The organism is Mitsuaria sp. PDC51, from assembly GCF_900113225.1.
Lineage (GTDB): Bacteria > Pseudomonadota > Gammaproteobacteria > Burkholderiales > Burkholderiaceae_C > Roseateles.
This window is the reverse complement of sequence record NZ_FOZE01000001.1, coordinates 738891-968882: the sequence shown is the minus strand read 5'-3', so window position 1 is coordinate 968882 and position 229992 is coordinate 738891. Positions and strand designations below refer to the sequence as shown.

The window sequence follows — 229992 nt, the reverse complement described above, 5'->3', positions numbered from 1 at the left end:
GGACGACAGGCCGGCCGCGCCGGTGAAAGGTTGGGAATGGGCATCCGGTCCTGGGTCCGAAAGGAATGGTTCCTGCTGGCGCTGGTCGGCGCGGTGGCGCTCGCCAGCGCCTGGCCGGAACTGGGCCGCAGCGGCGGCTGGTTGCGGCTGGAGGTCGTCAGCAACTGGGGCGTGGCGCTGGTGTTCTTCCTGACCGGCCTCGGACTGTCCAGCGCCGCGCTGCGCGACGGCGCGCTCAAGTGGCGCGTCCATGTGCTGGTGCAACTGAGCACCTACGCGCTCTTCCCGCTGCTGTGGTGGGGCTTCACCGCCCTGTTCGGCCGCTGGCTGCCGCCCGACCTGGCGCTGGGCTTCGCCTACCTGTGCGCGCTGCCGTCGACGATCTCGTCCTCGGTCGCGATGACGGTGCTGGCCAAGGGCAACGTGCCGGCCGCGATCTTCAACGCCAGCGTCTCCAGCCTGCTGGGCATCGTGCTCACGCCGCTGCTGGTGGCGGTGATGGCGGGCACCAGCGGCGCGACGCTGCCCTTCGGCGAGGCGGTCTGGAAGCTCACCCAGCTGCTGCTGCTCCCGCTGGTGGCCGGCCAGTTGCTGCGGCCGCTGCTGCTGGGCTTCCACACGCGCCACAAGTCCCGCATCTCGCTGGTCGACCGCTGGGTGATCATCCTGCTGGTGCTGTCGGCCTTCAGCGACTCGGTCGCGTCGGGCCTGTGGCGCGACCACGGCGCGGAGCTGCTGGTCAAGGCGGCGCTCGGCGCCGCGCTCTTCCTCGGCGCGGTGATCGTGCTGAGCCGCCTGGCGGCGCGCGCGATGGGGCTGCCGGTGGAGGACGAGATCGCCGCGGTCTTCTGCGGTTCCAAGAAGACGCTGGCCTCGGGCGTGCCGATGGCCAAGCTGCTGTTCGGCGCGCATCCGGCGGTGGGCGTGATCGTCCTGCCGATCATGTTCTATCACCAGCTGCAGCTGATCTTGTGCTCATGGCTCGCCCAGCGTTACGCGGCCCGCGCTTCCGACGCCTAAAATCGCCGGTTCCCCCGGACGCCGCCGATTGGGCATTTCGCCCGACTGCGCCCGGCGGGACCACCGCCCCCATCGCGCCATGACACGCAAGCTCTTCGTCACCACCGCCCTTCCCTACGCCAATGCGAACTTCCACATTGGCCACATCATGGAATACACCCAGGCCGACATCTGGGTGCGCTTCCAGCGGATGCAGGGCAGCGAGGTGCACTTCGTCTGCGCCGACGACGCGCACGGCGCGCCGATCATGATCGCAGCGGAAAAGGCGGGCAAGAGCCCGCAGCAGTTCGTGGCCGACATCGCCTCGGGCCGCCAGAAGTACCTGGACGGCTTCCACATCAGCTTCGACAACTGGCACTCGACCGACGGCGCCGAGAACCACGAGCTGTCCAAGGAGATCTACAAGGCGCTGCGCGCCAACGAGCTGATCTCGGTGAAGACGATCGAGCAGTTCTTCGATCCGCAGAAGTCGATGTTCCTGCCCGACCGCTTCATCAAGGGCGAGTGCCCGAAGTGCGGCGCCAAGGACCAGTACGGCGACTCCTGCGAGGTCTGCGGCGCGGTCTACACGCCGACCGAGCTGAAGAACCCGTTCTCGGTGCTGACCGGCGCGACGCCGGTGATGAAGAGCTCGGAGCACTACTTCTTCAAGCTGTCCGACCCGCGCTGCGTCGAGTTCCTCGAGCAGTGGACGCAGGCGCCGGGCCGGCTGCAGCCGGAAGTGCTCAACAAGATCAAGGAATGGTTCGCCAAGGACGAGGACGGCAACGGCGGCCTGGGCGACTGGGACATCAGCCGCGACGCGCCCTACTTCGGCATCGAGATCCCCGACGCGCCGGGCAAGTACTTCTACGTCTGGCTGGATGCGCCGATCGGCTACCTGGCCTCGCTGAAGAACTACTTCGGCAAGACGGGCCGCGACTTCGACGCGTTCGTGAAGGACGAGTCGACGGAGCAGATCCACTTCATCGGCAAGGACATCACCTACTTCCACACGCTGTTCTGGCCGGCGATGCTGCATTTCAGCGGCCGCAAGACGCCCAACCATGTGTACGTGCATGGCTTCCTGACCGTCAACGGCGGCGAGAAGATGTCCAAGAGCCGCGGCACCGGCCTGGATCCGCTGAAGTACCTGTCGCTGGGCATGAACCCCGAATGGCTGCGCTACTACCTGGCCGCCAAGCTCAACAGCAAGGTCGAAGACGTCGACTTCAATCCCGACGACTTCGTCGCCCGCGTCAACTCGGACCTGGTCGGCAAGTACATCAACATCGCCAGCCGCGCGGCGGGTTTCCTGTCCAAGCGCTTCGGCGGCCAGCTGTCGGCCGACGTCGGCGTCGAGGGCCTGACGCTGCTGGACGCCCTGCGCGAGCACAAGGGCACGATCGTCGAGCTCTACGAGACCCGCGAGTTCGGCAAGGCGCTGCGCGAGATCATGCTGCTGGCCGACCGCGTCAACGAGTACGTGGACCAGAACAAGCCTTGGGAGCTGGCCAAGCTCGAGGGCAAGGATCAGGTGCTGCAGGACGTCTGCACCGTCTGCATCGAGGCCTTCCGCCTGCTGTCCATCTACCTGAAGCCGGTGCTGCCGGCGCTGGTGGCCAAGGTGGAGACCTTCCTGCAGGTCGCGCCGATGAGCTTCGCCGACGCCGACCGCACGCTGGGCGGCCACCGCATCGGCGGCTACGAGCACCTGATGCAGCGCGTCGACCCGAAGCTGCTGGAGGCGCTGTTCGAGCCGCCCGCGCCGCCCCAGGTCGTGCCCGGCGGCGAGGAACTCGCGCCCGAGATCAAGATCGACGACTTCGCCAAGGTCGACTTGCGCATCGCGAAGATCGTCAAGGCCGAGCTGGTCGAGGGGTCGGACAAGCTGCTGCGCCTGACGCTGGACGCCGGCGAGGGCCGGCTGCGCAACGTCTTCAGCGGCATCCGCAGCGCCTACCAGCCGGAGCAGCTCGAAGGCAAGCTCACCGTCATGGTCGCGAACCTGGCGCCGCGCAAGATGAAGTTCGGCGTCTCCGAGGGCATGGTGCTGGCCGCCAGCCATGCCGACGAAAAGTCCCATCCCGGCATCTTCGTGCTGGAGCCCTTCCCGGGCGCCCAGCCCGGCATGCGCGTGCGTTGAGCACGGCCTGCGCCGCGACCGACCGCCTAGAATCCGCCCCAGTTTTCGAATCCCCGATCAAGAGACGACCATGCCGCTGTTCTGGAAGAAATACGAATCCGAAGCCACGCAGTTCATCAATGAGCTGAAGGCCAAGAAACCCACGCTGGAAGCCGAACAGCGCGCCGGCCGCGCGCTGCTGTGGGACCGGGAGCAAGACCGCCAGGCCCAGGCCGGCTACAACCAGGCCCGCGTGTCCCAGCAGCCCTACGTCTACCAGACCAAGTCCGAGTAAGCCGCCGGCCCGCCGTCGCCACGCCGAGCCGCGTTCCCCGCGTGAGCCACGCCGACGATTCCTCGGACACCGCCCTGACGCTGCCGGACACCCCGGTGGATCAGGGCGGTGACGCTTCCACGCCCGAGACGGTCGATCACGTCGCCGTCGCGCGGCTGTATGGCGAGCCGCTGTTCGCCTTGCCGCAGGACCTCTACATCCCGCCGGACGCGCTGGAGGTGTTCCTCGAGGCCTTCCAAGGGCCGCTGGACCTGCTGCTGTACCTGATCCGCAAGCAGAACTTCAACATCCTCGACATCCCGCTGGCCGAGGTCACGAAGCAGTACCTGAGCTACGTCGAGCAGCTGCGCAAGCACAACCTCGAGCTGGCCAGCGAATACCTGCTGATGGCCGCGATGCTGATCGAGATCAAGTCGCGGATGCTGCTGCCGCCCAAGAAGACCGATGACGGCGCCGAGCCCGAGGACCCGCGGGCCGAGCTGGTGCGGCGCCTGCTCGAGTACGAGCAGATGAAGCAGGCCGCGCTGCGCCTGGACCAGATGCCGGTGCTGGGCCGGGACTTCCTGCGGGCGCAGATCCACATCGAGCAGTCGCTGGCGCCGCGGCTGCCGGACGTCAACGTCGACGACCTGCGCGCGGCCTGGGCCGAGCTGATGCGCCGCGCCAAGCTGAGCCAGCACCACAAGATCTCCCGCGAGCAGCTGTCGGTGCGCGAATACATGTCGCACCTGCTGCGCAAGCTGCAGGGCCAGCGCTTCGTCGAATTCGAGGACCTGTTCGAGCTGGACAAGGGCTCGCAGGTGCTGGTGGTGTCCTTCATCGCGATGCTCGAGCTGGCGCGGGAGCGCCTGGTCGAGATCACGCAGGCCGAGGCCTTCGCGCCGATCTACGTGCGGCTGGCCTACTCGCCGAGCTGAGCGCCGCCGGATCGCCGGCGTCCGTGTCGGCGCGGGCCTCGCGGTGCGAGGCGATGGATCGCCGGGATCGCCGTCACCGCTGGCGCCGAGTGCCGGCCTCCAGAATGCAGAACGCCGGGACAAGCCCGGCGTTGCGGAGGAGGCGGTCGTGCCGCGTTCAGCGGAAGGTGGTGAACGCCGCGTTGGGCTGGCGCTGCACCATCTGGCCCACCGCCAGCACGGCCTGCGTGCGAGAGCTGACCCCCAGCGCCTTCAGCACCGCGGCGACGTGGTCCTTGATCGTCTCCACCGACACGCCCAATTCGCGCGCGATGATCTTGTTCGGCTTGCCCTGGAGCAGCAGCGCCAGCACGTCCGTCTGGCGCGGCGTCAACTGCAGGCTTTCGAGGCCCGCGGTGGTCTGGTAGCCCGCCTGGCTGGCCAGCGCCTGGACCTGGTGCAGCCTCGAGTTGCCGTGCGCCGCGCTCTCGGCGACGGCCACCGGTTCCGGCTCCGGCGCGCTGTCCGAGCCCAGCGACATCGGCGGCACGTAGATGCCGCCCGACATCACCAGCTTCAGCGCCTGGGCCAGCACGTCGTTGCCGGTGCGTTTGGGGATGAAGCCCATCGCGCCCTGGTCGATCGCGCGGATCACGTCGCTGGCGCGGTCGGAGGCGGAAATCACCACCACGGGCAGCGCCGGGTACTGGGAGCGGAACTCCTCCAGCACGTCGAAGCCGCTGGCATCGCCCAGGTTCAGGTCCAGCAGCACCAGGTCGAAGTCCTGGCGCGCCTTGAGCGTGTCGCGGGCTTGAGCCGCGCTGTCGGCGCCCAGCACCTGAACGTCTTCGCCCAGACCTTGAATCACAGTCTGGAGCGCGGCCAGGATCAGCGGGTGATCGTCGATCAGCAGAACCCTCACGGGCGTGTCTCCTTGGATGGTCGGACTGCGGCGACAGGCTTCCTGGCCCGCCGTCCCGAATGACTTTTGAACTAGGGCGCGATCATAGGCGTGCCCTTAGCCACCGGCACTCCCCCTTACGGTGGCATCGCTACCAATAGAAAGTTCTATTGGCAAACCAAAAAATCTGTATTCGCCCGATCGAGTGTCCGGTCGTGACAGCACCGCATCGAGTGTGACAGCCGAAAAAACGCGCTTCGGAAATGATCGAAATGCCACACTCGGGCGATTGGCGCCCGTGCTCGGCGGGCGCTCGCTGTCCGCGTCAGCGGTACTGCCGGGTCAGCGATTCGGCGATGCAGACCGGCTTGCCGCCGGCCTCGCGCTCGACGGTGACCTCGACCATCATCTGCACCCCGCCCTCGATGAGCTCCAGCCGCTTGAGCACGAAACGCCCGCGCAGCCGGCTGTCCACCGGCACGGGCGCGGGAAAGCGCACCCGGTCCAGGCCGTAGTTGATGCCCATCCGGACCTCCCTCACCCGAAAGGCGGTCTCATAGAAGCGCGGCAGCAGGCTGAGCGTCAGGAAACCATGCGCGATGGTGGTGCCGAAGGGGCCGGCGGCCGCGCGGGCCGGGTCGGTGTGGATCCACTGCTGGTCCTCGGTCGCATCGGCGAAGGCCTGGATGCGGGGCTGATCCACCGCGATCCAGTCGGACACGCCGATCTCCTGCCCCACCAGGGGCGCCAGGTCTTCCAGCTTCTCGAACATCCGCATCCCGGTCTCCTCTTGTTCCGACGTGATTCCGATGGGGTCGGCGCCGGCGGGAGCGGGACGGACGCCGGCGTCAGCCCTTGCCGTCCTTGCCCTCCTTCACCGGCCGCTCCAGCCAGGCGCACAGGCCTTCCCACTGCGCCAGATCGCGGGCGACGCGGCCGGGGGCGATGTCCCAGAGCGTCAAGCCGCGGGCGGCCAGCTGCACGTAGTTCTGGGTGTCGCGCAGCTCGGCCAGCAGCGGCAGCCGGAGCTGCTCGATGAACTGGTGCAGTTGCTGCTGCGACAGCGTCCCCTCGCGCACCCGCATCGCCACCAGGGCGATGTCGGGCCTGCCGGCCGGCCCGTCGCGATCCCGGGCCGCATCTTGCAGTTCGCGGACGAAGTCGTATGTCGCCTGGATGTCAAACAGGCTGGGTTGCAGCGGCACGAGCACCCGGTCGGCCACCTTCAACGCCTGCGCCAGCTTCTTCCCGTGGAGTCCGGCGGGGGTGTCGAGCACCGCGTGCGACACCCCCTTGGGGGTGCGCAGTTGCTCGGCGGACGCCAGTTCCCAGCCGCGGATCGCCGGCAGCGCGGCGGGTCGCTGCGCCAGCCAGCGGGCCGAGGATTGCTGCCGGTCGATGTCGCCCAGCATGACCGCATGGCCGCGATGGGCCAGGAAGCCCGCGAGGTTGCTCGCGAGCGTGCTCTTGCCAACGCCGCCCTTGGGGTTGGCGACCAGGATCACCGGCATGGCCTCTCCTCTCCTCGATGAGGTGCGCGGGATGTTATGCGATACCGCAAAATCCGCCGCCATGAGCGCCCCTCCGTCCATCCTCCTCCTGGCCGCGCACCCGGACCTCGCCCATTCCCGCGTCACGCGGGCGATGCTGTCCGCGGCCCAGGGCCTGTCCAACGTCCGCGTGCGCGATCTCTACGCGCTCTATCCCGATTACGCGATCGACACCCCCGCCGAGCAGGAGGCGCTGCGCGACGCCGAGCTGCTGGTCTGGCTGCATCCGCTGCACTGGTACGGCATGCCGGCGCTGATGAAGCTGTGGGTGGACGAGGTGCTGAGCGTCGGTTTCGCCTACGGCCAGACCGGCCACGCGCTGCACGGCAAGGACCTGTGGCTGGTGACCTCGGCCGGCGGCAGCGCGCACTCCTACAGCGCTGACGGCTACAACCGCCATCCGGTCGGCGACTTCCTGCTGCCCTACGCCCAGACGGCCGCGCTGTGCGGCATGCGCTTCCTGCCGCCGCTGGTGCTGCACGGCGCGCAGAAAGCCAGCGCGGAGCAGGTCCAGGCCCATGTCCAGGTCTTCGTCGACGGCCTGCGCGCGCTGCCCGAGTGGTGCGAGCGCCAGCCCGAGCCCGCCCAGGAGGCGGTGCCCGACGACGAGCGCCCGGTGCGCGAGGAAGGAGCGCCGGTCTGATGGACATCGCTTCCCCGATGGCCGCGGCCTCCGCCGCGATGGGCGCCGCTTCCGCCGCCGCTTCTGCTGCCGTGACCTCCGCCGTGAGCACCACCGACGCGGCGGCCCACGGCGCGCACGGCAACTGGCTGCTCACGCCGCTGGTGCTGCTGAGCGCCGCGGTGCTCGCGGTGCCGCTGGCGCGCGGCCTGAAACTGGGCTCGATCCTGGGCTACCTCGTCGCCGGCGTGCTGCTCGGGCCGCAGGTGCTCGGGCTGATCAGCCAGCCCGCCACGGTCCTGGAGATCGGCGAGTTCGGCGTCGTGCTGATGATGTTCCTGGTTGGCCTGGAGCTGGAGCCCAAGCGGCTGTGGGCGATGCGCCGGCCGATCTTCGGCTGGGGCTCGGCGCAGATGCTGGGCTGCGCGGCGCTGCTGCTGATTCCTTCCTTCTTCCTCGATGCCGACTGGCATGCCGCCGTGATCGCGGCGCTGGGCCTGGCGATGTCGTCCACGGCGGTGGCGCTGGCCACGCTCAGCGAGAAGAACCTGGGCAACACCCGCGCCGGGCAGAGCGTCATCAGCGTGGCGCTGCTGCAGGACATCGCCGCGATCCCGGTGCTGGCGCTGGTGCCCATCCTGGCCAGCCAGGGCCGGCCCGCCGGCGGCCACTCGGGCGGCAGGATCTGGCTGGCGCTGGGCGCGCTGGTGCTCATCGTGCTCGGCGGACGCCTGCTGCTGCGTCCGCTGCTGCGCTGGATCGCGCGCAGCGGCACGCCGGAGATCTTCACCGCCGCCTCGCTGCTGCTGGTGCTGGCGGCGGCGATGCTGATGCAGAAGGCCGGGCTGTCGATGGCGCTGGGCGCCTTCGCCGCCGGCGTGCTGCTGGCCGAAAGCGAGTACCGCCGCGCCCTCGAGGCCGACCTGGAGCCCTTCAAGGGCCTGCTGCTGGGCATGTTCTTCATCGCGGTCGGCATGGGCCTGGACCTGACGGTGCTGTGGCACAAGCCGCTGGCGGTGCTGGGCCTGCTGGCCGCGCTGTGGCTGTGCAAGGGCCTGGTGCTGACGGTGCTGGGCCGGGCGATGGGCCTGCCCAAGCCGGAGCGCGCGGTCTTCGTCATCCTGCTGGCGCAGGGGGGCGAATTCGGCTTCGTCGTCTTCCAGCTCGCCGAGCAGGCCACGCTGCTGGACGCGGCGCAGCGCTCGGTGCTGGTGGCGGCGGTGGCGCTCTCGCTGGCGCTCACCCCGGCGCTGCTGGCCTGGGCGCAGCGGCGGGCCGGGCAGGTCGAGCGCAAGTCGCCGCACGAGCTCACCGAGCCGCAGGACTCGCAGGTCATCATCGCGGGCTTCGGCCGCTACGGGCAGATCGTGGGCCGGATGCTCTTCGCCAACGGCATCTCGGCGACCGTGCTCGACCATGATGCCGACACCGTCGAATCGCTGCGGCGCTTCGGCTGGCGCGTCTTCTGGGGCGACGCCACGCGGCTGGAGCTGCTGCGCATCGCCGGCGCCGAGCGCGCGCACGTGCTGGTGCTGGCGGTCGACGACTTCAACCACAGCGTCAAGATCGCCGAGATCGCGCGGCAGCACTTCCCGCACCTGACCATCGTGGCGCGGGCGCGCAACGTCCAGCACTACTACGCGCTGCGCGAACTGGGCGTCGAGCTCATCGAGCGCGAGACGCTGGACTCCGCGCTCATGAGCGGGCGCAGCGTGCTGCAGCAGCTCGGTTGGGAACCGCACGCGGCGCGGCAGATGGCCTGGCGCTTCCGGCGCCACTCCGTCGAGCAGACCGAGGCGATGCGCCCCCACCGTGGCGACCTGGACACGCTGATCGCGATGTCCAAGCGCGGCCGCGAGCAGCTGGAGGAGCGCCTGGCGGCAGAGCGCAAGGCGCTGGCCGAGGGCAAGGGCCGCAACCCGTGGCAGGAGCCGCACCTGGCGCCGGGCACGGCGCCGGTGCCGGCCGGCGCTCCCGATCAGCCCCAGCCGGGCAAGGCCTGAGGCCTGCGGCGAGAATCGCGCTCTTATGTTTGCCCCTTCCCAACTCGAGGTCCGGCGCTTCTTCTGCCAGGCCTACCGCAAGCAGCGCGACGGCCTGCCGCTCACGCCGATGGAGGCCATCGCTTCCGACTGGATCGCCCAGCATCCCGAGTACCACGACGAACTGGCCGACGAGGATGCCGCGCTGGCGGCGGTCTACACGGTCGAGGACGGCCGCACGAATCCCTTCCTGCACCTGTCCATGCATCTGAGCCTGATCGAGCAGCACCAGATCGACCAGCCGACGGGGGTGCGCCAGGCGCTGGACCTGCTGGCGGCGCGCCGCCAGTCCCTGCACGAGGCCCATCACGAAGCGATGGAATGCCTGGGCGAGATGATCTGGAGTTCGCAGCGCAGCGGCCTTCCCCCGGACGGCCACGCCTACCTGGACTGCCTGCGCCGCAAGGCCACCCGCACGCCGACCTGACTCCACGCCGCCCCGCCCCCGCCCCGCCCGCTCCCAGAACTCCCCCGCAGTCCACCGTCCCCGGTGGTCGAAGGACGGTGATGGTTGGGGACGGTGAGGCGTGGGGTTTCCGCGCTTGCCGCGGGGGCCCCATGCCTCGGCGGCCAACGCCCCGGTCGATGCAGGTGGGCGGTCGCCCGCTAGCCGCAGGTGGGCGGTCGCCCGCCCGACACAGGTGGGAGGCCGCCGCCACTAGCGGTGGCCCGGACGCCACGGGCGCTCCCCAAACGCCACCGGCGCTTCCAAACGCAAAAAGGCCACGCATCCGCGTGGCCTTCTTCATCCGAAGCTCTGAAATTCAGGCCTGGATCGCCCCACCCAAGGCCGACTTGCGCTCGTTCTTCCCGGACGCGCCGTACAGCCCGCTCGGTTCCCCGGGCATCAGCACGTCGATGGCGCGGTCCAGCGCGGCGGTGGCGCGGGCCAGCGACTCGCGCTGGGCGGCGACGCGGCCGCCTGCCTGCATCAAGCGGGTCCGCAGGCCTGCCGGCACCGTGCCGGTGCGCGCGGCGGCGCTGAATTGTTCGATGGCGCGAGCCAGGGCCGCATGCAGCGACGCCGCGTGCAGCTCGATCGCCTGGGAGTCACGTCGATGCAGCGCCTCGCCCAGCAGGTTGAGGCAGCTTTCGACGTCCTGCAGCGGCTGCTCCAGGTCGACGGGGGTCGAGTTCAAAGGCGTGGCGGTCATGGCGTCACCGGAAAAGCTTGGTCTATGGTCGCTTCAGCTCAGCTTTTTACGATTGAGCGAATCAGTGCGAAGGCTGCGTGCGGCCCAGCATCTCAGCCGCGTTGGCGATCAGCTTGTCGGCGATCGCATCGGCGTTGATTTTGAACTCGCCCTTCTCGATCGCGCTGGCAATGCGTGCGACCTTTTCCGCGTCGAAGCTGCCGTCGTCGGGGGCGCCCGCGATCAGGCTGCTCGCGGCGCTCGACAGCTCGACCTTGGACCCCTCGCCGGACGCGGCCGTGCCGGCCTTTCCAGCCTTGGCCGCACCGGCCTCGGGGGTCCCGGTGGTGGTCCCGCCCACTTTCGAGTAGGCGTTCAGGTCAGCGTTGTTACCGATCTTCATGGCAAATCTCCATGGGCCCGAGGACTTCCGGACCCCTTCCAGTACCGGGTATTTCGACCCGTCTGGGCGGAACTTGAGGGGCGAGCTTCACAAAATCGACAGATCGCTCGGTGAAGGGCGTCACAGTACCACCTCCACCTTGCGTTCACCCACGGTACGCGCGGTGACCATGCGGCCATTGTCGAAGCGTACACGGACATCCTGGCCTTCCAGGCCCACGCCCATCGCCTGGCCTTCGCCCGCGACCGCGTAGCCGTTGCCGGTCGCCATGACCTGCACCCGGTCGCCCGGCTGCACCCATTGGCGCAGTTTGAGGTCGGCCGACCGCAGCGCCTCGCCGGCCGCGACCGGCCGGGCCAGCTGGCGACCGAGCCAGCCTTCCGCTTGTGTATAGATGGCGCCAGCTTCGCCGGCAATGTCGACTTCGGCCAGCCGCAGCTGTTCTTGAGTCAGCAGGGTCCCGGCCGGCAGGTCGGCGGCAGCGACGAAGGCCTGGCCGTAGACCTTGATGGTCAGCGGCAGCGTCACATTCCACTTGGTGACCCCGGCCAGGCAGCGCAGGCCCAGGCGGGTGCGCCCCCACATCCGGGTGCCCGGCGGCAAATAGGGCTGGATCTGCGCGCACGGCGCCAGGCGCAGGCGCGGGTCCAGCCGGCCGAGTTCCACCTCGACCCGGGCCTGGTTGGGCGCGACCTGGCGGGCGCCGGCCATGGCCAGGGTCTGCAGGCGGTCCTCCAGCGTCGCGTCGAGCGCGCCCAGCGCGGAAGGTTCGCCATTGGAGCCGTTGGAAGCAGCGGCCTGCGCCGCGGCGCCCCCTTGCTGCGCCATCGTCAGCTGCAGGCGCGGCGCGCCCGGCGTCTGGGCGTCCGCCTCGTCCACCAGTCCGAACATCAGCCACACGGACATCAGCGCCCCCGCCAGCAGGGCGGGCAGCGCCTGCGCGTGGCGGGCGTGAGAGGAGGTGCAGGGTTGCGGCATGGGACGGAACTGTACGGATCCGGGACGCGCCGGTGGCTTCGAAATGGGCCGGGATCACCCGTCTTATCGCGCTCATGTTTTCCGACCCGCTGCCCACAATGCCCGAACGTGACAAACCGGGGCCGCGTCCCGACGCCACCCGACCCGTCCCGAAGGAGATGACCATGCTGAACCGACTGTCCGATGCGATGAACTTCCAGGCCCAGGCGCTGACCCTGCGGGCGGAGCGTCAGCGCCTGCTCGCCAGCAACATCGCCAACGCCGACACCCCGGGCTACCAGTCCAAGGACATGGATTTCGCCAAGGCGCTGCGCGAGGCCACCTCCCCCGCCACGACCGCGAACTCCAACCAGACCTTGACCCAGCGCACCCAGAACGCGCTGCAGAGCAGTTTGAGCGCCATGACCAGCATGGACAGCAACACCGTCGACATGGACCGCGAGCGTGCCAGCTTCGCCGACAACACCGTCAAGTACGAAGCGTCGCTGCGCTTCCTCAACGGCAGCATCCGCACGATGCTGGACGCGATGAAGTCGCCGAACGCCGCCTGATCGCGCAGGACAGGAGACCGTCATGTCGATGTTCAACATCTTCCACATCAGCGGCAGCGCCGTCAGCGCGCAGAGCCAGCGCCTGAACGCGGTGGCCAGCAACATGGCCAATGCCGACACCGTCGCCGGTCCGGACGGCCAGGCGTACAAGGCACGCCAGGTCGTCTTCCAGAGCGTGCTGGCCCAGAACGGCATGGACCAGACCGACGTCGGCGTGCAGGTGGTGGGCGTCCAGGAGAACCAGACCCCCGGCCGCCGCGTCCACGATCCCAGCCACCAGCTGGCCGACGCCGACGGCTACGTCACCTACAGCAACGTCAACAGCGTCGAGGAGATGGTCAACATGATCTCGGCCTCGCGCTCGTACCAGAACAACCTCGAGGTCATGGGCACCGCCAAGTCGCTGCTGCTCAAGACCCTGCAGATGGGCCAGGGCTGAGCGCCCGCCGGCCTGAGCCCCGCCTGACCTCCCGCACGGAAAGCCTCCCATGGACTTCACCGCCCTGAACGCCAACACCAAGACCGGCGCCGCGTCGAACACGGGCGCCAGCAGCCCCACCGGCACCAGCGCGCAGGAAACCTCGGACCGCTTCCTGAAGCTGCTGGTCGCCCAGTTGCAGAACCAGGATCCGATGAACCCGATGGACAACGCCGCCGTCACCACGCAGATGGCGCAGATCCAGACCGTCACCGGCGTCAGCACGCTGAACTCGAGCATCCAGGGCCTGGCCAGCCAGTTCGGCCAGATGCAGGCGCTGCAGAGCGTCAGCCTGGTCGGCCGCGAGGTCACCGTGCCCGGCGACAAGGTCACCGTCGCCGACGGCAAGGCCACGCTGAACTTCGACCTGGGCAGCGCCGCGGACAGCGTCAAGCTGGAGGTGCTCAACGGCGCCGGCGCGGTGATCTCGACCCAGGACCTGGGCAAGATGAAGAGCGGCATGCAGTCCTACACCTGGGACGCGTCCAAGGCCGCCGAGACCACCGGCCTGAGCTACCGCGTCACCGCCAGCAGCGGCGGCACCGCCGTCACCGCCACCACCCTGATGCGCGACACGGTGCGCGCCGTCAACACGAGCGGCTCCACCCTGCAGCTCGAACTGAAGAATTCCGGCCTGGTCGACTACGACAAGGTCCGCGCGCTGGGCTGATCCCAGCATCCCCCGGCCCGCCCTTCCCGCACACCCGCGTCACCCGCCTGAATCGCCCAAGGACACCCCATGAGCTTCCAACAAGGCCTCTCCGGACTGAACGCTTCCAGCAAGAACCTGGAAGTCATCGGCAACAACATCGCCAACTCGCAGACCTACGGCGCCAAGTCGTCGCGGGCCGAGTTCGCCGACATGTACGCCGCCTCCCTCAACGGCGCCGGCACCAGCGACGTGGGCATCGGCGTGCAGCTCCAGACGGTGGCCCAGCAGTTCACGCAGGGCAACATCTCGATCACCGAGAACCCGATGGACCTGGCGATCAACGGCGCCGGCTTCTTCCAGGTGTCCGACGGAAAGAGCCCGACGGTGTACACCCGCAACGGCCAGTTCAAGGTCGACAAGGAAGGCAACATCGTCAACAACGACCAGCTCAAGCTGATGGGTTATCCCGCCGACGCCAACGGCGTGATCCAGCCGGGCCTGGCGCAGGGCCTGAAGCTGCCCACCGGCGGCATCGACCCCAAGGTGACCAGCGACATCAAGATGGAGTTCAACCTGGACTCCCGCGCCGGCCCGACCGCCGCCTACGACCTGACCGACCCGGCCGATCCCAACTCGCCCAAGATCGACAAGACCGGCATCACGCTGAACGACCCGACGACGTACAACAACGCCACCTCGATGACGGTGTACGACGCCAAGGGCCAGCCGACCGCGCTGACGATGTACTTCCAGCGCGCCAACAACGCCGACGCCAACGGCAACACCGTCTGGAACGTGTACCTGACCGCCAACGGCAGCGCGATCCAGTACGACGCCCAGGGCAACCCGATCGACACCGACAACGGTCAGCCCGGCGGCAATCCGCTGACGCCGTTCACGCAGATGACCTTCCTGCCCACCGGCGGCAAGCCGGTCTCGCCCGGCCCGAGCGAGTTCCTCAACCTGAAGATCCCCGCCGGCGTGAACGCCCAGGGCGCCCCGACGCTGCCGATCCCGGCGCCGCCGGCCGACCCGTCCGACCCGTCGGTGCAGGGCATCAGCTTCGACCTGCGCTCGGCCACCGAGAACGGCTCCAACTTCGCGGTCACCGACCTGACCCAGGACGGCTACGCGCCGGGCCAGCTGGTCGGCATCAAGCTGGAAGACAACGGCATCGTCACCGCCCGCTACTCGAACGGTGAATCCAAGCCGGCCGGCCAGGTCGAACTGGCCAACTTCCGCAACCCGCAAGGCCTGCAGCCGCTGGGCGGCAACGTCTGGGCGCGCACCAATTCGTCGGGCGACCCGGTCGTGGGCGTTCCCGGCGACGGCAACCTGGGCTCGCTGACCCCCGGCGCGCTGGAGGAATCCAACGTCGACCTGACCTCCGAGCTGGTGAACATGATGACCGCCCAGCGCGTCTACCAGGCCAACTCGCAGACCATCAAGACGCAGGACCAGGTCCTGCAGACGCTGGTCAACCTGCGCTGATCCCGGCGCACCCGACCCCACCGCCGATCGCTGAGGAGTTCCGATGGACCGCATGATCTACCTGTCGATGAGCGGCGCCCAGGCGGCGATGTCGCGCCAGGACGTGCTCTCCAACAACCTCGCCAACGCCAACAGCAACGGCTTCCGGGCCGAGCTGCAGGCGTTCCGCGCGGTGCCCATCCGCGGCGACGGCGCCTCCACCCGCGCCTTCGCGCTGGAGACCACCACCGGCCACGACCTGAGCGCCGGCCCGATCACCACGACCGACCGCAACCTGGACGTCGCGATGAAGGGCCGCTCCTGGATGGCGGTGCAGGCGCTGGACGGCACCGAGGCCTACACCCGCGCCGGCTCGATGGACGTGGACCAGGACGGCGTGCTGCGCCTGCGCAACGGCCTGCAGGTGCTGGGCGACGGCGGCCCGATCACCGTCCCGCCCAACTCGACGATCTCCATCGGCGACGACGGCACCGTGGTGGCCAAGTCCGACGGCCAGCGGCCGGTCAACATCGGCCGCATCAAGCTGGTCACCGAGGACGGGCGCTTCACCCGCCGCGACGACGGCCTGTTCATCGCCGACGGCGGCGACCCGCTGCCCGCCGATCCCAATGCCCGGCTGCAGTCGGGCGCGCTCGAGGGCTCCAACGTGAGCCCGGTCGAGACCATGGTCGGCATGATCGCCGCCGCCCGCCAGTTCGAGCAGCAAATGAAGATGCTCTCGATCGCCCAGACCCACGGCCAGGCAGCGTCCAAGCTGCTGTCCGACAGCTGACCCGTTCGCTGAACGGATCCGCCCGCACCGCACAGGAATCAGGAGTCCCCGATGCTTCGTTCGCTCTGGACCGCCAAGACCGGCATGGAAGCCCAGCAGACCCAGCTGGACGTCATTTCCCACAACCTGGCCAACGTCTCGACCAATGGCTACAAGAAGTCGCACGCCGTCTTCGAGGACCTGATGTACCAGACGCTGCGCCAGCCCGGCGCCAACAACACCGAGCAGACCACGCTGCCCACCGGCATGCAGGTCGGCCTGGGCGCCCGCGCGGTGGCGACCTCGCGCAGCCACTCGCAGGGCAGCCTGACGCAGACGTCCAACTCGCTGGACGTGGCGGTCAAGGGCAACGGCTTCTTCCAGGTGCAGATGCCCGACGGCACCACCGCCTACACCCGGGACGGCAGCTTCCAGCTCGATCCCAACGGCCAGATCGTCACCAACAACGGCAACACGGTGCTGCCCGGCATCATCGTGCCGGCCGACGCCAAGTCGATCTCGATCGGCGCCGACGGCACGGTCAGCGTCACCACCGCGGCCAGCGCCACGCCGACGACGCTGGGCCAGCTGCAGCTGGCCAACTTCATCAACCCGCCGGGGCTGGAATCGCTGGGCGGCAACCTGTACGCCGAGAGCGTCGCCTCGGGCACGCCGCAGACCGGCGCCCCCGGCCAGAACAGCCTGGGCACGGTGCAGCAGGGTTTCGTCGAAACCTCGAACGTGAACGTGGTCGAGGAACTGGTGCAGATGATCCAGACCCAGCGCGCCTACGAGATGAATTCCAAGGCGATCCAGACCACCGACCAGATGCTCCAGAAGCTGTCGCAGATCTGACCGGTCGCCGGGCCCTTCTTCGGCGGACCGGGCGGTGAGCGCCCGGGCGACGATGCGAAGGTCCGCCTTCCCGTGCGCGATTCAAGGAGTTGTCATGCCTTCGTTCCTGTCCTCGATCCGATTGAGCCTGGTGGCCGCCGCGGCGCTCGCCCTCACCGCCTGCTCCACGATGTACCCGCAGCCGCGCGTGGACATGCAGCCCGCGCCGGTGGTGAAGATGCCCGAGCCGATCCCGGCCTCGGCCAACAACGGCGCGATCTACCAGAACGCCAACTACCGCCCGCTGTTCGAGGATCACCGCGCCCGCCTGGTCGGCGACATCGTCACCGTGCAGATCGTCGAGCGCGTCAGCGCCACGCAGAAGTCGAGCAGCGAACTGGACAAGAACGGCGCCATCGGCGCCAGCGTCAGCGCCATCCCCGGCATCGCGGCCAACTCCTTCGGCGGCGGCCGGGCCGAGCTGACCGGCTCCTCGTCCAACAAGAGCACCGGCAAGGGCACGAACGAGAACACCAACGACTTCTCCGGCACCATCACCGCCGTCGTCACCGGGGTGCTGCCCAATGGGCACCTGCTGATCTCGGGCGAAAAGCAGGTCGGGGTCAACAGCAACGTGGACGTGCTGCGCTTCTACGGCCAGGTCGACCCGCAGTCGATCCGCCAGGGCAACACGGTCGCCTCGACCGCGATCGCCAATGTCCGGGTCGAGCAGCGCGGCCGCGGCGCCGTGGCCGACGCGCATGGAATTGGCTGGCTATCCCGCTTCTTCTTGAACCTTTCGCCCATTTAAGTTTCCCCACAATCGGTCACACGAGTCTGGCTACCGTGTGACCGAGATGTACCCCACCACCGCCTTCCCCCGCTTCCTGTCCCGCTCCCCCCGCCTGCTGGCCTCCGGCCTGCTCGCGCTGATGGCGCTGCTCGCGATCGCGACGCCCGCCGAGGCGACGCGCATCAAGGAGGTCGCCGCGGTCCAGGGCGTGCGCTCCAACCCGCTGACCGGCTACGGCCTGGTGGTGGGCCTGGACGGCACCGGCGACCAGACCACCCAGGCCCCCTTCACCGGCCAGAGCATGACGGCGATGCTGCAGCAGTTCGGCGTGCTGCTGCCGCCCGGCGTGACCATGCAGCCGCGCAACGTCGCGGCGGTGATGATCACCACCCAGCTCCCCCCGTTCGCGCAGCCCGGCCAGCCGCTGGACGTCGTCGTGTCGTCCATGGGCAATGCCAAGAGCCTGCGCGGCGGCACGCTGATCGCCACGCCGCTGCGCGGCGCCGACGGCCAGGTCTACGCGATCGCCCAGGGCAACCTGATCGTGGGCGGCGCCGGCGCCTCGGCGGGCGGCTCCAAGGTCCAGATCAACCACCTGAGCGCCGGCCGCATCCCCGGCGGCGCGCTGGTCGAGCGCAGCGTGCCCACGCCGCTGCAGCAGAACGAATGGCTGCAGCTGGACCTGAACAGCTCCGACTTCGGCACCGCGCGCGCCGTCGCCAAGGCCATCAACAAGGCCAAGGGCGAAGGCACGGCGATGGCGCTGGACGGCCGCGTCGTCAAGGTGCGCGCGCCGCTGACGCCGGACGCCCGCGTCGCCTTCCTGGCCGACATGGAGAACCTGAGCTTCGACCAGGAGACCCCGGCCGCGCGCATCGTGATCAACGCCCGCACCGGCTCGGTCGTCATGAACCAGGCGGTCACGCTGCAGCCCTGCGCGGTCGCGCACGGCAACCTGGCGGTGACCATCTCCAGCACGCCGCAGGTCAGCCAGCCCAATGCGCTCTCGGGCGGCCAGACCACGGTCACGCAAAAGACCGACATCTCCATCAAGCAGGACCCCGGCTCGCTGATCCAGCTGCCCGCGGGCGCGCGGCTGAACGACGTCGTCAAGGCGCTGAACACGCTGGGCGCCACGCCGCAGGACCTGCTGGCGATCCTCCAGGCGATGAAGACGGCCGGCGCGCTGAACGCCGAGCTGGAGGTGATCTGACATGGCGCTCTCCACCCCGCTGAGCAACGCCCTGGGCATGGGCGCGAACTTCGCCACCAACGGGCTGTCCTCGGACACCCGCTCCGTCGAGCAGCTCAAGTCCACCGCGTCGCGCGACCCCAAGGCCGCGGTCAAGGAGACCGCGCGCCAGTTCGAGGCCCTCTTCATGCAAGAGGTCATGAAGAGCATGCGCCAGGCCACGATGAGCAGCGGCATGATGGACAACTCGGCGACCCAGATGGGCGGCGAGATGCTGGACCAGCAGTACGCCGCCAAGATGACCGGCCTGCCCGGCGGTCTGTCGCAGGCGATCGAGCGCCACCTGCAGCGCCAGCTCGGCGTCAAGGACGGCGAGCTGCCCACGGCCAAGGGCGCGACCAAGGTCCAGCAGCTGCCGCAGCTGGCGGTCAAGAACGTGCAGCCGCATGTGCAGGACTTCATCCTCAAGCACGACGGCGCCGCCAAGGCCGCGCAGGCGTCCACCGGCATCCCGGCGAGCTTCATGATCGCGCAGGCGGCGCACGAGTCCGGCTGGGGCAAGCGCGAGATCCTGAACAAGGACGGCTCGAGCAGCTTCAACGTCTTCGGCATCAAGGCCGGCGCCAACTGGACCGGCAAGGTCGCCGAGGTGCAGACCACCGAGTACGTCGACGGCAAGCCGATGAAGGTGACGGCCAAGTTCCGCGCCTACGGCAGCTATGAAGAGGCCTTCAAGGACTATGCCCGCCTGATCGGCAACAACGACCGCTACCGCGATGTCGTGGCCAAGGCCAACACCGGCAGCGCCGAGGGTTTCGCCAAGGGCCTGCAGAAGGCCGGCTACGCCACCGACCCCGACTACGCGACCAAGCTGGCGCGCACCATCAACACCACGATGCGCGTGCAGCGCGCGCTGGCCTGATCGCGCGCCGCTGAGGACCAAGGAACGAGGAGCCCGAGATGAGTACCTCCCCGCTGCTGTCGCTGGGCATGCGCGCGATGTTCGCCAACCAGGCGGCGTTGCAGACCATCGGCCAGAACATCGCCAACGCGAACACCGCCGGCTACTCGCGCCAGGAAGTGGTGCTGACCACGCCCGAGGGCCAGTTCACCGGCGCGGGCTACTTCGGCAAGGGCGTGAACGTGCAGACGGTCACCCGTTCGCACAACGAGTTCCTGACCCGCGAAGCCGCGGCCGCCAAGTCGCAGGCCTTCGCCGACACGACCATGCAGGCGCAGCTCGGGCAGCTGGAGAAGCTCTTCCCCACCGGCGCGGACGGCCTGGGGCAGTCGGCCAATGATTTCCTGAACGCGCTGGTCGACGTGGCCAGCCGCCCGTCCGACCCCTCGGCCCGCCAGGTCGTGCTGGGCAAGGCGCAGGCGCTGGCCTCCCGTTTCCAGAGCGCCGGCCAGCAGCTGGCCGACCTGCAGGCCGGCGTCGTCAGCGACATGAACGCCGACGTCAAGCAGGTCAACGAGCTGGCCAAGCAGATCGCCGCGGCCAACGACCAGATCGCGCGCGCCTCCGGCAACAGCCACACGCCCAACGACCTGCTGGACAAGCGCGACCAGCTCATTTCGCAGCTCAGCCAGTACGTGCAGGTCAGCACCGTGCCCAATGCCCGCGACGGCACGATGGGCGTGTTCATCGGTGGCGGCCAGGTGCTGGTGCTGGGCGGCCAGGCGCAGCAGCTCTCGGTCACGCCCGACCCCTACGACGGCGCGCGCGCGCAGCTGTCCATCAGCGACACCAGCGGCACCCGCGCGCTGGACGACAGCACGCTGACCGGCGGCTCGCTGACGGCGCTGCTGCGTTACCAGAACACCCACCTGCAGGACGCCCGCAACCTGCTGGGCCAGATGGCGACCGCGGTCGCCACCCGCGTCAACGAGCAGCAGAGCCTGGGCCTGGACCTGAAGGCGCAGGCCGGCGGACCGCTGTTCACCATCGCCGATCCGGCGGTGCGGCCGGCGTCGACCAACCGCGGCGACGCCACCGTCAGCGCCACCGTCACCGACGGCGCGCTGGTGCCGGCGCTCTCGTTCACCGTCACGCCGGACCCGACCGGCACGCCCGACAGCTACCAGATCGCGGTGCGCCCCGGCGGCCAGCCCACGATCATGAGCAACGACCAGATCAAGGCGGCCTACGGCATCAGCCTGTCGACCAGCGGCACGATGCAGCCGGGCGACAGCTTCCTGCTGGAGCCGGTGGCCAACGCGGCGGCCAGCTTCAAGCGCGCGCTCGACGATCCGTCGGGCCTGGCCGCGGCCTCGCCGATCATCGCCACCACCGACGTCAACAACAAGGGCACCGCCACCGTCGACGCGCTCTACGCGGTCAACGACAAGTTCGACAAGAGCAAGCAGCCGGCGACCGTCCAGTTCGGCAGCGTCAACGCCGACAACAGCATCAACTACACGATCACGCTGTCGGACAACACCTCGGTCAGCGGCACCTGGAAGGCCGGCGGCAAGATCGGCAACGATCCGGCGGCGGGCGTCGACCTGGGCTTCGAGCTGAGCCTGAACGGCGTGCCGCGCGAGGGCGACAAGATCGCGCTGCAGGTTTCCGACCAGGTGGTCTCGACCAACAACGGCAACGCCAAGGCCTTCGTCGCGATGCAGAGCGAGCCCTTCCTGGGCAAGCAGCTGCAGGCCGACGGCAAGCTCTCGCGCGGCCAGACCGTCAACGAGGCCTATGCGTCGGCGATCGCCGACATCGGGTCGCGGGTGCAGGGCGCGGACTACCTGGCGCAGGTCTCCACCACGGTGGCCTCCGCGGCGGAGCAGACCCGTTCCAGCCAGGCCGGCGTCAACCTCGACGAGGAAGCCGCCAAGCTGATGCAGTTCCAGCAGGGCTACCAGGCCGCCGCCAAGATGCTGCAGGCCGCGCAGAGCCTGTTCGACCAATTGCTGAGCGTCGTCGGCCGCTGACGCGGCGCACGACCCGTTTCCAGAAGGACGCCGCCATGCGACTCGCCACCAACAACATGTTCGACGCCAGCATCGCGACGCTGCAGCGCCGCCAGCAGGAGATGCAGGAGGCGCAGCAGCGCCTGACCAGCGGCAAGCGCGTCGAGAAGGCCAGCGACGACCCCACCGGCGCGGCGCGGGCCGAGCGCGCGCGCACCTCGATCGGGCAGGTCGACGCCAGCCAGCGCGCGCTGGAGGCCAGCCGCAACAGCATGACGCTGGCCGAGAGCGCGCTGGGCGACGCCAACGAGCTGATGCAGCAGATCCGCGAGACGCTGGTCGCCGCCGGCAACGCCAGCTACAGCGACCCCGAGCGCAAGGGCCTGGCGACCAAGATCCAGGGCCTGCGCGACCAGCTGCTGGCCATCGCCAACCGCACCGACGGCGCGGGCGGCTACCTGTTCTCGGGCCAGGGCACCTCCGGCGTGCCCTTCCTGGACAACCCGGTCCAGCGCGATGCCAACGGCGCGCGCATCGGCGGCGGCGTCGGCTTCGAGGGCATCTCGGGCAGCGTCACCACCGGCAACCTCGAGAACTATCCGCTGAGCGTGGACGGCCGCGCCGCCTGGGAGCAGGCGCGCAGCGGCAACGGCAGCTTCGAGACCGGCCCCGCGCCCAACGTGCTGACCGGCAAGGCGTCCACCGGCTACATCGATTCGGGCCGCGTCACCGACCCGGCGCTGGTCACCGGCGACAGCTACAGCATCGTCATCAGCGGCACCGCGCCCTCGCAGACCTACACCGTCTTCAACGAGAGCCAGGGCCACGTGCCGGTGGCCAGCGACAACTACAGCGGCGGCAACACCATCAAGTTCGACGGCATGGCGATGACGGTCGCCGGCACGCCGTCCGACGGCGACAGCTTCAGCGTCAAGCCGTCGACGGCCGACCTCAAGCTCTTCGAGGTGCTGGACCGCACCATCGAGTCGCTCAAGACCACCGGCCGCACCGCGCCCGAGATCACGCAGAGCAACCTGATGAACCTGCGCGACGTGGATGCGGTCATGGGCAACCTGGCCAACGTGCGCAGCCAGGTCGGCGAGCAGATGAACAACCTGGACGGTTCCGAGTCGCGGCTGCAGACGCTCAAGGTTTACAACCAGGCTGAGCAATCTGCCGCAGAGGACCTGGACATGACCCAGGGCATTTCCGACTTCCAGAACCAGCAGACGGGCTACGATGCGGCGCTGAAAACCTACTCGATGGTGCAGCGCATGTCGCTGTTCCAGTACATCAACTCCTGATGCGCCGATCTGCATGAACTCGACACACGCCGTGCTGGGCCAAGTGGCCCTGGGCTACGCGCCCCTGGTTTCCAAGTCCTTCGACATCGAAGCCACACGCGTCACCGTGTTCGCGCTTCGCCCTGAAGCCACGCCCGACGCGTCGGCCCTGCTGGCGGCGCTGGCCGAGGCCTTCCCGGCCAGGCCGGTGCTGCTCAACGTGGCGCACGAGGGGCTGCTCAAGGGCCTGCTGGCCGCGGCCCTGCCCGGCAACATGAAGGTCGAGGTGCCGGCCTTCCTGCTGTCCGATGCCGACCTGGCCGCGCAGGCCCAGGTGCGGGGCGCGCTGCTCAAGGGTCGCTCGGACGCGGCCGGCTTCAAGCAGCTGGTGCTGGACCTGCAGGAGCTGGGCGGCGGTCCGCTGCCGGCCGGCAAGTCGGTGCTGGTCTCGGGCGCGCGCAGCGCGGCCGATTTCAAGCAGGCGCTGGACGGCGGCGCCGCCGGCGTGCTGGGCTGGACCGTGCATGGCGAATTCGAGGCCCCGGCCGTCCCGGCCACCCGCAACGACGGCCAGGCCGACCTGCAGGTGATCGTGGAGCTGATGTCGCGGGTCGACCAGGGCGAGGACGTCGAGCGCCTGGAGCAGACGCTCAAGCGCGATCCCAGCCTGGCCTTCAAGCTGCTGCGTTACATGAATTCGGCGGCCTTCGGCCTGTCGGTCGAGGTGTCCTCCTTCCGCCACGCGATCATGCTGCTGGGTTATGCGCGGCTGCGCCGCTGGCTGGCGCTGCTGCTGGCCACGGCCAGCAAGGACCACGCGATGCGCCCGGTGATGTTCGGCGCGCTGCGCCGCGGCCTGGTGATGGAGGAGCTGGCCAAGAGCATGACCGACTCCGAAGTGCGGGACGAGATGTTCATCTGCGGCCTGTTCTCGCTGCTGGACCACATGCTGAAGCAGCCGTTCGAGAAGCTGCTGCAGTCCATCCCGGTGCCGGAGCGGGTGCGCCAGGCGCTGGTCGACAAGACCGGGCCATATCACGGCTACCTGCAGCTGGTGCAGGCGATCGAGAACGAGTCGGTGCTGGACGTGCGCGACGCGCTCGACACGCTGATGCTGGGTCCCGACGAAGTCAACCACGCCGTGCTGCGCGCGCTGCACAAGGCGGCGCAGCTCGAGTGATGACAGCTGCGGGGTGAGGGTCTTCTAAACTCGCCCCGTGTCGCCCCAACTCCCCCTCGCCTCCCCCGACCTCGACGCCCTGCGCGCGCTGCTCACGGCGCGCGGGCAGGACGTGCCCGGCCTGCTCGCCGGGCTCTGGGACGGCCCCTGGCCCGCCTTCGTGCTCGACGCCAAGGGCCAGGTGCTGCTCACCAACGCGCAGCTGCAGGGCCTGATGGGCGAGGTCTCGCTGCAGGGCCAGCGCCTGCTGCCCAGCGGCATGGCGCAGGAGCTGCGCCTGGTCGACGACCAGGGCCGCGAGCACCTGCTGCAGGCCTGGGTGCATCCGCTCGAGGGCGACCTGGGCCTGGCGCTGCTCCAGGATCACAGCACCGAACTGGCCGCGCGCGAACGCGCCGAGCGCATGCAGTCGGAGATCGACCAGTGGCTGGACCTGTGCCCGCTGCCGGCACTGATGCATGACGACCAGGGCCTGCTGCTGCGCTTCAACGCCGCGTTCACCGCACTGTGCCGGCGCCTGAGCCCGCAGATGCCGATCAGCCTGCACGAGTTGCCCCCCGAGTGGCGCGACTTGCTGCATGCCAAAGCGCCCGAGTCGGGCCAGGAATCCCATCGCAACGCCCTGCTGGCGCCGCCCGGCGACCGCCGGCGCTGGATCCGCGTGCGCGCGCGGCGCTTGAGCGGCCCATGGTCGCGCCCGCGCACGCTGGTGATGCTGGAGGACCGCAGCGCCGAACAGGACCTGGAACTCGCGCAGCAACAGCTGCAGACGCTGATGGACACGGCCGGCGTCGGCCTGGCGACCTTCCAGCCGGAAGCCGGCTGGTCGCGGCCGGGCACCGGCGCGCCGCCGCCGCCATCCTCGCCCGGCGAGGACACCCCGAAACAGGCCCCCTCGCTGCAGGGCGTCAACCGCGAGATGGTCGAGCCCGACTCGCGCGCCGAGTACGAGAAGCTGCAGCTCGCGCTCAAGCAGGCCACGCCGACGGTGGCGCGCTACGCGGTGCGGCACCCTGAGCACGGGCTGCGCTGGCTGATGACCCGCGTGGAGATCGGCCAGCTGGCTTCCGGCCAGAAAACGACCTCGGTGCTGACCGTCGACATCACCGACCACCAGCAGGCGCAGGAACGCAACGAGCTGCTGCAGCACTCCCTCCAGCTGCAGACCGAGCGCGAACGCGCGGTGCTGGACTCGGTGCTGGTGGGCATCGTGACGGTGGGCCGGCACGGGATCGAGTGGATGAACCGCTCGGCGCGGCGCATGTTCGGCGGTGACCTGCCGGAGTTCGCCGGCCAGCCGATCAGCAGCGTCGCGACCGAAGCGCCCGACCATCCTTTCCGCCAGACGCATTACCTGGACGACCTGCCCGAGGGCCAGGCCGAGACCTTCGAATGCCGCGTCGTCGCGCGCGACGGCCGCGAGTTCTGGGTGGTCGGCAACGCGGTGGCGACGATGGGGCCGGACGGCTCGCGGCAGCTGACCTATGCGCTGCTGGACATCGAGCGCCGCCGCCAGGCCGAGGCGCAGAGCCTGCAGGCGCAGGCCTCGCTGCACCGGATCATCGAGGCCGCGCCGATCGCCATCAGCCTGCACGACGCCCGCACGCTGCAGGTGCGCCAGATCAACCAGGCGGCCGCGGCGCTGGCCGGCCGGCCCGAGGAGGAACTGCTGGGCGCGAGCCTGGAGGCGCTCTTCGGCGGCGGCGACGAGGCCGAGACGATCCGCGCCGACATGGAGTTCGCGCTGCAGAGCAGCGAGGTGCTGCAGCGTGAATACCGGCTGACGGTGCGCGGGCAGGCGCGGATCTGGGATGCGCGGCTGCTGCACCTGGCGGGCGTCAACGATGCCAGCGGCGAGCTCGAGCCGGAGCAGCTGCTGCTGGTCGCCAGCGACGTGACGCAGCAGCGCGCGCAGGAGGCGGCCCGGCTGGAGGCGGCGATCGCGCAGCGCGAGCTGCTGGTGCGCGAGGTCCACCACCGCATCAAGAACAACCTCCAGGGCGTGGCCGGGCTGCTGCAGCAGATCGCGGCGCGGCGCCCGGAGGTCAAGGCGGTGATCAACGAGGCGGTCGGCCAGGTCCAGGCGATCGCGCAGGTCTACGGGCTGCAGGTCGGCATGTCGGGTCCGCTGCGCCTGCGCAAGGTGGTCGAGGCGGTGATGGGCTCGGTGCAGCGGATGTCGGGCCGGGAGATCCTGGTCGAGGTCGACGGCGCGATGGCCGAGCAGTCGCACCGCTGGGGCCTGCCCGAGGCCGAGGCCATCCCGATCGCGCTGACGCTCAACGAGCTGTTCACCAACGCGGTCAAGCATGGCGGCGACGCGCCGGTGCGCTGCGAGCTGCGCTTCGATCCGGAACAGGTGGTGCTGCGCATCGTCAACACCGGGCGGCTGCCGCCGGGCTTCGACCTGGCGCAGGTGCGGGGCGGCGTCTCGGGCCTGGGCCTGGTGCGCGCGCTGCTGCCGCGCCGCAGCGCGCTGCTGGGCCTGACACAGGACGGCGAGCAGGTGGTGTGCGAGCTCAGTCTGTGGCCGCCGGGGGTGCAGTTGCTCGAGGCCTTGTGACGACTCGCAACCGGGCCAGCCCGCCGCGCGGGGCATGCGCGGCATTTCGGTGACAATCCCCGGTCACCCCTCGGGGATGCCTTGGATTCGGGAGCAGCGTGGACAGCGTGAGCAAGGACGTGGGCGCGAGCGGCAAGGGCCGCATCCTGGTCGTGGACGACGACCGGCTGGTGCTCGCCACCCTGACGCATGGCCTGGCCCAGGCCGGTTATGAGGTCCTGGACGCCGACAACGGCGACGACGCCATCCTCATCGCCAGACAGCACCGCCCCGACCTCGCCCTGCTCGACATCCGCATGGAAGGCATGACCGGCTTCGACGTGGCCGGCTACCTGCGCGACTACCTGCAGCTGCCCTTCATGTTCCTCTCGGCCTTCGCCGACGAGGCCACCGTCGCCAAGGTCAAGGAACTGGGCGCGCTGGCCTATCTGGTCAAGCCGCTGGACATCCACCAGATCGTCCCCGCCGTGGAGGCCGCCTTCGCCAACCGGCCCGCCCGCGCCGACGCGGCGCCGCCCGCACCGGCACTGGAGCCGGCCTCGGCGTTGGCGGTGGTCGAGGCAATGGCGCTGGGCGTGCTGATGCACCGCTATTCGTTGACCCGCGCGCAGGCGCTGGCGCGACTGGAGCGCATGGCCGCCGAGCAGCGCATCGAGCTCGGCGAACAGGCGCGCCGCGTCGTCGAGGCGGTCGAGCAGCTCGCGCTCGGCAGTTGATGGCCTTCGGACCGCCACGCGGCCCGCGGCGCAAGCGCGCGGACCGGTCTCAGCTCGGCAAGGTGAAGTAGAAGCGGGCGCCCTGCCCGACCTCGGATTCGGCCCAGATGTCGCCGCCGTGCCGGCGCACGATGCGTCGCGCCGAAGCCAGGCCCACGCCGGTGCCCTGGAAGTCGCTCGCGCTGTGCAGGCGCTGGAAGACGCCGAACAGGCGGTCCGCGAAACGCATGTCGAAGCCGGCGCCGTTGTCGCTGACGGCGAAGACGCGCTCGCCCTGGCGCTGCTCGGCCTCGAAGCGGATCACCGCATGCTCGCGCTTGCCGCTGTACTTCCAGGCGTTGCCCAGCAGGTTCTCCAGCACCATGCGCAACAGCGTCGGATCGCCCTGCACCCGCAGGCCGGGCTGCACCTCGACCTCGACCTCGCGCCCCGGCGACGCGCGGCGCAGTTCGTCCACCACCTGCCCGGCCAGCAGCGACAGGTCCACCGTCTCATGCCGCAGCGCCTGCGAGGACAGGTGGGACAGGGCCAGCAGCGAGTCGATCATGCTGTGCATGCGTGCCGAGGCGCCCAGCACGCGATCGAGGTGGTCGTTGCCGGCGCGGTCCAGCAACCGGCCGTAGTCTTCCTTGAGGATGCGGGTGAAGCCCTCGACCACGCGCAGCGGCGCGCGCAGGTCGTGCGACACGGTGTAGCTGAACGAGGCCTGGTCCGCGCGCGCCTGCTCCGCGGCCTGCATCGCCAGCGCCGCGGGCACCGTCTCCGCCGCGCCCTGCGGCCACAGGCTGAGCAGCGTGCCGCCGCCATGCGGCAGCGCCGTCAGGCACAGCCACCAGGCGCCGCAGGCGCTGCCCGACTGGAGGTCCGGCTGCGCCAGCGCCTGGCGCAGTTCCTCGGGCAGCCGTTCCTCGCAGGCGCGCCAGAGCTGGCCCCGCGCCTCCGAGCCGCCCATCATCTGCAGGGCCGCGTCGTTGACATCGATCAGGCGGGTCGAGGCGCCATCGTCGCCGCTGAGCAGCCAGGCGGGACCGGGCAAGGCCTGGAGCCAGTCGGTGGCGCCCGGAGCGGGCGCGGTGGCCGCGGCGGTGTCGGTGTCGACAGCCGGCGGCGCCTCGTCCAGCGCCCGGGCCGCGCCCAGGAAGCCGGCGAAGCGGCCGGCAGCATCGGTCGTCGCCTGCGCGCGGAGTTCCCAGCGCCGTCCCTGGGCGTCGACGACGCGCAGCCCTTCAAAGGAGTAACCCGGCTCGACCCGGGCGCGCACGTCCTGCGGCACGCCGTCCGCGCCATCCGCGCCGGCCAGCGGCTCGAAGCGCTCCCACAGCCGCTGCGTCACCGCGCCGTTCACCGCCGTGCCGGCCCAGCTCGACGCCGGCGCGCCGGTCGACGCCTGCCAGCGCACCAGGTGATGCTGCGCGTCGGTCTGCCAGAGCCAGTCGGGCTGCAGCTGCGTCAGCGCCTGGGCCTGCTGGCGGCTCTCGCGCAGCAGCTCGCCGAACTGGGCGCGCGCCAAGCGCACCGCGAGGTGCCAGGTCAGCGCGGCGACGAAGATCATCAGCGCCGCGCCCGCCATCACGGCGGTCAGCACCAGGCCGGGTCCCGACGGCTCGAGGTTCAACGCCAGCAGCAGGAGCAGGGCCACGACCGCCAGCCCCAAGGCCAGCGCGGCACCCTTCCATGGCCGACGACGAGCGGCGGCGTCCCCCAACCTGTTCATGCGGGCCATTGTATGTAGGCCTCACCAGCCACTCACCGAGGATTCACCAGCGCACCATCCCGGCGCGGAGGCGCCGGCGCCACACCGGACCCGGGACTTACCCCGAGCGACAGCCCCAAGAACACCAGAATTGACGGCTTTTTCCCACGACTCCATCCTCCTGGTGAACGACAATGGCCCGCAACTCCGCGTGGAACGTCCATGCGGCGCCATGATCAGAAGATGTCACCGGACCACGCCACGACCATGCCCTCCCGGACTCAGCCCGAACCCGCCGTGCTGGACGACCAGGCCCTCGCCCGTCTGCGCGAGTTGGACCCGGAGGGCGTGAACCATCTGCTGGAGCGTGTCGTGGCCGCCTTCCTGAAATCGCTGGACCAGCAGGAACAGGTGCTCGCGCAGGGCCGCGACGCGCCGCGCGACCTCAACGGCCTGCGCCACGTGGCGCACACGCTGAAATCCGCCGCGGCCAGCCTGGGCGCCGCGGTGCTGTCCCAGCGCTGCGCCGAGATCGAAGGCCTGGCCCGTGCCGGGCACGAGGACGGCCTGGCCGACCTGATCGGCATCGCCCTGGACGACATCGCCGCCGCCCGGCTGGCGATGCAGCAACTGGTGCAAGCCCAGCGATGAGCCGCGTCGTGAAGGAAGGCGAACTGATCGAACGGCCACGCGTCCTGCTGGTCGACGACGACCCGGTCAACCTGATGCTGATCGAGGCCGCGCTGCAGGAGCACGGCTTCGAGGTCACCGCGCTGACCGGCGGCCAGCAGGCGCTGCAGCTGGTCACCCAGTGGACGCCCGAGCTCATCGTGCTGGACGCGCTGATGCCCGACCTGGACGGCTTCGAGACCTGCGAGCGCCTGCGCGCCCTGCCCGGCTTCGAGAACGCCCCCATCCTGATGCTGACCGGCCTGGACGACGAGGCCTCGATCAACCGCGCCTACCAGGCCGGCGCGACCGACTTCTTCGTCAAGTCCACGCAGTGGCGGCTGCTGGCCGGCCGGCTGCGCTACATGCTGCGCAGCTCGCGCACCCGCCAGGAACTGGAGCGCAGCAAGTCCAAGCTGGCGCGCGCGCAGGACCTGGCCCGCATGGGCAGCTTCGAGTGGCAGACCGGCCACGGCTTCAAGCTGGCCAACGAGGCGCTGCGCGTCTTCGGCCGCGGGCCGGCCGATCCGCTGGACTTCATCGGCGTGATGCGCATGGTGCCGCGCGAGGAGCGGCTGCTGTTCATGCGGCTGCTGCGCGACGTCGTGGCCCACAACTCGGTGCTGGTGACCGACCTGCCCTTCACGCTGCTGGACGGCCGCAAGCGCGTCATCCACATCGAGGCCGAGCCCGAGTTCAACGAGCACGGCAACGCCTGCGGCTACACCGGCGTCATCCAGGACGTGACCGACCGCCGCATGGCGGAGGACCGCATCCGCGAGCTGGCCAACTTCGACGCGCTCACCGGCCTGCCCAACCGCCGCCAGCTGATGTGGCGCGCCGAGCGCGCCATCGAGGCCGGCCGACGCATGGGCCATGAGGTCGGCCTGCTGCTGATCGACCTGGACCGCTTCAAGGTCATCAACGACACGCTGGGCCACGCCGCCGGCGACGACCTGCTGATGGAAGTCGGCCGCCGCCTGCGCTCCTGCGTGCGCCACAGCGACCAGGTCATGGAAGGCATGCTGGAGTCGGTCGGCACCCGCTCGCACCGCACGCTGGAGGCGGTCGGCCGCCTGGGCGGCGACGAGTTCGTGGCGCTGCTGCCCGAGGTCGGCGACGAAGGCGATGCCGAGCGCGTCGCCGACCGGGTGCTGGACGCGCTGCGCGAGCCGATCTTCATCGCCGGCCAGGAGTGCTTCGTGACCGCGTCGGTCGGCATCGCGCTCTACCCCCGCGACGGCCTGACCATGGCCGACCTGCTGCGCAACGCCGACGTGGCCATGTACGCGGTCAAGAACCAGGGCCGCAATGCGTCGGCGCTGTATTCGCCGATGCTGGCGGGCCGCGGGCGCGAGAAGCTGGAGCTCGAATCCGCGCTGCACAAGGCGATCGAGCGCGACGAGCTGGTGCTGCATTACCAGCCCAAGATCGACGTGCGCACCGCCCGCATGGTCGGCGCCGAGGCGCTGATGCGCTGGCGCCGCGGCAACCAGCTGGTGCCGCCCGGCGAGTTCATCCCGCTGGCCGAGGAAACCGGCCTGATCGTGCCGCTGTCCGAATGGGCGCTGCGCGAGGCCGCGCGCCAGGCCAAGGTCTGGCAGCTGAATTTCGGCTTCAGCGAATCGATCGCGGTGAACCTGCCCAACCGGCTGTTCGAGCGCTCGGACCTGGTCGAGCACATCCATCAGTTCGTCAGCCAGTGGGGCGTGCCGCACCGCGCGATCCAGCTCGAGATCACCGAGACCGGCCTGATGAAGGACCTGCAGAGCGTCATCCCGTCGCTGCACCGGCTCAACGAGGTCGGCGTCGAGATCTCGATCGACGACTTCGGCACCGGCTACTCCTCGCTGGCCTACCTGACGACGCTGCCGATCTCGGAAGTGAAGATCGACCGCAGCTTCGTGCGCGACCTGGGCATCACGCCGCAGAGTTCCGCCGTGGTGACCGCGATCATCGCGCTGGCGCGCTCGCTGGGCCTGCAGGTGATCGCCGAGGGCGTCGAGACGCTGCGCCAGATGGAAGTGCTGCGCCGGCTCGATTGCAGCCTGATGCAGGGTTTCCTGTTCAGCAAGCCGCTGCCGCCCGACGAGCTCGAGCGCTGGCTGGCCCAGACGGTGCTGCCGCGCAAGGCGCCCTGGATCCTGCCGACCACCGAGGTCGGCGACGAAAGCCCGATGCGCTGATCCGGTCGCGTGCCGCGAGCCGCCAGCGCCCTCCCCCGTTTCACCGAGCCCCGACCGATGCCGCAGCAGCCCCCCGCTCTCCTGGCAAAAGCGGCCCTGCGCCGGCTGGCGCTGGACAAGCTGGAGCCGACCCCCGAGAACTACGCCCGTGCCTACGCGCAGGAGGCCGGCGAGCCGGTGCGCGGGGGCGCGTCGACGCAGATGCCCGAACGCGCGCAGGCCTCGATGGCGCGGCTGCTGGGCCTGGCAGTGCCCGATCCGCAGCAGCGCCAGGGTTTCGCGACGCAGCTCAAGGAAGGCCGCTGGGACGAACTGCAGCGCGCGCTGGAGGCGCTGCAGCAGACGCACGGCCCCGGCGCGCAGGCGGAGCAGCTGGCGCAGCTCATCGAGCGGCTGATGCGCGGCCTGGAACGCGGCGGGCGGCAGTGGACGCTCGCGCGCAAGAAGGACGGCGTGCTGCGCGTGCTGCAGAGCAATCGCAGCGACCCGCAGCGGCTGACGCTGCGGCTGCGGCAGCTGGTGGCGAGCTGGGATTCGGATGTCAGCGACGCGCGTGTCGAGACGCAGCCCGCGCCGCTGGATGAGTTGCCGTCGACCGTCGGCCTGGGGGCCGCGAGCGGTGGCGCGGCGTCGACCAGCGAGGACGGCGAGGACGCGCTCGACGACGACAGCGCAGGCACGCCGACGCAGTTCTTCACCGACGAGGAAAGCGCGCAACCGCCCGCGGACCCGCATACGGCCGACGACGGCCGGCCCGCGTCGGCCGAGGGCGGCCGCTACGGCTCGCTGGACACGCTGATGGGCTCGACGGGCGCATCGAGCGCGACGGGCACGACGGGCCCGGCGTCCGCCGGCACCGGCCCGGGCCTGCAGTCGTGGCCCGAGGTCGGCACCCACCTGAACGGCACCGTGCGGCATGCCCTCGCCGCGGACGACGTGCGCGCGCAGGAACTGATCGATGCGCTGGGCGTGGCCCATGCCGAGTTGGTCCGCGACGGCGCGACGCCCGAGCGCGCCGCGCAGATGGACGCGCTGTGCATCCGCGCGCGGCGCTGGCTGGACCATCGCAACCACGCCTTCAACGAGCTGGGCAAGCTCTGCGGTGAGTTGACAGGCAGCCTGGCCGACCTGGCCGAGGACGACTCCTGGGCGCAGGGCCAGTGCGAGGCGATGGGCCAGACGCTGGCGCAGGGCTTGACGGCGCGCAGCGTGCGCTCGGTCAGCGAGCTGCTGCACAGCACCCGCGAGCGCCAGCACAGCCTGCGCGAGGAACGCAGCCGCGCCCGCGACGCGCTCAAGGGCCTGATCAACCGGATGCTGCAGGAGCTGGGCGAGCTCGGCCAGCACACCGACCGCTTCAGCGACAGCGTCGGCAAGTACGCCACCGTGATCGAGCAGGCCGACTCGCTGGAAAGCCTGGCCGGCGTGGTGCGCGAGATGGTCGAGGAGAGCCGCAGCGTGCAGTCGCTGGTGCAGACCACGCAGGGCCGGCTGCGCGAGGAGCACGACCGCGCGGCCCAGCTGGCGGAGCGCGTCGAGCAGCTCGAGGGCGAGCTGCGCAAGCTCTCCAGCGAGGTCCAGACCGACCAGCTGACGCAGATCGCCAACCGGCGCGGCCTGATCGCGACCTTCGAGACCGAACGCGCCAAGCTCGAGCGCGATCCCAAGCCGCTGGCGCTGGCGCTGCTGGACATCGACAACTTCAAGAAGCTCAACGACAACCTGGGCCACGCGGCCGGCGACGAGGCGCTGAAGTCGCTGGCGGCGCGGGTGTCGGGGCTGCTGCGGCCCGGCGACAAGGTCGGGCGCTGGGGCGGCGAGGAGTTCGTGCTGATCCTGCCGGAGGCGCCGCTCGAGGAAGCGCAGGCGGTGCTGCTGCGGCTGCAGCGCTCGCTGTCGGCCAGCCTGTTCATGCACGAGGGGCGCGATGTGTTCGTCACCTTCTCGGCCGGCGTGACGCTGTTCCGGGCGGGCGAGACGATGGAGCAGGCGCTGGACCGCGCCGACGAGGCGCTCTACGAGGCCAAGCGCACCGGGAAGAACCGGGCCTGCGTGGCCTGAGCGGCGCCGCCCGATCTGTCCTCAGGCCTTGATGCACTTGCGCACCGTGTCGACGGTGCGGGTCGTGATCTGCTTGCCGAAGGTCTTCTCCAGCATGGTCATGAACAGCGGGCCCTTGTCGTTGGGCAGGTAGTGGCTGTAGACCTCGACGCCCTCCAGCTTGCAGATCGCGGCGCCCTCGCCTTCGAGCGGCAGCGAGACGGGCAACTCGTGCGGGCGCTTCAGGAAGGTGATCAGCTGCTTGGCCGCGGACGGCGGCTGGAACGGTGCATGGTGGTCGGCGTCGACGATCCGGCGCAGGTGCTCGACCGGGCGGACCGTCGTGCCGAAGGTCTTGCCCAGTGTGTCCGTCATCGCCTGCTCGGCACGGCGCTCGAGCTCGTCGACCGGCGCGCCGTCGTGGTCGAACACCACGTTGCCGCTGGAGATCACCGTCTTCACGCGCGTGAAGCCGGCGGCCTCGAAGGCGCGGATCAGGTCCGGCATCTTCGCGTTCATCGGGCTGACTCCGCGGAGGAAGGCAACGTATCGGGGCATGAGGGACTCCACGAGGACGGGGGACGCGGCCAACCGGACCGAGGGAACGGACCGGAACGGAACGAGCGCCGGAGTCTAGAGGACGCCGGCGCTCGCCGCGGGGGTCATGCCCGTCCCGGGCTCAGAGGACGTGCAGCCCGTCGCCGGTGCGGATGAAGATGCGATCTGCGGCGGGAAGGTTCCACAGGTCGACCATGTACCGCTCGCCACCGTTGGCCGTGATGGCCAGCTCGACGCCCAGCCACCCGTCGCCCCGGTTCCACTTGCTCACGGCGTCCCCGATCTTCTCGCCGGCGCCCAGCGTCAGGATCTGGCTCAGGTCGAGGACATCGTGCTGCTCGCTCGAGAAGTTGGTGACGGTGAGCAGCCGGATGTTGGCGCCGATCTCGACCAGGAAATCGTCCTGGCGATCGGTGCCGCTCAGCAGCGCTCCCTCACCCGATCGCAGCGCCGGCTGACGCGCGTCGGCGTCCTCCTTCGTGGTCACGAAAGCGCGCAGCGGCGTCGACAGCGCGCTCTCGTTGCCGGCCAGGTCCGTCTGACGGGCGCGGAAGATGAAGTGATCGCTGGACGGCGGCGTCACGGTGGGATGGATGCCGCCGACGGCCGTGCCGGTGTATTGCTGGCCATTGAAGCTCGCCAACCAGGTCGCGCCGTTCTCCAGACCGCCGATGACCACCGTGCCGTCGGCGGTGATGAAGTCGGAGGTGCTGGCGCCGCTATCGTTCTTTAACCACAGCGTCGGCGCCTGGACGACGCGGTCGAGCTCGAAGTGCACGCGGGTGAGCTCGCCGCGGTTGCCGGCGGCGTCGACCTGCGCGATGTCGACCCAGTTGTAGCCGTCGCCGCCATAGGCCGAGTTCTCGATCCGCATCGAATCGTCGCCATCGAACCATTGATCGCCCCGGGTCGCGATGCGGTACTGCCAGCGGTTGCCCGCGGTGAGCCCGGTGACCTGGATCGTCGCGTCCTGCGTGATGCCGTCGGTGGCGCTGGCGCCGGTGTCATTGATCAGCGTCGCGCCGAGCTTGGCCGGCGGCGTGCGATCGAGCTTGAAGTTGACGCGCTGCAGCGTCCCGTTGCCGGCGCCGTCGTACACGCGGAACTCCACCCAGCGGGCCCCGTCCGGGAGGTCGGCGGGCATCGCCACGATGTTGCCGGCCGCGCCGCCACCGGAGCCCCAGTGGCCGGTGTCGAAGGTGTAGCTGAAGGTCTTGCCCGGGGCCAGGACCAGCTCGAGCCGCCCGTCGTTGGTCAGCCAGTCGGTACTGCTCACGCCGCTGTCGTTGACGAGGCGGACCTCGGTCGGACCGTCGGCTTTCGTGTCGAGGACGAACTGCAGCGTCTCGATCTGGCTGACGTTGCCGGCCGTGTCGAGCTGACGCACATGGACGATCTTGGCGCCGTCGTGGTCGCCGAAGAATCCCGGCTCGACGCGGCCATCTCTTCCTTCGAACCAGGACAGGCCGTCCATGCTGTACTGCCACTTCGCGTTGGGGTCCAGATTGCCCACCAGCACGGTGGCGTCGCGGGTGACCCCGTCATGCAGGGAGATGCCGGCCGGATCCGCGAAGACGGTCGCGCCGGTGTCCTCGCTGAGCCGCAGCGTCGGCGCGGCCGCCGAGGTCAGCAGCTTGAATTCGAGCGCTTGCACCTCGCTGTGATTGCCGGCGGCATCGGTCTGGCGCACCAGCACCTTCCAGTCGCCGTCGTGCGTGAACGCCGATGCGGGGATCGCGCCGTCCTTGCCGTCCCGCCAGGTCTGCCCGTTGTCCAAGGAATAGCGCCAGCTGGCGTCGGGCTCAAGGCCGGAAACCAGCACGGTCGCATCGCGGGTCACCCGGTCGAACCCGCTGGTGCCGGTGTCGTTCATCAGGGCCAGGACCGGCGCGGCAGGCGGCTTGGTGTCCGGCTCGGGCTTCGGGTCCGGCTTCGGATCAGGCTCGGGTTCGGGCTTCGGGTCCGGCTTCGGATCGGGCTCGGGTTCGGGCTTCGGATCCGGCTTCGGATCGGGCTCGGGTTCGGGCTTCGGATCCGGCTTCGGATCGGGCTCGGGTTCAGGCTTCGGGTCCGGCTTCGGATCAGGCTCGGGCTCGGGCTTTGGATCCGGCTTCGGATCAGGCTGAGGCTCGGGTTTCGGGTCCGGCTTCGGGTCTGGCTGAGGCTCAGGCTTCGGATCCGGCTTCGGATCTGGTTGAGGCTCAGGCTTCGGATCCGGCTTCGGGTCTGGCTGAGGCTCAGGCTTCGGGTCCGGCTTCGGGTCTGGCTGAGGCTCAGGCTTCGGATCCGGCTTCGGATCGGGTTGAGGCTCGGGCTTCGGATCCGGTTTTTCTTCCGGCTTCGGCTGCTCCGGCTTTGGCGGATCAATGGTGATCGGCGTCGTCGCGCTGGACCCGCCGCCCGACCCACCCGCCGCTGCCGCGCCGGCAACGCCCAGCAGGCCCAGGCCCGCCGCGAGCATCGCACTGGAGCGGCTGCTTCGCAGCGGGTCGTTCTCGTCGGCGGGAGTGCCGGTGTCGGCGGTGGCAGGCGCATCGACTGGCGCTGCAAGCTCTGCGCTCGGGGCCGGGGTCGCGTCGGCGGGCGCTGCACCAGTCTCGGCAGTCTCTGTCGGCGGTGCGGAAGACTCCGCGGTGGCTTCGGCCTCTTCGTCGTCCCGACGGCGGCCTGGCGCGGCGCGGGTCACCGGGTCGGGGGTGGGAGCCGCCCGTTCCAGCGGTCGGACGGCAGGCGTGGGAACAAAGTGATGAGACATGACGTGAATTGGCTGACCATCGGAATGAGGAGGCGGTCAGTCTCCCGAACCCGCGGATCCAGTTCGATGGTCGAGAAAGGCCAATTCCCGCGGAGCCTCCTGCTCCAACAGAGGGTGCTCACACATCAATCAGCAGCGAGGCGGTGGCTATCGAATGCATCACGAGGTTCTATTTGGATCGGGCGATGCGATGGACTACGGTCTTGTCTGGCTGTGTCGCGAAGGCCCGAAGAGGCCGCGATCACATTCCTTGGGGTCAGTCCTTGCCCCTGTGTGCGGTGGCGCACCATCGCGCGGTTCCTGTCGCGGCCGGGAACCCCGCTTGCCGCCGCGTGCGGGACCGGCGCGGGCGCCCCGTCCACCGGAAAGGGAGAAGACATGACTTCACGCGCACCCCGCCGCGGGGGCTGGCATTGGCCGGCCCTGCTCGGCACCGCCGCCGCGGTGGCCTCCGTGCCCCTGGCCACGAACACCGCGATGGGCGAAACCGCCGCCCCGCCGACCAGCTACATGCCGGTCGTCATCACCGAGGATTTCGACAGCGTCGTCAAGCGCATGAGCGCCGCGAAACCCGGCCTGGCGCGGAAACATGCGGACCTGCTCAACGAGCGCTACGACCTGGCCAACCGGCCCTCCCCGGGCGCGACGATGACCAAGGGCAAGGCGCTCCAGGACGGCGTGCGGGTCCGCCTGCCGCGCGGCGTCACCTGGGAGCAGCTGGCGGCGATGAGCCCGGACGACATCAAGGCCAAGGACCTCTTCCCCAAGGGTTTCCTGCCGCTGCCGCATCCGAACCATCCCGAGGGCGGGATGGTCTTCCCGAAGTTCCACATCGACGAGATCCGGCGCCAGGAGATCGACCGCGACCTGACGCGCTTCGACCTGGACTACGACCTGCCCGACCACTTCCTGCCGGAGTTCCCAGCGCCGATCTTCCTGACGACGCGGCCCGACCTGGGCGACGTGTCCAAGGGGGAGCTGGTGACGATCAACAACTACTTCCGGCTGTTCAACGGCGTGCTGAATCCGAAGCAGCTGGAAGGCGTGCGGCTGCTGGTGACGCCGTTCCCGCAGCAGCAGTTCAACCAGACCGACGACCGGCGCACGCTGAAGCCCAGCCGCGGCGTGGCGTGCCTGGACTGTCATGCCAACGGCCACACGAACGCGTCGACGCACCTGGTCGGCGACATCCGGCCGCAGCCCTTCCGGCACCGGATCGACACGCCGACGCTGCGCGGGGTCAACATCCAGCGGCTGTTCGGCTCGCAGCGGGCCTTGAAGACGGTGGAGGACTTCACCGAGTTCGAGCAACGCGCCGCCTACTTCGACGGCGATCCGGTGATCGCGACGAAGAAGGGCGTGAACGTGCTGGAGCGCGGCAGCCAGGTGCACTTCATGGCGGAGTTCCAGGCCCTGCTGGACTTCCCGCCGGCGCCGAAGCTGGGCATCGACGGCAAGCTTGATCCGAGGAAGGCGTCACAGCAGGAACTGCGCGGACAGCAGCTGTTCTTCGGCAAGGCGACTTGCGCGAGCTGCCACGCGCCGCCGTACTACACGGACAACCTGATGCACAACCTGCGGACCGAGCGCTTCTTCAAGCCGAGGATGATCAATGGGCGCATGGCCAACATGGATGGCCCGATCAAGACCTTCCCGCTGCGCGGCATCAAGGACTCGCCGCCCTACCTGCACGATGGCCGGCTGCTGACGCTGGAGGACTCGGTGGAGTTCTTCAACCTGGTGCTGGAGACCCAGCTCACCGAGCAGGAGAAGAAGGACCTGGTGGTGTTCTTGAAGGCGTTGTGAGCACCCTCGGGCGTTGCCGATTGCGCAACGCCCGTTGCATGATCGGCAACGCTTGGCGCCTCACCGCTGCATCACCACCGTCACCGCGTAGAGCAGCAGCCCGATCACGCCGCCCACCAGCGTGCCGTTGAGGCGGATGAACTGCAGGTCGCGGCCGACGCTCAGCTCGATCTGGCGGACCAGGCTGCGGTCGTCCCAGGACTTCACCGTCGACGCGATGTGGCGCGTGACGCCCTCGCGCATGCCGCCGACCATGCGGCCCGCGGCCGACAGCACATGCGCGTTGATCGCCTCCACCAGCGACGGGTCCCGGCTCAGCCGGTCGCCGAGTCCGGCGAGCGAATGGTCCAGGTGCCGCATGAGCACCGAGTCCTCGCGCTGCAGGTCGCGCTCGATGGTGGCGCGGACTTCGGTCCAGACGCCGTCGAGGTAGGCGCGGACGTCGTCGCTCTGGACGACGCGGTCCTTCATCGCGTTCACCTCGCGCGCGAACTCCGGGTCCTGGCGCAGGCGCTCGATGAATTCGTGGATCCAGTCATCGAACTGCCGCCGCACCGAGTGATCGGGCTGCGACAGCGCCGTCTGCACTTCCTCGACCAGTTGCAGCGCGAGCTTGTCGGACAGGCTGTCGGCCATCTTGTCGACGTTGGCGATCGTGTCGACGAGGGAGGTCGCCTTCGGCCACTGCGCGCGGGCGAACTTCACCAGCCGCGCGGCGACCAGCATCCGCACCTCGGGCGTGGCCAGGTAGTCGCGCAGCTTGGACAAGGCGCCGTCGAGCACGTCCTGGTGACGGCCCGACTTGGTCAGCACGTCCAGCACCGAGGCGGCGGTGGCGGTGGCGTTCCAGGACAGCGCGCGTGCGACGAGGAACTCGCCGATGGCGCGGCGCACCGCCTGCTCGTGAAGCAGCGAGATGCCCTCGATGGCCATGGCGCGGACGGAGCCGGTGACCTGCGCGAGGTTGTCCGGCTCGCGCAGCCACTGGCCGAGGCGCTCGGCGGGGTTGAGGATCTCGAGCTTCTGGAGCAGCACCTCGGGATGCAGGAAGTTGTCCCGGACGAACTCGGCCAGGCTGTCGGCGATGCGGTGCTTGCCCTGCGGGATGAGCGCGGTGTGCGGGATCGGCAGCCCCAGTGGATGACGGAACAGCGCGACGACGGCGAACCAGTCGGCCAGCCCGCCGATCGCGGCGGCTTCGCAGAAGGCCTTGAGCCAAGCCCAGGGGCCCCGGGCCCCCATCACGAGGCTGACGGCCAACCCGGCCAGCGAGGCCAGCAGGCAGCCCAGCGCGACCAGCTTCATGCGGCGGAGGTCGGCGGCGCGGGGGTCGGGGGGTGCGGAGGAGTCGATCAAGGGCATCGGCGACGGGGCAGCAGGATTGATGCCTGGGGCAGCCTGCCGGCGGAGCGATGAACGCGACCTTGTATCACCAGCGCAGGGCAAAAGGTGCTTCGGACACGCTCTGGGTGCTCGTCAAACAGAGCGGAATCCGACTGGCACAGGTCCATCGATTCAACATCCGCTCCGACGTGATTCAACTTACTGCGGGATGGCTACATCGCCAAGTTATTGTCACGACTAAAGAATTCCCATCAAATTCAACATATCGAATTCACCCATTTCACTTCCTCCACACATGGCGACCTTTCTGGACCATCCGCTGAGGCTCCTCAATCCCAGCTTCTCGTCGCCGCTGCTGGACGTCCTCACCGACCTGGAACACCTGCGACGACTGCAGCTCAACGGAACGACGCCGCCGATGGTGTTCATGCAACTCAAGCAGGTGTTCCATCTGCTGGAGAGCCTCGCCTCCGCCCGCATCGAAGGCAACCACACCACGCTGGCGGACTACGTGGAGACCAAGTTCGGGGGGCCTGCGTCGTTGCAACGTGCCGATCAAGAGATCGACTCGTTGCGGGAAATCGCCAACATCGAGCATGCGATGGACGAGATCGACGCGGGGCTCGAGCCCGGTTCCGCGCTGAGCCAACACTTCATCCGCGGTCTTCACGCGATGACGGTCGATGGACTGGAGCGCGAAGGCGACAAGACGCCTGGGGCCTACCGGAGCGGGTCGGTCGGCATCGCGATGTCCGAGCACGCGCCCCCGGATGCCGTCCGGATCGGGGCCTACATGGGAGAGTTGGTCGACTTCGTCAATCGGGACGACCAGCGCAAGTACGACCTGATGAAGGTGGCCCTCGCGCACCATCGCTTTGCCTGGATCCATCCGTTCGGAAACGGCAACGGCCGCGTTGTGCGCCTCTTCACCTATGCGCTCCTCATCAAGTACGGATTCCGAATGACCGCTGAGGACGGACGTCTATTGAATCCAGCGGCGGTGTTCTGCGCTGACCGGGAGAAGTACTACGCGATGCTTTCGTTGGCAGACCAGGGGACGGATGCCGCGCTCGAGACGTGGTGCACCTATGTGTTGACTGGTGTGAGAGACGAGTTGAACAAGGTCGACCGTTTGGCCGATTACCGGAACCTCACGGCCGAGATCCTGCTTCCTGCGATCGCCCACGCGCGCGAACGGCAATGGATCACCGAGCAAGAGGAAAGCGTTCTGAGGGTTGCCGTTCTCCGGAAGGTCGTGAGGTCGGCAGACCTCGCCGACGCCATGCCGAAGAGTTCACCGGCTCAGCGCACCTATCAGATTCGCAAGTTGCTCGCGAACGGGATGCTCCAGCCCACCCATCGGGAGGCGCGTCAGTACACCATCGGATTCAGCAACAGCACGCTGCTGCGCGGCGTGATCAAGGCGCTGACGGACCAAGGGTTCATTCCGCGCGCCGTTGTCGCGTGATCGAGTCAGTACGAAACGCTCAGCCCAACTCCACCGGCATCGAAGCCGCCGTGACCGGCGACACCGTGGCCCAGCCCAAGACGGCATACAGCGCGGCGCCCGCCTCGGTCGCCACCAGCACGCCGTGCCGTGCCCCGTGATCGAGCGCGCCATTCGTCAACGCCGCCATCACGCTCCGTCCGAGTCCCCTTCTCCGATGCGCTTCATCGGTCACGATCTGATCGAAGGTGGCGAAGGCGCCGTCGAGAGCGGCTTGACCGCTCGCCGCAAGGTCGCCGTCCTCGGTGAGGACGGTCGCCCGCAGCAGCGCGCCGACCCGTTCGATATGGACGCGGTAACCCGCTGCGAGCGACTCGGCGCTGCGTGCGAGCGCGACGCTCATCAGGAACTCCGGCGCGTGGATCTTCCAGTCCTTGGAGAGCAACGGCGACACGCTCTCCAGCGGCGCGCAGACCTTCAGCCAGGTGCCGGCCGCGGGCTCATCGGCAACGAGTTGCTTTAGGACCTCGCGATCCAGATGCGGCAGGACGTATCGCGTGGTTTGCTCCGGCTTTCCGACGCGGACTTCCCAATATCCGGCCCGCTGGATCGGCGCTGGCGTATCCCGGGAAATCGCCCAGCCGTAGGTCCAGGCCTGAGCAGCAACGGAGCGCTCGAGGACGCCGGAGTCGAGTAAGCCGGCGGTTTGCGAGGTCGGTGAAAACATCGGATGAAGGGCCTTCAATAAGCAACGTTGAGGGACGTCCATGAGCGGGTGGGCGAGATGTCAAAACACGGTCAAACCAACGTGCGACCTTCCTCGCGGAAAGGTCCATCTCGCCCGTAAACGGGCATTCCGAGATGACCGCAGACGGCGGCCACTGATTCAACGGTGTTTTGAGCACCTGGATCCATTCTGGTCCGCGCGACGCCAGGCGCGCAATCACCGCCACCGGTCACCGCCGCCCCACTTGCAAGTCAGGGGACAACCAGTTCCCGCAGCCGAGTTTCACGCCTGAATCAGCGCCGCAACCGCCTTCTCCGCGTCGGACTCAGAACCCGAACGCCAACCTCACCCCACCCCAATGCCTCCCGGCAACGGTGACTGGCGCCGACGCCTCCTTGAGCAGCACGAAATTCCCACCGCCCATATCGCGGCGGTAGGTTTGAAGGAGGAATGGCCGTTGATTCCGAGCCGACGCCAACCCGGTGCGGTCATTGAATATCCGCCGATATCGGCTGTTGGCCGTGTTCCAGGCCGTATCCCCGGCCCGCTGCGGCTGGCAATACCGCTTGTTGTGGGTCGCGACATACCCGTTGCGGTCGACCGCGATGCAGAACACCACCTTGTCCGAGAAAGTCAGCACCCGTTCCTGCACCTGCGGGAACAGCTGGTCCGCGATCTGCGTGAAGCGCGTGGTGAACTGCTGGGGATCGGTGCCGGCGATCGGCTGGTAGTGCTCGTCGAAAAGCGCCGCGGCGTCGATCTTGCGTTCCGCCACCGCGCGCTCGAGCAGCGCTGAGATCTCCGCGGCCGCCTCCTGCACCGCCTGGATGTACGGCGAGTCCTCGACCTCCACGCCGCTCGACGCGATCTGCTCGATCATCTGCTCCGACAGCCGCAGGAAGCGGTCGCTGCAGGCGAAGGCCGAGTCGAGCTTGCGCATCGCCTGCTGGATCTCGACACCCAGCTCGCCGGAGCGCGCCGCCAGCAGCTGCGTCGTCGCCTGGCTCTCCTGCGCGGACTTGGCGATCAGGTCCACGTCGACCTCCACATCCGCGAAGGCCTGGTGGATCTTGCTCTGCGCGGCACCTCCCGCGCCGTCCGCCCGCAGCTCGCGGCTGAAGCTCTCGATCCGCGAGTCCAGCGTCCCTACCGTGCCCATGATCGCCTTCGAGGACGCCTCGACCTGCGCCGCCAGGTCCTTCACCGCGTCCGCCACGACGCCGAAACCGCGTCCGGCCTCGCCGGCGCGCTTGGCCTCGACCGACGCGTTGAAGGCGACCAGTCGCGTCTGCAACGCGATCTTCGTGATCTCCGACGCGGCGTCGCTCACCAGCCGCAGCGTCGAGACGATCTCGCCGACCTCGTCGCCCACGCCGGACAGCGCCGTGCGTGCGCGCTCCACCGCCTCGCGGGTCTGGTTCGTCGATTGGTTGATGCCGTCCTGCGCGTGCCGGACCTGCTCGAGCTCCGCGCCCAGCGCCTGCATCGCCTGCGCCTGCGAGGTCACGACCTTCTGCGTATCCTCCAGCAGCCCGCGGACTTCGGCCGCGTCGCGGCCCAGCTTGGACACGCCGCCCGACAGCTCCCGGACGACGGTGGTGGTCTTGCCTTGCATCGTCGGCTCGCGCGGACCGATCCCGGCGCCGCCCTCCGACGCGTCAGGCGACGCCTTCCCGGCTCGCCTGCGCAATGAGTCCCACATCGGACGCTCCCCCATGGTGTTTGGACCACAAGGACTGCGGCCGCTGTGCGGCCCGTTTTACCAGTCGCGCAGCTTCACGCGCAATCGGGCAATCGCTTGACTGTGCAGCTGGCACACCCGCGATTCGGTCACCTTCAGCACGGCGGCGATCTCTTTCAGGTTCATGTCATGTTCGTAGTACATGGACATGACGTAACCCTCGCGCTCCGGCAGGTTCTTGATGGCCTCCACCAGCGCCTCGCGCATGCGGTGGTCGCGCAGCATCGACATCGGATCGGCCGACTCGTCGCTGACGTGGCGGTCGAGGTAGTCGTCGCTGTCGTCATCCCCGGAGATGTCCTCCAGATAAACCAGCTGCGTGCCGCGCACCTTGCCCAGCATCTCCTGGTACTCGCCCAGCGAGATGCCCATCTCCGCGGCGATCTCCGATTCCTGCGGCGGGCGGCCCAGCTTCTGCTCGAGCTTGTGCACCGCGCTCTCGATCGAGCGCTGCTGCCGCCGGTTGCCGCGGCTCATCCAGTCGCTGCCGCGCAGCTCGTCGAGCATCGCGCCGCGGATGCGCTGCGTCGCGAAGGTCTCGAACTGCACGCCCTGCGCCGTGTCGAAACGCGACAGCGCGTCCGTCAGGCCGATCAGGCCGACCTGGATCAGGTCGTCCAGTTCCACATTGGCCGGCAGCTTGGCGATCATCTGATGCGCCAGGCGGCGCACCAGCGGGCTGTACTGGCGGATCAGCGAGTTGTTGTCGAGTTGACCCTTGGCGGTGTACATCGTCTCGTCTCCCATCCGGGGTCAATGCGCAGCCAGGGTCACGCCTTGCGGGGCGCGGCCGGCCTTGGGCTGCCACATCGGCCGCGGACGCAGCGGCATCGCATCGGCGGCGCTGTCCAGCGCCGCGCCAGGCACCGACGCCAGCAGCAGCTCGCGCGCCATGTGACGCATCTCGTGCGTCAGCGGCGCCGTCACCGGCTGGCGGGGATCCAGGCAGGCCCACTCGCGCAGCACCGCGCCGAGGAAACCATCGCCGCAGCTCGAAAGCTGCTGCGCGATCCGCTCGGCCAGGCGCAGCTGCGGATTGCAGGCCAGCAGCAGGCTGTAGACCATCAGGCCCGCCCGCTGCGTCAACCACTTCATGCCGGCGTAGGCGTAGGTCACGCTCTGCACGTCGGTGTCGGCCAGCAGCACCGGACGCACCTCGCGCGACACCAGCACGCGGCTCAGTTCGGCCGCGCTGGCGTGCAGCAGGATCACGTCCGCGAACGGGGCCGCGTCGGTCACCGCTTCCAGGAACTGGGCGGCCGAGCCGTTGGCGTTGATGTAGCGCAGCGGCAGTCCGCGCGCGGCCAGGAAGGACACCTTGGCCGACAGCGGCTCCACGCACGCCGCCAGGTCCACCGCCGCGAGGTCGGACGGCGCCGAGGCCTGCTCGCCGGCGTCCACCACCAGCGTGTGCAGGCCCAGCTCGGCGAAGGCGGCGCACATGCCTTCGAGCAGCGCGCCGCTGCCCATGACATGCGGATTGCTCACCACCGGCACCACCCGCACCCGCGCGGTGGCGAAGAGGCGTCGCAGGCCGTCGGCCTGGTCCTTGGGAGCATTGCTGAAATCGCGCATTGGGCTGCTCTGTGTCGTCTTACGTGTTGGGTTCCAGCGGTCGTTTCCCTCTGACAGAGAAGCGCCATTGCTGGAGCCGTTACCGGAAGTTTCGCCCCGGGGGCCACCCTTCGACGCGGAATTGAAAGGGGGAAACACCCCGCTTTTCTCTGCCGCTTTCGCCCTCGCTTGCCTCTGGCCCGGCGACTTCAGGCCGTTGCCGGCCTGGGTCGCGCACAGGACAAGTTGACCACCATGCTGCAGCGTCGGGTTAACAAAGCCCCAACGACAGAAGGGAAGAGCATGGCTCTTCCCAGGTTCGAGGCGTTCGGGGACGGCCACCACCCTCACCCCCGACCCTCTCCCGCAAGCGGGCGAGGGAGTCAAGAGGGGTGTCGTTCGGTCAGTTCAGGCCCATGGGGGAGGCTGCGCCGGCCGACGCGCCGACGGAGCCGGCGGTGAAGATCAGGTTGACGTCGGAGGCGTCCATGCGCCAGGCCGACTGGCCGTGGCTGCGCAGCGCGCGCTGCACCAGGGCCTGCGACGACAGGCGATGCCAGTCTTCCGGCACGCGCTGGCCGTTGGTGACGCCCAGCACCCGCAGCTTGTGGCGGATCACCGTGTCCAGCGCCGGGGCCAGCTTCACCGCCTCGTCCAGCTTGGACAGGATCACGCCCTGCGCTTCCGCGCCGCGCCAGGCGCCGACCACGTCCTCGATCGTCTCGCCCTGCTGCGCCGCGTTGACGACCAGGATGCGCTTGATGCTCTTGTGCGCCAGCATGTCCAGCAGCTCGGCGGTGCGGCTGTCGCGCTGGGCCGTGCCGGCCGTGTCGATCAGCACCATCTTCTTGCCGGCCAGCAGCTCCAGCAAATCTTCCAGCGAAGCGCGGTCATGCGCCGTGTGCACCGGCACGCCGAGGATGCGGCCATAGGCGCGCAGCTGCTCGTGAGCGCCGATCCGGTAGGCGTCCAGGGTGATCAGGCCCAGCTGGCTCGCGCCGTACTTGGTGGCGAAGGCCGCGGCGATCTTGGCCGTCGTGGTCGTCTTGCCGACGCCGGTCGAGCCGATCATCGCGAACACGCCGCCCTGGTCTTCCAGCGCCGGCATCTGCTCGGCGGTGTGGACGTTGCGGGCCAGCACGTTCGAGGCCCAGGCCTGCGATTCCGATTCCTCGGTCATCGGGGCCGGCAGGCCCTCGACCAGCTTGCGCACCAGCGCGGGCGAGAAACCGGCGTCCAGCAGCTTCTGCGTCAGGCGGGCCTGCGCGGGCTGGCGCTGCAGCTTCTCCATGAAGGCCAGGGCGCCGAAGCGCTCCTCGATCATGCCCTTCATGGCGCGCAGCTCGGACATCATTTCCTGCTCGCGACGCGACGACGCGGGCATGTCGTTCAGCGGATGGCCGCCGAAGCCGCCACCGACGCCGCCCAGGTCGGCGACCGGCTGCTGCACGCGGATCTCGTCGCGCAGCACCGGCGGCACGATGCGCGGCGCGGGCGCCGGAGCGGGCTGTTCATACGCGCGCTCGTCGACACGGCGTGCGCCCAGGGTCTGCATCGCGGCACGGGCGCGCTGGTCGCGCTGCGCGGCCATCGAGGCGACCGATTCATTCATCTGCGCCTGCGCGTAGGCGGGGGGCGCCGGCTCGTCGATCATCGGATCGGGCAGGCCGTTGAGCTCGGCCGAGCGGCGCTTGAGCATGCGCTCGCGCACGTAGTCCTGGAAGGACAGCGTGCTCATGGCCATCGCGTTGACGTCCTCGCCGACCGAGGCGCCGAAGCCGGGCTCCGCGCGCTGCGGGGCCGGCGACGCGGCCAGGCGCTGCTTGAGGGCCTGGCGCGGTTGCGCTTCCTGGCGCTGCGGCTGGGCGGCCTGGCGCGGCGCGGCGGCGGCGCGGGGCGCCTGGGCGGCCACGCGCTCGATCTGCGACATGCCTTCCGGCGCCATCGCCAGCACTTCCACGCCTTCCGGGCAGGGCTTGTTGGAGAGCACGACCGCGTCGTCGCCGAAGGCCTGGCGGACCAGGGCCATGGCTTCGCGGGAATTGCGGGCGGTAAAGCGTTTGACGTTCATGCCGTGCCTCCGATGATGGAGCCGATGCGGATCGTGTGCGTTTCAGGAATCTCGCTGTGTCCCAGGACCTTCAGCCGCGGCGCAGCGCGCTTGAGCAGTCGGGCCAGGGGCGCGCGGATCAGGTCAGGCACCAGCAGGCAGGCGGGCAAACCACGGTCCTCCTGGGACTGGGCGGTCTGGGCGGCACTCCGCGCAAGCGTGTCAGCCACACCGGGATCCAGCGCCGCGCCGTGAGGCGAGTGCAGGGCCTGCGTGACCAGGCGCTCCAGCTCCGGATCGAGGGCGATGACATCCAGTTCCTTGGCCGGACCGTAGATCTGCTGCACGATCGCCGGGGCGATGTGGATGCGGATGCGACGGGCCAGCTCGGCCGGATCGGTGGTCTGCGTGGCGTTCTCCGCCAGGCTTTCCACGATGGAGCGCATGTCGCGGATGTGCACGCCCTCTTCCAGCAGGAACTGGAGGACTCGTTGCAGGGCGGCGACATTGACCATCTTTGGAATCACGTCTTCGATGAGCTGAGGCGCTTGCTTGGTGAGGTGATCCACCAGCTGCTGGGTTTCCACCCGGCCCAACAATCGGGCCGCGTGAACTTGCAGCAAGTGTGAGAGATGCGTGGCCACCACGGTCGCGCAATCAACGACGGTAAATCCCGCCATTTGCGCCATATCCCGTTGCCGCTCCTCGATCCAGACCGCCGGGAGTCCGAAGGCGGGATCCGTCGTCGGCGTCCCGATCAGCTTCTGCGTCGCGTGACCGGGGTTGATCGCCAGCCACATGCCCGGGTAGGCCTCCGCCTCGCCGATCACCGCGCCGCGCAGCGTCACTCGGTACTGGCTGGGGCGCAGCTCCAGGTTGTCCCGGATGTGCACCGAGGGCGGCAGGAAGCCGATGTCCTGCGCGAACTTGCGGCGCACGCCCTTGATGCGGCTCAGCAGGTCGCCTTCGCGCGACTTGTCCACCAGCGTGATCAGGCGGTAACCCACTTCCAGGCCCAGGGTGTCCACGGCCTGCACGTCGTCCCAGGAGGCCTCGGCATCGGGGTTCGGCGCGCCCGGCACCGGGGCGGCCGGCTTCTTCAGCTCGGCGGCCTGCTTGGTCTGCTCCTTGGTTCGCAGCCAGTACGCCAGATAACCCATCGCGCCGGCGATCATCAGGAAGACCAGGTGCGGCATGCCCGGGATCAGGCCCAGCAGGCCGATCACGCCGGCGGTGATGGCGACCGCCTTGGTCGAGCCGAACACCTGCGAGCCGATCATCTGGCCCACGTCCTTGTCCTTGCCCACGCGCGACACCACCAGCGCCGAGGACACCGAGATCAGCAGCGCCGGGATCTGGGCCACCAGCGCGTCGCCGACGGCCAGCAGGATGTAGCTGTCGGCGGCCTGGCCGGCGGACAGCCCGTGCTGGGCCACGCCGATCACGAAGCCGCCGATGATGTTGATGAACAGGATCAGGATGCCGGCGATCGCGTCGCCGCGGACGAACTTCGAGGCACCGTCCATGGAGCCGAAGAAGTCGGCTTCGTCGCCCAGTTCGGCGCGGCGGCGCTTGGCTTCCTTCTCGTCGATCAGGCCGGCGGACAGGTCGGCGTCGATGGCCATCTGCTTGCCGGGCATCGCGTCGAGGGTGAAGCGGGCGCCGACCTCGGCGATGCGCTCGGCGCCCTTGGTCACCACGATGAAGTTGATGACCACCAGGATCGCGAACACGATCAGGCCGACGGCGAAGTTGCCGCCGATCAGGAAGTGGCCGAAGGATTCGATCACCTTGCCGGCGGCGCCGGCGCCGGTGTGGCCTTCCAGCAGCACCACGCGGGTGGAGGCCACGTTCAGCGACAGGCGCAGCAGCGTGGTGATCAGCAGCACGGTCGGGAAGGCCGCGAAGTCCAGCGGCTTGACCATCTGCGAGGCCACCAGCATCACCATGATGGACATGGCGATGTTGAAGGTGAAGAACAGGTCCAGGGCGAAGGCGGGCAGCGGCAGCACCATCATCGACAGGATGATGATGATGGCGATCGGTGCCCCGAGCGCCTGCACGATGGCGGCGCGGGGTCCGAGGAGGTTCTGCAAACGGGCCATGAGCTCGTTCATCGGGTTTGCCTTCTGCCTGGGTTCAACGGGGAACTCGACGAGACCATCGAGCCCCGCCATTGTTCGGCGGAGCCCCACCGTCCTTTAGCCCGATAAGCGGGCCTTTTCCCCCCCGAACCGCGCCATTGGTGGAGAGCGGCGGGCGGGACGGTGCCCCCTTGAAGCGAATGCCGAGCGGGCGCAGGCGTCTGAGCGGAAAGGGGGCACCGTCCTGCCCGCCGCTGGCTCGGTCTCCCGCGGCTCGGTCTTTCGACGGCTCGGTCTTCCGCTGGGCGATCAGCCCGGACGCCCTTCAGGGAAAGCGTCCTCCGCCTCGTCCTCCGGCGGCGTCCAACCCGGCTTCTTGTGCGGGTCGAGCTCGTCCGGCACGGCCGGGTTCGGCGCCGCGTTCGGCGCCATGCCCTGCCCCTTGAGCGCGGCCTTGAGCTGGTACACGTAGGCCAGCACCTGCGCCACCGCGCCGAACAGCGCGCCGGGGATCTCCCGATCCAGCTCGGCGTGGGCGTACAGGGCACGGGCCAGGGCCGGCGCCTGCAGCACCGGCACCTTGCTTTCCTTGGCGATGTCGCGGATCTTGAAGGCCAGCAGGTCCAGGCCCTTGGCCACCACCCGCGGCGCGCCGAACTGGGTTTCGTCGTAGGCGATCGCGACCGCATAGTGGGTCGGGTTCATCACGACCAGGTCCGCCTTGGGCACCGCCGCCAGCATGCGACGCTTCACCAGCTCGCGGGCCTTGTGGCGCATCTTGTGCTTCATCTCGAGGTTGCCTTCGGCTTCCTTGAGCTCGTTCTTGGCCTCCTCGCGGGACATCTTCAGCCGCTTCAGGTAGAGGTGGCGCTGCAGCGGCACGTCGATGACGGCGAACAGCGCCAGGCACAGGCCAAGCATCATCAGGCCGCCCATTAGTTGCTTGCCCGCGAAGGCGAGCGCGGAAGGCAGCGGCACCGACATGATCCCGACGAAGCCTGCGATGCGGTCCTTCAGCGCGATCGCGCCGACGATGCCCAGCACCAGCGACAGCAGAACGGCCTTCAGCGCCGTGGTCAGGTTCTGCCACTGGAACAGCCGGCCGAAGCCGGTGACCGGGTTCAGGTGGGTGAACTTGGGGCTCAGCGGCTTCATCGTGAAGTTCCAGCCGCCCGAGGCGATGTGCGCCGCGATCGCGGCCATCGCCAGGATGAGCATCGCCGGCAGGCCGAGCACCATGCCCTGCCAGGTCAGCGCGGACAGCCGCTCGGTCATCATGCCGGCGGCGCGCAGCTGTTCGGCATCGAAACGCAGCGCCCCTTCGAGCATGTGCTGCAGCGTGTCGACCGCGTACGGCGTCGAGGTGGCGAACAACGCGGCCCCGGTGGCCATGACCGCGAAATGCGGCAGGTCCCGGGAACGCGGCAACTGGCCCTCCTTGCGCGATCGTTCGATCTTTTTCTGCGAGGCGGGTAAGTTGCGGTCTTGTGCGTCTGAATCGGCCATGTGCGCAATGAGGACGCCGCAGCCCCATGCCGCAGCCTCGCCATTGTTCGGCCGCGAGCCGTTCGGGCTTGGTCCGATAAGAGGCGGAAATCAGCCGGTCTTCTCAGCCAGCCCTCAGCCCGTCGTTCCAGTCGCCCAGAAAGCAGAAACCCGCGCCTGGGCGCGGGTTTCGTCGGGGTGCCGGCTCGCGGCCGGCCGAGGCGATCAGAAGCCCAGCGAGGCCAGCAGGTCGTCCACTTCGGACTGGTTGGCCACCACGTCGGTACGGCCTTCGTGGCTGACGACCGGGCCCTGCAGGATGCTCGGATCGACCTTCTCACGCTGCTCCGGCGGCACCACCGAGACCAGCAGCTTCACCAGCGAATCTTCCAGGTCGTTGGCCAGGGTCACGACCTTGGCGACGACCTGACCGGTCAGGTCATGGAAGTCCTGCGACAGCATGATGTCGGTCAGGTGGGTGTCGATCTTGGAGGTCGAGGACTCGACTTCCTTGACGAAGTTGAGCACCGCGCCCGAAGCCACCGCGCGGACCGGGTCCGCGGTGATCGCCTGGGCCATCGCATTGGCGGCCTCGGTGATCTTGGCGTGTTCCGCCTTGGCCTGGTCGACCGAGTTCAGCACCTTGTTGGCGGCGTCAGCGGTCTTGTTGGCGATGTAGGTCAGGCGGCTGCGCGCATCGGGCAGGCCGTCGGTGGCGACCTGCAGCTTGGGCATCACGCCCAGCTGCTGCATCGTGTCGTGCAGCACGCGGGTGATCGTGCCGATCTGCTGGAACACCTCGGGCGAGACCATCAGCGGTTCGTTGCCCTGCGACAGTTTGGCCAGTTCTTCCATCTGCATGGTGGACTCCCCAGCGTCAGGCCGCAGCGGCCAGCTTCTGCATGATCTTCTGGACCTTTTCCTCCAGCGTGGCCTTCGTGAACGGCTTCACGATGTAGCCCGCCGCGCCGCTCTGGGCGGCCAGGACGATGTCTTCCTTGCGGGCTTCGGCCGTCACCATCAGCACCGGCAGGTGCTTCAGCGAGGCATCCTCCTTGATGGCCTTGAGCAGCTCGAAGCCATTCATGTTGGGCATGTTGATGTCGCTGACGACGAAATCGTATTTCGCCTGTTTCAGCATGCTCAGGGCCTCGACGCCATCTTCCGCCTCTTCGGCGTTGTTGTAGCCGATCTCCTTCAGCAGACCGCGCACGATCCGGCGCATGGTCGAGAAGTCGTCGACGATCAAGAATTTCATGTCAGTGCTCATGGCGTTCCTCTGAGGGGACTGGAGGGCTGTGTTATCGGCCGGAGGGCGCGGAACTTGAGGCCTGCGGCGCGCTCGCCGCAGGATTCGCAGTGTCCTCGTCCTCGTCGGGCAGGTTCTTCAGCACCGCATCCTCGGCATCGCGATTCATCACGATGATGCTGATGCGGCGATTGACCTGGGCATTGGGGTCTTTCGTGTCCAGCAGTTTGCTCGACGCCAACCCCTGCACGCGAAGGACCCGGGCATCCGGCAAACCGCCCGCCACCAGCTCGCGCCGTGAGGCATTGGCCCGGTCCGCCGACAATTCCCAGTTGCTGTATCCACGCTCGCCCGCAGAAAACGGCTGTGCATCCGTATGACCCTCCAGCGTGAGCCGGTTGGGCACCTCGGACAACACGTTGCCGAGTTCCTGCAGCAATTCGCGCATATACGGCTTCACCACCGCGCTGCCGCTGTCAAACATCGGGCGATTATTCTCGTCCACGATTTGGATACGCAAGCCCTCGCGGGTCATGTCGAGTCGGATTTGCCCACCTAATGCCGCAATTCGCGGGTTGTCGGCAATGATTTTCTCGACCTTGTCCTTCAATTGCTGCAGGCGCACCCGCTCGGCGCGGCGCTGCTCTTCCTTGAGGGCCTTCAGGTTGATGGTTTTCCGAGGGGATTCGACGTCGCCGGCCTTGACCTGGCCGGTCTGGCGCGTCAGGTCCTGACCGCCGCCCTTGATGATGTGCGAAGCGTCGCCCGAACCCGAACCGCCGAACATCGCGACCTTCAGCGGCGAGGCGAAATAATCCGCGATACCCTTCTTGTCGCCCTCGGTCGTGGAGCCCAGCAGCCACATCAGCAGGAAGAAGGCCATCATCGCCGTCACGAAGTCCGCGTAGGCGATCTTCCACGCGCCGCCGTGGGCGGCATGGCCGCCCTTCTTGACGCGCTTGATGATGATGGGCTGCAGTTTCTTGGCGTCACCGGCCATGGCAAATGACTCCGATCACTTCTTCTTCACGTGGCCTTCGAGCTCGGCGAAGGTCGGGCGCTCGGTCGAGTAAAGCACCTTGCGGCCGAATTCGATCGCCACCTGCGGCGCATAACCCTGCATCGAGGCCAGCAACGTGGTCTTGATGCACTGCAGTTCCTTGCCGGCCTCGTCGACCTTGGCCTCGAGCGCGCCGGCCAGCGGCTCGGCGAAGGCATAGGCCAGCAGAATGCCCAGGAAGGTGCCCACCAGCGCCGAACCGATCATCCCGCCCAGCACCGCCGGCGGCTGGCCGACCGAGCCCATCGTGTTCACCACGCCCAGCACCGCCGCGACGATGCCGAAGGCCGGCAATCCGCCCGCCAGGCGCTGCAGCGCGATCACGGCGAGGAAGGCCTCGTGGTGGTGCGTGTCGATCTCGGCGTCCATCAGGGACTCGATCTCGTGCGCGTTCAGGTTGCCGGACACCATCATCCGAAGATAGTCGGTGATGAACTCGGCCACATGGTGGTCGTTGCCCACGGTGGGATATTTCTGGAACAGCGGCGAGCTGTGCGGATCCTCGACATCCTTTTCAATCGACATCAGGCCTTCCTTGCGGGCCTTCTGGAGGATGTCGTAGAGCAGCGCCAGCAGCTCCATGTAGCGGGCCTTGGTGTACTTGCTGCCCTTGAAACAATCGCCCAGGCCCTTGAGCGTGGCCTTCATGACCTTGGGCGGATTGGTGGCCAGCATGCCGCCGATCGCCGCGCCGAAGATGGTCGTCATCTCGAAGGGCAACGCATGCAGCACCACGCCGATGTTGCCCCCGTGCGCGATGAACACGCCGAAGATGCAAGCCAGGGCCAGCAGCCAACCGATGATGACAAACATGGAATTCGTTCCGTCCTGAAGTAACCGCCGCGTCCCCTCGCGGTCCGGGCCATCTCATCCCTTATCGACCGGCTCCCCGCCCGCTTGAGCCCCGGCCTGTGACGACCGGTGTGCCGTGCGGACGCCGATCGGGCGTCGCTGACTGATTGCGTTCGATGTGGGCGGCGTCCAAGGCGCTCAGGCCTGGAGTTCGCGCACCCGGTAGACATACAGCCGGTGGCGGGTGCCGGTGTCCAGCTGTGCGAAGACCGGCTGGCCCGGCAGCGGAAAATCCAGGCTCGCCAGCCAGGCACCCGGCCGCATCTCGGTGCGCGCCTTGTCAAGCGCGCGCGGCATCGATTCGGGTCGCTGGAACAGGTAGACCAGGTCCATCTCGCGCCACGACTGGGCCCACAGGTCGCCCCGGGCGATCTCGGCCCAGGGGCAGCGCAGGCGGGCCAGCAGCCACAGGACGCCACTGTATTCAATGCCCGCGAAGCGCAGGCCCGGATAAGCGCGGCGAAGAGCCACCAATCCGTCGCCGAGCCCGCAGCCAGCATCCAGGACGCGGGCGCCGTCGTGCAGCTTCACACGCTCGGGCAGCGCGCGCAGCGCATCGTGGGGGGTCGGATAAAGCGGCGCGTCGCTCCAGCCGCGGCGCGGATAGGCCAGCACCAGCACGGCCAGCGGGATCAGCCAGATCCAGGCCGGCAGGTCGGTACCCGTGAACAGCAGCGCCAGCGGAAAACCGGACGCCACGATCAGCCGGCGCCAGGCCTGGCGGTGGAGTCCGGCGAGGATCAGGCCCAGGCCCGAGGCGACGATCGCCGCCGGCCAGTCCGGGCCGAACAGGCGCCAGACGGCGAAGCAGGCCGCCCAGCTCAGCAGCGCCAGGGCCGGCCAGCGCAGGCCGCCCGGGGCGTCGGTGGAAGCGGCGTGGGGAAGTCGGGCGCCCATGGTGGCGGCCTCAATGCATCTGGATGCCGCCGGCCGCCTTGCCCTTGCCGGCACGCGCCGGCGGGTTGCACAGGCCGCAGACGTAGTGCTTGGCGACCTCATGCGGGTGGGTGACGAAATGACCGCCGCACTTGCTGCACTTGGTCATCGTCAGCATGCCGTTGTCGACGAACTTCACCAGGCGCCAGGCGCGGGTGACGGACAACAGCTGCTCCAGGTTCTGTGCCGCGGTCTGTTCCTGGTACAGCTGGTAGGCCTTGATGACGACGTCGATCTCGTCCATCTCCGCGACCTTGTTCAAGTACTCGTGGATGTTGAGGAACAGGCTGGCATGGATGTTGGGCTGCCAGGTCATGAACCAGTCGGTGGAGAACGGCAGCTGGCCCTTGCTGGGGCTCTTGCCCGAAACTTCCTTGTACAAACGCAGCAGACGCTCGTAGCTCAGGTCCGTCTCAGACTCCAGCACCTGCAGGCGAGCGCCCAGGTGGATCAGCGTCACGGCGCGCTCGATCTGCTTGGCTTCGGTCAAGATGGACTTGGTGCGCATGGCGGTGTCTCCGGGCTTCAGTTCTGCGGTCAGGCGTCGATATCGAACTCAGGCAGCTTCCTGGTGGCGGCCAGCCAGCAGGATGGAGGCATGCAGGCGGGACACGCTGTCATTGGCGGCCGGCTTGCCGTGCGAGGTCAGCAGGCCCCACACCAGCTCATCATCCATGCGGAAGCGGCACAGCAAGGTGTTGCCCGCGGCAATCTTCAGCATCTGCGCAGCGCTCAGCGTGTTCAGCAGCGTCGCGGTCTCCTCCGAGATGCCCAGACGATACAGCGCCTGCTCACGGTCCGCACGGATCAAACTCTGCGCCAGCATCAGGTACGACAGGTTGGCTTCGCGGATCTCGGCGAGGATTTGGTCGGCGTTCATCGTTCGGCTCCTGGGGTGTTGGGGGCTGAGGTCGTTTCGTTTCAGCGTGAGACGAACTGTAGAGATCCCGACACGCAACCAACATCAGGTCGCTTCCATGTAAAGGTTAGGGAGCGCGCCGACGCGTTTGTCAGATCAATTCCTACAAGAAGCCAGATCAGCGCTATGGCGGGGGTGGTTTTCGGGGGTTTATGCCCTGCTGCGGTGGGGGTGGACTGGCGGGGGCGCTGTGCTGCGGTGGGGAGGGTTGGCGGGGGCGCTGTGCTGCGGAGACCCGGGCGTTGGTCGCCAGGGCGCAGGGCCTTGGCGGCAAGCGCCAAGACCCCGCGCCCTGCCGCCCCCAACCACTGCCGTCCTGCGGAGGATTTGCTACCGAGGATTTCGGGGGAAGGTGGAACGCAGCAGCTCGAGGTTGTAGGCCGCAAGGTCACTGCCCCGGCCCGCGACGGCACCCGGTTGATCCGGACGCTCACCGATCTCCAGGCAACGCGTCCAGGCGTCGTGGATCATCGGCACCAACACCTCCGCCTGCTCCGGTTGGTCTGCCGCCCAGTCCAGCAACAGGTCACCCAGCGCGAAGAAGAAGTCGGGCGACTCTGCACAGACTTGCAGTTGCGCTTCGGCGAAAACCATGCCGTCAGCATGACGCTTCAGCGATTTCAAGCCGAACAAGCGACGGGTCGCCAGGTCGGACCACCACGTCGGTGTCAGGGACATGTCCGCAAGGCGAGCGGCTGCAGTGGCGAAGGCGACTTCGGCATCGGCGAAGCGCTCGTACACGGACAAGTCCTTGCCGAGCTGGTACCACAGATAGGGGTTGCTCGGCTCGTCCTCGATTGCGGCCCGGAGCAATTGTTCGTTGCGGCCCTGCTTCACGTGAAGCCGTTCCGGGAGGTAGCCGTCGTGGGCGACGTGAAGGTCGAGCGGCCGTATCGGCAGCGAATGCGCGGGTTGCTCGTGGATTCGGCCGGTGTAGCGGATCGCGCCCGGAAGAACGCGGCTCAAGCGCGAACGGGCAGTGCCACCGTCGAAGTGATCCTGCAACGCGATCGTGCCGACGAAATCCGGCGGCGTGGCGCGCAGCGCCTCGAGCGCCGCACCACTGCCCTCCCCGATCAGCCATTCATCGGCGTCCAGCACCAGGTGCCAGTCCGCGCCCGCGGCGTCGAGCGCCGCGTTGCGGGCAGCGGAGAAATCGTCGATCCAGGTGAAGTGCGCGACACGCGCGCCAGCGGCCTGCGCCAGACGGACGGTGTCATCGGTGGAGCCGGTGTCCAGCACCAGCGCGTCGTCCACGAACGGACGGACGCTGTCGAGGAGGCGGCCGATGGTCGCCGCCTCGTCGCGGGCAATGACGACCAGGCAGGTGCGCCAGCGCGAGGCCATGCCGCGCCGCTCAGTGCATCTGGATGCCGCCAGCCGCCTTGCCCTTGCCGGCGCGCGCCGGCGGGTTGCACAGGCCGCAGACGTAATGCTTGGCGACCTCGTGGGGGTGGGTAACGAAATGACCGCCGCACTTGCTGCACTTGGTCATCGTCAGCATGCCGTTGTCGACGAACTTCACCAGGCGCCAGGCGCGGGTGACGGACAACAGCTGCTCCAGGTTCTGCGCCGCGGTCTGCTCCTGGTACAGCTGGTAGGCCTTGATGACGACGTCGATTTCGTCCATCTCCGCGACCTTGTTCAAGTACTCGTGGATGTTGAGGAACAGGCTGGCATGGATGTTGGGCTGCCAGGTCATGAACCAGTCGGTGGAGAACGGCAGCTGGCCCTTGCTGGGTGACTTGCCCGAGACTTCCTTGTACAGGCGCAGCAAACGCTCGTAGCTCAGGTCGGTTTCCGATTCCAGCACCTGCAGGCGCGCGCCCAGCTTGATCAGCGTCACCGCGCGTTCGATCTGCTTGGCTTCGGTCAGGATGGACTTGGTGCGCATGGGGGGCTCCGGTGGTCTCGGATAATCTCGGGCGGCAATCGCGTTGCCTGGATCCTGGGATCAGGCGGCTTCCTGGTGGCGGCCGGCCATCAGGATGGAGGCATGCAGGCGGGAGACGCTGTCGTTGGCGGCCGGCTTGCCGTGCGAGGTCAGCAGGCCCCACACCAGGTCGTCGTCCATGCGGAAGCGGCACAGCAGCGTGTTGCCGGAGGCCATCTTCATCATCTGCGCCGGGCTGAGGGTGTTCAGCAGCGTGGCGGTCTCTTCGGAGATGCCCAGGCGGTACAGGGCCTGCTCGCGGTCGGCGCGGATGAGGCTCTGGGCCAGCATCAGGTAGGACAGGTTGGCTTCGCGGATCTCGGCAAGGATCTGGTCGCTGTTCATGTGGGGGCTCCTGAGCGGTTGCGTTGCTGCGATGGAATGAATTCTGAAGAAACCCCCTTTTTCGCGACATCAGGTTGCTGGCATAGATGAGCTACGAAGCCCGCCGACCGCCGTGTCAGACAGATTCCTACACGCTGACAGGCCCCCAAAGCAAAACCGCCGCGCGAGGCCCCGTGGACACGGGCTCGGCGGCGGTTTCTGGCGGAGACAGCCTGTCAGGCTGCCCCGCGGACGGAAAGTGCTGGCGGAAAGCGCGGGTGCCTCAGGCGGCCTGCAGGCGCAGCAGTTCGGAGTCGACGATCGCCATCAGTTCCGGGGAATCGCGGCGCAGCATGTCCAGCGCCTGACCTTCATTGAGGATGGACAACACCTCGATGGCGGCCTTGACCTCGCCCAGGCCGGACAGCGCGAAGCCCAGCGTGTAGAGCGACGGCGCATGCTGCGGCGAGAGCTCGACGGCGCGATGCGCATACAGCGCCGCTTCGCGCAACTGGCCGGCGGCCAGCAGCAGCGCGCCGACGTCGGAGAGCAGCTCCACGCTCATCGGCGCCATTTCCAGCGCGTTGCACAGCAGCGCGACGCCGTCGCCGATGCGACCCTGCGCGGCCTGCGCATAAGCGGCATTGCGCGCCTGGGCCAGCAGCAGCCGGGCCTCGCTGGAGCCCGGACGGATGCGTCCGTGAACTTGTTCCTCGATCGACGCGTCGATCATCGACACGGCGGACCGTGCCTCGGTTTGCGATTGCAGGGGCATAGATCTCTCCATGGTCGTTGGAACTCGTCGATCGGGTCCGGCCTCGTTGTCCAGACCGGTCCCGGCGAAGGGGGCGGATGCGGCGCCGCGCCTTGTCGGCCGCGCCGGAAGGCACTTTAGGGCGCCACCCCCGTGATCGAGCGCACGAAAAGCGCCGCCATTCCCCCTCAATCCCGCCGTGCAGCGGCCGTTAACCCCTTCATGTCCGTCGCCAGACCGACACCCGGACACAGGTCCGGGTCGAAGTCAAACGACAAACAACGCGTTGCAAGACCTGCTTATCTCCGGATCGAAAGTCTTGACAAATTGCCCTCAAGTTCTAAGGCGCAGGCGCCGATAACCAAAACAACGGGGCTGCTGAACGCAGCGACAAGCCAGCAAGGACCAGGAGTCCAAAGGCGAGTCGCAGCAGGCAGGCGGCACGTGGTCCGGTTAGAAGGCCTGACGTTCTTGGCAACCCGATGAGGGAGTGGGACGGCAACGGTTGACTAGCGTCGGACTGGGACCGAACCGGGAAATGGCCCGGCAGGTTCAGCAGGAGCATCCGAGATCCTCGGCCGGTTCGCCTCACGGCGGGCTGGAGGATCGGAGGACTCAGGCGCTCATGTGTGGTTCGGCGCTTTTGCCGGTATTTACGTATAGCTGTTAGGAGCAATCATGGCCCAAGTCATCAACACCAACCTGCTGTCGCTCAACGCCCAGCGCAACACCAGCACGAGCGCCAGCTCGCTGGCCGTCTCCATGCAGCGCCTGTCCTCGGGCCTGCGTGTCAACTCCGCCAAGGACGACGCCGCCGGCCTGGCGATCGCCGACCGCATGAACGCGCAAGTCCGCGGCATGAACGTGGCCCAGCGCAACGCCAACGACGGCATCTCGCTGTCGCAGACGGCCGAAGGCGCGCTGTCCAAGGTGGGCGATTCGCTGCAGCGCATGCGTGAACTGGCGGTGCAGGCCCGCAACGCGACCAACACCACTTCCGACCTGGACTCGATCGGTCAGGAATACGCGCAGCTGGGCTCTGAAATCCAGCGCGTGCTGGGCGGCACGACCTTCAACGGCCGCGCCATCCTGGCCGGCGATTCGGGCACGCAGACCTTCCAGATCGGCGCCAACACCACGGCCAACGACTCGGTCGACGTCACGACGACCAACATGACCACGGACACGACCATCACCGGCGTGACCGGCGGCGCGATCACCAACGCGTCGACGACGACCGACCTGGCCACCGTGATCGACAACATCGACGCGGCGATCAAGACGGTGTCGAGCGAGCGTTCGAAGCTGGGTGCCTCGCAGAACCGCTTCGACGCGATCGTGTCGAACCTGCAGATCTCGGTCGAGAACCAGACCGCGGCCCGCAGCCGGATCATGGACGCCGACTTCGCCTCGGAAACCGCCAACCTGAGCCGCGCGCAGATCCTGCAGCAGGCCGGCAACGCGATGATCGCCCAGGCCAACCAGGCGCCCCAGCAAGTGCTGGCCCTGCTGCGCTGATCCTCGTCAGCCAGACGCCCGCGAGGGGGACTTCGGTCCCCCTTCTCTTTCCCCATCCCGAGCGGGTGGCGAAAGAGAAGCGCTCGCCCGCCATGGCACGACTTCACGCCTGGGACAGGCGGTTACACGCTTTCTTTTCAAGAAGGCCTCAAGTCCATTCCCTGCCGGCCCGATAACTGCATCAACGGGTCCGCAAATCAACAGCAAGGGCCACGTGGTCCGGCTCAGTCGGACAGTTTTTCAACCGTCCGACCGAGACCGTGAAGGTCTCTGAATTCAAAAGGAATGGATCATGGCTCAGATCATCAACACCAACCTGCAATCGCTGAACGCCCAGCGCAACCTGTCGTCCTCGCAGTCCTCGCTGTCGGTCTCGATGCAGCGCCTGTCCTCCGGCCTGCGCGTCAACTCCGCCAAGGACGACGCCGCCGGCCTGGCGATCGCCGAACGCATGAACGCCCAAGTGCGCGGCATGAACGTCGCGGTGCGCAATGCCAACGACGGCATCTCGCTGGCGCAGACCGCCGAAGGCGCGCTGTCCAAGGTTGGCGATTCGCTGCAGCGCATGCGTGAACTGGCGGTTCAGGCCCGCAACGCGACCAACACGACCTCCGACCTGGACTCGATCGGCAAGGAATACGCCCAGCTGGGCCAGGAAATCGGCCGCGTCATCGGTGGCACGACCTTCAACGGCAAGGCCATCCTGGGCGCCGATGCCGGCACGCAGACCTTCCAGATCGGCGCCAACACCAGCGCGAACGACTCGGTGGACGTGGTCACGAACAACATGACCAACGACGCGACGATCACCGCCGTCACCGGCGGCGTGATCGACAACGCCTCGACGCCGGACTCGCTCAAGACGGTGATCGACAACATCGACGCGGCCATCACCACGGTCTCCGGCCAGCGCGCGATCCTGGGCGCCTCGCAGAACCGCTTCGACGCGATCATCTCCAACCTGCAGGTCTCGGTGGAGAACCAGACCGCCGCCCGCAGCCGCATCATGGATGCCGACTTCGCCGCGGAAACCGCCAACTTGAGCCGCTCGCAGATCCTGCAGCAGGCCGGCAACACGATGGTGGCGCAGGCCAACCAGCTCCCGCAGCAGGTGCTGTCGCTGCTGCGCAGCTGATCCCCACACGCGGGCGCCGTCCGGCGCCCTCTCCGGTTGACTCCTCAAGCGCCGGTCCTCGCGGCCGGCCTTCCAAAGGCTCCGCACCGTCCCCCGGGACTGGTGCGGGGCCTTCTTTCATTGGCTTCGTAATGGACGGTTTTCCGCCCGTTAATCGGCCCATCGACGGGGTGGCAGCTTTCGCACAATGGCATCCATCGAGCATGAAGTACCGCTCGACCACCGGTCCAACCGGCAGATCCGAACAATGACTGCGATGGCGCAGCGAGGATCGGCAGGCGAGGTCGGGAACCGACCCACCTAACCGGGATCGCAGCCAGGACAGGATCTCCGCAGGAGTGCATCAATGCCACAGACCATCAACACCAACATTGCTTCGCTGAACGCGCAACGCAATCTGAACTCGTCGCAGTCGTCGCTGGCGACCTCGATGCAGCGCCTGTCCTCAGGCCTGCGGGTGAACTCCGCCAAGGACGACGCGGCCGGCCTGGCCATCGCCGAACGGATGAACGCGCAAGCCCGCGGCATGTCGGTCGCGATGCGCAATGCCAACGACGGCATCTCGCTGGCGCAGACCGCTGAAGGCGCGCTGGGCAAGGTGGCCGATTCGCTGCAGCGGATGCGCGAACTGGCGATCCAGGCCCGCAACGCGACCAACGCGGACAGCGACAAGGATTCGCTGGACAAGGAATTCGGCGAACTGGCCAAGGAAATCCAGCGGGTCACCGCCGGTACCACCTTCAACGGCAAGTACATCCTGGGCCAGGACGCGTCGCTGCCGCAGACCTTCCAGGTCGGGCCGAACACCACGTCCAACGACGAGATCACCGTCACGACGCCCAACATGTCGGCCGACACCACGATCACCCAGGTCTCCGGCTCGGACACCAGCGGCGCCGGCCGCGCGGTGATCGACCGCACCGCGGACGCGGCGGCGATCGCCACGGTGGTGGCCAACATCGACACGGCGCTGGACACCGTCAACAGCCAGCGCGCGACGCTGGGCGCGACGCAGAACCGCTTCGACGCGGTGATCTCCAACCTGCAGGTGGCCTACGAGAACCAGACCGCCGCCCGCAGCCGGATCATGGATGCCGACTTCGCGGTCGAGACCTCCAACCTGAGCCGGGCGCAGATCCTGCAGCAGGCCGGTAACGCGATGGTCGCGCAGGCCAACCAGCTGCCGCAGCAAGTGCTGTCGCTGCTCAAGGGTTGATAGAAAAACGCAATCAAAGCGCCGGGCCTCCGTCCTAAAGTCGGATCGCCTGACGCCGATATGCAGGACAGGGCCTCACGCCAATCACGCGAGGCCCTGTCGCGCATGGGGCTTCCGGCCAGGGAGCCGGCACACGGTCACAGGGAGTTCGCACGATGGCAAGCATCACCTCCGCGGGTCTGGGCAGCGGTCTGGACGTCGAGAGCATCGTCACGAAGCTGGTGTCGCTGGAAAAGCAGCCGATCACCGACCTCCAGTCGCGCACCGACACCATCAAGTCGCAGATCTCCGAGTACGGCAAGATCAAGAGCGCCTTCAGCGCGATGCGCGACGCGGCCGCCAAGCTGGCCAACCCGACCACCTGGTCCGCGCTGACCGCCACCTCCTCCGACACGACGATGGCCACCGTCATCGCCGGCGCCGGCTCGGGCGCCGGTTCCTACGCGCTGGACGTGGCCAACCTCGCCTCGGCGCAGTCGCTCTCGAGCAAGGGCTTCGCCAACAACGCGACGGTGGGCTCGGGCTCGATGACCATCGAGCTGGGCCAGTGGAGCGGCACCAACAACTCCACCTTCACCAGCAAGGACGGCGCGACGCCGGTCAGCATCTCCATCTCGTCGACCGACACGCTGGCCAACATCCGCGACAAGGTCAATGCCTCGGGCGCCGGCGTGCTGGCCTCGGTGGTCACCGACGCGACCGGCTCGCGCCTGGTGATCCGCTCGCGCGACACCGGCGAGGCCAACGGCTTCCGCATCACCACCGCCGATGACGACGGCAACGGCGCCGACGCCAATGGCCTGTCCGCGCTGGCCTACGACCCGACCGCCTCGATCTCGTCGATGACGCAGAACACCGCGGCCAAGAACGCCAACCTGACGATCAACGGCCTGGCGATCAGCTCCGCCTCCAACAACATCGAGGGCGCCGTCGACGGCCTCACGATCAACCTGCTCAAGACCGGGCAGTCCACCGTCACCGTCGGCCAGGACAAGGACAGCGTCAAGAAGGCGATCAACGACTTCGTCACGTCGTACAACAGCCTGATGACGCTGATGCGCAACGACACCAAGTACGACGACGCCAACAAGACCGCCGGCGCGCTGCAGGGCGACAGCACCGCGGTGGGCCTGCAGAGCCAGCTGCGCAACATCACCGCCGCGGGCAGCACGCTGGGCGGCAAGTTCGGCCGCTTGTCGGACCTGGGCCTGGACATCGGCGCCGACGGCACCATCAAGGTCAACGACACCAAGCTGACCAGCGCGCTGGGCAGCATGAGCGACTTGAAGAACCTGTTCATGGGCGTGGACACCGCCAACCCGAACAACAACGGCATCGCCACCCGCTGGCGCGCCTTCGCCGACCAGGTCACCGGCTTCGACGGCTCGATCACGACGCGCACCACCGGGCTGCAGTCGCGCGTGACCGCCAACAACAAGCGCGTGGACGAGCTCAACGACCGCGCCGCCGCCTACGAGAAGCGGGTGCGCGCCCAGTACACGGCGCTGGACACGCAGATGGCCAAGCTCAACGACATGCAGAGCTACGTCAACAAGATCACCAGCATGCTGGGCAGCAGCTGAGGCCGCGGGCGCGGCGGGACCGGTGCAGGGGGTGCGGATCGCCCTCGGAACTGGACCGTCGCCACCGCCCTTCTCCGGCGCTTCGAAAAGACCGCCGACAAGCCTCCTCACGGAGGCTTTTGCTTTTCTCCAGTCGCGCAGAATTTCGAGACAAATTCGACACGGGGGAGGCTCAAGTTGGGCCAGCGGGGGCCGAAAACTGATTCAAGCACACCAGCACACCCCAGCAGCACATCATGTACGGCAACTCCTCCCCCTTCGCTTCCCACGGTCAACGCGCCAGCAGCATGTACAACCGCGTCGGCGTGGAAACGGACGTGATGACGGCCTCGCCGCACCGCCTGGTGACCCTGCTGCTGGACGGCGCCTTCGATTCGATGACGCAAGCCATCGGCGCGATCCGCACCGGCAATGTCGACGCCAAGAACCGCAGCCTGAGCCGCGCGGTCCGCATCCTGGACGAGGGCCTGAAGGCGGCCCTGAACCTGGAGTCGGGCGAGCTGGCCATGGACCTGCGCGACCTGTATGCCTACATCTGCATGCGGCTGACCCACGCCAACCTGCGCAGCGACGACGTCGCCGTCGAGGAATGCGTGAAGCTGCTGCAACCGATCCGCGAAGCCTGGGCCAGCATCGCCCCGGCCGCTGCCGAACAACGCGTCGCGGCCTGAACCGGCCCCGCTCCCCTCCAGCCTGACGACTTGAGAAGTTCCATGTCCAAGTACACCGCCAAGCCCCAAGCCCCCGCCGCCCACGCCGCCCCGACCACTCCGGACCGCCTCATGAGCACCCAACTGTTGAGCTACTACGAAGCCATCGAGCAAGCCAGCGCCGACATGCTGAGCGCCGCCCGCTCGGGCAACTGGGACGAGGTGGTCAAGCTCGAAGGCGCCTGCGTGCTGCTGATCTCGCAGCTCAAGCACGCCGCCGGCAGCCAGCAGCTGGGCCCGGACGAGGCGCAGCTCAAGACCCGCATCATGCAGCGCATCCTGGTCAACGACGCCGAGATCCGCCACCTGGCCGAACCCTGGCTGGAGGACCTGGACCAGCTGATGAAGGGCAAATCCAAGACGGTGCACTGACCGGCCCGACGATCGCTGCGACGACCGGTCCGACGGCCTCCCCGCGATCGACCGCCCCGGCGATTCGAGACTTCGGTCACGCGACCGGCCCCGGATCGTCCGCCAGCGCCGCGACCGGCCCCTCGAACGGATGGGGGCGGCGCGGCGTTTGCCTTGGGGGATGCGGGAGAATTTTTCCGAACGATTGCAGCCGGATGCTGGCCTTGAGCGACCTGAAAGTCCCCGCCCCTCCCGCCGATGCCGCGGACGCCGATTACCGGCTGGACGCGCCCGGCGAGATCATGAACTGGCTGCGCGAGCTGCTGCAGTCGCAGGCGCGCCTGCAGCTGTCCACTCCGGCGGGCGAGGCGATCCACACGGTGCTGCGCGCCCTCGATACGCCGCGCGGCATGCTGACCATGGAAGCGCCGCAGGCCGGCGACACGCTGGCGCCGGTGCTGGCGAGCGACGAGCTGGTGGCCACCGCCTACCTGGACCGGATCAAGCTGCAGTTCGACCTCTCCGGGCTGGTGGCGATCCGCGGCGATGGCGCCGAGGTGCTGCGCGCGCCGGTCCCGCTGCGGCTGTACCGCTTCCAGCGGCGCCAGGCCTACCGGGTGGCCTCGGCCGGGCAGCTGTATCCGGCGCTGAAGCTGGCCGACGCCGACCTGCCCCGGATCCGCGTGGTCAACGTGAGCGCCGGCGGCGTCGCGCTGCACTGGCCGACCCACGTGGTGCCAGTGCCGCAGGCGGGCCAGGAGATCACCGGTACCTTGGAGCTCGAGCGCGAGGTCAGCTTCGCGACGTTGCTGCGGGTGCAGCATCTGACGCAGGGCGAACAAGGCGCTCCGCACCAGGCCGGCTGCGCCTTCGTCTCGCTGGCCCCGACCGCCGCCCGCGCGCTGCAGGTCTTCATTGACCAAGCGCAGAAACGGGAACGGCTGATGCGCCGCAGCAGCTGAAGCGGTCGATCCGACCCACTGCCGACCCGCGTCGGTGCACCGGCGAGTCCGGACAGCCGGTCCGGTCCGCCAATGACAAAAGCCGCCCAAGGGCGGCTTTTTCACGTCCGATCGGCGCCGATGCGCGCCGTCGCGGCGTCCTCAGACCTGCATGTTCATGATTTCCGAGTAGGCCGACACCAGCCGGTTGCGAACCTGCAGCGTCGCCTGGAAGCCGATCTGGGCCTTCTGCATGGCGACCATGGTCTCCTCCAGGCTCACCGTCGGGTTGTCCAGCTGGACCTCCCGCTGCAGCCGCGACGCCTCGTTCTGCTGCGTGCTGACCGACTTCAGCGCCGAGCTCATCGCGTCCGCGAAGCTGGTGCCGCCGGGCGCGGCCTTGGCCACCGGCTGACCCTGGGGGGTCAATCCGGCACGGGCCACCGCGCTGGCGAAGTCGAAGGGTTTGAGTTTCAGGTCCACGGCATGCATCGTACGGATGCCGCCGCCGGCCATAGCTCCGAACTGGGGGGGCTTCTTCGGCCTGTTCCCAACATTCTTGAGGGCCCCGATCGAAATAATCCTGACCTGTGCCGAGGCGTCCGCCTGGGCGCACCCCGCCGATCGTTCGACCCCAGCCGTACACCCCCATGGACAACGCCCTGAGCAGCCCCGCCGCCGGACTCCCCGAGGTGCAGCAGACCGCCAAACCGGCGGGCCTGCCCCAGCGCCTGGCCGCGATGCCCACCAAGAGCAAGCTGATGCTGGGCGGCGGCGTCGCCGCGCTGCTCGCGGTGATCGTGGCGATGTCGATGATGACGGCCAAGCCGGATTTCCGCCCGCTGTTCTCGGGCCTCTCCGACAAGGACGGCGGCGCCGTCATCGCGCAGCTCGCGCAGATGAATGTGCCCTACCGCAACGAGCCGGGCGGCACCATCATGGTCCCCGCCAACCAGGTCTACGACCTGCGCATGAAGCTGGCCTCGGCCGGCCTGCCCAAGGGCGGCATCGTCGGCTTCGAACTGATGGACAAGCAGTCCATCGGCCAGACCGCGTTCAACGAACGCCTGAACTTCCAGCGCGCCCTCGAGGGCGAACTCACCCGCACCATCACCGCGATGGCCGACGTCGCCGACGCGCGCGTCCACCTGGCCATGCCGCAGCAGAACGGCTTCTTCCGCGAGCAGCAGAAGCCCAGCGCCTCGGTGATGCTGACGCTGCGCGGCGGCCGCACGCTGGACCGCGCCCAGATCGCCGGCATCGTCCACCTGGTGTCCTCGTCGGTGCCGGAACTGAACCCCAAGGCCGTCAGCGTGCTCGACAGCACCGGCGCCCTGCTCTCCCAGAACCCCGACGGCAACGCCACCGGCCTGGACAGCCAGCAGCTGCAGTACAAGCAGCAGGTCGAAGCCAACCTGAACAAGCGGATCGCCGAGCTGCTGGAGCCGGTGGTCGGCCGCGACAACCTGCGCTCGACGGTCACCGCCGACGTCGACTTCAACCAGGTCGAGTCCACCGCCGAGGAATACCGCCCCAACCAGGGCCCCAACACCCAGAGCGCGGTGCGCCGCCTGACCTCGGAAGAGCAGTCCGGCGGCACCGCCGGCGTGCCCACCGGCGTGCCGGGCGCCACCACCAACCAGGTGCCCCCGCAGGCCGCCGCGCCGATCAACGGCCAGGCCCAGCCGCTGCAGCCGGCCGGTCAATCCGGCGGCACGCAGAACATGCGCCGCAACAACGACACGCAGTTCGAGCTGGACCGCACCGTGCGCGTCACCCGCAACGCGATCGGCCAGGTCCGCCGGCTGAACGCGGCCGTCGTCGTCAACCAGAAGACGGTCACCGACAAGAATGGCAAGACCTCCAGCCAGCCGCTGTCCGAGACCGAGATCCAGAAGCTGGATTCGCTGGTCAAGGAGGCGCTGGGCTTCTCGCAGGAGCGCGGCGATTCGGTCAAGGTGATCAGCACCCCGTTCGTGTCGGACAAGGTCGAGCCCGCCGACGTGCCGCTGTGGCAGCAGCCCTGGCTGCGTGACATCGCCCGCGATGCCACCGTGCCGGCCGCCCTGGTGCTGATCGCGCTGATCGCCGTGTTCGGGCTGGTTCGCCCTGCTCTCAAGGCGGCTTTCCCGCCGCCGGCCGAACAGAAGGACGACACTGCCGGGAACAACGGCCTGAGCGTGGTCGAGAACGAGCAGCTGGCGCTGGGCGGTCCCGGCGGCCTGCCGGCCCTGGAGGCGCCGATCTCCAACGACAAGCTGGAGCGGGCCCGCCTGCTGGCCAAGGAGAACCCGGTCGCGGTGGCCAACATCATGCGCGCCTGGGTCAACGGCGAAGAGCTGGAAACCTCCCCGGCCGGCGGCCGCCGCTGAGCGGCGCTGCCGGGAACCCCGCCTCAGGATCGATAGCGAGACATCACCATGGACGACAAAGGCGTCGAAGACGCGGCCATCCTGCTCATGTCCCTCGGCGAGGAAGAGGCCTCCGAGGTCTTCAAGCACCTGTCGCCGAAGGAAGTGCAGAAGCTGGGCGAGACCATCGCCAAGATGAAGGTCGTGCCGCGCGACCGTGTCGAGAAGGTGCTGGACAAGTTCGACCTCGTCGCCGAGTCGCAGAGCACCCTGGTCAGCGACACCGACGAGTACGTGCGCTCCGTGCTGCGCAAGGCGCTGGGCGACGACAAGGCCAACCTGCTGCTGGACCGCATCCTGCAGGGCTCGGACGTGTCCTCGATCGAGTCGCTGAAGTGGATGGACCCGGGCTCGGTCGCCGAACTGCTGCGCAATGAACACCCGCAGATCGTCGCGGCCATCCTGTCGCACCTGGACTTCGACCAGAGCAGCTCGGTGCTGCGCGTCTTCACCGAACGCCAGCGCAACGAGGTGCTGATCCGCATCGCCACGCTGGACGGCATCCAGCCGATGGCGCTCAAGGACCTCAACGAGGTCATGGGCCAGATCCTGGCCGGCGGCGAACGCATGAAGAAGTCCAACCTGGGCGGCGTCAAGACCGCGGCCGAGATCATCAACATGATGGGCACCAGCGTCGAGGCGTCGGTGCTGGACTACATCCGCGAAGCCGACTCCGACCTCGCCCAGAAGATCATGGACAACATGTTCACGTTCGAGGACGTGGAGAAGATCGACGACCGCGGCATCCAGGCGGTGCTCAAGGAAGTGCAGTCCGAGTCGCTCATCGTCGCGCTCAAGGGCGCCGGCCCGGAGCTGCGCGAGAAGATCTTCCGCAACATGTCCACCCGCGCCGCCGAGACGCTGCGCGAGGACCTGGAATCGCGCGGCCCGGTGCGCCTGTCCGAGGTCGAGGCCGAGCAGAAGGAAATCCTCAAGGTGGTGCGCCGCCTCGTCGACGAAGGCCAGATCGTGCTGGCCGGCGGCGGCGACGACCAGTTCCTGTAAACCCGACGCCCCCTCGACGCCCTCGATAGCGACCGACACCCGAACCGATGGTCACCCGCCCGCCCCGCCAGGTCCCGCCGCCGCCCCGCCCCGAGGGCGACGCGCCGCGTGGCAACACCTACAGCCGCATCATTCCGCGCGAGGAGCTGTCCGGCTTCGCCGCCTGGAACCCAGGCACGCTGGACGGGGCCGCGCCGCCGCGCAAGCCCTCCGTCAGCGCGCCCGCGCCGGTCGAGCCCCCGCCCCCGCCGCCGCCCCCCGGTCCGAGCATCGACGAACTGATGCAGCAGGCCCGCCAGGCCGGCTACCAGGACGGCTACCGCGACGGCATGGCGGCGCTGGACGCGTTCAAGCAGAGCTTCGCCAAGCAGATCAGCGCGCAGGTCGGGCAGCTGGTCGCCAGCTTCGACCAGGACCTGAGCGCGATCGAGCAGGGCATGGCCGAGGCGCTGGCCCGCACCGCCGTCGAGCTCGCCCGCCAGGTCGTGCGCAACGAGCTGTCGACCGCGCCGGAGCTGGTCTCCAGGGTGGCGCACGACGCCGTCGAGGCGCTGCTGATCAACGCCCGCCACGTCCGCGTGCGCGTGCATCCGGACGACCTGCCGCTGGTGCTGGACGGCGCCGGCCAGGAGCTGCGCGCCCGCGAGGCGCAGGTCATTCCCGACCCGTCCATCGCCCGGGGCGGCGTCAAGGTCGACGCCGACATCTGCAGCGTCGACGCCTCGCTGCCGGCGCGCTGGCAGTCCGCCGTCGGCGCGCTGGGCCAGGCCTCCGTCTGGGAGGACCGCCGCAGCGCCGCCGAGGTGGCCCAGGAAGCGCGCCTGGACTTCCGCAACGATCCGACCCCCAGCCAGTACGGCGGCCTGCCGCACGGCTACCAGAACAGCGGGGACCGCGAGCCATGAGCAACCGCACCGACCGCTGGGCCCAGTATTTCGACGACCTGCAGGCCTTCGCCGGCAACGCGCCGGCGCTGGAGCCGCAGGGCAAGCTGGTGCGCGTGGCCGGCCTGGTGCTGGAGGCCACCGGCGTGAAGGTGCCCGTGGGCTCGGTGTGCGAGATCCACATGCCCTCCACCGCCGCCGCGCCGCGCCGCGGCCAGCGCCCGGTCACGGCCGAGGTGGTCGGTTTCTCCGGCGACCGCGCCTACCTGATGCCGACCGACGAGATCCAGGGCCTGGCCAGCGGCGCGATGGTGCTGCCGCGACCCGCCGCGCTGCACGGGCCGGTGCTCGGCGAGGAACGCCATCCCTGGCGCCGCGACGAGGACCGCGGCCTGCACCTGCCCATGGGCGACGGCCTGCTGGGTCGCGTCGTCGACCCGCAGGGCCATCCGCTGGACCGCGGCGGCCCGCTGGTGGACGTGCGCGACGAACCGATGGTGCGCCGCCCCATCAACGCGATGGACCGCGACCCGGTCCGCCGCCCGCTGGACACCGGCGTGCGCGCGATCAACTCGCTGCTGACCGTGGGCCGCGGCCAGCGCCTGGGCCTGTTCGCCGGCACCGGCGTCGGCAAGTCGGTGCTGCTGGGCATGATGGCCCGCTACACGCAGGCGGACGTCATCGTCGTCGGCCTGATCGGCGAGCGCGGCCGCGAAGTGAAGGAATTCATCGAGGACATCCTGGGCGAGGAAGGCCTGCGCCGCAGCGTGGTCGTCGCCGCGCCGGCCGATGCGCCGCCGCTGCTGCGCATGCAGGGCGCGACCTACGCGACCGCCGTCGCCGAGCATTTCCGCGACCGCGGCCAGCATGTACTGCTGCTGATGGACTCGCTGACCCGCTATGCGATGGCGCAGCGGGAAATCGCGCTCGCCATCGGCGAACCGCCGGCAACCAAGGGCTATCCGCCGTCTTGTTTCGCCAAATTGCCGCAACTGGTCGAACGCAGCGGCAACGGCCTGGCGGGCGAGGGATCGATCACCGCGTTCTACACCGTGCTGTCCGAGGGCGACGACCAGCAGGACCCGATCGCCGACGCCGCCCGAGGCATCCTGGACGGCCACATCGTGCTGAGCCGCGAACTGGCCGAGAGCGGGCACTACCCCGCGATCGACGTCGAGCGCTCGATCTCGCGCGTCATGACCAGCGTCGCCGACAAGCGGCATGTCGAACTGGCGCGCCGATTCCGGCAATTGCTCGCGAAATACAACAAGGCGCGCGACTTGATCCAGCTCGGCGCCTACCAGCCGGGGCACGATCCCGAACTCGACCTGGCGGTGCGCCTGCATGGCGACATGGACCGATTGCTCCAACAAGACATGCATTCCCCCGCTTCTTTGAACGATTGCCTCAACCAGTTGACCGCCACACTCAACTTTGCGTGATAGCTGCCGACATCCGTGAAGCGAGGTCATCGACATGAGTAGTTCCAACTTGCAGGCCCTGACCGTTCTCCTCGAACGCGCCGAGGCCGAGCGCGATGAAGCGTTGCGTCATCTGCAGGAAGCGCAGGCGCGTGCCAACGCCGCCCGCAACCAGCATGACCAACTGGCGCAATACCGCACGGACTACCGCAGCCGCTGGTCGCAGGAATTCGCGCAGCGGACCACGGTCCAGCTGCTGGGCTGCTACCAGAACTTCGGCCAACGGCTGGACCAGGCGATCGGCCAGCAGAGCGGCATCGCCGACTACGCCGACCAGCGCCTGAGCGCCGCCCGCGACCTGCTGCGCGAGCGCGAACTGCGCGTCGCCTCGGTCCGCAAGCTGATCGAGCGCCGTCGCGCCGAGACGCTGCGCACCCAGATGCGCCAGGAACAACGCGCCACCGACGAGCAGGCCGCCCGCGCGGCTTCGCGCGGCGGCCACCCGATGTCGCGCCTGGTCGCCTGAGCGCGATCCGGTCGCCGGAACCTTTTTTCCCGTCATGACGCAGATCCAGAACACCCCCGCGTTGCCGGGCGGCCTCGGCGCGATGCCGTCCGCCCCCGCCGGCCGCAAGGATGGCGGCTCGGCCGACTTCTCACGCCTGCTGAACCAGAGCAACCAGCAGCTGCAGCAGCAGTCGGCGCAGTCGGCTCGCTCGACGATGGCGCAGTTGCAATCGCAACAGCTGGCGACCCAGCAGGCCCAGTCGCAGCAGCAGGCCCGCCAGTTGGAAGCCCAGCAGCTCGACGCCCGCCAGCAGGCCCAGCGCCAGGAATCGGCGCCCGCGCCCAAGCCGGCCACCCCGTCCGCCCGGTCGCCGGAGAACACCGCCGCGAAGGAAGAGAACAAGCTGGCCGCCCGCAATGCGGCGGCCCGCCAGAGCGCCAACAAGGCCGAGGACGCGAAGGCGCCGGCCCGTGCGAGCGCGGCGAACCGTGCCGACACGGCCGCCGCCGCGGATCAGGCCGATGCGGCCGATGCCAGCGATGCGCCGGACGCCATGGCAACCGCCGCCTCCGACGCCCCGGGCTCGGAGCGCGTGGCCGGCCAGGAGGCCGAAGGCCAGGACCGCAAGGCCACCAAGGAAGCCAAGGACAGCGGAGCCACCTCCGCCGAGCAGATCCTGGCGATGCTGCGCGGCGAAGCCCCGGCCGAGCCCAAGCCGGCACGCGGCGGCGCCTCCGGCGACGAAGCCGGCAGCGATGCCCTGCCCGGCGCCCACGCCCACGGCAAGCCGCTCACCACCGGCGACGCGATGCGCGAGCGCCAGCAGCTCCAGCGCGAGCTGAGCCAGGCCACGGCCCGCCAGTCGGGCGCCGCGGACGGCGCGGACGCGTCGACCCGGACCGACACCCTGCAGGCTGCCGCCGGCGGCGCGCACGAGATCGCCATGGCCGACGGCGCCGCCAAGGGCCCGACGCCGAGCTTCGAAGCGCTGCTCGCCGCGGCGCAGCAGGCCGCCCCGGCCGCCGGCACCACCGGTGCCGACAGCGCCGCGCCGGCCCCGGCGCCCAGCGTGCCGCTGAGCCAGCCGATGGACAGCCCCGACTTCGCGCCCGAGCTTTCGGCCAGCGTCAGCCTGCTGATCCAGGACGGCATCCATGAGGCCCAGCTCCAGCTGAACCCGGTCGAGATGGGCCCGGTGTCGATCAACATCCAGCTGGACGGCCAGCAGGCGCAGGTGAATTTCCATGCGCAGCAGGCGGCCACCCGGGAAGTCCTGGAACGCAGCCTGCCCGACCTGGCGGCCGCCCTGCAGGCCCAGGGGCTGACCCTGAGCGGTGGCGGGGTGTTCGCCCAGACCTCCTCCCAAGGCGGCCAGAATCGCGGTGACGGCCGCCCGGATGGCGCGTCGAACGGCAACGGTCGCCGCGGCGGCCGCGGTGACGACGACGGTGCCGTCGCGGCCACCGGTCACGGCGAACGGCGCACCGCGCCGCGCGGGCTGGTCGACCTGTACGCCTGACGGTCCGCGAGTCTGACCGGAATCCGCCGCCTTTTCGCGCGTTGAGCGCGGGGGCGGCGCTTCACAATGGGAGCCATTGCCGGATCGTCAGGTCCGGTTCCCCGCCAGATCCATTTTTTTCATCATCGGAGCGCCCATGGCCACAGCCGCCGCAGGCAACGACGCCGCCGTCAAGGGTGGCGGCAAGAAGAAGCTGATCATCATCATCGCCATCGTCCTGGTGGTGGTGCTGGTGGGCGTCGCCGCGTTGCTGATGATGAAGAAGAAGTCCCATGCCGAGGACGAGGAAGGCGCCGCCGAGGAAAAGCCCGCGGCCACCGCCCACGCCAAGCCCGGCACGCCGCCGACCTTCGTTCCGCTGGATCCGTTCACCGTGAACCTGGCCGACAAGGAAGTCGACCGCTTCGCGCAGATCGGCATCACGCTGGAGGTGGCCGATCCCAAGTTCGCCGACCAGCTCAAGGCCTACATGCCGGCGATCCGTAACAACGTGCTGATCGTGCTGTCGCACAAGACCTCGGCCGAGCTGCTCAGCGGCGAAGGCAAGGAGAAGCTGGCCCGCGAGATCCGCCGCGAGTCGGTGCGTCCGATGGGCATCGAGCTCGACGACGAGGAAGAGGACGAAGACGCCGCGCCGAAGAAAAAGAAGAAAAAGAAGCGCCCGGTCGAGAGCCCGGTGACGCAGGTGCTCTTCTCCACCTTCATCGTGCAGTGAGCGGACCTCCCGAAGGGATCAGGCGATGAATCAGCAAATCCTGTCGCAAGACGAAGTCGATGCCCTGCTCCAGGGCATCACCGGCGAGAGCCAGAAGCTCGAGGCCGAGGAGGTCCAGACCGGCGGCATCCGCGAGTACAACCTCGCCAGCCAGGAACGGATCGTCCGTGGGCGCATGCCCACGATGGAGATCATCAACGAGCGTTTCGCGCGCAACATCCGCATCGGGCTGTTCAACTTCATCCGCAAGAGCCCGGAAGTCGCCATCGGCGGCATCAAGGTGCAGAAGTACAGCGCCTTCCTGCGCGAGATCGTGGTGCCGACCAACTTCAACATCGTGTCGGTCAAGCCGCTGCGCGGCAGCGGGCTGATCGTCTGCGACCCGACGCTGGTGTTCGCGGTGATCGACTCGCTGTTCGGCGGCATCGGCAAGTTCCACACCCGCATCGAGGGCCGCGATTTCTCCGCCACCGAGCAGCGGGTCATCCTGCGCCTGGTCGAAGTGATCATCCAGGAGTACCTCAAGGCCTGGAAAGGCATCTATCCGCTGGAGCTCGAGTACCAGCGCTCGGAGATGCAGCCGCAGTTCGCCAACATCGCCACGCCCAGCGAGATCGTCGTCTCGACCTCGTTCACGCTGGAGATCGGCGAGACCAGCGGCACGGTGTATTTCTGCATTCCCTACTCGACGCTGGAGCCGATCCGCGACGTGCTGTACAGCACCACGCAGGGCGACTCGAGCGAACCCGACCGGCGCTGGGTCAACCTGCTCAAGCACCAGATCCAGTCGGCCGAGGTCGAGCTGGTGGCGGAGCTGGCCAAGGCGCCCGCGACGGTGGAACAGCTGCTGGCCTTCAAGCCGGGCGACTTCATCGAGCTGGACCTGGAGCAGATCATTCAGGCCAAGGTGGACGGCGTGCCGGTGTTCGACTGCCATTACGGCACTTCGAACGGCAAGTATTCGATCAAGATTGAAAAGATGCTGACCGGCCCGGATGCCGGCTGGCTGGGAGCCCGCAATGGCTGACAACACCCCGATGGACGAACAGGACGCAATGGCCGCCGAATGGGCGGCGGCGCTGGCGGAGGCTGGCGGAGGCGGCGGCAGCGAGGTCGCGGCCGAAGTGCAGCCGGTGGCCGAGCAGGTCGCGCCGGCGGCCTTCACCAACTTCGCGCCGACGCCGGGCAACCTGCCGGGCAGCGACATCAACATGATCCTGGACATCCCGGTCCAGTTGACGGTGGAGCTGGGCCGCACGCGCATCCCGATCAAGAACATCCTGCAGCTGGCGCAGGGCTCGGTGGTCGAGCTGGACGCGCTGGCCGGCGAGCCGATGGACGTGCTGGTCAACGGCTACCTGATCGCGCAAGGCGAGGTCGTGGTGGTCAACGACAAGTTCGGCATCCGCTTGACCGACATCGTGACCCCTTCCGAACGCATGCGCCGCCTCAGCAAGGCCTGAGACCCTTCGGCGGCTATAGTCGCCGGCCATGAACAACAGCCTCGTCCCACTCCTTTGGTTCCTGGCCATTTTGGCCTTGATCCCCGTCGTGCTGTGGCTGCTGAAACGCACGCCGCTGGGCGGCGCGGCGCTGGGCGGGCAGTTGCGCACCGTCGCGCAGCTCGTGATCGCGCCGAGCCAGCGCATCGTGATCGTCGAGGTGGGCCAGGACGAAGACCGCCAATGGCTGGTGCTGGGCATCACCGGCCAGCAGATCCGCACCCTGCACGTGATGCCGCCGCAGGCCGATGCCGGCGCGGCGCTGCAGTCCGCGCAGCCCTCGTTCTCCTCGCTGCTCAAGCGCAACCTCGGCGGCAGGCACGCCGATGGCCCCGGCTCTCCCACCTCGACCTGATCGGGCACGGCGCATGACGGTCCCCCACCTCCCTTCCCCGCCACGGCGCCCGCTGCGCGCGCTGGCGGTGCTCGCCGCGCTCGGCGGCCTGGGTGCCGCCGCCTGGGCCCAGCAGGGCGGCGGCGCGCCGGCCAGCGTGCCGCTGATCATCGGCCAGGGCGCCGGCGGCAACAGCTACTCGGTGCCGATCCAGACGCTGCTGTTCTTCACCGCGTTGGGCTTCCTGCCGGCAGTGCTGCTGATGATGACCGGCTTCACCCGGATCGTGATCGTGCTGTCGCTGCTGCGCCAGGCGCTGGGCACGCAGGCGGCGCCACCCAACCAGGTGATCGTGGGGCTGTCGCTGTTCCTGACCTTCTTCGTGATGAGCCCGACGCTGGACCGCGTCTACGCCGAGGCCTGGCAGCCCTACCAGAGCGGCCAGATCGGCTTCGACGTCGCGCTGGACCGCGCGCAAGTGCCGATGCGCTCCTTCATGCTGAAGCAGACGCGCCAGTCCGACGTCGCGCTGTTCGCCCGGCTCGCCAAGCTCGAGCCCAACGTCGCGCCCGAGAACGTGCCCTTCCGCGTGCTGGTGCCGGCCTTCGTGACCAGCGAGCTGAAATCGGCGTTCCAGATCGCGTTCCTGATCTTCATCCCCTTCCTGGTGATCGACATGATCGTCTCCAGCGTGCTGATGAGCCTGGGGATGATGATGCTGTCGCCGGTGCTGGTGTCGCTGCCCTTCAAGCTGATGCTGTTCGTGCTGGCGGACGGCTGGAACCTGCTGCTGGGGTCGCTGGCGGCCTCGTTCGCGCAGTAGCGGCGCGGTCCGCAAGGAGAAGTCCATGGATGCTCAACAGGTCTTCACGATCGGCCAGCAGGGCCTGTACGTGCTGCTGATGGTGGCGGCGCCCATCCTGCTGACGGTGCTGGCCGTCGGCGTGCTGGTGTCGGTGTTCCAGGCGGCGACGCAGATCAACGAATCGACGCTGTCCTTCGTGCCCAAGATCGTCGCCGCCGTGCTGGTGCTGGCCATCGCCGGGCCCTGGATGATCACGACGCTGGTCGAATACATCCAGCGCACGCTGCAGAGCATTCCGCAGGCGCTGGGCTGAGCCCGCCGCCCTGCCCGCCGTCCCTCCGGCCGCTCCGATGATCTCCTTCAGCGAAGCGCAGCTGCTGGCCTGGATCAATCCGATCCTGTGGCCGTTCATCCGCACGCTGGCGCTGTTCGCCGGCATGCCGGTGTTCAGCCAGCGCCAGGTGCCGACGCGGGTGCGCATCGGCCTGGCGCTGTTCATCGCGGTGGCGGCGCAGCCGTCGCTGCCGGCCATGCCGGTGATCCCGCTGGACTCCCTGCCGCAGCTGCTGACGGCGGTCGCGCAACAGTTGCTGATCGGCCTGGCGATGGGCTTCGCGGTGCGGGTGGTGTTCGCCGCGCTGGAATTCGCCGGCGAACTGATCGGCCTGCAGATGGGCTTGAACTTCGCCGGCTTCTTCGATCCGTCGACCGGCTCGCAGGGCACGTCCTCGTCGCGCTTCCTGGGCTCGATGGTCGCCTTCCTGTTCGTCGCGATCAACGGACACCTGATGCTGATCAACTCGCTGGTGGAGAGCTTCCAGGCCTTCCCGGTCGGCGAGGAACCCTTCCGCTTCCTGCGCGTGGCGCAGCCCCAGGTGTGGGGCGCGGAGATCTTCCGCATGGGCCTGTGGATCGCGCTGCCGCTGATCACGATGCTGATGTTCGTGAACCTGGTGCTGGGCATCATCTCGCGGGTGGCGCCGCAACTGAACGTGTTCTCGGTGGGCTTCCCGCTGACGGTCAGCATCGGGCTCGTGGGGCTGGTGGCGACGCTGCCGCTGATGCATCAGCCCTTCATGGTCGCGCTGGAGCGGATGCTGGCGGCGTTCAACTGACGCCTGCGAATCGAGACCTGGCTCGACGCTGACGCCCCGCCGCACCGAAGCCCTCTTTCGGGGATTCTCTTCCTGGTCTTTTTATCCCCCTTCGCCAACCAGTTTGGGTCATGGCCGAACGAGGGTCAGGTTTGAACAATCACGGAACTCGATCGCCGCGACATGCATCGCAGCGCTGCGGCGAATTCCGATTCACCTGACGACGGAGAACATCCATGCGACCCATGACCCAGGCCGAGACCGAGCAGGTCAACGCCACCCTGGCATCCACCCATCGCTCGACGACCGCGCCTCCGCAACGCGTTGGTGACGACGGTGAAGCGCTGATCGGCTCCGAGCAGCATGAACAGATGAGGAAGGATTTCCTGCGATGTCACGACGAGATCAGCGAGGAAGACCTCGATGCCTTCTGCGCCCATCTGGTGAGCAGCTTCCCTGATCGCGAGATCACCACGCAAATCTGCCCCGACGACGAATCGGCAGGCATCCTCATCTTCAGCGTCTACGGCTTTTCCGAGCGCGAGCAGTTGAACCACCCCGAGGAAGACGCCTTCTACGATCAATTTCCCCTGCACCTGGCTCATGTCGCGGGGCCGGTCACCCTCTTTCCCCGGACGGGGCGCCATGCCGCCAGGCCCCTTGACGAGGGTGCCAGGAACCTCGGAGGACCGGCTGATGACCGCATTCAATCCCAGTGAGTTCCTTTGCCTGGCCGAGGAACTGGCCGAGGACGAGCGAGAGGCCTGGCTGCGCTCGGCCATTTCGCGCGCCTACTACGGCGTCTTCCTGGTCGCGCGGGATGCGATGAAGGTGACGGTTCGCGACGGCCGGGCTCATCGCCTGACCCGCGAGCGGCTCATGACCCACGGAAAGCAGCTGGCGTTCAGGCTGTCGCTGCTTCACGGTCTGCGCAAGAAGGCGGACTACGTGCTTGACCAGCGCGTCGACATGAAGTGCGCCGCCGATGCCTTGAGCATTGCGTGGGACCTGCATCGCAAGCTGCTGCGTTTGAAGGGCTCGGCGAGGCGACAGCGCGCCGCTCCGCAGACGTGTGCAGCTGCGCGCCCTTGAGCAAAACGAGCCGCGACCATCTCCTGAGGGTCGCGGCTCTTCATATCATCAAAGCTCCCGCAGCGCCGTCGTCACCGGCACGCTGGCCGCCCGCACCGCCGGGAACAGACCGCCGATGAAGCCGATGGCCAGGGCCCACTTGAGGCCTTCCCACAGCAGTTGCCCCGACACCCGGAGCTCGAAGCTCAGCTTGCCCACCGACCCGGCCGCCATCGTCGACGCCGCGTGGCCGTTGAACAGCAGGTAGGCGATGCCGCCGCCGATCAATCCGCCCAGCGCCGCCAGCAGCATGGTCTCCAGCATCACCGCCACCACCACCGGCAGGCCGGGGAAGCCGATCGCGCGCAGCGTGGCGATCTCCCGGGCGCGTGTGGCGACCGCCGCGAACATGGTGTTCAGCGCGCCGAACGCCGCCCCCACCGCCATGATGCTGCCCACCACGATGCCGATGATGCGCAGGATCTTGGTCATCTGCTCCGACTGCTTGGCGAAGAAGGCCAGCGTCGTCGTGGCGTCCACTTTGAGCTGCGGATTGGCCTCCAGCGCGGCCTTGAAGTCCTTGAACGCCGCCGCATCGGTCAGCTTCACCGTCACCGAATTGCGGCTCGCGCCGCGGCGATAGGTCTCGGCCACCACCGGCGCGTCGGCCCACAGCTCCGATTCCATCGAGTCGCCCGACGCGAACACGCCGGTCACCGTCCACATCTGGCTGCCCAGCCGCAGTTGCTTGCCGGGCTCCAGGCCCTCGAACTGCCGCGCCGCGCCCTGGCCGACGATCAACTCCTTGAGCCCCGGCTGGAACTTGCGCCCGCTGATGATCTTGACCTGCGGCCGCACCGCGAAGGCTTCATCACCCACGCCACGCATCTGCACGCTGCCTTCCTCGTCGGTGGTGGTGCCCTTGACCGGCAGGTTGGCCGCGACCACCGTCTCGGCCGACACCAGCGGCTCGCCCTTGGCGCTCTTGGCCACGCCCGGCGCCTGCGCGATCTGCGTGATGTCCTCGCGCGACATCACCGACGCCACCTCGGCCGCCGACGCGCCGCGCAGCACGATCGCCGTGTCCTCGCTGCCGGACTTGCGCAAGGTCTCGGCATACCCCTCGGCCATCGCCAGCAGCGCCACCAGCACGCCGACGACGCCCGCGATGCCCACGACGATCACCGCCGACGAGCCCAGCCGCTGCGGCAGCGTGCTGACGCCGACGCTGGTCACCGACCGGGCCTGCGCGCCTCGCCGCGTCAGCAGCATCCACAGCGCCAGCAACACGGCCAGCGCCAGGGCGCCGAACCACGGCAGCATCACCCACGCGGCCAGCACCAGCGCCAGCAGCAGCACCAGTCCCAGGTTCTTCAGGAATTTCATGTTCAGGCCCTCCCCGCCAGCGCGTCGGTGATGTTCAGCCGCATCGCGTTGAGCGCCGGCAGCGCGCCGACGATCACCCCGAACAGCACCATGAAGCCCACACCCATGGCCCAGCTGTTCAAGCCGGCCGCCGGCAGGTTCAGGGACCCGCCGCTGCCCGCGCTGATGATCGGACCCAGCACGCTGGCCAGGCCCAGTCCGATCACGCCGCCGATGACCAGCAGCAGGATGGACTCCGCCAGCACCATCGCCAGCACGCTGTGCCCCGAGAAGCCGATCGTCTTGAGCACCGCGATCTCGCTGGTGCGCTCGCGCACCGCCTGCATCATCGTGTTGCCCGACAGCAGCAGCAGCGTGAAGAACACCGCGCCCATGATGGAGCTGACGATCAGCCCGATGTCGGCGACCTGCTTCATCCACGAGGCCATCGCCGCCTGCTCGGTCTGCGTGCGCGTCTCATGGTCCGAGTTGGCCGAGATCGCATCGATCGCCTTGGCCACGCGGTCCGCCTGGTTGGCGTCGTTCACCCGCGTCACGTACCAGCCGACGGCGCCCTGGTTGTAGGGGGTCGTGTCGTCGAAGTACTTCCAGTTCAGCAGGAACATCTGGTCGTACCAGCCGCCGGATTTCTTGTCCGCCGCGTGGATCAGGCCGACGATCTCGAACTGCCAGTTCTTGCTGCCGCTGCGGTCCGGAAAGATCGTCGACTGCAGCGGGATCTTGTCCCCGACCTTCCAGTTGAAGCGCCTGGCCAGGCCCTCGCCGACCAGCGCGCCGATGCGGGTCGAGGCGAAGGCCTGCTTCGCCTGGTCGGTGACGACCATCTCCGGATAGGCGTCCAGGTAGTTCGGCGCCACCGCGAAACTGAAGACCTGGTTGTGCGGGTCCTGGTAGGCGCCGCCGAACCAGTTCGCGTAGGTCACCATCTTGACGCCGTCCACCGCCTGGATGCGCTGGGTCAGCGCCATCGGCAGCGTCTGGATGAAGGACAGCCGCGAGCCGGTCTGCAGCCGCGACGCGCCATTGGCCGACTGGCCGGCCTGGTCGAACGAGGTGCGGACCGCGTCCAGCAGCCCGAACAGCAGGAACGCGGTGATGATGGACACCAGCGTCAGCACCGTCCGCAGCTTGCGCCGGAACAGCGCCGCCCAGATGAGATGAAGGTATTTCATGACGACCCCTTGTCGTTGCCGTGCCGCGCGGGCTCAGGCCACCGCGTGGGCGACCTGCTCGACCAGCGTGCCCTTGTCCAGGTGCAGCGTCTGGCGCGCGCGCTCGGCGGCCTTCGGGTCGTGGGTGACCATCACGATGGTCTTGCCGTGGTCGCGGTTGAGCGCCTGCAGCAGCGCCAGCACGTCCTCGGCGGACTGGCGGTCCAGGTCACCGGTCGGTTCGTCGCAGACCAGCAGCGTCGGGTCGGACACGATCGCCCGGGCGATCGACACGCGCTGCTGCTGACCGCCCGAGAGCTCGGTCGGCTTGTGGCTGGCGCGGTCCGACAGGCCCACCAGCGCCAGCGCGATCGCGGCGCGCTTCTTGCGCTCCGCGGCCGACAGCTTGGTCAGCAGCAGCGGCAGCTCGACGTTGCGCTGCGCCGAGAGCGTCGGCATCAGGTTGTAGAACTGGAACACGAAGCCGACCTTGGCCGCGCGCCACTTGGACAGCTTCGCGGCACTGAGCTGGTCGATGCGTTCGCCGCCGATGGCGATGCTGCCGCCGCTGGGCTGGTCCAGCCCGCCGATCAGGTTCAGCAGCGTCGTCTTGCCGGAGCCCGACGGGCCCATCAAGGCCAGGAACTCGCCCTGGGCGACGTCCAGGTCGATGTGGTGCAGCACCTCCACCTTCTGCTTGCCGCGGGTGTAGACCTTGGACAGATCACGGATCTCGATCAGGTTGCTCACGGTGACTCCTCGCTTCAACGGTTCATGCACTTCGTTCACTTGGCGGCGGTCAGCTTGATCGCGCCACCGTCCTGCAACTGCTCCGGCGGATTCAGCACCAGGGGCTCCCCGGCCTTCAGGCCCTCGAGCACCACCGCCTGATCGCCCACCGGCGTTCCCTGCTTGACCTTGCGCGCCGCGGCCTTCTGGCCGACGACGACGAACACCACGTCCGCGCCGTCGCGCGTCACGACCGCGGACCGCGGCACCAGCACACCCGGCGGCGGCGCGGCCTGCGCCTGCGCCTTGCCGGCGAGGAAGGACACCCGCACGCCCATGTCGGGCACGACACGCTGGTCCTTCTGCTCCAGCGCCACCCGCACCTTGACGGTCGCCTTGCCGCGGTCGGCCGACGGCACCACCGCGATCACATGCGCGGGGATGCGCCAGTCGGGATAGGCGTCCAGCACCGCCTCGGCGGGCATGTCGGACTTGACCTGGCCGATGTAGGCCTCGTTGACGTCGACGTCCACCTCCAGCGAGTCCATGTCGACGATGGTGCCCACACCGGTGCGGGTGAAGCCGCCGCCGGCGGACAGCGGCGAGACGATCTCGCCGACCTGCGCCGCCTTGGCGGTGATGACGCCGGAGAACGGCGCCTTGACCACCGTGTAGTCGAAGTTGACCTGCGCCTGCGCCGCCTGCGCCGAGGCGGCGTCGGCCTCGCGGCGCCGCGCCTCCAGCTGCGCCGCGGTCGCGGTCACCGCCGTGCGGGCCTGCTCGGCCAGTTGCCGGGTCGTCATGCCGCTCAGGGCCAGCTCGTCCTGGCGCCGGAGGTCGGACTGCGCCTGCGCCAGCTGCGCCCGCGTCGCCTCGATGTTGGCCTGGGCGCTCTTGACGTTGGCCCGCGCCATGTCCAGCGCCGCCCGCAGCGCATGGTCCTCGAGCCGGGCCAGCACCTGGCCCTTGCGGACCTTGTCACCCTCCTCGAACAGCACCTCGGTCAAGGTGCCGGTGATCTGCGTCGAGACCGTGGCCGCGCGCCGCGCGGTCACATAGCCGGTAGCCTGGAGCACCGCGTTGCCGCCCGCGCCGCCGCGCGCCTGCGCGTTCGCGGTCTGCACCTCCGGCACCTGGGACTGCGTCCACCACCACCAGCCGCCCGCGCCCAGCAGCGCCAGCACCACAAGCACCCCCCCCAGGATCCAGACCCACCGCGGCGGCCCGCCGCCATGGTCCTCGCGCTCATCGCCCTGGATGCGCAGCTCTTTCAACAATGCGGTATCGATGACGGCCCCCTGTGTTCAATCCGGGGCGCATTCTCCGAGGCGCCCCCGCCTCGTCAAGACTCGCTTGCGATGAATGGCGGCTGGCAGGCGCGAATGTCCCCTGAAGACGACGAACGGGAGGGGGCGGTTTCGACCGGGGCGCGTTGGTTTGGACTTCGGGTCGCCAAGCGCGGGCTCTCCACGGGGCATGGGGGATCCCTCCTGGACCCCCAAGCCCCATTCCGGCCCCACTCTCACTCGCTGCCTGCCCACCTTTTGGGCTCGCTGACTTCCCCCTTTGGAACAGCGAGCAATGCGGGACTGCTCAGCTTTCGACCAGTCCGTTGCGGATGGCGTAGACGGTCAACTCGGAATTGTTGGATAGCGCCAGCTTCTCCAGGACACGGGCGCGATACACGCTGACGGTCTTGGGGCTGAGCATCAGCTCCTCGGCGATGTCGGACAGGCGCTTGCCGGAGGCAATCATCACCAGCGTCTGCAGCTCGCGGTCCGACAGCTTCTGGTGGGCCTGCTCCGGCGCCGGCGCCGTCAGGCTCTCGACCAGCATCTGCGCGATCTCCGGCGTCACGTACTTGCGGCCCTGCGCCACGGTGCGCACCGCCTGCACCAGCAGCTGCGGGTCGCCGCCCTTGTTCACGTAGCCGAAGGCACCGGCGCGCAGTGCGCGGATCGCGTACTGGTCCTCGGGATACATCGACACGATCAGCACCCGCGTCGTCGTGCCCTCGTCCTTGAGCACGTGCAGGACGTCCAGGCCGCTGCGACCCGGCATGTTGATGTCCAGCACCAGCACATCGCACTGCTTGTCGACCGGCAGGCTGCGCATCAGGCTGCGCAGCTCGCCGTAGTCGCCGGCCTCGCCGACGACCTCGATGTCGGGCGCGTCGGAGAGCGTGTCGCGGATGCCGCGGCGGATCAGCGCGTGGTCGTCGCAGAGGATGACTTTGATCATAGGGCGCCCCACGAGGAGGGGTCATGGCCGGCTCCGACCGAGAGCGGCTCGCCGTCCTCGTCGAACTCGAAGTCGCCGATGACGCCGCGCAGCGGCACCGACAGGATCAGCGCCGTGCCATGCAGACCGCTGCTCAGGTCGACCCAGCCGCCCACGGTCGCGGCGCGCTCGCGCAGGCCGCGGATGCCGAAGCTGCGGGCCTTGCTCAGGTCGCCCGGCGCGATGCCGTGGCCGTTGTCCTTGATCTCCAGCGTCAGCACGCCGCCCTCCATGCTCAACTCCACCTCGACCCGGGTCGCGCCGGCATGCTTGGACACGTTGGTCAAGGCCTCCTGCGCGCAGCGGTAAGCCACCAGCGGCACGCCGGCCGGCAACTGGAACTGGTCACCCACGTGCCGCACCGAGGTTGCGATGCCGGTGCGGCGCTCGAAGCGCGCCGCCAGCCACTGCACCGCTGCCAGCAATCCTTGTTCCAGGATCGCGGGACGCAGGTTGTGCATGATGCGCTGGCTCGATTCGATGGCGCTGGTGACCGTCTCCAGCGCCGACTGCACCCGCTGCTGCACGTCCTCGTCCTTGCTGTGGCGCGCGATCCACGCCAGGTCGAACTTGAGCGCCGTCAGCGAGCCCCCGACGTCGTCGTGGATTTCGCGCGCGATCGCGGCCCGCTCCATCTCGACGCTGGTCTGCAGGTGCCCCGCGAGCTCGTGCAGCTGCTGCTTGGACTTGAGCAGTTCGCGGTCGGCCTCCTGGCGGGCGAGCTGGGCCTCGCAGGACTCGATCGCATGCAGCAGCGCCGGCGCCAGCCGCGCCAGGTTGTTCTTGAGCAGGTAGTCCGACGCGCCGGTGCGCATCGCCGCGACGGCCGTGTCCTCGCCGATCTCGCCAGACACCAGCACGAACGGGAGCACCAGTTGCCGCTGCTTGATCATGTCCAGGACGACGAGCCCCGAAAACCCCGGCAGGTTGTAGTCGGAAATCACCGCATCCCAGGTCCGGTCGAGGGCGACCTCGATATCGGGCAGCGTGTCCAGCCGCGTGATTTCGAAACGCAATCCAGCCCGTTGCAGCTGGGCCAGGATCAGTTGGTGATCCAGGTCGGAATCCTCGATATGCAGCAGGCGCAGACAGCGCTCGGCCAGGGGGAGAGTCGGCATGGGCGCGAGTATGCCAAGTTTGTCGCGCATCCCTCATCTGTGCAGGAGACCCCTGGGTTTTATTGATCTGGAAACCGTAGAGTCTTGGGTTTACCCTTATCGAGATTTGTCAGCGTCCAGTCGATCCAAGCTAATGGGACTACTTTGCACGGTTAGTCCCGTCGACAGATGCGTGGCAAAAGCCGAAGATTCTTGCCAGCCGACAAGTCCGGGCGCATGTTTGAGTTGGGCAGACATGACGACGCACCAGGACGCCCTATGTGGAGCCAAGATGCATATCGATGAGACGTCGGTCGAGCCGGAAGGCAGCGGACTGATGCCGCTGCTGGCCGCTGCCGAGCTGCAGGACCACTTGATGACGGTCAACAACGACCTGGAGCGCCTGCAGCGTCTGCTGGACGATGCCTGCGAAGCCCTGTCGACGCATTTCTTCGGCGCGTCGGGCCTGGTCGACCAGATGCGCGAGCGCCTGCCCGACGCGCGAGACCAGGACGCGCTGCAGCAGTTGATGCTGCATCTGGCCGGTGCGATCACCGCGCTGCAGTTCCAGGACATGTCCACGCAGCTGATCGCGCACACGAGCCAGCGGCTGCGCAATTGCTCGGACCAGTTGGCCCGCGACACCTTCGGGGAGGACGAGGACGGCCTGGCCGTCGTCGAGACCGCCCCGCTGCGTCCCAATCCCGTCACGCAGGACGAGATGGACGCGGGATCGATCGAGTTGTTCTGACGATGTTCCGTCGTTCCGTCCGTTAGGTCACGAAAACACCGGCCGCTGTCGGCAGATCGCCGTCAAGGCCCTCAAGAATCTTCAGGTCCACCCGAAAACCGCTTGTCATCCGGAGAACCAAAAATGCCCTCGATCCTCGCCGTAGACGATTCGGCCTCCATGCGCCAGATGGTCTCGTTCACCCTCAAGAATGCGGGTTTCAACGTCGTGGAGGCGGTGGACGGGCAGGACGCCTGGGAGAAGTCGTCGCAACGCGATTTCGACCTGGTGCTGACCGACCAGAACATGCCCCGGATGGACGGGATCAGCCTCACCAAGAAGCTGCGCGACAACCCCAAGTTCAAGACCACGCCGATCCTGATCCTGACCACCGAGTCCAGCGACCAGATGAAGCAGGCCGGCCGCGCCGCCGGCGCCACGGGCTGGCTGGTCAAGCCTTTCGACCCGGCCAAGCTGATCGAGGTGATCGGCAAGGTGATCCGCTGAAGGCGAGCTGGAGAGATTCATGGGAGATATGACCTCCGAAGGCGCAAATCTCGGCGCAGGCATCGACCTGAGCCAGTTCTACCAGGTCTTCTTCGAAGAGGCCGGCGAGAACCTCGACAACATGGAGCAGCTGCTGCTCAACCTGGACATCGAGAACCCGGACGATGAGCAGATGAATGCCATCTTCCGCTGCGCCCACTCGATCAAGGGCGGCGCGGCGACGTTCGGCTTCAACGACGTGGCCGAGCTGACGCATCAGATGGAGACGCTGCTGGACAAGCTGCGTCGTCATGAACTGGCCCCGACCTCGCCGATGGTGGACGTGCTGCTGCAGTCGGGCGACGCGCTCAAGGCGCAGCTGGCCCGTCACCAGGGCTCGGGCGCCGACGCGGTGGACACCTCGGCCCTGCTCAGCAGCATCCGCACGCTGGTGGAAGGCGGCACGCTGGACGGCACCCGCGCCCCCGCGGCCGCGCCGGCCCCGGTCGCCGCGCCCGCCCCGGCGCCCGCGGCCGCGGCCCCCGCGCCGCTGAAGTCCACCGTGCGCCAGCTCGAGCTGCTGGTCGGCCCGCTGAGCAACACGGCGCAGGCGGACAACCTGGTCGAGCTGTTCAAGGAAATCACCGACCTGGGCACGATCGAGCCGCTGGACGGCGGCATCCCGGCCGACGGCATGCGCCGGTTCAAGGTCCTGACCAGCAGCACCGACAACGACCTGCTGGACCTGTTCACCTTCCACGTCTCGCGCGAGCAGGTCAAGCTGATGCCGCTGACCGAGGGCTTCGGCTTCCATGAAGGCGCGCCCGGCGCGCCGCTGGAGACCAAGAAGGACGAGGACCCCGGCTACGGCTTCTTCGACGACGCCCCGGGCGTGCCCGAGGCCACCGCCGCCGAGGCGAAGGCGGCCGAGGCCGCCAAGGCCAGCGTGCCGGTCCCGGCCGCCAAGCCGGCGGCCCCGGCCCGCACCGACGTCGCCCCGCGCGCCGGCGGCGGCGCCAGCCCGGACCAGTCCACGCTGCGCGTGTCGGTCGAGAAGGTCGACCAGCTGATCAACCTGGTGGGCGAGCTCGTCATCACCCAGGCCATGCTGGCGCAGAACAGCCGCAACCTGGATCCGGGCCTGTACCAGCAGCTGGCTTCCGGCCTGGCCGACCTGGAGCGCAACACGCGCGACCTCCAGGAATCGGTCATGTCGATCCGCATGATCCCGATGTCGGTGGTGTTCAACCGCTTCCCGCGCATGCTGCGCGACCTGGCGGCCAAGCTGGGCAAGAAGGTCGAGCTGGTCACGCAGGGCGAAGCCACCGAACTGGACAAGGGCCTGGTCGAGAAGATCACCGACCCGCTGACCCACCTGGTGCGCAACAGCTGCGACCACGGCATCGAATCGCCGGCCGATCGCCTGGCCAAGGGCAAGCCCGAGCAGGGCACGATCACGCTGGTCGCCTCCCACCAGGGCGGCTCCATCGTCATCGAGGTCCGCGACGACGGCCGCGGCCTGAACCGCGAGAAGCTGATCAGGAAGGCCCGCGAGAAAGGCATCGATGCGCCCGACTCCATGACCGACCAGGAAGTCTGGGGCCTGATCTTCGCGCCGGGCTTCTCGACCGCGGACCAGGTCACCGACGTTTCCGGCCGCGGCGTCGGCATGGACGTGGTGAAGAAGAACATCACCTCGCTGGGCGGCACGGTGGAGATCGACTCCGCCGAGGGCTACGGCATGAAGGTCTCGGTGCGGCTGCCGCTGACGCTGGCCATCATGGACGGCATGAGCGTGGGCGTGGGCGAAGAGGTCTACATCCTGCCGCTGTCCTCGGTGGTCGAGTCCTTCCAGGTGCAGGCCGACACGATCAAGACCGTCGGCGGCTCCGGCCGCGTGGTCGAGGTCCGCGACGAGTACATGCCCGTCGTCGAGCTCGAACAGGTCTTCAACGTGCCGCGCTTCGACTTCGAGCATGTCAGCTCGATCATGGTCGTGGTCGAGGCCGAGGGCGGCCGCGTCGCGCTGCTGGTGGACGAGCTGCTCGGCCAGCAGCAGGTCGTGGTCAAGAACCTGGAGGCGAACTACCGCAAGGTCACCGACGTCTCCGGCGCCACCATCATGGGCGACGGCCGCGTCGCGCTGATCCTGGACGTGGGCAGCCTGGTGCGCCGCTCGCGCCATTGAACGTCATTGAGCGCCATTGAAGTCACGTGGGCATCGGCCGGGCGGCCGGTGCGCAACGCATAAGAGGTAGACATGAATTTCAGCGCGTTGATGCGTCAATTCAGCATCCGGACCCGCATGATCGGCGCGATCGGCATCGTGCTGGCGCTGCTGATGGTGGTCGGCAGTGTGGGCCTGTTCGGCATGCAGTCGATGCGGGGCCAGACCCAGGAGTTCCTGGAGAAATCCGCGACCCGCGGCCAGCGCGTGGGCGCCCTTCACGGCGCGATGGGAGAGATCCGTCGCTACGAGAAGGACATGATCATCAACTACGAGAAGCCCGAGGCCGTGAAGCAGGCCCACGCGGCCTGGGACAAGTCGCGCAAGGCCGCGGCCGAGCACCTCGAGGCCGTCGCCGCGCTCAGCCCGGAAGACGACAAGGCCGTGCTGATGCAGATCAAGGCCTCGCTGGAGACCTACGCGCAGAAGGCGGCCAACGTGGTGTCGCAGCTGGAGGCCGGCGCCTATGACCACGCCGCCGTGGCGGACCGGCTGCTCGGTCCCGCCAAGGAGCAGGTCGCGCAGGCCGAGAAGCAGCTCGACGAAGTCGAGAAGCGCATGCAGGCCCAGGCCGAGGACATGCGCGCCGGCATCGAGAAGACGCAGGGCGGCGTGCTCTGGACCTTCGGCCTGGTGCTGGTGTTCGCCGCGATCGTCGTGGTGCCGCTGACGCTGCTGAACATGCAGACCATCTGCGCGCCGCTGGCCGAGGCCGAGGCGCTCGCCGAAGCCATCGCCGGGGGCGACCTGTCCCGCGAGATGAAGCCGGTCGAGGGCGTGGACGAGGCCTCCAAGCTGATGCGCTCGCTGCACCACATGCAGGAAGCGCTGCAGGCGATGGTCGGCCAGCTGCGCACCGCGGCCGATTCGATCCGCACCGCCTCGGTGGAGATCGCCACCGGCAACCAGGACCTGTCCAGCCGCACCGAGCAGACCGCGTCCAACCTGCAGGAGGCCGCCTCCTCGCTGGTGCAGCTGACCGGCACGGTCAAGCAGACCGCCGATTCGGCGCGCACCGCCAACCAGCTGGCCTCCTCCGCCTCGGGCGCGGCGGCCAAGGGCGGCGAGGTGGTGAGCCAGGTGGTCTCGACGATGGACGAGATCAACGCCAGCTCCAAGCGCATCAGCGACATCATCGGCACGATCGACGGCATCGCCTTCCAGACCAACATCCTGGCGCTGAACGCGGCGGTGGAAGCCGCCCGCGCCGGCGAGCAGGGCCGCGGTTTCGCGGTGGTGGCGGGCGAGGTCCGCTCGCTGGCCCAGCGCAGCGCCGAGGCCGCGCGCGAGATCAAGACCCTGATCGGCGCCAGCGTCGAGCGCGTGGAAACCGGCTCGCGCCTGGTGCAGGAAGCGGGCTCGACGATGAGCGACATCGTCTCCAGCGTGCAGCGGGTGACGGACATCATCGGCGAGATCACCGCCGCCTCCAGCGAGCAGAGCGACGGCATCAGCCAGGTCAACCAGGGGGTGAGCAACCTGGACCAAATGACGCAGCAGAACGCCGCGCTGGTGGAGCAGTCCGCCGCCGCCGCCGAGAGCCTGAAGGACCAGGCCGAGCGCCTGGGCGCCGTGGTCGACCGCTTCCGCGTGTCGGGCAGCGCCGGCGCGCTGTCGGCGACCGCGTTCACCGCGAAGTCGTCGTCGTCTTCTTCGTCCTCGCCGTCTTCTTCGTCTTCGTTGTCGTCGGGCGTCACATCCGCGTCGACGACCTTCAGCGCCAGGCCGGCCGCGTCGTTCAGCGCCGCCACGGCGCCAGCCGCCAAGCCGGTGGCTGCCGCGAAGCCGCTGGCGTCGCCGGCCCATGGCGTCGCAAAGACGGCCGCAAAGACGGCCGCCAAACCGGCCCGGGCCGCGCTCAAGCCCGCCGCTCCCAAGCCCGTGGCCCCGAAGGCCGCGCCCGCTCCGTTCACTCCGCCGCCGGCTGTGCCGGCCACCACCGCCGCCGACGGCGACTGGGAAACCTTCTAATCCGCCGCACGAGGTCAACACATGGAAATCGTTCAACAAACCGGCACGCAAGTGATGCAAGCGAACTCCGGCGCACTGGTCCCGCAAGGCGCCAGCGCCGCGCCCGCCAGCGGCGAGTACCTGACCTTCCGCCTGGGTCAGGAGGAGTACGGCATCGACATCCTGAAGGTGCAGGAGATCCGCTCCTACGAGCAGCCGACCCGCATCGCCAACGCGCCCGACTTCATCAAGGGCGTGGTGAACCTGCGCGGCGTGATCGTCCCGATCGTGGACCTGCGCCTGAAGCTGGGCTGCGCCACGGCCGAATACAACAGCTTCACCGTCGTGATCGTGCTGAACGTCAAGAACCGCGTCGTGGGCGCGGTGGTGGATTCGGTGTCCGACGTGCTGGAGCTGAACCGCGACGTGATCCGTCCGGCGCCCGAGCTGAGCTCCAGCGCCGTCAACACCAGCTTCATCATGGGCATCGGCGCGGTCGCCGAGCGCATGCTGATCCTGATCGACATCGAGGGCCTGATGTCCAGCGCGGACATGGGCCTGATGGATGCGATGACCACGGCCTGATCGCGCGCAACGCCCGGCACCGTCCGGGCGTTTCTCCTGCCGGGCGCGCGCCCTGCCCTGAGGGGTGCCGGAGCAGGAAAAAAGACCGAGAGAGCGAATCGTGGAGGCACGCGCCAGAGAGCGGCACACGCCCGGCGCCGATGAGACACGGAGCCCGTTCATGTTCGACTCGATCAAGACCCGACTGATCTCGCTGGGCGTGGGCATCGTCGCCCTGACGCTGCTGGCGATCACCGTCGCCAATTACGTGACGGTGCGCGGCCACACCCACCGGCAGGTCTCCCAGGCCCTGGATGAACTGGCCGCGGCGCGCGGCGACGCGATCCGGCAATGGGTGCGGGCGCAGCGCGACATCGTGGCCTCGCTGCAGCCAGCGGTCGGCGCCGCCGACCCGGTGCCGCTGCTGCAGCAGGCGGCCAGGTCCGGCCGGCTCGAGGCCGCCTACGTCGGCTTCGCGGACAAGAAGATCGTCTTCAACACGCCGCAGAACCTGCCCGCCGACTACGACCCCACCGGCCGCCCCTGGTACACCGGCGCCGCTTCCGCGTCGGGAACGATCCTGACCGCGCCCTACATGGACGCGTCCAAGGGCCGCCTGGTGGTGACCTTCGCAGCGGCGGACAAGAGCGGCGGCGGCACCAAGGCCGTGGTCGCCACCGATGTCTTCCTGGACGACGTCGTCGCCACGGTCCAGGCGATCAAGCCGACGCCCGGCGGTTTCGCCTTCCTGATGTCCAAGGACGGGAAGATCGTCGCGCACCCCGACGCCCAACTGGCGCTGAAGGCGGCCACGGCGATCTCCGAGCAGCTGACGCCGCAGGCGCTGGCGACCGCGCTGGACCCGCAGGCCGGCTGGGCCGAGGCGCGGGTCGGCGGGGAAGACTTCCTGATCAGCGGCACCCCGATCGCGGACACCGACTGGCAGCTGTTCGTCGCGGCGAAGAAGGACGAGGCGCTGGCCTCGCTGGGCGCGCTGCTGCGCACCGCGGTGATCACGGCGCTGGTCATGATGGCGATCGCCGCGCTGGCGATGACCGGCACGATCAGCGCGATGCTGCGCGGCGTGGACCGCGTGCGCGCCGCGCTCGACGACATCAGCGCCGGCGACGGCGACCTGACCCAGCGCCTGCCGGCCGGCGGCCGCGATGAGGTCGGGCGCATCGCGTCGTCCTTCAACCTGTTCGCCGAGAAGATCCAGCGCATCCTGCTGGACGTGCGCTCGGCCAGCAACTCGATCACCACCGCCTCCAGCGAGATCGCGATCGGCTCGCAGGACCTGTCGCAGCGCACCGAGGAGACCGCGTCCAACCTGCAGCAGGCGGCCTCGTCGATGGAGGAGCTGACCGCGACGGTGCGCCAGACCGCCGACGCGGCGCAGACGGCCAACCAATTGGCCTCGAGCGCGTCGAGCGCGGCGGCGCGCGGTGGCGAGGTCGTGGGCCAGGTGGTCTCGACGATGGACGAGATCAACGCCAGCTCCAAGAAGATCAACGACATCATCGGCGTCATCGACGGCATCGCCTTCCAGACCAACATCCTGGCGCTGAACGCGGCGGTGGAGGCGGCGCGCGCCGGCGAGCAGGGACGCGGTTTCGCGGTCGTGGCGAGCGAGGTGCGCTCGCTGGCGCAACGCAGCGCCGAGGCCGCCAAGGAGATCAAGGCGCTGATCGGCGCCAGCGTCACCAGCGTCGAGGCCGGGTCGCGGCTGGTGCAGGCGGCGGGCGAGTCGATGAACGACATCGTGCACAGCGTGCAGCGGGTGACGGACATCATCGGCGAGATCACCGCCGCGTCGACCGAGCAAAGCGCCGGCATCGCGCAGGTCAATGACGCGGTGGTGCAGCTGGACCGGATGACGCAGCAGAACGCGGCGCTGGTGGAGGAATCGGCGGCGGCGGCCGAGAGCCTGAAGGACCAGGCGCATCGGCTGACGGAGATCGTGTCGGTGTTCCGGCTCGGGCAAGACGCGATGGAGGGGTGAAGCGGGCGGCGCCGGCTCAGGCCGCGGCTCGCGCGCCGGCGGCGAGGCCGGCCTCGTTGGCGGCGTTGGCGGCGTCGGCGGCGTCAACGGCATCGCCCCGCTCGGCATCGACCGCGCCCGGCGCGGTGACGAAGACGGCCTCGACCCAGCCCGCGCCGATGAAGGCGGTCCGGCCCGGGGCGAATGGCGCCGCGCATGGCACCGTCAAGCCGCCGACGCCGAAGCCAGCCGCCGCCGCTCCGTCGGTCGCGGCGCCCCCGCCGCGTCCCGTGCCAGCCGCCGACGACGGCGACTGGGAAACCTTCTGACTGCGGAGGCCGCTGGGACAATCCGCGCCTCGTGATCGGGAGAGCCGCGGGCTTGATAGCCTGCGGCCTATCCCCACGATAGAGAGCTCCCGCGCATCCGCGCGCGAAAGGCTGAGACACTGTCCCGGCATTTCGTCAGACTCACGAGGCCTGCATGACCGACTCCTCCGCCCCTTCGGCCGCCGCGCCGACCGCCGCCAACCCGCTGCTGTCCACCGCGCCGCTGCCTGATTTCGCCGCGATCGACCCGTCCCACATCCAGCCGGCCATCACCGAGCTGCTCGCCCAGGCCCAGCAGGCGCTCGAGCAGGTCACGGCGCCCGGCGCGCCGGCCGACTACGAACGCCTCTCCCGCACCCTGAACGTCGCCACCGAGCGCCTGGGCACCGCCTGGGGCGCCGTCGGCCACCTGAACGCGGTCGCCAATACGCCGGCGCTGCGCGAGGCCTACAACGCGATGCTGCCCGCAGTGACCGAGTTCCACACCGCGCTGGGCGCCAACGAGGCGCTGTACGCGCTCTACAAGGCGATCGCCGCGCAGCCGGGCCTCACGCCCGAACGCGCCCAGCTGCTCAAGCACGCGATGCGCGACTTCGTGCTCTCCGGCGCCGAGCTGCAGGGCGAGGCCAAGGCGCGTTTCGCCAAGATCCAGGAGCGCAGCGCCGAACTGGGCCAGGCCTTCTCCGAGCACGTCATGGACGCCACCGACGGCTGGAGCTACCTCGCCACCGCCGCCGAGCTCAAGGGCGTGCCGGCGGACGTCGTCGCCAACGCGCGTGCTGCCGCCGAGAAGGACGGCCACGCCGATCCCGACGCGCACAAGCTGACGCTGCACTTTCCGGTCTACATGCCGGTGATGCAGTACGCCGAGGACCGCGCCCTGCGCGAGCGCCTGTACCGCGCCTACGTGACGCGCGCGAGCGAGCTCGGCGACAAGCCCGACTGGGACAACGGCCCGCTGATGCAGGAACTGCTGATGCTGCGCCAGGAGGAGGCGAAGCTGCTGGGCTTCGCCAACTTCGCCGAGGCCTCGCTGGTGCCCAAGATGGCGAGCTCGCCGGCGCAGGTGATGAGCTTCCTGCGCGACCTGGCGACCCGCGCCCGCCCCTATGCGCAACGCGACCTGGACGAGCTGCGCGACTTCGCCAAGGCCGCGCTGCGCCTGGACGATCCGCAGGCCTGGGACCTGCCCTATGTCTCCGAGAAGCTGAAGGAGGCGCGCTACGCCTTCTCCGACCAGGAAGTGCGGCAATACCTGACCCTGCCGCGCGTGCTGGACGGGCTGTTCCGCATCGTCGACCGGCTCTTCGGTGTACAGCTGGTGCCGGCCAAGGCCTCGGTCTGGCATGAGTCGGTGCAGTTCTGCGAGCTGCGCCGCGACGGCCAGTTGATCGGCCAGGTCTACCTGGACCTGTACGCGCGCAGCGGCAAGCGCCCCGGCGCCTGGATGGACGAGGTGCGCAGCCGCTGGGCGCGGCCGGACCTGGCCGGCAGCGGCGCCGAGCAGATCCCGGTGGCGCACCTGGTCTGCAACTTCCCGCAGGGCGCGGACGGCAAGCCGGCGCTGCTTACCCACGACGACGTGACGACGCTGTTCCACGAATGCGGCCACGGGCTGCACCACCTGCTCACGCGCGTGGCGGAACTGGGCGTGTCGGGCATCTCCGGCGTCGAGTGGGACGCGGTCGAGCTGCCCAGCCAGTTCATGGAGAACTTCTGCTGGGAGTGGGAGGTCATCCAGCAGCTGTCGGCCCATGTGGACACCGGCGAGCCGCTGCCGCGGGCGCTGTTCGACAAGATGCTGGCGGCCAAGAACTTCCAGGCCGGCCTGCAGACGCTGCGCCAGATCGAGTTCGCGCTCTTCGACATGCGGCTGCACGCCGAGCCCGGCGCCGAGACCCGGGTGCAGGAAGTGCTGGACGAGGTGCGGGCCGAGGTGACGGTGCTGCCGCCGCCGGCGTTCAACCGCTTCCAGCACAGCTTCTCGCACATCTTCGCGGGCGGCTACGCGGCGGGTTACTACAGCTACAAGTGGGCCGAGGTGCTATCCGCCGATTGCTGGAGCGCGTTCGAGGAGGAAGGCGTGTTCAACCCGGCGACCGGCCGGCGCTACCTGGACGAGATCCTGTCGATGGGCAGCGTCCGCGACGCGATGGACAACTTCAAGGCCTTCCGCGGCCGTGAGCCGCAGATCGACGCGCTGCTGCGGCATCAGGGCATGGCCTGAGACCGGGTCGGCGGCGGCGACGCCGCCGGCTTCTTCCACGGCACGGTCTGGATCAGGCGCCGGGCGTCCTCCGCCGGCAGCGCCTGGGCGAACAGCCAGCCCTGTGCCATCTCCAAGCCGAGCGTTTCCAGTAGCGCGGCCTGCGCCTGCGTCTCGACGCCTTCGGCCAAGGTCCGCCAGCCGCGCGCGCGGGCCAGGCCCACGATCGTGCGCACGACCTCCAGCGCCTCGCCGCCCTCGCCCAGCCGCGTGACGAAGCTCCGGTCGATCTTCAGCGTGTCGACCGGGAAGCGGTGCAGATGGGCCAGGGAGGACTGCGCGCTCCCCACGTCGTCGATCGAAAGCCCGAAGCCCAGGCGCGCCAGCGCCTGCAGCAGCTCGGCGTGGCGCTGCGGCCAGGCCATCGCGGCGCGCTCGGCGACCTCCAGGCGCAGCTGCGAAAGCGGCACCTCGCCGAGCGCCTTGAGCGCCTCGCGGGCATCGGCGAGCAGCACGTCGCCCTGCGCCAGCTGTGCGGCCGACAGGTTGATCGCGACCTCGCCCTTGAAGCCGATCTCGCGCCAGCGCCGCAGCTGCAGCGCGGCCTCGATCAGCGTCCAGCGGCCGATGGCCATGAGGTGGCCGCTCTCCTCCGCCGCCGGGATGAGGTCGTCCGGCAGCACCGGGCCGCGGCTGGGATGCCGCCAGCGGATCAGCGCCTCGAAGCCGAGCAGCGCGCGGTCCGACAGCCTGACGATCGGCTGGTAGTCCAGCTGGAACTCCCCCGCCTGCAGGCCGCGCTCGAGGTCCTCGCGCAGCGCGCGCCGGGACGCCTCGACGCGCGGCTGCGTCGGGTCGAACAGGCGCGCGTGGCCCGTGCCGGCGGCCTTGGCGCGAGCCAGCGCGCTTTCGGCGGCGGCGAACAGGTCGTCCGGGCTGAAGTTGCCCTGCCCCGTGAAGGCCCACCCCGCGCTGGCGGTCAGGCGGTGCGCGCCGGTTCTCGAGCCCGCGCTCGCTTCCTCGATCGTCTCGAACAGGAACGGCTCCTCGATGCGCGCCAGCGCCCATTCGGGCACGCGGTCGACCAGCGCGCCGGCCTCGATGCGGGCGTCGAAGAGCACGCCGAACTGGTCCGCGCCGAGCCGCGCGACCACGCGGCCCGCGCGCGCCGCCCGGCCCGTGCCGCCGGCCAGGCGCCGGGCGCATTCGACCAGCACCGCGTCAGCGGCGACCGGCCCCTGGCGCTCGACGAACGCGCGGAAATCGTCCAGGCCCAGCAGCACCAGACCGATCGGCACGCCGGGGGTCGGATTCGCCAGGCGCTGGGCGATCAGCTCCATGAACAGCGCTCGGTTCGGCAAGCCAGTCAGGCGGTCGCGCAGCGCGTCCTGCTCAGCCTGCTCGTGCAGACGCTCCTGCTCGCTGAGGTCCGTGAGGGCGCCGGCCATGCGCACCGGATTGCCGTCGCGCCTCACCGCGACGCCGCGCGCGAGCAGTGCGCGCCGCTGGCCGCCCTGCTCGAAGCGCAGGACATGGTGGAACTGCAGGCTGCGGCCCTGCAGGTGCGCGTCGAGCTCAGCGCGGAAGAGGCCGGCGGCCGCGTCGTCCAACGGACGCGTGAAGCGCGCGATGCCGTCCGGCCGTTCGTTCGACCGAGCACCGGCACCGGCACCAGCATCAGTACCTGCACCGGTAGCAGCGCCAGCAGCGGCGCTTGCACGGGCACTGGCACCGACAGCTGCGTCACTGCCGCCGCCCGCACCGCTCGCCGCGTCGCCCATCAGCGCCAGCCATCGCGCCGACACCTCCAGCCGGTCCGTCGCGATGTCCCAGTCCCAGAGGCCGTCGTTGGCGCCCTGCGCGGCGAGCACATGGCGTTCCTCGCTGAGTTTCAGGCGACGCCACGCCGCCCGCCGTCGCGACCAGGCGGCGAGCCCGCGCAGGCCGAGCACGCCCACGCTCGCCGCGGCGACCGCCAGCAGCGGATGGCCGAGCGCAAGCACGAGGAAGCGGTCCTCGAAGGCCCACTGCGCCGCGGCCAGGCCTGCGCCCACCAGCAGCGCGACGCCAAGCAGTCCGAGCCACAACCGGCCGCGTGCCAGCAGCGCCGCGCACAGCAGCGGCAGCGCCAGCAGCGCGGCCAGTTCCGCGAGCGGAGCCCAGGACGGTCGCGTCAGCGTGCGGCCGGTCAGGAGGTTGTCGACGACGGTCGCGAGCCGCTCCGCGTCGGGCAGGCCGGCGTCGAACGGCGTGGGGAAAGCGGCGCCGGCCCCGCGCGCCGACACGCCCAGGATCACGATGCGGTGGCGCAGCGCCTCGTCGGGCACCTTGCCGTCGAGCAGGTCGGCCAGCGACACCGACGGAAAGGTGCCGGCCGGGCCGTAGGGATTCACGCCCTGGCGCGACAGCAGGTCCAGCGGCACGCGCAGCGTGCCCCAGCGCAGGTCGCGACTCCAGCGCAGCGTGGCCTCGGACCAGGGCTGACGCATCGCGTCGCCGGCAATGCGCAGCGCCAGCGACGGATAGGCCGCGCCGTCCAGCGGCAGGGCCGGCAACTCGTGACGCACCGCGCCGTCGGCCTCGCGCACCAGCTGCGCATGGCCCAGCGACTTCGCCGCCGACAGCAGCGGCTCCGGCGGCGAGTCCGCGCGCGCCGGACGCAGCGCGCTGCGGGGCTCGCCCTCGACGTTGAGGAAGGCCTGGGCGCGCAGCGCGGGCGGTACGGCCGCGGCTGGCTCGAGTGCCGGCGCTTCGGCTGGGGGCAAGGGGGCGGTGGGCGAGGCGGAGGCCGCGGAGATCGAGGCGGGCGGCAGCGCGAACGGCAGCAGCACCGGCGCGCCACCGCGCATGGCGGCCGCCAGCGCGGCGTCGCCGTCGGGCCGCGCGTCCTGCATCGGCAGGTCGATCGCGATGAGGCGAGGCTGAGCGGCCTGCACCCGCGCGATCGCCTCGGCGAGCAGCGGTCGCGCCGGCGCCATGCTGCCGAAGCGCGCGGCGCTGGCGTCATCGAACTGCACCAGCGTGATCGGATAGGTCGTGCCGGGCGTGAGCCGACCGCGCCACTGGATTTGCGCGTCCTGCACGAGGCCGTCGAGCCGCGCGATCGGTCCGGCCTGCGGGCGCGCGAACCACAGCAGCGCGACGACCGCCGTCACCGCCAACGCCAGCACCGCTTGGGCCCAGGCCCAGCGCGAAGGCCATCGCAGCGCGCCGCGTTGCGGGGCCCGCGTGCCTCGCGGTCCGTTCGATCCAGCCCTCATCTCGCGTGTCATCGTCCCTCGCTTCATGGCGCGCCCGTGGGCGGCTTCATTGCCCCGCCCTCATCATCGCCGCGCCGCATCCTAGGCGAAGGCCCCCGGCTTCCCAACACCGTGTGCGCGGGGCGCGCCGGCCCGACGACGCGATGCGGCCTTGTCCGACAGACCGCCCCCCGCCCCGCCCTTAAGGTGGATCAACGACCCTTCGGTCGAGCGATGGAGTTCGCCATGCGTTCCCTCCCGTCCCTCTTCCATGCCGGGCGTCCGAGGCACGGTCGCCACGGCCCCGGCCATCACGGCGTGATGTTCTGGCTGTCCCATGCGGCGCTGCTGCTGGGGCTGCTGCTGCTCGCGACGGAGGTCTCGGCGCAGCAAGGCGCGGGCCTGCGTGCCCAGTACGAGCAGCTCGCGCCGCAGTTGGCGCGCAGTCCCTTCCAGCGGCCGATCGTCCTGAGCTCGGTGAACGACACCGAACGGCCGACCGGCGAGATGCATGCCGTCGTCCAGCACAACTTCGCGACGCTGGCCGGCGCGCTGCGCGACGCCGGGGCGTGGTGCGATGTGCTCACGCTGCCGGCCAACGTCAAGCGCTGCGCGGTCGAGGACGACGCCGCACCCGGCGCGACGCTGCACATGGCGATCGGTCGCAAGTTCGACCAGCCGATCGAGGATGCCTATGCGCTCGACTTCCGCTTCCAGGTGCTGGCGGCGCAGCCGCAGTACCTGCTCGTCGAGATGAGCGCGAACAAGGGACCGATGGGGACCAGCCACTATCGGCTCACGCTGGAAGCGGTGCCGCTGGACGCCAGGCGCAGCTTCGTGCGGCTGCGGTATGCCTACATGAACAACTTCGCCGCGCGGGTGGCGACGAACGCCTATCTGGCGACCTCGGGCCGCGACAAGGTCGGCTTCACCGTGGTCGGCCGCGAGGAAGATGGTCAGCCGCGCTACGTCGGCGGGATCCAGGGCATCGCGGAACGCAACACGATGCGCTATTTCCTCGCGATCGAGTCCTATCTGGACACCCTGTCCACGCCCGCCGACCAGCGGCTGGACCGGCGCCTGCGCGATTGGTTCGCGGCGACTGAGCGCTATGCGCGCCAGCTGCATGAGCAGTCGCTCGAGGAGTATGTGGCGATGAAGCACAAGGAGGCGCGCCGGCAGGTTGCGATGGCGCCGGGCGAGTGAGGGTGCCTGTCCCGCTTGCGAGCGGGACGGCAAACGAAGCGGGCGCACTGCGTCGGCCGCTGGCCCTCACCCTACCCTCTCCCGCAAGCGGGAGAGGGAATCCTTCGGCCAACGCTGCTCTTGCGCACGCCAGCCCTCTACCGCCAGCGGGAGAGGCGTTCAGTCAACGCCGCTTTTGCGCGCACCCTCGCTCTCCCGTCAGCGGGAGAGGGAATCAGCCAACACCGCTCTTGCGTCAGCGCGTCGAGCGGCCCATCTCTCTGGCGGCGAACTGCGCACCCACCAGCACCGAGGCCATCAGCCACAGCGGCGCCGCCGCGACGCTGATCGCGGCCAGCGCGCCGAAGCCCAGCGGCATCGCCACCGTCGCGCCGTTGGACGCCAGCATTCGCAGCCCCAGCGCCTGGCCGTGTCGGTCCGGCGGCGTGACCTGGTGCATCGTGGCCAGCACCATCGGCTGCACCGCGCCAAGCGCCAGCCCCAGCACCGCCGAGCCCGCCATCAGCCCCAGCGTGCCGGGCAGCCAGGCATAGACGATCAGCGTCACGGTGGCGATGGCCATCGCCGCGCGCAGCGCCTTGACCTCGTCGATGTGATGGGCCCAGCGCACGATGGCCAGACGGACCAGCGTCGCCGCGGCGGCGAAGCTGCCCAGCACCAGGCCGATGCTCGAGGCCGACAAGCCCTTCGCGTGGCCGACGACCGGGACGACGAAGCTGTGGGCATCCCAGCACGAGGACATCGCGACGTTCACGATCAGCAGGTTGCGCAGGCCGGGGTCCTTCAGCAGGTCCCAGGCGGGTCGCGGCTTGGCGCCGGTCGCCAGCGGCGCCGGGGCCTGCCGCGGCACGCGCAGCGCCACCGCCCAGGCCGCCAGCGGCAGCAGGGTCGACAGCACCAGCGCGGCGCTGAAGCCCGCCAGGTCGATGACGATGCCGGTGATCACCGGCGCCAGCGCGTTGGACAGCGCCGGCCCCAGCGCCACCCAACTGAACACGCGCTTGAGCTGCGAGGCATCGCGGGCCATCAGGCCAGCCTCGCGCTGGATCGCGACCGCGGAGACGGCGACCGCGCCGCCACAGAGCAGGCAGCCCAGCGCCAGCAGCCACAACCAGCCCAGCAGCTGCGCGGCCAGCGCCAGCACCGCGCCGGCGAAGGCCATCGCCACGCCGATGCCGACCGGCCGATGGAAGCCGTGGCGGTCGGCCAGCCGGCCGGCCCACATCGACAGCCCCAGCGGTGCGACCGCGAACAGGCTCAGCAGCACGCCGACGAAACCACCGCCGTAGCCCTGGTGCAGCACCCACAGCGTCGCCGCGACCCGCGTCGTGGCCATGCACGCATGCACCGCCACCAGCGAGGCGATCACCGCCGCGAAGCCGACGCTCAGGCCGGTGTATCCCGCCACCGGCGGCTGCGGGATACCGATCGCGTCGGCGTTCGTGCCGACAGGCGCGGGCCCGGGCGCACGCGGGGGCGTCGAGCCGGGCCGGTCGCTCATCCGGCGGCGCCTTCCTCGTCGGGCGCGTCCGTGGCGCCGAGCTGCAGCACGCGGGACATCTGGTCCTCGGGCAGCGCCTCGACCGTCTTGAGCCGGCGCGTCATCGCGCGGGTACGGACCTCGGCGGCATCGATCGTGTTGCTCGCTTCCTCGAGCTTCTTCTTCGTCTTGGCCAGCACGTCGCCGAACTTGCCGAACTCCGTCTTCACCGCCGACAGCACCTCCCACACCTCGGCCGAGCGCTTCTCCAGCGCCAGCGTGCGGAAGCCCATCTGCAGGCTGGACAGCGTCGCCAGCAGCGTCGTCGGGCCGACCAGCATCACCTTGTGCTCGCGCTGCAGCGCCTCGCTCAGGCCGGGGCGACGCAGCGCCTCGGCATACAGGCCCTCGGTGGGCAGGAACAGCAGGGCGAAGTCGGTCGTGTGCGGCGGACCGAGGTACTTCTCGCGGATGGTCTTGGCTTCCAGCCGCAGCCGCGTCTCGATCGCCCGGCCGGCCAGTTCCGCCGCCGGCGCGTCGGCGCGCTCCTGCGCCTCCAGCAGGCGCTCGTAATCCTCGCGCGGGAACTTGGCGTCGATCGGCAGCCAGATCGGCTTGCCGTCGTCGCGCTGCCCGGGGAGCTTCAGCGCGAATTCGACGCGCCCGCCGCTGCCCGGCACCGTCTCGACGTTGGCCGCGTACTGCTCCGGCGTGAACACCTGTTCCAGCAGCGCCGCGAGCTGCACCTCGCCGAAGATCCCGCGCGTCTTGACGTTGGTCAGCACCCGGTTCAGCGAACCCACATCGCGCGCCAGCGTCTGCATCTCGCCCAGGCCCCGGTAGACCTGCTCCAGCCGCTCGGCGACCTGCTTGAAGCTCTCGCCCAGGCGCTGCTCCAGCGTCGCGTGCAGCTTCTCGTCGACGGTCGCCCGCATCTGCTCGAGCTTCTTCTCGTTGTCCTGCTGGATCGACTGCAGCCGGGCCTCCACCGTGCGACGGGTTTCCGCCAGGCCGGCCTCGTTGCGCTGGGCCAGCGCCTGCAGCTGCTCGGTCAGCACCGTGGTCGTGCGCGCGGCGGCGGCGTCCTGCGCCTCGCGCGCGGTCGCGGCCTGCTGCGCCAGCGACTGCTGCAGCTGCGCCAGCTGCACGCGGAAGGCGTCGATCTGCTCGTTCTGCGAGCGCGCCGTATCGCCGCCCTGCGTCAACAGCGCCTGCTGGAACTGGGTCAGCGTCGTCAGCGTCTCCTGACGCAGGCCGGCGTTCCCGCGGCCGACTTCCTCGCGCAGGCCGGTGTTCACGCGACCCAGCTCATCGCGCAGCGCCCGCTCCAGGCGCTCCAGGCGTTCCCCGGACTGCTGCAGCAGCGGGCCCATGGTCGCCGCCGGATCCGCGCCGGACTGTCGTCGCAGCGTCAGCCAGACGGCGATGAGGAGGATCACGATCACCCCGGAGAGGGCGAGATGCAGCAGGTCAACGAAAGTCATCGAGCGATTCTCTCAGCGCCAGCCGCCCCTCCCGCAAGCCACACCTGCGGCCGACGCAGTCCGCCACACCCAAGCCGTGGCAGGACGCCGATGGTGGGGGACGGCATGGCTTGGGGTTCAGGCGCTTGCCGCCTGCGGCCCCATGCCATGGCGGCCAGCGCGCCGTCCATCGCAGGTAGGCGCCCTCACCCCCGCAGCACTTCCGGATTCAACGCCGTCGGCGGCACCCCACCCGTGAGCGCTGCGATCAGGTTGTCGACGGCGAGGTTGCTCATCGCCCGCCGCGTCGCGATGGTGGCGCTGGCGATGTGGGGGGTGAGCACCACGTTCTCGCAGGCGAGCAGGTCGGGATGCACGGTCGGCTCCCCTTCGAACACGTCCAGGCCAGCTGCGGCGATGGTGCCGGCCTTGAGCTCCGCCGCCAGTGCCGCGTCATCCACGACCCCACCGCGCGCGATGTTGGTGAGCGTCGCCGTCTTCTTCATCAAGCGGAGCTCGCGCTCGCCGATCAGGTGGTGCGACGACGCGCTGTAGGGCACGACGATGATCAGGTGGTCGGCGCGTCGCAGCAGCTCGTCCTTTTCGACCCACTGCGCACCGAGCGGTGCTTCCTGGTCGGCCGGCAGGCGCGAGCGGTTGTGATACAGCACCGGCATGCCGAAGCCCAGGTGCCCGCGCCGCGCGATCGCCGCGCCGATGCGTCCCATGCCGAGCACGCCCAGCGTCGCGCCATGCACGTCGGCGCCGGCGAACATGGTCACCGACCATTGTTTCCACTCGCCGCGACGCAGGAAGTGTTCGCTCTCGGTGATGCGTCGCGCCGTCGCCATCATCAGCGCGAAGCCGAAGTCCGCGGTGGTTTCGGTCAGCACGTCCGGCGCGTTGGTCACGACCACGCCGCGCGCGGTGCAGGCGGCCACGTCGATGTTGTTGTAGCCCACGGCCATCGTGCAGACGGCCTTCAGTTGGGGGCAGGCGTCGAGCAGCTTCGCGTCGATCCGGTCGCCGCCGGCGATGTACGCGCCGGCCTTGCCCTGCAGGCGGCGGATCAGTTCGTCCTGGGACCAGCCCGTGTCGCTGTCGTTGGCCTCGACCTCGAAGTGAGGGCGCAGCCGGTCGACGATGTCGTCGAAGGTCTTGCGGGCCACCAGGACGCTGGGCTTGCTCATGGGCGCATCTCCGTGCAGGAAAGCGCCAACTGTAGGCCGAGGGTCCCGGGAGGCTGCACGCGGATCGCCCACCTCGGCGTCCGCGTGTCCCTCACTCGAGGAAGCGGGTGAAAGCGGCCACCGGATCGCGCTCGGTGACCAGTGTGTTCTCGATCGCCGCCGGGTCCGCGTAGCCCAGCGACATCCCGCAGACCACCTGCTGGTGGGGCGCCAGGCCCAGCTCCTCGGCGATCACGCGATGGAACTGGGTGAAGGCCGCCTGCGGGCAGGTGTGCAGGCCGCGGCCGCGCGCCGCCACCATGATGTTCTGCAGGAACATCCCGTAGTCCAGCCAGCTGCCCTGCTGCATCACCCGGTCGATGGTGAACATCAGGCCCACCGGCGCGTCGAAGAAGCGGTAGTTGCGGCCGTGTTGCTCATGCATGCGCAGCTTGTCGCCCTTGGTGATGCCCAGCAGTCCGTACAGGTCCCAGCCGACCTTGCGGCGGCGATCAATGTAGGGCGAGACCCACTCGCGCGGGTAGTAGGCGTACTCCTCGCTGTGGGTGGCCAGTTCCTCCGGGTCGTCGTAGACCGACTGGATGCGCGCCACCAGCCGGTCCTTCGCGCCACCGGTCAGCACATGGACCTGCCAGGGCTGGGTGTTGGTGCCCGAGGGCGCCCGCGCCGCCACGGCCAGCAGTTCCTCGATCAGCGCGCGCGGCACCGGCGTGGGCAGGAAGGCGCGCATCGAGTGGCGGGTCACGATGGCGGCGTCCACCGCCGCGGATTGCTCGGGCGTGGGTGGCGTGAACGGATTGGGCAGCGGGTCGGGCAGGGTCATGGCATCTCCAGCGCTCGCAGCGCTTGCTGGTAGGTGTCGGGCAGCGCGTCCACCGGGCGGCGCGTCTCCCGGTCGACATAGACGTGGACGAAGTGCCCGCGCGCGGCGCACAGCGGCTCGCCCTCGGCAAACAGGCCGATCTCGTAGCGGACGCTGGAACGACCGCGCTTCGTCACCCGCAGGCCGGCTTCCACGAGTTGCGGGAAGGCCAGCGAGGCGAAGAAGTTGCAGTGCGTCTCGATGACCAGGCCGATGACGGTGCCATGGTGCAGGTCCAGCGCGCCCTGCTCGATCAGGTAGCGGTTCACCGCCGTATCGAACAGGCTGTAGTAGACGACGTTGTTCAGATGGCCGTAGACGTCGTTGTCCATCCAGCGCGTGGGTACCGGCTGGAAGCGGGCGAAGGCCTGGCGCGGCTCGGGGGCCGGGCGTGGCTCGGGCGTGGAGGCGCCGGGGTGGTTGGCGGACATGGAGGACATGGCGGCGATTCTTCCACCGCCGCGCGGGGTCAGGTGTCGCGCGGGCTACTGTCGCGCCAGCGCGCCCAGGCCTGCGCCGCCGCGCCCAGCGTGCGCATCTGCACCTCGACGGTCACGGCCAGGTCCTCGCCGTAGCCGCCGGCCATGCTCAGCGCCACCGGGATGCGGCGCTCGACCAGCGCGTCCAGCACCATCCGGTCGCGGCGCAGCAACCCGTCGGCGCTGAGCTTGAGGCGGCCGAGCCGGTCGCCCTCGTGCGGATCGGCGCCGGCCAGGTAGAAGGCCAGCCCCGGCGGGCGGTCGGCCAGGCGCCGCCAGACCTCGGCCAGCGCGGTCTGCAGCGCGTCCAGGTAGACCGCGTCCCCGCAGGCGTCGGGCAGGCCGACATCCAGGTCGCTCGCCTCCTTGCGGAAGGGGAAGTTCTTCTCCCCGTGGACGGAGAAGGTGAACACGCTGTCGTCGTCCTGAAAGATGCTGGCCGTGCCGTTGCCCTGGTGGACGTCCAGGTCCACCACCAGCACCCGCAGGCCGGGGCGCCCCGGATGGCGGCGGTGCCACTCCGCCTGCATCAGGCGCGCGGCCACCGCCACGTCGTTGAAGACGCAGAAGCCGCTGCCCTTGTCCGCATACGCATGGTGCGTCCCGCCCGCCAGGCTGGCGGCCACGCCCTCTTCCAGGGCGGCCCGGGCCGCCGCGATCGTCGCCCCGACCGAGCACAGCGAGCGCCGCGGCAGCGCCGGCCCCCAGGGGAAGCCGATCTCGCGCTGCGCCGCCGCGCTCAGGGTGCCGTGCATCACGGCGTCGATGTAGTCCGGCGTGTGCACCAGCGCCAGCGCCTCGATCCCGGCCGCCTCGGCCACCCGCGGCCGCATCACGCCGGGCTCGCGCTCCACCCGCTCGCGCAGCATCTGGTACTTGGACTGCGGGAAGCGATGCCCGGGCGGCAGGGCCAGCGTCAAATGGTCGTAATGGAAGGCAAGCATGGTCCGGGACGCTAGCAGAGCCCGCTGTGCCGCGCCGCCGGGGCCGGTTTCCCGGATTTTGCTGCGATGCACAAAAAATGCTTGCAATCGTCGTCGAGGGTCCTATACTGAGTTCATGCTGCACCGCAACAAAGGTCAGCAACGGCGCTCAGCCTGCCGCATTTCCCCTGGCTGACATCACTCTCAAAGGAGATCTCGCATGCTGACCGCTGACCAAGTGCTCGACCAACAAAAGAACCTGCAAGCTTCCCTGTTCGGCCTGACGGCCAAGGCCTTCGAAGGCTACGAGAAGCTGGTCGAGCTGAACCTGCAGGTCGCCAAGACCGCGCTCGGCGAAGCCGCCGAAACCGCCCAGCAGGCCATCACGGTCAAGGATCCGCAGGAACTGTGGGCCCTGCAGGCCTCGCTGCTGCAACCGACCGCCGAGAAGGCCGTCGCCTACAGCCGTCACCTGTACGACATCGCCTCGTCGACCTCGTCGGAATTCGTCAAGCTGGCCGAGTCGCAAGTCGCCGACGCCCAGGTCAAGTTTGGCGCCGTCGTCGACAACGCGACCAAGAACGCCCCGGCTGGCACGGAAAATGCTGTTGCTTTGGTGAAGTCGGCGGTCGCCGCGGCCAACAACGCTTACGAAAGCCTGCACAAGGCTGCCAAGCAGGCCTCCGAGATCGCTGAATCGAATTTCAACGCCGTGACCAGCACGGCGGTGAAGGCCACCCAGAACGCCACCCGTACCGCCAAGCGCGCCACGGCCTGAGCGTTCCGAGAGTTGCCGCAACGGTTGTCTCCTCGGTACCCAAGGAAGCTTGGCTTCCCAAGTGCCCTTCAAGCCCAGCTTCATGCTGGGCTTTTTTTTGGGCGCGGATCAATCGCCTGACGACACCATCGGCGTCGTCGCGTTCGCCCCGGAAGCGAAGCGAGCGAACTGGTCCGCCACGTCGCGCAGCACGCCCTGCACGGTGAATTCGCGCAGCGCCTCGCGGTCGTACAGCGGGTAGCGCGGCAGGCCGATCACCATCATCAGGTAGCCCATGGTGCGCACCGACATCTGGTCGCAGATCAGCCGGATCGCGGTTTCATCGGGCTCGAAGCCCTCCGGCGCGCAGGCCGCCACCCGCTCCCGCATCAGGCCCAGCAGCCGGTTGTAGACCGGTTGCTGCGACTGGCCGATCTCCTCCAGCGAGCCCGTCTGGGTCAGCGACATGTAGATCATCCGGAACTGCTCCGGATGTCGCTCCCAGAAGTCCAGCAGGCAGCGGGTGTGCGCCTCCAGCACCTTGCGCGGGGCGCGCTGGTCCTTGGAGGCGTCCAGCAGCTCGTCGGTCAGCGCCTCGAAGACCTCGATCCACAGCCCGTCCAGCAGCGCCTTCTTGCTCTCGAAGTAGCTGTAGATCGCCATCGTCGAGATCCCCAGCTCCTGCGCCAGGCGCCGCATGCTCAGCGCCTCCACGCCTTCGTCCCGGTAGATCTTGCGAGCGCGCTCCAGCATCTCGCGCTTGAGCGCGGCCATCTCGGCGGGGCCGCGGCGCAGCCGGGGCCGCTCGCGGTCGGTGTGCTGATCGATGTGTGCCACGGCGTTCCTGCATCCAAAGGTTATTGTGGGCGTACGTTATCTCACGCTGGAGACCGCATCCAATCCTCGTGAACCCGCTCAGGGACGGGACCTTCGTCATTGCGTACACGTACGCAAAAAGCTGACCCCAACCCCTCCTCGCGGGCCGACGGCGACCGACGCGTCCGGCGGCGGCGGCCGCGCCCACGGCGACCGGCGCTTCCTGTCCAAGGGCAAAACGCGCGCCACGGGCACCGGCGCTGCTGCCAGGCCGAGCCCGGTACCGGGGCATACTCGCGGCCCATGGCCACCCGCACCCCGATCTTCTTCGCCAGCGCCGCCGAGTTCCGCGACTGGCTCGACCAGCACGCCGCCACGGCCACCGAGGTCGTGGTCGGCTTCCACAAGCGCGCCACCGGCGAACCCAGCCTCGCCTGGCCGGAGTCGGTCGACGAGGCGCTCTGCCACGGCTGGATCGACGGCGTGCGCACCCGCATCGACGACAAGCGCTACAAGATCCGCTTCACGCCGCGCAAGGCGGTGTCGATCTGGAGCGCGGTCAATATCGCCCGCGCCGAGGCGCTGATCCAGGAAGGTCGCATGAAGCCGGCCGGGCTGGCCGCCTTCGAGCGCCGCCAGGAGGAGCGCTCGCGGGTCTATGCGTTCGAGCAGCCCAAGGAACTGGTGGAACTGACGCCGGCCCACGAGGTCGTCTTCATGCGGCATCCGGCCGCCTGGGCCTTCTTCCAGCAGCAGCCGGACGGCTACCGCCGCACCAGCATCTGGCACATCCTCAGCGCGAAGAAGCCCGAGACCCAGCTGGCCCGGCTGAACAAGCTGATCGAGGCCAGCGCGCGCGGCGAGCGCCTCTAGACGCCCCGCTCCCGCGGATCAGCGCGTCTTCGCGGCGATCTTGCGGCGGATCTCCGGCAGCATCGCCGTCGCCACCTCGCGGCCGAGCGTGATCGCGCGGCGCCGGGTGCTGAAGTCCGAGCCGCTGAAGCCGTCCAGCTTGGGCCGCAGCACCACGTCGGCGCCCTGCAGCTCGTACTGGTTGATCGACTTGCCCATGATCGAGAAGGTCTGCAGCAGCATGCGCATCGCGTCGCCGGGGATCTTGGGATCGGGCGGCTCGCCGATGTCGACGGCGATGACCAGCTCCGCGCCCATCTGCCGGGCGAAGCGCACCGGCACCGGCGCCACCAGGCCGCCGTCGACGTACTCGCGGTTGCCGATCTTCACCGGCTGGAACACCGCCGGCACCGCGCTGGACGCCCGCACCGCGGTGCCCACGTCGCCCTGGCGGAACAGGATGGGCGAGCCGTCGCCCAGGTCGGTCGCGACGATGCCCAGCGGCAGCGGCAGCTGTTCCAGCCCGCGGTTGCCGGTCATCTGCCGGACGTAGCGCGCCAGCGCCTCGCCGCGGATCAGGCCGCGCATCGGGAAGGTCCAGTCGGTGATCGCGCCCTCGTCCATCGCCTCGGCGACGGTCTGCAGCTCCTTGCCGCTGCACCCGGCCGCGTAGAGCGCCCCCACCAGGCTGCCGGCCGAGGTGCCGCAGACCAGGTCGACCTTGATGCCGTTTTCCTCCAGCACCTGGATCACGCCGATGTGGGCGAAACCGCGCGCGGCGCCGCCACCCAGCGCCAGGCCCAGGCGCGGGGGCTTGGGCACCGGCTTGGGCGTGACGGGCGTGGGCAGCTCGGGGTCGGGCGTGGTCACCACCGGCGTCGGCGCGCTGGTGGGCGACAGCGTCGTGCAGCCGCCCAGCGCGCCCAGGCCGGCGGCACCGGCGGCGAGCAGCCAGCGGCGACGGGACGGCTCGGGCGGCAGGCCGGCGGATTTGGTAGGGTCGCGGTCGTCTCGGAACATGGCGCGGGATTCTAGGGAAACGCTGTAGCGATCCTGTTGCCAGGCGCACGCACAATCCCGGCCCGCAAGCGGAGAGCCCATCGATGAATGACAAGAGCGCCAAGGACAGCCACCGCCGACCCGGCGCGCCCCGACGCTGGCTGGTGCGGGCCCTGATCGGGCTGCCGCTGCTGCTGATCGCGCTGGCGCTCGGCGTCTGGACCAGCGTGCGCGCCAGCCTGCCGCAGCTCGACGGCGACGCCGCGATCCCCGGCCTGAGCGCGCCGGTGAGCCTGGGCCGCGACGCGCTCGGCACGCTCGTCGTCGAGGGCCGCACGCGGCTGGACGTGGCGCGCGGGCTGGGCTTCGCCCATGCGCAGGAACGCTTCTTCGAGATGGATCTGACGCGCCGCTCGGCCGCCGGCGAGCTGTCCGCGCTGTTCGGGGACAAGGCGCTGGAGCGCGATCGCACGCGGCGCGTGCATCGGCTGCGGGCGCGGCTGACCGACCGCTTCGAGCAGCTCTCCGGCGAGGACCGGCTGCTGCTGCTGGCCTACACCGAGGGCGTCAACGCCGGGCTGCATGCGCTGCCGATGCGGCCCTGGCCCTACCTGCTGCTGCGCGCGCGGCCGCAGGACTGGACGCCGGTGGACTCGCTGCTGGTGATCGCGGAGATGTACTTCATGCTGCAGGGGACCAGCTTCGAGGCCGGCTTCGAGCGCGCGGTGCTGCGCGAGCGCGCCGGCGACGCGGTCTTCGACTGGCTCAGCCCGCGGGGCGGCCGCTGGGACGCGGCGCTCGACGGCAGCCAGCTGGCGCCGCCGCCGATGCCGACGCCCGAGCAGTTGGACCTGCGTCGCGCTCCAGCGCCCGAGGCGCCGGCCAGCGCATCCGTCCCCGGTCCCGCGGCCTCGCCGGCGAGCGCCCGCGCGGAGCCGCCGGTGCTGGGCAGCAACAACTGGGCGGTCGCCGGTTCGCGCTCGACGCACGGCGGCGCGATCCTGGCCGACGACATGCACCTGGGCCTGGGCGTGCCGGCCATCTGGTACCGCGCGCAGTTCCAGATCGGCAGCGGCGCGAACGGCCTGCGCGCCGCCGGCGTGACGCTGCCGGGCCTGCCGGCGATGGTCGTCGGCAGCAACGGCGCGGTGGCCTGGGGCTTCACGAATGCCTACGGCCAGTGGTTCGACTGGGTCGAGGTGCCGGCCGACGCCAAGACCTCGACGCACACCGAGACCCTGGAAGTCCACGGCGGTCCCGCGGTGACGATGACGGTCAGCGAGATCGACGGCGCGCCGATCGTGACCACCGACGGCGACCGCCGCTTCGCGCTGCACTGGGTCGCGCATCAGGGCGCGGCCTACAACCTCGAGCTGGACCGGATGCTGCGGATGCGCCATGTCAGCGACGCGCTGGCGCTGGCGCAGCGCGCCGGCATGCCGCACCAGAACCTGATCGCCGCCGACCGCGACGGCCAGATCGGCTGGACCATCGCCGGTCGGTTGTGGGCGCAGCCAGGGCTGCCGGACGCCTTCGGGCGCTTCGTCGCGCCGGGTGCGATGCGCCGCGAGTGGCTCGATCCGGACCGGGCGCCACAGGTGCTCTCGCCGGCGCAAGGCCAGCTGTGGACCGCCAACAACCGCCAGCTGGATGGCGCGCCCGGCGAGTTGCTCGGCGACGGCGGCTTCGATCTCGGCGCCCGCGCGCAGCAGATCCGCGACCGGCTCTCCGCGCGCGACAAGCACGACGAAGCCTCGATCGGCGCGATCCATCACGACGACGAGGCGCGCTTCATGAAGACCTGGGCGGCTCGGCTGCTGGCGGTGGCGCGCAGCGATGCCGCGACCCATCCGACGCACCGCGCGTTCGTGCAGCTGCTCGAGAACTGGAACGGGCGCGCCGACGCGGACTCGGCTGCCTACCGCCTGGTGCGCCAGGCACGGCTGCGGGTGCTCGATACCTTGTGGGACGACTGGACGCTGCCCGCGCTGGGCGATCGGCAGCTCGACCCGAAGCGCCGCATCCGCTGGCGCAACCAGTTCGAGTACAGCGCGGCGCGCGCGCTCGACGAGCGTCCCGTGCACCTGCTGCCGGCGGCCTACGCGAGCTGGGATGCGTTGCTGCTGGCGCAGCTGGACGCCGCGGCCCGCGAGGTCGCGCCGGACGGCAACCTCGGCGGCGCCACCTGGGGCGCGCAGAACGCCAGTCGCATCCAGCATCCGCTGGCCAAGGCGATCCCGGCGCTGTCGCGCTGGCTGGACATGCCGTCGGTGCCGCAGTCGGGCGACAGCAACCTGCCGCATGTGGCCGGGCCGGCCTTCGGGCAGTCGGAGCGGCTGGTCGTCTCGCCGGGCCGCGAGGAACAAGGCTGGTTGTCGATGGCGGGCGGGCAGAGCGGCCATCCGATGTCGCCGTTCTACGGCGCGGGGCACCAGGACTGGGTCGAGGGCAAGCCCACGCCGCTGTTGGCGGGCCCGGTGATCCATCGCATCACGGCGCACCGGGACTGAGCACGGCCACCGCCGTCGCAGGACGCGAGCGCCTATCGCGGACTCGGCACCTTGAACACCTGCCGCAGGTAGGCCAGGAAGGTCTGGTCCTCGCACATGGTCTTGCCGGGGCTGTCGGAGAGCTTGGCCACCGGCTGTCCATTGACGTGGGTCAGCTTGATGACGATGTTCAGCGTCGGCAGCCCCATGTCGTTGCTGAGCTGGGTCCCGATGCCGAAGCCCAGTTGGACGCGGTCCGCGAAATGGCGGTACAGCGCCAGCGCCTTGGGCATGTCCAGCGCGTCAGAGAACACCAGCCGCTTGGTGTTGGCGTCGATGCGCAGCTGCTCGTAGTGCGCCAGCGCCTTCTCGCCCCATTCGACCGGATCGCCCGAATCGTGACGCAGCCCGTCGAAGAGCTTGGCGAAGTAGAGGTCGAAATCGGCCAGGAACGCGTCCATGCCGATCACGTCGGTGAGCGCGATGCCCAGGTCGCCGCGGTACTCCTGCACCCAGTCCTCGAGCGCCGCCTTCTGGTGGTCGCGCAGCCGCACGCCGGTGGCCTGGTAGGCCTGCAGGTACTCGTGCGCCATCGTGCCGATCGGCACCAGCCCCAGTTCCTTGGCCAGCAGCACGTTGGACGTGCCGCGGAAGGTCTCCGGCAGCTCGTCGCGCAGCGTGCGCAGCACCTCCTCGTGCCAGGCGCCGGAGAAACGCCGGCGCAGGCCGAAGTCGAAGAACTGGAACGGGTGGCGGCGCGGCGCCTCGTCGCGGACGAAGGCGCGCACCGTCTCGACCTTGCGCTTGAGCCGGCGCCGGCCTTCCTCGATCGCCGGCGCGGCATCGAAGCGCCGGAAGTACAGCTCGTTGACCATCGCCAGCACGAAGATCTCGAAGCCCATCACATGCACCTGCGGGCCGCGCACGATGATCTCGAGCCGCTCGCCGTCCGCGCGCACCGAAATGAAGTCGCGCTGGAAACGGAAGATGCGCAGCAGGTCGATGAAGTCCGGCTTCATGAAGCGCAGGCCGCGCAGGTAGTCGAGCTCGTCCGGCCGGAAGGTCAGCGCGCACAGGTGGTCCAGTTCGCGCTCGAGGTCGGCCACCAGCGTCGCGAGCGGGTACTGCGGCGTGTTGCGGCAGGCGAAGCGGTACTCGGCCTGCGCCTGCGGATGCCGGTGCAGCATCGCCTGCCACATCGTGAACTTGTAGAGGTCGGTCTCCAGCAGGCTGCGGATCACCGGCGGCGAGGTGTCGGAACGGCTCATGGGCGGCGACTGTACCGCCGCCTTCCCGCCCCTGCTGCCGGCCCTCACCCAGGCCCTTGCCTCGGCCCTGCCCCGCCCTCATTCCAGCACTCGGCGATGATCGCCCCCTGGTACCTCCGATTCGCCGCCGACGTGTTCCAACGCCCCGCCTTCTTTCCTGTCTCGTCCCGAGCCTTCGCGCTGGGCGCCGCCGCGCCGCTGCTGCTCGCCGCCGCGAACGCGCTCGCGCAGCTCCCCGTGGCCATCGAGCAACCGCCCAAGCCCGAGCTCGCGATGAAGATGGTCTACGGCGGCAGCAGCTGGCGCGATGCGCGCGTCGCCGCCTTCTTCGGCGGCCGCTCGCCGACCCTGCGCGCCGAAGTGCGCGAGGTCTTCCGCGCGCGCTACGTCGAGCAGGACGTCGACAAGCTGATGCTGGTCTACCAGCTGACGCCCGGACCGCGCGAGCAGTTCCGCTGCCCGGCCTGCGTGCCGGCGCTCGGCGCGGCGGTGCTGGCCGCCGACGCGCAGGGCCGCTGGCGCCTGCGCGCCAAGGGCCCACTCCTGATGGCCGGCGCGCCGGGCTCGGGCGACGAGGACCTGCAACTGCTGCAGCTCGACGAACAGCGCTGGATCCTGCGCAGCCGGCGCCACGACCAGGACCGCGGCCGCGAGAGCCGCAGCGAGCGCCTGGTGCTGGAGCGCGACGGCGAACTGCAGCTTGGCGCCGAACTCGGCTTCGACGACAAGCCCGGTCCGCAGGCCTGCGGCGCGGGCGCGGCGCCGCAGACCTCGGGCGTCAGCGTGCTGAGCCCCGGCCGCGGCCCGCGCGTGGAGATCGTGCTGCGCTTCAACGAAGGCGACTGCCCCGCGCCGCGCCCGGTAGTGCAGCGCACCCGCATGGAACTGCGCGACGGCCACTTCCAACTCGAGCCCGACGCGCCCGAACCCGACGACGACGCGCCGCCCGCGAAACGCTGACGCAACGCGTGATGCGGGGCCTGGCGCGGCCGGACGCGGCGTCAGGACAGCTTGTAGGTCTGCAGGTGGATGCTGGTCTCGGTCGCGCCGATGCCCTTGATCAGGCGCACCCGCTCCAGGATCTCCGCCAGCTCGCTGAGGTTGTCGGCGCGCAATTCGGCCAGCAGGTCCCAGCGGCCGTTGGTGTCGAACAGCCCGGCCACGCCGGGCTCGCCCAGCAGGATGCCGACGACCTCGCGGGTGCGGTTGCCCTCGACGGCGATGCTCATCCAGGCGGTGATGTGCGGCTGGGCCACGTCGGCGCGCAGCCGGACGGTGTAGCCGACGATCTGGCCGCTGTCCTCCAGGCGCGTCAGCCGGTTGGTCACCGTCCCCCGCGACACCTTCAGCTTGTGCGCCAACGTCGCGATGCTGGCGCGCGCGTCCTGGCGCAGCAGCGCGATGAGTTGATGGTCCAGCGTGTCCATGGAGGCTCCCGGAAGTCGCGACCGGGCCGCACCATCGTGGCGCATGTCCGGCGCGGATGCGCGCACAGCGCCCAGGGTTAACCCGGATTTCACGTCATTTCGACAGCCGCCGCTGCCGAAATGCCCAATCGGCTTCGATTATTGATCAGTTGTTTGGCTTCCTGCTGACACGCGGATCCGAAGAATGGAGGCATCCTCACTGCCATGAGACGGCCGATGACGACCCGATTGCTCCTCACCCCCGACGTCGCCCGCGTGGTCCGCCACGACGGCCTGGCGCACAGCTTCCAGACCCTGGCCCGCTACATCGCCGACGACTACGTCCGCTGGGCCGAATTCGACAAGAGCGCCCGCGTCGCCAACCATTCCGACGAAGGCGTGATCGAGCTGATGCCGATCTCCGACGCCGCGCTCTACACCTTCAAGTACGTCAACGGTCACCCCAAAAACCACCTCGTGGGCCTGCCCACGGTGATGGCTTTCGGCGTGCTCGCCGATGTCGCGACCGGCACCCCGCAGGTGCTGTCCGAGCTGACGCTCAGCACCGCGCTGCGCACCGCCGCCACCTCGGCGCTGGCCGCGCAACACCTGGCCCGCCGCGACTCGCGCGTGATGGCGCTGATCGGCAACGGCGCCCAGGCGGAGTTCCAGGCCCTGGCCTTCCACCACCTGCTGGGCATCACCCAGATCCGCCTCTTCGACGTCGACCCGGCGGCGACGGACAAGCTGGTCCGCCACCTGTCGCGCATCGAGGGCCTGACGGTGGTCCGCTGCCGCGACACCGCCGAAGCGGTGCGCGGCGCCGACATCGTCACCACGGTCACCGCCGACAAGCGCAATGCCACCATCCTGACGCCGGAGATGGTCGAGCCCGGCATGCACATCAACGGCGTCGGCGGCGACTGCCCCGGCAAGACCGAACTGCATCGCGGCGTGCTGGAGCGCGCCAGCGTCTTCGTCGAGTACGAGCCGCAATCGCGCATCGAAGGCGACCTGCAGCAGATGCCCGCCGACTTCCCGGTCACCGAGTTCTGGCGCGTGCTGCGCGGCGAGGCCGCGGGCCGGCGCTCGGCGGAGGAGGTCACGGTCTTCGACTCGGTCGGTTTCGCGCTCGAGGACTTCGCCACGCTGCGCTGGCTGCGCGACCGGGCGCTGGCCCTGGGACTGGGCCGCGACCTGGCGCTGGTGCCGGACATGGCCGACCCGAAGGACCTGTTCGGTGAACTGGGCCTGCCGGCGCAGCCCCAAGGCCTCGGCATCGCCACGGGCGCCGCCACGCCGGCCCCGGTGATCGCGCCGCTGGCCGCCTGAGCGCCTTTGCCCGTCGGCGCTCCACGCGCAAGCGAGCCGGTCCTTGGACCGGCTTTTTTTCGTCCGCTCTCGCGTCTGCGTCTGCGTGTGCGTGTGCATCGGCTGGCATGCGCGGTCTGCGCTCCGAAGACACCGTCAACGCCGCCTTCCACCCACCCGCAGATCCTTCCCCCTTGCATGAGTCAGTCACGACGCCACGCTGCCTGATGGATGCGATTTACGCCTCGGGTTGCCCTTTCAAGAATCCGATTCGCCAGCTTCGCGCTGGCGCTTCTTTTTCAATTCAACGAAAGCAATCCCGCATGAAGTTCTCTCCGTTCCCTTCCCTTCTGGTGCTCGCGCTGGCCGTGGGCGCAGGCGCGGCGCAGGCGCAGGTGTATCTCGAAGCCTCGCTGGGCACCGGCAAGGTCAACGGCCAGTGCCGCGACCTGCCCAAATGCGATGCCACCGACGTCGACTCGCGCCTGAGCCTGGGCTACCTGTTCGGTGGCGGCCTGGGCGTTGAAGCGAGCTGGCTGGACTACGCCCGCGTCAAGGCCGGCGAGGAGGTCAACGGCGCCCGCGCCAAGCTCAGCGGCTGGGGCATCGGCGGCGTCTATCGCTATCCGTTGACTGACCGGCTGAGCCTGAACGCTCGCGGCGGCGTGGCCTGGAACCAGATCAAGGCCAGCACCTGGGACAACAAGATCACCACCCAGAGCGCCCGCGAGCGCTCGGTCCAGCCCTACCTCGGCCTCGGTGCCGCCTTCGCGCTGAACGACACCTACTCGGTGGGCCTGGGCGCGGACTTCACCCGCGCCAAGCTGGCGAAGGAGAAAGCCAACATCCGCGCGTTCAGCGTGGTGCTGCGCTCGGTGTTCTGATCGTGAGCCCGGGCGGCCGATGACGCGGCCGCCCGGGTGCGGAACGGCCCGCGCGGGCCGTTCCACCTCCTGCGTTCCCGGACGCCGGGCTGGCTAAGATGCGGCGCTTGTTCCGCCCCCGCGCTTCGCACCGACCTGCCGTGGACTCCGCTCCCTACGCCCCGCTCATCAAGGAAATCGGCCGCGGCGCGCGCGGCGCCCGCGACCTGACGCGCGAGCAGGCGCGCGAACTGTTCGGACAGCTGCTCGACGGCACCGTGCCGGATCTGGAGCGCGGCGCCATCCTCATCGCGATGCGCATCAAGGGCGAGAGCCTGGACGAGCTGCTGGGTTTCGTCGAGGCCATGCAGGCCGGCGCGGCGCGCGTCCCCGCCCCCGAGGGACCGCGAACGGTGGTCCTGCCCACCTTCAACGGCGCGCGCAAGCAGGCCAACCTGATGCCGCTGGTGGCGATGCTGCTGGCGCGGGACGGCATCCCGGTGCTGATCCACGGCCGGCATGACTTCGACAGCCGCATCAGTCCGTTCGAGCTGTTCGAGGCCCTGGGGCTGCCGGTGGCGGGGGACGTCGGGGAAGCCGGGCAGCGGCTTGCAGCGGAGCGGCTCGCCATCCTGCCGACGGCGGCGATCCATCCGGGACTCGACGCGATGATGGCGCTGCGTCCGCGGCTGGGGCTGCGCAACAGCAGCCACAGCGTGGCCAAGCTGCTGGATCCGTTGCCCGGGCGCAGCGTGCGCGTGGTGGCGGTGACGCATCCCGAGTACGTCGACAGCATGGGAACGGCGCTGCCCATCCTGAGCACCGGTGGCGGGCGCGCGCTGCTGATGCGCGCCAGTGAAGGCGAGGCTTATCTGCATCTGCGGCGCAAGGCGCATCTGCAAGGCTTCGCGGACGGGCAAGCGATCGATATCAATCCGCAAAGCAATGAGGATCTGGACTGGCCGCTGTCCACCGCCTGCGAGCCGGCGGACAACGCCGCGCTGATTCGCGCGATCCTCGCGGGAGCCGAGCCGCTGCCGCCGCGGATCAAGGACCAACTTGCCGCGCTGCGCCGCCTGGCGACCGCCTGAGCACGCGGCCGGCGGCCGCCAGCGCCTTTGCAGCTCCATTCATATGCTTATCTCGCCATAAGCAATCTACGAATTTGTAGTTCTCATATATATAAAGCGTTCATAGAGTCCAGACTCCCGGCCAGCCCAGGGCGCCAGCCGCGGTGTCAGATGACGCGGCGGGCCCTTCTTGAAACCCGGCCGGGGCCCAGCTGACGCCATGTACGCCTACACCGATTTCGACCGCCAGTTCGTCCACGCCCGCGCGGCCCAATTCCGCGACCAGCTCGAGCGCCACCTGGCCGGTCAGCTCCCCGACGACGACTTCCGCGCGCTGCGCCTGCAGAACGGCTGGTACATCCAGCGCCACGCGCCGATGCTGCGCATCGCCATCCCCTACGGCGTGCTGTCGTCCAAGCAACTGCGCCAGCTCGGCCGCATCGCCCGCGAGCACGACCGCGGCTACGGCCACTTCACCACGCGCCAGAACCTGCAGTTCAACTGGATCCCGCTGCCGCAGTCGGCCGACGTGATGGACCTGCTGGCCGACGTCGACATGCACGGCATCCAGACCAGCGGCAACTGCATCCGCAACATCACCAGCGACGTCACCGCCGGCGTCGCGGCCGACGAACTCATCGACCCCCGCCCCTACGCCGAAGTGCTGCGCCAGTGGTCGACGCTGCATCCTGAATTCGCCTTCCTGCCGCGCAAGTTCAAGATCGCGATCTCCGGCGCGAAGGAAGACCGCGCCGCCATCGGCTGGCACGACATCGGCCTGCAGCTGCGCCGCAATGAAGCGGGCGAGGTCGGCTTCCAGGTCTTCGTCGGCGGCGGCATGGGCCGCACGCCCATCGTCGGCCAGGAGATCAATCCCTTCGTCCCGTGGCAGCACATCCTGCTGTACCTCGAGGCGATCGTGCGCACCTACAACCGCTTCGGCCGCCGCGACAACATGTACAAGGCGCGCATCAAGATCCTGGTGAAGGCCGAAGGCCAGGCCTACTTCGACGCCGTCAACGCCGAGTACCAGGCCATCCTGAACGACGATGCCGGCAGCCACGAGCAGATCATTCCCGAGGCTGAACTGGCCCGCGTCGCCGCGAGCTTCGTCGAGCCGCAAGGCGTGACCCCGGCCGCGGGCATCGACATCTTCGAAGGCGCCGCCCCGGCCTACCGCCGCTGGCTGGAGCGCAACGTCCACGCCCACCGCGTCAGCGGCTACCGCTCGGTGACGCTGTCGCTCAAGCGCCTGGGCTTGCCGCCCGGCGACATCACCGACGCGCAGATGGACGCCGCCGCCGACCTCTCCGACCGCTTCAGCCATGGCGAGCTGCGCGTCTCCCACGACCAGAACCTGCTGCTGCCCTGGGTGCGCGAAAGCGACCTGCCCGCACTCTACGAAGCCGCCAAGGCACAGGGCTTCGCCACGCCCAACATCGGCCTGCTGACCGACATGATCGTGTGCCCCGGCGGCGACTTCTGCGCGCTGGCCAACGCCCGCTCGATCCCGGTCGCGGCCGAGATCACCGAGCGCTTCCAGGACCTGGACGAGCTCTGGGACATCGGCGACATCGACCTGCACATCAGCGGCTGCATCAACAGCTGCGGCCACCACCACAGCGGCCATATCGGCGTGCTCGGCGTCGACAAGGACGGCAGCGAGTGGTACCAGATCACGCTGGGCGGCTCGGACGGCTCGACGCTGTCGGGCGCCGCGGTGCCGGGCAAGGTGATCGGCCCGTCCTTCGCGGCCGACGAGGCGGCCGACGCCGTCGAGGCCGTGATCGCGACCTACCGCCGCGAGCGCGAAGCCGGCGAGCGCTTCCTCCAGACGGTGCGCCGCATCGGCCTGGACGCCTTCAAGCAGGCGACCAACGGCATCCGCCGCACCACCGCCAAGCAGACCACCGACTGAGCCGCCGCACCATGAAGTTCGTTTCCAAGGCCCAAGACCCCTGGCACACCTGCGCGGGCGAGGACGGCCCCCAGCCGCATCCCGCCGCCGCCGACCACAAGCTGCTGACGCTGGAGCAGTGGCATGCCGTGCGCGACACCTGGCCGGAAGGCCTGGCCACCGGCGTGATCCTGCCCAACGACGTCGACGTGACCGAGCTCAAGGCCGACCTGCCGCGCCTGGCGCTGGTGGTGCTGCAGTTCCCCAAGTGGGTCGACGGCCGCGCCTACAGCCAGGCCCACGTGCTGCGCTCGCGGCTGCGCTTCGCCGGCGAGGTCCGCGCGATCGGCGAGGTGCTGGTCGACATGCTGCCGCTGCTGCAGCGCTGCGGCGTCGACGCCGTGCAGCTGCGCGGCGACCAGAACCTGGAAGCGGCCGAACGCGCGCTGACCTTCTTCCCCGGCCATTACCAGGCCGACGTCAACGAGACCCGTCCGCTGTTCGCGCGAGCCGGCGCCACGAGCCAGAAGGCGGAGGCCTGAGCATGAGCGGCGAGCTGTCCTCGCTGGACTTCACGCCGATCGGCGGCGATGACGCGGCCGCATCGGGCGTGTCCGCGCTGCCCGGCATCGGGGTCGGCTCCGCGATCGGCCTGTACGCCCGCAAGACCGCCGGCTTCGACGAGCGCCTCGCGCGCACCGTCGAGGCGCTGCAGCAGGCCGCCGCCGACTTCGGTCCGGGCGCGCTGCAGTCGACCTCGCTGGGCGTCGAGGACATGGTCATCACCGACCTGATCGCGCGCCACGGCCTGCCCATCGCGCTGGCCACGCTCGACACCGGCAAGCTGCACGCCGAGACGCTGGCGCTGATCCCGCGCATCCAGGCGCGCTACGGTCTGGCCGTCGAGGTCTTCGCGCCGGTGAACGAGCAGGTCGTCCACTTCGTCCGCGCCAACGGCGAAGAGCCGATGTACCGCAGCGTCGAGCTGCGCAAGGCCTGCTGCGGCGTGCGCAAGCTCGAGCCGCTGGCGCGCATGCTCGCCGGCCGCAGCGCCTGGATCACCGGCCTGCGCCGCGAGCAGAGCGCCAACCGCGCCGAGGTCCCGCTGCGCGAGGAGGACGGCCAGGGCCGCATCAAGATCAATCCGCTCGCCGAGTGGAGCTGGGCCGACGTCTGGCACTACGTCCAGGCCCACGACGTCCCCTACAACCCGCTGCACGACCAGTTCATGCCCAGCATCGGCTGCGCGCCCTGCACGCGCGCGATCGCCGTCGGCGAGGACTTCCGCGCCGGCCGCTGGTGGTGGGAGGACTCGTCCAAGGAATGCGGCCTGCACGCCACCCACACCCCCGAATCCACCGATTCCCCTGAGACCTCCGGAGCCTCGGCATGAACGCCCCCGTGAACCTCGAACAACTGCTGCCGCTGGCGGACCATCGCCATCTGGATCACCTCGAAGAGGAGGCGATCTTCATCCTGCGCGAGGTCGCCGCGGCCTTCGAGCGCCCTGCCCTGCTGTTCTCCGGCGGCAAGGATTCCTGCGTCGTGCTGCGCCTGGCCGAAAAAGCCTTCAAGCAGCGCGTGTCGGGCAGCGAGTTCAAGGGCAAGCTGCCCTTCCCGCTGGTGCACGTGGACACCGGCCACAACTTCCCCGAGGTCATCGAGTTCCGCGACCGCCGCGTCAAGGAAATGGACGAGCGCCTGGTCGTCGGCCACCTCGAGGACTCGATCAGGAAGGGCACGATCCGCCTGGCGCATCCGCTGGAATCGCGCAACGGCCACCAGACGGTGACGCTGCTGGAGACCATCGAGGAGCACCGCTTCGACGTGCTCATCGGCGGCGCCCGCCGCGACGAGGAGAAGGCCCGCGCCAAGGAGCGCATCTTCAGCCACCGCGACAGCTTCGGCCAATGGCAGCCCAAGGAGCAGCGGCCCGAGCTATGGAATCTCTTCAACACCCGCATCCGCCCGGGCGAGCACTTCCGCGCCTTCCCGATCAGCAACTGGACCGAGCTGGACGTGTGGCTCTACATCGCGCGCGAGAACATCCCGCTGCCGTCGCTGTACTTCGCGCATGACCGGCAGGTGATCCGCCGCAAGGGCCTGCTGGTGCCGCTGACCGAGGTCACGCCGCCCGAGGCCGGCGAGACCGTCGAGACCGCGCAGGTGCGCTTCCGCACCGTCGGCGACATGACCTGCACCTGCCCGGTGGAGAGCCCCGCCGCCAGCGCCGCCGACATCGTCGCCGAGACGCTGACCGTGACCGTCTCCGAGCGCGGCGCCACCCGCATGGACGACCGCACCTCCGACGCCTCGATGGAGCGCCGCAAGAAGGAAGGTTATTTCTGACGCGCCCGGGGCCACGCCCCGCGTCCGCCACGTTCACTGCCCCCACGGGGGCGCGGGCCGCTCCGAGGCGGCCCGGCAGGAGTTCCGATGACCGCCGTTCACAAGATCCATCAATCCGACGTCGACACCACGCACCGCGCGCTGCGCTTCCTGACCGCGGGCAGCGTCGACGACGGCAAGAGCACGCTGATCGGGCGCCTGCTCTTCGACAGCCGCGCGATCCTGGCCGACCAGCTCGACACGCTGGCCAAGCGCGCCGCCGGCCAGCCCATCGACCTGAGCCTGCTCACCGACGGCCTGGAGGCCGAGCGCGAGCAAGGCATCACGATCGACGTCGCCTACCGCTACTTCGCGACCAAGCAGCGCAAGTTCATCATCGCCGACGCCCCCGGCCATGAGCAGTACACCCGCAACATGGTCACCGCCGCCGCCGGCAGCGATGCCGCCGTGGTGCTGGTCGACGTGACCAAGCTGGACCTGTCGGTGGACGACGTCCCGCTGCTGCCGCAGACGCGCCGCCACAGTCTGCTGGCCCATCTGCTGCGCGTGCCCAGCATCGTCTTCGCGATCAACAAGATCGATGCCGCCGCGAATCCCGGCGACGCGTTCCGCAAGGTCTCGGCCGCGCTGGAGAAGTTCGCGTCCGCCGCCGGCATCCAGGTCACCGCGGTGGTGCCGGTCTCCGCGCTGCGCGGCGACAACGTCACCCAGCCGCTCGAGGCGTACTGGTACGACGGCCCCTCGCTGCTGCAGGTGCTGGAGTCGCTGCCCACCGTGCAGGAAACCGTCGAAGCCCCGCTGGCGCTGCCGGTGCAGTACGTGGCCAAGGACGGCGACGGCACCGGCAACAACCCCCGCGTGCTGTGGGGCCGGATCGCGCAGGGCCAGGTGCAGGTCGGCGACGAGGTGCAGATCCTGCCGAGCGGCCAGACCGCCGTGGTGGGCGAGCTGCGCCGCGCCGGCGAGCCGGTGGCCGCTTCGGTGGCCGGCGAGTCCGCCGGGCTGCTGCTGGACCGACAGGTCGACGTGTCGCGCGGCGACTGGATCGTGGCGCCGGGCGCCGCGACGCCGCGCCGCGCCTTCGACGCGACGCTGGCCTGGCTGGACACCGAGCCGGCCGTCATCGGCCGCAAATACTGGGTCCGCCACGGCAACCGCTGGGTCCAGGCCCGCATCACCGCCATCGACCACCGCCTGGATATCCAGACCCTGGCCGAGACCGAGGCGCATGAACTCTCCGTCAACGAGATCGGCCATGTCACCGTCGAGTTGCAGGCCGAGCTGCCGCTGCAGCCCTACGCGGACAACCGCGTCGGCGGCGCGCTGATCGTCGTGGATCCCACCAGCAACCGCACCAGCGGCGCGCTGCTGGTCCGCTGAACACCGTCCAGGAGACCGCCATGGGACGCGTCCTCTTCGTCAGCGCCGGGCCCGGCGCCGCCGACCTGATCACGCTGCGCGGCGCGCGGGCACTGGCGCAGGCGGAGGTGGTGCTGTTCGACGCCCTCACCGACCCGGCGCTGCGCGAGCTCGCGCCCCAGGCGCGGTGGCTGGACGTGGGCAAGCGCGGTTTCTGCCACTCGACCAAGCAGACCGCGATCAACGCGGCGCTGGTGCGGGAAGCGAAGACCCATGCGCTGGTCGTGCGGCTCAAGGGCGGCGATGCCAGCGTGTTCGGCCGGCTGGAAGAGGAATTGCAGGCGCTGGCCGAGGCCGGCATCGGCTACGAGATCGTGCCCGGCGTGACCGCCGCGATCGCCGCGGCCGCGCAGACCGGCCGCCCGCTGACGCGCCGCGGCGCCGGCCGCAGCGTCGCGCTGACCACCGCGATGACCCGCGAGGGCGAGCTCCAGGCCGCCAAGTCCGCCGACACCGAGGTGTTCTACATGGCCGGGCAGCAGCTAGCCGCCCTCGCCCGCCGGCTGCTCGCCGCGGGCTGGGCGCCGGACGCGCCGGTAAGCGTCGTGTCCCGCGCCGGCTGCGCGGACGCGCTGGCCAGCGAGCATGAGGTCGCCACGCTGGGCGCCGCGTCGATGCTGCATCGGGGGCGGCCGACGGTGGTCGTCGTCGGCGCGGGCGCCGCGCCACTGGGCACGGCGGGCGCGGCAGTCCCGGACCGGGCGTCAGCCACCGGTGCCTCGCCGGCGACCGCGCCCGAGCGGGCCTCCGACCCCGGATTGGGCGAATACGCGACGCTTTCCCCGTCCCAAGACCTTGAGCCGCGCGGGCCGGAAGCGCTGGCGCAAACCCCGAACGTTTAAAATCCGCCGTTTTCCGTCAGCGCCGACCGAGCCCACCGTCCGGGAATCGCCTGGAGACCGCCAGGGACGCTGAATTTCGAGGGCCCCCCGCCGGCCCCGCCACTAGAAGAGCCGCTATGACCCACGTCGTCACCGAAGCCTGCATTCGCTGCAAATACACCGATTGCGTCGATGTCTGTCCCGTCGACTGCTTCCGCGAGGGCCCGAACTTCCTGGCCATCGACCCCGATGAATGCATCGACTGCGCGGTCTGCATCCCCGAGTGCCCGGTGAACGCGATCATGCCGGAGGAGGACGTCCCCGGCGACCAGCAGATCATGATCAAGCTGAACGCGGATCTCGCGAAGAAGTGGCCCAGCATCACCAAGCGCAAGACGCCGCTGCCCGATGCCGACGAGTGGAAGGACAAGACGGGCAAGGTCGATCAGCTGGTCCGCTGACCGATCCCCTCATCTCGCGGCGCCGGAGCCTGCCGGCCGCTGCTTCTCACAAGAATGGAAACGCAAGTGACTGAAGCGACCTCCGCCCCGCACGCGGGCGTGATCGAAACGGATGCCGTCATCGTCGGCGCCGGCCCGGTGGGCCTGTTCCAGGTGTTCGAGCTGGGCCTGCTCGAGATCAAGGCCCACATCATCGATTCGCTGGCTTATCCCGGCGGCCAGTGCATCGAGCTGTATCCCGACAAGCCGATCTACGACATCCCGGCGCTGCCGGTGGTGACCGGCAAGGAACTGACCGACAACCTGATGAAGCAGATCGAGCCCTTCGGCGCGACCTTCCATCTGGGCCAGGAGGTCACGACCGTCGAGAAGCAGGAGGACGGCCGCTTCTTCGTCGCCACGAGCAAGGGCACGCAGTTCCTGACCAAGACCATCTTCATCGCGGGCGGCGTGGGCTCCTTCCAGCCGCGCACGCTGAAGGTCGAGGGCATCGACAAGTACGAGGGCTCGCAGGTCCATTACCGGGTGCGCAACCCGGCGCAGTTCGCCGGCAAGAACCTGGTGATCATCGGCGGCGGCGATTCGGCGCTGGACTGGGCGCTGAACTTCTGCGCCGGCAATGCCGACGGCAACCCGCACAAGGCCGAGAGCGTGATCCTGGTCCACCGCCGCGACGGCTTCCGCGCCGCGCCGGCCTCGGTGGCCAAGATGAAGGAACTCTGCGACGCCTACGAGATGCAGTTCATGGTGGGCCAGGTGGCCGACCTGGACGAAGGCGAGGACGCGCTCAAGGGCCTGAAGATCACCGGCGGCGACGGCGTCACGCGCGTGGTCCCGGCGGACCAGGTGCTGGTGTTCTTCGGCCTGTCGCCCAAGCTGGGCCCGATCGCCGAATGGGGTCTGGCGCTGGAGAAGAAGCAGATCCAGGTCGACACCGAGAAGTTCCAGACCAGCGTGCCCGGCATCTTCGCGGTGGGTGACATCAACACCTACCCGGGCAAGAAGAAGCTGATCCTGTCGGGCTTCCACGAGGCCGCGCTGGCGGCCTTCGGCGCGATGCCGATCATCAACCCCGAGAAGCGCGTCCACCTGCAGTACACGACCACCAGCCCCAAGCTGCACAAGGTGCTGGGCGTCGAGACGCCGGTGTTCGACTGAGTCCGGCGGCCCAGTGCCCCCAACGGGGCGCTGGACCCCGAGGGCCCCGTCGGGGCGCCTGGACCGAAAGAGAGCCCGCCTGGCGATGCCGGCGGGCTCTTTTCATTGCGGGACAAACCAGCGCCAGCGCTGTGCCGGCGCGGTGTGGACCCAGCGCGCGGGATGGCGCAGGCGCCGCCAGATCGAGGCGCCGGGGCCGTCCCCGATCACCGCCCGCCGCAGCGCCGCCACCGAGCCCTCGCGGCCGCCCGTCCGCATCAGCGTGGCATAGGCCTCGATCATCGCCAGCGCCGGCGTCATCCATCCGGACGGCGACCATTCATGCCGCCGCGCGAGGCGATGCTCCAGCTGCTCGGCGCGCGAGTGCGCGGCCAGCAGCGCCAGCTCCCACAGGCGCATGTCCTCTTGATACGGATCCCGCGGCAGGGCATGCGCGACCACCTCGCCCAGCTCGTCCCAGTGCCCACGCCGCGCCAGCGCGATGCACAGGTTGGTCAGCGCATAGAGCGGCGGCTGCGCGCGGTCGCGCCAGTCGCGCATCCAGTCCACGGTGTCGCGGAACAGGCCGCGCGAGACCAGCGCATAACTCGTCTCGCCCCAGCTCGCCATGTCCGCGCGCAGCCGGTCGCCATGCCGACGCACCAGCCAGCGCAGCCAGAGGTCGCGCTCGGTGTCGACCAGCCAGCGCAGCAGCGCCCGCAGCAGCAACTGGCCTTGCGCGCGTCGCAGCAGCCGCGCGGCCGTGAAGGCGGTGATCAGCTCACCGCGGCGCCGCGCCTGTGCGCTCAGCCAGTGATAGGCCAGGCCGGGCGCGCCCTCCCCGCGCTCGATGCGGGCCAGCTGCCAGGCCGCCAGCCCCTGTCCCCAGCCCGCGCCGTCGATCGCCTCGCAGGCCAGGCGCGATTGCGCCAGGTCGTAGCCCGGCAGGTCGACCAGGCGCTCCAGCCACTCGAAGGCCAGGTCGCGCCGTCCGGCACGGCTGGCGGCGATCACCGCCCGGCGCGCGAGGTCGGTGGTCGGCTCGGCGGCCCACTGCGAGCGCACCGCCCACTCCACGCTGTCGGTGTCGCCGACCCGCTCCGCCGCCTCGCAGAGCACGCGGGCAGCGAACAGGTAACGGCCTTCGAGCTCCAGGGCGCGGCGCAGTTCGGTGACCGCCTCGGCATGGCGACCCAGCTTGAACAGCGCATGGCCGACGTAGGCGTGCGGCATGCCGCGATGCGGCAGGAGCGCCCGCAGCCGCTGCGCCGCTTCCAGGTAGGCCGCGTTCTCGTCGCGCGCGTCTTCCCAGTCGGCCAGGTCGCGCCAGAGGGCCTCGTCGTCCGGCACCTCCGCGATCAGCGCGCGCAGCCGGGCGACGGCACCGGCCCGGTCGCCGCGTCGCCAGGCGCAGCGCGCCTCCCAGGCCCGCAGCGCGACCGGTGCCGCGCCGGGCCAGGGCAGCGCCTTGAGCAGGGTCTCGATCTCATCGTGGCGCGACAGCTGCGCCAGGCGCTCGAAGCGCGCGATCCAGGCCGCTTCCAGCATCGGCGCCAGCGCCACGGCGCGCTCGGCCGCGGCCAGCGCCTCGAGGTCGTCCCGCCCCTGGCTCGCGCGCACCAGCCAGGCGCTGGCGTCGCCGGGGCGGCTGCGTTCGACCTCGTCGACCATCGCGTCGAAGTCGTGCAGGCGCTCGCCCGCCTCGCAGACCCGTCGCACCATCGCCCAGACCCAGGTCGGGCGCGGATTCAGCAGCAGCGAGCGGCGCGCCTCGCGCAGGGCGTCGTCCGGCCGCTGACGGCGCTCATGCAGCCAGGCGAGCAGCGCGATCAGGTCGTCGTCGTCATGGGCGTGGTGCAGCGCGCGCGTCACGACGCGCTCGGCGGCGTCGTAGTCGGGCTGCGACTCGGTCAGCAGGTCGACCTGCAGGCGCACCGCCGTGTTCCAGCCGGGGGACTCCGCCAGCACCGCCTCGCAGGCGGCCCGCGCGCCCGCGCGATCGCCGATCTGGCGCAAGGCCTCCGCCAGTTCGTGCTGCACGCGCGGCAGCGCGGTGAAGCGCCGCGCCGCCTCGACCAGCAGGCGCCGCGCCCGCGGCGCGCGGCCCGACTCGATCCATTGCCGCGCCAGCGCGACCCACAGGTGCCAGGTGTCGGGCTGGCGACGCAGGGCCCGCATCAGCCGGCGCGCGACCGCCGTCGGCCGCCAGCCCCGGCCGGCCACCTGCTGGAAGCACAACCAGCCGTCGCCGAGCACGACCTGCCGGTCCAGCTCCGCCGCGGCCCGATCGACGGCGTCGCGGGCCTTCGTCGGATCCGGCGCGGCATTGACCAGCAGGCGCATCGAGAAGTCGTAATCCGCATCCAGCGCCATGGCCCGCCACAGCGCCGGCAGCGCCGCGTCATACCCATCACGCCGATGCAGCACATAGGCCAGCACGCCCTGCGCGTCGGCGCGCTCGGGCGTGAGCGCGCAGGCCGCCTCGGCCGTGGCGACGGCCTCGTCGTGCCGCCCCTGCCGGCTGGCCTGCACCGCCAGTTCGCGCCGGGTCCAGGCGTCGTCCGGGTGATGCTCGCGCAGGCGCTCCAGGACCGCGTTGACGTCCTCGGGGCGGTCGGGCACCCAGTCGAACAGCAGCCGCTGGAGTCCGTAATGCGCCGGGTGGCGCCCGGCCACCTCGCGCAGCGCGGCCAGCGCCGCGCCCTGACCGTCCCGGCGCGACAACAGGCGCAGGCGCAAGCGGTGCAGCGCCAGGCCGAAAGGCTGCAGCGCGCAGGCCTCGTCGGCCCAGCGCAGCGCCGCGTCGAGCTCGCCCCGCGCCTCGTCCAGCAGCGCGCGCAGGCGCAGGACCTCGGCCGGATGCGCCGGTTGCACGGCCGCCTCCACCAGCGCCTGCGCCGCGTCCAGCTGCTGCCGGCGCAGACGCTGCTCGGCGGCGAAGAGCTTGAGCGCGGCGTCGTCCGGCCGCCGGGCGAGGCCGGCCTGCAACAGCGCCTCCGCCTCCTCCGCGCGTTCGATCAGGTCCAGCTGCTGGTACAGCGTGATCAGGGGCGCGCTCGAGCGCCCGCCCCATTCGCGCTCGCGCTCGCGCAGGAAAGCCAGGCCTTCGGCCTCCTTGCCGAGCACGCGGCAGGCGGTCATGTAGGCCCGCGCGGCCTGCTCATCGGTGGCCAGCAGGCAGGCGGTCCAGCGGTAGAGCGCCAGCGCGTCCTCGCGCGAGCCGTGCGCCCATTCGAAGTCCGCCCACTGCCACCAGACCTGCCCCAGCACCGGCCCACGCCGGATCGCCCGGCGCAGGCACTGCCGGGCCTGCCAGGCGCGGCGGCTGTCGAGCGCGAGGCGGTCGGCCCAGCGCACCAGCACCAGCGGGTCGGCGCCGGGCGCCGCCGCCTGCGCCTCCAGCGCGCGCGAACTGGCGGCCTGGCCGGCGATCGCCGACAGCGACGCGACCTGGCTCAGCCGCAGGTGAGGATCGTCCGGGAACATCGCGAGCAGGGCCTCGGTCGCCTCCAGGATCGCCGGCTCGTTGCCGTCGTAGAGCGCGACCAGCCGCGCGGCGCGCCAGGCCAGGCGGCTGCCCGGCGAGCGCGCGGCCAGCACGTCGCGCGCCACCAGCGCGGCCGGGCGGTCGTGCCGCTCCAGCGCGGTCTGGACGCGGAACAGCTCGTCGTGGTCCTCGGCCTCGGGCAGCACGATGCCGTCGAGGCGGTGGGCCTGGTCCGGCGGCACCATGAGCATCGCGCGCGGCCCGTGGGCCGCCTGCGCGGCGAACAGCGGCGCCGCTTCCATCTCCGCATGGGAGGGGTGGAAGGGATCGCGGATCAGCAGCGTGCGCCGCAGCCGGTCATAGCCCGCCACCGCCTGCAGGTGGCCGCTCGCGGCCCCTTTCGTGACCAGCGCGAAGGGCACGCCGGCGTCGATCAGCGCGCAGGCGCTGTCCCAGTCCAGGCGGAAATCCCGGACCAGGAAACCGCGCTGCTCGGCCCAGAGACGCTCGTTGGCGTCGCTGGTGCCGTCGTAGCAGATGGCCTGGGCGATTTCGAGGTGCTCGGCCGGCCAGCCCCAGTACTGGCAGAGCGAGCTCAGCGTGGCCGGCGCGCAGGTGGACCAATGCTGGCGCACGAAAGGCAGCCGGAGCAGCACCCGCGCCTGGCCCGGCGACGGATCGACCAGGCGTTCGGCGAGCGCGCTGTAGAAGCCGGTCCCGGGCACGCGCAGCGCCGCCTCGCGCGCTTCGGCATGGCGCCCCAGGCGCATCAGCGCGTCGGCGCGCCGGGCCTCCAGGTAGCCGAGTTCAGCCGCGTTCGCGCGCGGCATCATCCGCTGCGCCTCCGCCAGCAGCGCCAGCACCTCGGACCAGGCCTCGCGCTCGTTGAGCAGATCCGCCAGCTGCAGCGCGATGGCCGCGCATTCGGTGCTCGCCATCGCGGCGCGCAGCACGTCGACGGCCTCGTCCTGACGGTTCAGCAGCGTGAGCGCGCGGGCTTCGGCCTGGAGTCCGGAGCGGTAGCCGGGGCACAGCGCCAGCGCCTCGCGGGCCCGCGCCAGCATGTCCTCGTAGCGGTCCTGGCCCATCAGGGTGAAGCTGTACTCGATGCGCAGCCACGGGTCGGACGGATCGAGCGCGATCGCCCGCTCATGCTCGGCGCAGGCGCGGCTGAAGTCGCGCAGCTGGCCCAGCCAGGTGCCGCGCAGCGCGTGCTCGTCGGCGCGGGCCGCATCGTCCTGGCCGGGCGGGGACGGGAAGCGGCGCCAGGCCCGCCACATCCCGAACGGTCCCTGCCGCGCCAGCACCGTGCGCAGTAGGTACAGCCGCGCCTGCGGGTGACCGGGGTGGCGGCGCCCCAGGCGCAGCGCCAGCGCCTCGGCGCGGCGGTCGTCGCCCAGGTAGCTCAGCGCGCGGATGGCGCGGACGACAGCGTCCGGCGAACCGTCGGCAATCCAGCCGTCGATCCGGTCGGAGACCGTCAGGTAGTGCCCGAGATCCAGCGATCGATCGATCGCCGACCAGTCTTGTTCTGGAAGCGTGGGCGCGCTCCCCTCCCTCATGTTCATGCGCGCGATGCTAGCGAAGCCGCCTGCCCGCGCCTTCAGGGTTGCCCCCGCCTCGCGGGACCGGACCGTGACCGATCAGGCATCGTTGCGGTCCACGGATGCGGCCAGGTCCCGCGCCAGGCCCTCGAGCAGCGACTCGACGTCGCTGAACTCGAAGGCCTGCCCGGTGGCCAGGTTCTCGACCCGTCCGCTCAGCGCGGCACGGCTGGGTTCCGCCCGGCGGTCGAGCTTGAGCACGTACTGCCGGCGGGCGGGATGCCGCGGGTCTCGATCCAGCGTCATCGCAGCCTCCGGCGTCGGGGGTCAGTGACCGGCCTCGCTCATCTCCACCGTGCGCGTGGGCCGCGGTGCGAGCCAGATCGCGAAGGCCGAGACCAGGAACAGCGCCGCCACGATCCACAGGATCTGGTTGGTCGCCAGCATCACGCTCTGGCCGGTCAGCAGGTTGTCGAGCATCCCGCTGCGCGCGTCCGGCGGCAGGCCCAGCCCGGTCAGCGTGCGCATCACCTCGCCCGAGCGATCCAGGTCGCCGACCAGGTCGGCATGGATCGCGGTGGTGCGGTTCTCCCAGCTCGTCGTGACCAGCGAGGTCGCGACCGCCCCCGAAAGCGTGCGCACGAAGTTCTGCAGGCCGGCGGCGGAGGCGGTCTCGCGCGGCTCCACGCTGCCCAGCGACAGGGCCGTCAGCGGCACGAAGAAGAAGGGCATGCCCACGCCCATCAGCAGCAGCGGCAGCGCGATCTGCCAGTAGCCCATCTGCGTGGTGCCGAGGGTGCGCAGCACCATCACCGCGCCCAGCCAGGCCAGGCCGAAGAACACCAGCGGCCGCGGATCGACCTTGCCGGCGAGCTTGCCCGCGATCGGCGCGGCGGCCACCGCCAGCACGCCGGACCAGGCCGTCGCCAGGCCGGCCCAGGTCGAGGTGTAGCCCATGTAGCTCTGCAGCCAGAGCGGCGTCAGCACGTTGGCGCCGAACATCGCGCCGAAGCCCAGCGCGATCGTCAGCACGCCGACGGCGAAGCCGCGATGCCGGAACACCCGCAGGTCCACGATCGGATAGGGCTCGGTGAGCTCCCAGATCAGGAAGGCGACGAAGCCGATCGCCGCCACCACGGCCAGCGCGATGATCTCGGTCGACTCGAACCAGTCCTTCTCCTTGCCCAGGTCCAGCATCAGCTGCAGCGCGCCGACGAAGACGATCAGCAGCACCAGCCCGACGCGATCGATCGGCTGGCGCTCCAGCGGCGTCTCATAGCGGCGCAGCATGCGCCAGGCCAGCGGCGCGACGATCAGCGCGATCGGCACGTTGATGAAGAAGATCAGCGGCCACGAGAACGCGTCGCAGAGCCAGCCGCCCAGGATCGGCCCGAGGATGGGCGCCACCAGCGTCGTCATGGCCCACAGCGCCATCGCGCCGCCGGCCTTCTCCTTCGGGAAGATGCGCAGCAGCAGCGTCTGCGACAGCGGCATCAGCGAGCCGCCCGACAGGCCCTGCAGCACCCGGCCGGTGACCAGCAGGCCCAGCGTCGGCGACAGGCCGCACAGCGCCGAGCACAGCCCGAACAGCACCATCGCCGTGGCGAAGACCCGCACCGCGCCGAAGCGGCCGGCGATCCAGCCGGTCAGCGGCACGATGCAGGCCTCGGCCACCGCGTAGGAGGTGATGACCCAGGTGCCCTGGCTCGAGCTGATGCCCAGGCTGCCGGCGATGTCGGGCACGGAGACGTTGGCGATCGTCATGTCCAGCACCGCGATGAAGTTCGCGGCGGCCAGCACGATGGCGGCGAGCCACAGCTGACCGCCCTCGAGCGGGCGCTGGTCGTCGGGGATGGCGGCGTTCATGGCGCGGTTCCTGGTCGGGCGCTCATTGGGCGCTCGTGTTGGCGCTGGTTTCGGCGCGTGCTTCGGCGCGCGTGTCGACCGTGGCCGTCATCGACAGTCCCACCTGCAGCGGGCGCTGGGCGAGCTCCTTCGGGTCCAGCGCGATGCGCACCGGCACGCGCTGCACGACCTTGATCCAGTTGCCGGTCGCGTTCTGCGCCGGGATCGCGGCGAAGGCCGAGCCGGTGCCGCCGGACAGGCCCTGCACGGTGCCGTGGTACACGACCGAGCGGCCATAGAGATCGGATTCGACCTCCACCGGCTGGCCGATGCGGACCTTGTCGAGCTGGCCTTCCTTGAAGTTGGCGTCGACGTGGACCTGGCCCATCGGGACGATGGCCAGCAAGGGCGTGCCGGCGGCGACCTGCTGGCCCAGCTGCACCGCGCGCCGGGCGACGACGCCATCCACCGGGGCGCGCACGACCACGCGTTCCAGGTTCACGCGCGCCTGGTCGCGCTTGGCGCGGGCCAGGGCGACCTCGGGGTTGGCGGCCTCGGTGGTGTCGGCGATCAGCGTGGCGTTGGCCTCGCGCTGGCCGAGCGCAGCCGCGCGGTTGGCGGTGGTCTGGGCCGCAGCCGCCTTGGCCGCGGCCAGCGCGGCGGTGGCGGTCTGGAAGGCGTTGCGGGCGCGGGTCACCTCGTCCGCTGAGACCGAGCCCGAATCCGACAGCGCTTCCCGGCGCTCCAAGTCGACCTTGGCGCGCTCGAGGTCGGACGCGGCCGACGCGAGCTGGGCTTCGGCGCGGAGGCGGTCGGAATCGCGCGCGATCACCTGCGCCGCCAGGCTGGTGTCGTTGGCGACATAGCCGCGCACGCGCCGCTGGGCGCGGCCGAGCTCGGCCTCGGCCTGCTCCAGCGCGAGCCGGGCGTCGGTGTCGTCCAGCACGACCAGCACGTCGCCGCGGCGCACGGCCTGCGTGTCGGAGACGCGGACCTCGCGGACGATGCCGCCGACGAAGGGCGTCACCTGCGCCATTTCGGCGGCCGTATAGGCGTTCTCGGTGCTGACGTAGCGCGACGCGAAGAAGTGCTCGTAAGCGAAGACGCCCACCGCTGCGGCAACGACGGTCAGCGCGAGCAGCGTGAACAGCTTCTTGCGCGCCTCGGGGCGGGCCGGCGCCGCCGGCGCGTCGTGGGCGGGATCGGCGGTATGCAGGGGCGGCTTGGCGGACGGCGTGGCCGCAGCGCGCGGCGAGATGGCTTCGGACATGGCGGGACTCGCTTTCTCTCTAAGGTTTCATTGATGGTTTGCTCGGTCGTTTTCCCGACACAACTTCCGCGTCAGCTGCGGAAGCCGCCTCCTAAGGCGCGTTTGAGCGCCACATCGAGCGTGAAGGCGCGCGAGCGCAGGTCGGTCTGCGTGCGCAAGTTGGTCAGCCAGGCGTCCTCGGCGGTGAGCACCTCGAGGTAGGTCGACAGGCCGCCGGCATAGCGCCGCTGCTGGATCTGCCAGGCCTCGCGCGCGGCCTCGACGCCGGCATCGGTGCTCGCCAGTTCGCCGCCGAGGGCGCGCTCGCTGGCGGCGATGTCGGCCACTTCCTGCAGCGCCTGTACGACCGCCTGGTCGTAGCTGGCGACGGCCGCGTCGGCGTCGGCCCGGACGCCGCGCAGCTGGCCGCGCAGCCGGCCGCCGTCGAAGATCGGCAGCGAGATCGCCGGACCGATGCTGCCGGTGAAGGCGCCGCCGTCGGTCAGCTTCGACAGGCCCAGCGACTGCATGCCGGCGAAGGCCGTCAGGTTGACGTCCGGATAGAACGCCGCCTTGGCCGAATCAACGCGGCCGAGCGCGGCCTCGACGCGCAGCCGCGCGGCGACGATGTCCGGGCGGCGGCCCAGCAACTGGGCGGGAAGCTGCTCCGGCAGGCCGAAGTCGCGGGCGACGTCCAGCTGCGGGCGGCTGAGCGCCAGCCCACGGTCGGGGCCCGCGCCGGTGAGCGCCGCCAGGCGATGCCGCTGCAGCTGGAGCTGCTCGCGGGCCGATTGCAGGTCGGCGTCGGCCATGGCGCGGCGGGCCTCGACCTGGCGCACGCCGCCCAGCGTCTCCAGGCCGTTCTGGCGGCGCATGCGCAGCAGCTCGACCGTCTTGTCACGCACGGCCAGTGCCGCCTCGGCGGTGTCCTGCAGCGCCCACAGGCGGGCGAACTCGGCATAGGCCGACGCGATCGAGGCGGCCAGCATCAGCCGCGCCTGCGCGGCATCGGCGCGGGCGGCCTCGGCGTCGGACAGCGCCGCCGCCAGCGCGGCGCGGTTGCGGCCCCAGAAGTCCAGGTCCCAGGAGAAGTCCAGCGTCGCGCGGCCGTAGTCCTTCCAGCCGTCGGGCGTCGCGGCGCGGGGCGTCAGGTACTCGTAGCTCTGCTTCTGCTCGCTGATCGACGCGTTGGCCTTGAGCTGCGGCCGGTTGGCGGCGCGGGAGGTCTGCACCACCGATTCGGCACGCGCCAGTCGGGCCTGGGCGGTCGCGATCGACGGAGATCCGGCCAGCGCCTCATCGACGAGCTGATCGAGTTGCGCGTCGCCATAGGCGCGCCACCAGGCGTCGGTGGGCCAGTCAGCGCGGGCGGCTGCCAGCGACTGCGTCGCGGCGTAGCCGTCGACGGGACGGGGCGTCGCCAGCGGCGGGGTCTCGGGCAGGGCCGCGCAGGCGGCCAGGGCGGCCGCGACGGCCGGAACCAGCGCGAGGCGGGCGAAGCGGCGTGGGCGGGTGGACATCGTCTTTTCTCCAGTCGTTGCGGCCGGCGCGGGAGCGCATCGGCCATGGACTGAAGCGTAGGGACGAGGGTCCGGGAAGTCGTTCGGGAACGGTCGGGGAACGGTCCGGGAATGGTCGGGATCGGGCGCCGGGCGGTCAGGACGACGGGTCCGGGCGGCGCCCGGTCGATGTCTGGCCGATGTCTGGCCAATACGTGCCCGTTGCCTGACCGGTGCCTGACCGGTGCCTCGCCGATGCCTGGCCGAAGCGTGGCCGGCGCCGCGCGTCAGGCGCTGGCGGCGAGCAGCGCGTCCACGCGCGCCAGCACCGGCCAGGGCGTCGCGTCGTGCCAGCGGGCGCGCAGCGCGCGCAGGTCGTCCCGTTCGGCCGGCGAGGCGCCTGGCAGCTCGCACAGCGCCAGGCGCGCGATGAGCTCCGCCGTCAACGCGCCCTGCTCCGCCGCCAGGCGCGCGGAGGTCCCGGCCGCCTCCCGCGCGGCGGTGAGGTCACCTTCGCGCTCGGCCAGGGTGGCGCGGGCCGCCCACAGGTCGGGGAGATGCAGGGTCTCGCCCAGTCGTTGAGCCATCGCGAAGCCGTCGTCCAGATGACGCCGCGCCGCGGTCAGGTCGTTGCTGGCGAGCGCGGCGTCCACCGCCATCCACCGCAATCCGGACGCCTCGAACCAGGCCCCCGTCGCCGCATGGGCGGCGCAGCCGGCCTCGACGTCGGACAGCCCGGCGGCATCGCCGGTGCGCGCGCGGGCCCAGCCCAGCATGGCGCGGCTCGGGCCCTCGCCCTGGCCCAGTTGATGCTCCCGCACCAGTTCGCGCATCCGCTGCGTCCGGGCCAGCACCTGCTGCGCGCGGCCGAAGCGCACATCGACGATGCTCGCGCAGCGCGCCGCGAAGCCCCGCATCACCGGCACGCCGATCTCGGCGGCACGCGCGGCGCCCGCCTCGGCCCATTGCCGGGCGAACTCGACAGCGCCCGTGTACGCATGCACGACCGCGCCGACGCCCCACGCCAGCGCGGACGGGTCATGCATCACCGTCGCCGGCAGGCGCGGATGGCCGAGCGCTTCGGTCAAGGCGCGGGCCCGCAGCACCAACGGCATCGCCTCCCTGATCCGGCCACGCTGCAGCAGCGTCACGGCCAGGGACACGGCGCCGGCGGCGCGCAGCAGGTCGTCGTCGAAGGCATCGGCCGCGGCGCACAGCCGCAGCGCGATGGCCTCGGCCTGCAGGTATTCGCCGGACGCGGTGAACATCCAGACCAGGCCGGTCATCACCCAGGCGCGCGGTCGGGTCGGCGGGAGCAGCTCGCACAGCGTCGCGCAGCGGAGATAGGCGGCTCGGCCTTCCGGTGTCGTCACACCCGTCGACTGGGCGAGCGCGGCGCCGCGCAGTTGCTGGAGCGCGAGTTCCGCCTCGCAGCGGGCCTCGCCTTCGGACGCGCGGTCGAGCAGGGTCAGGCCGCGTGTGACCAGCAACAGGGTCTCGTGCGGCGCGAAGCGCCCGAGCGCGCGTTCGCCGGCCGCCGCGTAGGCCCGCATGGCGGCCAGCGCGTCGAGACCGCGCTCGTGGTGCAGCGCGAGCGCGGCGGCGACCGCGTCGATGCGATCGGCGCGCCATTGCTCGAGCGCGGCCGCGGCGCGCCGATGCAGCGACACGCGCGTCGACGGCGCGATGCGTTGATAGAGCACCTGCCGGTACAGCGCATGACGGAAGGTGAATCTCGCCTCCAGCGTGCCATCGGCCAGCGGCTCCAGCGCGGCCGGCGCCAGCCAGGCCTGGCGGCGCGCGAGTTCATCGCAGTCCGCCGCGACGGTGGCGGCATCGCTGCCCAGCATGTGAGCCACGATCGAGCAGGCGAACTCAACGCCGCAGACGGCGGCGGCTTCCAGCAGCGCGGCGGCGTCCGGCGCCAAGCGGGCACGCTGGCGCTCGATGACGCCGGCCAGCGAATCGGGCACCGCCCAGTCGTCGTGCGAGCCGGCGTCGCCTGAGGTCGTGGCCGTGGACAGCTCGTCGACCGCGTTGGCGACGAACAGCGGCAAGCCGTCGGTCTGGCGGTGCAGGCGGCGGACATGCGCCTCGTCGGCGGCTAGGCCAGGCCGGTGCCGCGCGAGGTAGGCAGCGAGCTCGGCCTCGCTGAAGGGATCGAGCAGCAGTTCCTCGCACAGCCGGCGGGCGCGCAGTTCGTGGCGCAGGCCGTTGAGCGGATGGTCGTTGGCGACGAGTTCCGGCGTGCGGTAGGTGACGATCCACATCAGGCGCGCCGGTGGGCGGCGGCGCGCGACGTGGTCGATCAGACGCACGGTGGCCTCGTCGCACCAGTGCAGGTCCTCGGTGACGAGCAGCAGCGGCCGAACGGCGGTGAGCTGCTCCACCAGCTCCGAGAACTCGCGGAGCATGCGGTCTTGCGTGGCGCTGGCGAGGCCGGCCTGCAGCCGTTCCTGTTCCTCGCGGTCGATGAGCCAGGGCAGCTGCAGCAGCCAGGTCGGCGCGACGCGGCGCAGCTGCGTGACGAGCGACGCATCCGTGCGCGCCAGACCGGCGAGCGCGTCCAGCACCGGCAGGTAGGGCTCGCCCTCGCCGACCTGCTCGATGCACTGGCCGTGGGCGGTGGCGGCGTCACCGAGCGACGCGACGAAGGCGTCGATCATCGCGGTCTTGCCGATGCCGGCCTCGCCGGCGACGCAGCACAGCTGGCGCTGTCCGGCCCCGGCGCGCGACCAGGCGGCGCGCAGGCGGGCGAGTTCAGGCTCGCGGCCGATGAGCCCGCGCTGCTCGTTGACCGCGGTGGCCGTGCCCTCGATCGGGCCGATGAAGCGGTAGCCGCGCCGCGAGGCGGTCTCGACCCAGCGCGGATGCTTCGCGTCATCGCCGAGCGCGGCGCGCAGTTCGCTGATCGTGGTCTTGAGCACGGATTCGCTCACGTGGCGATGGCCCCAGACGCTGTCGAGCAGCGCGTCCTTGGTCACGAGCGTGCCGGCATGGCGCAGCAGCTCCGTGAGGACGCCGAAGGCCTTGGGCGCCAGAGCGATCGCCTGTCCCTCGGCCAAGAGCCGCGCATTCGCCTCGTCGAAGGCGAACGGGCCGAAGCGCAACGACAGGGGAACTGAGGGATCGTCCATGGCGGCGAGGATTATCTGCCTCGGCCAAGACTTGCGAACGATCAACTCGATATGCAGCCGTGAGGTGAGGAGCACGACGCCCGACTCGCCCTCGCGGCCTGACTCGCGGAACTCTCCTGTGTGAAGGCAAGAAGCCCGCTGGCTTTCACCAGCGGGCTTCATTCCCTCCAGCGTTAGCTGATCAGGCGTGCGGGCCGTCGATCGACTTCTGCGCCGCATGCGGGACCTGAGGGACCGGTGCGCCGTTGCCCTGCCCCAGCATGCCGGCCAAAGACTGCGCCACGCCGGTGATGCCTTCGTTGGACAGCCCGGCGTCCTTCATCACCGCATCGACGATGGGCTTGGCGATCTGGTACTGCAGCGCCGAGTTCATCACCTGCTCCGGGAAGGTCGCCCCGACGCCCGCACCGGGGCCGCCCGCGCCGCCCTGCCCGCTCGCCGCGCCGCCATCGTTGCTCGCGCCCGGCATGCCGTTGACCTGGAAGATGCGGATCGAATCGATCTTCTCCATCGGACGCACCGCCTGCTCCAGGATGTTGGGCAGCTGCTGCAGCAGCATCGTGCGGACCTGCAGGTCGATCTGCGCGGCGGACAGAGTGTTCAGCGCCTCGTTGATCGCCCGGCGGCCTTCGGCTTCCGCCAGCGCCGCGGCCTGCTTGGCCTGGGCCTCGATGGTCAGCGCCTCGGCGCGGTCCAGCGCCGCCTCCTTTTCCGCCGATGCGGACACCCGCACGGCGATGGCGAGCTGTTCGGCTTCCTTGGAGGCCTCGATCAGCTGGATGTTCTTCTCGCGCTCGGCGACGGCCACCTGCCGCGCCGTGTTCACCAGTTCCTCGGCCTTGACCGCGTCCGCGCGGGCCATGTTGGCGGCCGCGTCGGCATCGGACTGCTCGCGCGACTTCGTCGCGATCGCGATCTGCGTGTCCTGGCGAGCGATCTCGACCTGCTTGCGCTGCTCGGCGCGTTGCATCTCGGTCTTGCGCTCGAGTTCGATCTCGCGGGTCTGCACGACCAGGTTCTTCTCGATCTCCGCCGACTTGATCTCGCGATCCGCCTCGATGCGCTTCTGGCTGACCTGGCGCTCAGCCTCGATCTTCGCCGCCTCGGCCTGGCGGGTGCGCTCAGCCTGCTGCGATGCGATCAGCGCGACCTGCTCGGCCCGGGTGATCTCGATCTCGCGCTGCTGGGACAGCGTCGCGAACTCCTGGTCCTTCTCGATGTTGAGCTTCTGCCGCGTCGCATCCAGGTTCTTGGTCCGGACCTGCACCTCGGTGTCCTGCTCCACGTCGTTGCGCTGCTTGCGGCGCGCCTCGGTCTGCTCGGTCAGCCGCGTCAGGCCTTCGGCGTCGAAGGCGTTGTTCGGGTTGAAGAACTGCTTGTCCGTCTGGTCGAGGCTGGTCAGCGACACCGATTCCAGTTCGAGGCCGTTCTTCTCGAGGTCCTCCGCGACGGCGTTCTGCACCGCCTGGACGAAGTCGCGGCGCTTGTCCTGCAGCTCCTGGATGGACATCGTGGCGGCCGTCGCGCGCAGCGAGTCGACGAACTTGTCCTCCACCAGCGCCTTGAGCTCGTCCGGGCTCATCGTGCGGGCGCCCAGCGTCTGCGCGGCGATGCTGACCGCCTCCTCGGTCTGCTTGACCCGCACGAAGAAGGCCGCGGTCACGTCGACGCGCATGCGGTCGCGGGTGATCAGGCTCTCGCGCTCGCGGCGCTGCACCTCGAGCTTGAGCGTGTTCATGTTGACCAGCACCCGCTCATGGAACACCGGCAGCACGATCGCGCCGCCGTCCATGATGACCTTCTGGCCGCCCAGGCCGGTGCGGACGAAGGCGGTCTCCTTCGTCGAACGCTTGTACAGGCGCGCGAAGACGAAGCCGATGGTCAGTAGCGCGACCAGGGCGATGCCCGCGATGGTCAGCAGCTCGATCAGATTGCTCATGGACTGGTTACTCCCTCAAGAAACTTGGAATCCGTGTTGGTATGGAAATCGGCGGCAGCGGCACGATGCGCCCTCCGTGGCGCCGCGCTACATCAAGGTCGGATGCGGATTGGCGATGCAGCGGTAGAACGCGCCGGCCTTGCTGACGATCAGCACCTGCGCTCCCTCCTGGAAGACCTCGTCATCCACATCGGGCTCGACCATCAGGTAGTGCGAGCGACCGTGGACGTCCTTGACCCGCGCCTGCGCCGCGAGCCCGCGCCGGGCCGAACCGGTCACGACGACCCCGACGCGGCCCACCAGGCTCTGCTCGCTGACGGCGCTGGTCTCGTCCTGCGGAATGATGTGCGCGATCAACGCGCCCAGGCCTCTCACCGTCGCCAGCCCCGCCGGCACCGCCGCGAGGCCGGCCACCGCGGCGGGCAAGTAGCCGCCGAAGAGGCCGTTCATCACGACCTGCAGGCTGTAGCCGAAGACGGTGTAACCCGTCAGGAACAGCAGCAGCAGGACCAGCGCCGGGACCTTGCCCAGGTGCAGCCAGCCCAGCACGCGGTCCAGGCCGGAGTCGCCGTCGACCTCGGGCAGCCAGTCGTCGATCAGGTTGCTGGGGCTGAGCGAGATCAACATGCCGGCGCCCTCGACCACCGCGATGCCGACGATCAGCGCGAAGCCGATCCCGAACGGCAGGTTCTCCTGCGCGGTGAACAGGCTCATGACTTGGCGGCCTTCAGCTGCGCCATGCGCTCGGCGATCTTGTTGTCGCGGACCAGGTCATCGAGCTCCTTGAGCTGCGCGGCCTGTTGCAGGCTGTTCTGACGAACGGTGCCGGAGAGACCGGTCTGGCGCTCGTAGACGCGGTCGAAGGCGTCGGTGACCTTGCCGATGCGGTGGGCCGCGCTGCCGGCACCGGTGGGTGCCGTCGCGGTCGCGGCGGCGGCGCGGCTCTTGCGGAACTCGGCCAGCGCGTCCTGCATCTCGCGCTTCTTCGCGAGCAGCGCGGCGACGAAGCCGGTCAGCTCGCTTTCCTGGCGCGCGTGCTCGGCCAGCGTGGTCTCGAGCACCGGCAGCTGGGCCTCGATGTCGAGCTGGCGGGCCACGGCGGCGCGGGCCAGGTCCTCGCGGCCGGCGCTCATCGCCTCGTCGATCTGCGACGACAGGGTCGCGTGCAGCTGGTTCAGGTTGGCGTGCTGGCGCTGCGACAGGTGGCGGTTGGCCGACACGGTGCCCAGCTCATGACGCACTTCGTCGATGACGGCGTCGGCCTCGCGGAGGGACTGCTCCATCGTCGCCTCGGGCGCCTGATCCTCGATGCGGTCGAGGAGCGCGTGCACGCTGCCGGCGATCACGCGGCCCACGCGGGTCTTCAGGGAGTCGGTCATCTCAGGATCCTTTCGAGGACGAAGTGGCTTGCAGGGGATGGGCGAGGTCCAGGGTCGGCCCGAGGTGACGTCTCACGACCTGCGGGTCGTAGGCCGCGGCGGTGAGCGGCGTGCCCTGGCGCAGCAGGGTCTCGCACAGGGTGGCGGCGCGACGCACCAGCGCCTCCTCGAACTTGCGGGCGTCGTCGGCGTCGGCCGGGGCCTGGCTGATGGCCAACGCCAGGGCCGCGACGAAGTGGTCCAGCAACAGGCTGACGACCTCGGAGTGGTGGCCGCTCTCGCTCTCGATCCGGACCAGCGCCTCGCGCAGCCGCGCGGTGAGGTCGCGGGTCCAGGCATGGGCGGCGACGTAGTCGAAGGCGCCGTCGTGCTGGCGCTTGAGCTGGCCGAGCAGCACGCGCAGCTTGTCGCTGTTGGTCGTCGCCCCTTCGACCTGCAGTTGGGCGAGCCAGAGGTACAGGTCGCTGGGAATGCGGGCCGACAAGGGCTCCATGGTGGGCGGCGGGCTGCTCGCGTTCATGACGATGAGGCTTGAAACCGTTGGGACCGGCCCAGTGTATTCATTCGAATTCATCCGTCAACAGGCGAATGCATTCGAATTTCCGGCGCCTCACGCAGGTTTTGCCGCGTCCTGGGCGCGCTCACGAGGGCGGAGTGGACCGGTCCGTGGCGTCGACGTCAATCGCTTTCCCCCATTGGTGGGAGATGTCGAACCTCAGCGCCCGGACCGATAGCCTCGCGCGGCCAGCCAGGAGAGCACGGCCACGACGGCGAGCGCGCCGGCGTCGAGCAGGTACAGGCCGACGCCGGGAGCTTCCCGCCGCGCCGCCTGGACCGCCTGGCCGAAGTTGTGCGGGCCGATGCCATAGGCTTCCACGAGCGCCATCGCCGTGATCCAGGTCGCCGCCGCGCCGACCGCCAGGGCGAGCACGGTGGCGACGTTGGCCAGGAAGTAGCCCTTCTTCCGAGGGGGAGCGAGCGGCGCCTGCCCCTCGCCCGCCCGTGCCGCCGCGACGGCTGCTGAATCCGCATGCATGTTCAATCCTCCTTGATGGTGGAGGCGTTGTATGCGGCGCGCTCAGGGACGGGGACGGGCGTGTCCTGAACTGCGGATGGGGCCGTTGAACGGGCCGGTGCCGCGGGCGGACGGCGACCCGGCGCAGGGCCGCGTTCCCGCATTCCTGCGGTCGCGCGTTCCGACTCAGCGGTCGCCCGCGCCCGCAATATTGGCGAGCCAGGCCTCGAGGCTCGTCGCGCCGAGTTGCGCGTCCGCGCCCGCGACCAGCGAGGCGTCGTCCAGCACGGAGCCGAAGTACGGCGCCTGGGCATCCGGGACGACGCGGCGCGCATCGCCGTGGGCCTCGAGCGCCCGCTGCACCGCCTGGCTCATCGGCAGCCGCTGCGGCCCGCCGATCTCCACGATGGCGTTGCGCGGCGCCCGCGACACCACGTCCGCGAGGCCCGCCGCCACGTCCGCGGCCGCCATGGGCTGGAACAGCGCCGACGACACGCGCGCGCCGCCGTCGCCTTCGGCGCCGTCCCCGGCGATCGCGGTCAGGAACTCGAAGAACTGGGTGGCTCGCACTATCGTGTAGGGCACCCGGCCCTCCTGGATCAGCGCCTCCTGGGCGACCTTGGCACGCATGTAGCCGTTGTCGGCGAGCCGGTCGGCCCCGACGACCGACAGGGCCACGTGGTGGCGGACGCCCGCCGACGCCTCGGCGGCGAGCAGGTTCGTCGTCGAGGTCTGGAAGAACTGCAGCACCGCCTGGGCTTCGAACGAGGGGGAGTTGCTGACGTCCACCACCACGTCCGCGCCGGCCACGGCCTGGGCCAGGCCCTCGCCGGTCAAGGTGTTGACGCCTTGCGAGGGCGACGCCAGGACCACGCGATGACCGGCGCGCTCCAGCAGGGGGCCGAGCTTCCGGCCGATGAGGCCACTGCCTCCGATGATCGTCACGTTCATGTCACTGTCCTTCCAGGATTGAGGCGTGGGCCAACGCACATCGGCTGGCCACATTGGCAAGACGAGATGGCAAGGCGTGTTGTGACATCCCCAGGGTGGCAGGCCCGGCGCCGCGGCGCCTCCCGCTAGAATCCCACCCGCTCGCCGGCCCGTCCGGCGAGCCTCGCTAGGGGTGCTGGTCCGGACGATGCGTCAGGGGCCGGCTGAGAAAGTCCCTTTGAACCTGTTGGCGCGTGCCGCAAGGCGCGCGTCAAAGTCTCCTTCAGGAGACTTGAGGTAATCCTCGCGCAGGGAAGCATGCCTTCGACACGCCTCGTGTCCTCGCACGCCGCCTTCTCATCGGCGTGCTGGTTTGCCGACCTGCCATCGCGTTTCTGGCTCCGGCACATCGATGGCAACTTCGTCTCGCTTGACTCCATTCCCGCTCCGCCGCCTCGCCTTCGCGCTCGCGGCCGGCGGCCTGTCCTTCCACGCCGCCGCGCAGACGGCCGCGCCGGCGCTGCCCAGCGTCGTCATCAAGGGCTCGGCCGAGGCGCCCGCCACCGTCGGCGGCTTCGGCGACACGCCGGTCGCCAAGCTGCCGATGCAGGCCAGCATCGTCAGCGCCGAACAGCTCACCGACCGCGGCCTCACCAGCCTGGCCGGCCTGACGCTGCTGGACGCCAGCGTGGGCGACTCGTACAACTCCGCGGGGTATGTCTCCTACCTGAAGATCCGCGGCTACGACCTCGACAACCGCTTCAACTTCCGTCGCGACGGCCTGCCGATCAACGCCGAGACCGCCCTGCCCCTCGCGAACAAGAGCAGCCTGGAGGTGCTCAAGGGCACGAGCGGCATCCAGGCGGGAACCAGCGCCCCCGGCGGCCTCGTGAACCTCGTCGTGAAGCGGCCGACGACCGAGCTCACCAGCGTGACGCTCGGCGTCAGCGAGCGCGGCACCCTCGAATCGGCGATGGACTGGAGCCGCCGCTTCAGCGACGGCCACGGCAACGACAAGGCCTTCGGCCTGCGCGTCAATCTGCAGGCCGCCAAGCTCCGGCCCGAATTGCGCGACGCCGACGGCCATCGCTGGATGATGGCCGTCGCCGGCGACTGGCGCGTGACGCGCGACACGCTGGTCGAGGCCGAGGTCGAGGTCTCCCGCCAGTCCCAGCCCAGCCAGCCCGGCTTCAGCCTGCTCGGCGACCGCCTGCCCGACGCGAAGTCCATCGATCCGCGCACCAACCTGAACAATCAATCGTGGAGCCTGCCGGTCGTCTTCGAGGGCCGCACCGCTTCCCTGCGCGTGCAGCACCAATTGAATGCCGACTGGAAGCTGCAGGCGCATGCCGCGATCCAGCGGCTGGTCACCGATGACCGCCTCGCCTACCCATTCGGCTGCACCGCCGGCGACGGCACTTATTACCCGAGCACCTACTGCCCCGACGGCACCTTCGACCAGTACGACTTCCGCAGCGAGAACGAGCACCGCAACAGCGACGCGCTCGACCTCTCGGCGCAGGGCCGGCTCAACACGGCCGGCATCACGCACGAGTTGACGACCGGCGTGCTGCTCTCGCGCTACAAGAGCCGGCTGCAGGGCCAGGCCTACAACTGGGCGGGCACCGGCAACATCTGGGGCACGCTGCCGACGACGGCCGACCCGACGCTCACCGGCACCAACACCAACCGCACCGAGCGCAGCACCGAGGTCTACCTGCGCGACGCGATGCAGTTCAGCGAGCGCTGGCAAGGCTGGCTCGGCGTGCGTCACACGCGGCTCAAGCGCGACAGCGTCGCGGTCGGCCCGGAGGCTGGCCAGGTCGGCACGCCGAATCCGTACGCGCAGTCGTTCACGACGCCGTGGCTCGGTGTGAGCTACGCGATCAACGCGCAGCTGCTGGCCTACGCGAGTTGGGGCCAGGGCATTGAATCGGCAGTCGTGCCCAACCTGCCGGTCTATGCGAACCGCACGGCGGTGCTGCCGGCGCTGCGCAGCAGGCAGTGGGAGATCGGTCTGAAGTCGGGCAGCCGGACGGTGGACTGGTCGATCAACTACTTCGACGTCAGCAAGCCCGCGACGCGTGACGTCGCGGTCACGGTGAACGGCCTGGACATGCTCGAGACCCGCATCGACGGCGAGCAGAACCATCGCGGCGTGGAAGCGCAAGCGGATCTGAAGTGGACGAACGGTGGTCTGATGGCCAGCGCGATGAAGCTGCGCGCGCGCCGCGAGCGCAGCGAGGACGCGACGCTCAACGGCCTGAAGCCGACCAACGTGCCGGAGACGGTGCTGAAGCTGCAGGCGCGCCAGGGCGTCGGGCTGCCGGGCCTGGAGCTGCAGGCGGGCGTCGTGTACGAGGGCAAGCGCATGGTGCTGCCGGACAACTCGCTGGCCATCCCGAGCTGGACGCGGCTGGACCTGGGCGCGCGCTACGAGCAGAACATCGGTCGGCAACAGCTGATCTGGCGTGTCGGCGTGGACAACGTGACTGACCGCCGGGCGTGGCGCGAATCGCCGTACCAGTACGGCCACGTCTACCTGTACCCGCTCGCCAATCGCACCTGGCGTGCGTCGGTGGAGTGGGTCTTGTGAGCTTCTGATTTTTCTGTGTATACTCTTAGGCTCTGATCCCCGATAGCTCAGTCGGTAGAGCGCCGGACTGTTAATCCGTAGGTCCCTGGTTCGAGCCCAGGTCGGGGAGCCAAGATCAGATGACGAAGGTCTTCGGACCTTCGTTCTTTTTCAGCCAGAGTCCGACCGAAGACCCTGGCCCAAGAATTCAGATCGATAGGATCTGAGCAGACTTTTCCTCGATAGCTCAGTCGGTAGAGCGCCGGACTGTTAATCCGTAGGTCCCTGGTTCGAGCCCAGGTCGAGGAGCCAAACTGAAGCCCCGTTGCAGCGATGCATCGGGGCTTTTTCTTTTGGTTCGCTTCGCCCGCCGACACCGACCGTCGCACTCCCCTACCCTGGGGGGATGTCCTGCGCATGCATTAATGCTCTACAACACCAGCCCCGACCAATCTGTCTCTTGCCATGAACAACGCATTGATCGACCGTATCCGAATCAAAATCGGCGCAATGGGCTCCGACGAGTTCGAACGATTCATGAGCACCCTGCTGCCGAGCATCTATCCCGGCTTTGATCGTTTGGAACCGTCCTTCAACTTCATTGGCAAGACGACGACCGGGAAATGTGACGCTCACGTGTACCACGCATCGGATGACACATATACCGCCATCATTTGCACGACCCAGCAGACGGATATTCCAAAGAAGATCATCGAGGACATCGGGAAGCTGCCGTCGACAAAATTTGCGAGCAAGATTCGGCGCGTACTGATCTGTGTCAACACACCCCTCAAGGATGAAGTAGAGGACTATCGGTCCGCCTGCGCGGCGCTGGGTTGGGAGCTCGATCCTCTTTCGCTCGAACGCATCACCAAACACACTGCAGGGAATTCGTCCCTTCTCCTCAACTATTTCGGCGAGTCGACTTCTTCAGATTCTCCAGCCTCCCGCTCAGTGCGATATTTCGACTGTGGACATCGAATCAAGGAAGGCCGAGAAGATGCATCCATACCCGCCTCTAGAATCATTGAACATTTGCATTTCCCAAGCGAAAGAGCTTGGAAAGCGATCGAATCTGGCGAAGTCGAGATCGCAGAGCACGACATCGACTCCTTATCCACGCTGACCGGAATATCGACGGCATGGTTGAAGCACGGCGCTGGCAAGAAGTACCCCACCGAATCCATCTACGACTATCAAGTCGAGAAGATTAAGGCAATTGCCGCAGAATCGCCTCTCGCCTCGTATATGGCCATCGAACCCGATTCGATGGATCTGGTGTTGATAAGTCAGTTCTCAGAGTTCCGATGGAAGGTCTACCCCTTCGGATTCAACATGGATTTCTGGAACTGGCATGGTGACCATCACCACATCCCGTTGATCTACGACCTGCTCGAAACGGCGAACGACCGGCTTGGGCATCCGTACGGCCGAATCATCAAGCCCGCGCTGATGAACGAACTACGCAGCGGAGACATCCATCCCTTTATCCTTTTCCAGAAAACTGGATCAAACAATTATTGGTTCGAGGATCTTTTCGACCTGAACCACAATTACCCCGTCGCCAAGGACAAATATCGCCATTACGGCGAATGGTTCGTGAAGCTACAGGACGAGTTCCGAAACAATACGGGTACAGCCGACTAGGTCGAGGCAAATCACTTCGAGAGGTCATAACTCCCACTCCCGACATACACACTCCGGCCATTCCCATCGACCGGAAAACTGAGTAGCCGCTCCTCATGTCCGTCGTCATAGGTCAGCGTGATCGCGTAGCCGCTCAACTGATACCGACCTCTCCGGCTCGCCCCATCGTCCTTCGTCCGTGTCCCGCTGGTCGCACCGACCGTCCCTAGCCCCGTCCCCACCGTCCCGCCGCCGGTGCTGCTGCTCCCCGATCCGTCCCCCTGCGACGACCCCGCGATCACCGTCCCGGTGATCGCTTGCAGGCTGCCCGTGCTCGACAGCGCGCTGTAGCTGCGCTCGAAGCGACCGTCCTTCGTGAACCGGATCCCGCGCGTCGCTGAGGTCCCGCCCGTGACCATGCTCCCGTTGAAGCTGCTTCGGCTGAAGCTCCCTTCCAGCCTCGCATCCTTCGGCCACGGCTTCATCGCGACATGCTTCTCCAACTTCCACTCGCCGAGCGGCCGCCCGTCGTCGTCCTGTTCCTGCATCTCGTAGCCCTTGCCGGTGCTCCTCCACCGCCCCCAGCGCCGCGGCTCCAACTGCCTCGACGCGGCGACGTTCAACTGATCCGGCGGCATCTCCGTGCGGCGGTACACCGTCCCGTCCTTCAGCAGGAACCTGACGTCCTCCTCCCAACGGGTGCCGTAGTTGTAGTTGGCCTCCCCATGAAGCACGACCGCGACCAGATCCTTCTCGCTCAAACCTTGACCCGGCGCGCTCATCACGCGCTGCAGCAGCACCTCCTTCCGCGCCAGTGGCGCCTGCTGCAGCGGCGACACCGTCAGCCCCGACGCATCATTCACCAGCGCGGCATCGGCCAGGTCCATCGACAGCCGGCTCAGCGAGGTCACCACCCCGCGCAGCACGATCTCGCGGCCCACCCACGGCTCGGCGTTGAACTTCAGATGGATCAACTGCTCGGCCTGCCGGCCGCCCCGCTCCTGCACGAGGTGGAAGCGCTCGGGATAGCGGATATCGCGCGCCACCCGGCCCTTCACATAGACCTGCCCCATCTTGCGAAGTGCCGCCTCATCGGAGATCGCCAGCCAACTCCCCCGCTGCGCCGTCAAGGCGACCACCTGGCTCGGCAGCAGGAGCTGGCCGCGCGCCGGCTCGACAGCCACGGGCAGCGGCGTCGGCGGCGCCACGAGCTTCGCCTGTACGAGCGCCCGCGCCACCGGCATGGCCTGCGGATACTTCGCAGCGATGTCCATGCCGGGGCCGTCCCATTCGCGCGCCATCGCGACGCAGGCCTGATCGGGCGTGGCGTTCGTGAGAACCCGCTTGCGGACCGGCTCGACCAGCTTGTCCCATGGAGGATCGCTGCTCTTGCGCGTCATCACGCGCGTCACGATCACCCGCAGCGGCGGGAGCTGGTAACGCGTCCGCCAGGCCACCCACGCGTCACGCATCTGGGGGGCCGAGGGCGCGCCCACGTCCTCGCACGCGGACACGGAGAGCTCGGAGATGACGTCGAGGGTGACCGCCTCGACCAGTTGCGTCATCGCCGCCGGATCGGTGGCGAGCGCGGCGGAATCTGGCGCGGCGATCGCGCCACCCGCCATCCATGCGCAGGCGGACGCCGCGAGCGTCCGCTGAAGGGAGATCAAGGCCATGCTGTCGGTCCACGCCGCGGCTTCGGAGGACCGCATGCTGCCCGCTTCATCCGCGGTCGGCCACGGCCAGGACGGGGAAGCGGCGGGAGGGGACTTGACGGGCTCGCGCCGGTCCCGGACCCGCGGCGATCGCCGCCTCCGATGCCGAGCTGCCTGCCGACGCCCCGTGCCTCCGGCCTGTCAACACATGCGAGAGTTGGCGCGTTCGATTCGCTTCAGGGAGACAAGCACATGCCACAGATCCACCGGACCGCCTTCGCCGGCCTGCTCGCCGCCGTCGCGATGGCGGCGCCCACCGCCCAGGCCCAGGTCTGGAAATGCACCATCGACGGCAAGGTCCAGTACTCGGACCAGCCCTGCCCGGCCAAGGGCGAAGCGATGACGTCGCGGTCGCTGCAGAGCAATGTGATCGACACCTCGGCGGACCGCGCCGCAATCGAGCGCGCCAAGGCTGCCGCCGCGGAGCAGCAAGCCGCGACCGCGACGCCGTCGGCGGCACCGGCCGCACCGATCGCTCCCGCCAACGTCTGCCCCTCCGACCGCGACATCGCCGGCATGGAGACCAAGGCGAGTTCGATCTCGCTGAGCCCCGAGGCGAAACGCTTCGTCCAGGACGAGATCCGCCGGGCGCGCCAATGCCAGAAGGGCCAGGGCAAGTACAGCGCCGCGGACTGGACCGTCAGCAAGCAGGCGGTCGACGCCCAGAGCAGCCTGACCGGCGGCCCTGACGCCCGCCGCCGTGCCGAGGCCGTCCACAGCGCGGCCGATCCCGCGGAAGGCGACCGGATCGCGCGGCAGCGGGAGGCGGAGGAGCGTGAGGCGGCTCGACGCGAAAGAGACTTGCGCCTGCGATCCACGCGCTGACGCCTGTCCAGCCCCTCACCGCTGCCGCGCCAGCACCCCTCTCCACCGTCCCCAGTCCCGCGTCACCGGCGGCAGCGCCAGCACGAACAGCACTGTCGCCAGCGGCACCACGCAGATGAAGCCCAGGTGCTTGAACCCGAGCGCCCCCGCCACGCCGCCCAGGACGAAGGCGGCCAGCAGGCCGCCCGCGCGCAGCGCCCGCTCGCGGTCATGCCGCACGCCGGGCCGCAGCGCCTTGGGCTGGCGATTCCAATAGAGCATCTTGCCGAGCTCCATCCCCAGGTCGGTGATGTTCCCCGTCATGTGGGTGGTGCGGACGCTGCCTCCCGAGGTCTTCGATCCGACCGCGTTCTGCAGGCCCATGATGAAGGCCAGCAGCAGCACCGTCAGCGGCACCGCGAAGGGCGTGTGCCAGGTCAGCGTGATCGCGCCCATCAGGCCGAACGGGAACAGCAGCGCTGCCTCCAGCATCAGCGGCAGCGCGTAAACGCTGCGCAGGCCATGCCGCCGTGCCCAGTTCACCAGCACCGCGCAGACCGCCGCGCCGCACACGAAAGCGAGGATCGCGCCCAGCGCGTTCAGCACCAGCGTGCCCTGCCCCATCACCGCGCCATCGGCCAGCTGCGAGGCGAATCCGGTCATGTGCGAGGTGTAGCGCTGCAGGATCAGGAAGCCGCCCGCGTTCACCGCGCCCGCATTGAACGCGAGCAGCAGCCCCAGCGCCTGGTTGGTCGACGGCGCGCGGTGACGGCTGGTCAGGTGCAGCAGCCGCCTCATCGCTCCGGCCGCCGGCTCGGGTCCGTCGGCGCCTCCAACGACACGTCGGCGCCATCGTCCGCGCCGAACAGCTGCGCACCGCCCGGCTCGACCAGCTTCGCCCCATGCCGCGTCAACACCGCGTGCAGCCGGGCCCAGTTGAGCGGCTTGACGAAGTAATCGTCGAACACGAGGTCCTCCGCCGACTCGAAATCCGTGTTCAGCGGCGTGCCGCTGACCGCGATCGCGACCAGCGCCGGCAGGCTCAGCTTCAGACGGCTCGCCACGTGCCGGCCGTCGGCGTCCGGCATCGCGATGTCCGTGATCAGGAGGTCCGGCTCCCACTTCAGCCCGATGCGGATCGCCTCCAGCCCGGTGGGCGCGACCTTCAGCTCGAAGTGGTAGACCGTCAGCAGCTCGCGCAGCAGCTCCAGCGAATCGGGCTGGTCATCGGCGATCAGGACTTTCAGGCGATCCTGCATGGTGTCGTTCGGAAATGGTTGGAGCCGCCATAGCAATCGGCGGGCCCGCATCGCGCCCGGCAAGGATTCCAACGAGCCGGAGCGGGCATGGGCCGCATTCTTCCATCCCGGCGCCCGTTCCACAGCCTGGCGCTCGCAGGAGTAGGATGGCGCGTCCATGAAAGCGCTTTCCAATGAAGAGAAAGAAGCCTCTCCTATCGACGTCCAGCGAGGTGACGCTGGGCATGGTGGCCGCGGCCAGCGGTGTGTCGCCGAGCACCGTGTCGCGCGTGCTGAGCGGCAGCGCGCAGGTCAGCGCCGACAAGACCGAGCGCGTGCGACAGGCCATCGCTGCCCTGGGATTCGTCCCCAACACCATCGCACGGGCGCTCGCGGATGGGCGCACCTTCAACGTGGGCTTGCTCGTCCAGTATTTCGAAAGCCCGTTCTACGCGCTGCTGCTGCGCGGCATCGAGGAAGTGCTGACGCCTGCGGGCTACGCACTGGTGGTGTCGAGCGGCCACTGGCAGGCGGAAGAGGAACAACGCTGCATCGCCTCGCTGCGCTCCCGGCGCGTCGACGGGATCATCGTGTTGACGGGCGGCCTGGACAACGCCTTCCTGGCGGCGCTCGCGCGCGAGTTGCCGGTCGTGGTCACGGGACGGTCGCTGCAGGCGCCGGGCCTTCACGCGCTCAAGACCGATGACGCCGCGGGCGCGCAGGCGGCGACCGCCCACCTGATCGAGCGCGGCCATCGGCGGATCGCGTTCATCGGCGGGGATGCGACGCATGCGGATGCGAAGGAGCGCGAGGCGGGCTACCGGGCGGCGCTCGCCGAGGCCGGTCTGGAGCTGGACGAAGCCTTGATCGCGAACGGCGACTACCTCGAGGCCGGCGGCGCTGCCGCGATGACGCGCATGCTGGAGCGCGGTACCGCCTTCACCGCGGTGTTCGCGGCGAACGACCAGATGGCCGCCGGCGCCGCGCGCGTGCTGCACAGCCGCGGGATCCGCGTGCCCGAGGACGTCTCGCTCGTCGGCTACGACGACCTGCTGAACACCGCCCATGCCAGCCCACCGCGAACGACGATCGATGTCCAGATCGCCGAGCTTGGCCGGCGCGCCGCCGCCGCGATGCTGGATCTGCTCCGGCATGGCAGTTCCTCGGTGCAGCCCCCGGTGCCGCGCTTGATCGTGCGGGAGTCCACCCGGCGCCTGCACAGCGACACGGCACCCGCCTGCTGAGCCGCTGCGATCGGTCACGGCACGCACCGGACGCCCGCCGATGAACTGACCCGGAGTCGCCTCGCTTTTCGTCAACTGGCCGTCACACAGCCTCGGCACAATGCCATGCATCCGAGACAAACAACCGACTGCGACATAGGGCAGAAAGCTGGAACCCGTCACCAGCGTCCGGATACCCTCTTCAGAAAGAAGCCACCCCGACGGGTGGCTTCTTTCATTGGGGCGCCGCGGAGCTCGTCGCAGACTGTCGCTGGTCAGGTCTGACCGTCACGCTGCTCGCCGGCATCACCGTGATCGGGCGGCGGAGATCGCCAGAGGTCCCATCCGAAGATGGCCGTCATGAGGAAGCCATACGCGAGGCTGACCACCAGGAAGCCTCTTCGCGCCACGTATTCGCCCTCGATCAGCACGCCGATCGCCACGAACAGGCCAAAGAACATCGCCGACACGGCCAACGCGAACAAGACGAGAAATCGCTTGGCGCCGAGCCGTTTCACCTTGTCGAGATTCAGAAGTCCAAGCATTGCTGCTCCATGGGAAGAAAGGAAGAGGGCCGCATCGGCGTCGAGCCGCACGATCTCAGCGTGATCGATCGTCGCCCGCCGTCCTGATCGGGCGTGCCCCCACGCTCTCCTTTGCTCGCGAGCGGGCCAATGGCCCACTCCAGTAGCAAGCCGATCGTCTGCCCCCCATTCAGGGACTTCAACCACCTGGCTGTCGAATCGCCGACGCCGTGGACCCGCCTCCGCTGCGGGTTTTCCCTCAACGCCGTCGCGCCCGCCCATCACCTTGGGTAAAGAACTTTGAAAGTCCGCAGCGGCGCCGCTTCACGAAACGTACACCGTGCGATGCTTCGGCCCGTTCCGTGACCCGGCCGCCTCGGCCCGGCTGACGACCCCCATACAAATTCCCCGCGCTTCCGTCCCAGCCATCGCCAGATCGGCCGCGCTTGCCTCGCACTGGCCTGCCCGATGACAAGCTCCCGCCGCCCCGCCCCGCGTCCACTCTCCGTTGCCTTGATGCTGGGCCTGAGCGCCCCCGCCTGGTCCCAATCCGCGCCTCCCGCGCCCCCGGCCCCGCCGGCGACCGCGCCCGCCACGACGACCTCCCCCCCGCCGGCCGCGACACCGCCCGCCCCCCGCCCCGCGCCGTCACCCGCCCGGCGCGACGCCCCCGACAACCCCGCCCAGCTCGACCGCGTCGAGATCCAGGGCACCTCGCGCGACGACGACCAGCGCCGCGCCGCCACCGCCTCCAAGATCGTCATCGGCCGCGAGGAGATCGAACGCTACGGCGACGCCACCATCGGCGAGGTGCTCAAGCGCCTGCCCGGCGTCACCACCGGCGGACGACCCGGCCGCGGCGGCGAGGTCCGCATGCGCGGCATGGGCGGCGGCTACACCCAGATCCTGGTCAACGGCGAACGCATGCCGCCGGGCTTCTCGCTCGACGAGCTCCCGCCCGAACAGATCGAACGCATCGAGGTCATGCGCGCGCCCACCGCCGAGTTCGGCGCGCGCGCCATCGCCGGCACCATCAACGTCGTCCTGCGCGAGGCCCTGCAGCGCCGCCTCAACGAACTGCGCCTGGCCTCCACCTTCGAGCGCGACCACGTCACGCCCCACCTGAGCTGGACCCGCAACGACAAGCTCGACGACCAGGGCACCGCCTACAACCTCACCGTCAACGCGATGCAGCACAAGCGGCTCGACGACATCGCGTCGCAGTCGCTGACCAGCCGCTTCGACACCGGCACCGGCGCGCTCCAGAGCCAGACCCTGCTGCAGACCCGCGGGCAGAGCGCCGACGAGCGCAAGTCGCTCAACCTGACCGGCCGCCTGCAGCTGCGCCTGGCGGGCGGCGACACGCTCGCGCTCCAGCCCTTCGTGATGGTCAACCGCGGCCGCGGCGCCAGCAGCGCCCGCCAGACCCAGTCGGCGGTGCCGGACGAGAACGCGTTCGAGCGCATCAAGTACGACAGCTACACCAGCGACAGCAGCAACCGCGCCACCATGGCCCGGCTGAACCTGCAGTGGAACAAGCGCCTGGACGAGCGCACCCGCCTGGAGACGCGGCTGGGCGCCGGGCGCATGACGATGGACGGCGATGCCCACCGCGAGGAGGACCTCGACGCCACGCCGGGCCTCTTCTTCCGCACGCAGGACGACACCACGAAAAGCCGCGACACGCAGTGGAGCGTCAACCTCAAGCTCAACCACCAGATGGACAACGAGCACAGCCTGGTCGCCGGCCTGGAGGGCGAAGGCACCACGCGCGACCAGACGCGCGGCTGCACCGAGGTCTACGGCAGCACCATGCGGCGCGACAACTGCGCCTTCCTCGCCGACTTCGGCGAGAACGTCTCCGCATCGACGCGCCGGCTCGCCGCCTATGCGCAGGACGAATGGAGCGTCGGCAAGCAGTGGGGCTTCTACGCCGGCCTGCGCTGGGAAGGCATCCAGACCGAGAGCAGCAACAACCAGGGCCCGGTGAAGAACACCTCCAGCGTGCTCACCCCGCTGCTGCACGGCGTCTACAAGATCGACGAGAAGAGCCGCGAGCAGATCCGCGCCAGCCTGACCCGCAGCTACAAGGCGCCCAACCTCAACGACGTCATCGGCCGGCTCAGCATCAACAGCCAGTTCACCTGCCAGCCGCCGGCCACGCTCTGCGGCAGCAACCTGATCAACTATCCCGACCGCTTCGGCAACCCCGACCTCAAGCCCGAGATGGCGACGGGCGTCGAGATCGGTTACGAGAAATACCTTTCGAAGGGCGGGCTGCTCAGCGTCAACTTCTTCTATCGCCGCATCACCGACCTGATCCGCGCCCAGGCCCAGCTCGAGACCGTGCCCTACGCCACCGAGCCGCGCTGGGTCATCCGGCCGCGCAACATCGGCAACGCCACCACCCACGGCGTCGAGCTCGAGGCCAAGTTCCGCCTCGACGAATACTTCGCCGACGCGCTGCCGATCAACCTGCGCAGCAACCTGTCGCTGTTCGACTCCTCGGTGGACGGCATCCGCGGTCCCGACAACAAGCTGGACCAGCAGCCCCGCTACACCGCCAACCTGGGCGCCGACTACCGGCTGCGCTCGCTGCCGCTGACGCTGGGCGCCTCGCTCAACTACACGCCGACCACGCTGCTGCAGCAGAGCGACCAGGTGCTCAACGAGATCGACAAGAAGCGCGTCATCGACGTCTCGGCCCTGTGGACCTTCTCGTCCGCGGTGGCGCTGCGACTGGCCGCGAGCAACCTGGTGCCGCTCAGCTACGGCAACGGCAGCATCGCGGTCACGCCGGGCCGGCTGGTCACGAGCGAAAGCACCGGCCGCAGCTTCACCGTCTGGACCGTGCGCCTGGAACTGAAGGTCTGAGGACGCAAAAAAGGCTGCCCGAGGGCAGCCTGCAAAAAGCGGAGCAACAGGCCTCCGCGAGGGCGACGGGGCCGCAAGGGCCGGCCCCAAGGAGTCAACTGGTTCAGCGCCGCGACGGTTCGCCCTGGGCCTTCGCGCCGCCCAGCGCATGGCTGGCCGGCGTCCACACGGTGGCGCCGACGCCCAGCGCCAGCAGCACCAGCACCATCCAGGTCAGTGGCGACGTGCGGCGGCGCGCGATCGGCCGCGGCGGGCGGGAGGCCATGCGGGGTCGCAGTTGCGAGGGCAGCCTGTGGGCCTGCAGGCGCTGCAGCCGCACCGCCTGTTTGCTGCCGTCACTCCTGGACACAATCTCGAAGCTGATGCGCTCGCCCTCCTGCGGCGGCTGGCCGTCCATCGGGAAGGCCGACACATGCACGAACAGCGTCTCGCCGCCCTGCTCGGGCCGCACCACGCCGTGGCCGCGCTCGGCGTACCAGCTGTCCAAGGTTCCTTCGAATCGCATGACTTGTTCCCCCGTCTTGTGGATCGCCCGACGCCGCGTCGCGGACTTGTGGTCCGCTGGACGCCCTCCATCGGGCGCTTCTCTCTCTTCGGACAAAAGAGCCCGGCACGGGGCCGGGCTTCTGGGGGTGCATGCTGCCCAAGCTGCCACCGCCCCGGGCAACAGCCTGTAAGCCGTGCAACTTCACACGGTTTTAGTTCTTCAAGCCGGGCTTCAAGTACTTGTCGAGGAACTCCAGCGTCTTCTGGTTGGCCTCGATCTGGTTCTTCTTCTTGGAGAAGCCATGGCCTTCGTCGTCGAAGACGACGTACTCCACCGGCACGCCGTTCTTCTTGACGGCCTCGACGATCTCGTCGCTCTCCGGCTTGATCACCCGCGGATCGTTCTTGCCCTGGATCACCAGCAGCGGCTTGCGGATCTCCTTGGCGTGGAACAGCGGCGAGGTGGCGACCAGGAAGTCCTTGTCCTTCACCGGATCGCCGATCTCCAGGTACAGCGCCTTGCGGAAGCTCTCCCAATAGGGCGGGATGGACTCCAGCGTGCGCAGCCAGTTGGACACGCCGAAGATGTCCACGCCGACCTTGAAGGCCTCGGGCCGGAAGGCCATCGCCGCCAGGGTCATGTAGCCGCCGTAGCTGCCGCCCATGATGCCGATGCGCTCGGGATCGATCACGCCGGTGCTGGCGAGGTAGGTCTTGGCCTCGATGCAGTCCCACAGCGGCTCGCGGCCGTGCTTGCCGTCGTCGGCGGTGAAGAAGCTCTTGCCGTAGCCTGAGCTGCCGCGGTTGTTGATGCCCAGCACCGCGTAGCCGTGGTTGACCAGGTACTGGACCATCGCCGAGTAGCCGCGCGTCGTCTGCCCGCCAGGGCCGCCATGCACCAGCACCACGGCCGGCACCTTGTGGGTCGGGGAAGCTTCCTTGGGCTGGTAGTAGACCGACGGGATCACCATGCCGTCGAAGGAGCGGAAGCGCACGATGCGCGCCTCGACCAGCTCTTCCGGATCGATGTCCCGGGACAGGCTGCGCGACAGCTGTTTCACCTGCTTGCTGCCGAAGTCGTAGACATACAGGTTGCTCGGCGAGCGGTCGCCGTTCAGGTAGAAGGCCATGCGCTGGCTGGTCCGCGAGAAGGCCACGCCGCGCAGCTCGCCGCCCGGCAGCCGCGGCAGGGTCACCGGCTGGCCATCGGCGGTCTGGACGATGCGCAGCTCCAGGCTGGCATCGTTGTTGATGCCGGTGACGCGGTAGCGCCCGTCGCGGGAGTAGCTGCTGTAGACGATGTCCCAGTCGGCCTTCTCGAGCTCGCGCGTCTGGCCGGACGCCAGCTCGTAGGCCAGCAGGCGCTGGAACTCGGCGCCCTCGTTGGACAGCATCAGCAGGGTCGTCGACGCCGGGTCGAAGCCGGTCACGCTGAAGGACGCGACGCCATGGTGCGGCGTGAGGTGTTTGGTCTCCTTGGACTGCGTGTCGTAGAGGTAGACGTCGGAGTCGGCCGTCGTGTTGGTCTTGCCCAGCGCCACCCAGCGACCGTCGCCGCTGACGCCGAACACCGCGTTGCCCTCGTTGTTCTGGTAGACCAGCGTGCGCGCATAGGTCTTGGCGTCGTAGCGGTAGACGTCGATGTAGCGGGCGTCGCGCTCGTTGGTCGTGACGAAGAAGGCGTCGCCGTCACGGCTCCAGCCGTTGAAGCCAGCCTTGACCTTGTCGCCGGGCGTCAGGTCGCGCTCGCTGCCGTCGAGCTCGCGCACGATCAGGTGGTTGTTCTCGTTGCCGCCCTGGTCGCGGGTGAAGAGCACGCGGTCATCGGTGCGGAAGTAGCTGACCGCGTAATGGCTGTCGGCCTTGGAGGCGGTCAGCGCCACCGGCTCGCCGCCGTCGACGCTGATGCTGTAGACATTGAAGATGCCGCTGGCATTGCTGCTGAACAGGATGCGGCGCTCGTCCTGGGAGAAGGACGCCCCGCTGATCGAGGTCGTCGCCATGAACTGCTCGATCGTGTAGCGCTTGGCCGGGCGCGGCTGGCTGGCCTTGGCCTCGGAACGGGCCGCGGCCTTCTCGGTCGCGGCCTGGGCGGGCATCGCCATCGCGGCCGCCAAGGCCACGCCCAGCAGCGTCAGCGCGTGCCGCGGGGCGGCCTTCGGGAACGACTTCCTCATCGGGTTCTCCTCTCCTGATCGGGCCCGGGACCATCCCGGGATCCGGCGACTGTAGACGCCGGGGTCAGTCCTTGCCCATCCCGTGGCCGACTGGCGGCGGAGCGCCGCGACGGAGCGTCGATCCGGCGGGATGGACGGAGGAACCGGTCGCTCACTTGCCGGCGGGCACCTGCCCCTCCACGCCCTTCACGTAGAACCGGATGTTCTGCAGGAACGCGTCGTCGGCGACCTTGTCCCGCGCCAGGACCTCCTTGCCGTCCTGGCCGGCGATCGGCCCCTTCCAGATGACGAAGCTGCCGTCCTTGAGCCCGGCCTTCACCTGGTCGACCCGGGCCTTGACCTCGGCCGGCACCGCGGCGTTCAGCGACACCAGGTCGATCGCGCCTTCCTTGACGCCCCACCAGCTGTGCTTGCCCGGACCGGCGCTCCAGCTGCCGTCCAGCGCCGCCTGGACGCTGGCGATGTAGTACGGCGACCAGTCGATCACCGCCGAGCCCAGGTGCGCCTTGGGCCCGTACGAACTCATGTCCGAGTCCCAGCCGAAGGCGTACTTGCCGTTCTTCTCGGCCGTCTGCAGCACCGCGCTCGAATCCGTGTTCTGCATCAGCACGTCGGCGCCGGCGTTGATCAGCGTCTGGGCGGCGTTGGTCTCCTGGGGCGGGTTGAACCACTCGTTGACCCAGACGACCTTGACCGTCACCTTCGGGTTGCTGCTCTGCGCGCCCAGCGTGAAGCTGTTGATGTTGCGGATCACCTCGGGGATGGGGATGGAGCCGACGACGCCCAGCGTGCCGGTCTTCGTCATCGCGCCGGCGACGACACCCGCCATGTACGCGCCCTCGTAGGTCCGCGCGTCGTAGCTGCGCAGGTTGGCGGCCTGCTTGTAGCCGGTCGCATGCTCGAAGCGGACCTGCGGACTGTCCGCGGCCACCTTCAGCATCGGCGCCATGTAGCCGAAGGTCGTGCCGAAGACCAGGGTGTTGCCCTGCTGGACCAGGTCGCGGAAGACCCGCTCGGCATCGGCCGCCTCGGGCACCTTCTCTACGAAGCTGGTCTGGATGCGGGACCCGAAGGTCTGCTCGAGCTTCTTGCGGGCGTTGTCGTGGGCAAAGGTCCAGCCGCCGTCGCCCACCGGGCCGACGTAGGCGAAGGCGACCTTGAGCGGCGCGGCCCCGGACGCGGCGCCACCCGCCTGCGGCGCGGACGCCGCCCCGGCGGGCGCGTCGTCCTTCTTGCCGCACGCGGCCAGCGCGAGCGCGGCGGCCGCCGAGGCGGCGATCAGCAGGCAACGGCGGAGCATCGGACGCGGATATCGGACGGACATGGGTTCTCCAGCGAAGTCGTGATCGGAAAGCGGAAAGCGGAAGGGCGAAGGGTCGGGCGCCGCGCGCGGCTATCCGCCGGGATGGAACGGCCGCCCCAGCGAGGCCGGCATGTTGGCGCGGATGAAGCCCTCGTTGCGCGAGATCATCACCAGCACCACGATGGTGGCCAGGTAGGGGAGCATGCTCAGGAACTGGCTGGCCACCTGCACGCCCTGCCCCTGCAGGTGGAACTGCAGCATGGTGACGCCGCCGAACAGGTAGGCGCCGAGCAGCACGCGCGCCGGCCGCCAGGTGGCGAAGCTGGTCAGCGCCAGCGCGATCCAGCCTTTGCCGGCGATCATCCCTTCGACCCACAGCGGCGTGTAGATCACCGAGCAGTAGGCGCCCGCGAGCCCGCACAGCGCCCCGCCGGCGACGACCGCCAGCAGCCGGATGCGCCGCACCGGATAGCCCAGCGCATGCGCCGATTCCGGCGATTCGCCGACCGCGCGCAGCACCAGCCCCGCGCGCGTGCGCGTCAGTCCCCAGGCGAGCAGCGCTGTCAGCGCGATCGCGCCGTAGACCAGCGGATGCTGCTTGAAGAGCGCCGGCCCGATGAACGGGATGTCGGCCAGGCCCGGCACCGCGAACGCGGGCCGCGGGCCGAGCTTCGCCTGCACGTAGTTCTGGCCGACGAAGGCCGAGAAGCCCGCGCCGAACAGGCTCAGCGCCAGCCCGGTCGCGTACTGGTTGGTGTTGAGGTAAACCGCGAGCGCGCCGAAGACCAGCGCCATCAGCACGCCCGCGCCGATCCCGGCCAGGAAACCCACCAGGTCGCTGCCGCTGTGCACCGCCGCCGCGAATCCGGCGATCGCGGCGACCAGCATCATGCCTTCAGCCCCGAGGTTCACGACGCCGGCGCGCTCATTGATCAGCAGCCCGAGCGCCGCGAGCGCGACCAGCGTGCCCGCGTTCAGCGTCGCGGCGATCAGCAGGGCCCAGGCATCCATCAGCGTTGCTCCTTGTCGAGGCCGGGGGCGCCGAGCCCCGCGACGCGCCGCACGCGGTAGTGGATCAGCGTGTCGCAGGCCAGCAGGCAGAAGAGCAGCAGCCCCTGGAACACGCCGGTGATCGCCTTCGGCAGCCCGAGCCGCGATTGCGCCAGCTCGCCGCCAATGTAGAACATGCTCATCAGGATCCCCGAGAGCACGATGCCGACGGGATGCAGCCGTCCGACGAAGGCCACGATGATGGCCGCGAAGCCGTAGCCCACCGGCACGTAGGGCGTGAGCTGGCCGAGCGGGCCGGCCGTCTCGAGCGCGCCGGCCAGGCCGGCCAGGCCGCCCGACAGCGTCATCGCGCCCCACAGCGCCGCACGCGACGAGAAGCCCGCGTAGCGCGCCGCCATCGGCGCGATGCCGCCGGTCTGCAGCGCGAACCCCGCCATCGAGCGCATCAGCAGCCACCAGCAGCCGATCACCGCCGCCAGCGCGATCCATACGCCGATGTGCAGCCGCGTGCCGATGAACAGCTTGGGCAGCTGCGTCGCCGGCAGAAAGGTGATGGTCTGCGGGAAGTTGTAGCCCGCCGGGTCCTTCCACGGCCCGTAGACGAGGTACTGCAGCAGCAGCTCCGCGACATAGACCAGCATCAGGCTGACGAGGATCTCGTTGGCATGGAAACGGTCGCGCAGCGCCGCGGTGATCGAGGCCCAGGCCACGCCGCCGAGCACGCCCGCGAGCAGGATGGGCAGGACGATCAGCTTCGTGCTGCCGGCGTCGGCCTGCATCGCGACCCAGCCGGCGGCCAGCGCGCCGGCGACGAACTGGCCCTCCGCGCCGATGTTCCAGACGTTGGCGCGGAAGGCCACCGCCAGCCCCAGCGCGATGAGCACCAGCGGCGTCGCCTTCAGCCCCAGTTCCCCGAGCGCGTAGCCATTGCGCAGCGGCTCCCAGAAGAACATGCGCAGGCCCTGCAGCGGGTCCTTGCCCAGCGCCACGAAGATCGCCACGCCGATCAGCGTCGTCAGCGCCAGCGCGATCAGCGGCGACGCCAGCGACATCGCCGCCGACGGCTGCGGGCGGGGTTCAAGCTTCAGCATGCGCGCCCTCCCCCGCGGCCACGTCCCACAGCCCGCTCATCCACTGCCCGATCTGCGCGACGCTGGCCTGTCCGACGGGGATCGCCGGCGACAAGCGCCCGCGCGCCATCACCACCAGCCGGTCGCTGAGCTCGAAGAGCTCGTCCAGTTCCTCGCTGACCACCAGCAGCGCGCAGCCGGCGTCGCGCAGCGCGAGCAACTCCGCGCGGATCTGCGCCGCGGCGCCGACGTCCACGCCCCAGGTCGGCTGCGCGACCACCAGGGCCTTCGGCGCGGCGTCGATCTCGCGGCCCATGATGAACTTCTGCAGGTTGCCGCCGGACAGGCTGCGCGCCGCGGCCTGCGGCCCGGCAGCGCGCACGCCGAAGCGCTCGATCAGACGCCGCGCGAGCGCCGCGGCCTTGGCCGTCGACACATGACCGAGCCGTCCCACCGGCTCGCGCCGCGTCAGCAGCGTGTTCTGCGCCAGCGACATCGACGGCACCGCGCCGCGTCCGAGCCGCTCCTCCGGCACGTGGTGCAGCCCGAGCGCGCGGCGCTTGGCCGGTCCGAGCGGTCCGAGATCGGTGATGCGGTTCACGGCACCGGCTGCGACCCGCGAGTTCGACGGGTCATTCGAAGCGTCATTCGATGGGGCATTCGATGGGTCAGTCGACGGGTCAGTCGACGGGTCATCCGCGATCCAGGTGACGACGCCGCGCTCAGCGCGGCGGTCCTCGCCGGACAGCACCCGCAGCAGTTCCTGCTGCCCGTTGCCCGACACCCCGGCCAGGCCGAGGATCTCGCCGCGTCGCAGCGCCAGCGCGATGTCCGCGAGCGCCGTGCCATGCGGCGTCTCCGGCGCCAGGCTCAGGCCGCTCACCCGCAATCGCGCCGGCGCGTGCCCGCGCACGGCACGCGCGGCGAGCCGGGGCGGCTCCGCGCCGATCATCAGCCGCGACAGGCTGGCGTTGCTCTCCTGGCGCGGATCGACCTCGCCCGTCACCCGGCCCGCGCGCAGCACCGTGCAGCGATGGCACAGCGCGCGGATCTCGTCGAGCTTGTGGCTGATGTAGAGGATCGCGCAGCCCTGGTCGGCGAGCCGGCGCAGCGTGACGAACAGCGCCTCCACCGCCTGCGGCGTCAGCACCGAGGTCGGCTCGTCCAGGATCAGCAGCCGCGGCGCGGTCATCAGCGCGCGCAGGATCTCGACCCGCTGGCGCTCGCCCACCGACAGCGCATGCACCGGGCGTTCGGGGTCGAGCGGCAGGCCGTACTCGGCCGAGAGCGTGCGCACGCGGGCGCGGACCGCGTCCAGCGTCATCGCCTTGTCAAGTCCCAGCCAGATGTTCTGCGCCGCGGTCAGCGAATCGAACAGCGAGAAGTGCTGGTACACCATGCTGATGCCCAGCGCGCGCGCCTGCGCCGGCGAACGCGGCGCCCGCGGGGCGCCGTCCCACAGCAGTTCGCCGGCGTCGGCCTGCACCGCGCCGGCGATGATCTTCATCAGGGTGGACTTGCCGGCGCCGTTCTCGCCGAGCACCGCGTGGATCTCGCCCGGCGCCACCGACAGCGACACCGCGTCGTTGGCCTTCACGCCGGGGTACTGCTTGCTGATGCGGCGGAGTTCCAGGCGTGGCGGCGTCATGGGGACAGGCAGGTTCCTAGGGTCTGCGGTAGCGCAGCTCGCCCGCGACGTAGCTGGCCACCAGGTTGCGATCGTCCGACAGCGTCATCCAGGCGAAGGCCCGTTCGTGCGGGTCGCGCGCCAGGTCCATGCGGGCCTCGGCGACCGGCCCCGCGGCCCAGTCCCAGATGCAGACGTCGGCCAGTGTAGCCACACCGAAGTGGCCCAGTTCCTCCGCCAGCCCCAAGGCCTCGGCAGCGCCCAGCGTGGCCGCATGCAGCCCCGCCCAGGCGGTGAGCCGCTGGCCGCGCAGCGCCTGCACCTTGTAGCCGTCCGCCAGCGTGCGCTGCGCCGACAGCGAGGTCCCGCCGCCCACGTCGCTGGCCGCGCTGACGCGCACGCCCGCGGCCAGCGCGCCGGGCCAGTCGAACAGCCCGCTGCCCAGGAACAGGTTGGACGAGGGGCAATGCGCGATGTGCGCCCCGGTGCGGGCCAGCACGCGCCGGTCCTCGTCGTCGAGCCAGATGCCATGCGCCAGCACCGCGCGCGGATGCAGCAGGCCGACGCGGTCGTAGACATCGAGGTAGCTGCGCGCCTCGGGAAAGAGCTGGGCCACCCACTCGACCTCGCCGCGGTTCTCCGCGACGTGGGTCTGCATGTAGAGGCTGGCATCGGCGCGGCACAAGGCGCCGGCCATCGCGAGCTGCTCCGGCGTGCTGGTCGGCGCGAAGCGCACCGTCACCGCGTAGGCCAGGCGCGCACGCCTGTGGTGCTTCGCGATCAGGTCCAGGCAGTCGCGCTCGGCCTGGACGACGTCGTCGCGCAGGCCCTCCGGGGCGTTCCGGTCCATCAGCACCTTGCCGGTGATCAGGCGCATGCCGCGCTCGGCGGCCGCGTCGAAGAGCGCGTCGGCCGAGACCTTGTGCACCGTCGGGTACACGACGGCCGAGGTCGTGCCATGCGCCAGCAGCGCATCGAGGAAGCGGTCCGCGCCGTAGCGCGCGACCTCCGGGTCCATGTAGCGCTGCTCGGCCGGGAAGGTGTAGGTGTTGAGCCAGTCCAGCAGCTCCGTGCCGTAGGACGCGATCACGTCCAGCTGCGGGCTGTGCACATGGGTATCGACGAAGCCCGGCAGGATCAGCCGGCCGCTGTGGTCCTCGCGGACCCAGCCCTCGCCCGGGTCCTCGGCCTGCGCGCCGGCGATGCGGCCGTTGTCGATCAGCAGCCAGTGGCCGGGACGGAAACGCACGGCGGGATCGTCGACGCGGCCCCATTGCGGCGCGGCGGTGAAGTCCAGCAGGTCGCCCTTCAGGGCCAGGCGTGCCGGAGTGGCGGAACGGTCGGTCGTCATGCGTCGGGAATCAGGCGGACAGGAGAGAACGGAAAGGCGGGAACGTCGGCGGCTGCGGTGCCACGCCGCTCACGGCACGAGCTCGCGCGCGACTTCGCGCACCTGCTCGCGCAGCCAGCGCAGCGGCGCGCTGTTGTGGCTGACGTCGTGCCACAGCTGGTAATAGGTCATCGGCGGGAAGGCCACCGGGCATCGCAGCACGGTGACCGGCAAGTGATCCAGGTAGCGGTGGCAGAACAGCCGCCCGGTCGTCAGCACCAGCAAGCTGCGCGCCACCATCTGCGGCAACTGCCCAAAGTGGGCGCAGCGCACCGCGATGCGGCGCTCCAGGCCCAGCGAGGCCAGGTGCTGCTCGATCACGCCCGGCTGGCCGCGGCTCAGCGGCATCGGCGCCAGGTGCTGGCAGTCGAGGTAGCGCTCCTGGGTCCAGGCCCGCGGCGCCATGCGCGCGGCCGGGTGGTCCTGGCTGACCAGGCAGACCACCTCGTCCACCAGCAGCCGGCCCAGGTGCAGTTCCTCCGGCGGCTCCAGCCAGTTGCCGATGACCAGGTCCACCTCGCCGCGTGCCAGCGAGGCGCGGTAGTCGAAATCGGCATTCAGCGGCTGGAAATCGAGCTGCACGCCGGGCGCGTGGCGCTGCAGGTGCGCCACCAGCAGCGGCAGGAACAGCGGGTCGAGGTAGTCGCTGGCGGCGACGCGGAAGCGCAGCTCGGCGCTGGCCGGATCGAAACCGGACTTGCGCAGCCGCGCGCCGAAGAGCTCGTCGGCCTCGCGCAGCAGGCGCTCGGCGGGGGCCAGCAGTTCCAGCGCCGTCGCGGTGGGCGTCATGCCCGCGCCGCTGCGCACCAGCAGTGGATCGCCCGTCAGGGTGCGCAGGCGCCGCAGCTGCGCGCTCAAGGCGGGCTGCGTGCTGCCGAGCCGCATCGCGGCCCGAGACACACTGCGCTCGGAAATCAAGGTATGCAGGACCCGCACCAGAAGGAGGTCGATCTTGTCGAAGTTCAGCTCGTCCGACATGGTCAATCGCATATAGAAGCCATACGGCGCATCGTATAACCATAGGACGTTCACAGGAGTACCGTTCGGGGTAATTGCATCCGCCCGCCAGCCGTGCCCGCTTCTTGCTTGGCCGCCGGCGTCCGTCCCGCACCACCCCTGTCCATGACCGCTCCCCGTCCGATCCGCTTCTTCCACCAGGGCCAGCTGAAGTCCGTGACCGGACTGCCGCCCACGACCACGGTGCTGCAGTACCTGCGCGAGCACGCCCGCTGCGCCGGCACCAAGGAAGGCTGCGCCGAGGGCGACTGCGGCGCCTGCACGGTGCTGGTCGGCGACCTCGACGCGGACGGGCAGTCGGTCGAGCTTCGCAACGTCAACGCCTGCATCCAGTTCCTGCCGATGATCGACGGCAAGGCGCTGCTGACCGTCGAGGACCTGGGCGCGAGCGACGACCTCAATCCGGTGCAGCAGGCGCTGGTCGACTGCCACGGCTCGCAATGCGGCTTCTGCACGCCGGGCTTCGCGATGACGATGCAGGCGATCTATGAGCGGCACCAGGCGCACGGCACCCGCCCGGACCGGCAGGCGCTGGCCGACGACCTGGCCGGCAACCTGTGCCGCTGCACCGGCTACCGGCCGATCCTGGACGCGGGCGAGCGCATGTTCGATGCGCCCGCGCGGACCCTCGATCGCGCGCCGATGGTCGCGGCGCTGCGCACGCTGCGCGAGGATCCGCCGCTGCAGTACGAGGCGTCCGCGCGCGACGGCTCGCCGCAGCGCGTCTTCGCGCCGCGCTCGCTGGAGGACTTCGCCGCGCTGCGCGAGTCCCTGCCCACCGCGCGCCTGGTCGCCGGCGCAACCGATGTCGGGCTGTGGGTCAACAAGCAGCAGCGCGAGCTCGGCGACGTGATCCTGACCGGCCGCGTCGACGCGCTGCGCCGCATCGAGGCCGGCGCCGACAGCAGCTTGCGCATCGGCGCGGCGGTCTCGCTGGAGGACGCCTGGGCCGCGCTGAGCGCACGGGTGCCGGCGCTGCGCGAGCTGTGGCTGCGCTTCGCCTCGCCGCCGGTGCGGCATGCCGGCACGCTGGGCGGCAACATCGCCAACGGCTCGCCGATCGGCGACGGCGCGCCGGCGTTGATCGCGCTGGGCGCTCGCCTGGTGCTGCGCCGCGGCAGCGCCACCCGCACGCTGCCGCTCGAGGATTTCTACCTGGACTACATGAAGAACGCGCTGCAGCCCGGCGAATTCGTCGAGGCGATCGAGGTCCCCCGGCCCGCGCCCGGCACGCGGCTGCGCGGCTACAAGCTCGCCAAGCGCTATGACAGCGACATCTCCGCCGTCTGCGCGGTGCTGAGCCTGCGGCTGGAGGACGGCGTCGCGCGCGAGGCGCGCTTCGCCTTCGGCGGCATGGCCGCAATCGTCAAGCGCGCGGCGAAGGCCGAGGCGGCCGTCAACGGCCGCAGCTGGGACGAGGCCGCCGCGCTGGCCGCCGCCCAGGCGCTGCGCGAGGACTTCACCCCGATGACCGACCTGCGTGCCAGCGCCGCCTACCGCGAGCGCGCCGCCGCCAACCTGGTCCGTCGCTTCTGGCTGGAAACCCGCGCCAACGCGCCCATCGACGCCGGGTCGGCCAGCGTCTGGCAAGCGGTCAACCTGCAGCGGAGCGTCGCATGAACAAGCCGCTGGAACTCCCGCCCGGCGTCGGCGCCGAGGCCCTGGCCGCCGCGCCGCGACCGCAGGTCGGCATCAGCCGCGCGCATGAAGCCGCGCACCTGCATGTCAGCGGCGAGGCCGTCTACATCGACGACATCGCCGAAGCTCACGGCACGCTGCATGCGGCGCTGGGCCTGTCGCCGATCGCGCACGGGACGCTGGTGTCGGTCGACCTCGAGCTGCTGCGGCGCCAGCCCGGCGTGGTGGCGGTGCTGACCGCCGCCGACATCCCCGGCGAGAACAACTGCGGCCCGCTGCTCCATGACGATCCCCTCCTGGCCGACGGCGAGCTGCGCTATGTCGGCCAGCCGGTCTACGCGGTCATCGCGACCGACCGCGAACTCGCGCGGCGCGCCGCCGCCCAGGCGAAACAGGTCATCGTCGCCACGCCGCTGCCGGCGGTGCTGACCGCGCGCGAGGCCCATGCCATCGGGCAGTACGTGCTGCCGCCGATGCATCTCGCGCGCGGCGACGCGGCCGGCGCACTCGCCGCGTCGCCGCATCGGCTCGACGGCGAGTGGGCCGTCGGCGGCCAGGAGCAGTTCTACCTGGAGGGCCAGATCAGCTACGCGCTGCCGCAGGAGAACCAGGCGCTGCTGATCCACTGCTCGACGCAGCATCCGTCGGAGATGCAGCAGCTGGTGGCGCATGCGATGGGCTGGCAGGCGCACCAGGTGACGGTGCAGTGCCGGCGCATGGGCGGCGGCTTCGGCGGCAAGGAATCGCAATCGGCGCTGTTCGCCTGCGTCGCCGCGATCGCGGCGCAGCGGCTGCGTCGGCCGGTCAAGCTGCGCGTGGACCGCGACGACGACTTCCTCGTCACCGGCCGTCGCCACGGCTTCGACTACCGCTGGTCGGTCGGCTTCGACGACGAGGGCCGGATCCTCGGCGCCGAGATCGACCTGATCTCCAACTGCGGCCACAGCGCCGACCTGTCCGCGCCGGTGATGGCGCGCGCGCTGTGCCACTTCGACAACGCCTACTGGCTGCCGCATGTGGCGATGCACGGCTACTGCGCGCGGACCAACACCCAGAGCAACACCGCCTTCCGCGGCTTCGGCGGCCCGCAGGGCGCACTGGCGATCGAGATGATCCTGGACGGCATCGCGCGGCGACTGGGACTGGATCCGCTCGTGGTGCGGCAACGCAACTTCTACCGCGACGGCCAGGACCTCACGCCCTACGGCCAGCGCGTCGAGGACAACCTGATCCAGCCGCTGACCGACCGCCTGATCGAGACCTCCGGCTACGCCGCGCGGCGCGCCGAGATCGCGGCCTTCAACGCCGCCAGCCCGGTGCTCAAGCGCGGCCTGGCGCTCACGCCGGTCAAGTTCGGCATCTCCTTCAACGTCGTCCACCTGAACCAGGCGGGCGCGCTGGTCCATGTCTACACCGACGGCTCGGTGCTGGTGAACCACGGCGGCACCGAGATGGGCCAGGGGCTCAACACCAAGGTCGCGCAGGTGGTGGCGCACGAACTGGGCGTGCCCGCCGCGCAGGTGCGGGCTAGCGCCACCGACACCAGCAAGGTCGCCAACACCTCGGCGACGGCGGCGTCCACCGGCTCGGACCTCAACGGCAAGGCGGCGCAGGACGCGGCACGCAAGATCAAGCGGCGGCTGATGCCGCTGGCGGCGCGGCTGCTGGGCTGCGACGAAGACGCGCTGGTCTTCGACGGCGGCGAGGTGCGGGGCCACGGTCCCGAGGGCGCGCGATCCATCGGCTTCAAGGCGCTGGTGGCGCAGGCCTACCTGGAGCGCATCCAGCTGTGGAGCGACGGTTTCTACGCGACGCCCGGCCTGCACTGGGACCGCGCGAAGCTGCAGGGGCATCCGTTCTACTACTACGCCTTCGGCGCCGCGGTGGCGGAGGTGCTGGTCGACACGCTGACCGGCGAGACACGGGTGCTGCGCGCGGACGTGCTGCACGACGTCGGCCAGTCGCTGAACCCGGCGCTGGACATCGGCCAGGTGGAAGGCGCGTTCGTGCAGGGCCAGGGCTGGCTGACCAGCGAGGAGCTGGTCTGGCATCCGCGCTCCGGCCTGCTGCTGACGCATGCGCCCAGCACCTACAAGATCCCGACCGCCAACGACATGCCGCGCGACTTCCGCGTCGCCCTGTACGACGCGCCCAATGCGGTGGACAGCATCCACCGCTCGAAGGCGGTGGGCGAGCCGCCGCTGCTGCTGCCCTTCTCGGTGCTGCTGGCGATCAAGGACGCGGTCGCCGCCTGCGGGCCGGACCGCTGCGACCCGCCGCTGCGGGCGCCGGCCACGCCGGAGGCGGTGCTGGACGCGGTGGAGGCGGTGCAGGCGATGCGGTAGTGGCCCGGTGCACTAGCCGCCACCTCCGCGATGTCGCCATCACCGCGGATGCCGCGGGCCCCGCGCGCTGAAGCCCTGCCCTACTTGCGCTTGTTGTAGACGTCGACGAACACGGCGGCCAGGAGCACCAGGCCCTTGATGACCTGCTGGTAGTCGATGCCGACGCCCAGGATGGACATGCCGTTGTTCATCACGCCCATCACGAAGGCGCCGATCACCGCGCCCATGATCTTGCCCACGCCGCCCGAGGCCGAAGCCCCGCCGACGAAGCAGGCGGCGATCACGTCGAGCTCGAAGCCCAGGCCCGCCTTGGGCGTGGCGGTGTTGAGCCGCGCGGCGAAGACCAGGCCGGCCAGCGCCGCCAGCGCGCCCATGTTCACGAAGGTGAGGAAGGCGATGCGCTGCGTGCGCACGCCCGACAGCCGGGCCGCCTTCTCGTTGCCACCGACCGCGTAGACGCGCCGGCCCAGCGTGGTGCGGCCGGCGATGAAGTCATAGGCCAGGGTCAACACGACCATCAGCACCATGACCGTCGGCAGCCCCTTGTAGGAGGCCATCAGCCAGCTCATCGCGGCGATCGCGGCGACCAGCAGTCCCTGCCGCGTCCAGAAGACCACCCCGGGCTCCGTCTCCATGCCGTGCCGCGCCGCCGCGGCGCGATGCCGCCACGCGACCGTGAGCGAGGCCGCCGCGAGCAGCAGGCCCAGGCCCAGCGTCGTCGGACGCGGATCCTCCTGGCCGAAGAGCTCCGGCAGGAAACCGGCGCTCAGCGCCTGGAAGCTGTCGGGGAAGGGGCCGAGCGACTGGCCTTGCAGCAGCGCCAGCGCCAGGCCCTTGAACACCAGCATGCCGGCCAGCGTCACGATGAAGGAGGGGATGCCCAGGTAGGCGACGAACCAGCCTTGCGCGCCGCCGATCACCGCCCCCGCCAGCAGGCAGACCAGGCCGGCGGGCAGCGCGGCCCATTCGTACTGGACCATCAGCACCGCCGCGAGCGCGCCGATGAAACCGCATACCGAGCCCACCGAGAGGTCGATGTGGCCGGTGACGATCACCAGTAGCATGCCCAGCGCCATGATGACGATGTAGCTGTTCTGCAGGACCAGGTTGGTGAGGTTCAGCGGCTCCAGCAGCGTGCCGTCGGTCAGCACCTCGAAGAGCGCCATGATCGCCACCAGCGACAGCAACATGCCGTAGTCGCGCAGGTGGCGCTTGAGGAAGTGGCCGAGGCCCGCGGACGCGGCGGCCGGCGGCGTCACGGACGCCGCGATCGGTTCAGACATGAGCGACTTCTCCGGCGCCGACGATGGCGCCCATGATCATTTCCTGGGTCGTGCCGGCGGCCGGGAACTCCGCCACCATGCGCCCCTCGTTCATCACATACAGCCGGTCGCACAGGCCCAGCAGCTCCGGCATCTCCGAGGAGATCAGCAGGATGCCGCAGCCGCGCGCCGCCAGGCCGGCGATCAGGCTGTAGATCTCGTACTTCGCGCCGACGTCGATGCCGCGCGTCGGCTCATCCAGGATCAGCAGCCGCGGCCCGGCGAACAGCCACTTGGCCAGCACCACCTTCTGCTGGTTGCCGCCGGACAGGTGCACGACGCGCTGGTCCACGCCCGCGCAGCGGGTGCCGAGCTGGCGCCGGAAGTCCTGCGCGACCTGGTGCTCGCGCGCCCGGTCCAGCACGCCGCCGCGCGACACACCGCCCAGGTGCGCCAGCGAGGTGTTGACCGCGACCGACTCCTCCAGCAGCAGGCCCAGCGACTTGCGGTCCTCGGTCACGTAGGCCAGGCCGGCGGCAATCGCCTTCGGCACCGTGGACACATCGACCTCGCGGCCGTCCATCCAGGCGCTGCCGCTGATGCGCCGGCCGTAGCTGCGGCCGAACACGCTCATCGCGAGCTCGGTCCGGCCCGCGCCCATCAGCCCGGCGATGCCGACGATCTCGCCGCGGCGCACCGTCAGGTCGACGCCCTTGACCACCTCGCGCCCGGCCTGCACCGGGTGGAACGCGCGCCAGTCGCGCAGCTCGAAGAGCAGCTCACCGATCGCCGGCGTGCGCGGTGGATAGCGCTCGGACAGGTCGCGGCCGACCATCGCCTGGATGATCCGCGCCTCGGAGATCGGGTCGGTGGCGCAGTCCAGGCTGAGGATGGAACGCCCGTCGCGCAGCACCGTGAGGCCATCGGCGACGCGCGTCACTTCCTTGAGCTTGTGGGAGATCAGGATGGACGCGATGCCCTGGCGCTTGAGCTCGAGCAGCAGGTCCAGCAGCGCGTCGCTGTCGGTGTCGTTCAGGCTGGCGGTGGGCTCGTCCAGGATGAGCAGCCGCACTTCCTTGGCCAGCGCCTTGGCGATCTCCACCAGCTGTTGCTGCCCGACGCCGAGCTCGCCGACCGGCGTCTGTGGCGAGGCCCGCAGGCCCACCCGCGCCAGCAGCTCGACCGCGCGCTGGTGCATCGCCATGCGGTCGATGACGCCCAGCCGCGCGGGCTCGTGACCGAGGAACAGGTTCTCCGCGATCGAGAGCTGCGGCACCAGCGCCAGCTCCTGGTGAATGATGATGATGCCCAGCCGCTCGCTGTCGGCGATGCCGGCGAAGCGGCGCACCTCACCGTCGAAGCAGAGCTCGCCGCCGTAATCGCCGCCATGGTCGGGGTGCGGGTAGACACCCGACACCACCTTCATCAGCGTCGACTTGCCGGCGCCGTTCTCGCCGCAGAGCGCATGGATCTCGCCGGCGCGCACGGACAACCGCACGTCCTCCAGCGCCGCGACGCCGGGGAACCGCTTGGTAATGCCGCGCAGCGCCAGCAGCGGGGCCGGGGCCGCGCTGTCGTGGGTTGTCGCGTTCATGGACCGATGACCGCGCCGCTCAGCGCAGTTGCGTGTCCTTGTAGTAGCCGCTGTCGACCAGCACCGGCTTCACGTTGGCCGCGTCGACCGAGACCGGCTTGAGCAGCACGCTGGGCACGACCTTCACGCCGTTGTTGTAGGTCTTGGTGTCGTTGACCGCGGCGGGCGTCTTGCCGGCCAGCATCTCGTCGCTGACGGTCGCCGCCGCCTGCGCGAGCTGGCGCGTGTCCTTGAACACGGTGCTGGCCTGCTCGTGCTTGAGGATGGACTTGACCGACGGCAGCTCAGCGTCCTGGCCCGAAACGACCGGGCACGGCTGCTTGGCGGTGCAGTAGCCGGCGCCCTTCAGCGAGGACAGGATGCCGATGCTGATGCCGTCATACGGCGACAGCACGGCATGCAGCTTGTCCTTGCCGTAGAACGCGGACAGCAGGTTGTCCATGCGGGCCTGCGCAGTGGCGGCATCCCAGCGCAGCGTGCCGACCTTGGCCATGCCCAGCTGCTTGCTGCGCACGACCAGCTTGCCGCTGTCGATGTAGGGCTTGAGCACCGACATCGCGCCGTCGTAGAAGAAGGTGGCGTTGTTGTCGTCCGGCGAGCCGCCGAAGAGCTCGATGTTGAAGGGGCCCTTGCCCTGCGCCAGGCCCAGCTTGTCGACCAGGCTCTGGCCCTGCATCACGCCGACCTGGAAGTTGTCGAAGGTGACGTAGTAGTCGACGTTCTTCGTGCCCTTGATGAGCCGGTCGTAGGCGACGACCTTGATGCCGCGGTCGGCGGCCTTCTGCAGCACCGGCGACAGCGCCGAGCCGTCGATCGGCGCGATCACCAGCACCTTCACCTTGCGGGTGATGAGGTTCTCGATCTGGGCGAGCTGGTTGGGGATGTCGTCCTCGGCGTACTGCAGGTCGGTCTTGTAGCCCTTGGCCTGGAAGGCCTTGACCATGTTGTCGCCATCGGCGATCCAGCGGGCCGAGCTCTTGGTCGGCATCGCGATCCCGACCAGGCCCTTGTCCTCGGCGCGAGCGCCGCCGGCCAGCAGGCCCAGCGTCGCACCACCGACGATCAGCACCGCGCGAACGAGCGCGGCGCGCCGGCTCCAACCTGTATGAAACATTTTTGTCTCCTGAATGTTTTATGAACGCCGGTTTTTACTGCCGCGCGCCGGCTTTGTCGATCCCAGTTTGGATATCGAGCGAGGCGCGCCGGTTATCGGTGCCCCGCGATGGCGGCTTGTGTGCGGCAGCGCACAGCGCTCGCGCGTGCGATTGGCCGAGAGTCATTTGCCGCGGGGTCCGCGAGCGGGCAACATCGTCGGATCGCCGGGAACGCCACCGGCATCCCTCGCTGAAAGGCTCCCATGGCACGTGCCCTTGTTCCGGGCCCGATTGGGCTGGACGTCCGCCAGATGCTGTCCGACCCCGGCACACGGTGCCTCGGCCCCTCGCCGCGCCCCGGGCCGATCGGCCTGGACGCCGGTATCGGCACGAGTCTCGACGCTTCCTGGACGATGCTGGCCGGGGAGGTCATCCCTCCAGCACGGGCCGTCAATGTCCCGGCACCGCTGCGGCCGTTGGCCACGCCAGAAGGCGGGGTCCGCCCGCTCACCAGCGGCGAGATCGCAATGGCGCGGCTGCTCTTCAAGGACGCGATCGACTACAGCCGGGTGAAGGTCCACAACGACGAGTACCTTCCCTTCGGCTTGCAGCCCGACGACACGGCGATGACGCCCAACGGGGAGATCTATTTCAACAAGAAGCACTTCAAGGAAGACTTCTCATCAACCGACGTCTACACCAAGCAGTGGTTCATCCACGAGATGGTGCATGTCTGGCAGTACCAGCTCGGTTACCCGGTGCGGCTGCGTGGTGCCATCCGCATCGGGTTGGGCTACGACTACGAGCTCAAGGCTGGCGCCAAGCTGGGCGACTACAACATGGAGTCACAGGGCGACCTGCTGGCCGACTACTTCGCGCTCAAGCACCTGAACGCGCCGCAGGCGATGCGGCAGGCGCAGTTCGCGCAACAACTGGCCCTTTTCGAAGAGGTGCTGAATGCCTTCCTCACCAACCCGTCCGACACCGCGAACCTGCCTTGACGCGACGCTGGCGCTGGCCTTGTGCGCCGCGCTCGGCACGGCCTGCGCGACCTCGCGGGTAGGCGACGCCGAAGTGCGGCTCCAGGAGGGCCAGCCCTGCTTCACGATCAGCGCCAAGGAGGCTGCGCGCGGGCCCACGATCCGCTTGCAGGCGGTGATGGTCAGTGATGTGTCGGTCAGCCCGGTCGCCGAGGTCTGGTCGGTACTGCTGGATGCGCAGCGCCTGGAGACGATGTCGTCGGCCAGCTGTTTCGCCTACGGCCAGGCACCGGACGGCGCAAGCGCGCGGCCCGCGACTGCACCGATGCTGCAGCCCGGCCGGGTCTACCAGGTCTACCTGAACATCCGCTCGTCGGACCGGTCCGATCCCACGCGGGGCTACATGGCCAAGTTCTGCCTGGCGGCCGATCCAGCCGATCCCTCCGGGCCTCGCCGTTTGATGCCAGTGCTCTACGGCACGCGCGCCTGGGACGAGGGCTTCTGCCGCTGAACCGCCTCACGGCGGCCTCACCCCGGCGTCAAGTCGGCCTCACGCCGGAGCGTGGCAGACCATCTCGATGTTGTGCCCGTCGGGATCGATGACGAAGGCCGCGTAGTAGTTCGGGTGGTACTTCGGACGCAGCCCCGGCGGTCCGTTGTCGCGGCCACCGGCGGCCAGGGCGGCGCGATGGAAGGCATCGACCTGCTCGCGCCGCGGCGCCACGAATGCGATGTGCAGGTGGGCCGGCGTCTCGGTGGTCTCGAACAGGCACAGCGAGGACTCGCCCCCGGCGCTCAGTTCCGCGCCGTAGGAAGGCTCGCCCTCCCCGACCACCGACACGCCGATCGGCGCCAGCGCCTGCAGGTAGAAGGCCTTGCTGGCGGCGTAGTCGCGGACGCCGAACTTGACGTGGTCGAACATGAAAGCTCCTGTGCTTGGAATGACGCGACGCTGCGGGGAAGCGATGGCGCCGGCCCGGCGCTCAGCCCCAGTGCTCCGCGTCCGGCGGCGGCACGACCCAAGCGTGCATGCGGTCCTCGTAGACCGACACGGTGGGCGCGGGGAAGGTCGGATCGGCGAAGGCGCCGACGGGAATCGCGATGAAGTCCGGCAGCGCCTCGGGCTCGTAGAAGACCGTCGAGCCGCATTCCGGACAGAAGTGGAAGCGCGCCCGCGTGCCCTCGTCGCCGACGCGCACGTATTCGGTCGAGCGGCCGGCCACCGTCACCTCCTCGCGGCGGAAGCGCGCCTGCTGGCCGAAGACGCTGCCGGTGCGGCGCTGGCAAGCCAGGCAGTGGCAGATGGACACCCGCACCGGCTGGCCCACGACGCGCGCGCTGAGCTGGCCGCAACAGCAGGCCGCGAGGCGCTCGGGCCCGCGATCGGAAGGGGATGAGGTCATGGGGCTCGACGATAACGGCCTGCCGCCGCAATGCAAGACGCGCCGCGATCTCCCGACACGCGGCGCGTCCATTCAGCTCGACGTCGAGGCCGAAGGCCAGGCGCCAAGGCCCCGGCCTCCGGCTCGGTCCGGGCTCAGCGCGACAGCTCGACGCGCTGCGCGTTCAGGCCGTCCGACACGATGAACTCGAAGCGACCGCCGGTCGGCAGCTCCTGCGTGTCCAGCGTCACCTCGCCGCCCTGCAGGTCCTGCGCCAGGTTCAGGCGGCGGGTGCCGTCGGTCCAGGTCACGCTCAGGAAGGGCGTCGCCTCGGCGTCCCAGCGCAGCGTGGCCTTGCCGCCGGCCTCCTTGACCTGCACCTGCGCGCGGCTGGTGCCGGCCGCCAGCGCCTTCTGGCGGGCGTTGGTCACGCGCGCCTGGGCCTGCGCCAGCGTCGCGCCATCGCGCAGCACGCTGATGCCGACGATGTTGTCGGCCCTGGGCACCAGCACGCTGAAGTGCAGCAGCTCGCCGTCGTGGTCCACCGACTGGGCCGCGAAGGCGTAGTCCTTCACCTCGCCGCCCGCGGTCTGCACGCGCAGCACGTACGGGCCGCCGGCCGCGTCCGGCTTGGCGACCAGCGTCTTGACCGGATTGATCTCGACCTGGCGGCTGCGGATGCTGCCGCTGACCAGCAGCACGTCCTGCGCCGCCGCCTTGCTGTCGCCGTCCGCGGAGGCCGCGGCGCTCTTGGCCGTCGCGCCGGCCGCCACCGCGTCCGACGGCGTCAGGAAAGTCTGCATGCGGCGGTAGTTGTAGTCCGAGAACACCGTGCCGCCGCAGTAGCTCATGATGTCGTGGCGGTCGGTCGGGCGCGGGTCGTAGAACGCGTTCACGTCCGACAGGTAGCTCCAGACGTAGCGGCCCGGCTTGCCCAGGTTGGCGTCCGGATACGGATAGTTGGGGTCCGGCGAACCCGCGCCGCCGCAGGCCGCGTGCGGCAGCGAGAAGTTGTGGCCCAGCTCGTGCGCCACCACGTCGCGCACGGTGTCCGGCGCGCTCGGCATGTCGAAGCCGACGGCCGAGCTGCCGGGCATGTAGCCCAGGCCCGCCAGGCCCCAGGTGCGCTTGGGGATGAAGCCGAAGTAGTAGTCCTGGCGCGCGGCGCCCTCGATGCGGTGCAGGTCGTTGAGCTCGCCCAGGATCTTGCCGAAGGCATCGCTCCAGCCCGAGTCCGTGGTCGGCAGCGTGGTCACCTTGGACGACACGAAGGTCGGATGCGAGCGCAGCGTCACCGACGACACCGGGAACAGCGCGCGCAGGTGCGCGGTCTGGTCGGCCGGCAGCTGGCCGGTGGTGCCGGCGATGCGCACCGGGATCGGGATGAAGCGCATCGGCGTGCCGCCGCCCACCCGCGGCGTGAAGCTCTGGGCCGCGGCGCCGGCCACGGTCACCGTGACCTTCAGGCCGCTCTTCACCAGCTCGGCCGGCACGGTGACGCTGTAGGCGTCGTCGAAGGACTGCGTCTCCGACACGGTCGTCGGCAGGCCGCGCCGCGGCGCCGCCAGCGGCAGGTCGCGGCTGGTGCCGTCGACGGTGTTGTCGACACGCACGACGCCGGTCGGCGCGGTGGTGCCGGCCGGCGCGGTCACGTTGACCTTCAGCAGCGTGGGCTTGTTGGCGACCAGCACCAGCTGGCTGTCACCGCTGGCGTAGAGCATCGACTGCGCGAACTGCACCGAGGCCAGCGTCACCTTGGATGGCGCCGCGGGCGGCGTCACGCGCAGGGAGGACACCGCGTCGTTCAGGCCCAGGCCGACCAGGTTGGCGTTGTCCGCCGTCAGCGTGACGGTGGTGCCGCGCAGGTTTCTGTCGGCGAAGAGCTCGACCTTGTAGCCGGCCGGCATGCGGATCGACGAGATGCGGTCGTTCCAGGCCGCGCCGATCCAGCTGGTGCTGGTGCTGGTGCACAGGCTGGCGCCGGCATAGTTCACATGCTCGTAGAAGCACACTTGCGCGCCGGCGGCCGCCGCGGTGGCGCCGGAGGTGGCGCCGCCCCCGGGCAGACGCGCCTCCTGGACCGACGCGTCGTCGGAGGATCCGCCGCCGCAACCGGCGAGCACGCCGGCCAGCGCCAGCGACAGGGCCAGCGGATGCAGGCGGGGAGCGCCACCGGGGCGCGTCGAAGTGATCGTCATGGAATCCGTCCTCCGGGGATGTGGGGTGCCTCAAGGGCGGCGGATTATTCGGAGCGCCCCTCACACGCCCTGCAACCGAAGGCGCCGATTCGTAAGCGGCAGCAAGCGGCGGCCGGGCTGCGTGCTTTACAGGACAGACACGAAGGGCCGCGCGCCCGCAACGCCCGGTTGCATCGGATACGACGCGCGCGTCGCCGATTCAGGGGAGCGCGGCAGCGTCACCGGCTCACTCGGCGCTGAAGCCCTTGCCGGTGGCGGCCCAGTAGATGCCGCCGAACAGGTGGTGCTGGAACCGCTCGTCGCCGTAGGTGGCGGGCAGGTGGCCGAGGGCGGTGTAGAAGCTGCGCCCGCCGTCGACCCGCTGGTACCAGCTGATCGGGTGGCTGGCGCCCATGGGCGCGACCGGCTTGCCACCCCATTCGGTGGCGGGCTGGTAGGTCCGCTCGTCCACCGTCAGCAGCACCTTCAGGCCCTCCGACCGGGGCGGCCCGAACTGGTACCACTCCTCGGTGAAGAGGAAGCGCCGCGGGAAGCGGTCCATGCCGGGGAAGTTGCTGTCCTGCACCACCAGTGTCGCCGTCTGGTTGGCCGGATGCGCCTGGAACATCCGCCCCACCAGGCGCCCATACCAGGGCCAGCCATGTTCCGTGTCCGCGGCGCTGTGCACGCCCACGAAGCCGCCGCCGGCGCGGATGTAGCGCTCGAAGGCCGCCTGCTGCGCCGCGTCCAGGACGTCGCCGGTCGTGAGAAGGAAGACGACGGCCTGGTACTTCGCCAGCTCCTGGTCGTTCATCACCCGGTTGGCGTCCTCGGTCCAGAACACGCCGAAGTCGTGCAGCTGCCCGAGCCGCTGGATCGCCGCCACGCCGGCCGGGATGGACTCGTGATGCCAGCCCGCGGTCTTGCTGAAGACCAGGACCTTGAACTGCTCGGCCAGTGCCAGCGGCGTCACGGCCAGCAGGCCGAGCGCCATTGCGAAGAAGCGGAGACGCTGGCCCATGGAGCTTCCTGGTCGAGGGGACGAAGGCGCGATGATGCCAGGACCGCGTGCCGGTGACCGCCGCGGGCGGCGCAGAATCCGCCGCATGAGCACCGACACGCCCCTCACCCTCGTCACCGGCGCCAGCCGCGGCATCGGCGCCGCCACCGCCCGGCTGCTGGCCCGCCAGGGGCACGACCTGGCGCTCAACTACCGGCACGACGCCGCCGCGGCCGAGGCGGTCGCGCAGGAGGTCCGCCGACTGGGCCGGCGCGCGCTGACCGTGCAGGCGGACGTGGCCGATCCGGCGCAGGTCGAGGCGATGTTCCGGCAGGTCGACGAGGCGCTCGGCCGCGTCACCGGGCTGGTCAACAACGCCGGCATCGTGGCGCCCGCCACCTCGCTGGACGGCATCACGCCCGAGCGGCTGCGTCGCATGTTCGAGGTCAATGTCTTCAGCGTCGTCTTCTGCACGCAGCAGGCGGCGCTGCGCATGAGCACCGCCCGCGGCGGCGCCGGCGGCGCGATCGTCAACCTGTCGTCGCGCGCGGCGCAGCGGGGCTCGGCGGATCTCTACAGCGACTACGCCGCCAGCAAGGGGGCGGTCGACACGCTGACGCTGAGCCTGGGCCAGGAGCTGATCGGCCAGGGCATCCGGGTGAACGGCGTCCGGCCCGGGATCATCGAGACCGAGATCCATGCCGACAGCCGGCCCGCCGCCGAGTTGCCGGCGTTGCTCGCGGCGGCGGCCGCCACCGTCCCGATCGGGCGGCTGGGCCGGGCGGAGGAGATCGCGGAGGCGATCGCCTGGCTGCTGTCCCCGGCGGCCAGCTACACGGTGGGCGCGACCCTGGACGTGGCAGGCGGCCGCTGACGCGGTCTTCCTGGAGCGCCAGCGCTGCTTCGACGGAACCGATGGGCGCCGGCTGCCGACGGTCTGTCCGGCGCCGATGCAGTTCGCGCCGTCGCGATGCGGCTTCGTCGCCCGCCGCTCGAAAGGCGCGGCGGCGATGACGACACTGACTCCATCGACACCGCAGACCGCTTCAGGAGATCGACATGAGCACCACCCGCCGCCTCGCCCTCGCTTCCGCCACCCACACCACGGTCAAGGCCGTCGCCTTCGGCGCCGTCGCCGCCCTGACGCTGGCGCTGGGCATGGCCCACGCCCAGGGCCAGCGCGAGCTGCGCGCCTCGATCATCACGCTCGATCCGGTGGTGATCTCGGTCAAGCGCGAGCAACTGCCCACCGTCGTCATCACCGGCCGGCGCGACGCGTCCGCCGACGCGCAGGTGGCCTCGATCCAGTGAGCCCGCGGGCCGCTGTGTCGGTGGCGCGATCCGCGCCCGGACGCCGTCGGATCGCTCCATGCAGAACGCCCGGCATGCCGGGCGTTCTGTCGTTCCGGGCGGCCGTTTTCCGGTCGTCCGCTCGTCCGCGGATTTGCGCGCCCGATCAGGCGGTCACGCCGGGCCGGACGGCAGCGGGCAAGGTCCAGGGTCGGACACCCCGCTCGCGGGCGTCCATCCGATGACGCCCTGGGCATTGCGGACCTTCACGGCGGTCGAGGAGCACGAGCTGCGCCCCAGCACGACCAGGTCGGCGCTGCGTTCCAGCGCGAGCGGCACCGGCCCGACCCGTCCCGCCACGACGTCGAGGGCGTCCGCTTCCGTCCGATAGATCGAGACGGCCTGCGTGGTCCAGGACGGATCGTCCGATGGCGCGGGCGACTGGCAGGCCGTGAGGCCGAGGGTGGCCAGGCCGGCCGCCGCCATCCGAAAACGCTGCATGTCGAGGTCTTTCATGTCCAGGCACCAGGGGTCGCGGGCAGCCGCCGTGGACAGCGCCGCCCGAGCGACGCGCATTCTCCCCTGCCGGCGTCCCGCCCTCACCGTGACCGACGGCCGGCCTCCCTGCCTTGCGGCATCATCGCGGGCCATCGGTCCAACCCTCTTCCGGAAGCCAGCATGAGCACAGCGCGCTTTTATCCCATCGGCACCCCCGGCGTCCCCTGGGGCGACGCGGAACGGACTGCCTGGCGCGAGCGCCAGGTCCGGCATCGCCGCCACGACCAGGACGTGGTCCCGCGCGTCGAGGCGCTCGCCGACGATTTCGAGATCGTCCGCTATGGCGAGCTCGCCTACGGCGACGACCGCTACCCCCTGCTGGCGCTCAAGAGCCGCGACTGGCGGCCGGACCTGCCCGTCGCGCTGGTCACCGGCGGCGTCCATGGCTACGAGACCAGCGGCGTGCTGGGCGCGCTGGGTTTCGCCGAGGACCACGCGGCGCGCTACGCCGGCCGCGTCAACCTGCTGGTCGTGCCCTGCGTCAGCCCCTGGGCCTATGAGCGGATCTGCCGCTGGAACTACCACGCGGTCGATCCCAACCGCAATTTCGGCGTGCGCCGCGAGGCCGCGGAGTCGAGCGCGCTGATCGCGCTGGTCGAGCCGCTGGCGGGCCGGTTCCTGCTGCACATCGACCTGCACGAGACCACCGACACCGACGCCACCGAGTTCCAGCCGGCGCTGGCGGCCCGCGACGGCAAGGAGCCGGACCGCGACGGCGTGCCGGACGGCTTCTACCTGGTCGGCGACAGCGAGACCACGCGGCTCGATTTCCAGCAGGCCGTGATCGAGGCCGTGCGGCGCGTGACCCACATCGCGCCGCCCGACGCGCAAGGCCGGATCATCGGCTTCCCGGTGATCGCGGACGGCGTGATCGAGTTCCCGGTGCGCCAGTCCGGCCTGTGCGCGAGCCTCACCGGCGCGCCCTTCACGACCACCACCGAGGTCTATCCCGACAGCCCGCGCACCACCCCGGACGAATGCGTCGCGGCGCAGGTGACGGCCGTGTGCGCGGCGCTGGACTTCGCGCTCGCGCACGCGCAGTGAAGCGAGGGGCGCCCCCGCTCAGTTCACAACACCGACCGCCGGCGCGAACAGCCGAAACTGGCGGGCGAGTGTGCCGGACTCGACGCGGCCTTCACTGACCGAAGAACACGCGCCGCACGAAGCGCGTCGCATCCTCGCGCGAGGCCTGGAAGGCCGCCTCGTTGCGGCCGACGTGCGCGCCGCGCGTCATGCACGCGTTGATGAACGCCGTCAGCTGGTCCGTCGGGATCACCTGCCCGGTGCGCTCGGAGGTCACCACCCAGGTCGGGATGTCGGTGCGGATGACGCCGCAGGCGTAGCCGCTGGTCGCATCGGCCCGGTAGCGCACCGGCAGCAGGCTGTCCCACGCATGATGCGCATCGGCGTAGCGATGCGTCTCCACCGGCGTGCCCAGCGTGGCGTACTCGGCGGCCAGTGCCTCGCAGGGCTCCGGATGCGTGTAGTCGTCGGCGGCGCCCACCAGGTTGAGCAGCGGCGCGCGCGTGACGTTCGGCGAGGTATAGATCTGCGAGCAGCCGGCATAGGTCGCGATGTGCAGCGCGAAGGCCTGGCCGGTCTTCACCACGGCCCGCAGAAACGGCAACTGCGCCGTCTGCAGCGCCACGGTGCCGCCGCGCGAGAAACCCATGATGCCGATGCGCCTGGCGTCGATGCGGGGGTCGGCCGACAGCAACCGCAGCGCCTGGAAGGCGTCCATCACGTTGGCCGCGGCCGGCACGCTGGTCTGGTCCGCCGCGGTCGACGACACGCCTCGCGGCGCGAAGCTGTCGACGATGAAGGTCGCCACGCCGATGCCGTTGAAGGCCTGGACCCACTGCTGCAGACCCGGCCCCACGCCGTCGCTGCCGTGCGCGAGCACGATCGCGGGCACCGGTCCGGCGAAGCCCGCCGGCAGGCTCAGATCGCCCCACACCGGCGTCGGGACCCATTGCGCGCGGCGCTCGCGTGCGAGGTCGAAGAGCGACTTGGGCGTGAAGCTGTCGAAGGCGATGCGGGTGCTGTCGTCGGCGCGCGCGGCCGTGGCGGACAGGCCGAGCACGCACACGGAGACCAGGACTCGGAACAGTCGATGCATGAAGCCCTCGGGCAGTGAAGGAACGCGGCGGGGCGCCTGGCCGGCGCTCCTCGTGAGCGAGGCCGCCACACGGGACGTGAGCGGCCGCCGGAGGTTAACCGCGTGCCGCCGCGCGGCCGACTCTTCGGTTGTCCCACCCTTCGGGCACACGAGACCGCGCCACGGCGCTGCAGCCCTTCGAAGCAGCCGCTCTCCCTGCCCTTTCCCTCCTCGCGGGGGCGAGGGCGTTCATGCCGATACAGACATTCCCCGCCGAAGGCACCGACACTCGCCTCCCATGAACAAGTTGAACCGGCTCCTGCACGATGTCCTGCCCGCCTGGGCCGCCGAGTGGCTCGACCTCCTGGTCCCGTTGATCGAGGTCATCCTGATCGGTCTGGGCGCCTGGCTCGTGATGCGCATCGCGCGCCACCTCACCCGCAAGCTCACCAGCGCCTACGCCTTGCCCGTGACCGTCGCCACGGTCTTCCTGCGCTCGGTCGCGGTGCTGATCTATGGCGGCGCCGTGCTCTGGTCGCTGGAGCGGCTGGGCGTCTCCGGCGCCGTCCTCTGGACCGCCTTCACCGGCTTCGCGACCGTGGGCGCGGTCGCGTTCTTCGCCGCGTGGAGCGTGCTGTCCAACCTCTTCTGCGCGCTGCTGATCTACGTCACTCGCGCCTTCCGCGTCGGCGACGTCGTGGAACTGCTGGAATCCGGCGACAAGCCCGGCGTGAAGGGCCGCGTGGTCGACATCAATTTGGTCTACACGACGCTGCTCGAAAGCGGCGACCCGGCCAGTGGCACCAGCCTGCAACTGCCCAACAGCCTGTTCTTCCAGCGCGCGCTGCGGCGCTGGCATGGCTCCGCAGCCGACGGCGCGATCCTGCCGGCGCAACAGATCAGGCTTGAATGACTTTCGGGTGTGAGCCCGGACATGGCTGGAAGTTCAGGGTTTCTTCAGGAAGGGCTGCGTAACCTGCCGCTCGTCGCGTCGCACTGGCGGCCCGGCCTGTCCGCTTGCCCGTCCAGTCCCCAAGGAGCCCCCATGGATCCCGACCCCAGTTGTCGACGCCACGCGGCACCCGCCGCTGCCCCTCGCCGATTCCCTTCGCCGCGAGCGACGACCGTCCGGATCCCTCCAGCCCACGCTTGAGGGGCGTCCTGCGGCCGTCGCCCGCAGGAGCCCCTCATGCTGCCTCTCCGTTTCCTCCGCATCACCGATCGCGGCACGCCACGGTCGTTCACGACCCCGGCCTGCCTGCTCCTGCTCGCCAGCGCGCCGCTCTGGCTCGCCGGCTGTGACGACTCCCCGGCCCACCCCGCCTCCGCCCCGCCCGCCGCGACCGCCGCGACGGCATCCGCGCACCGCGAGGGCGCGGACATCGTGGTGCCGGCGGACTCGCCGCTGCGCGAGCGCCTCGTGGTCGCCGCGGTGCGGAGCCAGGCGGTCGAGCAGCCCATCGCCGCGCCCGGCACGATCGAGGCGCTGCCCGACCACCTCGCCCGCATCGCGCCGCCGGTCACGGGTCGCGTGGTGGAACTGCACCGCGCGCTGGGCGATCCGGTGCGCGCCGGCGACGTGCTCTTCACGCTGGACTCCTCCGACCTGAGCGCGGCCCGCGGCGACGCGGCCAGGGCGCGCGACGCGGCCGCCCAGGCGGGCCGCGACCTCGACCGCCAGCAGCTGCTCTTCGACGCCGACATCGCCGCGCGCAAGGACCTGGAGGCCGCGCAGCTCGCCCGCGCGCAGGCGGCCAACGACCTGCGCACCGCGCAGGCCCGGCTCGCGCAACTGGGCGCGAGCGTGGACGACAACGCCGGGCGCCGCCTGTCGGTCCACGCGCCGCTGGCCGGCCGCGTCATCGAGATGAACGCCGCGCCGGGCAGCTACTGGAACGACGTCAATGCGCCGCTGATGACGATCGCGGACCTGAGCCGGGTCTCGGTGACCGCCGCCGTGCCGGAGAAGGACCTGGCCAGGATCTTCGTCGGGCAGTCGGCCCAGGTCGTGCTGAACGCCTATCCCGACGATCCACGCGCCGGCACGGTGCGCTACATCGGCGAGGTGCTGGATCCCGACACCCGCACCGTCAAGGTCCGCCTGATCCTGGACAACGCCGACGGCCGCCTGCGGCCCGGCATGTTCGTGAAGCTGCGCTTCGCCGGCCCTTCGCATCCGGCGCCGGTGGTGCCCGCCTCGGCGCTGCTGCAGGAGGGCCTGTTCACCCGCGTCTTCGTCGAACGCGCGCCGGGTCGATATGTCGCCCGCGAGGTGAGCGTCGGCGCCGCGCTGGGCGACCAGGTGGAGATCGTCTCGGGCCTGCGGCCCGGCGAGCGCGTGGTCGTGCGCGATGGAGTGCTCCTCCATGATTGAGCGCCTCGTCACCCTGTGCTTCGACCGCCGCGGCATCGTCTGGCTGGTCTTCGCCTTCGCCGCGCTCTACGGCGTCCACAGCTTCCGGCAGTTGCCCATCGAGGCCTATCCGGACATCGCCGACGTGACCTCGCAGATCGTCACCCAGGTCAACGGCCTGGCCGCCGAGGAGGTCGAGCAGCAGATCACCATCCCGATCGAGCGCGCCCTGCTCGGCACGCCCGGCATGCAGGTGCTGCGCACGCGCAGCCTGTTCGGCCTGTCGCTGGTGACCGTGGTGTTCCAGGACGGCGTCGAGGGCTACTGGTCGCGCGAGCGGCTGCAGGAGCGCCTGGCCGAGCTCTCGCTGCCCTATGGCGCGCGGCCGGGGCTGGACCCCTACACCTCGCCCACCGGCGAGATCTACCGCTACACGCTGGAGAGTCCCACGCGCAGCCTGCGCGAGCTCTCCGAGCTGCAGGCCTGGACCGTCATCCCGCGGCTGAAGAAGGTGGCGGGCGTCGTGGACGTCACCAACTTCGGCGGGCTGACCACGCAGTTCACGCTCTCGCTCGATCCCGCGCGGCTGACGCAGTACGGCCTGACGCTGAGCCAGGTCGTGGACGCGCTGAACGCCAACAACAGCAGCGGCGGCGGCAGCGTGATCTACCGCGGCGAGCAGTCCTACGTCGTGCGCGGCGTCGGCCTGCTGCGCTCGCTGCAGGACATGGGCCACGTGGTGGTGAAGACGGCCGCCGGCGTGCCGGTGCTGGTCCAGGACCTGGGCGAGCTGCGCCTGGGCGAGGTCGAGCGCCGCGGCATCCTGGGCAAGGACACCGACGGCGACACGATCGAGGGCATCGTGCTGCTGCTCAAGGACACCAACCCGTCGCGCACGCTCGATGGCCTGCATGCGGCCGTCGACGAGCTCAACACCGCGCTGCTGCCGGGCGACGTCAAGGTCGTGCCCTACCTCGACCGCGCCACGCTGATCGAGGCGACGGCCCACACCGTCGGCCACACCCTGGTGGAAGGCATGGTCGTCGTCACGCTGGTGCTGCTGCTCTTCCTCGGCAGTCCACGCGCGGCGCTGGTCGTGGCCGTCACCATCCCGCTGGCGCTGCTGGCGGCCTTCATCTTCATGCACCACGCCCATGTGCCGGCCAACCTGCTGTCGCTGGGCGCGATCGACTTCGGCATCCTCGTGGACGGCGCCGTCGTGGTCGTCGAGCACCTGCTGCGCCGGCGCGAGCAGGCGGCCGACCGGCCGCTGACCCCGCGCGACGCGATCGTCGCGACGCTGCAGGTGGCGCGGCCGATCTTCTTCGGCATGGCGGTGATCGCCGCGGCCTACCTGCCGCTGTTCGCGTTCGAGCGCATCGAATACAAGCTCTTCAGCCCGATGGCCTACGCGGTCGGCGCGGCGCTGGTGGGCGCGCTGCTGGTCGCGCTGACGCTCACGCCGGCGCTGGCCTGGCTGGCCTTCCGGCGACCGCGCCCGTCCTTCCGCAACCGGCCGCTGGAGGTGCTGCAGGCGCGGTATGCCGATTTCCTCGCGCGCGCCGTCGGACGCGGCCGCTGGCTGGCGGCGGCGCTGGTCGCGGCGGCGCTGGCGCTGGCCGCGCTGGCCGGCACGATCGGGCGGGACTTCCTGCCCTACCTCGACGAGGGCTCGATCTGGCTGCAGGTCCAGATGCCGCCCGGCATCACGCTGGAGAAGGCCGCCGGCATGGCCGATGCGCTGCGCCGCGCGACGCTGGAGTTCCCCGAGGTCGCCCACGTGGTCACGCAGACCGGCCGCAACGACGACGGTACCGACTACTGGACGCCCTCCCACATCGAGGCCAGCATCAGCCTCACGCCCTACGAGCGCTGGACCGCGCCGGGCGGCAAGCAGGGCCTGATCCGGCGCCTGGCCGAGCGTTATGCCCGCATGCCGGGCTACAGCGTGTCCTTCATGCAGCCGATGATCGACGGCGTGCAGGACAAGCTGTCGGGCGCGCACAGCGACCTGGTGGTCAAGGTCTTCGGCGACGACCTCGACGAAGGGCGCCGCATCTCGGCCCGGGTGGCCCAGGTGCTGCGGACGGTGCCCGGCGCCGCCGACGTGGCGGTGGACGTCGAGCCGCCGCTGCCCAACCTGCGCATCGACCTGGACCGCGCCGCCGCGGCGCGGCTGGGCATCAACGCCGCCGACGTCGCCACGCTGGTGTCCACCGGCATCGGCGGCGCGGCCATCGGGCAGGTCTACGTCGGCGAGAAGAGCTACGACATGACGGTCCGCTTCACGCCCGAGTCGCGTGCCAGCCCGCAGGCGATCGGTGATCTGCGCCTGACGGGGGCCAATGGCGCGCAGGTGCCGCTGTCGGACGTCGCGCGCATCCGCACCACGGTGGGCGAGAGCGTCATCGTGCGCGAGATGGGCCAGCGCCATCTCATCGTGCGGCTCAACACGCGGGGCCGCGACCTGTCGAGCTTCCTGGCCGAGGCCCAGCCGGCGCTCGAGCGGCAGGTCCGTTTCGACCGCCAGCGCTGGCGCCTCGAGTGGGGCGGGCAGTTCGAGAACCTGCAGCGCGCGCAGCAGCGCCTGGCGGTGATCCTGCCGCTGACGCTGGGGGTGATGCTGCTGTTGCTCTTCGGCGAGTTCCGCAACCTGCGCCAGCCGCTGCTGGTGCTGGGGGTGGTGCCGCTGGCGATGATCGGCGGCTTCGCGGCGCTGCACCTGCGCGGCATGACGCTCAACGTCTCCAGCGCGGTGGGATTCATCGCGCTGTTCGGCGTGGCCGTGCTCGGCGGCGTACTGATGGTGGCGCAGATCAACCGGCTGCGACGCGACGACGGCCGGCCGCTGCGCGAGGCGGTGCTCGAAGGCGCCGCCGGCCGCATGCGCCCGGTGCTGATGACGGCGGCGGTCGCGGCCTTCGGCCTGACGCCGGCGATGCTGGCCACGGGCCTGGGCAGCGACGTCCAAAGGCCGCTGGCCACGGTCGTCGTCGGTGGGCTGGTGACGGCGACGCTGCTCACGCTGCTGCTCCTGCCGGCCCTCTACCACGCGATCGAAGCGCGCGTGGAGCGCGCCGCCGCCCGGCGTGCCGCGCAGGCGCCGCTCGATCACGACCACGACCACGACCACGACCCAGCATCGGAACCCCTGGCATGAAGCGCCTCATCTTTATCTCCCCTCGCCGCGAAGGCGCCGGCAGCACCGCCGAGACCACAAGTCAACGCCGGCGTCCGACCAGCCGCCGTGACACCCTGGTCCTGGCTGCCGCGCTCATGGCCGGCTTCCCGATGACGTATGCGTCGACGGCTGCAACGAACGCAGCGACCGCGACCGCGACCGCGACGGCCACTGCGACTGCGGTTGCAACGACTGCGCCGATCGCGTCGAACTCGTCGAAGCTCCCGTCCACGCTGGTCGTGACTGCACCAACGCCGGACGCCAACACCGACACCACCGGCGTGCCTTTCGCCGCCTACCTGGAGGCCGTGGAGCGCTTCAGCAATGCGATCGCCGCGCAGCGCGAGGCGGTGGCGGCCGCACGCGCGGGCGTGCCGATGGCGGGACTGCGGCCCGATCCGTCGCTGTCGCTCGGTGTCGGGCCGGCGGAACTCGGCCGGGAGGTGCGACCCAAGCCGCGTCTGGCGCAGAGCATCGGGCTGAGCTACACGATCGAGACCGGCGACAAGCGCGAGCGCCGCGTCGCGGCCGCGCGCAGCCAGGTGAGCGCCGACGAGGCCGCGCTGGCCGGCGCCGGTCGCCAGGCCGCCGCCGACGCGGCCGCCGCCTTCATCGAGGCCTGCCGCACGCGCGAGGCGCTGCAGCGGCAGGAGGTCTCGCTGGCCGCGCTGGGCGACATCGTCCGGATGAACGAGCGACGCCATGGCGCCGGCGATCTCGGCGGCCTGGAGCTGCTGCAATCGCGCAACGAGCGCGATCAGTTCCTCGCCACCGTCGTGCGCGCGAGGGCCGACGCCCGGACCGCGATGGAAGCGCTGGCCGCGCCGCTGGGTCGCCGCTGGCGCGAGGCCTTCGGCGACGCGTCGCCGCTGTGCACCTTCCGGGACGGACAGGCGCCCGAGGGACTCGACGGCGTCGAGGGCATCGAGGGCACCGGCGGCTCGGTCGGCATTCAGGAGAGCCATGAGGACGAGGCGCTCGATGCCCTCGTGGCGCGAGCGCTGGATCAGCGCGACGACGTGCGCATCGCCCGCGCGGCGGTGGACAGCGCCCGTGCCGCCGCGGACCTGGTCCGCGCCAACCGCTGGGTCGATCCGAGCGTCAGCCTCAGCTACGGCTACACGCCACAGGGACGTCGCGGCGTGGCGGCGGACGGCTCGGCGGTCGATCCCTCGCCGCGGTCCAACACCGTGTCGGTCTCGGTCTCGGTGCCGATCCCGCTGTCGCGGTTGGACCGCAGCGACCTGGTGCAGGCCGAGTCGGCCGTCACCCAGGCCCTGCTCGCGCTGCGCCAGACCGAGCTCCAGGCGCAGGCCGACGTCCGCGCGACCCACGCCCAGTACCGCGCCGCGCTCGAGAACCTGACCCGCTACCGCGACGCGACCCTGGGCGACGCGCGGCGCGTGGTGGAAGGCTTGCGCCTCTCGTACCGGCACGGCGCTGCCTCGCTGCTGGAGCTGCTGTCGGCCCAGCGCGCGGCGGACGACACCGAGCTCGCCTACCTGCAGGCGCGCAGCGAGCTCGCCGCCGCCACCGTGCGGCTGCAGCTCAGCCTCGGCCGCGCGCCGGCGCCTTGAGCCAGCGGGGAAGCCGACGGGGAAGCCGACGGGGAATCGCGCCGGCATGCGAGACTGCCGCCCATTCGGAGAGAGGCGATGAGGATTCTTCTGGTCGAGGATGACCGCAAGGCCGCGGGGCTGCTGGTGCGCGGCCTGCGCGAGGAGGGTTTCGTGGTGGACCACGCGGCCAGCCTGGCCGAGGCCGACGAAGCCGCCTTCGTGACCACCCACGACCTGATCGTGCTGGACGGCATGCTGCCCGACGGCGACGGCGTCACCCTGTGCCGCACGCTGCGCGCGCGCGGCCAACAGGTGCCGGTGCTGATGCTCACCGCCCGCGACGCGCTGTCCGATCGCGTCGACGGCCTGAACGCCGGCGCCGACGACTACCTGACCAAGCCCTTCGAGTTCGAGGAACTGCTGGCGCGGCTGCGCGCGCTGCTGCGGCGCTCGGACATGACGCGGCCGCCGGTGCTGGTCGCGGACGACCTGCGCCTGGACCCGGCCTCGCTGCAGGTCACGCGCGCGGGGCGGCCCGTCGAGCTGACGCCCAAGGAATTCGCCCTGCTGCAGGCGCTGATGCGGCAGCCCGGCGCCGTGGTCCCGCGCCAGCGCCTGGCCGAGCAGATCTGGCACGGCGACCCACTGGCGATCGACAACCTGATCGACGCCCACATGAGCAAGCTGCGGCGCAAGATCGACGCGGCCGGCGCCCGGCCGCTGATCGAGACGGTGCGTGGTCGCGGCTTCCGGCTGCGGGGGCCGGACGATGCTTAGCTTCCGCCGCCGGCTGGCGCTGCTGCACGTGGTCGTGGTCACCACGGTGCTGGCGGTGGCGGCGACGCTCACCTACCTGAGCCTGGTCACCGCGCTGCGCGCCCAACTGGACGGCGCGCTGCTGGCCCTGGCGGAGCAGGAAGCCAGCATCCTCGCCGCCAGCCCCGGCCTGCCGGTCGCCGTGCACGAGCCCGGCACCACCGCCGCGCCGCCGCCCTACGCGCGGCTGGACCGGCTGGTGCAGATCATCGGCCCGCGCGGCGAGGTGCTCGCGCGCAGCGCCAACCTCGGCGCCGCGTCGCTGCCGAACGAGGCCGCGCTGCTGGCGCGCCTGACCCGCGGCGAGACCGTCTTCGAGCACCTGGCCTTCGGCGACGAGCCGACACGCCGCGTGTCGGTGCCGGTGCATGGCGGCCGCGCGCTGGCGGTGCAGGTGGCCGGCTCGCTCGACGACGTCGACCACGCCGTCGCCTCGGCGGGCTGGGTGTTCCTCGTCATGAGCCTGGTGCTCGTGGTGGTGCTCACCACCGCGGGCGCGCAGCTGACCGGGCGCGTCTTCGGCGCGGTCGACGACATCGTCCGGCAGGCGCGGCGCATCGGCGGCCGCACCCTCGCCGAGCGGCTGCCGCATCCCGGCACGCGCGACGAGATCGGCCGGCTGATCGACACGCTCAACGACATGCTGGCCCGGCTCGAGCACGCCTTCGAGGCGCAGCGCCGCTTCACCGCCGACGCGTCGCATGAGCTGCGCTCGCCGCTCTCCCGGCTGCGCACGGAGCTCGAGATCACCCTGCGCCGGCCGCGCGGCGCCGACGAGTATGTCCAGGCGCTGCGCTCGGGGCTGGAGGACGTCGCGCGGCTGACGGCGCTGGTGGAGGAACTGCTGACGCTGGCGCGGCTGGATGCCGGGCAGGACACGGCGCCGGTCGCGCCGGTGGCCATCGGCCCGATCCTCGAGGCCGTCGTGCGGCGCGCCCGGCCCGCGGCCCAGGCACGCGGCATGACGCTGAGCCTGGCGGGCGCGGACGACTCCGGTGCGGATGCGCTGGAGGCAAGCGCGGCGGCCCGGGTGCCGCGCGAGCTGCTGATGCTGGTCGCGACCAACCTGGTGGAGAACGCGGTCAAGTACGGCGCCGCCGGCGGCTCGGTGCTGGTCTCGGTGGTCGCGCGGCCGGACGGGACGGAACTGGTCGTCGAGGACGATGGCCCGGGCCTTCCCGCGGAGGAACGCGAGCGCGTGTTCGAGCGCTTCTACCGGGGCGCCGCGGCGCGCGCGGCGGACATCGAAGGCACCGGCCTGGGGCTGGCGCTGTGTGATCTCATCGTGCGCGCCGCCGGCGGTCGCATCGAGGTGGGCGTCTCGCGCTGGGGCGGCGCGCGGTTCTCGGTGCATCTGCCGGCCGGCGACGCCTGAGCGCCGCCGCGCCGGCGCCCGTTCACCCGCTCACATGTCGCGCCCGTTGAAGTGCGTCACCGGAATGCTGTCGAGCTCGATGCCCTCCAGGCAGCGGACGTTGATCGCCGCCATCGCGTTGCCCTTCGGGTCGGTGCCCTCGGCATAGGGATGGATGCCGCACACCGCGCAGAAGCGGTGCTTGATCGCGTGCTTGTTGAACTCGTAGATGCTGGCCGCCGCCTCGTCGGTCTTCAAGCGGAATTGCCCGCGCGGCACGAACCACAGCAGCGAGCCCTTGCGCTGGCAGATCGAGCAGTTGCAGGCCATCGCCCCGTCGATCTCACCGTCCACCTCATAGGCCACCCGGCCGCAATGGCAGCTGCCCTGGTACGTCGTCATGTCGTCTCCGCTCGGTTTTATTGAAGCGGCCGACCTTACCTCAGCCGGGCGCGCGCCGCGCGTCACTTGAGCATCAGCTCGACGTCCTGTCCCGGATCACCGCAGCCATCCAGGCGCAGCCGCAGGAAGTCCAGGTCCATGTGCAGGTGCTCCACCAGCTCCGGCACCGCGAGCTCCAGCGCGGCGATGCGGTCGGACTGCTGGTCGCAGGCATCGGCGAGCACCTCGGCCAGGTGCAGGATCGCCGCCAGCATCGAGAACGGCCGGATCTCCAGCGGCGCGTTGGCGTCCTTGAAGGCCTCGACCAGGTCAGCCGGGAAGTGCCAGTGCGCCGCCAGCGCCGCCGTCACGTCGGCATGCGTGCAGCCGAAGCGATGCATCTCCAGCGAGAACCGGCTGCCCGGCTCGGCCGCGTGGGCCTCGACGTCGGCGACCTGGTCCGGCTCGCTCATCGCCATCATGAGCTGCCCGGTGCGCAGCATCAGCCCGGCGAGGTAGGCGGTGTCGGCATCGCCCTGCAGCAGCTTGGCCAGCAGGCGCGCGTAGCCGGCGGTGCGCACGCTGTGGCGCCAGAAGCGCTGGCGGTCCAGGCCCTTCACCTCGGGGAAGGTGGCGGAGATGCTGGCCGCCATCGCGAGGTTGCGCAGCGTCTCCAGGCCCAGCGCCATCGCGGCGTCCTGCAGCGTGCCGATCGTGTGGGAGGGGCTGTAGCGCGCGGAGTTGGCCAGCCGCAGCACCTTGGCCGCCAGCGTGGAATCCTTGCCGATCAGCTCGGCGATCTGGCCGAGCGAGACGCCGTCGTCGTCCAGGCTGCGCAAGAGCTTGCGCCCGACTTCAGGCATCACCGGGAGGCTGGCGTGCCCCCCGAGGAAACGCTCCGCGCTGGCGGAAACGGGAGTCGTGGGGGTCATGCTGGCAATCGTCACGGCGGCCTCCTCTGGACGCGACGGCAGGTGGAGGCGAGTCTATGCCGCCCGGCCGCAGCGCGCCAGCGCCAGCAGCGCCACCGGGTCCAGCAGGCCGATGCGGTAGCCCTGCACCGCCAGGATGCCCCGGTCGGCGAGCTGCCGCAGCGCGCGCGACAGCGTCTCCGGCGAGATCGACAGCCGCGCCGCCACGTCGCGCTTGCGCTCGGCCAGCCGCACCTCGGCCGACCCGCCGGCCTGCGCCAGCAGCCAGGCGGCGATGCGCGCGGTCGCGTCCTTCGTGGTCAGCCCGCGCAGCGCGTCCTGCGCCTCACGCAGTTGCGCCGCGCTGGCCCGCAGCAACGCGGCCAGCACCGGCGGCTGCGAGCGCAGCCACAGGGTCGCCGCCGCCATCGGCCACTCCATCACCAGCGCGGTGGCCGAGACGATCCGCGCGTCTTCCTCGTAGCGCCCGTCCAGCCAGGCGGTGTGCAGGTCCAGCCAGCACGGGCCGGCCAGCGGGCCGCCCGCCACGACCCGCCCTTCGCAGAGCGCCACCATCGCCACCGCCGCGTCCCCGCGGCGGACCGCCAGGTCGCCGGCCCGGCAGCGGCGCACCCGCGCCATGCTGGCCAGCGCGGACCAGTCGTCGGCCTCCAGCAGCACATCGCCGAGCAGTGCGCGCCACGGCACCGGATGGGCGGGACCCGGCATCAAGGCGGCGTTGTGGGCCGCATCGCCTTCCGCGGCGGCGGGCGACGAGACGCCGCGAGCAACGGGCGCGGCGGGATCGGACAGGAAGTCGGCGGTCACGGGGCATTCTCGGAAACCGGGGATGCCGGACTGTCGCGGGACTGGCCGGAAATTGCCATGAGGGAGGTCAACATCCGAGCGATCGGACGCCTCCCGGATCAGCGGATCAGCAGCGCGCGGAAGTCGTTGACGTTGGTCTGCGTCGGACCGGTGATCAGCAGGTCGCCGAGCGCCTCGAAGAGCGCGTAGCCGTTGTTGGCGGCCAGCAGCTCGGCCGGCTTCAGGCCCAGCGCGCGGGCGCGCTGCAGCGTGCTCGGGCTGAGGAAGGCGCCGGCGTTGTCCTCCACGCCATCGATGCCGTCGGTGTCCGCGGCCAGGCCCCAGACGCCCTCCTGCCCGTCCAGCGCGATCGCGCAGCCGAGCACGAACTCGCCGGCACGACCGCCGCGCCCGGGCTGCGGCACCAGCGTCACCGTGGTCTCGCCGCCGGAGAGGATCAGGCAGGGCCTGGCGAAAGGCTCGCCATGCCGCGCCACCGAGCGCGCCAGCGCCGCATGCACGCGGCCGACCTCGCGCGACTCGCCCTCGATCTCGTCCGAGAGCACGTGCGCGGTCAGGCCGAGCGCGCGCGCCGCCTCGGCCGCGGCCAGCAGGCTCTGACGCGGCGCGGCGATGATGCGCTGCTCATGACCGTCGAAGCAGGCGTCGCCCGGCTTGGGCGTCTCCCAGTCGCCGCGCTCCAGCGCCTCGACCGCCTGCGGCGGCAGCGCGATGCGATAGCGACGGCAGATGGCCAGCGCGTCGGCGCAGGTCGTCGCGTCGGGCACGGTCGGGCCGGAGGCGATCACCTGCGGGTCGTCGCCGGGCACGTCGGAAATCATCAGCGTGAGCACCCTGGCCGGCGCGCAGGCGGCGGCCAGCCGGCCGCCCTTGATCGCGCTGAGGTGCTTGCGCACGCAGTTCATCTCGGCGATGTTGGCGCCGCTGGCCAGCAGCGCGCGGTTCACCGCCTGCTTGTCGGCCAGCGTCAGCCCGGGCGCCGGCAAGGGCATCAGCGCCGAGCCGCCGCCGGAGATCAGGCAGATCACCTGGTCGTCGGCGGTCGGCCGGAAATCGCGCACCAGCTGCATCATCCGCGCCGCGGCCCGCTCGCCAGGGGCGTCGGGGACCGGGTGCGCGGCCTCGACCATCTCGATGCGCCGCGGCTGGTAGTCCGGCGGGATGTGGCCATAGCGCGTGATGACCAACCCGCTCATCGGCGCGGACGCGGGCCAGGCCGCCTCCATCGCCTGCGCCATCGAGCCACCGCCCTTGCCCGCGCCGATCACCAGCGTGCGGCCCTTGGGCGGCGGCGGGAGATGGCCGGCGAGGATCTTGCCCGGCAGCGCGCGATCGACCGCGACGCGGTAGAGGTGCTTGAGCAGCGCGCGCGGGTCGTCGAGCAGCGCCCGGGTCCGTGCGTCCGTAGCTTCCGGGGCGTCCGCCGCGTTCGATGACGCCGAGCGCGCCGATGAAGCCGCCGGCGACGAGGACGCGTCGCCGGACGTCAAGGAAGCAGCAGGGCCGGCGGCGCCGGAGGCGGCGGCCCGCGCCGCGTCGGAGGTGGAGCTCATGGGCGCCGATTGTGGGCAGCGGCCGCTCAGCCGGCGTCCGTAGTGCTACCGACCTCGTGGTTGCCCATGACCTCGAGCGCGCGCACCAGCGCCGAGTGGTCCAGCTGGTCCCAGCCCTGCGCCGCGGCGGCCTGCATCAGCTGCGCGGTGCCGGCGGTGTTGGGCAGCGCCAGGTTCATCGCCTTGGCGCTCTGCAGCGCCAGGTTCAGGTCCTTCTGGTGCAGCGCGATGCGGAAGCCCGGGTTGAAGGTGCGCTTGATCATGCGCTCGCCATGGACTTCCAGGATGCGGCTGGAGGCGAAGCCGCCCATCAGCGCCTCGCGCACCTTGGCCGGATCGGCGCCGGCCTTGGAGGCGAAGACCAGCGCCTCGCCGACGGCGGCGATGTTCAGCGCCACGATGATCTGGTTGGCGACCTTGGTCGTCTGGCCGGCGCCCGCGCCGCCGACCCGCGTGATGTTCTTGCCCATCAGCTCGAACAGCGGCTTGATGCGGGCGAAGGTGGCCTCCTCGCCGCCGACCATGATGGACAGCGTGCCGGCCTTGGCGCCGACCTCGCCGCCGGAGACCGGCGCGTCCAGCCATTCGGCGCCCAGCGCCTCGATGCGCCGCGCGAAGTCCTTGGTCGCCATCGGCGAGATGGAGCTCATGTCCACGACGGTCTTGCCGGCGCTCAGGCCCGCGGCCACGCCACCCTCGCCGAACAGCACGCGCTCGACGTCCGGCGTGTCCGGCACCATCGTGAAGATGACGTCGGCGCGCTGCGCGACTTCGGTCGCGCTGGCGCAGACGGTGGCGCCGGCGGCGGTCACTTCCTCGCGGACCTGGCTGCGGGTGTGCACGAACAGCGCATGCCCGCCCTGCGCGAGGCGCACCGCCATGGGCGCGCCCATGATGCCCAGGCCGATGAAGCCGATCTTGATGCTCATGAGGGTCTCTCTCTTTCAGTCCTTGAACTTGTCTCGCAGGGCCTGCGTCGCGGCGCGGAACACGCCCAGGTCGCTGCCGACGGCCACGAAGGTCGCGCCCTGCTCGAGGTAGCGGCGCGCGTCGGCCTCGACCGGCGCGAGGATGCCCACCGGCTTGCCGGCGGCGCGGCAGGCGGCATGGATGCTCGCCATCGCGGCCTGCACCTCCGGATGTTGCGGATGGCCCAGGTGCCCGTAGCCTGCCGCCAGGTCGGAGGGACCGATGAAGACGGCGTCGACGCCCTCGACCGCGGCGATCTGCGCGGCGGCGGCCACGCCGGCCGGGCTCTCGATCTGCACGATCACGGCGATCTGCTCGTTGATGCCCTGGAAGTAGCCGGGCACGGTGCCGTAGCGGTTGTTGCGCTGCGAGACCGACACGCCCCGAATGCCCTGCGGCGGGTAGCGCGTGGCGGCGACCGCGGCGGCGGCCTGCTCGGCGGTCTCGACGAAGGGGATCAGCAGGTTGGAGAAGCCCGCGTCCAGCAGCCGCTTGATCTCGACGGCGTTGTTGCTGCTCGGCCGCACGACCGGCGCGCTGACGCTGTCCTTGAGCGCCATCAGCTGCGGCACGAAGCTGCTGACCTCGTTGGGCGAATGCTCGCCATCGAGCAGCAGCCAGTCGAAGCCGGCCACGCCCAGCACCTCGGTGCTGATCGGGTTGGCCAGCGAGCACCAGCAGCCGATCAGGCGCTCGCCGGCGCGCAGGCGCTGGCGCAGCGTGTTGGGGAAGCTCGAATAGGGCGTGGTCGGCGTCGGCATGGCTGGACTCCTCGGTGCGTCATCAATCGAGCTTGAGCCCGCTCTTGGCCACGACGCCCGCCCACTTCTTGCGCTCGGCATTGAAGAAGGTGTCCATCTCGGCCGCGTTCATCGTGTTGACCTCGGCGCCCTGCGCGGCCAGCCGCGCGCGCACGTCGGGCGAGCGGATGATGCTGATCAGCGCGGCGGACAGCTTGTCGACATGGGCCTTGGGCATGCCGGCCGGGGCCAGGATGCCCTGCCAGGTGCCGGACTCGAAGCCGGTCGCGCCCTGCTCCGCCAGCGTGGGCACGTTGGGCAGCAGCGGCACGCGGGTGGCCTTGCTCACGCCGATGACCTTGAGCTTGTTCTGCTGCACGAAGGGCAGCGTCGCCAGCATGCCGTTCATCAGCACCTGCGTCTGGCCGGCGATCGTGTCGGTGACGGCCTGCGAGCCGCCCTTGTACGGGATGTATTCCCACTTCGCGCCGGTCAGGCTGGCGACCTGGTAGCCGGCCAGGTGCGGCGCGCTTCCCATGGCGGTGACGGCGAAGTCGATCTTGGACTTCTTCGACAGCTCGACCAGTTCCTTCAGGTTGCTGGCCGGCACCGAGGGATGCACCACCAGCATGTGCGGCGAGTAGGCCAGCATCGCCACGCCGCGCAGGTCCTTGGACGGATCGAAGGGCAGCTTGGTGTAGAGCGAGGGGCTGATGGCCAGCGCGCTGACGTCGCACAGCATGACGGTGTAGCCGTCGTTCGCCTTGGCGGTCTGGTCCGCGCCCATGTTGCCGCTGGCGCCGGGCTTGTTCTCGACGATGACGGTCTGCTTGAGCTGCTCGGACAGCAGCGGCGACAGGATGCGCGCGATGATGTCCGACGAGCCGCCCGGCGTGTACGGGACGATGATCCGCAGCGGCTTGGCGGGCCAGTTGGCCTGCGCGAAGGCGCTGGGCGCGAGGCCGGCGATCGCGCCGACGGCGGCCGCGGCGAGGACCGCGCGGCGCGCGACGCGGGCCTGCCCGGTCGTCTTGGATTTTTTGGTGTTCGTGTTCTTGGCGGTCTTCTGATCGTGCATGTCTCTCTCCATGTGGGAAGCCGCACCCGCGCCCCGCGGGGGAACGGTGAGGCTCCGGGGGTGGTCCTCAGCGGACCATGCAAGGTTTCTTCGGATCGAACTTCCAGCCGGGAATCAGGTGCTGCATCGCGACCGCGTCGTCGCGCGCGCCCAGCCCGTGCTTCAGGTAGAGCTGGTGGGCGGCCTCGACGGCCTGCATGTCGAGTTGCACGCCCAGGCCCGGCGCGGTCGGCACCGCGACCTCGCCGTCGACGATCTTCAGCGGCCGCTGCGTGAGGTGCTGGCCGTCCTGCCAGATCCAGTGGGTGTCGATGGCGGTGAGGCGTCCCGGCGCGGCCGCCGCGGCATGCGTGAACATCGCCAGCGAGACGTCGAAGTGGTTGTTGGAATGCGAGCCCCAGGTGAGGCCGAAGTCGCGGCAGGTCTGCGCCACGCGGACCGCGCCGGACATCGTCCAGAAGTGCGGGTCGGCCAGCGGGATGTCCACCGACTGCAGGCTCAGCGCGTGCGTGAACTGGCGCCAGTCGGTGGCGACCATGTTGGTCGCGGTGGGCAGTCCGGTGGCGCGGCGGAACTCGGCCATCACCTCGCGGCCGGAGAAGCCGTCCTCGGCGCCGCAGGGGTCCTCGGCATAGGCAAGCACGCCGCCCAGGTCGCGCAGCAGGCGCACCGCGTCCTTGAGCAGCCAGCCGCCGTTCGGGTCGAGCGTGACGCGCGCCTCGGGGAAGCGCGCCTTCAGCGCGCGGATCGCCTCGACCTCTTCCTCGCCGCGCAGCACGCCGCCCTTGAGCTTGAAGTCCTTGAAGCCGTAGCGCGCCTGCGCGGCGACGGCCTGCTCGACGATGGCCTCGGGCGTCATCGCGACCTGGTGGCGCACCCGCAGCCAGGCGTCGGCGGGGGCGTCGCTGCCCGGCTCGTCGTCGGGCGTCTTGTAGGCCATGCCGGTCCTGGCGCGGTCGCCGACGAAGAACAGGTAGCCCAGCATGGCGACGCGGTCGCGCTGCCGGCCCTCGCCCAGCAGCTCGCACACCGGCACGCCCAGGTGCTGGCCCAGCAGGTCCAGCAGCGCGCATTCCACGGCGGTCAGCACGTGGATGGTGGTCCGCAGGTCGAAGGTCTGCAGGCCGCGGCCGCCGCTGTCCAGGCCCTGGAACTTCTCGCGGACCTGCGCCAGCAGCGCGTTCCACTTCGCCACCGGCTGGCCGACGAGCAGTTCGCCGGCCTGTTCCAGCGTCTTGCGGATGGGCTCGCCGCCGGGGATCTCGGCGATGCCGACGTGGCCGGCGTTGTCCTCCAGGACCAGCAGGTTGCGGGTGAAGAACGGCGCGTGCGCGCCGCTCAGGTTCATGAGCATGCCGTCGTGGCCCGCGACGGGGATCGCGCGGGCGGACGTGACGAGGGGACTGCTTGCGCTCACAGGGGGCTCCTGGTCGGAATCGCGGGAACGGGGATCAATCGGCGGTGATCTTGCGGGTCTCGATGACCTGCTTCCAGCGGGCGAATTCGGCCTTCTGGAAGCTCTGCGCCTGGTCCGGCGTGTTGGCGACGATCTCGATGCCGATGTCGGTGAACTTCTGCTTCACCGCGGGCTCGTGCAGCGCCGCGACCAGGTCCTTCTGCAGCTGCGCGCGCACCGCCGGCGGCAGGCCGCGCGGGGCGGCCACGCCCTGCCAGGAGTAGACGTCGGCGCCCTTGATGCCGGACTCGGCCAGCGTCGGCACGTTGGGCAGCACGGCCGAGCGCTTGTCGCCGGTGACGGCCAGCGCGCGCAGCTTGCCGCCGACGATGTGCGGCAGCACGGCGTTGACGTTCTGGAAGGAGGCGTCGACCTGCGCGCCGAGCAGGTCGGTGATGGCCGGCGAGCCGCCCTTGTAAGGCACGTGCAGGCCGTTGGTGCCGGTCTGCAGCCAGAAGAGCTCGGCGGTGAGGTGGTCGGAGGAGCCGTTGCCCGAGGAGGCGAAGGTCATCTTGCCCGGGTCCTTCTTCAGCGCGTCGATGACGTCCTTGACGCTCTTGAGCGGCGAGGCCGCCGGCACGACCAGCACGTTGGGCGCCTGCATGGCGACGGTGAGCAGGTCGATGTCCTTGAGCGCGTCGTACTGGACCGCCTTGAGCAGGTGGGGCGCGATCACGAACGGACCGAGCGAGGACACCAGCAGCGTGTAGCCGTCGGCCGGCGCGCGCTTGACCTGCGAGGTGCCGAGCGTGCCGGTGGCGCCGGGGCGGTTGTCGACGATGACCGTCTGGCCCCACTTCTTCTGCAGCTCGGCGCCCAGGGCGCGGGCGAGCATGTCGGTCGAGCCGCCGGCCGGGAAGGGCACGACGAGGGTGACGGGGTGATCGGGGAAGCCGTTGGCATGGGCCAGGGTGGCGGTGCACAGGGACAGGACGGCGGCGCCGAGGGCGGCGCCGGCCTTGACGGCCAGGCGGCGGGTCAGGACGGTCATGGTTTGTCTCCGGGAAGGAACCGTGGAAGCCGCTCTTGATGCGCCCCGGTGCTCAGTCCGAAGCGGGGGTGGCGGCCTTGTTGTCAGTCATCATACAAGTTGAGTTCCGACGGTGACAAGGCACCGCACTGCACTCGGAGATCGGGGAAAACACGCAGAACTAGCGATTGCGGGAAAGAAGGGGCTGGAAGTTGACGGTGGAGGAAACCAGGCCCAGCGACGAAGCGCCAGCCGTCGCCGACTGAAGCCCGCCGCGGCCGCTGCGTTCAGCGCTGTTCCTGCAACGCCAGCGCCGCGCGGCGGCGGCGTTCGCGGCTGTTGGCCAGGTGGGTGCGCATCGCCGCGCGCGCGGCCTCGGCGTCGCGCGCGGCGATCGCGTCGAGGATGCTTTCATGCTCCGCGTTCACGCGCAGCAGATAGTCGCGCTGCGCGATCGGGTCCTCGTCGCCGGCGGCCTGCAGGCTGGCCAGGCGCGCCCGCGGGATGCTCGGCGCGCCCAGCGTCGCCATCAGTTGCTCGAAATGCGGATTGCCCGTCGCGCGGGCGATCTCCAGGTGGAACTGGAAGTCCGCCGCCACCGCGTCGCGGCCCGCCAGCGCCGCTTCCGCGAAGGCGCCCACCGCCGCCCGCATCGCGTCCAGGTGCGCGTCCCCGCGCCGCTGCGCCGCCAGCGCCGCGGCTTCGGTCTCGACGCCGATGCGCAGTTCCAGCACCGCGACGACATCGTGCAGCGTCGCCATCTGCTCGGCACCGATGCGGAAGGGCCCGCCCTCCCCCAGCCCCAGCACGAAGGTCCCGATGCCATGCCGCGTCTCGACCAGCCCGGCCGCCTGCAGCTTGGAGATCGCTTCCCGGACCACCGTCCGGCTGACCTCGAACTCGGCCATGATCGCCGCTTCGGTCGGCAGCTTGTCACCGCTGGCCAGCGCGCCCGCGCGGATGCGGTCCTCCAGCGCCCGGACAAGTCCGAGGGCCAGCGATTTCGGGCGGGTACGGGTCAGCGGCACAGTCATCAGGGGCTCAGTTGTACGACAACATCGGTCCACGCGACAACCGCGTTATCGCGGTGTCGCGCCGATGCAGCGCGAAAAGGGAATGGGACGGGAACGAAGAAGGCCGCGATTGTCCCGTGCCTGAGCCGCCCGGGTTTAGGTGTCGAGCGGGAACTTCGCGCAGCCCAGCCGCGCCGAGATGTCGCGGCTGGCCGCCTGCAGCATCGCCACCACCTCGGGCGCCTTGGCCTCGTCGTAGCGGAAGGTGGGGAAGCTCACGCTCATGCCGGCGATGGGCTGGCCCAGCCGGTCGAAGATCGGCACGCCCAGGCAGCGGATGTGGTCGTCGAATTCCTCGCGGTCCTCGCCGAAGCCCTGCGCCTTCACCCGCTCCAGCTCGGCCTGGAAGGCGGCCGGCTCGGTGATCGTCTTGTCGCGGAAGCGCTGGAACTCCGCGCCGGCCAGCACGCGCGCGCGGCGCTCCGGATGCTCCCAGGCCATCAGCACCTTGCCGATCGCGGTGCAGTGCAGCGGCGCGCGGCGACCGATGCGCGAGTACATGCCCAGCATGTGCCGGGAGTCGACCTTGTGGACGTAGATGATCTCGCTGTCGATCAGCGTGCCCAGGTGGACCGTCTCGCCGGTGGCGTCGGCCAGCATCTGCATGTGGTGCTTGGACAGGTCGACCAGGTCCGGATACTGCAGCGCCTTGGCGCCGATCTCGAAGACCTTCATCGCCAGCCCGTAGCGCTCGCTGTCGGACTCCTGGTGCACGTAGCCCAGGGTCTTCATCGTCTGCAGGAAGCGGTAGACCGTGGCCTTGGGCATGGCCAGCCGCACCGAGAGCTCCGAGATGCCGGTGTCGCTGCGTTCCGACAGGGCCTGCAGGATGGCAAAGACCTTGAGCACCGCGGCCACCGACTCGGGCTGCTGCTTGCCATCGTTCAGATCGTCATCCATGCGCAACGTGTTCCTGGAAAGGGAAGATTTCACCACAGCCGGCCGGTGCCCGCGCCCGCGCGAACCCGGGCCGGCACCTCGGTCGCGGCCTCGATGGGCAGGCGGTACGGCGGCGTCCAGCCGGCCTCGCCGGCGACCGGCCGGTCCGGATTCGCGGCACGGAGCATGCCCACCAGGTCGACCGGCTCGCCGTTGAAGCGCGAGCCGCGGTCCTCGATCCGGTCGCCCTTGAGCAGCCGCGCCACCCGCCCCGGCGCGATGCCGGCCGCCGCCTCCCAGGCGTTGGCCTCGCTCAGCACCTGCGACTCGAGGCCCGCGCCGATCGAGTAGGCGTAGGGATAGTCCCCCGCCGGCGCCGGCAGGTAGAGGTTGTTGGCGACATGCACCTGGCCGTAGCGCACCCGCGGCGCGCGCTCCTTCACCTGCTCCCACAGGTTGTGATGCAGCGTGACGCGCAGGTGCCCGCGGTCGTCGCGATGGCCGTCGCCGCCGCCGATCAGCATGGTCTTGTCGTGGCGGCGGAAGACGTTCCAGGACACGGTCACGAAGTCGGAGCGCCGCGTGATGTCCAGCAAGCCGTCATGGCGCTGCATCCGCTGGCCGAGCACCACCGGCTCGCGCGGATCGGGCCGGGCGCCGTCGTCGAAGACGCAGTGGTCGATCCACACCTGCGTCGCCTCGCGCAGCGAGACGGTGTCGTACTCGGAGTTCCATTCGCCATGCCCGTTGTCGTTCGGGTCCCAGGCGGGGAAGAAATCGTAGGCATCGGAGAAACGCAGGTTGCGCAGGATCACCTGCGAGACCTTCTCCAGCATCAGCGAGCCGTTGTCGAATCCGGCATCGGGCGTGAGGCCGACGATCGTCGTGTTGGACGGCACCTTGACGACGACCTGCGCCGCCTGGCGCCGCGCGGACCGCTTGCGCGCCTCCTCGAGCGGCCCTTCGGGCGGGCGACGACCCCAGGTGGCCGGGTCGTACTGGCGCGCGAAGGCGTCGAGATCGAAAGCCGGATCGCGGAAATCCTCGATGCCCAGCGGGCGGCCGGACGCGTCCGCCGCCAGGTCGATGCGCGCCGCCAGCGCGATCAGCTTGGGCGTGTCGCCGAGCGCCAGCGCGGCATCGAGCTCGGCCCGCGTGCGCACGACGCGGATGGCCTCGGCCTTCGCCTTCGCGCCGCCTGCCGTGCCGCCGTTCATCGAGGCCCAGCCATCGCCGGGCGCGATCGCGTCGAAGGCCGCGGCGGGCACCGCGTCGGGGGACGCGGCTGGCGACGCGGCGGTCGACGCGACATTGCGGTACTCGGCCATGCGGTTGGCCGCTTCGCCGGTCGCGGCGAATGGGCGGCGCGAGGTCGAGGCCGCCCAGGCCGTCAGATGAGGACCGAGCTGGCTGTCCCGGATCACCGCCTGGCCGTTGGGCGTCGACGGCGACCGGCGCCATTCGCCGGCCTTCACGCCGCGGTCCCAGGCCCGGCCCAGGCGCACGCTGCCCGGCGCCACGCCGGGCTCCGCCACCCAGCGTGTGCCTTGCACGAGGAAGCCGCGCGGCACGCCATCGGGCGTGCTGGGCGCGAGCACGACGCCGCCCTGCCCCGGCGAGCGCCGCCCGGCGCGGCTCACGATGACGCTGTCGTCGATCACCAGCGTCGCGCCGCCGAAGATGAAATCGACGTCGCCGCGAATCTCGCCGGCATGCACGAACACGCGCGACTCGCTCGCGAGGTCCTCACTGGCGCGCTCGGCATAGAAGGTGTCCTGGTGCCCGAGCAGCCGCACCTGCTCGAGCTGGATCCGGTCGCCGCGCGTCATCAGCGCGACGGCCTGCGCGCCGCCGCTCTCGCCGACGCCGGGCGGGTAGCCCTGCCCGGCGCGCACGTGGTCCATCGCATCGTTGGCGATGGTCAGCCGCGCGAGTTGCACGTCGTCGCTGAACAGCATCACGCTGGCGCTGCCCGGTGTCCCGAAGGTCTCCGCGTCGAGCAGCGGCATGCAGCGGTGCGCGACGGCGCCGCGCGCCTTCGGCAGCGCGTTGTAGCGGCCCTCGACGATCACGACCTCCGCGGGATCGCCACGCCCATACAGCGTGAACGGCGCCTTGTCCTGGATGCAGAGCGGCTCGCGATAAGTGCCCGGCTTGACGAGCACGTAGGCGCGCGCCGGGGCCGCCGATCCGCCCTGCCCCTTGGCCGGCAAGGCATCGATCGCGGCCTGCAGCGTGCGGTGCGTGCCGCTCCCGTCGGCGGCGACGACGAAGGTCGGCGTCCAGCGCGCGGGATCGAGCGTCTGCGGCCGCCAATCACCGAGGTAGCGCGCGGCCGTGGCCTGGGCGGCCGCGTCGTCGCCGAGTTGCGGCCGGTCCTGCGCCCACGCGGCCTGCAGCGCCGCCACGCACAGCCCCGCCATCACCGCGCCGCGCCAGCCCCGCATCACAGGTCCGCCAGGTACAGCGCCGGCTCGCCCTCGGCATCGGCGCTGAACAGCACCTGCCGCTCGTCGGGCGTGAACGACGGATGCGGATGCGTGACCTGCCGGTTGCCCTTGTAGACACGCCACGAGCTGTCATGCCGCGCCACGCGCCGTTCGGTGCCGGCCTTCAGGTCGAACAGGTGCAGGAAGGGATCGGTCGCGATCTGGTGGCTGCCGGTGTCGGCGACATCCGCCGGCGAGTCGCAGCCATCGCCGATCAGCAGCGTGCCGTCGTGGTTGCTCATCAGGTGCGAGCACGGTGGCATCTTCGTGAGGCGCCGGGATTGAAGCGTCATGGGATCGAGCGCGCAGATCCATCGATCGCGCTGCCCCTTCAGGTAGGAGACGTAGATCATCGCGGAACCGTCCGGCACCCAGAACTCATGCGTGCAGCTTTCGCCCTTGTCTTGACGCCGCCCGCACCGGACGTTGCCGCCGTCCTCGTCGACGAACCACATGCGCGCATCCACCAGGTCGTGCGGCCCTTCGTGGCAGTACGCGACCGTGTGGTCGTCGCCGGGTCGGTACTGCGGATGGCCCAGCCAGCCCTGCTGCTCGAGGATCACCTCGCGCGCACCGGTGGCCAGGTCGATGCGGATCAGCCGGCAGCGCGGCTTCGCATGGAACATCTGGTGGAACTTCTGCCAGTCGCTGAGCGGGAACCAGTCGCTCGCGGCGATCTCGATGCCGACCATCTTCGTGCAGGCGCTGTTCGAGACCCAGGTGCCGTAACCCACCCAGCCCTCGGGCACGGTGTAGACGACCTCCTCGCTCAGGTCGCGCAGCGCCAGGCGGATCAGGCGCCGCTCCGCGCGGACGAAGTACAGGTGCTGGTCGTCGGGGCTCAGGAAGCCGCCGAAGGTGTTCTCGCCCGCCTGGTCGGTGAGCTGCGTCGCGACCTGCGAGCCGAGGTCCAGCAGGTGGTAGTTCCAGCTCGAGCCGGGCCCGAACTCGGCGCCGAAGATCAGCCGCTGCCCATCGTTGGTGAAGCACTTCTGATAGAAGTAGTTGCGGTGGCAGGTCACGTCGGTGGGCGTGAGCCGGGTGACGCGCGCACCGGTATCGGGGTCCTCGCGGGTGACGAAGCGCAGCTGGCGTTCGGTGGCTTTCATGGTCGCTTTGATCCTCGGGAAGACAGGTTCACTTGATCCGTTGCAGCAGGGCCTGGCCTTCGCCGACCAGGCGGCGCGCGGCGTCGACCTCGGTGGTCTTGCCATAGGCGACGGTCTCGAAGACCTCGCGCATGAACTTGTGCAGCCGCGCATGCTCGAACAGCGGCGCCGGGCGCTTGAGCCGGCCCGACTCGCGCTGGGCCTTGATCTGCTCATGCGCCGCGACCTCCAGCGGCGGCAGGGTGCCGGCCGCCTTCAGTTGCTCGAAGGGGCCGCGCGCCGACGGCAGGCCGCGCGTGCGGCCGAGCAGGGTCGCGGCCTCGGGGTCGGTCAGCAGGAAGTTGACGAGCCGCGCGGCCAGCTCGGCCCGGCCGTTCTTCTCGGCATGGCGGCTCACCGCGTACATCACCGTGGGCCGGCCGAACATGCCGCTGTCCAGCGCGCCGGGCAGCGTCGGGAAGTCGCCGAGCACCAGCTTCTGCTGCTTGTCCAGCGTCGACGCGCGCAGCCCGATCACCGAGTCCCAGGTGTAGTTCCCCGCCCAGCGGCCGACCACCCAGTCGGGTTGCTGCTCGGTCGGCTTCTCGGCGCCGCCCAGGCTCGCGCGCAGCGGCAGCGGCGTGGCGACGTGCTCGGTGACGAGCCGCTTGTAGATGCGGACCCAGTCCAGCGCGGCCGCCTCGTTCATCGCCACGCGCGGCGACGCGGGATCGACATAGGGCGTGCCGTGGCGCTGCTGCACCCAGGCCTGGGAGAGCAGCATCATGTCGTACAGCTCGCCGTCCAGCGGGTAGGCGTCCTGGCCCAGGAGGCGGCGGAAGGCCGGTCCGGTGGCGAAGAGCTCGTCCCAGCTGCGCGGCAGCGCGAGGCCCGCACGATCGAAGGCCGCCTGGTTCCACAGCATCACCCGCGCGCTGAAGGACACCGGCAGTGCGTTGAGCTTGCCCGCGACCTCGCCATACGCGAGGTCTTCCCGGTCGAACTGGGCCAGGTCCAGCAGCGCCGCATGCCGGTGCAGGTCGGCGAAGCCGTTGCCGCGCTTGCTGAACATCGCCAGCCAGGCCCAGTTGATCTGCATGACTTCGGGCTCGGAGCCGCCGGCGATCTGCGTCGTCAGGCGCTCCAGGTAGCCGTTGAAGCCCATGTATTCGGCCTTCACCCGCACGCCGTGGCGGCGCTCGAAAAGCGCCAGCGCCTTGAGCGTCGCTTCGTGCCGGCCCGCGCCGCCCCACCAGGCGAAGCGCAGCACGGTGGCCTTGTCCTGCCCGCGCAGCACCGCCGGCGCCGTCAGCGCGGCGCCCAGCCCCGCGGCGGCGACCGCGGCGCCGCCTGCCGCCAGACCCAGCACCTGTCGTCTCGGCAGGCTCATGCGCGCGTCCCCAGCGCGGCGGACATCAGGTTCACGCCACTGCCCGCGTCGAAGAGGTGGCAGGCCGACAGCTGCAGATGCAGCGTCAGCGCATCGCCGCGCGCCAGGCCCTGCAACGCGATCGCCTGCTCGGCCGGGATGCGCGCCGTGATCGGCAGCGCGCCCAGCTCTGCATGCAGGTAGACCTCCGAGCCCATGTGCTCGGTGAAGCGCAGCCGCGCCGTGACGCCGACGCTGTCGCCCTGCACGCGCGGCGCCAGGCCGATGTGCTCCGGCCGCAGGCCGAAGGTCACCGCCGCATCCGCCAGGCGCGGCAGCGCCGCGATGCCCGCGGCCTTGTCCGCGGGCAGCGGCAGCCGCGCGCCGCCGACCTCGACGGCCAGCCCGGTGTCGGTGGCTTGCAGGCGCGCCTCGAGCAGGTTCATCTCCGGCGAGCCGATGAAGCCGGCGACAAAGGCGTTGGCCGGCCGGTCGTAGAGCGCCGTCGGCGTGTCGACCTGCTGGATCACGCCCTCCTTGAGGACGCAGATGCGCTCGCCCATCGTCATCGCCTCGACCTGGTCGTGGGTGACGTAGATCGTGGTGGCGGGCTGCTGGCTGTCGCGCAGCGTGCGGTGCAGCTCGGTCAGCCGCACCCGCATCGCGGCGCGCAGCTTGGCGTCGAGGTTGGACAGCGGCTCGTCGAAGAGGAAGACGTCCGGCTTCTTCACGATCGCCCGGCCCACCGCGACGCGCTGCGCCTGGCCGCCGGACAGCTGCTTCGGATAGCGGTCCAGCAGGTGCTCCATCTCCAGCAGCTTCGCGGCATGGCGCACGCGCTGGTCGAGCTCGGCCTTGGGCGTGCCCGCCAGCTTCAGGCCGAAGGCCAGGTTGTCGTAGACCTTCATGTGGGGATACAGCGCGTAGTTCTGGAACACCATCGCGATGCCGCGCTGCTTGGGCGCCAGCGCGTTGACGGCGCGGTCGCCGATGCGCAGCTCGCCGCCGGTGATGCTCTCCAGCCCCGCGATCATCCGCAGCAGCGTCGACTTCGCGCAGCCCGAGGGACCGACGAAGACCATGAACTCGCCGTCGCGCACCTCCAGGTCCACGCCGTGCACGGCCTTGAATCCGTTGGGGTACACCTTCTCGACCTTGTTGAGGCTCAGTCTTGCCATGCCGATGTCCTTGTCAGCCTTTGACGCCCGAGGACGTCGCGCCCTCGATGAAATGCTTCTGCGCCGCGAAGAACACGGCGATCGACGGGATCAGCGCCACCACCGAGATCGCGATCACGTTGGCCCACTCGACCTCCTCGGTCGCGCCGATGCTCATCTTCAGCGCCAGCGAGACCGGGTACTTCTCCACCGAGGCCAGGTAGATCAGCGGGCCCATGAAGTCGTTCATCGTCCAGATGAACTGGAAGACGATCACCGAGATGATGGCCGGCTTGAGCAGCGGCACGATGATGTGCCACAGCAGCTGCAGCGCATTGCAGCCGTCGATCTGGGCGGCCTCTTCCATGTCGCGCGGGATGCCGCGCAGGAACTGCACCAGCATGAAGACGAAGAAGGTGTCCGTGGCGAAGGCCGAGGGCACGATCAGCGGCAGGTAGGAGTCCAGCCAGCCGATCTCGCGGAACACCAGGTACTGCGGCAGGCGCAGCACGATCAGCGGCAGCATCATCGTGGCGATCATGATGCTGAACAGCAGCTTGCGGCCCCAGAACTCGAAGCGCGCGAAGGCGTAGGCCACCAGCACGCAGGAGATCACCGTCACGACGATGCGCGGGATCGTGATCAGGAAGCTGTTCAGGAAGTAGGTCGCGAAGGTGTACTCGGTGCTGGTCTTCCAGCCCTTGGCGTAGGCGCCGAAGTCGAAGCGGTCGGGCCAGAAGCCGGCGGAGCTGAAGATCTCGGCGTTGCTCTTGAAGGAGGCGCCGACCAGCCATAGCAGGGGGTAGAGCATCACGATGGCGACCGCGGCCAGCGCCAGGTAGCGCAGCGGGCGGTTGCCGCGGTCGCGGCCCAGGGTCAGGGTGGGCGCGGTGCCATGACCGCGGCCCTCACCCCCGCCCTCTCCCGCAAGTGGGAGAGGGGGTTGGAGGGGCGTACTGCGGCGCTGGGGGGTGGGAAGGCGGCTCATCGCTTCGACTCCTTCTCGCCCGAATAGAAGACCCAGTACTTCGAGCTCCAGAAGGACAGCGCCGCCAGTCCGCCGACGAGCGCGAACAGCACCCACGACAGCGCCGCGCCGTAGCCCAGGTTGAAGAAGCGGAAGCTCTGGTCGTAGATGTAGAGCGCCAGCACGTAGGTCGAGTGCAGCGGGCCACCCTCGGTGATCATGTACGGGCCGTTGAATTCCTGGAACGCATGGACCATCTGCATGATCACGTTGAAGAAGATCACCGGCGTGATCAGCGGCACGGTGATCTTCCAGAACTGCTGGGCCTTGCTGGCGCCATCGCACTCGGCCGCCTCGTACAGCGAGATCGACACGTTCTGCAGCGCCGCCAGGAAGATCACCATCGCCGAGCCGAACTGCCACGTGAACAGCAGCACGATGGTCCACATCGAGTAATGCTCGTCGGCAAGCCACGGGATCGGCTCGAGGCCCAGCTTCACCAGCACCAGGTTCACCAGCCCGTTGCGCGCGAAGACGAAGCGCCACAGCACCGCCACCGCGATCGAGCCGCCGAGGATGGACGGGATGTAGAACGCCGCCCGGAAGAAGTTGATGCCGCGCAGCTTGAAATTGAGCACGTGCGCGATGAACAGCGCGAAGCCCACGCGCAGCGGCACCGCCAGCAGCGCGAAGAGCAGCGTCACGCCCAGCGACTTGCGGAACAGCGGGTCCGCGGTGGCGAGTTCCTCGTAGTTGCGCAGCCCCACGAACTGGGGCGGGTCGATCAGGTCGTACTGCGTGAAGCTGAGCGCGAAGCTCATCACGAAGGGGAAGAGCTTGAACAGCAGCACGCCCAGCACGAAAGGCAGGACGAACAGGAAGCCCAGTCGCTTGTTCTCATACATGTGCCGTGTCTCCGTCGGCGGGCGCGCGGGGCCTCTGCGGACCCCGTCGCGCCGAACATGGCGTCAGCGGGCGAGCCACCCGCCGTCGACCGCGACGGTATACCCGTTCACGTAGTCCGAGGCCTTGGAGGCGAGGAACACCACCGGTCCGGCCAGGTCGTCCGGCACGCCCCAGCGGCCCGCGGGGATGCGGTCCAGGATCGCGGCGTTGCGGCTCTCGTCCTGGCGCAGCGCGGCGGTGTTGTTGGTGGCCATGTAGCCGGGCGCGATCGCGTTGACGTTGATGCCGTGCGCCGCCCATTCATTGGCCATCAGCCGGGTGATGCCCATCACGCCGCTCTTGCTGGCGGTGTACGAGGGCACCCGCACGCCGCCCTGGAAGGACAGCATCGACGCCACGTTGATGATCTTGCCACCGCCGCCCTGCGCAAGGTATTGCCTCGCCACGGCCTGCGAGAAGAAGAACACCGTCTTGAGGTTGAGGTCGACGACGTCGTCCCAGTCCTTCTCGCTAAAGCGGATCGCATCCTCGCGCCGGATGATGCCGGCGTTGTTGACCAGGATGTCGACGCGGCCGGTCAGCGACTTGGCCTCGGCCACCAGGCCCTCGATGCAGCTGATGTCGCCGAGGTTGGCGCGCAGATCCAGGAAGCGCCGGCCCAGGCGCTCGACCTCGGTCCGGGTCTCGACCGGGTCGGACACGTTGACGCCGACGATGTGCGCGCCGGCCTGCGCCAGCGCCACCGCCATGCCCTGCCCCAGCCCGGTGTTGCAGCCGGAGACGATGGCCACGCGGCCATCGAGTTGGAAGTTGTCCAGGATCATCTCGTTCATTCCCTTGGTCGGGTGGGGTCGCCAGGCGCGGCGCTTCAGCGCAGCGTCGTCATCGGCACGTGGTCCATGTCCTTGAAGACCTGGTTCTCGCCGACCATGCCCCAGATGAAGGTGTAGGCCTGGGTGCCGACGCCGGAATGGATGGACCAGCTCGGGCTGATCACCGCCTGCTCGTTGCGCACGACCAGGTGGCGGGTCTGCGTCGGCTCGCCCAGCATGTGGAAGACCACCGCGTCGGCCTTCATGTCGAAGTAGAAATAGACCTCCATGCGGCGGTCGTGCTGGTGGCAGGGCATGGTGTTCCAGAGGCTGCCCGGCTCCAGCTGCGTCATGCCCATCAGCAGCTGGCAGGTCGGCAGCACGTCGGGCACGAGGAACTTGTAGATGGTGCGGCGGTTGCTCGTCTCGGGCGCGCCCAGCGTCTCGGGCGAGGCCTCGGCCAGCGTGACCTTGCGCGTCGGATAGGAGGTGTGCGCCGGCGCGCAGTTGAAGTAGAGCTTCGCCGGGTTGGCGCCGTCGACGCTCTTGAACTCGACGATCTTCGCGCCCTGGCCGATGTAGAGCGCCTCGCGCGGGCCGACTTCGTACTGGGTGTCGTCGACGAAGACGCGGGCCGCGCCGCCGATGTTGATCAGCCCCAGCTCGCGGCGCTGCAGGAAGTAGTCGGTGCCGGTGTGCTTGCCCAGGTCCGCCGAGAAGGTCACCGGCTGGGTCACCGGCATGATGCCGCCGACGATGATCCGGTCGATCTGGCTGTAGGTCAGCGTCGCGCGGTCGGGCTGGAACAGGTCCTCGACCAGGAACTGGCGGCGCAGGCCTTCGGTGTCCAGCGTGCGGGCATGCTCGCTGTGGATGGGTTGGCGGATGTCCATGTCTTCCTCGGTGCGGTGGGGGTGTCCGTGCCGCGCGGCTTCGCGCGGCGGCGGAAGGAAACACCCGGCATCGGGGTGCTTCCGGCGACTGATGGGAGCGAAGCGTACGGGCCTGCGGACTTTCCCGGAACTATGGTTTCTATGTAGTGAACCGCTGTTTCAATTTTTCGCGGCCTCGCTATAGTTGCTCGCAACGACGGCCGGGACCCTCCCGGCGCCAGCCGCACCGGCGCTTGCCGGGATCGCGAGGAGACCGCCCCGATGAATCCGTATTTCCTGAACGACGACGCGCCCTGGACCGAGCTCGGCGACGGCATCCGCCGCAAGATCGTCGGCCACACGCCGGAGCTGATGTCGGTGCTGGTGCAGTTCGACGAAGGCGCGATCGGGACGCCGCATGCGCACGACGCGCATGACCAGATCGCGTTCGTCCTGAGCGGCTCCTTCGCCTGCGAGGTCGGCGGCGTGAAACGCACGCTCAAGCCGGGCGACGCCTTCGTCGCGCCGCGGCTGACGACGCATGGCGTCGTCGCGCTGGAGCCCGGCAGCACGCTGCTGGACCAGTTCTCGCCACGGCGCGAGGACTACCTCTGACCCCGACCTGACCCCAGGGTCCGCGCGCGGCGCGGATCGCAGACATCCGCAGTACCGAGGCGGCGATCGCACTGCAGCGACGGCCGCTCCCGACCTGCCGGCGCCCTGCGTGCGCCCGCGACCGACCGATGCCGCGAGAGCGAGGGCCACGATCCCGAGCCCGCGGCCGCAGAAGCACCTTGGAGACAACGTCATGCCCCACCGTCATGGGACTCGCCTCGGGACGACCTCGTCCGATCGTCAGCGCCGCGCGCATCGCGCCGCGTCGCCCACGCCCCGCCTGACCCGCCTCGCCGCCTGCCTGCTGGGCACGGCGACGCTCACGCTGCCCGCCTGGAGCCAGGACCAGGCCGCCCCGGCACCGGCCGCGCCGGCGGCCTCCGCCGCCGCCAGCGACAAGGCGCTCGAGACGGTGGTCGTCACCGGCATCCGGGCGTCGCTGGAAAGCGCGCTGAACGCCAAGCGCCAGGACCGCGGCATCGTCGACGTCATCAAGGCCGAGGACATCGCCAAGTTCCCCGACACCAACCTGGCCGAATCGCTGCAGCGCGTTCCCGGCGTCGTGATCGACCGCGACGCCGGCGAAGGCCGCAACATCACGGTGCGCGGCCTGGGCGCCGACTTCACCCGGGTGCGCATCAACGGCATCGAGGCGCTCGCCACCACGGGCGGCACCGACAGCTCCGGCGGCGCCAACCGCTCGCGCGGCTTCGACTTCAACGTCTTCGCCTCCGAGCTCTTCAACACCATCACCGTGCGCAAGAGCAGCTCGGCGGAAGTGGACGAAGGCTCGCTCGGCGCGACGGTGGACCTGCAGGCGGCGCGGCCCTTCGACTTCAACAAGCGCGTGATCACCGCCTCGGTGAAGGCACGCTACAACGACCTGGCGCGCGAGACCGATCCGCGCGCCGCCTTCCTGATCAGCGACGTCTTCCTCGACAAGCGGCTGGGCGTGCTGGTGTCCGGCGCGTACTCGAAGCGCCGCCTCTTCGAGGAAGGCTTCTCCACGGTGCGCTGGGACAACGGGCCGTCCTCGGGCGGCTGGTGCTCGCCGCAGGGCACGACGCCCGCGAATCCCGCCACCACCGCGGCCAACTGCGGCCCCGCCGCGCAGGGCGTACCGCGCCTGCCCGCGTCCGCCGGCGCGAGTTCGGCCTACAGCCTGGCCAGCAGCGCCGACAACTTCCACCCGCGCCTGCCGCGCTACGGCCGACTCACCCACGACCAGGACCGGCTGGGCCTGACCGGCTCGGTGCAGTTCAAGCCGACCGATCGCACGCTGCTCACCTTCGACATGCTGTATTCGAAGCTGGATGCGACGCGGCGCGAGGACTTCCTCGAGGCGATCTCCTTCAGCCGCACCGCGAGCCAGGGCGGCAAGCCGCAGACCAGCGTCGTCGAGGCGCAGTACGCGCCCAACGGCGCGCTCCAGTACGGCGTCTTCAACGGCGTCGACATCCGCGCCGAGTCGCGCTACGACGAGCTCACCACCACCTTCCGCCAGCCCAGCCTGACGCTGGAGCAGGAGCTTACCGACCATCTCAAGCTCAATGCCAAGGTGGGCCGCGCGGACTCCAAGTTCCGCAACCCGGTGCAGACCACGGTCACGCTGGATGCGCTCAACGTCAACGGCTACACGCTGGACTTCCGCAACGACGACCGCCTGCCGGTCATCAAGTACCCCTTCGACCCGACGGCGCCGAACGGCGCGCTGCAGATCGTCGGCGTCCCGCAGGTCACCACCGGCACGCAGCCCACCACGGTCGCCAACACGACCACCAGCGAGGTCCGCATCCGGCCGCAGGGCGCCAACAACCGCAACGACATCGCCCACCTGGATCTGGCGTGGGAGGTCCTGCCCGACACGCTGACCCTCAAGGCGGGCTACGACTACAAGAAGTACAGCTTCGACACCTACGAATTCCGCCGCATCAACCAGAACGACACCATCTTCTCGCCGGCGGCCGGATCGGGCGTGCTGACGACGATGCTGACCAACTTCGGTCGCGGGCTGAGCCTGCCGGCGGGCACGCCCACGTCCTGGGTCATTCCCGACCTCAACGCCATCGCCGCCGCCTACGACATCTACTGCAACTGCCTCAAGAGCGGGCCTGCGGGCGGACCGGGCGACTTCACCCTGTCCTCCATCACCAACGGCAATGCGCGCGGCAACAACCGCGCGGTGGTCGAGCGCGACCGCGGCGGCTTCGTGCAGGCGGACTTCGAAGGCCGCGTGCTGGGCCTGCGGATGCAGGGCAACGTCGGCGTGCGCTACGTCGTCACCGAGCAGGAGGCCACCGGCTACCTGGCCACCGGCGGCGGCACCGAGGTCGTCATCGGCCAGAAGTACAAGGACTGGCTGCCGGCGCTGAACGTCTCGGCCAACCTCACCAAGGACCTCATCGCGCGCTTCGCCGCGGCCAAGGTCATGGCGCGTCCGCAGCTGGGCAACCTCAACCCGGGCGGCACCATCAGCACCACGGGCACCTTGTCGATCACCACCGGCAATCCGTATCTGAAGCCCTTCCGCGCCAAGACCTTCGACGGCAGCCTGGAGTGGTACTTCGGCCGCAATGCCTTCATCGGCGTGGGCGTGTTCCAGAAGAACATCGACACCTACATCCAGAGCCTGCGCACCAACGCGCCGTACAACCAGACCGGCCTGCCGCTCTCGCTGCTGCCCTCCAACTTCACCGGCGAGGAGGTCTTCCAGCTCACCACGCCGATCAACACCCCGGGGGGCAAGCTGCGCGGCATCGAGCTGAACTACCAGCAGCCGTTCACCTTCCTGCCGTCGTGGGGGCGCAATTTCGGCACGGTCCTCAACTACACCTACGTGAAGTCGAAGATCACCTACCTGGTCTCGCCGACCAGCAACGCCACCATCACCGACGACCTGCTCAACATGTCGCCGAAGTCGTGGAACGCCACGCTGTACTACGACGACGACACCTTCAGCGCCCGGGTCTCGGCCTCCAAGCGCTCGTCCTTCCTGACGCGGGTGCCGGGGCAGAACAACAACGACGTCGAAGGGAAGAACGCCACACTCAACGTGGACGCGTCGATCTCCTACAAGATCAACGACCGGCTCACGGTCACGCTGGAGGGCGTCAACCTGACCAACGAGGCGAACGACCAGTTCATCTCGCGGGCCCGCAACAGCCCGGTGGTCTATCACGTCACCGGCCGCGAGTTCCTGCTGGGCGCCAGCTACAAGTTCTGAGCCACCTCCGCCCTCCCCGCAGCCAGCGAGCCCTTCCACGAAGTGCACGCTGGTCATGGGGTCCGGGAAGGGCTGGGGGTTCCCGGACGGGACGCCCCCTGCCCTGGCCGGGCCCACGCTCTGAAGTCGCGCAGTCGAGGGAGGTTTCGGAGTACAACAACGACCGCCCACCGGCGCTGGCCAAGCGCCGACTCTCCACGGGGCATGGGGGCTCCCTCCGGGACCCCCATGCCCCATTCCGGTCGCACACCCTTGGAGGAATCATGAAGAAGGCATGGCTCGCTGCGCTCAGCGTCGTGGCTGGCGTCGCACAGGCGCAAGCGCAAGCACCGGCGCCATTGCCATCGCCGCCGTCGTCGCTGCGCGTGATCCTTGTCGGCGATTCGACGATGGCCACGAAGAGCGGCTACGGCGATGCGCTGTGCGCGCGCTTCCAGCCCGAGGTGAGCTGCCTCAACCTCGCCAAGGGCGGCCGCAGCACGAAGAGCTTCCGTGCCGAAGGCCTGTGGGACCAGGTGATGGCGCTGCTGCGCGCCCGGCCGGCAGGGCAGACCGATGTGGTGCTGATGCAGTTCGGCCACAACGACCAGCCCGGCAAGCCGGGCCGCTCGACCGACCTCCAGACCGAGTTCCCCGCCAATCTCGCCCGCTACATCGACGACGTCGCGCCGACCGGCGCGCGCCTGGTGATGCTGACGCCGCTGACGCGACGCAGCTTCGACGCACAGGGGCGGCTCGACAACGCGCTGCGTCCCTGGGCCGAGGCGATGATCCGCGTCGCCACCGAGCACCGCGTGCCGGTGATCGACCTGAACGCGATCAGCCATGCCGCGGTGCAGGCGATGGGTGAAGCGGAGGCCGACACGCTCGCGATGGCGCCCAAGCCGATCGATGCGCCCGCGCAGGGCGCCTCCTCGCCCGAACGCGCCGCCGGCGCGGCCAATCCGGTGTTCGATCGCACCCACCTGGGCGCCAAGGGCGCGCAGGTGTTCTCGGCGATGGTCGCCGGGCAGTTGCCCGTCGCAATGCCGGAACTTCAGCGTTGGCTGCGCTGAGCGAATCAGCCATGGATGGGAGATCTCCGATGACTCGACGCGTCGCCGTGATCGGCGAATGCATGCTGGAACTCAAGGGCCAGGCCTTCGGGCCCATGACCCAGGGCTACGGCGGCGACACCTTCAACACCGCCGTGTACCTCAAGCGCTGCGGCGATGCGGCCGGCGTGCAGGTGGCCTATGCGACCGCCCTCGGCGACGACGGCCTGAGCACCGGCCTGCTGGAGCGCTGGCGCGACCAGGGCATCGACACCCGGCTGGTGCGGCGGATCCCCGGACGCATGCCCGGGCTGTACCTGATCGAGGTCGATCCCGCCGGCGAGCGCAGCTTCCACTACTGGCGCGACACCGCCGCGGCGAAGGCCTATTTCGATGAAGCCGTCAGCCCGCTCGAGCACCATGCCGAAGACTTCGACGCGCTCTACCTCAGCGGCATCACGCTGGCCGTCCTGCCGCCCGCGGGGCGGGAGCGGCTCTTCGCGCTGATGGAGCGCCTGCGCGCACGCGGCGCGCAGGTGGTGTTCGACAACAACTTCCGCCCGCGACTGTGGCCCGACCGCGCCGCGGCACGCGACACCTTCGAGCGCGCGTTCTCGCTGGCCACGATCGCGCTGGTGACCGCGGACGACCATCAGGCGCTGACGGGCCTCGACTCTTTGGAGGCTGCGATCGCGCAGGCACAGTCGCTGCCGACGCCGGAGGTGCTGATCAAGCGCGGTGCATCGCCCACGCTGGTGCACAGCGCGCAGGCGCCCAGGCACTGGGCCGAGGCGCCGACAGAGGAAGTGGCGCGCGTCGTCGACACGACCGCCGCGGGCGATGCCTTCGCGGGCGGCTACCTGGCGCGGCGCCTGGCCGGCGCGGATGCGGTGAGCGCGGCGGTCTTCGGCAATCGCGTCGCGGCGCGGGTGATCCAGCATCCGGGCGCGATCATTCCGATCGAGGTCATGGGCGATCTGGTCTGAGCGAGCGGCTCCGACCAGGGGCGCGCGACGACGTCAGCGCTCCTTGAACCAGCGTCCGAGCGTCGCCCGCTCCTCGTCGGTGATACCGGTCGCGTTGTTGAGCGGCATGCTCTTCTGCACGACCACCTGCTGGTAGATCTCGGCCGCGTGCTGCTCGATCAGCTGCGGCTCGTGGAACTGGATGCGCTTGGGCGCCAGCGCCGCGTTGTGGCAGGCCAGGCAGCGGGCGGCGACGATGGCCTTCACCGTCTCGAAGGAAACCTTGCCGTCGGCCGCCGTCGCGGTTGCCCCCGTCGAGGCGGCGCCGGGCGTGGCCGGGGCGCTCAGCGCGGGGGCCGCGGTCACGGGCACCATCGCCGGTTGCGGTGCGAGCCACGCGATCAGTCCCGCCAGCAGCATGGCCACGGCCACCAGCAGCGGCCAGGCATCGACGCCCTTGTGGCGCTTCACGAACCAGGTCCGCACCAGCGCGCCCACCAGCATCAGCAGCACCAGCACCAGCCAGTTCTGCGGATGGCTGTAGAGCATGCCGTAGTGGTTGGACAGCATCGCGATCAGCACCGGCAGCGTGAAGTAGGTGTTGTGCACGCTGCGTTGCTTGCCGCGCTGGCCGTGGACCGGGTCCACCGGCCGACCGGCCCGCATGTCGGCGATCACCTGCTTCTGGCCGGGAATGATCCAGAAGAAGACGTTCGCGCTCATCATCGTGGCGATCATCGCGCCGGTGATCAGGAAGGCCGCACGCCCGGCGAAGAGCTGGCTCGCGCCCCAGGCCGCAGCGACGATGGCCACGGCGACCAGCCCGAGCACCACGCCGTCGTTGCCGATCGAACCGTCGGCCTTGCGACCGAAGCGCCGGCAGATCTGGTCGTAGACGATCCAGCCGCCGGCCAGGAAGCCCAGCGCCGCGGCCACCGCCGCGCCGGCGCTCCAGTCATGGACGCGCTTGTCGATCAGGTAGGTGTCGGCGTTGAACAGGTAGAGCAGCGCGAACAGCGCGAAGCCGCTCATCCAGGTCCAGTAGCTTTCCCAGTAGAACCAGTGCAGCTCCCGCGGCAGGTTGGCGGGTGCCACCATGTACTTCTGCGGGTTGTAGAAGCCACCGCCGTGCACCGCCCAGAGCTCGCCGTCCACGCCCTTGGCCTTCAGGTCCTCGGCCTGCGGCTTGAGCAGGTGGTTGTCCAGCCAGACGAAATAGAACGAGGCGCCGATCCAGGCGATGGCCACGATCACGTGCAGCCAGCGCAGCAGAAGATTGGCCCAGTCAAGCAGGTAGCTGTCCATCAACGAACGTTGAGCAAGTTCCGGACCACCACTGCGGGCGCTGTGAACCGGCAAGCGTCGCGCTGAGAAAAACTGGGCGCCGCGGCGACGTTGAGGAGGAGAGTGTATACAGTTTGGTGCGCTAAGGAGGCCGCTGGCCCTCACCCCTGCCCTCTCCCGCAAGCGGGAGAGGGAGTAGATGGCGGGCCTGCGCCAGGAGGGAGAGGGAGTCGGGCGGAGGGAGAGCTCAGCGCGGCTCAGCGGGGTTCGGTGGGCGTCTGCATCGCCTGGGCGACGACCGAGAGCGCCACGATTTCCGGCTGCTTGCCCACAATGCCCGGAATGCCGATCGGGCAGGTCACGTGGGCGAGTTCGGCCGGGCTGAAGCCCCGTGCCTCCAGCCGGTGCCGGAAGGTCGCCCACTTGCTCCTGCTGCCGATCAGACCGATGGAGGGCAGGTCGCAGGCCTCGCGCTGGCGCTTCAGGCACGCGGCCACGATGTCCAGGTCCTCCGCGTGGCTGAAGCTCATGATCAACACCTGCGAGCCGGCCGCCAGCGTCGGCACCGCGCCCTGCACCGGCTCGGACTGCTCGGCGCGGACGTTGTCGGGCAGCGTCTCGGGGAAGACGCCCTCGCGGCTGTCGATCCAGTGGACCCGCACCGGCAGCCGGGCCAGCAGGTCCACGATCGCGCGGCCCACGTGGCCGCCACCGAACAGCGCGATCGGCCGCCAGCCGCTCTGGTCGCCCAGGCGCTCGGCAAGGCCCGCGATCGACCGGGCGTCCAGCCACTCGAAGCCCAGCCACACGACGCCGCCGCAGCACTGGCCCAGCGACGGCCCGAGCGCGAAGCGCTGGCGCGCCTCCATCACCCGGCCCGCCGCAAGCGCGGCGCGCGCCTTGGCGATCGCATCGAATTCCAGTTGACCGCCGCCGATCGTGTTCACCACCTCCGACGCGGTCACCGCCATCCAGGCCCCGACCTCCCGCGGCCCGCTGCCCTGCAGCGTCTCGACGCGCACCAGCACCGCCGGCTCGCGCGCGAGCTTCAGGGCCAGGGTCTGCCAGGGCCGCATCGGTCGCCTCAACTGCCCCGGTAGGTGGAGTACGACCAAGGGGTGGTCAGCAACGGCACGTGGTAGTGCGCCGCCGGATCGGCGATGCCGAAGTCCAGCGGGACCTCGTCGAGGAATGCGGGCTCGGGCAACTCGACGCGCTGGCCGCGGAAATAGGCGGCAACTTCGAACACCAGGCGGTAGCGGCCCGCGCGCAGCGCCTCGTCCGCCAGCAGCGGCGCGTCCGCGCGGCCGTCGGCATTGAGCGTCAGCGCCTGCAGCAGTTGCGGCCCGCCCGCCTCCAGCCGGTACAGCCGCACCGCCATGCCGGCCGCCGGCCGGCCGTGCATCGTGTCCAGGACGTGTGTGGTGAGCTTGCCCATCGGCGCCTTCGATGAATGGGAGGAATGAAAGCGCAAAGTGTATACACTCTGGGACACACCGCCCACCCCATCATGAACGCCCGCGACCTCGACGCCAGCGCTTCCGTCACCGAGCGCATCACCGCCGCCATCACGCAGGCCATCGTCGAGCGCCGCCTGATGCCGGGCACCAAGCTGGTCGAGCAGCAGCTGGCGGACATCTTCGACTGCTCGCGCACGCTGGTGCGCCAGGCGCTGAACCAACTCAGCCGCGACCGGCTGGTGAAGCTGGAGCCGGCCCGCGGCGCCTTCGTCGCGCAGCCCAGCGTCGAGGAGGCGCGCCAGGTCTTCGAGGTGCGCAAGATGCTGGAGGCGGCGATGCTGACCCACCTCTGCCAGCGCATCACCCCGGCGCAGATCAAGCAGCTGCGCGCCCACCTGAAGCAGGAACGCGACGCCATCGGCCGCACCGACGTGCCGGGTCGCACGCGGCTGCTGGCGGACTTTCATGTCGTGCTGGCCCGCATGCAAGGCAACGAGGTGCTCGCGCAGTTGCTGACCGACCTGCTCTCGCGCAGCTCGCTGATCGCGCTGATGTACCAGAGCTCCCATTCCGCCGCCGAATCCCAGTCCGAGCACGAGGCCATCGTCGACGCGCTCGAGGCCCGCGACAAGCGCGCGGCGCTGAAGCTGCTCGAGGCGCATCTCGGCAACGTCGAGGCCAACCTGCGGCTCGATCCTCGCGTGCAGGACCTGAAGTCGGTCCTCCAACCCTGACCCCGCCCCGCCCATGAAGCCCGTCGTCTCCCCTGGTTATCCCCGCGACCTCGTCGGCTACGGCGAACACCCGCCGCATGCGCAATGGCCCGGCCAGGCGCGCATCGCGGTGCAGTTCGTCCTCAACTACGAGGAAGGCGGCGAGAACTCGGTGCTGCACGGCGACGCCGGCAGCGAGCAGTTCCTGTCCGAGATGTTCAATCCGCCCGCCTTCGCGGCGCGCCACCTGAGCATGGAGGGCATCTACGAATACGGCTCGCGCGCCGGCGTCTGGCGGCTGCTGCGCGAATTCGAGAAACGCGCGATGCCGCTGACCGTCTTCGGCGTGTCGATGGCGCTGGAGCGGCATCCGGAACTGACGCGGGCCCTCGTCGAGTTGAATCACGAGATCGCCTGCCACGGCTGGCGCTGGATCCATTACCAGCAGGTCGACGAGGCCACCGAGCGCCAGCACATGGACATCGGCATGGACATCATCCAGCGCCTGACCGGCGAGCGGCCATCGGGCTGGTACACCGGACGCGACAGCCCGCACACGCGGCGCCTGGTCGCCGACTTCGGCGGCTTCGAGTACGACAGCGACTACTACGGCGACGACCTGCCCTTCTGGCTCAACGTCCGCAAGACCGATGGCACGCTGGCGCCGCAGCTGGTCGTGCCCTACACGCTGGACTGCAACGACATGCGCTTCGCGCTGCCGCAGGGCTTCAGCCACGGCGACGAGTTCTTCGAGTACCTGCGCGACAGCTTCGACGTGCTCTACGCCGAGGGCGCCGAGGCGCCGAAGATGATGAGCATCGGCATGCATTGCCGGCTGCTCGGCCGGCCCGGCCGCATGCGCGCGCTGCAGCGTTTCCTCGATCACGTCGAGAAGCATGACCGCGTCTGGATCGCCCGCCGCGTCGACATCGCCCGCCACTGGCGCGCGACGCATCCATTCGATGCGGACCAGGCCTTCGTCTGGGGCTGAGGCCCCGGATCCTTCGAGTCTTCCGAGCCGCCGATGAGCCCCACCGCCGTTCCGCCCTCTCCCGTCCTGTCCCTGCCCGCGCTGAACGCGGCGGGCGAGGACGCCTTCGTCGCGCTGCTGGACGGCGTCTACGAGCATTCGCCCTGGATCGCGCGACGGGCCTTCGCCGCGCGGCCCGCCGAAGGCTTCGCGAGCCTCGCCGCGCTCAAGCATGCGCTGGCCACCGTGGTTCGCGAGGCCGCGCTCGACGAGCAGCTCGGCCTCATCCGCGCGCACCCGGAACTCGCCGGCAAGGCGATGATCGCGAAGTCGCTGACCGCCGAGTCCACCCACGAGCAGCGCACCGCCGGCCTCACCGCCTGCACGCCCGAGGAGTTCGCGCGCCTGCAGCAGCTGAACGCCGATTACAACGCGCGCTTCGGCTGGCCCTTCATCCTGGCGGTGCGCGGCCCGCGCGGCGACGGCCTGTCGCGCCAGCAGATCATCGACACCTTCGCGCGGCGCCTGAACGCGCATCCGGACATCGAGCGCGCCGAGTGCCTGCGCAACATCCACCGCATCGCGGAGATCCGGCTCAACGACAAGTTCGGCGTCGAGCCCCAGCTCGGCAACCAGGTCTGGGACTGGGCGGAATCGCTGGCGCGTTTCTCCGATCCAGGCTTCGCCGAGAACGGCCAGCTCACGGTGCTCTACCTGACGCCGGCCCACCGGGCGGTCGCGGCGCAGCTCGCCGACTGGATGCGCGAGTGCGGCTTCGACGAGGTCGGCATCGATGCCGTCGGCAATGTCGTCGGTGTCTACCACGGCGAGGACCACGGGCAGCCCGGCGAGGCGCCGCGCCTGCTCACCGGCAGCCATTACGACACGGTGCGCAACGGCGGCAAGTACGACGGCCGGCTTGGCATCCTCGTGCCCATGGCCTGCGTTCGCGAGCTGCATCGCGCGGGCCGTCGGCTCAAGCATGGCATCGAGGTGGTCGGGTTCTCGGAGGAGGAAGGGCAGCGCTACAAGGCGACCTTCCTCGGCTCCAGCGCGCTGGTCGGCCGCTTCGATCCGGCCTGGCTGGACCAGGCCGACGCCGATGGCGTCGTGCTGCGCGACCTCATGCGCGACGCCGGCCTGCCCGCGACGATGGACGCCATCGAGGCGCTGCGGCGCGATCCGGCACGCTACCTCGGTTTCGTCGAGGTCCACATCGAGCAGGGCCCGGTGCTCAACGAGCTCGACCTGCCGCTGGGCATCGTCACCTCGATCAACGGCAGCATCCGCTACGTCGGCGAGGTGCGCGGCCTGGCCTCGCACGCCGGCACCACGCCGATGGACCGGCGCCGCGATGCCGCCGCGGCGGTCGCGGAGCTCATCCTGTATGTCGAGGATCGCGCCGGCGCGGTGCCCGAGGTCGTCGGCACCGTCGGCCAGCTGCAGGTGCCGAATGGCTCGATCAACGTCATCCCCGGCCGCTGCCGATTCAGCCTCGACCTGCGAGCCACCACCGACGCCGCGCGCGATGCGCTCGATGCCGACGTGCGTGCGCGCCTGGCGCAGATCTGCGAGCGGCGCGGCCTGAGCTTCACGCTCGAACGCACCGAAGCCGCCGCCGCCGCCCCGAGCGACGCGCATTGGCAGTCGCGCTGGGAGCGGGCCGTGAACGCCCTCGGCCTGCCGGTCCACCGGATGCCGTCGGGCGCGGGCCACGACGCGATGAAGCTCCACCAGGCGATGCCGCAGGCCATGCTGTTCCAGCGCGGCCTGAACCTGGGTATCAGCCACAACCCGCTGGAGGCGATCAGCAACGACGACACCGAGCTCTGCGTGCGCGCTTTCCAGGCGCTGCTCGACGACCTCTGAATCCCGTCAGGTCGCCGCGCCAGCTCGCCCCGTCCGATCGTCCGCCGCCACACCGTCCAGGCCGCATCACCTTCCGTCATCGCTCCGCGCTTCAGGATTGCCTCCCCATGACCGCTTCCCCGCCCTCCCTGCATGACGCGCTCGACGCGTGGATCGACGCCCACTTCGACGACGAAGTGCGCTTCCTGCAAGCGCTGGTGCGCGTGCCTACCGACACGCCGCCGGGCAACAACGCGCCACATGCGGAGCGCACGGCCGAGCTGCTGGCCGAGATGGGCTATGTCGCCGAGCAGCATCCCGTGCCGCAGGCGCAGGTCCGTGAGTACGGCCTGGAATCGCTGACCAACCTCATCGTGCGACGCCGCTTCGCGGACGGGGGACCGGTGATCGCGCTGAACGCGCATGGGGACGTCGTGCCGCCCGGAGAGGGCTGGACACACGACCCGTACGGCGCCGAGGTCGTTGACGGCCGGCTGTACGGGCGCGCGTCGGCGGTCAGCAAGAGCGACTTCGCGACTTACACCTTCGCGCTGCGGGCGCTGGAGGCGCTGGGCGCGCCGCTGCAGGGCGGCGTCGAACTGCACTTCACCTACGACGAGGAATTCGGCGGCGAACTGGGTCCGGGCTGGTTGCTCCGGCAGGGGCTGACGAAGCCGGACTACCTGCTGGCCGCTGGCTTCAGCTACCAGGTGGTGACCGCGCACAACGGCTGCCTGCAGATGGAAGTGACGGTGCACGGCAGGATGGCGCATGCCGCGATTCCGGACACCGGCATCGATGCGTTGCAGGGCGCGGTCGTGATCCTCAATGCGCTGTATGCGCGCAATGCCGAGTACCGGCGCATCACGTCGCAGGTCGAGGGCATCAAGCATCCCTATCTGAATGTTGGCCGCGTCGAGGGTGGCACCAACACGAATGTCGTGCCGGGCAAGGTGACCTTGAAGCTGGACCGCCGGATGATTCCGGAGGAGGACCCGGTGGTGGTCGAGGCCGAGATCCGCGAGACGATCGCGACGGCGGCGGCGTCGTACCCCGGCATCGAGGTGGACGTGAAGCGCCTGCTGCTGGCGCGCTCGCTGAAGCCGTTGCCGTCCAACCGTCCGCTGGTCGAGGCCTTGCAGCGTCATGGCGAGTTGATCTTCGGCGAGCCGATTCCCACCTCTGGCACGCCGCTGTACACCGATGTCCGTCTGTATGGTGAGCACGGCGTTCCTGCGGCGATCTATGGTGCGGGTCCACGCACGGTGCTGGAGTCGCATGCCAAGCGTGCGGACGAGCGGGTCGAGTTGTCGGATCTTCGTCGTGCGACGAAGGTGGTTGCCCGCACCTTGCTGGACCTGCTCCAGAAGCGCTGACCGCCGCCTCCCAGGCCCCTCACCGTACGCCGCGGTGTCTGAGGCGTGCATGGCGGGGGCCGGCGGCGAAGCCGAGCGTTCCATCTGACTGGAGCGCCGTCTGTGTGAGCGACGCGAGCCGAAGGTGAGCAGAGCGAGTTGGCGCGTTCGCTCGGCTTCGCCGCCGGCCCCCGCCATGCACGCGCGCTCGGTCCTAGAATCCGCCGCGTCATGCGTCTGCGATTTCCCTCCGCTTCCACCCGCTGGATGGCCGTCCTGGTCTTCTGGTTGGCGGCGGTATTGCCCGCAGCCTCGATGGCGGCGCAGGCGTTGAGCGGAGAGTTGGCGCCATGGACGCAGATTTGCCGATCCAGCGTGGTGGGTCCGCGGGCTGCCGAGTTGCGTGAGGGTTTGGCGGGCGGTGGTGTGGAGGATCAGGATCACGTGCTGTTCCAGCACTGTGCGTTCTGTCATTTGCATCAGGATGCGTTGCCGCTGCCGCCGGTACCGGGTGTGTTGGCGCTGCGGGTTGAGTTGCGTGAGGGTTTGCCGGAGC

General features: G+C 69.9%; 200 protein-coding genes and 2 tRNA genes (1 of these 202 cut by a window edge). 100 read left to right on the top strand and 102 right to left on the bottom strand.

Annotated features, from left to right (window positions below; genetic code table 11):
• Window positions 1-36: 36 nt before the first annotated feature.
• From BM393_RS04300 to BM393_RS04285, 4 genes are all read left to right on the top strand, one after another.
• Window positions 37-1020 (top strand): bile acid:sodium symporter family protein, encoded by a 984-nt coding sequence (locus BM393_RS04300; RefSeq protein WP_091722558.1) that lies wholly within the window; start codon window positions 37-39, stop codon window positions 1018-1020.
• Between the two features lie 79 nt (window positions 1021-1099).
• Entirely contained in the window at window positions 1100-3145 is a 2046-nt protein-coding gene (gene metG, locus BM393_RS04295; protein ID WP_091722555.1) for a methionine--tRNA ligase, read from the top strand.
• 70 nt (window positions 3146-3215) lie between these two features.
• Window positions 3216-3419: a DUF3460 family protein gene (locus tag BM393_RS04290; RefSeq protein WP_091722552.1), complete on the top strand. Its 204-nt coding sequence runs from the start codon at window positions 3216-3218 to the stop codon at window positions 3417-3419.
• 74 nt (window positions 3420-3493) lie between these two features.
• A complete protein-coding gene (locus tag BM393_RS04285) occupies window positions 3494-4336 on the top strand; it encodes a ScpA family protein (RefSeq protein WP_091725015.1) in 843 nt (280 codons plus the stop codon).
• A gap of 157 nt (window positions 4337-4493) precedes the next feature.
• On the opposite strand, the gene BM393_RS04280 is transcribed toward BM393_RS04285, so the two are convergent.
• From BM393_RS04280 to BM393_RS04270, 3 genes are all read right to left on the bottom strand, one after another.
• A complete protein-coding gene (locus BM393_RS04280; RefSeq protein WP_091722549.1) occupies window positions 4494-5237 on the bottom strand; it encodes a response regulator transcription factor in 744 nt (247 codons plus the stop codon).
• 304 nt (window positions 5238-5541) lie between these two features.
• Complete coding sequence (locus BM393_RS04275) at window positions 5542-5994, bottom strand: MaoC family dehydratase (protein ID WP_091722545.1); 453 nt, start codon at window positions 5992-5994, stop codon at window positions 5542-5544.
• Between the two features lie 70 nt (window positions 5995-6064).
• Window positions 6065-6727 (bottom strand): ParA family protein, encoded by a 663-nt coding sequence (locus BM393_RS04270; RefSeq protein WP_091722541.1) that lies wholly within the window; start codon window positions 6725-6727, stop codon window positions 6065-6067.
• Between the two features lie 61 nt (window positions 6728-6788).
• On the opposite strand from BM393_RS04270, the gene BM393_RS04265 reads away from it, so the two are divergent.
• Genes BM393_RS04265 through BM393_RS04255 form a run of 3 tightly spaced genes read left to right on the top strand, consistent with a single transcriptional unit; the run spans window position 6789 to window position 9857 of the window.
• Entirely contained in the window at window positions 6789-7409 is a 621-nt protein-coding gene (locus BM393_RS04265) for an NAD(P)H-dependent oxidoreductase (protein WP_254783202.1), read from the top strand.
• Window positions 7409-9391, top strand: coding sequence for a glutathione-regulated potassium-efflux system protein KefC (gene kefC / locus BM393_RS04260; protein WP_254783201.1), 1983 nt, complete (start codon window positions 7409-7411; stop codon window positions 9389-9391). Before BM393_RS04265 ends, kefC begins: the two co-directional genes overlap by 1 nt.
• A gap of 25 nt (window positions 9392-9416) precedes the next feature.
• Window positions 9417-9857, top strand: a complete 441-nt coding sequence (locus BM393_RS04255; protein ID WP_091722534.1) for a DUF1841 family protein — start codon at window positions 9417-9419, stop codon at window positions 9855-9857.
• Between the two features lie 337 nt (window positions 9858-10194).
• Here BM393_RS04255 and BM393_RS04250 read toward each other — a convergent pair whose 3' ends face one another.
• The 3 genes from BM393_RS04250 to flgA form a co-directional block, all read right to left on the bottom strand.
• Window positions 10195-10584 (bottom strand): hypothetical protein, encoded by a 390-nt coding sequence (locus BM393_RS04250; protein ID WP_091722530.1) that lies wholly within the window; start codon window positions 10582-10584, stop codon window positions 10195-10197.
• A gap of 61 nt (window positions 10585-10645) precedes the next feature.
• Entirely contained in the window at window positions 10646-10966 is a 321-nt protein-coding gene (gene flgM / locus BM393_RS04245; RefSeq protein WP_091722525.1) for a flagellar biosynthesis anti-sigma factor FlgM, read from the bottom strand.
• A gap of 120 nt (window positions 10967-11086) precedes the next feature.
• Window positions 11087-11944 carry a flagellar basal body P-ring formation chaperone FlgA gene (gene flgA / locus BM393_RS04240; RefSeq protein ID WP_091722521.1) on the bottom strand — a complete coding sequence of 286 codons (858 nt, stop codon included), beginning with the start codon at window positions 11942-11944 and terminating at the stop codon, window positions 11087-11089.
• Between the two features lie 164 nt (window positions 11945-12108).
• Between flgA and flgB the strand changes: the two genes are divergently transcribed.
• From flgB to BM393_RS04170, 14 genes are all read left to right on the top strand, one after another.
• Window positions 12109-12495, top strand: a complete 387-nt coding sequence (gene flgB, locus BM393_RS04235; protein ID WP_091722518.1) for a flagellar basal body rod protein FlgB — start codon at window positions 12109-12111, stop codon at window positions 12493-12495.
• Between the two features lie 22 nt (window positions 12496-12517).
• Window positions 12518-12934, top strand: a complete 417-nt coding sequence (gene flgC / locus BM393_RS04230; protein ID WP_091722515.1) for a flagellar basal body rod protein FlgC — start codon at window positions 12518-12520, stop codon at window positions 12932-12934.
• Window positions 12935-12983: 49 nt separating this feature from the next.
• The gene (locus BM393_RS04225; protein ID WP_091722510.1) at window positions 12984-13643 is read left to right on the top strand and encodes a flagellar hook assembly protein FlgD; all 660 of its coding nucleotides are present in this window, start codon (window positions 12984-12986) and stop codon (window positions 13641-13643) included.
• Between the two features lie 69 nt (window positions 13644-13712).
• Window positions 13713-15116, top strand: coding sequence for a flagellar hook protein FlgE (gene flgE, locus BM393_RS04220; protein WP_091722507.1), 1404 nt, complete (start codon window positions 13713-13715; stop codon window positions 15114-15116).
• Window positions 15117-15159: 43 nt separating this feature from the next.
• Window positions 15160-15888, top strand: coding sequence for a flagellar basal-body rod protein FlgF (flgF, locus tag BM393_RS04215; protein ID WP_091722504.1), 729 nt, complete (start codon window positions 15160-15162; stop codon window positions 15886-15888).
• Window positions 15889-15939: 51 nt separating this feature from the next.
• Window positions 15940-16722: a flagellar basal-body rod protein FlgG gene (flgG, locus tag BM393_RS04210; RefSeq protein WP_091722501.1), complete on the top strand. Its 783-nt coding sequence runs from the start codon at window positions 15940-15942 to the stop codon at window positions 16720-16722.
• A 94-nt stretch (window positions 16723-16816) separates the two neighbouring features.
• Window positions 16817-17512, top strand: coding sequence for a flagellar basal body L-ring protein FlgH (locus BM393_RS04205; RefSeq protein ID WP_091722496.1), 696 nt, complete (start codon window positions 16817-16819; stop codon window positions 17510-17512).
• Between the two features lie 46 nt (window positions 17513-17558).
• Window positions 17559-18707: a flagellar basal body P-ring protein FlgI gene (locus tag BM393_RS04200; protein ID WP_091722491.1), complete on the top strand. Its 1149-nt coding sequence runs from the start codon at window positions 17559-17561 to the stop codon at window positions 18705-18707.
• Between the two features lies 1 nt (window position 18708).
• The gene (gene flgJ / locus BM393_RS04195; protein WP_091722488.1) at window positions 18709-19608 is read left to right on the top strand and encodes a flagellar assembly peptidoglycan hydrolase FlgJ; all 900 of its coding nucleotides are present in this window, start codon (window positions 18709-18711) and stop codon (window positions 19606-19608) included.
• A gap of 38 nt (window positions 19609-19646) precedes the next feature.
• Window positions 19647-21623 (top strand): flagellar hook-associated protein FlgK, encoded by a 1977-nt coding sequence (gene flgK / locus BM393_RS04190; protein ID WP_091722484.1) that lies wholly within the window; start codon window positions 19647-19649, stop codon window positions 21621-21623.
• A 35-nt stretch (window positions 21624-21658) separates the two neighbouring features.
• Complete coding sequence (gene flgL / locus BM393_RS04185; protein WP_091722479.1) at window positions 21659-22906, top strand: flagellar hook-associated protein FlgL; 1248 nt, start codon at window positions 21659-21661, stop codon at window positions 22904-22906.
• A gap of 13 nt (window positions 22907-22919) precedes the next feature.
• Window positions 22920-24065: an EAL and HDOD domain-containing protein gene (locus tag BM393_RS04180; protein WP_091722475.1), complete on the top strand. Its 1146-nt coding sequence runs from the start codon at window positions 22920-22922 to the stop codon at window positions 24063-24065.
• Between the two features lie 37 nt (window positions 24066-24102).
• Complete coding sequence (locus tag BM393_RS04175; RefSeq protein WP_091722470.1) at window positions 24103-26628, top strand: sensor histidine kinase; 2526 nt, start codon at window positions 24103-24105, stop codon at window positions 26626-26628.
• Between the two features lie 98 nt (window positions 26629-26726).
• Window positions 26727-27344: a response regulator gene (locus BM393_RS04170; RefSeq protein ID WP_254783200.1), complete on the top strand. Its 618-nt coding sequence runs from the start codon at window positions 26727-26729 to the stop codon at window positions 27342-27344.
• Window positions 27345-27393: 49 nt separating this feature from the next.
• On the opposite strand, the gene BM393_RS04165 is transcribed toward BM393_RS04170, so the two are convergent.
• The gene (locus BM393_RS04165; RefSeq protein ID WP_141225217.1) at window positions 27394-29058 is read right to left on the bottom strand and encodes an ATP-binding protein; all 1665 of its coding nucleotides are present in this window, start codon (window positions 29056-29058) and stop codon (window positions 27394-27396) included.
• Between the two features lie 246 nt (window positions 29059-29304).
• Between BM393_RS04165 and BM393_RS04160 the strand changes: the two genes are divergently transcribed.
• Genes BM393_RS04160 through BM393_RS26055 form a run of 3 tightly spaced genes read left to right on the top strand, consistent with a single transcriptional unit; the run spans window position 29305 to window position 33953 of the window.
• Window positions 29305-29688, top strand: coding sequence for an Hpt domain-containing protein (locus BM393_RS04160; RefSeq protein WP_254783199.1), 384 nt, complete (start codon window positions 29305-29307; stop codon window positions 29686-29688).
• Entirely contained in the window at window positions 29685-31892 is a 2208-nt protein-coding gene (locus tag BM393_RS04155) for a bifunctional diguanylate cyclase/phosphodiesterase (RefSeq protein WP_091722460.1), read from the top strand. The genes BM393_RS04160 and BM393_RS04155 overlap by 4 nt, the downstream gene beginning before the upstream one ends.
• Window positions 31893-31949: 57 nt before the next feature.
• Window positions 31950-33953 (top strand): diguanylate cyclase, encoded by a 2004-nt coding sequence (locus BM393_RS26055; protein ID WP_254783198.1) that lies wholly within the window; start codon window positions 31950-31952, stop codon window positions 33951-33953.
• A gap of 21 nt (window positions 33954-33974) precedes the next feature.
• Here BM393_RS26055 and BM393_RS04145 read toward each other — a convergent pair whose 3' ends face one another.
• Both BM393_RS04145 and BM393_RS25085 read right to left on the bottom strand, forming a co-directional pair.
• Window positions 33975-34490, bottom strand: a complete 516-nt coding sequence (locus BM393_RS04145; RefSeq protein ID WP_091722456.1) for a DUF1697 domain-containing protein — start codon at window positions 34488-34490, stop codon at window positions 33975-33977.
• A 121-nt stretch (window positions 34491-34611) separates the two neighbouring features.
• Window positions 34612-37176 carry an Ig-like domain-containing protein gene (locus BM393_RS25085; RefSeq protein WP_217648383.1) on the bottom strand — a complete coding sequence of 855 codons (2565 nt, stop codon included), beginning with the start codon at window positions 37174-37176 and terminating at the stop codon, window positions 34612-34614.
• Between the two features lie 447 nt (window positions 37177-37623).
• Here BM393_RS25085 and BM393_RS04135 point away from each other — a divergent pair, with 447 nt between their 5' ends.
• A complete protein-coding gene (locus BM393_RS04135) occupies window positions 37624-39051 on the top strand; it encodes a hypothetical protein (protein ID WP_217648382.1) in 1428 nt (475 codons plus the stop codon).
• A gap of 60 nt (window positions 39052-39111) precedes the next feature.
• On the opposite strand, the gene BM393_RS04130 is transcribed toward BM393_RS04135, so the two are convergent.
• The gene (locus BM393_RS04130) at window positions 39112-40356 is read right to left on the bottom strand and encodes a DUF445 domain-containing protein (RefSeq protein WP_175538182.1); all 1245 of its coding nucleotides are present in this window, start codon (window positions 40354-40356) and stop codon (window positions 39112-39114) included.
• Between the two features lie 334 nt (window positions 40357-40690).
• Between BM393_RS04130 and BM393_RS04125 the strand changes: the two genes are divergently transcribed.
• Window positions 40691-41863, top strand: coding sequence for a Fic family protein (locus tag BM393_RS04125; RefSeq protein ID WP_091722448.1), 1173 nt, complete (start codon window positions 40691-40693; stop codon window positions 41861-41863).
• Window positions 41864-41882: 19 nt separating this feature from the next.
• Here BM393_RS04125 and BM393_RS04120 read toward each other — a convergent pair whose 3' ends face one another.
• The 18 genes from BM393_RS04120 to BM393_RS04035 form a co-directional block, all read right to left on the bottom strand.
• On the bottom strand, window positions 41883-42569 hold the full coding sequence (locus BM393_RS04120; RefSeq protein WP_091722444.1) for a GNAT family N-acetyltransferase: 687 nt from the start codon (window positions 42567-42569) through the stop codon (window positions 41883-41885).
• A gap of 325 nt (window positions 42570-42894) precedes the next feature.
• Entirely contained in the window at window positions 42895-44184 is a 1290-nt protein-coding gene (locus tag BM393_RS04115) for a methyl-accepting chemotaxis protein (protein ID WP_091722440.1), read from the bottom strand.
• A 144-nt stretch (window positions 44185-44328) separates the two neighbouring features.
• Entirely contained in the window at window positions 44329-45042 is a 714-nt protein-coding gene (locus BM393_RS04110; RefSeq protein WP_091725006.1) for an RNA polymerase sigma factor FliA, read from the bottom strand.
• Window positions 45043-45063: 21 nt separating this feature from the next.
• Window positions 45064-45885: a hypothetical protein gene (locus BM393_RS04105; protein ID WP_091722436.1), complete on the bottom strand. Its 822-nt coding sequence runs from the start codon at window positions 45883-45885 to the stop codon at window positions 45064-45066.
• A 382-nt stretch (window positions 45886-46267) separates the two neighbouring features.
• Entirely contained in the window at window positions 46268-47935 is a 1668-nt protein-coding gene (flhF, locus tag BM393_RS04100; RefSeq protein WP_091722433.1) for a flagellar biosynthesis protein FlhF, read from the bottom strand.
• Complete coding sequence (flhA, locus tag BM393_RS04095) at window positions 47932-50031, bottom strand: flagellar biosynthesis protein FlhA (RefSeq protein WP_091722429.1); 2100 nt, start codon at window positions 50029-50031, stop codon at window positions 47932-47934. The genes flhF and flhA overlap by 4 nt, the downstream gene beginning before the upstream one ends.
• Window positions 50032-50307: 276 nt before the next feature.
• Entirely contained in the window at window positions 50308-51504 is a 1197-nt protein-coding gene (locus tag BM393_RS04090) for a flagellar biosynthesis protein FlhB (RefSeq protein ID WP_091722425.1), read from the bottom strand.
• 204 nt (window positions 51505-51708) lie between these two features.
• On the bottom strand, window positions 51709-52344 hold the full coding sequence (locus BM393_RS04085; RefSeq protein ID WP_175538181.1) for a protein phosphatase CheZ: 636 nt from the start codon (window positions 52342-52344) through the stop codon (window positions 51709-51711).
• A 16-nt stretch (window positions 52345-52360) separates the two neighbouring features.
• Window positions 52361-52753, bottom strand: coding sequence for a chemotaxis response regulator CheY (cheY, locus tag BM393_RS04080; protein ID WP_058934552.1), 393 nt, complete (start codon window positions 52751-52753; stop codon window positions 52361-52363).
• A 31-nt stretch (window positions 52754-52784) separates the two neighbouring features.
• Window positions 52785-53732, bottom strand: coding sequence for a flagellar motor protein MotB (gene motB / locus BM393_RS04075; RefSeq protein ID WP_091722421.1), 948 nt, complete (start codon window positions 53730-53732; stop codon window positions 52785-52787).
• A gap of 15 nt (window positions 53733-53747) precedes the next feature.
• Entirely contained in the window at window positions 53748-54605 is an 858-nt protein-coding gene (gene motA / locus BM393_RS04070) for a flagellar motor stator protein MotA (protein ID WP_091722416.1), read from the bottom strand.
• A 177-nt stretch (window positions 54606-54782) separates the two neighbouring features.
• Entirely contained in the window at window positions 54783-55541 is a 759-nt protein-coding gene (locus BM393_RS04065; protein WP_091722410.1) for a class I SAM-dependent methyltransferase, read from the bottom strand.
• A gap of 10 nt (window positions 55542-55551) precedes the next feature.
• On the bottom strand, window positions 55552-56088 hold the full coding sequence (flhC, locus tag BM393_RS04060) for a flagellar transcriptional regulator FlhC (RefSeq protein WP_091722407.1): 537 nt from the start codon (window positions 56086-56088) through the stop codon (window positions 55552-55554).
• Between the two features lie 48 nt (window positions 56089-56136).
• Window positions 56137-56460, bottom strand: a complete 324-nt coding sequence (gene flhD / locus BM393_RS04055; RefSeq protein WP_091722402.1) for a flagellar transcriptional regulator FlhD — start codon at window positions 56458-56460, stop codon at window positions 56137-56139.
• 369 nt (window positions 56461-56829) lie between these two features.
• Window positions 56830-57846: a glycosyltransferase gene (locus BM393_RS04050; protein WP_091722397.1), complete on the bottom strand. Its 1017-nt coding sequence runs from the start codon at window positions 57844-57846 to the stop codon at window positions 56830-56832.
• Between the two features lie 10 nt (window positions 57847-57856).
• Window positions 57857-58393, bottom strand: a complete 537-nt coding sequence (flhC, locus tag BM393_RS04045) for a flagellar transcriptional regulator FlhC (RefSeq protein ID WP_091722393.1) — start codon at window positions 58391-58393, stop codon at window positions 57857-57859.
• Window positions 58394-58453: 60 nt separating this feature from the next.
• Window positions 58454-58777, bottom strand: coding sequence for a flagellar transcriptional regulator FlhD (gene flhD / locus BM393_RS04040; protein WP_091722388.1), 324 nt, complete (start codon window positions 58775-58777; stop codon window positions 58454-58456).
• Between the two features lie 262 nt (window positions 58778-59039).
• A complete protein-coding gene (locus BM393_RS04035; RefSeq protein WP_091722385.1) occupies window positions 59040-59531 on the bottom strand; it encodes a tetratricopeptide repeat protein in 492 nt (163 codons plus the stop codon).
• 657 nt (window positions 59532-60188) lie between these two features.
• Between BM393_RS04035 and BM393_RS04030 the strand changes: the two genes are divergently transcribed.
• The 7 genes from BM393_RS04030 to BM393_RS04000 all read left to right on the top strand — a co-directional run bounded on the left by BM393_RS04030 (window position 60189) and on the right by BM393_RS04000 (window position 66985).
• The gene (locus tag BM393_RS04030) at window positions 60189-61028 is read left to right on the top strand and encodes a flagellin (RefSeq protein ID WP_091722381.1); all 840 of its coding nucleotides are present in this window, start codon (window positions 60189-60191) and stop codon (window positions 61026-61028) included.
• Between the two features lie 292 nt (window positions 61029-61320).
• Complete coding sequence (locus BM393_RS04025; protein WP_091722378.1) at window positions 61321-62163, top strand: flagellin; 843 nt, start codon at window positions 61321-61323, stop codon at window positions 62161-62163.
• Between the two features lie 346 nt (window positions 62164-62509).
• A complete protein-coding gene (locus BM393_RS04020) occupies window positions 62510-63379 on the top strand; it encodes a flagellin (RefSeq protein ID WP_091722373.1) in 870 nt (289 codons plus the stop codon).
• Window positions 63380-63534: 155 nt separating this feature from the next.
• The gene (gene fliD, locus BM393_RS04015) at window positions 63535-64962 is read left to right on the top strand and encodes a flagellar filament capping protein FliD (RefSeq protein WP_091722368.1); all 1428 of its coding nucleotides are present in this window, start codon (window positions 63535-63537) and stop codon (window positions 64960-64962) included.
• Between the two features lie 236 nt (window positions 64963-65198).
• Entirely contained in the window at window positions 65199-65633 is a 435-nt protein-coding gene (gene fliS / locus BM393_RS04010; protein WP_091722364.1) for a flagellar export chaperone FliS, read from the top strand.
• Between the two features lie 111 nt (window positions 65634-65744).
• The gene (locus tag BM393_RS04005; RefSeq protein ID WP_091725004.1) at window positions 65745-66044 is read left to right on the top strand and encodes a flagellar protein FliT; all 300 of its coding nucleotides are present in this window, start codon (window positions 65745-65747) and stop codon (window positions 66042-66044) included.
• A 203-nt stretch (window positions 66045-66247) separates the two neighbouring features.
• A complete protein-coding gene (locus BM393_RS04000; RefSeq protein WP_175538180.1) occupies window positions 66248-66985 on the top strand; it encodes a flagellar brake protein in 738 nt (245 codons plus the stop codon).
• Between the two features lie 141 nt (window positions 66986-67126).
• Here BM393_RS04000 and fliE read toward each other — a convergent pair whose 3' ends face one another.
• Complete coding sequence (fliE, locus tag BM393_RS03995) at window positions 67127-67447, bottom strand: flagellar hook-basal body complex protein FliE (protein ID WP_254783195.1); 321 nt, start codon at window positions 67445-67447, stop codon at window positions 67127-67129.
• Window positions 67448-67614: 167 nt separating this feature from the next.
• On the opposite strand from fliE, the gene fliF reads away from it, so the two are divergent.
• The 15 genes from fliF (at window position 67615) to BM393_RS03920 (ending at window position 80254) form a co-directional block, all read left to right on the top strand.
• Window positions 67615-69336 carry a flagellar basal-body MS-ring/collar protein FliF gene (gene fliF, locus BM393_RS03990; protein WP_091722357.1) on the top strand — a complete coding sequence of 574 codons (1722 nt, stop codon included), beginning with the start codon at window positions 67615-67617 and terminating at the stop codon, window positions 69334-69336.
• A 48-nt stretch (window positions 69337-69384) separates the two neighbouring features.
• Entirely contained in the window at window positions 69385-70380 is a 996-nt protein-coding gene (gene fliG / locus BM393_RS03985; protein ID WP_091722354.1) for a flagellar motor switch protein FliG, read from the top strand.
• A gap of 47 nt (window positions 70381-70427) precedes the next feature.
• Complete coding sequence (locus BM393_RS03980; RefSeq protein WP_091722350.1) at window positions 70428-71285, top strand: FliH/SctL family protein; 858 nt, start codon at window positions 70428-70430, stop codon at window positions 71283-71285.
• On the top strand, window positions 71282-72706 hold the full coding sequence (fliI, locus tag BM393_RS03975) for a flagellar protein export ATPase FliI (RefSeq protein ID WP_091722347.1): 1425 nt from the start codon (window positions 71282-71284) through the stop codon (window positions 72704-72706). Before BM393_RS03980 ends, fliI begins: the two co-directional genes overlap by 4 nt.
• Window positions 72707-72740: 34 nt before the next feature.
• Window positions 72741-73211, top strand: a complete 471-nt coding sequence (fliJ, locus tag BM393_RS03970) for a flagellar export protein FliJ (protein WP_091722343.1) — start codon at window positions 72741-72743, stop codon at window positions 73209-73211.
• Window positions 73212-73245: 34 nt separating this feature from the next.
• Window positions 73246-74712 (top strand): flagellar hook-length control protein FliK, encoded by a 1467-nt coding sequence (locus tag BM393_RS03965; RefSeq protein WP_091722340.1) that lies wholly within the window; start codon window positions 73246-73248, stop codon window positions 74710-74712.
• A gap of 136 nt (window positions 74713-74848) precedes the next feature.
• Window positions 74849-75427, top strand: a complete 579-nt coding sequence (gene fliL, locus BM393_RS03960; protein ID WP_091722336.1) for a flagellar basal body-associated protein FliL — start codon at window positions 74849-74851, stop codon at window positions 75425-75427.
• Window positions 75428-75452: 25 nt separating this feature from the next.
• Window positions 75453-76454, top strand: coding sequence for a flagellar motor switch protein FliM (gene fliM / locus BM393_RS03955; RefSeq protein ID WP_091722333.1), 1002 nt, complete (start codon window positions 75453-75455; stop codon window positions 76452-76454).
• A complete protein-coding gene (gene fliN, locus BM393_RS03950) occupies window positions 76447-76890 on the top strand; it encodes a flagellar motor switch protein FliN (RefSeq protein ID WP_091722331.1) in 444 nt (147 codons plus the stop codon). Before fliM ends, fliN begins: the two co-directional genes overlap by 8 nt.
• 28 nt (window positions 76891-76918) lie before the next feature.
• Complete coding sequence (locus BM393_RS03945; protein WP_091722327.1) at window positions 76919-77284, top strand: flagellar biosynthetic protein FliO; 366 nt, start codon at window positions 76919-76921, stop codon at window positions 77282-77284.
• 13 nt (window positions 77285-77297) lie between these two features.
• Window positions 77298-78086 carry a flagellar type III secretion system pore protein FliP gene (gene fliP, locus BM393_RS03940; RefSeq protein ID WP_091722324.1) on the top strand — a complete coding sequence of 263 codons (789 nt, stop codon included), beginning with the start codon at window positions 77298-77300 and terminating at the stop codon, window positions 78084-78086.
• 25 nt (window positions 78087-78111) lie between these two features.
• Window positions 78112-78381, top strand: coding sequence for a flagellar biosynthesis protein FliQ (gene fliQ, locus BM393_RS03935; protein WP_091722320.1), 270 nt, complete (start codon window positions 78112-78114; stop codon window positions 78379-78381).
• A gap of 37 nt (window positions 78382-78418) precedes the next feature.
• Window positions 78419-79183 (top strand): flagellar biosynthetic protein FliR, encoded by a 765-nt coding sequence (gene fliR, locus BM393_RS03930; protein WP_091722317.1) that lies wholly within the window; start codon window positions 78419-78421, stop codon window positions 79181-79183.
• A gap of 215 nt (window positions 79184-79398) precedes the next feature.
• The gene (locus BM393_RS03925; RefSeq protein ID WP_091722313.1) at window positions 79399-79881 is read left to right on the top strand and encodes a hypothetical protein; all 483 of its coding nucleotides are present in this window, start codon (window positions 79399-79401) and stop codon (window positions 79879-79881) included.
• Complete coding sequence (locus tag BM393_RS03920) at window positions 79859-80254, top strand: hypothetical protein (RefSeq protein ID WP_091722308.1); 396 nt, start codon at window positions 79859-79861, stop codon at window positions 80252-80254. The genes BM393_RS03925 and BM393_RS03920 overlap by 23 nt, the downstream gene beginning before the upstream one ends.
• A gap of 48 nt (window positions 80255-80302) precedes the next feature.
• On the opposite strand, the gene BM393_RS03915 is transcribed toward BM393_RS03920, so the two are convergent.
• The 6 genes from BM393_RS03915 to BM393_RS03890 form a co-directional block, all read right to left on the bottom strand.
• A complete protein-coding gene (locus BM393_RS03915) occupies window positions 80303-81619 on the bottom strand; it encodes an ABC transporter permease (RefSeq protein WP_091722303.1) in 1317 nt (438 codons plus the stop codon).
• A 2-nt stretch (window positions 81620-81621) separates the two neighbouring features.
• Entirely contained in the window at window positions 81622-82791 is a 1170-nt protein-coding gene (locus BM393_RS03910) for an ABC transporter permease (protein WP_091722299.1), read from the bottom strand.
• Window positions 82792-82824: 33 nt separating this feature from the next.
• Complete coding sequence (locus tag BM393_RS03905; RefSeq protein ID WP_091722294.1) at window positions 82825-83520, bottom strand: ABC transporter ATP-binding protein; 696 nt, start codon at window positions 83518-83520, stop codon at window positions 82825-82827.
• A gap of 35 nt (window positions 83521-83555) precedes the next feature.
• On the bottom strand, window positions 83556-84776 hold the full coding sequence (locus BM393_RS03900; protein WP_217648380.1) for an efflux RND transporter periplasmic adaptor subunit: 1221 nt from the start codon (window positions 84774-84776) through the stop codon (window positions 83556-83558).
• 316 nt (window positions 84777-85092) lie between these two features.
• On the bottom strand, window positions 85093-85740 hold the full coding sequence (locus BM393_RS03895; RefSeq protein WP_091722286.1) for a response regulator transcription factor: 648 nt from the start codon (window positions 85738-85740) through the stop codon (window positions 85093-85095).
• On the bottom strand, window positions 85737-86897 hold the full coding sequence (locus tag BM393_RS03890) for a histidine kinase (protein WP_091722283.1): 1161 nt from the start codon (window positions 86895-86897) through the stop codon (window positions 85737-85739). The genes BM393_RS03895 and BM393_RS03890 overlap by 4 nt, the downstream gene beginning before the upstream one ends.
• Window positions 86898-87168: 271 nt before the next feature.
• On the opposite strand from BM393_RS03890, the gene BM393_RS03885 reads away from it, so the two are divergent.
• The 6 genes from BM393_RS03885 (at window position 87169) to BM393_RS26355 (ending at window position 94835) form a co-directional block, all read left to right on the top strand.
• Window positions 87169-87627: a hypothetical protein gene (locus tag BM393_RS03885; protein ID WP_091722278.1), complete on the top strand. Its 459-nt coding sequence runs from the start codon at window positions 87169-87171 to the stop codon at window positions 87625-87627.
• 123 nt (window positions 87628-87750) lie between these two features.
• Window positions 87751-88113, top strand: a complete 363-nt coding sequence (locus BM393_RS03880; RefSeq protein WP_067068294.1) for a response regulator — start codon at window positions 87751-87753, stop codon at window positions 88111-88113.
• A 19-nt stretch (window positions 88114-88132) separates the two neighbouring features.
• Window positions 88133-90280, top strand: a complete 2148-nt coding sequence (locus BM393_RS03875; protein WP_091722273.1) for a chemotaxis protein CheA — start codon at window positions 88133-88135, stop codon at window positions 90278-90280.
• Window positions 90281-90352: 72 nt separating this feature from the next.
• Window positions 90353-92290 (top strand): methyl-accepting chemotaxis protein, encoded by a 1938-nt coding sequence (locus BM393_RS03870; RefSeq protein WP_091722270.1) that lies wholly within the window; start codon window positions 90353-90355, stop codon window positions 92288-92290.
• A 54-nt stretch (window positions 92291-92344) separates the two neighbouring features.
• Entirely contained in the window at window positions 92345-92854 is a 510-nt protein-coding gene (locus tag BM393_RS03865) for a chemotaxis protein CheW (protein WP_091722265.1), read from the top strand.
• A 160-nt stretch (window positions 92855-93014) separates the two neighbouring features.
• Window positions 93015-94835 carry a methyl-accepting chemotaxis protein gene (locus tag BM393_RS26355; RefSeq protein WP_091722261.1) on the top strand — a complete coding sequence of 607 codons (1821 nt, stop codon included), beginning with the start codon at window positions 93015-93017 and terminating at the stop codon, window positions 94833-94835.
• 16 nt (window positions 94836-94851) lie between these two features.
• Here the strand turns inward: BM393_RS26355 and BM393_RS03855 are convergent, their stop codons facing one another.
• Complete coding sequence (locus tag BM393_RS03855) at window positions 94852-95043, bottom strand: hypothetical protein (RefSeq protein WP_091722259.1); 192 nt, start codon at window positions 95041-95043, stop codon at window positions 94852-94854.
• A 254-nt stretch (window positions 95044-95297) separates the two neighbouring features.
• Here BM393_RS03855 and BM393_RS03850 point away from each other — a divergent pair, with 254 nt between their 5' ends.
• Window positions 95298-97370: a M3 family metallopeptidase gene (locus BM393_RS03850; protein WP_091722255.1), complete on the top strand. Its 2073-nt coding sequence runs from the start codon at window positions 95298-95300 to the stop codon at window positions 97368-97370.
• Here BM393_RS03850 and BM393_RS03845 read toward each other — a convergent pair.
• On the bottom strand, window positions 97355-100609 hold the full coding sequence (locus tag BM393_RS03845) for an EAL domain-containing protein (protein WP_175538178.1): 3255 nt from the start codon (window positions 100607-100609) through the stop codon (window positions 97355-97357). The two genes, BM393_RS03850 and BM393_RS03845, sit on opposite strands and share 16 nt — an antisense overlap.
• A gap of 225 nt (window positions 100610-100834) precedes the next feature.
• On the opposite strand from BM393_RS03845, the gene BM393_RS03840 reads away from it, so the two are divergent.
• The gene (locus BM393_RS03840) at window positions 100835-101794 is read left to right on the top strand and encodes a hypothetical protein (protein ID WP_141225215.1); all 960 of its coding nucleotides are present in this window, start codon (window positions 100835-100837) and stop codon (window positions 101792-101794) included.
• A gap of 235 nt (window positions 101795-102029) precedes the next feature.
• Here the strand turns inward: BM393_RS03840 and BM393_RS03835 are convergent, their stop codons facing one another.
• From BM393_RS03835 to BM393_RS03810, 6 genes are all read right to left on the bottom strand, one after another.
• On the bottom strand, window positions 102030-103295 hold the full coding sequence (locus tag BM393_RS03835) for an MFS transporter (RefSeq protein WP_091722241.1): 1266 nt from the start codon (window positions 103293-103295) through the stop codon (window positions 102030-102032).
• A complete protein-coding gene (locus tag BM393_RS03830; RefSeq protein ID WP_091722238.1) occupies window positions 103292-104758 on the bottom strand; it encodes a DNA recombination protein RmuC in 1467 nt (488 codons plus the stop codon). Before BM393_RS03830 ends, BM393_RS03835 begins: the two co-directional genes overlap by 4 nt.
• A gap of 185 nt (window positions 104759-104943) precedes the next feature.
• A complete protein-coding gene (locus tag BM393_RS03825) occupies window positions 104944-105927 on the bottom strand; it encodes a D-glycerate dehydrogenase (RefSeq protein WP_091722233.1) in 984 nt (327 codons plus the stop codon).
• Between the two features lie 91 nt (window positions 105928-106018).
• Window positions 106019-106750 (bottom strand): nitroreductase, encoded by a 732-nt coding sequence (locus tag BM393_RS03820; protein WP_091722229.1) that lies wholly within the window; start codon window positions 106748-106750, stop codon window positions 106019-106021.
• A complete protein-coding gene (locus BM393_RS03815; protein WP_091722225.1) occupies window positions 106747-107229 on the bottom strand; it encodes a thioesterase family protein in 483 nt (160 codons plus the stop codon). Before BM393_RS03815 ends, BM393_RS03820 begins: the two co-directional genes overlap by 4 nt.
• A gap of 29 nt (window positions 107230-107258) precedes the next feature.
• On the bottom strand, window positions 107259-108212 hold the full coding sequence (locus tag BM393_RS03810) for a histone deacetylase (protein ID WP_091722220.1): 954 nt from the start codon (window positions 108210-108212) through the stop codon (window positions 107259-107261).
• A gap of 199 nt (window positions 108213-108411) precedes the next feature.
• Here BM393_RS03810 and phaP point away from each other — a divergent pair, with 199 nt between their 5' ends.
• Window positions 108412-108969 (top strand): TIGR01841 family phasin, encoded by a 558-nt coding sequence (gene phaP / locus BM393_RS03805; RefSeq protein WP_091722216.1) that lies wholly within the window; start codon window positions 108412-108414, stop codon window positions 108967-108969.
• A 108-nt stretch (window positions 108970-109077) separates the two neighbouring features.
• On the opposite strand, the gene BM393_RS03800 is transcribed toward phaP, so the two are convergent.
• Complete coding sequence (locus tag BM393_RS03800; protein WP_091722213.1) at window positions 109078-109785, bottom strand: TetR/AcrR family transcriptional regulator; 708 nt, start codon at window positions 109783-109785, stop codon at window positions 109078-109080.
• Between the two features lie 282 nt (window positions 109786-110067).
• Between BM393_RS03800 and BM393_RS03795 the strand changes: the two genes are divergently transcribed.
• A complete protein-coding gene (locus BM393_RS03795) occupies window positions 110068-110637 on the top strand; it encodes a YdeI family protein (RefSeq protein WP_091722209.1) in 570 nt (189 codons plus the stop codon).
• Between the two features lie 18 nt (window positions 110638-110655).
• On the opposite strand, the gene BM393_RS03790 is transcribed toward BM393_RS03795, so the two are convergent.
• Window positions 110656-111636, bottom strand: a complete 981-nt coding sequence (locus BM393_RS03790; protein WP_091722204.1) for a patatin-like phospholipase family protein — start codon at window positions 111634-111636, stop codon at window positions 110656-110658.
• Window positions 111637-111719: 83 nt separating this feature from the next.
• Between BM393_RS03790 and BM393_RS03785 the strand changes: the two genes are divergently transcribed.
• Window positions 111720-114125: a penicillin acylase family protein gene (locus BM393_RS03785; protein ID WP_091722198.1), complete on the top strand. Its 2406-nt coding sequence runs from the start codon at window positions 111720-111722 to the stop codon at window positions 114123-114125.
• 32 nt (window positions 114126-114157) lie between these two features.
• On the opposite strand, the gene pncB is transcribed toward BM393_RS03785, so the two are convergent.
• Window positions 114158-115372 (bottom strand): nicotinate phosphoribosyltransferase, encoded by a 1215-nt coding sequence (gene pncB, locus BM393_RS03780; protein WP_091722194.1) that lies wholly within the window; start codon window positions 115370-115372, stop codon window positions 114158-114160.
• Window positions 115373-115468: 96 nt separating this feature from the next.
• Here pncB and BM393_RS03775 point away from each other — a divergent pair, with 96 nt between their 5' ends.
• Window positions 115469-116332 (top strand): hypothetical protein, encoded by an 864-nt coding sequence (locus BM393_RS03775; RefSeq protein WP_091722190.1) that lies wholly within the window; start codon window positions 115469-115471, stop codon window positions 116330-116332.
• Window positions 116333-116373: 41 nt separating this feature from the next.
• Here BM393_RS03775 and BM393_RS03770 read toward each other — a convergent pair whose 3' ends face one another.
• Window positions 116374-116799 carry an Lrp/AsnC family transcriptional regulator gene (locus BM393_RS03770; protein WP_091722186.1) on the bottom strand — a complete coding sequence of 142 codons (426 nt, stop codon included), beginning with the start codon at window positions 116797-116799 and terminating at the stop codon, window positions 116374-116376.
• Window positions 116800-117015: 216 nt separating this feature from the next.
• Here BM393_RS03770 and BM393_RS03765 point away from each other — a divergent pair, with 216 nt between their 5' ends.
• From BM393_RS03765 to BM393_RS03715, 11 genes are all read left to right on the top strand, one after another.
• Window positions 117016-118110 carry an ornithine cyclodeaminase gene (locus BM393_RS03765; protein ID WP_091722182.1) on the top strand — a complete coding sequence of 365 codons (1095 nt, stop codon included), beginning with the start codon at window positions 117016-117018 and terminating at the stop codon, window positions 118108-118110.
• 302 nt (window positions 118111-118412) lie between these two features.
• Window positions 118413-118973 (top strand): outer membrane protein, encoded by a 561-nt coding sequence (locus BM393_RS03760; protein ID WP_175538177.1) that lies wholly within the window; start codon window positions 118413-118415, stop codon window positions 118971-118973.
• Between the two features lie 140 nt (window positions 118974-119113).
• Complete coding sequence (ybiB, locus tag BM393_RS03755) at window positions 119114-120043, top strand: DNA-binding protein YbiB (protein WP_217648379.1); 930 nt, start codon at window positions 119114-119116, stop codon at window positions 120041-120043.
• 199 nt (window positions 120044-120242) lie between these two features.
• Window positions 120243-121940 carry a nitrite/sulfite reductase gene (locus tag BM393_RS03750; protein ID WP_091722169.1) on the top strand — a complete coding sequence of 566 codons (1698 nt, stop codon included), beginning with the start codon at window positions 120243-120245 and terminating at the stop codon, window positions 121938-121940.
• 11 nt (window positions 121941-121951) lie between these two features.
• On the top strand, window positions 121952-122461 hold the full coding sequence (locus BM393_RS03745; protein WP_091722165.1) for a DUF934 domain-containing protein: 510 nt from the start codon (window positions 121952-121954) through the stop codon (window positions 122459-122461).
• Between the two features lie 2 nt (window positions 122462-122463).
• The gene (locus tag BM393_RS03740) at window positions 122464-123312 is read left to right on the top strand and encodes a phosphoadenylyl-sulfate reductase (RefSeq protein WP_091722161.1); all 849 of its coding nucleotides are present in this window, start codon (window positions 122464-122466) and stop codon (window positions 123310-123312) included.
• On the top strand, window positions 123309-124268 hold the full coding sequence (cysD, locus tag BM393_RS03735; protein WP_091722156.1) for a sulfate adenylyltransferase subunit CysD: 960 nt from the start codon (window positions 123309-123311) through the stop codon (window positions 124266-124268). The genes BM393_RS03740 and cysD overlap by 4 nt, the downstream gene beginning before the upstream one ends.
• A gap of 87 nt (window positions 124269-124355) precedes the next feature.
• Window positions 124356-125648, top strand: a complete 1293-nt coding sequence (locus BM393_RS03730; RefSeq protein WP_091722152.1) for a sulfate adenylyltransferase subunit 1 — start codon at window positions 124356-124358, stop codon at window positions 125646-125648.
• A gap of 20 nt (window positions 125649-125668) precedes the next feature.
• Window positions 125669-126529 (top strand): uroporphyrinogen-III C-methyltransferase, encoded by an 861-nt coding sequence (gene cobA, locus BM393_RS03725; protein ID WP_091722148.1) that lies wholly within the window; start codon window positions 125669-125671, stop codon window positions 126527-126529.
• Window positions 126530-126645: 116 nt separating this feature from the next.
• Window positions 126646-126969: a ferredoxin FdxA gene (gene fdxA / locus BM393_RS03720; protein WP_091722144.1), complete on the top strand. Its 324-nt coding sequence runs from the start codon at window positions 126646-126648 to the stop codon at window positions 126967-126969.
• Window positions 126970-127035: 66 nt separating this feature from the next.
• Window positions 127036-128127 (top strand): NAD(P)/FAD-dependent oxidoreductase, encoded by a 1092-nt coding sequence (locus BM393_RS03715; RefSeq protein WP_404932389.1) that lies wholly within the window; start codon window positions 127036-127038, stop codon window positions 128125-128127.
• 102 nt (window positions 128128-128229) lie between these two features.
• On the opposite strand, the gene BM393_RS03710 is transcribed toward BM393_RS03715, so the two are convergent.
• The 12 genes from BM393_RS03710 to BM393_RS03655 form a co-directional block, all read right to left on the bottom strand.
• Window positions 128230-133161 (bottom strand): C39 family peptidase, encoded by a 4932-nt coding sequence (locus tag BM393_RS03710; protein WP_091722137.1) that lies wholly within the window; start codon window positions 133159-133161, stop codon window positions 128230-128232.
• Between the two features lie 75 nt (window positions 133162-133236).
• Entirely contained in the window at window positions 133237-133443 is a 207-nt protein-coding gene (locus BM393_RS03705; RefSeq protein WP_091722134.1) for a hypothetical protein, read from the bottom strand.
• Window positions 133444-133464: 21 nt separating this feature from the next.
• Entirely contained in the window at window positions 133465-135003 is a 1539-nt protein-coding gene (locus BM393_RS03700) for a DHA2 family efflux MFS transporter permease subunit (protein ID WP_091722131.1), read from the bottom strand.
• A 22-nt stretch (window positions 135004-135025) separates the two neighbouring features.
• Window positions 135026-136252, bottom strand: coding sequence for an HlyD family efflux transporter periplasmic adaptor subunit (locus BM393_RS03695; protein ID WP_091722128.1), 1227 nt, complete (start codon window positions 136250-136252; stop codon window positions 135026-135028).
• 71 nt (window positions 136253-136323) lie between these two features.
• Complete coding sequence (locus BM393_RS03690; RefSeq protein WP_091722125.1) at window positions 136324-137751, bottom strand: efflux transporter outer membrane subunit; 1428 nt, start codon at window positions 137749-137751, stop codon at window positions 136324-136326.
• Between the two features lie 266 nt (window positions 137752-138017).
• Window positions 138018-140867 carry an AAA family ATPase gene (locus BM393_RS03685; protein ID WP_175538176.1) on the bottom strand — a complete coding sequence of 950 codons (2850 nt, stop codon included), beginning with the start codon at window positions 140865-140867 and terminating at the stop codon, window positions 138018-138020.
• Between the two features lie 181 nt (window positions 140868-141048).
• Window positions 141049-142806: a flotillin family protein gene (locus BM393_RS03680; RefSeq protein WP_091722118.1), complete on the bottom strand. Its 1758-nt coding sequence runs from the start codon at window positions 142804-142806 to the stop codon at window positions 141049-141051.
• Between the two features lie 87 nt (window positions 142807-142893).
• The gene (locus BM393_RS03675) at window positions 142894-143520 is read right to left on the bottom strand and encodes a YqiJ family protein (protein WP_091722113.1); all 627 of its coding nucleotides are present in this window, start codon (window positions 143518-143520) and stop codon (window positions 142894-142896) included.
• Window positions 143517-144185 carry a PspA/IM30 family protein gene (locus BM393_RS03670; RefSeq protein WP_091722109.1) on the bottom strand — a complete coding sequence of 223 codons (669 nt, stop codon included), beginning with the start codon at window positions 144183-144185 and terminating at the stop codon, window positions 143517-143519. The genes BM393_RS03675 and BM393_RS03670 overlap by 4 nt, the downstream gene beginning before the upstream one ends.
• 1 nt (window position 144186) lies before the next feature.
• Window positions 144187-144705, bottom strand: coding sequence for a hypothetical protein (locus BM393_RS03665; protein WP_091722105.1), 519 nt, complete (start codon window positions 144703-144705; stop codon window positions 144187-144189).
• Between the two features lie 195 nt (window positions 144706-144900).
• Complete coding sequence (locus BM393_RS03660) at window positions 144901-145221, bottom strand: hypothetical protein (protein WP_091722102.1); 321 nt, start codon at window positions 145219-145221, stop codon at window positions 144901-144903.
• A gap of 165 nt (window positions 145222-145386) precedes the next feature.
• Window positions 145387-146151, bottom strand: coding sequence for an SDR family oxidoreductase (locus BM393_RS03655; protein ID WP_091722099.1), 765 nt, complete (start codon window positions 146149-146151; stop codon window positions 145387-145389).
• Window positions 146152-146560: 409 nt separating this feature from the next.
• Here BM393_RS03655 and BM393_RS03650 point away from each other — a divergent pair, with 409 nt between their 5' ends.
• The 4 genes from BM393_RS03650 (at window position 146561) to BM393_RS25080 (ending at window position 150352) form a co-directional block, all read left to right on the top strand.
• Window positions 146561-148726 carry a TonB-dependent siderophore receptor gene (locus tag BM393_RS03650; RefSeq protein ID WP_254783194.1) on the top strand — a complete coding sequence of 722 codons (2166 nt, stop codon included), beginning with the start codon at window positions 146561-146563 and terminating at the stop codon, window positions 148724-148726.
• Between the two features lie 36 nt (window positions 148727-148762).
• Window positions 148763-148838 (top strand) — tRNA-Asn (locus BM393_RS03645).
• 103 nt (window positions 148839-148941) lie between these two features.
• Window positions 148942-149017: transfer RNA gene (locus BM393_RS03640), tRNA-Asn, on the top strand.
• A gap of 153 nt (window positions 149018-149170) precedes the next feature.
• Complete coding sequence (locus BM393_RS25080; protein WP_141225214.1) at window positions 149171-150352, top strand: hypothetical protein; 1182 nt, start codon at window positions 149171-149173, stop codon at window positions 150350-150352.
• A gap of 11 nt (window positions 150353-150363) precedes the next feature.
• On the opposite strand, the gene BM393_RS03630 is transcribed toward BM393_RS25080, so the two are convergent.
• Entirely contained in the window at window positions 150364-152043 is a 1680-nt protein-coding gene (locus BM393_RS03630) for a hypothetical protein (protein WP_091722090.1), read from the bottom strand.
• Window positions 152044-152238: 195 nt separating this feature from the next.
• Here BM393_RS03630 and BM393_RS03625 point away from each other — a divergent pair, with 195 nt between their 5' ends.
• Window positions 152239-152871 carry a hypothetical protein gene (locus tag BM393_RS03625; protein ID WP_091722087.1) on the top strand — a complete coding sequence of 211 codons (633 nt, stop codon included), beginning with the start codon at window positions 152239-152241 and terminating at the stop codon, window positions 152869-152871.
• A 15-nt stretch (window positions 152872-152886) separates the two neighbouring features.
• Here BM393_RS03625 and BM393_RS03620 read toward each other — a convergent pair whose 3' ends face one another.
• Window positions 152887-153648 (bottom strand): YoaK family protein, encoded by a 762-nt coding sequence (locus tag BM393_RS03620; protein WP_091722084.1) that lies wholly within the window; start codon window positions 153646-153648, stop codon window positions 152887-152889.
• Window positions 153645-154109, bottom strand: coding sequence for a response regulator (locus tag BM393_RS03615; protein ID WP_175538175.1), 465 nt, complete (start codon window positions 154107-154109; stop codon window positions 153645-153647). Before BM393_RS03615 ends, BM393_RS03620 begins: the two co-directional genes overlap by 4 nt.
• A gap of 173 nt (window positions 154110-154282) precedes the next feature.
• Here BM393_RS03615 and BM393_RS03610 point away from each other — a divergent pair, with 173 nt between their 5' ends.
• Complete coding sequence (locus BM393_RS03610; protein WP_091722076.1) at window positions 154283-155332, top strand: LacI family DNA-binding transcriptional regulator; 1050 nt, start codon at window positions 154283-154285, stop codon at window positions 155330-155332.
• Window positions 155333-155586: 254 nt separating this feature from the next.
• Here BM393_RS03610 and BM393_RS03605 read toward each other — a convergent pair whose 3' ends face one another.
• Window positions 155587-155907 carry a hypothetical protein gene (locus BM393_RS03605; protein WP_141225213.1) on the bottom strand — a complete coding sequence of 107 codons (321 nt, stop codon included), beginning with the start codon at window positions 155905-155907 and terminating at the stop codon, window positions 155587-155589.
• Between the two features lie 444 nt (window positions 155908-156351).
• On the opposite strand from BM393_RS03605, the gene BM393_RS03595 reads away from it, so the two are divergent.
• Window positions 156352-158709 carry a TonB-dependent siderophore receptor gene (locus BM393_RS03595; RefSeq protein WP_091722064.1) on the top strand — a complete coding sequence of 786 codons (2358 nt, stop codon included), beginning with the start codon at window positions 156352-156354 and terminating at the stop codon, window positions 158707-158709.
• Window positions 158710-158812: 103 nt separating this feature from the next.
• On the opposite strand, the gene BM393_RS03590 is transcribed toward BM393_RS03595, so the two are convergent.
• The 8 genes from BM393_RS03590 to BM393_RS03555 all read right to left on the bottom strand — a co-directional run bounded on the left by BM393_RS03590 (window position 158813) and on the right by BM393_RS03555 (window position 168763).
• Window positions 158813-159214, bottom strand: coding sequence for a cold-shock protein (locus tag BM393_RS03590; protein ID WP_091722061.1), 402 nt, complete (start codon window positions 159212-159214; stop codon window positions 158813-158815).
• A gap of 193 nt (window positions 159215-159407) precedes the next feature.
• A complete protein-coding gene (locus tag BM393_RS03585; protein WP_091722057.1) occupies window positions 159408-161372 on the bottom strand; it encodes a S9 family peptidase in 1965 nt (654 codons plus the stop codon).
• 151 nt (window positions 161373-161523) lie between these two features.
• On the bottom strand, window positions 161524-162696 hold the full coding sequence (locus BM393_RS03580) for a BMP family ABC transporter substrate-binding protein (RefSeq protein ID WP_091722053.1): 1173 nt from the start codon (window positions 162694-162696) through the stop codon (window positions 161524-161526).
• Between the two features lie 69 nt (window positions 162697-162765).
• On the bottom strand, window positions 162766-163686 hold the full coding sequence (locus BM393_RS03575; RefSeq protein ID WP_091722048.1) for an ABC transporter permease: 921 nt from the start codon (window positions 163684-163686) through the stop codon (window positions 162766-162768).
• Window positions 163686-164777: an ABC transporter permease gene (locus tag BM393_RS03570; protein ID WP_091722043.1), complete on the bottom strand. Its 1092-nt coding sequence runs from the start codon at window positions 164775-164777 to the stop codon at window positions 163686-163688. The genes BM393_RS03575 and BM393_RS03570 overlap by 1 nt, the downstream gene beginning before the upstream one ends.
• A complete protein-coding gene (locus BM393_RS03565) occupies window positions 164764-166404 on the bottom strand; it encodes an ABC transporter ATP-binding protein (protein WP_091722038.1) in 1641 nt (546 codons plus the stop codon). The genes BM393_RS03570 and BM393_RS03565 overlap by 14 nt, the downstream gene beginning before the upstream one ends.
• Window positions 166405-166420: 16 nt before the next feature.
• The gene (gene guaD, locus BM393_RS03560; RefSeq protein WP_091722035.1) at window positions 166421-167734 is read right to left on the bottom strand and encodes a guanine deaminase; all 1314 of its coding nucleotides are present in this window, start codon (window positions 167732-167734) and stop codon (window positions 166421-166423) included.
• Between the two features lie 69 nt (window positions 167735-167803).
• Window positions 167804-168763, bottom strand: a complete 960-nt coding sequence (locus tag BM393_RS03555; protein WP_254783193.1) for a LysR family transcriptional regulator — start codon at window positions 168761-168763, stop codon at window positions 167804-167806.
• Between the two features lie 132 nt (window positions 168764-168895).
• Between BM393_RS03555 and xdhA the strand changes: the two genes are divergently transcribed.
• Window positions 168896-170410: a xanthine dehydrogenase small subunit gene (gene xdhA / locus BM393_RS03550; protein ID WP_091722030.1), complete on the top strand. Its 1515-nt coding sequence runs from the start codon at window positions 168896-168898 to the stop codon at window positions 170408-170410.
• Window positions 170407-172773, top strand: a complete 2367-nt coding sequence (xdhB, locus tag BM393_RS03545; protein ID WP_091722027.1) for a xanthine dehydrogenase molybdopterin binding subunit — start codon at window positions 170407-170409, stop codon at window positions 172771-172773. The genes xdhA and xdhB overlap by 4 nt, the downstream gene beginning before the upstream one ends.
• 80 nt (window positions 172774-172853) lie before the next feature.
• Here the strand turns inward: xdhB and mmsB are convergent, their stop codons facing one another.
• The 3 genes from mmsB to chvE are packed head-to-tail and all read right to left on the bottom strand — an operon-like array spanning window position 172854 to window position 176743.
• Complete coding sequence (gene mmsB / locus BM393_RS03540; RefSeq protein ID WP_091722024.1) at window positions 172854-174056, bottom strand: multiple monosaccharide ABC transporter permease; 1203 nt, start codon at window positions 174054-174056, stop codon at window positions 172854-172856.
• Complete coding sequence (locus tag BM393_RS03535) at window positions 174049-175629, bottom strand: sugar ABC transporter ATP-binding protein (protein ID WP_091722021.1); 1581 nt, start codon at window positions 175627-175629, stop codon at window positions 174049-174051. The genes mmsB and BM393_RS03535 overlap by 8 nt, the downstream gene beginning before the upstream one ends.
• Window positions 175630-175648: 19 nt before the next feature.
• A complete protein-coding gene (chvE, locus tag BM393_RS03530) occupies window positions 175649-176743 on the bottom strand; it encodes a multiple monosaccharide ABC transporter substrate-binding protein (RefSeq protein WP_091722018.1) in 1095 nt (364 codons plus the stop codon).
• A 507-nt stretch (window positions 176744-177250) separates the two neighbouring features.
• Here chvE and BM393_RS03525 point away from each other — a divergent pair.
• Both BM393_RS03525 and BM393_RS03520 read left to right on the top strand, forming a co-directional pair.
• The gene (locus BM393_RS03525) at window positions 177251-177724 is read left to right on the top strand and encodes a Rhs element Vgr protein (protein ID WP_091722014.1); all 474 of its coding nucleotides are present in this window, start codon (window positions 177251-177253) and stop codon (window positions 177722-177724) included.
• Complete coding sequence (locus tag BM393_RS03520; RefSeq protein WP_141225212.1) at window positions 177681-178214, top strand: hypothetical protein; 534 nt, start codon at window positions 177681-177683, stop codon at window positions 178212-178214. Before BM393_RS03525 ends, BM393_RS03520 begins: the two co-directional genes overlap by 44 nt.
• Before the next feature lie 39 nt (window positions 178215-178253).
• On the opposite strand, the gene BM393_RS03515 is transcribed toward BM393_RS03520, so the two are convergent.
• The 4 genes from BM393_RS03515 to BM393_RS03500 all read right to left on the bottom strand — a co-directional run bounded on the left by BM393_RS03515 (window position 178254) and on the right by BM393_RS03500 (window position 182283).
• Window positions 178254-178625 carry a VOC family protein gene (locus BM393_RS03515; RefSeq protein WP_091722007.1) on the bottom strand — a complete coding sequence of 124 codons (372 nt, stop codon included), beginning with the start codon at window positions 178623-178625 and terminating at the stop codon, window positions 178254-178256.
• 61 nt (window positions 178626-178686) lie between these two features.
• Complete coding sequence (locus BM393_RS03510) at window positions 178687-179106, bottom strand: GFA family protein (protein ID WP_091722003.1); 420 nt, start codon at window positions 179104-179106, stop codon at window positions 178687-178689.
• 134 nt (window positions 179107-179240) lie between these two features.
• Window positions 179241-181283 carry a peptidase inhibitor family I36 protein gene (locus BM393_RS03505; RefSeq protein WP_091721999.1) on the bottom strand — a complete coding sequence of 681 codons (2043 nt, stop codon included), beginning with the start codon at window positions 181281-181283 and terminating at the stop codon, window positions 179241-179243.
• A gap of 226 nt (window positions 181284-181509) precedes the next feature.
• Window positions 181510-182283: a ThuA domain-containing protein gene (locus tag BM393_RS03500; protein ID WP_091721995.1), complete on the bottom strand. Its 774-nt coding sequence runs from the start codon at window positions 182281-182283 to the stop codon at window positions 181510-181512.
• Window positions 182284-182368: 85 nt separating this feature from the next.
• Between BM393_RS03500 and BM393_RS03495 the strand changes: the two genes are divergently transcribed.
• A complete protein-coding gene (locus tag BM393_RS03495; protein WP_091721990.1) occupies window positions 182369-183136 on the top strand; it encodes an SDR family oxidoreductase in 768 nt (255 codons plus the stop codon).
• A gap of 185 nt (window positions 183137-183321) precedes the next feature.
• Window positions 183322-183573, top strand: coding sequence for a hypothetical protein (locus BM393_RS03490; protein ID WP_091721987.1), 252 nt, complete (start codon window positions 183322-183324; stop codon window positions 183571-183573).
• 153 nt (window positions 183574-183726) lie between these two features.
• On the opposite strand, the gene BM393_RS03485 is transcribed toward BM393_RS03490, so the two are convergent.
• Entirely contained in the window at window positions 183727-184068 is a 342-nt protein-coding gene (locus BM393_RS03485) for a hypothetical protein (RefSeq protein ID WP_141225211.1), read from the bottom strand.
• Between the two features lie 162 nt (window positions 184069-184230).
• Between BM393_RS03485 and BM393_RS03480 the strand changes: the two genes are divergently transcribed.
• Window positions 184231-185154, top strand: a complete 924-nt coding sequence (locus tag BM393_RS03480) for a M14 family metallocarboxypeptidase (protein WP_091721979.1) — start codon at window positions 184231-184233, stop codon at window positions 185152-185154.
• A gap of 91 nt (window positions 185155-185245) precedes the next feature.
• Here BM393_RS03480 and BM393_RS03475 read toward each other — a convergent pair whose 3' ends face one another.
• Window positions 185246-186229 carry a dienelactone hydrolase family protein gene (locus BM393_RS03475; protein ID WP_091721975.1) on the bottom strand — a complete coding sequence of 328 codons (984 nt, stop codon included), beginning with the start codon at window positions 186227-186229 and terminating at the stop codon, window positions 185246-185248.
• 277 nt (window positions 186230-186506) lie between these two features.
• Between BM393_RS03475 and BM393_RS03470 the strand changes: the two genes are divergently transcribed.
• The 6 genes from BM393_RS03470 (at window position 186507) to BM393_RS03445 (ending at window position 195492) form a co-directional block, all read left to right on the top strand.
• On the top strand, window positions 186507-187121 hold the full coding sequence (locus BM393_RS03470; protein ID WP_091721971.1) for a mechanosensitive ion channel family protein: 615 nt from the start codon (window positions 186507-186509) through the stop codon (window positions 187119-187121).
• Between the two features lie 276 nt (window positions 187122-187397).
• On the top strand, window positions 187398-188582 hold the full coding sequence (locus BM393_RS03465) for an efflux RND transporter periplasmic adaptor subunit (protein ID WP_091721968.1): 1185 nt from the start codon (window positions 187398-187400) through the stop codon (window positions 188580-188582).
• The gene (locus BM393_RS03460) at window positions 188575-191721 is read left to right on the top strand and encodes an efflux RND transporter permease subunit (protein ID WP_091721963.1); all 3147 of its coding nucleotides are present in this window, start codon (window positions 188575-188577) and stop codon (window positions 191719-191721) included. Before BM393_RS03465 ends, BM393_RS03460 begins: the two co-directional genes overlap by 8 nt.
• A gap of 260 nt (window positions 191722-191981) precedes the next feature.
• Window positions 191982-193319: a TolC family protein gene (locus tag BM393_RS03455; protein WP_254783192.1), complete on the top strand. Its 1338-nt coding sequence runs from the start codon at window positions 191982-191984 to the stop codon at window positions 193317-193319.
• Window positions 193320-193397: 78 nt separating this feature from the next.
• Window positions 193398-194078: a response regulator transcription factor gene (locus tag BM393_RS03450; protein WP_091721960.1), complete on the top strand. Its 681-nt coding sequence runs from the start codon at window positions 193398-193400 to the stop codon at window positions 194076-194078.
• The gene (locus BM393_RS03445; protein WP_091724995.1) at window positions 194071-195492 is read left to right on the top strand and encodes a cell wall metabolism sensor histidine kinase WalK; all 1422 of its coding nucleotides are present in this window, start codon (window positions 194071-194073) and stop codon (window positions 195490-195492) included. The genes BM393_RS03450 and BM393_RS03445 overlap by 8 nt, the downstream gene beginning before the upstream one ends.
• A gap of 30 nt (window positions 195493-195522) precedes the next feature.
• Here the strand turns inward: BM393_RS03445 and BM393_RS03440 are convergent, their stop codons facing one another.
• The 19 genes from BM393_RS03440 to kduI form a co-directional block, all read right to left on the bottom strand.
• Entirely contained in the window at window positions 195523-195873 is a 351-nt protein-coding gene (locus BM393_RS03440; protein ID WP_091721957.1) for a GFA family protein, read from the bottom strand.
• Between the two features lie 62 nt (window positions 195874-195935).
• Window positions 195936-196784, bottom strand: coding sequence for an HDOD domain-containing protein (locus tag BM393_RS03435; RefSeq protein WP_091721954.1), 849 nt, complete (start codon window positions 196782-196784; stop codon window positions 195936-195938).
• 54 nt (window positions 196785-196838) lie between these two features.
• On the bottom strand, window positions 196839-197591 hold the full coding sequence (locus BM393_RS03430; protein WP_091721949.1) for a Crp/Fnr family transcriptional regulator: 753 nt from the start codon (window positions 197589-197591) through the stop codon (window positions 196839-196841).
• 98 nt (window positions 197592-197689) lie between these two features.
• Window positions 197690-199144, bottom strand: a complete 1455-nt coding sequence (locus BM393_RS03425; RefSeq protein ID WP_091721944.1) for a glycerate kinase — start codon at window positions 199142-199144, stop codon at window positions 197690-197692.
• Between the two features lie 26 nt (window positions 199145-199170).
• Entirely contained in the window at window positions 199171-200073 is a 903-nt protein-coding gene (gene glxR / locus BM393_RS03420) for a 2-hydroxy-3-oxopropionate reductase (RefSeq protein ID WP_091721939.1), read from the bottom strand.
• Window positions 200074-200088: 15 nt separating this feature from the next.
• Complete coding sequence (gene garL / locus BM393_RS03415; RefSeq protein WP_091721935.1) at window positions 200089-200874, bottom strand: 2-dehydro-3-deoxyglucarate aldolase; 786 nt, start codon at window positions 200872-200874, stop codon at window positions 200089-200091.
• A 22-nt stretch (window positions 200875-200896) separates the two neighbouring features.
• Window positions 200897-201931 carry a tripartite tricarboxylate transporter substrate binding protein gene (locus BM393_RS03410; RefSeq protein ID WP_091721932.1) on the bottom strand — a complete coding sequence of 345 codons (1035 nt, stop codon included), beginning with the start codon at window positions 201929-201931 and terminating at the stop codon, window positions 200897-200899.
• Window positions 201932-201998: 67 nt separating this feature from the next.
• On the bottom strand, window positions 201999-203285 hold the full coding sequence (locus tag BM393_RS03405) for an enolase C-terminal domain-like protein (protein WP_091724993.1): 1287 nt from the start codon (window positions 203283-203285) through the stop codon (window positions 201999-202001).
• A gap of 97 nt (window positions 203286-203382) precedes the next feature.
• Window positions 203383-204378 (bottom strand): tripartite tricarboxylate transporter substrate binding protein, encoded by a 996-nt coding sequence (locus tag BM393_RS03400; protein WP_091721929.1) that lies wholly within the window; start codon window positions 204376-204378, stop codon window positions 203383-203385.
• Window positions 204379-204644: 266 nt separating this feature from the next.
• A complete protein-coding gene (locus BM393_RS03395) occupies window positions 204645-205391 on the bottom strand; it encodes a FadR/GntR family transcriptional regulator (RefSeq protein ID WP_091721926.1) in 747 nt (248 codons plus the stop codon).
• A gap of 135 nt (window positions 205392-205526) precedes the next feature.
• Entirely contained in the window at window positions 205527-206330 is an 804-nt protein-coding gene (kdgR, locus tag BM393_RS03390) for a DNA-binding transcriptional regulator KdgR (RefSeq protein WP_091721923.1), read from the bottom strand.
• A gap of 29 nt (window positions 206331-206359) precedes the next feature.
• The gene (locus BM393_RS03385) at window positions 206360-208756 is read right to left on the bottom strand and encodes a pectinesterase family protein (protein WP_091721919.1); all 2397 of its coding nucleotides are present in this window, start codon (window positions 208754-208756) and stop codon (window positions 206360-206362) included.
• Entirely contained in the window at window positions 208756-209907 is a 1152-nt protein-coding gene (locus BM393_RS03380; protein WP_091721916.1) for an oligogalacturonate lyase family protein, read from the bottom strand. Before BM393_RS03380 ends, BM393_RS03385 begins: the two co-directional genes overlap by 1 nt.
• A 28-nt stretch (window positions 209908-209935) precedes the next feature.
• Window positions 209936-211276, bottom strand: coding sequence for an ABC transporter substrate-binding protein (locus tag BM393_RS03375; RefSeq protein ID WP_091721913.1), 1341 nt, complete (start codon window positions 211274-211276; stop codon window positions 209936-209938).
• Window positions 211273-212433: an ABC transporter ATP-binding protein gene (locus tag BM393_RS03370; RefSeq protein ID WP_091721910.1), complete on the bottom strand. Its 1161-nt coding sequence runs from the start codon at window positions 212431-212433 to the stop codon at window positions 211273-211275. The genes BM393_RS03375 and BM393_RS03370 overlap by 4 nt, the downstream gene beginning before the upstream one ends.
• A gap of 13 nt (window positions 212434-212446) precedes the next feature.
• Complete coding sequence (locus BM393_RS03365; RefSeq protein ID WP_091721907.1) at window positions 212447-213400, bottom strand: carbohydrate ABC transporter permease; 954 nt, start codon at window positions 213398-213400, stop codon at window positions 212447-212449.
• Window positions 213397-214284: a carbohydrate ABC transporter permease gene (locus tag BM393_RS03360; protein WP_091721903.1), complete on the bottom strand. Its 888-nt coding sequence runs from the start codon at window positions 214282-214284 to the stop codon at window positions 213397-213399. Before BM393_RS03360 ends, BM393_RS03365 begins: the two co-directional genes overlap by 4 nt.
• 63 nt (window positions 214285-214347) lie before the next feature.
• Window positions 214348-215118, bottom strand: a complete 771-nt coding sequence (gene kduD / locus BM393_RS03355) for a 2-dehydro-3-deoxy-D-gluconate 5-dehydrogenase KduD (protein WP_254783191.1) — start codon at window positions 215116-215118, stop codon at window positions 214348-214350.
• Between the two features lie 35 nt (window positions 215119-215153).
• Window positions 215154-215990, bottom strand: a complete 837-nt coding sequence (gene kduI, locus BM393_RS03350; protein ID WP_091721898.1) for a 5-dehydro-4-deoxy-D-glucuronate isomerase — start codon at window positions 215988-215990, stop codon at window positions 215154-215156.
• Between the two features lie 261 nt (window positions 215991-216251).
• Between kduI and BM393_RS03345 the strand changes: the two genes are divergently transcribed.
• From BM393_RS03345 to BM393_RS03330, 4 genes are all read left to right on the top strand, one after another.
• On the top strand, window positions 216252-216584 hold the full coding sequence (locus tag BM393_RS03345) for a cupin domain-containing protein (RefSeq protein WP_091721894.1): 333 nt from the start codon (window positions 216252-216254) through the stop codon (window positions 216582-216584).
• Window positions 216585-216777: 193 nt separating this feature from the next.
• The gene (locus tag BM393_RS03340) at window positions 216778-219807 is read left to right on the top strand and encodes a TonB-dependent receptor (RefSeq protein WP_091721890.1); all 3030 of its coding nucleotides are present in this window, start codon (window positions 216778-216780) and stop codon (window positions 219805-219807) included.
• A gap of 263 nt (window positions 219808-220070) precedes the next feature.
• A complete protein-coding gene (locus BM393_RS03335; protein WP_091721886.1) occupies window positions 220071-220862 on the top strand; it encodes a rhamnogalacturonan acetylesterase in 792 nt (263 codons plus the stop codon).
• A gap of 29 nt (window positions 220863-220891) precedes the next feature.
• Window positions 220892-221827 (top strand): sugar kinase, encoded by a 936-nt coding sequence (locus BM393_RS03330; RefSeq protein WP_217648378.1) that lies wholly within the window; start codon window positions 220892-220894, stop codon window positions 221825-221827.
• A 33-nt stretch (window positions 221828-221860) separates the two neighbouring features.
• Here BM393_RS03330 and BM393_RS03325 read toward each other — a convergent pair whose 3' ends face one another.
• From BM393_RS03325 to uraH, 3 genes are all read right to left on the bottom strand, one after another.
• Window positions 221861-223111: a urate hydroxylase PuuD gene (locus tag BM393_RS03325; RefSeq protein WP_091721877.1), complete on the bottom strand. Its 1251-nt coding sequence runs from the start codon at window positions 223109-223111 to the stop codon at window positions 221861-221863.
• Between the two features lie 236 nt (window positions 223112-223347).
• Window positions 223348-224166 carry a xanthine dehydrogenase accessory protein XdhC gene (xdhC, locus tag BM393_RS03320; RefSeq protein WP_091721874.1) on the bottom strand — a complete coding sequence of 273 codons (819 nt, stop codon included), beginning with the start codon at window positions 224164-224166 and terminating at the stop codon, window positions 223348-223350.
• Between the two features lie 8 nt (window positions 224167-224174).
• The gene (gene uraH / locus BM393_RS03315) at window positions 224175-224528 is read right to left on the bottom strand and encodes a hydroxyisourate hydrolase (protein WP_091721870.1); all 354 of its coding nucleotides are present in this window, start codon (window positions 224526-224528) and stop codon (window positions 224175-224177) included.
• A 72-nt stretch (window positions 224529-224600) separates the two neighbouring features.
• Here uraH and BM393_RS03310 point away from each other — a divergent pair, with 72 nt between their 5' ends.
• From BM393_RS03310 to BM393_RS03290, 5 genes are all read left to right on the top strand, one after another.
• Window positions 224601-225284: a GntR family transcriptional regulator gene (locus BM393_RS03310; protein ID WP_091721867.1), complete on the top strand. Its 684-nt coding sequence runs from the start codon at window positions 224601-224603 to the stop codon at window positions 225282-225284.
• A gap of 13 nt (window positions 225285-225297) precedes the next feature.
• Window positions 225298-226254: an allantoinase PuuE gene (puuE, locus tag BM393_RS03305; RefSeq protein ID WP_091721864.1), complete on the top strand. Its 957-nt coding sequence runs from the start codon at window positions 225298-225300 to the stop codon at window positions 226252-226254.
• Between the two features lie 33 nt (window positions 226255-226287).
• Window positions 226288-228102, top strand: coding sequence for a 2-oxo-4-hydroxy-4-carboxy-5-ureidoimidazoline decarboxylase (gene uraD / locus BM393_RS03300; protein WP_091721859.1), 1815 nt, complete (start codon window positions 226288-226290; stop codon window positions 228100-228102).
• Window positions 228103-228209: 107 nt separating this feature from the next.
• On the top strand, window positions 228210-229457 hold the full coding sequence (locus BM393_RS03295) for a M20/M25/M40 family metallo-hydrolase (RefSeq protein ID WP_091721856.1): 1248 nt from the start codon (window positions 228210-228212) through the stop codon (window positions 229455-229457).
• A gap of 138 nt (window positions 229458-229595) precedes the next feature.
• On the top strand, window positions 229596-229992 hold the 5' portion of the coding sequence (locus BM393_RS03290) for a DUF2946 domain-containing protein (RefSeq protein WP_175538174.1). The gene runs 74 nt beyond the window's last position; 397 of the gene's 471 nt are visible here — the first part of the coding sequence; its start codon is at window positions 229596-229598; its stop codon lies beyond the right edge, outside the window.

Excerpts from the sequence above, each read along its gene's own strand:
- kefC (WP_254783201.1), top strand. The coding sequence starts at position 7,409 with ATGGACATCGCTTCCCCGATGGCCGCGGCCTCCGCCGCGATGGGCGCC.
- BM393_RS03405 (WP_091724993.1), bottom strand. The coding sequence starts at position 203,285 with ATGCTCATGAACCTGAGCGGCGCGCACGCGCCGTTCTTCACCCGCAAC.
- BM393_RS03785 (WP_091722198.1), top strand. The coding sequence starts at position 111,720 with ATGAATGACAAGAGCGCCAAGGACAGCCACCGCCGACCCGGCGCGCCC.
- BM393_RS03700 (WP_091722131.1), bottom strand. The coding sequence starts at position 135,003 with ATGAACGCCGCCATCCCCGACGACCAGCGCCCGCTCGAGGGCGGTCAG.
- BM393_RS04155 (WP_091722460.1), top strand. The coding sequence starts at position 29,685 with ATGAGCCGCGTCGTGAAGGAAGGCGAACTGATCGAACGGCCACGCGTC.
- flhD (WP_091722388.1), bottom strand. The coding sequence starts at position 58,777 with ATGAACAGCGACCAGATCCTTGCCGAGATCCGCGAAGCCAACCTGTCC.
- BM393_RS03440 (WP_091721957.1), bottom strand. The coding sequence starts at position 195,873 with ATGACGACGTACCAGGGCAGCTGCCATTGCGGCCGGGTGGCCTATGAG.
- xdhB (WP_091722027.1), top strand. The coding sequence starts at position 170,407 with ATGAACAAGCCGCTGGAACTCCCGCCCGGCGTCGGCGCCGAGGCCCTG.
- BM393_RS03965 (WP_091722340.1), top strand. The coding sequence starts at position 73,246 with ATGACGCAGATCCAGAACACCCCCGCGTTGCCGGGCGGCCTCGGCGCG.
- BM393_RS04225 (WP_091722510.1), top strand. The coding sequence starts at position 12,984 with ATGGACTTCACCGCCCTGAACGCCAACACCAAGACCGGCGCCGCGTCG.
- BM393_RS03845 (WP_175538178.1), bottom strand. The coding sequence starts at position 100,609 with ATGAGGGCTGGATCGAACGGACCGCGAGGCACGCGGGCCCCGCAACGC.
- BM393_RS03835 (WP_091722241.1), bottom strand. The coding sequence starts at position 103,295 with ATGAGCGACCGGCCCGGCTCGACGCCCCCGCGTGCGCCCGGGCCCGCG.
- flgB (WP_091722518.1), top strand. The coding sequence starts at position 12,109 with ATGCTGAACCGACTGTCCGATGCGATGAACTTCCAGGCCCAGGCGCTG.
- BM393_RS03360 (WP_091721903.1), bottom strand. The coding sequence starts at position 214,284 with ATGTATGAGAACAAGCGACTGGGCTTCCTGTTCGTCCTGCCTTTCGTG.
- BM393_RS03595 (WP_091722064.1), top strand. The coding sequence starts at position 156,352 with ATGCTGGGCCTGAGCGCCCCCGCCTGGTCCCAATCCGCGCCTCCCGCG.
- BM393_RS03480 (WP_091721979.1), top strand. The coding sequence starts at position 184,231 with ATGAGCACAGCGCGCTTTTATCCCATCGGCACCCCCGGCGTCCCCTGG.
- garL (WP_091721935.1), bottom strand. The coding sequence starts at position 200,874 with ATGCCGACGCCGACCACGCCCTATTCGAGCTTCCCCAACACGCTGCGC.
- fliP (WP_091722324.1), top strand. The coding sequence starts at position 77,298 with ATGACGGTCCCCCACCTCCCTTCCCCGCCACGGCGCCCGCTGCGCGCG.
- BM393_RS03745 (WP_091722165.1), top strand. The coding sequence starts at position 121,952 with ATGAAGTTCGTTTCCAAGGCCCAAGACCCCTGGCACACCTGCGCGGGC.
- BM393_RS03385 (WP_091721919.1), bottom strand. The coding sequence starts at position 208,756 with ATGCGGGGCTGGCGCGGCGCGGTGATGGCGGGGCTGTGCGTGGCGGCG.
- kdgR (WP_091721923.1), bottom strand. The coding sequence starts at position 206,330 with ATGGATGACGATCTGAACGATGGCAAGCAGCAGCCCGAGTCGGTGGCC.
- BM393_RS04005 (WP_091725004.1), top strand. The coding sequence starts at position 65,745 with ATGAGCACCCAACTGTTGAGCTACTACGAAGCCATCGAGCAAGCCAGC.
- BM393_RS03565 (WP_091722038.1), bottom strand. The coding sequence starts at position 166,404 with ATGACGCCGCCACGCCTGGAACTCCGCCGCATCAGCAAGCAGTACCCC.
- BM393_RS04160 (WP_254783199.1), top strand. The coding sequence starts at position 29,305 with ATGCCCTCCCGGACTCAGCCCGAACCCGCCGTGCTGGACGACCAGGCC.
- BM393_RS04035 (WP_091722385.1), bottom strand. The coding sequence starts at position 59,531 with ATGCCCCTGCAATCGCAAACCGAGGCACGGTCCGCCGTGTCGATGATC.
- BM393_RS26055 (WP_254783198.1), top strand. The coding sequence starts at position 31,950 with ATGCCGCAGCAGCCCCCCGCTCTCCTGGCAAAAGCGGCCCTGCGCCGG.
- BM393_RS26355 (WP_091722261.1), top strand. The coding sequence starts at position 93,015 with ATGTTCGACTCGATCAAGACCCGACTGATCTCGCTGGGCGTGGGCATC.
- BM393_RS03505 (WP_091721999.1), bottom strand. The coding sequence starts at position 181,283 with ATGACGATCACTTCGACGCGCCCCGGTGGCGCTCCCCGCCTGCATCCG.
- BM393_RS03820 (WP_091722229.1), bottom strand. The coding sequence starts at position 106,750 with ATGACCCTGCCCGACCCGCTGCCCAATCCGTTCACGCCACCCACGCCC.
- BM393_RS03340 (WP_091721890.1), top strand. The coding sequence starts at position 216,778 with ATGCCCCACCGTCATGGGACTCGCCTCGGGACGACCTCGTCCGATCGT.
- BM393_RS03500 (WP_091721995.1), bottom strand. The coding sequence starts at position 182,283 with ATGGGCCAGCGTCTCCGCTTCTTCGCAATGGCGCTCGGCCTGCTGGCC.
- fliG (WP_091722354.1), top strand. The coding sequence starts at position 69,385 with ATGGACGACAAAGGCGTCGAAGACGCGGCCATCCTGCTCATGTCCCTC.
- BM393_RS03510 (WP_091722003.1), bottom strand. The coding sequence starts at position 179,106 with ATGACCTCATCCCCTTCCGATCGCGGGCCCGAGCGCCTCGCGGCCTGC.
- kduI (WP_091721898.1), bottom strand. The coding sequence starts at position 215,990 with ATGGACATCCGCCAACCCATCCACAGCGAGCATGCCCGCACGCTGGAC.
- fliS (WP_091722364.1), top strand. The coding sequence starts at position 65,199 with ATGTACGGCAACTCCTCCCCCTTCGCTTCCCACGGTCAACGCGCCAGC.
- BM393_RS03765 (WP_091722182.1), top strand. The coding sequence starts at position 117,016 with ATGACGACCCGATTGCTCCTCACCCCCGACGTCGCCCGCGTGGTCCGC.
- BM393_RS04265 (WP_254783202.1), top strand. The coding sequence starts at position 6,789 with ATGAGCGCCCCTCCGTCCATCCTCCTCCTGGCCGCGCACCCGGACCTC.
- BM393_RS03295 (WP_091721856.1), top strand. The coding sequence starts at position 228,210 with ATGACCGCTTCCCCGCCCTCCCTGCATGACGCGCTCGACGCGTGGATC.
- BM393_RS04200 (WP_091722491.1), top strand. The coding sequence starts at position 17,559 with ATGTACCCCACCACCGCCTTCCCCCGCTTCCTGTCCCGCTCCCCCCGC.
- BM393_RS04110 (WP_091725006.1), bottom strand. The coding sequence starts at position 45,042 with ATGTACACCGCCAAGGGTCAACTCGACAACAACTCGCTGATCCGCCAG.
- BM393_RS03585 (WP_091722057.1), bottom strand. The coding sequence starts at position 161,372 with ATGAGGAAGTCGTTCCCGAAGGCCGCCCCGCGGCACGCGCTGACGCTG.
- BM393_RS03330 (WP_217648378.1), top strand. The coding sequence starts at position 220,892 with ATGACTCGACGCGTCGCCGTGATCGGCGAATGCATGCTGGAACTCAAG.
- BM393_RS04205 (WP_091722496.1), top strand. The coding sequence starts at position 16,817 with ATGCCTTCGTTCCTGTCCTCGATCCGATTGAGCCTGGTGGCCGCCGCG.
- BM393_RS03810 (WP_091722220.1), bottom strand. The coding sequence starts at position 108,212 with ATGCTTGCCTTCCATTACGACCATTTGACGCTGGCCCTGCCGCCCGGG.
- fliM (WP_091722333.1), top strand. The coding sequence starts at position 75,453 with ATGAATCAGCAAATCCTGTCGCAAGACGAAGTCGATGCCCTGCTCCAG.
- BM393_RS04065 (WP_091722410.1), bottom strand. The coding sequence starts at position 55,541 with ATGGGCGCCCGACTTCCCCACGCCGCTTCCACCGACGCCCCGGGCGGC.
- BM393_RS04020 (WP_091722373.1), top strand. The coding sequence starts at position 62,510 with ATGCCACAGACCATCAACACCAACATTGCTTCGCTGAACGCGCAACGC.
- flgJ (WP_091722488.1), top strand. The coding sequence starts at position 18,709 with ATGGCGCTCTCCACCCCGCTGAGCAACGCCCTGGGCATGGGCGCGAAC.
- BM393_RS03575 (WP_091722048.1), bottom strand. The coding sequence starts at position 163,686 with ATGGATGCCTGGGCCCTGCTGATCGCCGCGACGCTGAACGCGGGCACG.
- BM393_RS04145 (WP_091722456.1), bottom strand. The coding sequence starts at position 34,490 with ATGCCCCGATACGTTGCCTTCCTCCGCGGAGTCAGCCCGATGAACGCG.
- cysD (WP_091722156.1), top strand. The coding sequence starts at position 123,309 with ATGAACGCCCCCGTGAACCTCGAACAACTGCTGCCGCTGGCGGACCAT.
- fliI (WP_091722347.1), top strand. The coding sequence starts at position 71,282 with ATGAGCAACCGCACCGACCGCTGGGCCCAGTATTTCGACGACCTGCAG.
- fliF (WP_091722357.1), top strand. The coding sequence starts at position 67,615 with ATGGACAACGCCCTGAGCAGCCCCGCCGCCGGACTCCCCGAGGTGCAG.
- BM393_RS03345 (WP_091721894.1), top strand. The coding sequence starts at position 216,252 with ATGAATCCGTATTTCCTGAACGACGACGCGCCCTGGACCGAGCTCGGC.
- BM393_RS03450 (WP_091721960.1), top strand. The coding sequence starts at position 193,398 with ATGAGGATTCTTCTGGTCGAGGATGACCGCAAGGCCGCGGGGCTGCTG.
- fliN (WP_091722331.1), top strand. The coding sequence starts at position 76,447 with ATGGCTGACAACACCCCGATGGACGAACAGGACGCAATGGCCGCCGAA.
- BM393_RS03920 (WP_091722308.1), top strand. The coding sequence starts at position 79,859 with ATGACCGCATTCAATCCCAGTGAGTTCCTTTGCCTGGCCGAGGAACTG.
- flgF (WP_091722504.1), top strand. The coding sequence starts at position 15,160 with ATGGACCGCATGATCTACCTGTCGATGAGCGGCGCCCAGGCGGCGATG.
- BM393_RS03460 (WP_091721963.1), top strand. The coding sequence starts at position 188,575 with ATGATTGAGCGCCTCGTCACCCTGTGCTTCGACCGCCGCGGCATCGTC.
- BM393_RS03915 (WP_091722303.1), bottom strand. The coding sequence starts at position 81,619 with ATGAAATTCCTGAAGAACCTGGGACTGGTGCTGCTGCTGGCGCTGGTG.
- BM393_RS03465 (WP_091721968.1), top strand. The coding sequence starts at position 187,398 with ATGCTGCCTCTCCGTTTCCTCCGCATCACCGATCGCGGCACGCCACGG.
- fdxA (WP_091722144.1), top strand. The coding sequence starts at position 126,646 with ATGACCCACGTCGTCACCGAAGCCTGCATTCGCTGCAAATACACCGAT.
- BM393_RS03445 (WP_091724995.1), top strand. The coding sequence starts at position 194,071 with ATGCTTAGCTTCCGCCGCCGGCTGGCGCTGCTGCACGTGGTCGTGGTC.
- BM393_RS25080 (WP_141225214.1), top strand. The coding sequence starts at position 149,171 with ATGAACAACGCATTGATCGACCGTATCCGAATCAAAATCGGCGCAATG.
- BM393_RS03695 (WP_091722128.1), bottom strand. The coding sequence starts at position 136,252 with ATGTCCGAAGCCATCTCGCCGCGCGCTGCGGCCACGCCGTCCGCCAAG.
- BM393_RS04120 (WP_091722444.1), bottom strand. The coding sequence starts at position 42,569 with ATGTTTTCACCGACCTCGCAAACCGCCGGCTTACTCGACTCCGGCGTC.
- BM393_RS04180 (WP_091722475.1), top strand. The coding sequence starts at position 22,920 with ATGAACTCGACACACGCCGTGCTGGGCCAAGTGGCCCTGGGCTACGCG.
- BM393_RS03490 (WP_091721987.1), top strand. The coding sequence starts at position 183,322 with ATGAGCACCACCCGCCGCCTCGCCCTCGCTTCCGCCACCCACACCACG.
- BM393_RS03410 (WP_091721932.1), bottom strand. The coding sequence starts at position 201,931 with ATGCACGATCAGAAGACCGCCAAGAACACGAACACCAAAAAATCCAAG.
- BM393_RS03670 (WP_091722109.1), bottom strand. The coding sequence starts at position 144,185 with ATGACCGACTCCCTGAAGACCCGCGTGGGCCGCGTGATCGCCGGCAGC.
- BM393_RS03425 (WP_091721944.1), bottom strand. The coding sequence starts at position 199,144 with ATGAGCTCCACCTCCGACGCGGCGCGGGCCGCCGCCTCCGGCGCCGCC.
- BM393_RS03630 (WP_091722090.1), bottom strand. The coding sequence starts at position 152,043 with ATGCGGTCCTCCGAAGCCGCGGCGTGGACCGACAGCATGGCCTTGATC.
- BM393_RS04125 (WP_091722448.1), top strand. The coding sequence starts at position 40,691 with ATGGCGACCTTTCTGGACCATCCGCTGAGGCTCCTCAATCCCAGCTTC.
- flgG (WP_091722501.1), top strand. The coding sequence starts at position 15,940 with ATGCTTCGTTCGCTCTGGACCGCCAAGACCGGCATGGAAGCCCAGCAG.
- BM393_RS04130 (WP_175538182.1), bottom strand. The coding sequence starts at position 40,356 with ATGAAGCTGGTCGCGCTGGGCTGCCTGCTGGCCTCGCTGGCCGGGTTG.
- flgA (WP_091722521.1), bottom strand. The coding sequence starts at position 11,944 with ATGCCGCAACCCTGCACCTCCTCTCACGCCCGCCACGCGCAGGCGCTG.
- pncB (WP_091722194.1), bottom strand. The coding sequence starts at position 115,372 with ATGAGCCGTTCCGACACCTCGCCGCCGGTGATCCGCAGCCTGCTGGAG.
- BM393_RS04105 (WP_091722436.1), bottom strand. The coding sequence starts at position 45,885 with ATGCGCGATTTCAGCAATGCTCCCAAGGACCAGGCCGACGGCCTGCGA.
- BM393_RS03760 (WP_175538177.1), top strand. The coding sequence starts at position 118,413 with ATGAAGTTCTCTCCGTTCCCTTCCCTTCTGGTGCTCGCGCTGGCCGTG.
- fliQ (WP_091722320.1), top strand. The coding sequence starts at position 78,112 with ATGGATGCTCAACAGGTCTTCACGATCGGCCAGCAGGGCCTGTACGTG.
- flgM (WP_091722525.1), bottom strand. The coding sequence starts at position 10,966 with ATGAAGATCGGTAACAACGCTGACCTGAACGCCTACTCGAAAGTGGGC.
- BM393_RS03400 (WP_091721929.1), bottom strand. The coding sequence starts at position 204,378 with ATGACCGTCCTGACCCGCCGCCTGGCCGTCAAGGCCGGCGCCGCCCTC.
- BM393_RS03815 (WP_091722225.1), bottom strand. The coding sequence starts at position 107,229 with ATGTCCTCCATGTCCGCCAACCACCCCGGCGCCTCCACGCCCGAGCCA.
- BM393_RS03655 (WP_091722099.1), bottom strand. The coding sequence starts at position 146,151 with ATGAACGTGACGATCATCGGAGGCAGTGGCCTCATCGGCCGGAAGCTC.
- BM393_RS03830 (WP_091722238.1), bottom strand. The coding sequence starts at position 104,758 with ATGACTTTCGTTGACCTGCTGCATCTCGCCCTCTCCGGGGTGATCGTG.
- mmsB (WP_091722024.1), bottom strand. The coding sequence starts at position 174,056 with ATGTCTGAACCGATCGCGGCGTCCGTGACGCCGCCGGCCGCCGCGTCC.
- flgE (WP_091722507.1), top strand. The coding sequence starts at position 13,713 with ATGAGCTTCCAACAAGGCCTCTCCGGACTGAACGCTTCCAGCAAGAAC.
- BM393_RS03590 (WP_091722061.1), bottom strand. The coding sequence starts at position 159,214 with ATGCGATTCGAAGGAACCTTGGACAGCTGGTACGCCGAGCGCGGCCAC.
- BM393_RS04025 (WP_091722378.1), top strand. The coding sequence starts at position 61,321 with ATGGCTCAGATCATCAACACCAACCTGCAATCGCTGAACGCCCAGCGC.
- BM393_RS04085 (WP_175538181.1), bottom strand. The coding sequence starts at position 52,344 with ATGCAGATGGAAGAACTGGCCAAACTGTCGCAGGGCAACGAACCGCTG.
- BM393_RS04135 (WP_217648382.1), top strand. The coding sequence starts at position 37,624 with ATGACTTCACGCGCACCCCGCCGCGGGGGCTGGCATTGGCCGGCCCTG.
- BM393_RS03980 (WP_091722350.1), top strand. The coding sequence starts at position 70,428 with ATGGTCACCCGCCCGCCCCGCCAGGTCCCGCCGCCGCCCCGCCCCGAG.
- BM393_RS03570 (WP_091722043.1), bottom strand. The coding sequence starts at position 164,777 with ATGCTGAAGCTTGAACCCCGCCCGCAGCCGTCGGCGGCGATGTCGCTG.
- glxR (WP_091721939.1), bottom strand. The coding sequence starts at position 200,073 with ATGAGCATCAAGATCGGCTTCATCGGCCTGGGCATCATGGGCGCGCCC.
- BM393_RS03485 (WP_141225211.1), bottom strand. The coding sequence starts at position 184,068 with ATGAAAGACCTCGACATGCAGCGTTTTCGGATGGCGGCGGCCGGCCTG.
- BM393_RS03675 (WP_091722113.1), bottom strand. The coding sequence starts at position 143,520 with ATGAGCCTGTTCACCGCGCAGGAGAACCTGCCGTTCGGGATCGGCTTC.
- fliR (WP_091722317.1), top strand. The coding sequence starts at position 78,419 with ATGATCTCCTTCAGCGAAGCGCAGCTGCTGGCCTGGATCAATCCGATC.
- motB (WP_091722421.1), bottom strand. The coding sequence starts at position 53,732 with ATGGCCGGTGACGCCAAGAAACTGCAGCCCATCATCATCAAGCGCGTC.
- BM393_RS03885 (WP_091722278.1), top strand. The coding sequence starts at position 87,169 with ATGCATATCGATGAGACGTCGGTCGAGCCGGAAGGCAGCGGACTGATG.
- BM393_RS04290 (WP_091722552.1), top strand. The coding sequence starts at position 3,216 with ATGCCGCTGTTCTGGAAGAAATACGAATCCGAAGCCACGCAGTTCATC.
- BM393_RS03475 (WP_091721975.1), bottom strand. The coding sequence starts at position 186,229 with ATGCATCGACTGTTCCGAGTCCTGGTCTCCGTGTGCGTGCTCGGCCTG.
- flhA (WP_091722429.1), bottom strand. The coding sequence starts at position 50,031 with ATGAACGAGCTCATGGCCCGTTTGCAGAACCTCCTCGGACCCCGCGCC.
- flgK (WP_091722484.1), top strand. The coding sequence starts at position 19,647 with ATGAGTACCTCCCCGCTGCTGTCGCTGGGCATGCGCGCGATGTTCGCC.
- BM393_RS03495 (WP_091721990.1), top strand. The coding sequence starts at position 182,369 with ATGAGCACCGACACGCCCCTCACCCTCGTCACCGGCGCCAGCCGCGGC.
- BM393_RS03470 (WP_091721971.1), top strand. The coding sequence starts at position 186,507 with ATGAACAAGTTGAACCGGCTCCTGCACGATGTCCTGCCCGCCTGGGCC.
- BM393_RS03365 (WP_091721907.1), bottom strand. The coding sequence starts at position 213,400 with ATGAGCCGCCTTCCCACCCCCCAGCGCCGCAGTACGCCCCTCCAACCC.
- BM393_RS03945 (WP_091722327.1), top strand. The coding sequence starts at position 76,919 with ATGAACAACAGCCTCGTCCCACTCCTTTGGTTCCTGGCCATTTTGGCC.
- BM393_RS04090 (WP_091722425.1), bottom strand. The coding sequence starts at position 51,504 with ATGGCCGATTCAGACGCACAAGACCGCAACTTACCCGCCTCGCAGAAA.
- flhC (WP_091722393.1), bottom strand. The coding sequence starts at position 58,393 with ATGCGCACCAAGTCCATCCTGACCGAAGCCAAGCAGATCGAACGCGCG.
- BM393_RS03515 (WP_091722007.1), bottom strand. The coding sequence starts at position 178,625 with ATGTTCGACCACGTCAAGTTCGGCGTCCGCGACTACGCCGCCAGCAAG.
- BM393_RS04275 (WP_091722545.1), bottom strand. The coding sequence starts at position 5,994 with ATGCGGATGTTCGAGAAGCTGGAAGACCTGGCGCCCCTGGTGGGGCAG.
- fliL (WP_091722336.1), top strand. The coding sequence starts at position 74,849 with ATGGCCACAGCCGCCGCAGGCAACGACGCCGCCGTCAAGGGTGGCGGC.
- BM393_RS03625 (WP_091722087.1), top strand. The coding sequence starts at position 152,239 with ATGCCACAGATCCACCGGACCGCCTTCGCCGGCCTGCTCGCCGCCGTC.
- BM393_RS03690 (WP_091722125.1), bottom strand. The coding sequence starts at position 137,751 with ATGTCCACCCGCCCACGCCGCTTCGCCCGCCTCGCGCTGGTTCCGGCC.
- BM393_RS03880 (WP_067068294.1), top strand. The coding sequence starts at position 87,751 with ATGCCCTCGATCCTCGCCGTAGACGATTCGGCCTCCATGCGCCAGATG.
- BM393_RS03375 (WP_091721913.1), bottom strand. The coding sequence starts at position 211,276 with ATGAGCCTGCCGAGACGACAGGTGCTGGGTCTGGCGGCAGGCGGCGCC.
- BM393_RS03825 (WP_091722233.1), bottom strand. The coding sequence starts at position 105,927 with ATGAGCAAGCCCAGCGTCCTGGTGGCCCGCAAGACCTTCGACGACATC.
- BM393_RS03895 (WP_091722286.1), bottom strand. The coding sequence starts at position 85,740 with ATGATCAAAGTCATCCTCTGCGACGACCACGCGCTGATCCGCCGCGGC.
- BM393_RS03865 (WP_091722265.1), top strand. The coding sequence starts at position 92,345 with ATGCAAGCGAACTCCGGCGCACTGGTCCCGCAAGGCGCCAGCGCCGCG.
- BM393_RS03870 (WP_091722270.1), top strand. The coding sequence starts at position 90,353 with ATGAATTTCAGCGCGTTGATGCGTCAATTCAGCATCCGGACCCGCATG.
- BM393_RS03685 (WP_175538176.1), bottom strand. The coding sequence starts at position 140,867 with ATGGACGATCCCTCAGTTCCCCTGTCGTTGCGCTTCGGCCCGTTCGCC.
- BM393_RS03395 (WP_091721926.1), bottom strand. The coding sequence starts at position 205,391 with ATGACTGTGCCGCTGACCCGTACCCGCCCGAAATCGCTGGCCCTCGGA.
- BM393_RS03925 (WP_091722313.1), top strand. The coding sequence starts at position 79,399 with ATGCGACCCATGACCCAGGCCGAGACCGAGCAGGTCAACGCCACCCTG.
- puuE (WP_091721864.1), top strand. The coding sequence starts at position 225,298 with ATGAAGCCCGTCGTCTCCCCTGGTTATCCCCGCGACCTCGTCGGCTAC.
- uraH (WP_091721870.1), bottom strand. The coding sequence starts at position 224,528 with ATGGGCAAGCTCACCACACACGTCCTGGACACGATGCACGGCCGGCCG.
- cobA (WP_091722148.1), top strand. The coding sequence starts at position 125,669 with ATGGGACGCGTCCTCTTCGTCAGCGCCGGGCCCGGCGCCGCCGACCTG.
- BM393_RS03710 (WP_091722137.1), bottom strand. The coding sequence starts at position 133,161 with ATGAACATGAGGGAGGGGAGCGCGCCCACGCTTCCAGAACAAGACTGG.
- flgL (WP_091722479.1), top strand. The coding sequence starts at position 21,659 with ATGCGACTCGCCACCAACAACATGTTCGACGCCAGCATCGCGACGCTG.
- BM393_RS03850 (WP_091722255.1), top strand. The coding sequence starts at position 95,298 with ATGACCGACTCCTCCGCCCCTTCGGCCGCCGCGCCGACCGCCGCCAAC.
- BM393_RS03750 (WP_091722169.1), top strand. The coding sequence starts at position 120,243 with ATGTACGCCTACACCGATTTCGACCGCCAGTTCGTCCACGCCCGCGCG.
- xdhC (WP_091721874.1), bottom strand. The coding sequence starts at position 224,166 with ATGCGGCCCTGGCAGACCCTGGCCCTGAAGCTCGCGCGCGAGCCGGCG.
- cheY (WP_058934552.1), bottom strand. The coding sequence starts at position 52,753 with ATGAGCACTGACATGAAATTCTTGATCGTCGACGACTTCTCGACCATG.
- BM393_RS03520 (WP_141225212.1), top strand. The coding sequence starts at position 177,681 with ATGCCTTCCTCACCAACCCGTCCGACACCGCGAACCTGCCTTGACGCG.
- flgC (WP_091722515.1), top strand. The coding sequence starts at position 12,518 with ATGTCGATGTTCAACATCTTCCACATCAGCGGCAGCGCCGTCAGCGCG.
- BM393_RS03380 (WP_091721916.1), bottom strand. The coding sequence starts at position 209,907 with ATGAAAGCCACCGAACGCCAGCTGCGCTTCGTCACCCGCGAGGACCCC.
- BM393_RS04050 (WP_091722397.1), bottom strand. The coding sequence starts at position 57,846 with ATGGCCTCGCGCTGGCGCACCTGCCTGGTCGTCATTGCCCGCGACGAG.
- BM393_RS03840 (WP_141225215.1), top strand. The coding sequence starts at position 100,835 with ATGCGTTCCCTCCCGTCCCTCTTCCATGCCGGGCGTCCGAGGCACGGT.
- flhD (WP_091722402.1), bottom strand. The coding sequence starts at position 56,460 with ATGAACGCCGACCAAATCCTCGCCGAGATCCGCGAAGCCAACCTGTCG.
- BM393_RS03665 (WP_091722105.1), bottom strand. The coding sequence starts at position 144,705 with ATGAACGCGAGCAGCCCGCCGCCCACCATGGAGCCCTTGTCGGCCCGC.
- flhC (WP_091722407.1), bottom strand. The coding sequence starts at position 56,088 with ATGCGCACCAAGTCCATCTTGACCGAAGCCAAGCAGATCGAGCGCGCC.
- BM393_RS03370 (WP_091721910.1), bottom strand. The coding sequence starts at position 212,433 with ATGGCAAGACTGAGCCTCAACAAGGTCGAGAAGGTGTACCCCAACGGA.
- BM393_RS03890 (WP_091722283.1), bottom strand. The coding sequence starts at position 86,897 with ATGCCGACTCTCCCCCTGGCCGAGCGCTGTCTGCGCCTGCTGCATATC.
- BM393_RS03310 (WP_091721867.1), top strand. The coding sequence starts at position 224,601 with ATGAACGCCCGCGACCTCGACGCCAGCGCTTCCGTCACCGAGCGCATC.
- BM393_RS04270 (WP_091722541.1), bottom strand. The coding sequence starts at position 6,727 with ATGCCGGTGATCCTGGTCGCCAACCCCAAGGGCGGCGTTGGCAAGAGC.
- BM393_RS03775 (WP_091722190.1), top strand. The coding sequence starts at position 115,469 with ATGATCGCCCCCTGGTACCTCCGATTCGCCGCCGACGTGTTCCAACGC.
- BM393_RS03910 (WP_091722299.1), bottom strand. The coding sequence starts at position 82,791 with ATGAAATACCTTCATCTCATCTGGGCGGCGCTGTTCCGGCGCAAGCTG.
- BM393_RS04165 (WP_141225217.1), bottom strand. The coding sequence starts at position 29,058 with ATGAACAGGTTGGGGGACGCCGCCGCTCGTCGTCGGCCATGGAAGGGT.
- BM393_RS03770 (WP_091722186.1), bottom strand. The coding sequence starts at position 116,799 with ATGGACACGCTGGACCATCAACTCATCGCGCTGCTGCGCCAGGACGCG.
- BM393_RS03790 (WP_091722204.1), bottom strand. The coding sequence starts at position 111,636 with ATGTTCCGAGACGACCGCGACCCTACCAAATCCGCCGGCCTGCCGCCC.
- BM393_RS03325 (WP_091721877.1), bottom strand. The coding sequence starts at position 223,111 with ATGGACAGCTACCTGCTTGACTGGGCCAATCTTCTGCTGCGCTGGCTG.
- BM393_RS04300 (WP_091722558.1), top strand. The coding sequence starts at position 37 with ATGGGCATCCGGTCCTGGGTCCGAAAGGAATGGTTCCTGCTGGCGCTG.
- BM393_RS04255 (WP_091722534.1), top strand. The coding sequence starts at position 9,417 with ATGTTTGCCCCTTCCCAACTCGAGGTCCGGCGCTTCTTCTGCCAGGCC.
- BM393_RS03610 (WP_091722076.1), top strand. The coding sequence starts at position 154,283 with ATGAAGAGAAAGAAGCCTCTCCTATCGACGTCCAGCGAGGTGACGCTG.
- metG (WP_091722555.1), top strand. The coding sequence starts at position 1,100 with ATGACACGCAAGCTCTTCGTCACCACCGCCCTTCCCTACGCCAATGCG.
- motA (WP_091722416.1), bottom strand. The coding sequence starts at position 54,605 with ATGTTTGTCATCATCGGTTGGCTGCTGGCCCTGGCTTGCATCTTCGGC.
- BM393_RS04115 (WP_091722440.1), bottom strand. The coding sequence starts at position 44,184 with ATGCAAGGCAAGACCACCACCGTCGTCCGGGAGCTGTCGGGCGGCGTG.
- chvE (WP_091722018.1), bottom strand. The coding sequence starts at position 176,743 with ATGTTTCATACAGGTTGGAGCCGGCGCGCCGCGCTCGTTCGCGCGGTG.
- BM393_RS03875 (WP_091722273.1), top strand. The coding sequence starts at position 88,133 with ATGGGAGATATGACCTCCGAAGGCGCAAATCTCGGCGCAGGCATCGAC.
- flhF (WP_091722433.1), bottom strand. The coding sequence starts at position 47,935 with ATGAACGTCAAACGCTTTACCGCCCGCAATTCCCGCGAAGCCATGGCC.
- BM393_RS03795 (WP_091722209.1), top strand. The coding sequence starts at position 110,068 with ATGGCCACCCGCACCCCGATCTTCTTCGCCAGCGCCGCCGAGTTCCGC.
- BM393_RS03435 (WP_091721954.1), bottom strand. The coding sequence starts at position 196,784 with ATGACCCCCACGACTCCCGTTTCCGCCAGCGCGGAGCGTTTCCTCGGG.
- phaP (WP_091722216.1), top strand. The coding sequence starts at position 108,412 with ATGCTGACCGCTGACCAAGTGCTCGACCAACAAAAGAACCTGCAAGCT.
- xdhA (WP_091722030.1), top strand. The coding sequence starts at position 168,896 with ATGACCGCTCCCCGTCCGATCCGCTTCTTCCACCAGGGCCAGCTGAAG.
- fliD (WP_091722368.1), top strand. The coding sequence starts at position 63,535 with ATGGCAAGCATCACCTCCGCGGGTCTGGGCAGCGGTCTGGACGTCGAG.
- BM393_RS03615 (WP_175538175.1), bottom strand. The coding sequence starts at position 154,109 with ATGCAGGATCGCCTGAAAGTCCTGATCGCCGATGACCAGCCCGATTCG.
- BM393_RS03680 (WP_091722118.1), bottom strand. The coding sequence starts at position 142,806 with ATGAGCAATCTGATCGAGCTGCTGACCATCGCGGGCATCGCCCTGGTC.
- BM393_RS03705 (WP_091722134.1), bottom strand. The coding sequence starts at position 133,443 with ATGACGCTGGATCGAGACCCGCGGCATCCCGCCCGCCGGCAGTACGTG.
- guaD (WP_091722035.1), bottom strand. The coding sequence starts at position 167,734 with ATGACGACCGACCGTTCCGCCACTCCGGCACGCCTGGCCCTGAAGGGC.
- BM393_RS03730 (WP_091722152.1), top strand. The coding sequence starts at position 124,356 with ATGACCGCCGTTCACAAGATCCATCAATCCGACGTCGACACCACGCAC.
- BM393_RS03335 (WP_091721886.1), top strand. The coding sequence starts at position 220,071 with ATGAAGAAGGCATGGCTCGCTGCGCTCAGCGTCGTGGCTGGCGTCGCA.
- uraD (WP_091721859.1), top strand. The coding sequence starts at position 226,288 with ATGAGCCCCACCGCCGTTCCGCCCTCTCCCGTCCTGTCCCTGCCCGCG.
- BM393_RS03660 (WP_091722102.1), bottom strand. The coding sequence starts at position 145,221 with ATGCATGCGGATTCAGCAGCCGTCGCGGCGGCACGGGCGGGCGAGGGG.
- kduD (WP_254783191.1), bottom strand. The coding sequence starts at position 215,118 with ATGAACGAGATGATCCTGGACAACTTCCAACTCGATGGCCGCGTGGCC.
- BM393_RS03535 (WP_091722021.1), bottom strand. The coding sequence starts at position 175,629 with ATGAACGCGACAACCCACGACAGCGCGGCCCCGGCCCCGCTGCTGGCG.
- fliJ (WP_091722343.1), top strand. The coding sequence starts at position 72,741 with ATGAGTAGTTCCAACTTGCAGGCCCTGACCGTTCTCCTCGAACGCGCC.
- BM393_RS03580 (WP_091722053.1), bottom strand. The coding sequence starts at position 162,696 with ATGTCCGTCCGATATCCGCGTCCGATGCTCCGCCGTTGCCTGCTGATC.
- BM393_RS04030 (WP_091722381.1), top strand. The coding sequence starts at position 60,189 with ATGGCCCAAGTCATCAACACCAACCTGCTGTCGCTCAACGCCCAGCGC.
- BM393_RS03740 (WP_091722161.1), top strand. The coding sequence starts at position 122,464 with ATGAGCGGCGAGCTGTCCTCGCTGGACTTCACGCCGATCGGCGGCGAT.
- BM393_RS03525 (WP_091722014.1), top strand. The coding sequence starts at position 177,251 with ATGGCGCGGCTGCTCTTCAAGGACGCGATCGACTACAGCCGGGTGAAG.
- BM393_RS03620 (WP_091722084.1), bottom strand. The coding sequence starts at position 153,648 with ATGAGGCGGCTGCTGCACCTGACCAGCCGTCACCGCGCGCCGTCGACC.
- BM393_RS03555 (WP_254783193.1), bottom strand. The coding sequence starts at position 168,763 with ATGCGATTGACCATGTCGGACGAGCTGAACTTCGACAAGATCGACCTC.
- BM393_RS04250 (WP_091722530.1), bottom strand. The coding sequence starts at position 10,584 with ATGACCGCCACGCCTTTGAACTCGACCCCCGTCGACCTGGAGCAGCCG.